This window comes from Kribbella sp. NPDC050459, assembly GCF_040655315.1.
Lineage (GTDB): Bacteria > Actinomycetota > Actinomycetes > Propionibacteriales > Kribbellaceae > Kribbella.
This window is the reverse complement of record NZ_JBFAJQ010000005.1, coordinates 223,959-449,288: the sequence shown is the minus strand read 5'-3', so window position 1 is coordinate 449,288 and position 225,330 is coordinate 223,959. Positions and strand designations below refer to the sequence as shown.

At 69.9% G+C, this 225,330-nt stretch carries 221 protein-coding genes, 1 pseudogene and 1 riboswitch (2 of these 223 running past the window's edge); of the genes and pseudogenes, 101 read left to right on the top strand and 121 right to left on the bottom strand.

Features of this window, described 5'->3' with window-relative positions; genetic code table 11:
- On the top strand, positions 1-128 hold the 3' portion of the coding sequence (locus tag AB0I12_RS20980; RefSeq protein WP_359932101.1) for an alpha/beta hydrolase. The gene continues 733 nt to the left of window position 1, outside the view; 128 of the gene's 861 nt are visible here — the last part of the coding sequence; its start codon lies beyond the left edge, outside the window; it ends in the stop codon at positions 126-128.
- Here the strand turns inward: AB0I12_RS20980 and AB0I12_RS20975 are convergent.
- Positions 125-1,369 carry an amidohydrolase family protein gene (locus AB0I12_RS20975; protein ID WP_359932099.1) on the bottom strand — a complete coding sequence of 415 codons (1,245 nt, stop codon included), beginning with the start codon at positions 1,367-1,369 and terminating at the stop codon, positions 125-127. The two genes, AB0I12_RS20980 and AB0I12_RS20975, sit on opposite strands and share 4 nt — an antisense overlap.
- Positions 1,370-1,433: 64 nt before the next feature.
- Between AB0I12_RS20975 and AB0I12_RS20970 the strand changes: the two genes are divergently transcribed.
- Positions 1,434-1,922 (top strand): MarR family transcriptional regulator, encoded by a 489-nt coding sequence (locus AB0I12_RS20970; protein ID WP_359932096.1) that lies wholly within the window; start codon positions 1,434-1,436, stop codon positions 1,920-1,922.
- Between the two features lie 64 nt (positions 1,923-1,986).
- Here the strand turns inward: AB0I12_RS20970 and AB0I12_RS20965 are convergent, their stop codons facing one another.
- Positions 1,987-2,202 (bottom strand): helix-turn-helix domain-containing protein, encoded by a 216-nt coding sequence (locus tag AB0I12_RS20965; protein WP_012923942.1) that lies wholly within the window; start codon positions 2,200-2,202, stop codon positions 1,987-1,989.
- 118 nt (positions 2,203-2,320) lie between these two features.
- Positions 2,321-3,496 carry an acetoin utilization protein AcuC gene (locus AB0I12_RS20960; RefSeq protein WP_359932092.1) on the bottom strand — a complete coding sequence of 392 codons (1,176 nt, stop codon included), beginning with the start codon at positions 3,494-3,496 and terminating at the stop codon, positions 2,321-2,323.
- A 300-nt stretch (positions 3,497-3,796) separates the two neighbouring features.
- On the opposite strand from AB0I12_RS20960, the gene AB0I12_RS20955 reads away from it, so the two are divergent.
- The 3 genes from AB0I12_RS20955 to AB0I12_RS20945 all read left to right on the top strand — a co-directional run bounded on the left by AB0I12_RS20955 (position 3,797) and on the right by AB0I12_RS20945 (position 6,402).
- A complete protein-coding gene (locus AB0I12_RS20955) occupies positions 3,797-4,534 on the top strand; it encodes a hypothetical protein (RefSeq protein ID WP_359932089.1) in 738 nt (245 codons plus the stop codon).
- A 156-nt stretch (positions 4,535-4,690) separates the two neighbouring features.
- A complete protein-coding gene (gene trpS, locus AB0I12_RS20950; protein ID WP_359932086.1) occupies positions 4,691-5,659 on the top strand; it encodes a tryptophan--tRNA ligase in 969 nt (322 codons plus the stop codon).
- Positions 5,656-6,402 (top strand): endonuclease/exonuclease/phosphatase family protein, encoded by a 747-nt coding sequence (locus AB0I12_RS20945; protein ID WP_359932083.1) that lies wholly within the window; start codon positions 5,656-5,658, stop codon positions 6,400-6,402. The genes trpS and AB0I12_RS20945 overlap by 4 nt, the downstream gene beginning before the upstream one ends.
- Here AB0I12_RS20945 and AB0I12_RS20940 read toward each other — a convergent pair.
- Together AB0I12_RS20940 and AB0I12_RS20935 are read right to left on the bottom strand one after the other, a co-directional pair.
- The gene (locus AB0I12_RS20940) at positions 6,388-7,290 is read right to left on the bottom strand and encodes a TIGR03560 family F420-dependent LLM class oxidoreductase (protein ID WP_359932080.1); all 903 of its coding nucleotides are present in this window, start codon (positions 7,288-7,290) and stop codon (positions 6,388-6,390) included. The two genes, AB0I12_RS20945 and AB0I12_RS20940, sit on opposite strands and share 15 nt — an antisense overlap.
- Positions 7,291-7,294: 4 nt before the next feature.
- The gene (locus AB0I12_RS20935) at positions 7,295-7,651 is read right to left on the bottom strand and encodes a helix-turn-helix domain-containing protein (protein WP_359932078.1); all 357 of its coding nucleotides are present in this window, start codon (positions 7,649-7,651) and stop codon (positions 7,295-7,297) included.
- Positions 7,652-7,701: 50 nt separating this feature from the next.
- On the opposite strand from AB0I12_RS20935, the gene AB0I12_RS20930 reads away from it, so the two are divergent.
- The gene (locus AB0I12_RS20930; protein ID WP_359932075.1) at positions 7,702-8,136 is read left to right on the top strand and encodes a PPOX class F420-dependent oxidoreductase; all 435 of its coding nucleotides are present in this window, start codon (positions 7,702-7,704) and stop codon (positions 8,134-8,136) included.
- Here the strand turns inward: AB0I12_RS20930 and AB0I12_RS20925 are convergent.
- Together AB0I12_RS20925 and proC are read right to left on the bottom strand one after the other, a co-directional pair.
- A complete protein-coding gene (locus AB0I12_RS20925) occupies positions 8,129-8,695 on the bottom strand; it encodes a hypothetical protein (RefSeq protein ID WP_355694698.1) in 567 nt (188 codons plus the stop codon). The genes AB0I12_RS20930 and AB0I12_RS20925 overlap by 8 nt on opposite strands.
- Positions 8,696-8,765: 70 nt before the next feature.
- Complete coding sequence (gene proC, locus AB0I12_RS20920; protein ID WP_359932072.1) at positions 8,766-9,569, bottom strand: pyrroline-5-carboxylate reductase; 804 nt, start codon at positions 9,567-9,569, stop codon at positions 8,766-8,768.
- Between the two features lie 103 nt (positions 9,570-9,672).
- Here proC and AB0I12_RS20915 point away from each other — a divergent pair, with 103 nt between their 5' ends.
- Complete coding sequence (locus AB0I12_RS20915; protein ID WP_359932069.1) at positions 9,673-10,212, top strand: hypothetical protein; 540 nt, start codon at positions 9,673-9,675, stop codon at positions 10,210-10,212.
- Here AB0I12_RS20915 and AB0I12_RS20910 read toward each other — a convergent pair whose 3' ends face one another.
- On the bottom strand, positions 10,213-11,142 hold the full coding sequence (locus AB0I12_RS20910; protein WP_359932066.1) for a proline dehydrogenase family protein: 930 nt from the start codon (positions 11,140-11,142) through the stop codon (positions 10,213-10,215).
- 69 nt (positions 11,143-11,211) lie between these two features.
- On the opposite strand from AB0I12_RS20910, the gene AB0I12_RS20905 reads away from it, so the two are divergent.
- The 4 genes from AB0I12_RS20905 to AB0I12_RS20890 are packed head-to-tail and all read left to right on the top strand — an operon-like array spanning position 11,212 to position 14,822.
- On the top strand, positions 11,212-12,246 hold the full coding sequence (locus AB0I12_RS20905; protein WP_359932063.1) for a DUF695 domain-containing protein: 1,035 nt from the start codon (positions 11,212-11,214) through the stop codon (positions 12,244-12,246).
- 58 nt (positions 12,247-12,304) lie between these two features.
- Positions 12,305-12,811 carry a SigE family RNA polymerase sigma factor gene (locus AB0I12_RS20900; RefSeq protein ID WP_359932061.1) on the top strand — a complete coding sequence of 169 codons (507 nt, stop codon included), beginning with the start codon at positions 12,305-12,307 and terminating at the stop codon, positions 12,809-12,811.
- A gap of 11 nt (positions 12,812-12,822) precedes the next feature.
- A complete protein-coding gene (locus AB0I12_RS20895; RefSeq protein ID WP_359932058.1) occupies positions 12,823-13,854 on the top strand; it encodes a hypothetical protein in 1,032 nt (343 codons plus the stop codon).
- A 59-nt stretch (positions 13,855-13,913) separates the two neighbouring features.
- Positions 13,914-14,822, top strand: a complete 909-nt coding sequence (locus AB0I12_RS20890) for a hypothetical protein (RefSeq protein WP_359932056.1) — start codon at positions 13,914-13,916, stop codon at positions 14,820-14,822.
- Between the two features lie 42 nt (positions 14,823-14,864).
- On the opposite strand, the gene AB0I12_RS20885 is transcribed toward AB0I12_RS20890, so the two are convergent.
- Genes AB0I12_RS20885 through AB0I12_RS20860 form a run of 6 tightly spaced genes read right to left on the bottom strand, consistent with a single transcriptional unit; the run spans position 14,865 to position 19,313 of the window.
- Entirely contained in the window at positions 14,865-15,602 is a 738-nt protein-coding gene (locus AB0I12_RS20885) for an ABC transporter permease (RefSeq protein ID WP_359932053.1), read from the bottom strand.
- Entirely contained in the window at positions 15,599-16,321 is a 723-nt protein-coding gene (locus AB0I12_RS20880; protein WP_359932050.1) for an ABC transporter ATP-binding protein, read from the bottom strand. The genes AB0I12_RS20885 and AB0I12_RS20880 overlap by 4 nt, the downstream gene beginning before the upstream one ends.
- A 44-nt stretch (positions 16,322-16,365) precedes the next feature.
- The gene (locus AB0I12_RS20875) at positions 16,366-16,935 is read right to left on the bottom strand and encodes an HDIG domain-containing metalloprotein (protein WP_359932047.1); all 570 of its coding nucleotides are present in this window, start codon (positions 16,933-16,935) and stop codon (positions 16,366-16,368) included.
- Positions 16,935-17,525, bottom strand: a complete 591-nt coding sequence (locus tag AB0I12_RS20870) for a TetR family transcriptional regulator (RefSeq protein ID WP_359932044.1) — start codon at positions 17,523-17,525, stop codon at positions 16,935-16,937. Before AB0I12_RS20870 ends, AB0I12_RS20875 begins: the two co-directional genes overlap by 1 nt.
- Positions 17,522-18,376 (bottom strand): sugar phosphate isomerase/epimerase family protein, encoded by an 855-nt coding sequence (locus tag AB0I12_RS20865; RefSeq protein WP_359932041.1) that lies wholly within the window; start codon positions 18,374-18,376, stop codon positions 17,522-17,524. The genes AB0I12_RS20870 and AB0I12_RS20865 overlap by 4 nt, the downstream gene beginning before the upstream one ends.
- Before the next feature lie 4 nt (positions 18,377-18,380).
- Complete coding sequence (locus AB0I12_RS20860; RefSeq protein WP_359932038.1) at positions 18,381-19,313, bottom strand: Ppx/GppA phosphatase family protein; 933 nt, start codon at positions 19,311-19,313, stop codon at positions 18,381-18,383.
- 73 nt (positions 19,314-19,386) lie between these two features.
- Here AB0I12_RS20860 and AB0I12_RS20855 point away from each other — a divergent pair, with 73 nt between their 5' ends.
- Both AB0I12_RS20855 and AB0I12_RS20850 read left to right on the top strand, forming a co-directional pair.
- Positions 19,387-20,127 carry a hypothetical protein gene (locus AB0I12_RS20855; protein ID WP_359932035.1) on the top strand — a complete coding sequence of 247 codons (741 nt, stop codon included), beginning with the start codon at positions 19,387-19,389 and terminating at the stop codon, positions 20,125-20,127.
- Between the two features lie 55 nt (positions 20,128-20,182).
- Positions 20,183-20,815, top strand: a complete 633-nt coding sequence (locus AB0I12_RS20850) for a VOC family protein (protein ID WP_359932032.1) — start codon at positions 20,183-20,185, stop codon at positions 20,813-20,815.
- A gap of 1 nt (position 20,816) precedes the next feature.
- On the opposite strand, the gene AB0I12_RS20845 is transcribed toward AB0I12_RS20850, so the two are convergent.
- Positions 20,817-22,340: a wax ester/triacylglycerol synthase family O-acyltransferase gene (locus AB0I12_RS20845; RefSeq protein WP_359932029.1), complete on the bottom strand. Its 1,524-nt coding sequence runs from the start codon at positions 22,338-22,340 to the stop codon at positions 20,817-20,819.
- Positions 22,341-22,532: 192 nt separating this feature from the next.
- Positions 22,533-23,957 (bottom strand): family 20 glycosylhydrolase, encoded by a 1,425-nt coding sequence (locus tag AB0I12_RS20840; RefSeq protein WP_359932026.1) that lies wholly within the window; start codon positions 23,955-23,957, stop codon positions 22,533-22,535.
- A gap of 90 nt (positions 23,958-24,047) precedes the next feature.
- Here AB0I12_RS20840 and AB0I12_RS20835 point away from each other — a divergent pair, with 90 nt between their 5' ends.
- From AB0I12_RS20835 to AB0I12_RS20785, 11 genes are all read left to right on the top strand, one after another.
- Positions 24,048-25,247, top strand: coding sequence for an MFS transporter (locus tag AB0I12_RS20835; RefSeq protein WP_359932023.1), 1,200 nt, complete (start codon positions 24,048-24,050; stop codon positions 25,245-25,247).
- A gap of 4 nt (positions 25,248-25,251) precedes the next feature.
- On the top strand, positions 25,252-25,947 hold the full coding sequence (locus AB0I12_RS20830) for a class I SAM-dependent methyltransferase (protein WP_359932020.1): 696 nt from the start codon (positions 25,252-25,254) through the stop codon (positions 25,945-25,947).
- Positions 25,948-26,036: 89 nt separating this feature from the next.
- Positions 26,037-26,588, top strand: coding sequence for a hypothetical protein (locus tag AB0I12_RS20825; protein WP_359932017.1), 552 nt, complete (start codon positions 26,037-26,039; stop codon positions 26,586-26,588).
- Positions 26,578-27,825: an ABC transporter substrate-binding protein gene (locus tag AB0I12_RS20820; protein ID WP_359932014.1), complete on the top strand. Its 1,248-nt coding sequence runs from the start codon at positions 26,578-26,580 to the stop codon at positions 27,823-27,825. The genes AB0I12_RS20825 and AB0I12_RS20820 overlap by 11 nt, the downstream gene beginning before the upstream one ends.
- Positions 27,825-29,597 (top strand): ABC transporter permease subunit, encoded by a 1,773-nt coding sequence (locus tag AB0I12_RS20815; protein WP_359932011.1) that lies wholly within the window; start codon positions 27,825-27,827, stop codon positions 29,595-29,597. Before AB0I12_RS20820 ends, AB0I12_RS20815 begins: the two co-directional genes overlap by 1 nt.
- On the top strand, positions 29,594-30,868 hold the full coding sequence (locus AB0I12_RS20810; RefSeq protein WP_359932008.1) for a hypothetical protein: 1,275 nt from the start codon (positions 29,594-29,596) through the stop codon (positions 30,866-30,868). The genes AB0I12_RS20815 and AB0I12_RS20810 overlap by 4 nt, the downstream gene beginning before the upstream one ends.
- A 9-nt stretch (positions 30,869-30,877) precedes the next feature.
- Positions 30,878-32,278: a DNA repair protein RadA gene (gene radA / locus AB0I12_RS20805; RefSeq protein WP_359932006.1), complete on the top strand. Its 1,401-nt coding sequence runs from the start codon at positions 30,878-30,880 to the stop codon at positions 32,276-32,278.
- A gap of 129 nt (positions 32,279-32,407) precedes the next feature.
- Complete coding sequence (locus tag AB0I12_RS20800) at positions 32,408-33,346, top strand: beta-ketoacyl-ACP synthase III (RefSeq protein ID WP_359932003.1); 939 nt, start codon at positions 32,408-32,410, stop codon at positions 33,344-33,346.
- A gap of 178 nt (positions 33,347-33,524) precedes the next feature.
- The gene (gene disA, locus AB0I12_RS20795) at positions 33,525-34,619 is read left to right on the top strand and encodes a DNA integrity scanning diadenylate cyclase DisA (protein WP_355694744.1); all 1,095 of its coding nucleotides are present in this window, start codon (positions 33,525-33,527) and stop codon (positions 34,617-34,619) included.
- A 107-nt stretch (positions 34,620-34,726) separates the two neighbouring features.
- Positions 34,727-35,299 (top strand): PadR family transcriptional regulator, encoded by a 573-nt coding sequence (locus AB0I12_RS20790; protein WP_359931999.1) that lies wholly within the window; start codon positions 34,727-34,729, stop codon positions 35,297-35,299.
- Positions 35,275-36,792 (top strand): DHA2 family efflux MFS transporter permease subunit, encoded by a 1,518-nt coding sequence (locus AB0I12_RS20785; RefSeq protein ID WP_359931996.1) that lies wholly within the window; start codon positions 35,275-35,277, stop codon positions 36,790-36,792. Before AB0I12_RS20790 ends, AB0I12_RS20785 begins: the two co-directional genes overlap by 25 nt.
- Here AB0I12_RS20785 and AB0I12_RS20780 read toward each other — a convergent pair.
- Entirely contained in the window at positions 36,780-37,478 is a 699-nt protein-coding gene (locus AB0I12_RS20780) for a hypothetical protein (RefSeq protein ID WP_359931993.1), read from the bottom strand. The genes AB0I12_RS20785 and AB0I12_RS20780 overlap by 13 nt on opposite strands.
- A gap of 23 nt (positions 37,479-37,501) precedes the next feature.
- On the opposite strand from AB0I12_RS20780, the gene AB0I12_RS20775 reads away from it, so the two are divergent.
- Positions 37,502-38,392: an A/G-specific adenine glycosylase gene (locus tag AB0I12_RS20775; protein ID WP_359931991.1), complete on the top strand. Its 891-nt coding sequence runs from the start codon at positions 37,502-37,504 to the stop codon at positions 38,390-38,392.
- Positions 38,393-38,446: 54 nt separating this feature from the next.
- Here the strand turns inward: AB0I12_RS20775 and AB0I12_RS20770 are convergent, their stop codons facing one another.
- The 6 genes from AB0I12_RS20770 to AB0I12_RS20745 all read right to left on the bottom strand — a co-directional run bounded on the left by AB0I12_RS20770 (position 38,447) and on the right by AB0I12_RS20745 (position 48,147).
- On the bottom strand, positions 38,447-39,397 hold the full coding sequence (locus AB0I12_RS20770) for a DivIVA domain-containing protein (RefSeq protein WP_359931988.1): 951 nt from the start codon (positions 39,395-39,397) through the stop codon (positions 38,447-38,449).
- Positions 39,398-39,469: 72 nt separating this feature from the next.
- The gene (locus AB0I12_RS20765) at positions 39,470-41,452 is read right to left on the bottom strand and encodes a kinetoplast-associated-like protein (protein ID WP_359931985.1); all 1,983 of its coding nucleotides are present in this window, start codon (positions 41,450-41,452) and stop codon (positions 39,470-39,472) included.
- A 491-nt stretch (positions 41,453-41,943) separates the two neighbouring features.
- Complete coding sequence (locus AB0I12_RS20760) at positions 41,944-44,493, bottom strand: ATP-dependent Clp protease ATP-binding subunit (RefSeq protein WP_359931982.1); 2,550 nt, start codon at positions 44,491-44,493, stop codon at positions 41,944-41,946.
- Between the two features lie 340 nt (positions 44,494-44,833).
- Positions 44,834-45,163 carry an Lsr2 family protein gene (locus tag AB0I12_RS20755; RefSeq protein WP_355694755.1) on the bottom strand — a complete coding sequence of 110 codons (330 nt, stop codon included), beginning with the start codon at positions 45,161-45,163 and terminating at the stop codon, positions 44,834-44,836.
- Between the two features lie 229 nt (positions 45,164-45,392).
- Positions 45,393-46,913, bottom strand: a complete 1,521-nt coding sequence (gene lysS, locus AB0I12_RS20750; RefSeq protein ID WP_359931979.1) for a lysine--tRNA ligase — start codon at positions 46,911-46,913, stop codon at positions 45,393-45,395.
- A gap of 10 nt (positions 46,914-46,923) precedes the next feature.
- Positions 46,924-48,147, bottom strand: a complete 1,224-nt coding sequence (locus AB0I12_RS20745; RefSeq protein WP_359931976.1) for an MFS transporter — start codon at positions 48,145-48,147, stop codon at positions 46,924-46,926.
- A gap of 58 nt (positions 48,148-48,205) precedes the next feature.
- Here AB0I12_RS20745 and AB0I12_RS20740 point away from each other — a divergent pair, with 58 nt between their 5' ends.
- The 4 genes from AB0I12_RS20740 (at position 48,206) to AB0I12_RS20725 (ending at position 50,928) form a co-directional block, all read left to right on the top strand.
- A complete protein-coding gene (locus tag AB0I12_RS20740) occupies positions 48,206-48,775 on the top strand; it encodes a winged helix-turn-helix domain-containing protein (protein WP_359931973.1) in 570 nt (189 codons plus the stop codon).
- A gap of 71 nt (positions 48,776-48,846) precedes the next feature.
- Positions 48,847-49,293: an NfeD family protein gene (locus AB0I12_RS20735; protein ID WP_359931971.1), complete on the top strand. Its 447-nt coding sequence runs from the start codon at positions 48,847-48,849 to the stop codon at positions 49,291-49,293.
- Positions 49,281-50,213 (top strand): SPFH domain-containing protein, encoded by a 933-nt coding sequence (locus tag AB0I12_RS20730; protein ID WP_359931968.1) that lies wholly within the window; start codon positions 49,281-49,283, stop codon positions 50,211-50,213. Before AB0I12_RS20735 ends, AB0I12_RS20730 begins: the two co-directional genes overlap by 13 nt.
- A gap of 46 nt (positions 50,214-50,259) precedes the next feature.
- On the top strand, positions 50,260-50,928 hold the full coding sequence (locus AB0I12_RS20725) for a DedA family protein (protein WP_359931965.1): 669 nt from the start codon (positions 50,260-50,262) through the stop codon (positions 50,926-50,928).
- Here AB0I12_RS20725 and AB0I12_RS20720 read toward each other — a convergent pair.
- Positions 50,914-52,221 (bottom strand): hypothetical protein, encoded by a 1,308-nt coding sequence (locus AB0I12_RS20720; protein ID WP_359931962.1) that lies wholly within the window; start codon positions 52,219-52,221, stop codon positions 50,914-50,916. The two genes, AB0I12_RS20725 and AB0I12_RS20720, sit on opposite strands and share 15 nt — an antisense overlap.
- A 282-nt stretch (positions 52,222-52,503) precedes the next feature.
- On the opposite strand from AB0I12_RS20720, the gene AB0I12_RS20715 reads away from it, so the two are divergent.
- Entirely contained in the window at positions 52,504-53,064 is a 561-nt protein-coding gene (locus AB0I12_RS20715; RefSeq protein ID WP_359931959.1) for a carboxymuconolactone decarboxylase family protein, read from the top strand.
- On the opposite strand, the gene AB0I12_RS20710 is transcribed toward AB0I12_RS20715, so the two are convergent.
- The 7 genes from AB0I12_RS20710 to AB0I12_RS20680 form a co-directional block, all read right to left on the bottom strand.
- Positions 53,052-54,488, bottom strand: a complete 1,437-nt coding sequence (locus tag AB0I12_RS20710) for a multicopper oxidase family protein (protein ID WP_359931956.1) — start codon at positions 54,486-54,488, stop codon at positions 53,052-53,054. The genes AB0I12_RS20715 and AB0I12_RS20710 overlap by 13 nt on opposite strands.
- Before the next feature lie 29 nt (positions 54,489-54,517).
- Positions 54,518-54,964, bottom strand: coding sequence for a DUF6220 domain-containing protein (locus AB0I12_RS20705; RefSeq protein WP_359931953.1), 447 nt, complete (start codon positions 54,962-54,964; stop codon positions 54,518-54,520).
- Between the two features lie 77 nt (positions 54,965-55,041).
- Positions 55,042-55,806 (bottom strand): type III pantothenate kinase, encoded by a 765-nt coding sequence (locus tag AB0I12_RS20700; RefSeq protein WP_359931950.1) that lies wholly within the window; start codon positions 55,804-55,806, stop codon positions 55,042-55,044.
- Entirely contained in the window at positions 55,806-56,660 is an 855-nt protein-coding gene (gene nadC / locus AB0I12_RS20695; RefSeq protein ID WP_359931947.1) for a carboxylating nicotinate-nucleotide diphosphorylase, read from the bottom strand. Before nadC ends, AB0I12_RS20700 begins: the two co-directional genes overlap by 1 nt.
- Positions 56,653-58,320 (bottom strand): L-aspartate oxidase, encoded by a 1,668-nt coding sequence (locus AB0I12_RS20690; protein WP_359931944.1) that lies wholly within the window; start codon positions 58,318-58,320, stop codon positions 56,653-56,655. Before AB0I12_RS20690 ends, nadC begins: the two co-directional genes overlap by 8 nt.
- A 141-nt stretch (positions 58,321-58,461) precedes the next feature.
- Positions 58,462-59,289, bottom strand: coding sequence for a pantoate--beta-alanine ligase (gene panC / locus AB0I12_RS20685; protein WP_355481933.1), 828 nt, complete (start codon positions 59,287-59,289; stop codon positions 58,462-58,464).
- The gene (locus AB0I12_RS20680; RefSeq protein WP_359931940.1) at positions 59,286-60,161 is read right to left on the bottom strand and encodes a Rossmann-like and DUF2520 domain-containing protein; all 876 of its coding nucleotides are present in this window, start codon (positions 60,159-60,161) and stop codon (positions 59,286-59,288) included. The genes panC and AB0I12_RS20680 overlap by 4 nt, the downstream gene beginning before the upstream one ends.
- An 82-nt stretch (positions 60,162-60,243) precedes the next feature.
- On the opposite strand from AB0I12_RS20680, the gene AB0I12_RS20675 reads away from it, so the two are divergent.
- On the top strand, positions 60,244-60,801 hold the full coding sequence (locus AB0I12_RS20675; RefSeq protein WP_359931937.1) for a 2'-5' RNA ligase family protein: 558 nt from the start codon (positions 60,244-60,246) through the stop codon (positions 60,799-60,801).
- Positions 60,801-61,682, top strand: coding sequence for an SAM-dependent methyltransferase (locus tag AB0I12_RS20670; protein WP_359931935.1), 882 nt, complete (start codon positions 60,801-60,803; stop codon positions 61,680-61,682). Before AB0I12_RS20675 ends, AB0I12_RS20670 begins: the two co-directional genes overlap by 1 nt.
- Before the next feature lie 17 nt (positions 61,683-61,699).
- Here the strand turns inward: AB0I12_RS20670 and AB0I12_RS20665 are convergent.
- Positions 61,700-62,953 (bottom strand): annotated as a pseudogene (locus AB0I12_RS20665) (PH domain-containing protein); the annotation flags it as partial.
- Positions 62,950-63,438, bottom strand: coding sequence for a PH domain-containing protein (locus AB0I12_RS20660; RefSeq protein WP_359931932.1), 489 nt, complete (start codon positions 63,436-63,438; stop codon positions 62,950-62,952). The gene AB0I12_RS20660 and the pseudogene AB0I12_RS20665, both read right to left, overlap by 4 nt.
- 26 nt (positions 63,439-63,464) lie before the next feature.
- Between AB0I12_RS20660 and AB0I12_RS20655 the strand changes: the two genes are divergently transcribed.
- Entirely contained in the window at positions 63,465-64,664 is a 1,200-nt protein-coding gene (locus AB0I12_RS20655; protein ID WP_359931929.1) for an NADH-quinone oxidoreductase subunit D, read from the top strand.
- Positions 64,665-64,668: 4 nt separating this feature from the next.
- On the opposite strand, the gene AB0I12_RS20650 is transcribed toward AB0I12_RS20655, so the two are convergent.
- The 16 genes from AB0I12_RS20650 to dacB form a co-directional block, all read right to left on the bottom strand.
- Entirely contained in the window at positions 64,669-65,364 is a 696-nt protein-coding gene (locus tag AB0I12_RS20650; RefSeq protein WP_359931927.1) for an NAD(P)-binding domain-containing protein, read from the bottom strand.
- 6 nt (positions 65,365-65,370) lie between these two features.
- Complete coding sequence (locus AB0I12_RS20645; RefSeq protein ID WP_359931924.1) at positions 65,371-66,156, bottom strand: inositol monophosphatase family protein; 786 nt, start codon at positions 66,154-66,156, stop codon at positions 65,371-65,373.
- A gap of 47 nt (positions 66,157-66,203) precedes the next feature.
- Positions 66,204-66,599 carry a hypothetical protein gene (locus tag AB0I12_RS20640; protein WP_359931921.1) on the bottom strand — a complete coding sequence of 132 codons (396 nt, stop codon included), beginning with the start codon at positions 66,597-66,599 and terminating at the stop codon, positions 66,204-66,206.
- A 22-nt stretch (positions 66,600-66,621) separates the two neighbouring features.
- Positions 66,622-66,978 carry a hypothetical protein gene (locus AB0I12_RS20635; RefSeq protein WP_355694798.1) on the bottom strand — a complete coding sequence of 119 codons (357 nt, stop codon included), beginning with the start codon at positions 66,976-66,978 and terminating at the stop codon, positions 66,622-66,624.
- Positions 66,979-67,073: 95 nt separating this feature from the next.
- Positions 67,074-67,592 (bottom strand): DUF3180 domain-containing protein, encoded by a 519-nt coding sequence (locus AB0I12_RS20630; protein WP_355694800.1) that lies wholly within the window; start codon positions 67,590-67,592, stop codon positions 67,074-67,076.
- A gap of 2 nt (positions 67,593-67,594) precedes the next feature.
- A complete protein-coding gene (folK, locus tag AB0I12_RS20625) occupies positions 67,595-68,152 on the bottom strand; it encodes a 2-amino-4-hydroxy-6-hydroxymethyldihydropteridine diphosphokinase (protein ID WP_359931917.1) in 558 nt (185 codons plus the stop codon).
- Complete coding sequence (folB, locus tag AB0I12_RS20620; RefSeq protein WP_359931914.1) at positions 68,149-68,535, bottom strand: dihydroneopterin aldolase; 387 nt, start codon at positions 68,533-68,535, stop codon at positions 68,149-68,151. Before folB ends, folK begins: the two co-directional genes overlap by 4 nt.
- The gene (locus tag AB0I12_RS20615) at positions 68,532-69,005 is read right to left on the bottom strand and encodes a nuclear transport factor 2 family protein (RefSeq protein WP_355481910.1); all 474 of its coding nucleotides are present in this window, start codon (positions 69,003-69,005) and stop codon (positions 68,532-68,534) included. Before AB0I12_RS20615 ends, folB begins: the two co-directional genes overlap by 4 nt.
- Entirely contained in the window at positions 69,002-69,799 is a 798-nt protein-coding gene (gene folP / locus AB0I12_RS20610; RefSeq protein WP_359932138.1) for a dihydropteroate synthase, read from the bottom strand. The genes AB0I12_RS20615 and folP overlap by 4 nt, the downstream gene beginning before the upstream one ends.
- A 219-nt stretch (positions 69,800-70,018) precedes the next feature.
- The gene (locus AB0I12_RS20605) at positions 70,019-71,152 is read right to left on the bottom strand and encodes a S1 family peptidase (protein ID WP_359931910.1); all 1,134 of its coding nucleotides are present in this window, start codon (positions 71,150-71,152) and stop codon (positions 70,019-70,021) included.
- A gap of 135 nt (positions 71,153-71,287) precedes the next feature.
- Complete coding sequence (folE, locus tag AB0I12_RS20600; RefSeq protein WP_359931907.1) at positions 71,288-71,860, bottom strand: GTP cyclohydrolase I FolE; 573 nt, start codon at positions 71,858-71,860, stop codon at positions 71,288-71,290.
- A 79-nt stretch (positions 71,861-71,939) separates the two neighbouring features.
- A complete protein-coding gene (gene ftsH / locus AB0I12_RS20595) occupies positions 71,940-73,976 on the bottom strand; it encodes an ATP-dependent zinc metalloprotease FtsH (protein WP_359931904.1) in 2,037 nt (678 codons plus the stop codon).
- Positions 73,977-74,150: 174 nt separating this feature from the next.
- On the bottom strand, positions 74,151-74,702 hold the full coding sequence (gene hpt, locus AB0I12_RS20590; RefSeq protein WP_355481903.1) for a hypoxanthine phosphoribosyltransferase: 552 nt from the start codon (positions 74,700-74,702) through the stop codon (positions 74,151-74,153).
- A 5-nt stretch (positions 74,703-74,707) separates the two neighbouring features.
- Positions 74,708-75,748 carry a tRNA lysidine(34) synthetase TilS gene (gene tilS, locus AB0I12_RS20585; RefSeq protein ID WP_359931900.1) on the bottom strand — a complete coding sequence of 347 codons (1,041 nt, stop codon included), beginning with the start codon at positions 75,746-75,748 and terminating at the stop codon, positions 74,708-74,710.
- Positions 75,720-76,814 carry a zinc-dependent metalloprotease gene (locus AB0I12_RS20580; RefSeq protein ID WP_359931897.1) on the bottom strand — a complete coding sequence of 365 codons (1,095 nt, stop codon included), beginning with the start codon at positions 76,812-76,814 and terminating at the stop codon, positions 75,720-75,722. The genes tilS and AB0I12_RS20580 overlap by 29 nt, the downstream gene beginning before the upstream one ends.
- Before the next feature lie 39 nt (positions 76,815-76,853).
- The gene (gene dacB / locus AB0I12_RS20575) at positions 76,854-78,218 is read right to left on the bottom strand and encodes a D-alanyl-D-alanine carboxypeptidase/D-alanyl-D-alanine-endopeptidase (protein WP_359931894.1); all 1,365 of its coding nucleotides are present in this window, start codon (positions 78,216-78,218) and stop codon (positions 76,854-76,856) included.
- 50 nt (positions 78,219-78,268) lie between these two features.
- Between dacB and AB0I12_RS20570 the strand changes: the two genes are divergently transcribed.
- A complete protein-coding gene (locus tag AB0I12_RS20570) occupies positions 78,269-78,757 on the top strand; it encodes an inorganic diphosphatase (RefSeq protein ID WP_355481895.1) in 489 nt (162 codons plus the stop codon).
- On the opposite strand, the gene AB0I12_RS20565 is transcribed toward AB0I12_RS20570, so the two are convergent.
- Positions 78,754-79,185, bottom strand: coding sequence for a MarR family winged helix-turn-helix transcriptional regulator (locus tag AB0I12_RS20565; RefSeq protein ID WP_359931891.1), 432 nt, complete (start codon positions 79,183-79,185; stop codon positions 78,754-78,756). The genes AB0I12_RS20570 and AB0I12_RS20565 overlap by 4 nt on opposite strands.
- An 88-nt stretch (positions 79,186-79,273) precedes the next feature.
- Here AB0I12_RS20565 and AB0I12_RS20560 point away from each other — a divergent pair, with 88 nt between their 5' ends.
- The 3 genes from AB0I12_RS20560 to AB0I12_RS20550 are packed head-to-tail and all read left to right on the top strand — an operon-like array spanning position 79,274 to position 81,892.
- A complete protein-coding gene (locus tag AB0I12_RS20560) occupies positions 79,274-80,233 on the top strand; it encodes a zinc-binding dehydrogenase (RefSeq protein WP_359931888.1) in 960 nt (319 codons plus the stop codon).
- Between the two features lie 13 nt (positions 80,234-80,246).
- Entirely contained in the window at positions 80,247-81,137 is an 891-nt protein-coding gene (locus tag AB0I12_RS20555; RefSeq protein ID WP_359931886.1) for a LysR family transcriptional regulator, read from the top strand.
- A gap of 47 nt (positions 81,138-81,184) precedes the next feature.
- On the top strand, positions 81,185-81,892 hold the full coding sequence (locus tag AB0I12_RS20550; RefSeq protein ID WP_359931883.1) for an SDR family oxidoreductase: 708 nt from the start codon (positions 81,185-81,187) through the stop codon (positions 81,890-81,892).
- Between the two features lie 43 nt (positions 81,893-81,935).
- On the opposite strand, the gene AB0I12_RS20545 is transcribed toward AB0I12_RS20550, so the two are convergent.
- The 5 genes from AB0I12_RS20545 to AB0I12_RS20525 form a co-directional block, all read right to left on the bottom strand.
- A complete protein-coding gene (locus AB0I12_RS20545; protein WP_359931880.1) occupies positions 81,936-83,366 on the bottom strand; it encodes a C40 family peptidase in 1,431 nt (476 codons plus the stop codon).
- Between the two features lie 248 nt (positions 83,367-83,614).
- Positions 83,615-84,427, bottom strand: coding sequence for an endonuclease/exonuclease/phosphatase family protein (locus AB0I12_RS20540; RefSeq protein WP_359931877.1), 813 nt, complete (start codon positions 84,425-84,427; stop codon positions 83,615-83,617).
- A 102-nt stretch (positions 84,428-84,529) separates the two neighbouring features.
- Positions 84,530-85,600, bottom strand: a complete 1,071-nt coding sequence (locus AB0I12_RS20535) for an oxidoreductase (RefSeq protein ID WP_359931874.1) — start codon at positions 85,598-85,600, stop codon at positions 84,530-84,532.
- 21 nt (positions 85,601-85,621) lie between these two features.
- Positions 85,622-86,893 (bottom strand): ThuA domain-containing protein, encoded by a 1,272-nt coding sequence (locus AB0I12_RS20530; protein ID WP_359931871.1) that lies wholly within the window; start codon positions 86,891-86,893, stop codon positions 85,622-85,624.
- A 42-nt stretch (positions 86,894-86,935) separates the two neighbouring features.
- Positions 86,936-87,802 (bottom strand): helix-turn-helix transcriptional regulator, encoded by an 867-nt coding sequence (locus AB0I12_RS20525; protein ID WP_359931868.1) that lies wholly within the window; start codon positions 87,800-87,802, stop codon positions 86,936-86,938.
- A 99-nt stretch (positions 87,803-87,901) separates the two neighbouring features.
- Between AB0I12_RS20525 and AB0I12_RS20520 the strand changes: the two genes are divergently transcribed.
- Positions 87,902-88,633, top strand: a complete 732-nt coding sequence (locus tag AB0I12_RS20520; protein WP_359931865.1) for an SDR family oxidoreductase — start codon at positions 87,902-87,904, stop codon at positions 88,631-88,633.
- Here the strand turns inward: AB0I12_RS20520 and AB0I12_RS20515 are convergent.
- From AB0I12_RS20515 to AB0I12_RS20500, 4 genes are all read right to left on the bottom strand, one after another.
- On the bottom strand, positions 88,622-88,921 hold the full coding sequence (locus AB0I12_RS20515) for a thiamine-binding protein (protein ID WP_131335531.1): 300 nt from the start codon (positions 88,919-88,921) through the stop codon (positions 88,622-88,624). The genes AB0I12_RS20520 and AB0I12_RS20515 overlap by 12 nt on opposite strands.
- Positions 88,922-89,080: 159 nt before the next feature.
- Positions 89,081-90,622, bottom strand: a complete 1,542-nt coding sequence (locus AB0I12_RS20510; RefSeq protein WP_359931862.1) for an MDR family MFS transporter — start codon at positions 90,620-90,622, stop codon at positions 89,081-89,083.
- Positions 90,623-90,651: 29 nt separating this feature from the next.
- The gene (locus AB0I12_RS20505) at positions 90,652-91,275 is read right to left on the bottom strand and encodes a TetR family transcriptional regulator (protein WP_359932135.1); all 624 of its coding nucleotides are present in this window, start codon (positions 91,273-91,275) and stop codon (positions 90,652-90,654) included.
- Between the two features lie 82 nt (positions 91,276-91,357).
- Positions 91,358-91,816 (bottom strand): isoprenylcysteine carboxylmethyltransferase family protein, encoded by a 459-nt coding sequence (locus AB0I12_RS20500; protein ID WP_359931859.1) that lies wholly within the window; start codon positions 91,814-91,816, stop codon positions 91,358-91,360.
- 65 nt (positions 91,817-91,881) lie between these two features.
- On the opposite strand from AB0I12_RS20500, the gene AB0I12_RS20495 reads away from it, so the two are divergent.
- Positions 91,882-92,424, top strand: a complete 543-nt coding sequence (locus AB0I12_RS20495) for a hypothetical protein (protein WP_359931856.1) — start codon at positions 91,882-91,884, stop codon at positions 92,422-92,424.
- A gap of 28 nt (positions 92,425-92,452) precedes the next feature.
- Here AB0I12_RS20495 and AB0I12_RS20490 read toward each other — a convergent pair whose 3' ends face one another.
- Together AB0I12_RS20490 and AB0I12_RS20485 are read right to left on the bottom strand one after the other, a co-directional pair.
- Positions 92,453-93,109 carry a response regulator transcription factor gene (locus AB0I12_RS20490; protein ID WP_359931853.1) on the bottom strand — a complete coding sequence of 219 codons (657 nt, stop codon included), beginning with the start codon at positions 93,107-93,109 and terminating at the stop codon, positions 92,453-92,455.
- Positions 93,106-95,043 (bottom strand): histidine kinase, encoded by a 1,938-nt coding sequence (locus AB0I12_RS20485; RefSeq protein ID WP_359931850.1) that lies wholly within the window; start codon positions 95,041-95,043, stop codon positions 93,106-93,108. The genes AB0I12_RS20490 and AB0I12_RS20485 overlap by 4 nt, the downstream gene beginning before the upstream one ends.
- A 136-nt stretch (positions 95,044-95,179) precedes the next feature.
- On the opposite strand from AB0I12_RS20485, the gene AB0I12_RS20480 reads away from it, so the two are divergent.
- The 3 genes from AB0I12_RS20480 (at position 95,180) to AB0I12_RS20470 (ending at position 100,309) form a co-directional block, all read left to right on the top strand.
- Positions 95,180-95,584: a hypothetical protein gene (locus AB0I12_RS20480; protein WP_359931847.1), complete on the top strand. Its 405-nt coding sequence runs from the start codon at positions 95,180-95,182 to the stop codon at positions 95,582-95,584.
- 39 nt (positions 95,585-95,623) lie between these two features.
- Positions 95,624-98,797, top strand: a complete 3,174-nt coding sequence (locus AB0I12_RS20475; RefSeq protein ID WP_359931844.1) for a BTAD domain-containing putative transcriptional regulator — start codon at positions 95,624-95,626, stop codon at positions 98,795-98,797.
- Positions 98,798-98,902: 105 nt separating this feature from the next.
- Entirely contained in the window at positions 98,903-100,309 is a 1,407-nt protein-coding gene (locus tag AB0I12_RS20470; RefSeq protein WP_359931841.1) for an FAD-binding oxidoreductase, read from the top strand.
- Here the strand turns inward: AB0I12_RS20470 and AB0I12_RS20465 are convergent.
- From AB0I12_RS20465 to AB0I12_RS20450, 4 genes are all read right to left on the bottom strand, one after another.
- On the bottom strand, positions 100,306-103,029 hold the full coding sequence (locus AB0I12_RS20465) for an AAA family ATPase (protein WP_359931839.1): 2,724 nt from the start codon (positions 103,027-103,029) through the stop codon (positions 100,306-100,308). The two genes, AB0I12_RS20470 and AB0I12_RS20465, sit on opposite strands and share 4 nt — an antisense overlap.
- Before the next feature lie 111 nt (positions 103,030-103,140).
- On the bottom strand, positions 103,141-105,468 hold the full coding sequence (locus AB0I12_RS20460; RefSeq protein ID WP_359931836.1) for a hypothetical protein: 2,328 nt from the start codon (positions 105,466-105,468) through the stop codon (positions 103,141-103,143).
- A 113-nt stretch (positions 105,469-105,581) separates the two neighbouring features.
- Positions 105,582-106,541 (bottom strand): hypothetical protein, encoded by a 960-nt coding sequence (locus AB0I12_RS20455; protein ID WP_359931833.1) that lies wholly within the window; start codon positions 106,539-106,541, stop codon positions 105,582-105,584.
- 2 nt (positions 106,542-106,543) lie between these two features.
- Positions 106,544-106,945 carry a hypothetical protein gene (locus AB0I12_RS20450; protein WP_359931830.1) on the bottom strand — a complete coding sequence of 134 codons (402 nt, stop codon included), beginning with the start codon at positions 106,943-106,945 and terminating at the stop codon, positions 106,544-106,546.
- A 167-nt stretch (positions 106,946-107,112) separates the two neighbouring features.
- Between AB0I12_RS20450 and AB0I12_RS20445 the strand changes: the two genes are divergently transcribed.
- From AB0I12_RS20445 to AB0I12_RS20425, 5 genes are all read left to right on the top strand, one after another.
- A complete protein-coding gene (locus AB0I12_RS20445; RefSeq protein ID WP_359931827.1) occupies positions 107,113-107,724 on the top strand; it encodes a hypothetical protein in 612 nt (203 codons plus the stop codon).
- Between the two features lie 111 nt (positions 107,725-107,835).
- A complete protein-coding gene (locus AB0I12_RS20440) occupies positions 107,836-108,282 on the top strand; it encodes a MarR family transcriptional regulator (RefSeq protein ID WP_359931824.1) in 447 nt (148 codons plus the stop codon).
- A complete protein-coding gene (locus AB0I12_RS20435; protein ID WP_359931821.1) occupies positions 108,279-109,493 on the top strand; it encodes an MFS transporter in 1,215 nt (404 codons plus the stop codon). Before AB0I12_RS20440 ends, AB0I12_RS20435 begins: the two co-directional genes overlap by 4 nt.
- Positions 109,494-109,743: 250 nt before the next feature.
- Positions 109,744-110,271, top strand: coding sequence for a TetR/AcrR family transcriptional regulator (locus tag AB0I12_RS20430; RefSeq protein WP_359931819.1), 528 nt, complete (start codon positions 109,744-109,746; stop codon positions 110,269-110,271).
- Positions 110,272-110,281: 10 nt separating this feature from the next.
- Positions 110,282-110,779: a DUF2867 domain-containing protein gene (locus AB0I12_RS20425; protein WP_359931816.1), complete on the top strand. Its 498-nt coding sequence runs from the start codon at positions 110,282-110,284 to the stop codon at positions 110,777-110,779.
- Here the strand turns inward: AB0I12_RS20425 and AB0I12_RS20420 are convergent.
- The 4 genes from AB0I12_RS20420 to AB0I12_RS20405 form a co-directional block, all read right to left on the bottom strand.
- A complete protein-coding gene (locus AB0I12_RS20420; protein WP_359931813.1) occupies positions 110,736-112,562 on the bottom strand; it encodes an ABC transporter permease in 1,827 nt (608 codons plus the stop codon). The genes AB0I12_RS20425 and AB0I12_RS20420 overlap by 44 nt on opposite strands.
- A gap of 69 nt (positions 112,563-112,631) precedes the next feature.
- Positions 112,632-112,988: a hypothetical protein gene (locus AB0I12_RS20415; protein ID WP_359931810.1), complete on the bottom strand. Its 357-nt coding sequence runs from the start codon at positions 112,986-112,988 to the stop codon at positions 112,632-112,634.
- A 38-nt stretch (positions 112,989-113,026) separates the two neighbouring features.
- Complete coding sequence (locus AB0I12_RS20410; RefSeq protein WP_359931807.1) at positions 113,027-115,333, bottom strand: CehA/McbA family metallohydrolase; 2,307 nt, start codon at positions 115,331-115,333, stop codon at positions 113,027-113,029.
- A 50-nt stretch (positions 115,334-115,383) separates the two neighbouring features.
- On the bottom strand, positions 115,384-115,938 hold the full coding sequence (locus tag AB0I12_RS20405; protein ID WP_359931804.1) for a TetR family transcriptional regulator: 555 nt from the start codon (positions 115,936-115,938) through the stop codon (positions 115,384-115,386).
- Between the two features lie 118 nt (positions 115,939-116,056).
- Here AB0I12_RS20405 and AB0I12_RS20400 point away from each other — a divergent pair, with 118 nt between their 5' ends.
- Positions 116,057-118,600, top strand: coding sequence for a bifunctional FO biosynthesis protein CofGH (locus tag AB0I12_RS20400; protein WP_359932132.1), 2,544 nt, complete (start codon positions 116,057-116,059; stop codon positions 118,598-118,600).
- Positions 118,601-118,632: 32 nt separating this feature from the next.
- On the opposite strand, the gene AB0I12_RS20395 is transcribed toward AB0I12_RS20400, so the two are convergent.
- Positions 118,633-118,938: a hypothetical protein gene (locus AB0I12_RS20395; RefSeq protein WP_359931801.1), complete on the bottom strand. Its 306-nt coding sequence runs from the start codon at positions 118,936-118,938 to the stop codon at positions 118,633-118,635.
- Positions 118,939-119,087: 149 nt separating this feature from the next.
- Between AB0I12_RS20395 and AB0I12_RS20390 the strand changes: the two genes are divergently transcribed.
- Together AB0I12_RS20390 and AB0I12_RS20385 are read left to right on the top strand one after the other, a co-directional pair.
- Positions 119,088-120,989, top strand: coding sequence for a histidine kinase (locus tag AB0I12_RS20390; protein ID WP_359931798.1), 1,902 nt, complete (start codon positions 119,088-119,090; stop codon positions 120,987-120,989).
- Positions 120,977-121,615 (top strand): response regulator transcription factor, encoded by a 639-nt coding sequence (locus tag AB0I12_RS20385; RefSeq protein WP_359931795.1) that lies wholly within the window; start codon positions 120,977-120,979, stop codon positions 121,613-121,615. Before AB0I12_RS20390 ends, AB0I12_RS20385 begins: the two co-directional genes overlap by 13 nt.
- Before the next feature lie 443 nt (positions 121,616-122,058).
- Here the strand turns inward: AB0I12_RS20385 and AB0I12_RS20380 are convergent, their stop codons facing one another.
- Both AB0I12_RS20380 and AB0I12_RS20375 read right to left on the bottom strand, forming a co-directional pair.
- Entirely contained in the window at positions 122,059-122,685 is a 627-nt protein-coding gene (locus AB0I12_RS20380; RefSeq protein ID WP_359931792.1) for a hypothetical protein, read from the bottom strand.
- Positions 122,678-124,600, bottom strand: a complete 1,923-nt coding sequence (locus tag AB0I12_RS20375) for an acyl-CoA dehydrogenase (protein WP_359931789.1) — start codon at positions 124,598-124,600, stop codon at positions 122,678-122,680. The genes AB0I12_RS20380 and AB0I12_RS20375 overlap by 8 nt, the downstream gene beginning before the upstream one ends.
- Before the next feature lie 100 nt (positions 124,601-124,700).
- Between AB0I12_RS20375 and AB0I12_RS20370 the strand changes: the two genes are divergently transcribed.
- From AB0I12_RS20370 to AB0I12_RS20330, 9 genes are all read left to right on the top strand, one after another.
- A complete protein-coding gene (locus tag AB0I12_RS20370) occupies positions 124,701-125,096 on the top strand; it encodes a TOBE domain-containing protein (protein ID WP_359931786.1) in 396 nt (131 codons plus the stop codon).
- Positions 125,096-125,896, top strand: a complete 801-nt coding sequence (gene modA, locus AB0I12_RS20365; RefSeq protein ID WP_359931783.1) for a molybdate ABC transporter substrate-binding protein — start codon at positions 125,096-125,098, stop codon at positions 125,894-125,896. The genes AB0I12_RS20370 and modA overlap by 1 nt, the downstream gene beginning before the upstream one ends.
- A complete protein-coding gene (gene modB / locus AB0I12_RS20360; RefSeq protein WP_359931780.1) occupies positions 125,893-126,699 on the top strand; it encodes a molybdate ABC transporter permease subunit in 807 nt (268 codons plus the stop codon). The genes modA and modB overlap by 4 nt, the downstream gene beginning before the upstream one ends.
- Positions 126,696-127,757, top strand: a complete 1,062-nt coding sequence (locus tag AB0I12_RS20355; RefSeq protein WP_359931778.1) for an ABC transporter ATP-binding protein — start codon at positions 126,696-126,698, stop codon at positions 127,755-127,757. The genes modB and AB0I12_RS20355 overlap by 4 nt, the downstream gene beginning before the upstream one ends.
- A 233-nt stretch (positions 127,758-127,990) precedes the next feature.
- Positions 127,991-130,546 carry a class III lanthionine synthetase LanKC gene (lanKC, locus tag AB0I12_RS20350; protein ID WP_359931775.1) on the top strand — a complete coding sequence of 852 codons (2,556 nt, stop codon included), beginning with the start codon at positions 127,991-127,993 and terminating at the stop codon, positions 130,544-130,546.
- A 4-nt stretch (positions 130,547-130,550) separates the two neighbouring features.
- Complete coding sequence (locus AB0I12_RS20345; protein WP_130387812.1) at positions 130,551-130,688, top strand: SapB/AmfS family lanthipeptide; 138 nt, start codon at positions 130,551-130,553, stop codon at positions 130,686-130,688.
- Between the two features lie 285 nt (positions 130,689-130,973).
- Positions 130,974-132,821 (top strand): prolyl oligopeptidase family serine peptidase, encoded by a 1,848-nt coding sequence (locus tag AB0I12_RS20340; protein ID WP_359931770.1) that lies wholly within the window; start codon positions 130,974-130,976, stop codon positions 132,819-132,821.
- Positions 132,818-134,470, top strand: a complete 1,653-nt coding sequence (locus AB0I12_RS20335; RefSeq protein WP_359931768.1) for an ABC transporter ATP-binding protein — start codon at positions 132,818-132,820, stop codon at positions 134,468-134,470. The genes AB0I12_RS20340 and AB0I12_RS20335 overlap by 4 nt, the downstream gene beginning before the upstream one ends.
- The gene (locus tag AB0I12_RS20330) at positions 134,467-136,152 is read left to right on the top strand and encodes an ABC transporter ATP-binding protein (protein ID WP_359931765.1); all 1,686 of its coding nucleotides are present in this window, start codon (positions 134,467-134,469) and stop codon (positions 136,150-136,152) included. The genes AB0I12_RS20335 and AB0I12_RS20330 overlap by 4 nt, the downstream gene beginning before the upstream one ends.
- Here the strand turns inward: AB0I12_RS20330 and AB0I12_RS20325 are convergent.
- Entirely contained in the window at positions 136,131-136,730 is a 600-nt protein-coding gene (locus tag AB0I12_RS20325; RefSeq protein WP_359931762.1) for a response regulator transcription factor, read from the bottom strand. The two genes, AB0I12_RS20330 and AB0I12_RS20325, sit on opposite strands and share 22 nt — an antisense overlap.
- Before the next feature lie 91 nt (positions 136,731-136,821).
- On the opposite strand from AB0I12_RS20325, the gene AB0I12_RS20320 reads away from it, so the two are divergent.
- Together AB0I12_RS20320 and AB0I12_RS20315 are read left to right on the top strand one after the other, a co-directional pair.
- Positions 136,822-137,358: a DUF5946 family protein gene (locus AB0I12_RS20320; RefSeq protein ID WP_359931759.1), complete on the top strand. Its 537-nt coding sequence runs from the start codon at positions 136,822-136,824 to the stop codon at positions 137,356-137,358.
- Positions 137,359-137,680: 322 nt separating this feature from the next.
- On the top strand, positions 137,681-138,271 hold the full coding sequence (locus AB0I12_RS20315; RefSeq protein WP_359931756.1) for a transglycosylase family protein: 591 nt from the start codon (positions 137,681-137,683) through the stop codon (positions 138,269-138,271).
- Between the two features lie 133 nt (positions 138,272-138,404).
- Here AB0I12_RS20315 and AB0I12_RS20310 read toward each other — a convergent pair whose 3' ends face one another.
- The 3 genes from AB0I12_RS20310 to AB0I12_RS20300 are packed head-to-tail and all read right to left on the bottom strand — an operon-like array spanning position 138,405 to position 140,290.
- Positions 138,405-139,055 (bottom strand): class I SAM-dependent methyltransferase, encoded by a 651-nt coding sequence (locus tag AB0I12_RS20310; protein ID WP_359931753.1) that lies wholly within the window; start codon positions 139,053-139,055, stop codon positions 138,405-138,407.
- Positions 139,056-139,059: 4 nt separating this feature from the next.
- Entirely contained in the window at positions 139,060-139,701 is a 642-nt protein-coding gene (locus AB0I12_RS20305; protein WP_359931750.1) for a Pr6Pr family membrane protein, read from the bottom strand.
- Between the two features lie 40 nt (positions 139,702-139,741).
- Entirely contained in the window at positions 139,742-140,290 is a 549-nt protein-coding gene (locus tag AB0I12_RS20300) for a 2TM domain-containing protein (RefSeq protein WP_359931747.1), read from the bottom strand.
- A 74-nt stretch (positions 140,291-140,364) separates the two neighbouring features.
- Between AB0I12_RS20300 and AB0I12_RS20295 the strand changes: the two genes are divergently transcribed.
- From AB0I12_RS20295 to AB0I12_RS20285, 3 genes are all read left to right on the top strand, one after another.
- Entirely contained in the window at positions 140,365-140,970 is a 606-nt protein-coding gene (locus tag AB0I12_RS20295) for a TetR family transcriptional regulator C-terminal domain-containing protein (protein WP_359931744.1), read from the top strand.
- A gap of 78 nt (positions 140,971-141,048) precedes the next feature.
- On the top strand, positions 141,049-141,561 hold the full coding sequence (locus AB0I12_RS20290) for an AAA family ATPase (RefSeq protein WP_359931742.1): 513 nt from the start codon (positions 141,049-141,051) through the stop codon (positions 141,559-141,561).
- A gap of 34 nt (positions 141,562-141,595) precedes the next feature.
- Entirely contained in the window at positions 141,596-143,683 is a 2,088-nt protein-coding gene (locus AB0I12_RS20285; protein ID WP_359931739.1) for a molybdopterin-dependent oxidoreductase, read from the top strand.
- Between the two features lie 83 nt (positions 143,684-143,766).
- On the opposite strand, the gene AB0I12_RS20280 is transcribed toward AB0I12_RS20285, so the two are convergent.
- A complete protein-coding gene (locus AB0I12_RS20280) occupies positions 143,767-144,789 on the bottom strand; it encodes a LacI family DNA-binding transcriptional regulator (RefSeq protein WP_359931736.1) in 1,023 nt (340 codons plus the stop codon).
- Positions 144,790-145,068: 279 nt separating this feature from the next.
- Between AB0I12_RS20280 and AB0I12_RS20275 the strand changes: the two genes are divergently transcribed.
- The 6 genes from AB0I12_RS20275 (at position 145,069) to AB0I12_RS20250 (ending at position 151,729) form a co-directional block, all read left to right on the top strand.
- A complete protein-coding gene (locus tag AB0I12_RS20275) occupies positions 145,069-145,818 on the top strand; it encodes a sugar phosphate isomerase/epimerase (RefSeq protein WP_359931733.1) in 750 nt (249 codons plus the stop codon).
- Entirely contained in the window at positions 145,815-146,912 is a 1,098-nt protein-coding gene (locus AB0I12_RS20270) for a Gfo/Idh/MocA family oxidoreductase (RefSeq protein WP_359931730.1), read from the top strand. Before AB0I12_RS20275 ends, AB0I12_RS20270 begins: the two co-directional genes overlap by 4 nt.
- Positions 146,909-147,514 (top strand): SGNH/GDSL hydrolase family protein, encoded by a 606-nt coding sequence (locus AB0I12_RS20265; RefSeq protein ID WP_359931727.1) that lies wholly within the window; start codon positions 146,909-146,911, stop codon positions 147,512-147,514. Before AB0I12_RS20270 ends, AB0I12_RS20265 begins: the two co-directional genes overlap by 4 nt.
- Positions 147,515-147,585: 71 nt before the next feature.
- Complete coding sequence (locus tag AB0I12_RS20260; protein WP_359931724.1) at positions 147,586-150,030, top strand: glycoside hydrolase family 2 protein; 2,445 nt, start codon at positions 147,586-147,588, stop codon at positions 150,028-150,030.
- Between the two features lie 91 nt (positions 150,031-150,121).
- Positions 150,122-150,859: a 3D domain-containing protein gene (locus AB0I12_RS20255; protein ID WP_359931721.1), complete on the top strand. Its 738-nt coding sequence runs from the start codon at positions 150,122-150,124 to the stop codon at positions 150,857-150,859.
- Between the two features lie 159 nt (positions 150,860-151,018).
- On the top strand, positions 151,019-151,729 hold the full coding sequence (locus AB0I12_RS20250; RefSeq protein WP_359931718.1) for a polysaccharide deacetylase family protein: 711 nt from the start codon (positions 151,019-151,021) through the stop codon (positions 151,727-151,729).
- Here AB0I12_RS20250 and AB0I12_RS20245 read toward each other — a convergent pair.
- Positions 151,716-153,176: an NAD-dependent succinate-semialdehyde dehydrogenase gene (locus tag AB0I12_RS20245; RefSeq protein ID WP_359931716.1), complete on the bottom strand. Its 1,461-nt coding sequence runs from the start codon at positions 153,174-153,176 to the stop codon at positions 151,716-151,718. The two genes, AB0I12_RS20250 and AB0I12_RS20245, sit on opposite strands and share 14 nt — an antisense overlap.
- A 195-nt stretch (positions 153,177-153,371) precedes the next feature.
- Here AB0I12_RS20245 and AB0I12_RS20240 point away from each other — a divergent pair, with 195 nt between their 5' ends.
- The 4 genes from AB0I12_RS20240 to AB0I12_RS20225 all read left to right on the top strand — a co-directional run bounded on the left by AB0I12_RS20240 (position 153,372) and on the right by AB0I12_RS20225 (position 158,859).
- A complete protein-coding gene (locus AB0I12_RS20240; RefSeq protein ID WP_359931713.1) occupies positions 153,372-153,650 on the top strand; it encodes a LuxR C-terminal-related transcriptional regulator in 279 nt (92 codons plus the stop codon).
- A 50-nt stretch (positions 153,651-153,700) separates the two neighbouring features.
- Positions 153,701-156,622, top strand: a complete 2,922-nt coding sequence (locus AB0I12_RS20235) for an AAA family ATPase (protein ID WP_359931710.1) — start codon at positions 153,701-153,703, stop codon at positions 156,620-156,622.
- 164 nt (positions 156,623-156,786) lie between these two features.
- Positions 156,787-158,016: an ROK family transcriptional regulator gene (locus AB0I12_RS20230; protein ID WP_359931707.1), complete on the top strand. Its 1,230-nt coding sequence runs from the start codon at positions 156,787-156,789 to the stop codon at positions 158,014-158,016.
- A 438-nt stretch (positions 158,017-158,454) separates the two neighbouring features.
- Positions 158,455-158,859 (top strand): hypothetical protein, encoded by a 405-nt coding sequence (locus tag AB0I12_RS20225; RefSeq protein ID WP_359931704.1) that lies wholly within the window; start codon positions 158,455-158,457, stop codon positions 158,857-158,859.
- Here AB0I12_RS20225 and AB0I12_RS20220 read toward each other — a convergent pair.
- Both AB0I12_RS20220 and AB0I12_RS20215 read right to left on the bottom strand, forming a co-directional pair.
- Positions 158,856-159,626, bottom strand: coding sequence for an alpha/beta hydrolase (locus AB0I12_RS20220; RefSeq protein ID WP_359931701.1), 771 nt, complete (start codon positions 159,624-159,626; stop codon positions 158,856-158,858). The two genes, AB0I12_RS20225 and AB0I12_RS20220, sit on opposite strands and share 4 nt — an antisense overlap.
- Entirely contained in the window at positions 159,623-160,297 is a 675-nt protein-coding gene (locus tag AB0I12_RS20215; protein ID WP_359931698.1) for a DUF998 domain-containing protein, read from the bottom strand. The genes AB0I12_RS20220 and AB0I12_RS20215 overlap by 4 nt, the downstream gene beginning before the upstream one ends.
- Positions 160,298-160,405: 108 nt before the next feature.
- Here AB0I12_RS20215 and lysX point away from each other — a divergent pair, with 108 nt between their 5' ends.
- Both lysX and AB0I12_RS20205 read left to right on the top strand, forming a co-directional pair.
- On the top strand, positions 160,406-163,762 hold the full coding sequence (lysX, locus tag AB0I12_RS20210; protein ID WP_359931695.1) for a bifunctional lysylphosphatidylglycerol synthetase/lysine--tRNA ligase LysX: 3,357 nt from the start codon (positions 160,406-160,408) through the stop codon (positions 163,760-163,762).
- A 48-nt stretch (positions 163,763-163,810) separates the two neighbouring features.
- The gene (locus AB0I12_RS20205; RefSeq protein WP_359931692.1) at positions 163,811-164,728 is read left to right on the top strand and encodes a hypothetical protein; all 918 of its coding nucleotides are present in this window, start codon (positions 163,811-163,813) and stop codon (positions 164,726-164,728) included.
- On the opposite strand, the gene AB0I12_RS20200 is transcribed toward AB0I12_RS20205, so the two are convergent.
- Complete coding sequence (locus AB0I12_RS20200) at positions 164,725-165,372, bottom strand: hypothetical protein (RefSeq protein WP_359931689.1); 648 nt, start codon at positions 165,370-165,372, stop codon at positions 164,725-164,727. The genes AB0I12_RS20205 and AB0I12_RS20200 overlap by 4 nt on opposite strands.
- A 179-nt stretch (positions 165,373-165,551) precedes the next feature.
- Between AB0I12_RS20200 and AB0I12_RS20195 the strand changes: the two genes are divergently transcribed.
- Positions 165,552-166,229 (top strand): alpha/beta hydrolase, encoded by a 678-nt coding sequence (locus AB0I12_RS20195; RefSeq protein WP_359931687.1) that lies wholly within the window; start codon positions 165,552-165,554, stop codon positions 166,227-166,229.
- Here AB0I12_RS20195 and AB0I12_RS20190 read toward each other — a convergent pair.
- Complete coding sequence (locus tag AB0I12_RS20190) at positions 166,222-167,052, bottom strand: helix-turn-helix transcriptional regulator (RefSeq protein ID WP_359931684.1); 831 nt, start codon at positions 167,050-167,052, stop codon at positions 166,222-166,224. The genes AB0I12_RS20195 and AB0I12_RS20190 overlap by 8 nt on opposite strands.
- A gap of 103 nt (positions 167,053-167,155) precedes the next feature.
- Between AB0I12_RS20190 and AB0I12_RS20185 the strand changes: the two genes are divergently transcribed.
- The gene (locus tag AB0I12_RS20185) at positions 167,156-167,848 is read left to right on the top strand and encodes an SDR family NAD(P)-dependent oxidoreductase (protein ID WP_359931681.1); all 693 of its coding nucleotides are present in this window, start codon (positions 167,156-167,158) and stop codon (positions 167,846-167,848) included.
- A 19-nt stretch (positions 167,849-167,867) separates the two neighbouring features.
- On the opposite strand, the gene AB0I12_RS20180 is transcribed toward AB0I12_RS20185, so the two are convergent.
- Together AB0I12_RS20180 and AB0I12_RS20175 are read right to left on the bottom strand one after the other, a co-directional pair.
- Positions 167,868-169,241 (bottom strand): L-serine ammonia-lyase, encoded by a 1,374-nt coding sequence (locus tag AB0I12_RS20180; RefSeq protein WP_359931679.1) that lies wholly within the window; start codon positions 169,239-169,241, stop codon positions 167,868-167,870.
- Between the two features lie 79 nt (positions 169,242-169,320).
- A riboswitch (glycine riboswitch) is annotated at positions 169,321-169,413 on the bottom strand.
- Positions 169,411-169,764 (bottom strand): DUF3817 domain-containing protein, encoded by a 354-nt coding sequence (locus tag AB0I12_RS20175; protein ID WP_359931676.1) that lies wholly within the window; start codon positions 169,762-169,764, stop codon positions 169,411-169,413. It overlaps the preceding riboswitch by 3 nt.
- A gap of 97 nt (positions 169,765-169,861) precedes the next feature.
- Here AB0I12_RS20175 and AB0I12_RS20170 point away from each other — a divergent pair, with 97 nt between their 5' ends.
- Positions 169,862-171,268: an alpha/beta fold hydrolase gene (locus AB0I12_RS20170; RefSeq protein ID WP_359931673.1), complete on the top strand. Its 1,407-nt coding sequence runs from the start codon at positions 169,862-169,864 to the stop codon at positions 171,266-171,268.
- Between the two features lie 4 nt (positions 171,269-171,272).
- Here AB0I12_RS20170 and AB0I12_RS20165 read toward each other — a convergent pair whose 3' ends face one another.
- The 3 genes from AB0I12_RS20165 to AB0I12_RS20155 all read right to left on the bottom strand — a co-directional run bounded on the left by AB0I12_RS20165 (position 171,273) and on the right by AB0I12_RS20155 (position 173,907).
- Entirely contained in the window at positions 171,273-171,500 is a 228-nt protein-coding gene (locus tag AB0I12_RS20165; protein WP_355694948.1) for a hypothetical protein, read from the bottom strand.
- 183 nt (positions 171,501-171,683) lie between these two features.
- Positions 171,684-173,114: an aminopeptidase P family protein gene (locus AB0I12_RS20160; RefSeq protein ID WP_359931669.1), complete on the bottom strand. Its 1,431-nt coding sequence runs from the start codon at positions 173,112-173,114 to the stop codon at positions 171,684-171,686.
- 43 nt (positions 173,115-173,157) lie between these two features.
- A complete protein-coding gene (locus AB0I12_RS20155; protein ID WP_359931666.1) occupies positions 173,158-173,907 on the bottom strand; it encodes a GntR family transcriptional regulator in 750 nt (249 codons plus the stop codon).
- 119 nt (positions 173,908-174,026) lie between these two features.
- Between AB0I12_RS20155 and AB0I12_RS20150 the strand changes: the two genes are divergently transcribed.
- Entirely contained in the window at positions 174,027-177,620 is a 3,594-nt protein-coding gene (locus tag AB0I12_RS20150) for a hydantoinase B/oxoprolinase family protein (RefSeq protein WP_359931663.1), read from the top strand.
- A gap of 24 nt (positions 177,621-177,644) precedes the next feature.
- Here the strand turns inward: AB0I12_RS20150 and AB0I12_RS20145 are convergent, their stop codons facing one another.
- Positions 177,645-178,136 (bottom strand): VOC family protein, encoded by a 492-nt coding sequence (locus AB0I12_RS20145; protein WP_359931660.1) that lies wholly within the window; start codon positions 178,134-178,136, stop codon positions 177,645-177,647.
- Positions 178,117-179,184 (bottom strand): helix-turn-helix domain-containing protein, encoded by a 1,068-nt coding sequence (locus AB0I12_RS20140; RefSeq protein WP_359931657.1) that lies wholly within the window; start codon positions 179,182-179,184, stop codon positions 178,117-178,119. Before AB0I12_RS20140 ends, AB0I12_RS20145 begins: the two co-directional genes overlap by 20 nt.
- 35 nt (positions 179,185-179,219) lie before the next feature.
- On the opposite strand from AB0I12_RS20140, the gene AB0I12_RS20135 reads away from it, so the two are divergent.
- A complete protein-coding gene (locus AB0I12_RS20135; protein WP_359931654.1) occupies positions 179,220-179,858 on the top strand; it encodes an HD domain-containing protein in 639 nt (212 codons plus the stop codon).
- Between the two features lie 49 nt (positions 179,859-179,907).
- The gene (locus AB0I12_RS20130) at positions 179,908-180,261 is read left to right on the top strand and encodes a UBP-type zinc finger domain-containing protein (RefSeq protein ID WP_359931651.1); all 354 of its coding nucleotides are present in this window, start codon (positions 179,908-179,910) and stop codon (positions 180,259-180,261) included.
- 13 nt (positions 180,262-180,274) lie between these two features.
- Here AB0I12_RS20130 and AB0I12_RS20125 read toward each other — a convergent pair whose 3' ends face one another.
- Positions 180,275-181,480 carry an MFS transporter gene (locus AB0I12_RS20125; RefSeq protein ID WP_359931648.1) on the bottom strand — a complete coding sequence of 402 codons (1,206 nt, stop codon included), beginning with the start codon at positions 181,478-181,480 and terminating at the stop codon, positions 180,275-180,277.
- A 1-nt stretch (position 181,481) separates the two neighbouring features.
- Positions 181,482-181,961, bottom strand: a complete 480-nt coding sequence (locus AB0I12_RS20120) for a peroxiredoxin family protein (protein ID WP_359931645.1) — start codon at positions 181,959-181,961, stop codon at positions 181,482-181,484.
- 94 nt (positions 181,962-182,055) lie between these two features.
- Between AB0I12_RS20120 and AB0I12_RS20115 the strand changes: the two genes are divergently transcribed.
- Positions 182,056-182,685, top strand: a complete 630-nt coding sequence (locus tag AB0I12_RS20115) for a TetR/AcrR family transcriptional regulator (RefSeq protein ID WP_359931642.1) — start codon at positions 182,056-182,058, stop codon at positions 182,683-182,685.
- A gap of 27 nt (positions 182,686-182,712) precedes the next feature.
- Here AB0I12_RS20115 and AB0I12_RS20110 read toward each other — a convergent pair whose 3' ends face one another.
- From AB0I12_RS20110 to AB0I12_RS20085, 6 genes are all read right to left on the bottom strand, one after another.
- Positions 182,713-183,714 carry a proline racemase family protein gene (locus AB0I12_RS20110; protein WP_359931639.1) on the bottom strand — a complete coding sequence of 334 codons (1,002 nt, stop codon included), beginning with the start codon at positions 183,712-183,714 and terminating at the stop codon, positions 182,713-182,715.
- Positions 183,711-184,613 (bottom strand): dihydrodipicolinate synthase family protein, encoded by a 903-nt coding sequence (locus AB0I12_RS20105; protein ID WP_359931636.1) that lies wholly within the window; start codon positions 184,611-184,613, stop codon positions 183,711-183,713. The genes AB0I12_RS20110 and AB0I12_RS20105 overlap by 4 nt, the downstream gene beginning before the upstream one ends.
- Positions 184,610-186,511 carry a 2Fe-2S iron-sulfur cluster-binding protein gene (locus tag AB0I12_RS20100; protein ID WP_359931633.1) on the bottom strand — a complete coding sequence of 634 codons (1,902 nt, stop codon included), beginning with the start codon at positions 186,509-186,511 and terminating at the stop codon, positions 184,610-184,612. The genes AB0I12_RS20105 and AB0I12_RS20100 overlap by 4 nt, the downstream gene beginning before the upstream one ends.
- 133 nt (positions 186,512-186,644) lie before the next feature.
- The gene (locus AB0I12_RS20095) at positions 186,645-187,805 is read right to left on the bottom strand and encodes an FAD-dependent oxidoreductase (protein WP_359931630.1); all 1,161 of its coding nucleotides are present in this window, start codon (positions 187,803-187,805) and stop codon (positions 186,645-186,647) included.
- 122 nt (positions 187,806-187,927) lie between these two features.
- Positions 187,928-188,533: an XRE family transcriptional regulator gene (locus tag AB0I12_RS20090; RefSeq protein ID WP_359931627.1), complete on the bottom strand. Its 606-nt coding sequence runs from the start codon at positions 188,531-188,533 to the stop codon at positions 187,928-187,930.
- A gap of 58 nt (positions 188,534-188,591) precedes the next feature.
- A complete protein-coding gene (locus AB0I12_RS20085) occupies positions 188,592-189,644 on the bottom strand; it encodes an SDR family oxidoreductase (protein WP_359931624.1) in 1,053 nt (350 codons plus the stop codon).
- Between the two features lie 71 nt (positions 189,645-189,715).
- Here AB0I12_RS20085 and AB0I12_RS20080 point away from each other — a divergent pair, with 71 nt between their 5' ends.
- The gene (locus AB0I12_RS20080; RefSeq protein WP_359931621.1) at positions 189,716-190,609 is read left to right on the top strand and encodes a LysR family transcriptional regulator; all 894 of its coding nucleotides are present in this window, start codon (positions 189,716-189,718) and stop codon (positions 190,607-190,609) included.
- Positions 190,602-191,534, top strand: a complete 933-nt coding sequence (locus AB0I12_RS20075; RefSeq protein WP_359931618.1) for a cation diffusion facilitator family transporter — start codon at positions 190,602-190,604, stop codon at positions 191,532-191,534. Before AB0I12_RS20080 ends, AB0I12_RS20075 begins: the two co-directional genes overlap by 8 nt.
- Here the strand turns inward: AB0I12_RS20075 and AB0I12_RS20070 are convergent.
- Positions 191,519-191,707 (bottom strand): DUF3099 domain-containing protein, encoded by a 189-nt coding sequence (locus tag AB0I12_RS20070; protein WP_359931615.1) that lies wholly within the window; start codon positions 191,705-191,707, stop codon positions 191,519-191,521. The two genes, AB0I12_RS20075 and AB0I12_RS20070, sit on opposite strands and share 16 nt — an antisense overlap.
- A 1-nt stretch (position 191,708) precedes the next feature.
- Positions 191,709-192,158, bottom strand: coding sequence for a MarR family transcriptional regulator (locus AB0I12_RS20065; RefSeq protein ID WP_359931612.1), 450 nt, complete (start codon positions 192,156-192,158; stop codon positions 191,709-191,711).
- A gap of 125 nt (positions 192,159-192,283) precedes the next feature.
- On the opposite strand from AB0I12_RS20065, the gene AB0I12_RS20060 reads away from it, so the two are divergent.
- Positions 192,284-193,459 (top strand): MFS transporter, encoded by a 1,176-nt coding sequence (locus tag AB0I12_RS20060; protein WP_359931608.1) that lies wholly within the window; start codon positions 192,284-192,286, stop codon positions 193,457-193,459.
- Entirely contained in the window at positions 193,459-194,277 is an 819-nt protein-coding gene (locus AB0I12_RS20055) for an aldo/keto reductase (RefSeq protein ID WP_359931605.1), read from the top strand. The genes AB0I12_RS20060 and AB0I12_RS20055 overlap by 1 nt, the downstream gene beginning before the upstream one ends.
- 12 nt (positions 194,278-194,289) lie before the next feature.
- Here AB0I12_RS20055 and AB0I12_RS20050 read toward each other — a convergent pair whose 3' ends face one another.
- Together AB0I12_RS20050 and AB0I12_RS20045 are read right to left on the bottom strand one after the other, a co-directional pair.
- Positions 194,290-194,973, bottom strand: a complete 684-nt coding sequence (locus AB0I12_RS20050; RefSeq protein WP_359931602.1) for a class F sortase — start codon at positions 194,971-194,973, stop codon at positions 194,290-194,292.
- A gap of 52 nt (positions 194,974-195,025) precedes the next feature.
- Entirely contained in the window at positions 195,026-196,021 is a 996-nt protein-coding gene (locus AB0I12_RS20045) for a hypothetical protein (protein WP_359931599.1), read from the bottom strand.
- Between the two features lie 354 nt (positions 196,022-196,375).
- Between AB0I12_RS20045 and AB0I12_RS20040 the strand changes: the two genes are divergently transcribed.
- Positions 196,376-197,083 carry a TetR/AcrR family transcriptional regulator C-terminal domain-containing protein gene (locus tag AB0I12_RS20040; protein WP_359931596.1) on the top strand — a complete coding sequence of 236 codons (708 nt, stop codon included), beginning with the start codon at positions 196,376-196,378 and terminating at the stop codon, positions 197,081-197,083.
- On the opposite strand, the gene AB0I12_RS20035 is transcribed toward AB0I12_RS20040, so the two are convergent.
- Genes AB0I12_RS20035 through AB0I12_RS20025 form a run of 3 tightly spaced genes read right to left on the bottom strand, consistent with a single transcriptional unit; the run spans position 197,080 to position 200,434 of the window.
- Positions 197,080-198,363 (bottom strand): dihydrolipoamide acetyltransferase family protein, encoded by a 1,284-nt coding sequence (locus AB0I12_RS20035; protein WP_359931593.1) that lies wholly within the window; start codon positions 198,361-198,363, stop codon positions 197,080-197,082. The genes AB0I12_RS20040 and AB0I12_RS20035 overlap by 4 nt on opposite strands.
- The gene (locus AB0I12_RS20030; protein ID WP_359931590.1) at positions 198,360-199,346 is read right to left on the bottom strand and encodes an alpha-ketoacid dehydrogenase subunit beta; all 987 of its coding nucleotides are present in this window, start codon (positions 199,344-199,346) and stop codon (positions 198,360-198,362) included. Before AB0I12_RS20030 ends, AB0I12_RS20035 begins: the two co-directional genes overlap by 4 nt.
- On the bottom strand, positions 199,346-200,434 hold the full coding sequence (locus tag AB0I12_RS20025) for a thiamine pyrophosphate-dependent dehydrogenase E1 component subunit alpha (RefSeq protein ID WP_359931587.1): 1,089 nt from the start codon (positions 200,432-200,434) through the stop codon (positions 199,346-199,348). Before AB0I12_RS20025 ends, AB0I12_RS20030 begins: the two co-directional genes overlap by 1 nt.
- A gap of 118 nt (positions 200,435-200,552) precedes the next feature.
- On the opposite strand from AB0I12_RS20025, the gene AB0I12_RS20020 reads away from it, so the two are divergent.
- Positions 200,553-201,041 carry an Lrp/AsnC family transcriptional regulator gene (locus AB0I12_RS20020; RefSeq protein WP_130387870.1) on the top strand — a complete coding sequence of 163 codons (489 nt, stop codon included), beginning with the start codon at positions 200,553-200,555 and terminating at the stop codon, positions 201,039-201,041.
- Here AB0I12_RS20020 and AB0I12_RS20015 read toward each other — a convergent pair.
- Positions 201,038-201,997, bottom strand: a complete 960-nt coding sequence (locus AB0I12_RS20015) for a LacI family DNA-binding transcriptional regulator (RefSeq protein WP_359931583.1) — start codon at positions 201,995-201,997, stop codon at positions 201,038-201,040. The two genes, AB0I12_RS20020 and AB0I12_RS20015, sit on opposite strands and share 4 nt — an antisense overlap.
- Positions 201,998-202,075: 78 nt before the next feature.
- On the opposite strand from AB0I12_RS20015, the gene AB0I12_RS20010 reads away from it, so the two are divergent.
- Positions 202,076-203,392, top strand: a complete 1,317-nt coding sequence (locus AB0I12_RS20010; protein ID WP_359931580.1) for a Gfo/Idh/MocA family oxidoreductase — start codon at positions 202,076-202,078, stop codon at positions 203,390-203,392.
- A gap of 17 nt (positions 203,393-203,409) precedes the next feature.
- On the opposite strand, the gene AB0I12_RS20005 is transcribed toward AB0I12_RS20010, so the two are convergent.
- The 4 genes from AB0I12_RS20005 to AB0I12_RS19990 form a co-directional block, all read right to left on the bottom strand.
- Positions 203,410-203,814: a VOC family protein gene (locus AB0I12_RS20005; protein WP_359931577.1), complete on the bottom strand. Its 405-nt coding sequence runs from the start codon at positions 203,812-203,814 to the stop codon at positions 203,410-203,412.
- A gap of 55 nt (positions 203,815-203,869) precedes the next feature.
- Complete coding sequence (locus AB0I12_RS20000; protein ID WP_359931574.1) at positions 203,870-204,253, bottom strand: hypothetical protein; 384 nt, start codon at positions 204,251-204,253, stop codon at positions 203,870-203,872.
- A complete protein-coding gene (locus tag AB0I12_RS19995) occupies positions 204,250-204,501 on the bottom strand; it encodes a hypothetical protein (RefSeq protein ID WP_359931571.1) in 252 nt (83 codons plus the stop codon). The genes AB0I12_RS20000 and AB0I12_RS19995 overlap by 4 nt, the downstream gene beginning before the upstream one ends.
- A 73-nt stretch (positions 204,502-204,574) precedes the next feature.
- Positions 204,575-205,579, bottom strand: a complete 1,005-nt coding sequence (locus tag AB0I12_RS19990; protein ID WP_359931569.1) for a magnesium and cobalt transport protein CorA — start codon at positions 205,577-205,579, stop codon at positions 204,575-204,577.
- 129 nt (positions 205,580-205,708) lie between these two features.
- On the opposite strand from AB0I12_RS19990, the gene AB0I12_RS19985 reads away from it, so the two are divergent.
- From AB0I12_RS19985 to AB0I12_RS19975, 3 genes are all read left to right on the top strand, one after another.
- Entirely contained in the window at positions 205,709-206,665 is a 957-nt protein-coding gene (locus AB0I12_RS19985) for a 2-hydroxyacid dehydrogenase (RefSeq protein ID WP_359931566.1), read from the top strand.
- A 140-nt stretch (positions 206,666-206,805) separates the two neighbouring features.
- Positions 206,806-207,285, top strand: a complete 480-nt coding sequence (locus AB0I12_RS19980; protein ID WP_359931563.1) for a GNAT family N-acetyltransferase — start codon at positions 206,806-206,808, stop codon at positions 207,283-207,285.
- Positions 207,286-207,390: 105 nt separating this feature from the next.
- Positions 207,391-208,764 carry a serine hydrolase gene (locus tag AB0I12_RS19975; RefSeq protein WP_359931560.1) on the top strand — a complete coding sequence of 458 codons (1,374 nt, stop codon included), beginning with the start codon at positions 207,391-207,393 and terminating at the stop codon, positions 208,762-208,764.
- Here the strand turns inward: AB0I12_RS19975 and AB0I12_RS19970 are convergent.
- On the bottom strand, positions 208,761-209,645 hold the full coding sequence (locus AB0I12_RS19970) for an RNA polymerase sigma-70 factor (protein ID WP_359931557.1): 885 nt from the start codon (positions 209,643-209,645) through the stop codon (positions 208,761-208,763). The two genes, AB0I12_RS19975 and AB0I12_RS19970, sit on opposite strands and share 4 nt — an antisense overlap.
- Positions 209,646-209,814: 169 nt before the next feature.
- On the opposite strand from AB0I12_RS19970, the gene AB0I12_RS19965 reads away from it, so the two are divergent.
- A complete protein-coding gene (locus AB0I12_RS19965) occupies positions 209,815-210,303 on the top strand; it encodes a carboxymuconolactone decarboxylase family protein (RefSeq protein WP_359931555.1) in 489 nt (162 codons plus the stop codon).
- Here AB0I12_RS19965 and AB0I12_RS19960 read toward each other — a convergent pair.
- Together AB0I12_RS19960 and AB0I12_RS19955 are read right to left on the bottom strand one after the other, a co-directional pair.
- A complete protein-coding gene (locus AB0I12_RS19960; protein WP_359931552.1) occupies positions 210,300-210,815 on the bottom strand; it encodes a DinB family protein in 516 nt (171 codons plus the stop codon). The genes AB0I12_RS19965 and AB0I12_RS19960 overlap by 4 nt on opposite strands.
- Positions 210,816-210,878: 63 nt before the next feature.
- Positions 210,879-211,292 carry a VOC family protein gene (locus AB0I12_RS19955; protein ID WP_359931549.1) on the bottom strand — a complete coding sequence of 138 codons (414 nt, stop codon included), beginning with the start codon at positions 211,290-211,292 and terminating at the stop codon, positions 210,879-210,881.
- 121 nt (positions 211,293-211,413) lie between these two features.
- Here AB0I12_RS19955 and AB0I12_RS19950 point away from each other — a divergent pair, with 121 nt between their 5' ends.
- Positions 211,414-211,788: a VOC family protein gene (locus tag AB0I12_RS19950; RefSeq protein ID WP_359931546.1), complete on the top strand. Its 375-nt coding sequence runs from the start codon at positions 211,414-211,416 to the stop codon at positions 211,786-211,788.
- Here AB0I12_RS19950 and AB0I12_RS19945 read toward each other — a convergent pair whose 3' ends face one another.
- Positions 211,789-212,220, bottom strand: coding sequence for a hypothetical protein (locus AB0I12_RS19945; protein WP_359931543.1), 432 nt, complete (start codon positions 212,218-212,220; stop codon positions 211,789-211,791).
- Positions 212,220-212,594 (bottom strand): nuclear transport factor 2 family protein, encoded by a 375-nt coding sequence (locus AB0I12_RS19940; protein ID WP_359931540.1) that lies wholly within the window; start codon positions 212,592-212,594, stop codon positions 212,220-212,222. Before AB0I12_RS19940 ends, AB0I12_RS19945 begins: the two co-directional genes overlap by 1 nt.
- A gap of 196 nt (positions 212,595-212,790) precedes the next feature.
- On the opposite strand from AB0I12_RS19940, the gene AB0I12_RS19935 reads away from it, so the two are divergent.
- The 3 genes from AB0I12_RS19935 to AB0I12_RS19925 all read left to right on the top strand — a co-directional run bounded on the left by AB0I12_RS19935 (position 212,791) and on the right by AB0I12_RS19925 (position 216,565).
- A complete protein-coding gene (locus AB0I12_RS19935; protein WP_359931537.1) occupies positions 212,791-213,579 on the top strand; it encodes a hypothetical protein in 789 nt (262 codons plus the stop codon).
- 44 nt (positions 213,580-213,623) lie between these two features.
- The gene (locus AB0I12_RS19930; protein ID WP_359931534.1) at positions 213,624-214,379 is read left to right on the top strand and encodes a hypothetical protein; all 756 of its coding nucleotides are present in this window, start codon (positions 213,624-213,626) and stop codon (positions 214,377-214,379) included.
- Positions 214,380-214,672: 293 nt separating this feature from the next.
- Positions 214,673-216,565, top strand: a complete 1,893-nt coding sequence (locus AB0I12_RS19925) for a heparinase II/III family protein (protein ID WP_359931531.1) — start codon at positions 214,673-214,675, stop codon at positions 216,563-216,565.
- Between the two features lie 98 nt (positions 216,566-216,663).
- Here the strand turns inward: AB0I12_RS19925 and AB0I12_RS19920 are convergent, their stop codons facing one another.
- The 4 genes from AB0I12_RS19920 to AB0I12_RS19905 are packed head-to-tail and all read right to left on the bottom strand — an operon-like array spanning position 216,664 to position 218,826.
- Positions 216,664-217,248: a DUF664 domain-containing protein gene (locus tag AB0I12_RS19920; RefSeq protein ID WP_359931528.1), complete on the bottom strand. Its 585-nt coding sequence runs from the start codon at positions 217,246-217,248 to the stop codon at positions 216,664-216,666.
- A 42-nt stretch (positions 217,249-217,290) separates the two neighbouring features.
- Positions 217,291-217,674, bottom strand: coding sequence for a hypothetical protein (locus AB0I12_RS19915; protein WP_359931525.1), 384 nt, complete (start codon positions 217,672-217,674; stop codon positions 217,291-217,293).
- 25 nt (positions 217,675-217,699) lie between these two features.
- Entirely contained in the window at positions 217,700-218,260 is a 561-nt protein-coding gene (locus tag AB0I12_RS19910) for a GNAT family N-acetyltransferase (protein ID WP_359931522.1), read from the bottom strand.
- Between the two features lie 8 nt (positions 218,261-218,268).
- The gene (locus AB0I12_RS19905) at positions 218,269-218,826 is read right to left on the bottom strand and encodes a DinB family protein (protein WP_359931520.1); all 558 of its coding nucleotides are present in this window, start codon (positions 218,824-218,826) and stop codon (positions 218,269-218,271) included.
- A gap of 33 nt (positions 218,827-218,859) precedes the next feature.
- Here AB0I12_RS19905 and AB0I12_RS19900 point away from each other — a divergent pair, with 33 nt between their 5' ends.
- On the top strand, positions 218,860-219,384 hold the full coding sequence (locus AB0I12_RS19900) for a GNAT family N-acetyltransferase (RefSeq protein ID WP_359931517.1): 525 nt from the start codon (positions 218,860-218,862) through the stop codon (positions 219,382-219,384).
- Between the two features lie 136 nt (positions 219,385-219,520).
- On the top strand, positions 219,521-222,364 hold the full coding sequence (locus tag AB0I12_RS19895) for a glycosyltransferase (protein ID WP_359931514.1): 2,844 nt from the start codon (positions 219,521-219,523) through the stop codon (positions 222,362-222,364).
- Here the strand turns inward: AB0I12_RS19895 and AB0I12_RS19890 are convergent.
- Both AB0I12_RS19890 and AB0I12_RS19885 read right to left on the bottom strand, forming a co-directional pair.
- On the bottom strand, positions 222,361-222,768 hold the full coding sequence (locus AB0I12_RS19890; protein ID WP_359931511.1) for a hypothetical protein: 408 nt from the start codon (positions 222,766-222,768) through the stop codon (positions 222,361-222,363). The two genes, AB0I12_RS19895 and AB0I12_RS19890, sit on opposite strands and share 4 nt — an antisense overlap.
- Positions 222,769-223,467: 699 nt before the next feature.
- Positions 223,468-224,037 carry a TIGR03086 family metal-binding protein gene (locus AB0I12_RS19885; RefSeq protein ID WP_359931508.1) on the bottom strand — a complete coding sequence of 190 codons (570 nt, stop codon included), beginning with the start codon at positions 224,035-224,037 and terminating at the stop codon, positions 223,468-223,470.
- A gap of 64 nt (positions 224,038-224,101) precedes the next feature.
- Here AB0I12_RS19885 and AB0I12_RS19880 point away from each other — a divergent pair, with 64 nt between their 5' ends.
- A complete protein-coding gene (locus AB0I12_RS19880) occupies positions 224,102-224,845 on the top strand; it encodes a helix-turn-helix domain-containing protein (protein WP_359931505.1) in 744 nt (247 codons plus the stop codon).
- A gap of 329 nt (positions 224,846-225,174) precedes the next feature.
- Here the strand turns inward: AB0I12_RS19880 and AB0I12_RS19875 are convergent, their stop codons facing one another.
- Positions 225,175-225,330, bottom strand: the final stretch of a protein-coding gene (locus tag AB0I12_RS19875; RefSeq protein WP_359931502.1) for a tyrosine-type recombinase/integrase. It continues 822 nt past the right edge of the window; only the last 156 of its 978 coding nucleotides appear in the window; the start codon falls outside the window, past its right edge — the gene reads right to left on this strand; it ends in the stop codon at positions 225,175-225,177.

Here is a 225,330-nt window from a genome sequence, read left to right as displayed (position 1 = left end):
ACGCCGCCGCCCGCTGGAAGACCTGGACCACCAACCTCCACCACCAAACCACAACCTCTGGCCACTTCATGGCCGAGGAATCCCCCACCGAGATCACCACAGCCATCCGGACCCTTCTCAACCGCTAGACGGTTGCCCCCTCGAGGTACGCCGCGGACTCCGCGAGCTCGGACAGGGCGTCTGGCAGCGATGTGCTGATGATGTGGCCGTGGCGCTTGACTGGGGTGCCTGCGACCAGGACTGTATCGACGTTGCCGGGGTGGGCGGATGTCACCACAGTGGCCACTGGGTCGTGTAAGCCGCCGGCGAGGTTGAGGTCTGTGGTGCGTAGCAGGATCACGTCGGCCTGGTTGCCGATCGCAAGCGATCCTACGTCGGGCAGGCCCAGTGCACGCGCGCCGGCGGATGTCGCCAGCTGCAGGATCTCGGCGGAGGAGAAGGTCTGATAGCCGAGGGAGAGCACCTCGTGCATGGCGCGGAACATGTCGCCGCCGGCTGTTGTCACGACGTCGACACCGAGGCTGAAGTCGACGCCGGCTGCTCGCAGGCGGCCGGCTAGTGGCTGGCCCATCTCCATGCGGGCCTCGACGGTCGGTGTCGCGGAGACGGCCGCGCCGGTCTCCGCGATCACCTTCAGCTCGGAGTCCGGCAGGTTGTTGCCGTGAACGTACAGCGTGGTGGGCCGCGCCAGCCCGGTGTCCCGCAACCGCGTGACCGGATCGGGCACGTCCGAACTGCTGCTGATGTGTACGACGACCGGCACCCCGAGAGCATCCGCGAGCCCCCAGTCCGCCCGCACGGTCTCGAACGGCGCGAACGACGGCCCGATCGCCGCCACCGCGACCCCGAGCCGCCCGGAGCGGCGGGCCAGCACCCGGCGCATCTCCCCCGCATCCACGGCGCCGCCGCTCAACGGCGACGGCCCGTAGCCGAAGACGGCCCGGATGCCGCTACGCTCCAGCGCGTCCAGCGCCGCGTCGGCGTGGTCGGGGGTGCGCTGGACGTGTGAGTAGTCCTGCACGGTGGTGATCCCGGCGTCCAGGCACTCGAGCGCGCCGACGAGGTTGCCTGCAGCAACGTCCTCCGGCCGGAACCGTGACCCGTGGGCGCCGAGCACCCGCTCGAAATAGGTCCCGAGCCCGGCGTCGACCGCGATCCCCCGCAGCGCCGTCTGCCACAGATGCCGATGGGTGTCGACGAATCCGGGCAGCACGATCCGCTCCCGCGCGTCGATCACCTCCGCGTCGACCTCCAATCCCGGCCCGACCGCGGCGATCCGTCCGTCCTCGATCAGGACGTCGGTGTCCCGGCGGACGACGACCTCCGGGGAGGTGTCGATCACCGTCCCGCCCTTCAGCAACAGCCTCACGAGCATCTCCCTCAGTAGAAAGCTTTAAGGAAAGCTATCATCAAAGAAAGCTAGGCTGTCAACCGTGACCGACGACCCTGTGGACCGGGTGATCGCCTCCTGGGAGCACGAGCTGCCCGAGGTGCTCTATCCGACCAGCGAGCTGACGAAGCGGATCATGCTGCTCGCCGGCGAGCTGAACTCGGCGACCCGGCGGGTGCTCCGCGACCTGGAGCTGACGATGGCGGAGTTCGACGTGATCGTCTCGCTGCGCCGGTCCGGGGCGCCGTACCGCCAGAAGCCGTCCGACCTGGTCCGGATCCTGTTGCTGTCCTCCGGCGGCACGAGCAATGTGACGAACCAGCTGGTCCGCCGCGGCCTGGTCGTCCGCGAGCCCGACCCGGACGACGGTCGCGGGACGCAGGTCCGGCTGACCCCGGAGGGAATCAGCCTCGCCGAGCAGGCTGTGAAGGCCAGCTCGGCCGCCCACGCCGAGCTGTGGGCCGACATCCCGGCCGACACGCTGGAGGCGGCCACCGCCGCGCTACGAGGCCTGTCCGCCCGCCGCCGGTAAACCCCGCGCGGACAGACAACGAGGCGGCCCGACCCCTCAGGGCCGAGCCGCCTCGTTCTCGTTGTTATCCGGCTTGAAAGAAGGCGCCCTTGAGGTAGTCGTGCACGGCGTCCTCCGACACCCGGAACGAACGACCCACCCGCACCGCGGGCAGCTCACCGGAGTGCACCAACCGGTACACCGTCATCTTGGACACGCGCATGGCCGTGGCGACTTCCGCCACGGTCAGGAACTTCACCTCGGCGAGCGGCTGCTCACCACCGGACTTCTTTGATGCCATTGCGCACCGCACTTCCAGCACGGATCGTGCGCCGGCTTCCCCTCCGGCACCTCCGTCCGTGCATGTCACGAGCCTAGTGGCTGTTGGTACGAATGGGAAAGAGGGGGACTCGTGTGACTCACCAGCTCGGGTCGAGACCGAGCAGCGGGAAGCTCGCGTCACGGGTCGCCTTGATGGCGCGGTCCAGCCAGGTGTCGGGGTTGTAACCGTTCGACCAGTCGACGTACGACGCGTCGCGGCCGTCCGTCATCCGCAGCGGCGCGACCCGCCCGAACCGCAGCTGGACCTCCTCGCGCCAGGCGTCCGGCACCGGCGTCGCGGGGTCGATCGGCGTACCGGCGACGATCGCCAGCAGATGCGTCCAGGCCCGCGGCACGACGTCGATGATCGCGTACCCGCCGCCGCCCGTGGCGACCCATTTCCCGTCCGCCACCTCGTGCGCGAGGTCGTGCAGCGCGACGTACGCCGCCCGCTGCCCGTCGATCGTCTTCGTGAGGTGCGCCAACGGGTCCTCGACGTGCGAGTCGCAGCCGTGCTGCGTGACCAGCACGCTCGGTCGGAACGCCTTCACCACGTCGGGTACGACGGCGTGGAACGCGCGCAGCCAGCCCGCATCCCCGGTGCCGGGCGGCAGCGCGACGTTGACCGCCGTACCCTCGGCGTCCGGTCCGCCGGTCTCACCGGCGCTTCCGGTGCCGGGGAAGAGTGTGGTCGGCGACTCGTGCAGGCTGACGGTCAGCACCCGCGGGTCGTCGTAGAACACGGTCTGTACGCCGTCCCCGTGGTGGACGTCGACGTCGACGTACGCGACCCGCTCGGCGCCGTGGTCGAGCAGCCACCGGATCGCGATCGCCGGATCGTTGTAGACGCAGAATCCGCTGGCCTGGTTGGGCATCGCGTGGTGCAGGCCGCCGGCGACGTTCGCGGCGTGCAGGACGTCCCCCTCCCAGACCGCGCGGGCGGCCTCCACGGTCGCGCCGGCGATCCGCGCCGAGACCTCATGCATGCGCGGGAAGCAGTACGTGTCCGACGTGCCCAGGCCGTGCACCGGATCGGCCTCGTCGGGGTGGTCGCCGGCCGCTTTCACCGCGGCCACGTACTCGGCGGTGTGCACGGTCTCGAGCAACGCGTCGTCGGCGGTCGGCGCGGGCGCGACCTTGAGATGGTCGAGGACGCCGAGCTCACGGGCGAGCTTGATGGTCAGCTCCACCCGGATCGGACTCATCGGGTGTCCCCGGCCGAAGTCGTACGCCGTCAGCCCGTCGTCGAACACCAGCAACGCCTCACCGCTCATGCCCTCGACCTTAACCGTCGCGCCTGCGCAAGCGCGGGTCCGAAGCCGCTCCAACCGGGTTGAGCGGGGTCCGGGCTCAACAGGCACGGACGGCGCGACACCCCTCCCTGGCCGCGCCGGCCCCGCCAGCGGTCCAACAGTCGATTCATCGGCGCCGGACTGCAAAGCGTTACAGATTTTGCCGTCGGAGGCGCAGAAACCGCAGATTCTGGGTCCGCCGCGGCATCGGGCGACTGCGGACAGTGAGATTCGGACTTGCGAGTACCCTCGGTCGGCCGCCACAGTTCTCCGGTGAGGCAAATGAAACCCAACCGGCGGCAGATCTTTACAGTAGGAGCGGCGGCCGCGGCCGCCGCGACGGTGGCCGCCTCGACCGAGACCGCATCCGCCACCACGTCGTCGGACACCGGGCCGTACGGCTCCGGCGTGCTCGGCTCCTGGGCCAGTGCGACCCGTGCCATCTCCACCGCGGCGCAGTTCCAGCACACCCGTGAGACCAACGGCGTGTTCATGTTCGGCGACAGCATCTCCGTGCAGGACGGCAAGGCGCTTGCGATCCGGCTGCAGGACCGCGACGGCAGCCAACTGGCCGTCAACAACTGGTCCAGCCGGCCGACCTCCGGCGCGGTCGACGCACTCCAGCAGTGCGCGTCGGCGTACGGTCTGCCGCGGCGGGTCCTGATGGCGAGCGGCTCCAACGACATCTTCGACCCGCCGAAGTTCGCCGCCCAGGTGGCCCGGGCGGTCAGCATCGTCGGCCAGAACCGGATCCTGTACTGGGTCAACATCCAGGTCGTCCGCAAGAGCGTGACCTCGACCGTGCAGCTCGCCGACCAGCGGAACAGCTCGTGGCTCAACATGCAGCTCTACGACCAGCAGGAGAAGTACCCGAACCTGCGGATCATCCGGTGGGCCGAGTGGCTCTGGGTCAAGCCGTACCGGCTGCTCAACTACCTGCGCGACGGCGTGCACCCGACGGTGCCGCTCGGTCAGGACGCCCGCAACGAGCTGATCGTCCAGTCGCTCGTCCAGCGTTGAGTTATGCTGAATCCGTGAACACGAACTTGCAGCTGTGGTGGGCCGCCTAGGGCGGTCCACCCGGCGTGTTCGCACGCAGCCACTGAGGCCGCCTCGCCGAGGCGGCCTTTTTCATGTCCTCGGTGGGGCCTCACACACCACCGAAAGGGCACGATCATGACCTCGCTTTCCGGCATCACCCCGTCCGGCCGGCTGACGCTCGGCAACCACCTCGGCGCGCTGCGCCGGTTCACCGACCCGGACGGTTTCTACTTCGTCGCGAACCTGCACGCGATGACGACCAAGCACGATCCGCGAAGACTCGCCGCGCTGACCCGCGAGTTCGCGACGCTGATGCTCGCGGCCGGTGTCCCCGAGGGCACCGTCTTCGTCCAGTCCGACGTCCCCACGCACGCCCAGCTCGCGTACCTGCTGGAGTGCACGTCGTACGTCGGTGAGCTGTCCCGGATGATCCAGTACAAGGAGAAGGGCAAGGGCCGCCCGATGACGCGGGCCTCGCTGTTCACGTACCCGTGCCTGATGGCCGCGGACATCCTGCTGTACGGCGCGGAGCAGGTCCCGGTCGGCGGCGACCAGGACCAGCACGTCGAGCTGGCCCGGGACATCGCGATCCGGTTCAACCGCGAGTACGGCGACACGTTCGTCGTACCGCAGCTGAACAAGGCGGCGCTCGCGACCCGGGTGAAGGACCTGCAGAACCCGACCGCGAAGATGAGCAAGTCCGACGCCGACGACGCGATCGGCACGATCCGGCTGCTGGACCCGCCGGACGTCATCCGCCGGCAGATCATGCGCGCGGTCACCGACTCCGGGAACGAGGTCCGGCACGACGAGGCGGACAAGCCGGGTATCACGAACCTGCTGGAGATCCTCGCGGCCTGCACCGACGGCGATCCGGTCGAGCTCGCGAAGTCCTACGCATCGTACGGCGCGCTGAAGCAGGACGTCGCGGACGCGGTGCTGGCCGTCATCGAGCCGCTGCAGAAGGAGTACGCGCGGCTCACGACCGACCGCGGCGCGATCGAGGATCTGCTCGCGCAGGGCCGGGACCGGGCGCTCGAGGCGAGCACACCGCGACTCCGGGCGGCGTCCCGCGCGATGGGTTTGGCAGGATCACCTGTATGAAGATCCGCGCCGCTTCGTTCAACATCCGCAACTCCTCCGCGCCCGACGGCGACAACGCCTGGCCGGTCCGGCGGAAGGCGACGGTGGCGGCGATCGAGCACCTGGACCCGGACGTGGTCGGGCTGCAGGAAGTGCTGCCCGACCAGCTCGACTACCTGCGCTGGCGGTTCCCGAAGCACGAGCTGGTCGGCGCCGGCCGGGACGACGGCATGAGCGCGGGCGAGCACGCCGCCGTCCTGGTCCGGCCCGGCGACTGGCGGATCGAGCGGCACGAGACCCGCTGGCTGTCCGACGACCCCGGGACGCCGGGATCGATCGGGTGGGACGCCGACCTGACGCGGGTCGCGACCCTGGTGTGGCTGCGGCACCGCAACGGTACGACGGTCGGCCTCGTCAACACGCACTACGACCACGCGGGCGAGGTCGCGCAGCTGCAGTCGTCCCGGCTGATCGCGCGCTGGATCACCGGGTCGCTGCCGTGGATCGTGATGGGTGACCTGAACGCGACACCGGACTCCCCGCCGCTGAAGACGCTGGTGGACTCCGGGCTGCGCCTCGCCGTACCGGCCGCGGCGGGCGGCAGCTGGCACGACTTCACCGGCGCGACCGACGACGACCGCATCGACCACATCCTCGTCACGAAGGAGTGGACCGTGACCGAGGCGGCCGTCTCGCACTACCGCCCGGACGGCCGCGTGCCGAGCGACCACTGGCCGTTGTTCGCGACGCTAGAACTTCAGTAGGACCTCTTCGCGCAGCCGTTCCAGCGCGTCGAACCGCCGGTTGCCCTCACCGAGGAACGCGTCCGGGACCAGCAGTTCGTCGATCCCGGCCGCCGGGTACTGCGCGACCACGTCGAGCACCTCCTGCGCCGACCCCATCACCACATGGGCCCCACGCTGCTCCAACCGGGCCTTCCGCTCGGCTGCCTCGGTGTCCCCCGGGTCGACGATCTCGAGGAAGGTCTGGGCCGACCGCCTGACGGTCCGGGGATCCCGCCCCACCCGCTCGCAGTGCTGGGCGAACACCTCGCCCTTCTGCGCCGCCAGAGCGGGACGTCCCCAGTGGTTCCACTCGTCCGCATACCTGGCAACGATGCCGAGGGCAACCTTTTCGCCGGACGCGCCGATCAGGATCGGGAGCTGCGCCGGTTTCGGCTCACAGGGCGCGTCCGACAGCTGGTAGTACTTGCCGTCGAAGGTCGTCCGCTCCTGCGTCAGCAACCCCTTGATGACCTGGCATGCTTCCTCGAAGCGCTTGAGCCGCGGCTCGATCGGCGGCAGCTCGATGCCGTACGCCGCGTGCTCGTTCACCTGCCAGCCCGCACCGATGCCGAGCACGAACCGGCCGTTCGCCATTTGGTCGATGGTCGCGGCCGCGCTCGCCACCACGGCCGGGTGCCGGTAGGTGTTGCCGAGCACCATCGTGCCGACCCGGACCCGCTCGGTCCGCGCGACGATCCCGGCGACCAGCGCCAGCGCCTCGTTCACCGGGACGCTCAGATCGTCCCCGTTCTGCAGGAAATGGTCAGCGATCCACACGCCGTGCCAGCCGGTCCGCTCGGCGTACTCGGCGCCGTCGAGCACCGACTGCCAGTCCCGGGAGGCCGCAGGCCACAAAGAGAAGTCCATGCCGTCATCCTCTCTCCTGCGCCTCCAGCACCGCTTCGCCGTTCTCTTCTGCCCACTCTGTGAGCAACCGGACCGGTCCCATCAGCGTGCGTCCGAGTTCGGTGAGCGCGTACTCGACCCGAGGGGGTACGCCGCCGTGGTCCGTACGGGCAACCAGACCGTTGGTCTGCAGGCGGCGCAGCGTCTGGGTGAGCACCTTCTTCGAGATGCCGCCGATCAGTTCGAGCAGCTCGGAGTGCCGTCTGGCGTGATCGTTGAGACCCCACAGCACCACGACCGCCCACTTGTCGGCGATCACCTCGACCGCGAGCCGGGCCGGGCAGTCGGCCAGGAAGACATCTCCGGGTTCCACTCCGTGCACAGCGGTCAGGGTACCCAGAGGTTCCCACGGCGCTGTCTAGCGTCTGCCGCATGAGCAGACTTCCCGAGAGCAGCTACCGGCTCTTCGACGAGCCGAAGGACGTCACGATGATCACGATCGACCCGGACGGGTCGCCGCAGGCCGCGCTGGTGTGGGTCGGGCGGGACGGCGACGACCTCCTGATCGGCGTCGAGGAGAAGCACCGCAAGACCCGGAACCTGCGCCGGGACCCGCGGATCACGTTGCTCGTGCAGGACGACCGGATCAGCCCGCGCGGCCTGACGCAGTACCTGGTCGTGCGCGGAACCGTGCAGTTGGAGGGACCCGGCAACCCGGCGTACAAGACGCTGATGGACCGGCTGGCGCGGAAGTACCTCGGCCAGGAGACGTTCCCGTTCGGCAGCGAGCAGGTGTACGCCGGGGCGACGGTCGTGCGGGTGCGGGTCGAGAAGGTGACCGGGGAAGGGCCGTGGGCGGTCAGATGACGATGTGCCAGCGGAGCAGGAAGGCGCCGATCGAGAGCACGACGTAGAGCAGGACGAGCGCGGCGCCGATGCCGGGGCGCGGGCGGTGGCGGCGGACCGGGGTGGTCAGGGAACGCTCGCGCAGGGCCTCCATCACCGCGGCGACCTCGGCGGTGCGGTCGGTGGGAATGCCGTTGATCTCGTGCTCGTCCGGGCCGCGGGTGAGCACGACGTTGTCGTCGCCGACCTCGATCTTGCCGACGTCCTGCCAGGCCAGGCTGCGGATCAGCATGCTCGTCCGCGCCTTCAGGCCGCTCGGGAACAACTCGACGCGGTACAGCACGACGCCGCCGGCGACCCGGACGACCGACGCGCCGATGATCGTCAGCAGCCCGACGGCCAGCATGTCGCGGGCGCCCATCCACAGCCACGAGTTCAGCGCCGGCACGACGACGAACGGCAGCACGAACAGCGTCCAGGCCCACCACGGCGCCGGGTCCAGCGGCACTCGCCACGGGAGCGGCGGCACCTCCTGCTGCGGCGCAGGCGCGGCGACCGGCTCGACCGAACCATTAGTCATGGGCGGACTCATCCCTCGAACATGGTGGGAAACCTCGGCGCCCACCTTAACGCCACCCGCGCGAGAGGTGTTACTCGGCGGCCAGGGCCCGTGACCGGTTGCGAGCGGCCTCGATCGCGGACAGGAACGCGGCGCGGACCTTGTGGTCCTCGAGCTCCCGGACCGCGGCGGCCGTCGTACCGCCCGGAGACGTCACACGCTCGCGAAGCACCGTCGGGTGCTCGCCGGTCTCGCGCAGCAGCTTCGCGGATCCGACCACGGTCTGCACCACGAGCTCGGTCGACGTACCGCGCGGCAGGCCCATGTGGACGCCGGCCTCGATCATCGCCTCGACGACGAAGAACAGGTACGCCGGACCGGAGCCCGAGATCGCGGTGACCGCGTCCTGCTGCTTCTCCGGCACCCGGATCACCCGGCCGGTCGCGGCCAGCAGGCTCTCGGCCAGCTCCAGGTGGCTCTCGTCGCAGTGCGCGCCGCGGGAGATGGCGGCCATCCCCTCGTCGACCAGGGCGGGCGTGTTCGGCATCACCCGGACGACGGCCACGCCTTCCGGCAGCCGCGACTCGACGAAGGTGGTGGTGATACCGGCGGCGAGCGAGACGACGGTCTGCGACGGCCGGACCGCCGGGGCGATCTCGGCGAGCAGGTCCGGCATGTCCTGGGGCTTCACCACCAGGACCAGCGTCTCGGCCTGCTTCGCGGCCTCCACGTTCGACACGACGTCGACGCCGTACCGCTCACGCAGCTCGGCGGCACGCTCCTCCCGGCGCTCGGTGATCAGGAGGTCCTCCGGTCGCCGCCCGGCCCGAATCAGCCCGGACAGCAACGTCTCCCCCATCACCCCGGCCCCGAGAACGGCCACCTTTGCACTCATGCCCACAGACTACTGACGAACTGCTCAGATCCCGGTCCCGCTGCCCACCAGGCGGGACATAGGCTCTCCTCTCCCACTCCTCCGCCCCGAGAAGAGACCGCCCATGCGAATGCTGCGCGCCCTCGCCGTCCCCGCCGCCGCTCTCCTGCTGGCCAGCGGCCTGACCCAAGTCACCGCCGCCACACAAGCCGTGGCCGCCTCCGGAGCTGCCGCTGTCGTGCAGGCCGCCGACACCGACACGGATGACGGCGACACCGGAACCCTGACCAACCCGACCATGGCCACCGTGGTCGCCCCCGCGGCGATGTCGACGGCAGGCTATTCGTACACGTCGCCCGTCGACCACTGCATCCTCTACGGCTACGAGATCGGCGCCACTTGCTACCAGTGGGTCGGTGACGACCAGTGGGTGGTGGACGGCATCGCCAACGGCTGGGCCGCCGTGGTGCACGTACAGACCAACTACGGCAAGGACCGGTACTGCCAGGCGCTCCCGTCCGCTGACGGCTGGGGGAAGTGCAACTACGACCACGTCGAAGGCAAGTGCGTCCGCTGGCAGATGTACGAGCTCAAGGACGGGGACACTCGGAACTTCACAGGCTGGAGCGCCTGGTACGGCACGCAGTACGGCTATCCGTGCTGATTACTTCTTGGTGATCAAGGAGCGGGCGAAGAACTGCAGGTTGGCAGGGCGCTCGGCGAGGCGCCGGACGAGGTAGCCGTACCAGTCCTCGCCGTACGGGACGTAGACGCGGACCGTGTGGCCGAGGCCGGCCAGCCGGAGCTGCTCCTCAGGGCGGATGCCGTACAGCATCTGGTACTCGTAGCTGCCCGGCTTGCGCCGCGCGCGGTCGGCCAGCGCGCCGGCGATCCGGATCAGCCGCGGGTCGTGCGACGCGATCATCGGGTAGCCCTGGCCGTTCATCAGGATCTTCAGGGCGCGGACGTAGGCCTTGTCGACCTGGCGCTTCTCCTGGAACGCGACCGACTCGGGCTCCTTGTAGGCGCCCTTGCAGAGCCGGACGCGGGAGCCGGCGTACGCGAGGTCGCGGCAGTCGGCCTCGGTACGCCGCAGGTACGCCTGCAGGACCGCGCCCGTCGCCGGGAAGTCCTGGCGCAGCTCACGGAGGATCCCCAGCGTCGAGTCGGTCGTCGTGTGGTCCTCCATGTCCAGCGTGACCGTCGTCCCGGCGTTGCGGGCGGCGAGGCAGATCGTCCGCGCGTTGTCGAGCGCGATCTTCTCGCCGTCACCGGGCAGCGCCTGCCCGACCGCGGACAGCTTCACCGAGACCTCGGCGTACTTCGTCAGGCCGGCCGCGGACAGCTTCTTGAGCAGCTCCAGGTACGCGTCGGCGGTCGCGGTCGCGGCGGCCGGATCGGTGACGTCCTCGCCGAGATGGTCGAGGGTGACGCGCAGCCCGTTGCTGACCAGCTTCTCGGTGGCCAGCACCGCCTCCGGAGCGGTCTCACCGGCGACGAAGCGCGCGACGATGCCACTGGACACCGGCAGCGACGCCACCGCCTTCTTGATCTGGGGACTGCGGGACACACCCAGCAGCATTCGCCGAAGCACTCCGTGTTCCTCCTCAACCAGGGGTCACTGGTTCGATAGTCGCACCCCTGCTTGTTAGAGGATGCGCCTATGCCCATCTTCAAGCGCCGCCGCCGGAACGCTGTGGAGGCCGACCCGATCGGCGCGTTCTGGTCCTGGTGGTCGAGCGCCGGAGCCGGCGGCGTAGCGGACGCCGTCAGCCGCCGGGAGCCGACCGGCGCGAACGCGGAACTGAACGAGCGGGTCGCCCGCATCCACCCCGACCTGGAGTGGGAGCTCGGTCCCGGGCTGCACGCCGAGCACGTGCTGATCGTCACCGCGGCGGGCAACCCGGCGCAGCGTGCGATCGCCCGCCGCTGGCTGCGCGCCGCCCCGCCGTCCGACCATGTCTGGGAGTACGCCGACCTGCGCCGCCCCGGGCCCGCGGTGACGCTGCAGTTCGACGGGCTCCCGCCGGTCGCGATCGACGAGTCGCTGGTCTCGATCGAACCCGACGCGGCGGCGGTGCACGTCGGCGTCCACCACCCGGTGTTCTCGTCGCTGCCGGTGGACGCGCAGCGGCGGGTGACGTTCCTGATCCTCGACCTGGTGCTCGGCGAGGAGATGGTGGAGACGTGGGTGGGCGCGATCGACACGCTGCCGGACGCGCCGCAGGACGCCGTACCGGTGACCGAACTGCTGCCGGCGGTGGCCGGGTTCGCCGCCGAGCACACGCTCGAGGACGGCAGCCCGGCGTGGAAGATGCTGGAGGGGACCCGCGACGGGCAGCGGGTGATCGCGACCGCCGAGTACCCGCTGCGGTCGATCCGCCGGCCGCATCTCGACACCCACGTGGCGGTCGCCATCCACTATCCCCTGGTCCGCGAGGACGGGCTGCCCGAGTCCGAGATGCTCGACGAGCTGCGGGCCTTCGAGGACCACCTCACCGACCGCCTCGGCGGCTCCGGCAACCTGCTCGCCCACGAGACGTCCGCCGGCGTCCGGATCCTGCACTACTACGTCGACGGCACCACGCCCGCCGACGCCCAGCTCCAGGCCGCCACGACCGGCTGGCCGCACGGCAAGGTGGCGCTGACCGCCTCCCCAGACCCCGCCTGGCAGAACGTCGCGCACCTGTCGGGGTGATGCAACCTGGGAGTCCGGGCTTTTCGTCTTGAGGGGGAGATGGAGAGTGGAGGCGCGGATGGCGGAGCGGGACCGGGAGTTCGTCGAGTTCGTCGAGGGAGCCGAGGCGGCGTTGCGGCGGACGGCGTTCCTGGTGTCGGGTGACCGGCACCGGGCCGACGACATCGTCCAGGACGCGCTGTACAAGCTGTACCTGGCTTGGCCGAAGGTACGGCGGGTGGGCAACCCGTTCGCGTACGCCCGCCGGACGGTGGTGAACGCGGCGTACGACGGGAAACGCCGGCCGTGGCGCCGGGAGGTGGCGATCGCCGACGTACCGGACCGGGCCGGTGACGACGACTTCGCGGTCGGGCACGCCGACCGGGACGAGGTCCTGGCGGCCCTGCGATCGCTCGGTCCGCGGCAGCGCGCCTGCGTCGTCCTGCGGTACTACGAGGACCTGTCCGTCGAGCAGACCGCGGACATCCTCGGCTGCTCCACGGGCACCGTGAAGAGCCAGGCGGCACGTGGTCTCGAAACTCTCCGACGAGCCATCGACCAGCGGCGGACGAGCCGGGCGCTGTGAAGGAGAACGAGATGGAAGACGTACGAGAGATCAGCGCCGAACTGCACCGGCTCGCCGAGTCGGAGACGATGCAGCCGCTGGACACGACCGAACTACTGGCCCGCGGCCGCCGCACCAGGCGCCACCGCAAGCTGCTGGGCGCGGGCGGTGCGGTCGCAGGCGTCGCGGTGATCGCCCTCGGCGCCAGTCTGCTGCCCAACCTGAGCTCGGCCGACAACCAACCGGGGATCGCCGGCAACCCGCCCCATCGGTTCGAGGCCGTGCCGGGAGTGCCGCGCGGCGAGGCCGGCGCGGACCAGCGGATCACCATGGCCGAAGCGCAGCGCCGCTGTGAGCTGCGGAATCCGGACGAGAAGCGCAAGCTCGTGGACACCAAGGGAGCCCGGTCCGGCCACCTGGCGCTGTACGACATGAAGGTCGGCGACAAGAAGAACAAGTGCATCGTCCCCGGCGGCGACAAGCCGTCACCCGAGTTGGTCGCGGCGGCAAACAAGGATCCGATGCCGAAGAGCATCGCCGGCAAGCTCCGCAACTGTTCCGTCCTGGCCTGGGTCGACGTGACCGGCTGGCAGGTCGTGGCGTCCGACGAGTCGAAGCCTCTCGGACAGGCCGAGGTGGTTGTGATCTCCCCCACCGGCCACAAGGTCATGGAGTGCTTGCTGCAAACGAACGTCCCGTTCGAGACCGGCCTCCAGGGCAATACGAGGTTCGCGACGCTGACCAACCTCACCAGCAGCGACCCGGTGCTGAACCCGGCCGACAAGTCCGCTCGCACCGATATGTACGTCGGCGGAGGCGGCAGCGGGCCTTGCACCGCAGGGATCTGCAAGGGGTGGGGAATGAGCGGCTGGGGCCGAGTCGGCTCGAAGGACGCCGTCACGGTCCGCCTGCAGATCGCGAACGGCCCGGCCTACCAGGTCCCGGTCGGCGAGGGCGGCTGGTTCGCCTTCACCTGGAAGAACTCAGCGGTCCACCAGCAGAAGACGTACCCGAAGGTCGCGGCGTACGACAAGGCCGGGAAGATCGTCAAAGTCTTCGAATAGTTATCAACCGAACGGCGGCCTCGTTGGTCTTACCCATCGAACTTTTCGAAGGGGGAGACATGGGGAAACTTCGTACGACCTTGACCTTGCTCGCGGCGGCCGGACTGGCCGCCGCGGGCGTGAACACCGCCGTCGCCGGGACGACGGCAGCCACCGCGTCCTGCGGGCTGAACCTCGGCTCGGTGACGGCGGGTGGTGATCAGACACTGCAACGGCTGACCGCGTCGGCACCGCCGGCGGCCGGCGCGCGGAGCGTCGTACCGAACGTGTACGCCGACGGCGCGGCGCGGATGGTCGCGACACTCGTCAACGAGGCGACGGCGACCGGCAGTTCCCGGTCCGGGCGGGTCGTGCTCGGGGACTCGATGTACCAGCACTGGCTCGAGCTCGACAAGAGCGGCAAGGTGACGTCGTCGGAACTGGCCCGGATCGGCGGCGGATGGAGCAGGTTCGTCGACCACGAGACGTCGGTGTTCAACGACGACCCGGCGCACCCGCGAACCTACGAGTACGCGCTCCGCTCGGACGGCGTGCTGTTCCGGTGGGTCGTCGGCGACACCGGCGCCTGGAAGGCGTACGGATCGGCGTCCGGGTTCGCGGCGGTGAAGTCGATGACGCTGATCAGCAAGGCCGCGGCGTACGACACGTTCCTCGCGAACACCCGCGGCGGCGCGCTCTACACCATCCGCATCCCGGTCAACTCCCAACTGCGGCCGGTCGTCACCAAGGTGCGGTCAGCGACCTGGCAGGGCTTCGAGACGCTCGTCGCCGGCGGTTGTGGCAACTACGGGACCGTTGTCGTCGGCATCGACAAGGAGACCAAGTCGGCGTACCTCTACACCTTCGGTCACGCGGACGGGGCGAAGACGTCGATCACCGGCCACGGAAAGGTGCCGGGCACCTTCGCCGACCCCAGCTACTTCCGCTGGGCCCCGCCGGTGAAGTCCGACTGGCTGTTCGGCGAGTAGGACAGGTCTGGCGCGCGCACCCCACGGCGCGCGCCAGATCCCCTAAGCCGTACGGCGTCTGAGGGTTGCCGCACCCAGGCCCAGAGCCGCCAGGATGAAGGCGACGACCACCAGCGTGTCACCGCCGACGCCCGAGGTGAATCCGTTGCCTGCGGCAACTCCCAGGACGGCGTCGACGGCGTAGGACAGCGGCAGGACGTCGCTGATCGCGTGCAGGACCGTCGGCAGCTGGTCGCGGGGAACGAGCAGGCCGCACAGCAGGATCTGCGGGATCATCACGGCCGGCATCATCTGCACGGCCTGGAACTCGGTCGCCGCGAACGCGCTCGCGAACAGGCCCAGCGCCGTACCGAGGACGCCGTCGAGGACCGCGACCACACCAAGCTGCCAGGCGTCGCCCTGGATGTCCAGATCCAGCAGGTACAAGGCGATCGAGACGACCACCAGCGCCTGGACGACGGCGATCAGCGCGAAGGCGAGCGCGTACCCGAGCAGGAAGTCCAGCTTGCCCATCGGCATCGTGAACAGCCGGGACAGGGTGCCGCTGGACCGTTCGCGCAGCGTCGCGACCGACGTGACCACGAACATGACGATCGACGGGAAGACCGCGAGCAGCGGTCCGCCGATCCGGTCGAAGACCATCGGGGAGTCGGTGAACATCCACCACATCAGGCTGACGAGCAGGGTCGGCAGCACGATCAGCATCGCCACCGTCCGGTGGTCCCGGCGCAGCTGCGCCAGCACCCTGGCCGCAACGGCGAACGTCACCCGCGGGGTCATCGCGCACCAGCCTTCCGGTCGATCAGGGTGAGGAACGCCTGCTCCATCTCGCCGGCGCCGGCCGACGCGAGCAGCGCCTGCGGCGTGTCGTCGGCCAGCAGTTCGCCCTCGCGCATCAGCAGGAGCCGGTCGCAGCGGGAGGCCTCGTCCATGACATGGCTGGAGACGAGCAGCGTCGCGCCGCCGTCGGCGAGCCGATGGAAGAGCGCCCAGAGATCGCGCCGCAGCACCGGGTCGAGCCCGACCGTCGGCTCGTCGAGCACCAGCAACTCCGGGTCACCGAGGAGCGCGGCGGCCAACGAGGCCCGCGACTGCTCGCCGCCGGACAGGCGGTCGACACGGACGTCCGCACGGTCGGCGAGGTCGACAGCCTCGATCACCCGTTCGACGTCGCCCGACGCGACCCCGAGGACCGCCGCGAAGAAGCGCAGGTTCTCGGTGACGGTCAGATCGCCGTACACACTGGGCTCCTGCGTCACGTAGCCGATCCGCCCGCGCAGCTTCGGCGCGCCGGCCGGCAGCCCGAGGACCGAGACGTCGCCGGTCACCCGCGCCTGCAGGCCGACGATCGCGCGGATCAGCGTCGTCTTGCCACAGCCGGACGGCCCGAGCAGCCCGGTCACGGTCCCGGCCCGGAGGTCGAACCCGACCCCGTGGAGGACCTCCCGGTCGCCGCGCACCACGACGACGTCACGGCAGCTCACCGCGTTTTTCATCATATGATGAATTTAGCGCGAACCAGGACCGACGGCAACAGGGAGATTCAGACGACGGCGTACCCGGTGGCCCGGCTCAGCGCGTCCAGTGACGGGTCGCCGTACCGCTCCCGCAGCGCCGCGAAGCGCGTCACCTTGTCCGCGCCGAACCGGCCGACCTCAGCGGCGTAGGTGTCACCGGAAAGGAACACCGGCGGCCGCCGCTTGCTGTGGAACTTGTCCGCGTACAGGACGAGTTCCTCCTCGGGCGTCCGCGGCAAATAGTCGTCGACCGGGATCGGCAGCGCCTGCCGTACGACGTCCTCGCGCGTGATCCCGACGCCGGTGTGACACGACGCGAACCGGCAGATCTCGACCGGGAACCCCAGCGACGCGAGCACTGCGTGCCCGAGGACGCCATGCCGCACGTATGCCGTCGAGTCCAGGCGGTAGACCCCGATGTCGTGCAGCAGAGCGCCCGCCCGCACCAGGTCGGCGTCGATGTCCAGGCCGGCGAAGAACTGCGAGGCGACCGAACAGACCAGCCGGCAATGCTCGTACACCAACTCGAACGACGACCGGCTCGGCGCGTGGTCGCGGTGCAGCGCGCGGATCTCCCGATCGGTCGGGATCTCCATCAGCCGGAGACGTACTGCTGGATGGCCGGCGCGATCCGGTCGACGAGGGCGTCCAGGCCGGCCGAGGCCACCGGCTCGAGCTCGACCACGTAGCGGGTCAGCGCCAGCCCGATCAGGTGGCTCGCGATCAGCGCGACCCGCAGCTTCGCGTCCGGGACGTCGATGAACCGCGAGACCGGCTCCAGGATCATCCGGGTCATCCCCTCGCGCATGATCCGGGCGACCTCGTCGCTGGTCACGACGCTGCGCAGCATCGCCTTCATCCGCTGCTGCCCCTCGTCGGACTCCCAGACGCCGAGGAACACCGTCGCGATCCGGCGGCCGAGGTCCTCGCGGGAGCCGTCCAGGATCGCCGCGGCCACCTGCCGCGGATCCAGCGGCAACGCCATCGCCTCGATGAACAGCTCGTCCTTGCTGTCGAAGTAGTGGTGGACGAGCGCGGCGTCGACACCGGCCTGGCGCGCGACCGCACGGATCGAGGTCGCCGCGAATCCCTTGTCCGCAAAGGATTCCCGGGCCGCCCGGAGGATCTCGCCCCGGGTGTCGGGCCCGCCCGGACGGCGTCCCGGCGTACGGCGGGCGACCGTCACGGAGTCAGCTCCGAGATCTCCCCCTCGGGGGTGACCGCGAACGGCGTCCGGCGGGAGACCGCCTTCACGAAGTGCTTGCGGGTGAACTCCAGCGACTCGACCAGGTCGATCTCGCGCTCGGACCGGCTGGCCGCGCGGCGAGTGTTGATCTCGATGACGATGTGACCGCGGAAGTCCTGCTTGGCCAGGGCGGTCAGCAGGTCCGCGGCGCGCTGCGTGCCGCGGCCCGGCACCAGGTGCTCGTCCTTCGCGGAGCCGGTGCCGTCGGTCAGGTGCACGTGGGTGAGACTCTTGCCCATCGTCGCGGCCAGCTCGACGCAGTCCTGCTCCGCGGTGGACGCGTGCGACAGGTCGAGGGTGGTGTGCGCGTAGCTCTGCTCGGTCGGGTCCCAGCTCGGCGCGTACGCCTGCAGGCCCTTGCCCGGCGCCCGCCACGGGTACATGTTCTCGACCGCGAAGATCACGCCGGTCTCCGCCTCCAGCCGCGCGATGCCCTCGACGAACCCGCGCGCGTACTCCCGCTGCCAGCGGAACGGCGGGTGCACGACGACCACATCGGCGCCGAGGTCCTTGGCCGCCTCCGCGCTGCGCTCGAGCTTGCCCCACGGGTCGGTCCCCCAGACCCGCTGGGTGATCAGCAGGCACGGCGCGTGGACCGCGAGCACCGGCAGCTGGTGGTAGTCGACGAGGCGCTGGACCGCGTCGATCTGGGTGCTGAGCGGATCGATCCCGACCATCACCTCGACGCCGTCGTACCCGAGCCGGGCGGCCAGTTCGAAGCCGCTGGCGGTGGACTCGGGGTAGACGGAGGCGGTGGACAGGCCGATCTTCGCGGTCGTACGGGGGTTCATTCGTTCACCGGGGTTGCAGCTGGTCGAGCCGGGACAGGATGACGCCTTCACGCAGGGCCCACGGACAGACCTCAAGCGCGGGCAGGTCGAAGAGGTCCATCACGGCGTCCGCGACCAGCGCGCCGGCGGTCAGCTGGGAGGCGCGGCCGGGCGAGACCCCGGGCAGGGCGGCCCGCTCGGCGGCCGACATCTTGGTCAGTTTCGGGATCCACTCGTTCAGATCGTCGCGGTTCAGCGTGCGCGGCACGTACGGCCCGTCGGCGGACGGGGCCGCGCCGGCGATCCGGGCCAGCGAACGGAACGTCTTGCTGGTGGCCACGGAACGCTGCGGCTTACCGGCCCGCAGGACCGGACCGGCGACCGCGGCCAGCTCGAGCCGGATCCGGCGCCGCAGCGCCCGGACCTCGTCGCTGTCCGGCGGATCCGTGGTCAGCCCCTCGCGGGTCAGCCGGCCCGCGCCGAGCTGCACCGACTCCGCCACGGTCGGCTGCTCGTCCGACCCGGCCGCGATCTCCAGGGATCCGCCGCCGATGTCGAACACCGCGAGCCGCCCGGACGACCAGCCGAACCACCGCCGGACCGCCAGGAACGTCAACCGGGCCTCGTCCTCACCGGTCAGCACCTCGAGGTCCACGCCGGTCTCGTCGCGGACCCGGCACAGCACCTTCTCGCCGTTCGGCGCCTCGCGCAGCGCGGACGTCGCGAACGAGAGCACCGACTCGCAGCCCTTGTCCTCGGCCAGCACGACGGCTTCCTTGGTGAACGCGATCAGCCCGTCGACCCCGGACTCGGCGATCCGGCCGTCCTGGTCCAGGTGCTCGGCCAGCCGCAGCTCGGTCTTGTGCGAGTACGCCGGCAGCGGCGCGGCGCCACGGTGCGCGTCCACCACGAGCAGATGAACGGTGTTGGATCCCACGTCGAGTACGCCGAGCCGCATACCCTCACGCTACTGGACAACCGGAGAAGCGGTGCATTCACGGATGCGGGGGTTCGGCGCGTACGCTTTTCAGGTGCCTGAGGTTTCTCTCGATTTCCCCCGTGCCTGGGTCGAGTTCACCGACCCCGCCGACCCCGACCAGGTCTTCCGCTGCGACCTGACCTGGCTGACCTCCAACTGGAGCTGCATCTTCGGCGGCGGTTGCCAGGGGATCTACAAGGGCCGCCCGAACGACGGCTGCTGCACCCTCGGCGCGCACTTCTCCGACGCCGACGACGAGAAGCGGGTGAAGAAGTACGTCAAGGAGCTCGGCAAGGAGGACTGGGAGTTCCGCAAGGAGGGCCGGAACAACGGCTGGGTCGAGACCGACGACGAGGGCGAGCGCAAGACCCGGGTCTGGGAGGGTGCGTGCATCTTCCTGAACCGGCCGGGCTTCCCCGGCGGCGCCGGCTGCGCGCTGCACGGGCTGGCGCTGAAGCGCGGCATCCATTTCGTCGAGACCAAACCGGACGTGTGCTGGCAGCTGCCGATCCGGCGGACGTTCCGCGAGGTCGAGCGGCCGGACGGTACGACGTACACCGAGGTCGGCATCGGGGAGTACGACCGCCGCGGCTGGGGTCCGGGCGGGCACGACCTGGACTGGTACTGCACCGGTAATACCGAGGCGCACATCGCCGTCGAGCCGGTGTTCGAGTCCAGCAAGGTGGAGCTGCAGACGTTGATGGGCGTGAAGGCGTACGACGTCCTCGCCGACCTGTGCCGGCAGCGCCTGGAGGCCGCGCGGCCGTTGCTGCCGCACCCCGCCTCGAAATAGCGCCGACACACCCTGGGTGTGTCGGCTGTCGGTGCGAGACGTAACAATGACTGACATGCGTCTGGATCATCTGTCGTACGCGTGCGGACCCGATGGCTGTGCGGCCACGGTCGAGCGGCTGTCCGCGCTGCTCGGCGCCGAGTTCCTGGACGGCGGGGTGCACCCGCGGTTCGGCACCGTCAACCACATCCTGCCGCTGGAGAACGACCGGTACATCGAGGTGGTCGACGTGCTCGACCACCCGGCGTCGGACAAGGCGCCGTTCGGGCAGGCGGTCCGGGCCCGCAAGGAGCTCGGCGGCGGCTGGCTGGGCTGGGTGGTCGCGGTCCGCGACATGGAAGCGATGGAGAAGCGCCTCGGGCGGCAGGCGGTGCCCGGCAACCGGCACCGGCCGGACGGGGTGAACCTGACCTGGCGGCAGATCGGCGTGAAGGGCCTGATCGCGGACCCGCAGCTGCCGTTCTTCATCCACTGGGACGACCTCGCCGAGCACCCGTCGATCGGCGGCAAGGACCTCGAGCTCACCGGCCTGGAGATCGCCGGCGACCCGTCCCGGGTCACCGACTGGATCGGCCACTCCGCCGACCATCTGCTCGACGACCTCGACGTCACCTGGGCCGGCCCGAACGGTCAGCCCGGCCTGGTCGCAGCCACCTTCAGCACGCCGAACGGCCCGGTCCGCATCTGAGTCAGTGGAGGATCTCCAGGTCGACCAAGGAGGTTTCCAGGTGGCCGAGCAGGCGCTGCAGGTGCGGGACGGTGCGGCGGCAGCCGACCAGGCCGAAGTGCAGCTCATGCGCGTAGCTGGTGACGCTGATGTTCAGCGCCTGGCCGTTCAGGACGATGCTCGCCGGATACATCCCGAGCAGGCGTGAGCCGTTCCAGTAGAGCGGGCTGTCGGCGGGGCCCGGCACGTTCGAGATGACCACGTTGTACGGCGGCGTCGTGCGGCCGGCCACTCCGGGAAGGATCGCGGCAGGACCGGCGACGCCGAAGCCCAGCGCGCCGACGATCAGGTTCTGCAGCGGGCTGAGGCCGGACAGGACGCGCTTGGCGTGCGCGGTCGACGCCATGATCCGGTGGATCCGGCGCTCGGGGACGGCCTCGTCGGTGGCGAGGTCGGCGATCAGGGTGGCGAGCGAGTTGCCGCCTCCGGGGGCGTCGTCCTTGGTCCGCAAGGAGACCGGCACCATCGCCGTCAGCCCCTTGTCAGGCAGGGCGTTCTGCTCGAGCAGATAGTTGCGCAAGGCCCCGGAACACATCGCCAGCAGGACGTCGTTGAGCGTCGCACCGGTGATCGCCCGGACCTTCTCCAGCCGCTCGATCGGCCACGACTGCGCCGCGAACCGGCGCGCGCCGGTGATCGGCTGGTTGAAAATCGTCCGCGGCGCCTGGAACGGCACCGTCGACTCCAGCAGCCCTTTGAGTCCGGCGGCGGGGAGTCCGGCCAGTTCCGCCAGCAGGTGCCCGGCGGCGCCGGCTCGCTGCGCAGCGGCACCGAGCGTGCGCCCAGGCACGCGACCGAGAGCAGCAAGCAACCCCGCAGGATTCGGCAGCCCACCCAACGCCCCTCCTGTGGCAGCACCGAGCCCGGGGCGGGCCGCACCAGGCGCGACCCCGTAGCCGACCCTCGGTCCGGCGCCTTCGCCGCGGACCGGCTTCTCTCCCCCGGCCGGCAGGGCGTAGGTGGCCGGCATACCTGTGCGGGTCGGGTCGGTGGTGAGGGTGTCCTGCATCCAGCACAGTGCGGTGACGCCGTCGATCATCGAGTGGTGGATCTTGCTGTAGATCGCGAACCGGCGGCTCTCGACGCCGTCGATCAGGTGCATCTCCCACAGCGGGCGGTGCCGGTCGAGGAGGGTTCCGTGCAGGCGGCCGGTGAGTTCGAACAGCTCGCGGAACCGTCCGGGCCGCGGCAGCGCGGACAGCCGGACGTGGTACTCCAGGTCGATCTCGTCGTCCTGCTCCCAGGACCAGTAGCCGAGGTCGACGGGCCGGTTCCGCACCCGGCGGGCGAACAGCGGGTTGACCTCCGGCGCCGCCACGATCTCGTGGTACAGCCGCGACACGAAGTCCCGCGACGACTCCGGGAACACGTGGTCCCGCCCGGCCCCCTCCGGAAGCTCGAACAGCATCAGCCCGCCGACATGCATCGGCTGCTCCCGGGTCTCCCCGCCAAGGAACATCGCATCCAGCGGCCCCACCGCGGTCATGCGCCCCTCCGCTCCCGATCTGGTCCCCCCGACCCATCGTCGCGGCCGGGCCCCACCCCGTCCACACCCCACCCCGCCCGACAACAATCCGCTCGATCCACCACCTTGTGCACCAGATCCGCGCCCCCCGCCCCGAAAACCACGGATCGGGTGCACAAAGTCGCCCTGGCGGGGCGGTGGGTGGTGGGGTGGCTAGTCGAGGGGGCGATGGTTGAGGCCGAGGGCCTCGATGCGCTTGAGGTGCGGGCGGAGCCGGCCGAGGAACTCGTCGTACGAGACCTTCGGGGAGCCCCAGGCGCGTTCGGCGAAGGCGGACAGCCGGGGCAGCAGCATGTAGCCGACCTGCTCCGGGCCCTCCATGTACTCGGTCCAGATCTGGCACTGGGTGCCGATGACCAGCGCCTTCTCCGCGTCGGACAGCGCCGCCGGGATCACCTCGAAGTCGTACACCTTCTCCAGCGGGATGTTGCCGCCGATCGCCAGCGGCTCGGTCGCGGGGTCGCCCTGGTAGTAGTCGAAGTACACCGACTCGCACGGCGCCATCACGACCTGGTGCCCGGCCTTCGCCGCGACCTCGCCGCGCTGGGCGCTCCGCCACGCCATGATGACCGCGTCCTTGGGGCAGTCGGTCTCGACCATCTCGTCCCATCCGACCAGCCGGCGGCCCTCCTCGGCCAGGACCTCCGCGACCTGCGCGGTGAACCAGCCCTGCAGTTGCCCCGGCTCGTCCAGCCCCAGCTCGGCCTGCCGCTTCTGCGCCTCGTCCGACTCGGCCCACTGCACCGACGGGCATTCGTCCCCGCCCAGGTGGACGTACTCGCCGGGGAAGATGTCCAGCACCTCACGCAGCACGGTCTTCACGAACTCGACCGTCGCGTCGTTGACGTTCAACACGTCGTCGCTGATCCCCCAGACCTGCCGCACGGACAGCTGCTGGTCGGGATGGTTCCCCAGCTCGGGGTACGCCGCGATCGCGGCCTGCATGTGCCCCGGCAGGTCGATCTCGGGGACGACGGTGATGCCGCGCTCCGCGGCGTACGCGACGATCTCGCGGAGGTCGGCCTTGGTGTAGAACCCGCCGTGCCGCGTCCCGTCGTACTCGAACTCGGTCTGGCCGGGCGACATCCTGCCGACCATGCTCTCGGCCCGCCACGCGCCGACCTCGGTGAGCCGCGGGTAGGCCTCGATCTCGACCCGCCAGCCCTGGTCGTCGGTGAGGTGGAAGTGCAGCACGTTCAGCCGGTGCAGCGCGAGGACGTCGATGATCTGGAGCACGAACTCCTTGGGCATGAAGTGCCGCGCGACGTCGAGCATCATGCCGCGCCAGCCGAACCGCGGCGCGTCCGCGACGTGCGCCAGCGGTACGGCGACCTGGCCGCCGCCGGCCGGCTCGGCGGCCTCGACGAGCTGGGCGTACGTCGTCTCGGCGTGCCGCAGTGCGTCCTCGGAGCCGGCCGTCAGCCGGGCGCCCTCGCCGGTGATCTCGATCCGGTACTCGGCGGCGCCGAGGTTCCCGACGACGTCCCGGACGGCCTCGCCGAGCGGGTCGGCGGTCACCCAGCGGCCGTCGTGGACGGTGAGTTCGCGCGGGGCAGGAACGATCGCGATGTCGGACATCCGGACTCCAGGGGGAAGCAGCGCGGGTCGATTTATGTCAGGACGATCCTATAAGCGGCTTCCCTGTCAGGTTCATGAGAGGGTTTGCCCGTGACGAGCGAGCAGCAGCGGACAACTCTCCGGGTCCTGGTGGCGAGCAACGCGCTCGGCGGCGTCGCGACAGCCAGCGGTTTCGCGGTAGCCGCGCTGCTGGCGGAGAACGTCTCCGGCTCGACGTCACTCGCGGGCCTGGTCGCCACCTCGACCACGCTGGGCGCAGCCGTCCTGGCGGTCCCCCTGGCCGGCCTTGCCCGCACCTCCGGCCGAAGGGTCTCGCTGTCGCTCGGCTACCTCATCGCGTTCGTCGGCGCCGCGCTGACGATCGTCGCCGCGCAGATCGGTTCACTCGCACTGCTGCTGGCTGCCGGCTGTCTGTTCGGCAGCGGCTCGGCTTCCAACCTGCAGTCCCGGTACGCCGCAACGGACAACGCGGAGCCCAGCCGGATCGCCAGGTCGCTCGGACTGGTCGTGTGGGCAACCACGATCGGAGTCATCGTCGGACCGAACCTGACCGGTGTCGGCGGCTCGGTCGGGACGTCGCTCGGCATCCTGGCGCTGGCCGGGCCGTACGTGTTCTCGGTCGTCGCCTTCGGCCTCAGCTCAGCCACGGTGTGGGTCGGGATGCGCAGCCAGGTGCGGCCCGCCAAGGTGGAGCGTCAGCCCCTCGGGGACACGTTCCGCCAGGTGTTGAGCATCCCGCACGCGCGGCTGGGCCTGCTGGCGATCGCGACGGCGCATGCGGTGATGGTCGGCGTGATGTCGATGACGTCGGTGCACCTGCGCCACCACGGCGCCTCGCTGACCATCGTCGGCTTCGTCATCAGCGGTCACGTGGCCGGCATGTACGCCCTGTCGCCGCTGACCGGCTGGCTGGCGGACCGGCTCGGCCGGATCCCCACGATCGGCATCGGCCTCGGCGTACTGGCCGTGGCGATGATGCTGGCCGCGGTCGCGCCGGACGATGCGCATGCGCTGACCGGACTCGCGTTGTTCACGCTGGGTCTCGGCTGGTCGGCCTGCCTGGTCGCCGGGTCGACGCTGCTGTCGCGGTCGGTCCCGGACGACATCCGTACGTCGGCACAGGGCCTGTCGGATCTCACCATGGGCGTCCTGGCTTCCCTTTCGGGCACGGCTGCCGGCCCGGTCCTCGCCTATCTCGGCTTCCACTGGCTGGCGGTCTTCTGCGGCATCCTGCTCGTTCCGGCCGCCCTGCTCGCCGCGACGACCAAACAGGCAATGGCTAGGGTCTAGCGGTGTGAGCATCGCGGAAGGCGGGATCCCGAGCCCGAACATCTGGCACCACCCGAAGGTGTACGAGGTCGAGAACCGCGCGGTCGACCCGAACGGCGTGATCGAACCGGCGATGCGGGCGATCCGCGACTGGGCCGGCGCGACCGTGCTCGACATCGGCTGCGGCACGGGCTTCCACCTGCCGATGTTCGCGGCGACCGCCGCACGCGTGATCGGCGTCGAGCCGCACGGAACACTCGCCGACGCGGCCCGGCGGCGGGCGAGCGCGCTGCCGAACGTCGACATACGGCAGGGTACGGCGCAACGCCTGCCGGTACCGGACTCGTCGATCGACGTGATGCACGCGCGCTGGGCGTACTTCTTCGGGCCGGGCTGCGAGCCCGGGCTGGCCGAGCTGGACCGGGTGATGCGCCGCGGCGGGACCGCGTTCGTGATCGACAACGACGGGAGCCGTTCGACGTTCGGCGAGTGGTTCAGGACGTCGTACCCGATGATCAAGCCGCCCGAGGTGGAGCGGTTCTGGGCGGACCGCGGCTGGCACCGGACGGCGCTCGACATGGGCTGGCGGTTCGAGACCCGCGCCGACCTGGAGGCGGTGGTGAAGATCGAGTTCACCCCGAAGGACGCCCGGCGGATCCTCGCGTCGCACACGGGCGTCGAGGTCGACTACGCGATCAACCTCTGGAGCCGGAGCTACTGACGACACTCGGGCGCCTGCGCACGGACCTCGCCGCCTCATAGGGTTGACGAACCACTGGACGGGGCTTTCTGGGGAGGCGCCAGGCACGGATGGACGGACTGCTGCTCGAACGGGTGCCTGGGTTGCCGGAAAGGCTCCGGGTCGATGTCGGTGAGCAGCGTGCGGTGGTGGTGCCTCAGGCAACCGACCGTCGCAGGCTGGCCGATGTCGTGACCGGACTGGACGAACCACCGCCCGGAGCGCTGGTCCTGGCCGGCGGAGCGGTCCGGCTGGTGCCCGCGGAAGGCGGTCTGCTCCCCCACCTCACTGTGCTCGACAACGTGATGCACGGACACCGCACCTCGCAGCAGGTCACCAAACAAGCTGCCCGGGAAGCGAGTCTGGTCAAGGCCGTCGGCTGTGGTCTCGAGGACGTCCTGGACCGCTACCCGTACGAGATCACGCCCGGCCGTCGCCGCCTGGCCGGAGTGGCCCGCGCGCTCGGCGCGTACCCTCGCGCGATCGTGCTGGAGGACGCGAACGGCCTGCCGACCTGGGGATCCCTGCTGTCGCTGCGGCCCAACCCCGACCTCGCCTCAGCCGCTCTGCTGCTCATCACGACCAGCGCGGCGCGTACGGCGGGATTCGTCGATGCCGAGTAGCCGCCGAGTGTTCCTGGGGGCAGCGGCAACGCTTCTGCTGACCGGATGTTCGAGCGACGTACTGGGACTGCGGCGCGCGGTCCGGGTGGCGGTCAGCTGGAGCGGTGAGGAGCTGCGCGCGTTTCACCAGGTGTTGGACGGCCTGGGTGCGTTGGACTACCCGGTCGAGGTCGTGCCGCTCGGCGACGACATCTCCACCGCCTTCGGCGCCCGCTCCACCCGCAGACCGGACATCGTCATGCTGCCGCAGCCAGGTCTGGTCCCGCGGCACCTGGCCGACCTGGAGCCGGTCCCCGACGACATCGCACAGCTCGGCCGCGCACGCCTCTGGAAAGAGCTCCTGGTCCACGAGGGAACGACGTACGGCGTGCCGTTCAAGACGGCGCACAAGTCAGCGGTCTGGTACCGGCCGTCGGTGTTCCGCCAGGCAGGCGTCGAACCGCCGCGGCTGTGGAGCGAGTGGCTGACGCTGAACCAGACACTGATCAAGGCCGGTGTCACACCGTTGTCGCTGGCCGCAGGTGACGGATGGGTGCTGACGGACTTCTTGGAGAACATCCTGCTGGGTAACGCGCCGTCCGTGTACGCCGGACTCGCGACAGCGACCGACCCGCGTCCGTCGCAACACCCGGAGGTCGCAGCGGCGCTCCGGTTGCTGGGCACGATGTGGTCGGCGCCCGGTGTCCTGGCCGGCGGTGTGAAGGAGTCGCTCGTCCAGCAGTTCCCGGATGCACTGGTGGAGGTCTTCGGGCATCGCAGGGCCGCCATGGTGCTCGCGTCCGACTTCGCCGAGCCGGTGGTGCGCTCGTTTGCCGCAGACTCTGACGACATAGGGCTTTTCACGTTCCCTCCCATGACTGCAGGAGCTGCGGCCCCTGTGGTCGTCGGAGGTGACGTGATGGTGCTGCCGAAGCCGACCACGGAGGACGCCCGCGACCTGGTCCGCCGGCTGTCCGCGCCGACCGCGGCAGACCCCTGGATCGCGGAGGGCGGGTTCCTGATCGACGGCCGGACCAGTGGATACTCCCCCGAGCTCACCCGGCTGGCAGAGCAGCTCACCAAGCCCGGAGAGCAACTGCGGTTCGACCTGTCCGACCAGCTCGGGCGCATCGGCGACATCAACGGTCTGTGGCGCGTCCTGACCGACTTCCTGATCGCGGTCGGCCGGCCCGGGGCCGTCGTACCGGACGCGGTGGACGACGCGATGGCCGAGCTGCGGAAGGTGGAGGAGAGCTGATGGGCCTGCACACCAACGGCCTGTCACTCGAGGTCGTCGGCCGGGAGATCACCGGCCGGCCGGTCCAAGGCAGACCGCGCCGTCCCGCCGGCCCGTATCTCTTGGGGCTGCCGGCGTTGTTGCTGAGCTGCCTGCTGCTGATACCGATCGGCGTGACCGTGGTGACGGCGTTCCGGACCGACGGCGGTTTCGGTCTCGGCAACTTCGCGGTGATGGGCGACCCGTCCGCCTTGCATGCCGTTGGCAACAGTCTGTTGTGGATGCTGGTCGCGTTCGGGACGGTGGGCGTCGGGTTCCTCCTGGCCTTGTTGAGCTATCGGCTCCCGGCGGTCACGACGTTCCTCCAGCCCGCGCTGGTCATTCCGTTCGCCGTGTCGATCCTGGTGTCCGGTGCGACCTTCCGGCTGATCTTCGACCCGACTCCGGAGCGCGGGACGATCACGGCCGTCGCGACCCGGCTGTTCGGCTCCAGTCCGGTGTGGTTGGGCCCCGGCCTGTTCTGGCTGGTCCTGGTGTCGGCGTTCGGCTGGACATGGCTCGGGTACGTCGTCTCGCTGTTTCGCGCCGGCCTGGACGCGATCCCCGACGACGTGACCCGCGCGATCACCGCTGAAGGCGTGCGCGGCTGGCGACGGGTGCGGGCGTTGGAGATTCCGCTGCTGCGTCCCATCACCGGGGTGATCACGCTGACGCTGGTCATCGCGGCGGTGCGGGTGTTCGACCTGGTGCTCATCGTCGTACCGGGATCCATGCAGAGGTCGGCCGACGTGCTGGGGCTGAACTGGTGGCGGGCCACCACCACAGGCGGCAATTCCGGGCGTACGGCGGCCCTCGGCGTCGTCCTGTTCGCGATCGTCGCGGCGGTCGGGCTGATCGGCGTCCGCGGGCTGCGGCGGCGCCGGTGGGCGATGCCGGTGACCGTCGTACGGCCGGATCCGTCGCTTGGGCGTCCGAAGCCCACCAGGGTGGTGCGGCGGTTCGGGTGGTTCATCGGGTTCGCCGTCGCGCTGGTGTGGATCTTCCCGGCCGTCGTGCTCGTCGCCACGGCGTTGCACTCGCCACGGGAGGCAGGGCTCCACGGCTGGTGGTCGTTCTCGGGTCTCGGGTTCTCGTCGTTCGGAGCAGCGGCGAACGTCGGGCTGTTCCGGGCGCTGCTGTCCACGCTGGTCATCGCGGCCGCGGCGACAGCGGTCCTGCTCGTGATCGCCGTACCAACGGCCTATCTGGTCGCGTGGGGCGGTCTGCCGACGCGGCTCGGGCGGATCGCGATGGGCGTGTTCGTCGTACTGGCCGTGACACCGGTGCAGATGTACGCCGCACCGCTGCGGGACGCGATCGACACAGCCGGCCTGGCTGGGTCCCGGGTCGCGCTGGCCCTGGTACATGCGGCTGCTGGTCTGCCGTTCGCCGTACTGCTGTTGAGGTCCGCCTTCGCGTCCGCACCGCCCGCACTGGTGTCCGAGGCGTTGCAGGGTCCAGCGCGTCAAAGCGCCGTACTGGCGACTGTGCAGCGGACATACCGGCCCGCACTGGTTGCTGTTGCGGTGCTGGAGTTCGCGCTGGTGTGGAACGACTTCATCGTCGGGTTCCTGATCAGCGGCCCGGGCACGACGCCGCTGTCGCTGGTGCTGTGGGGTGAGGCGCGACAGTTCTCCACGTCGAGCGGACCGGTCGCCGCTGCAGCTGTTGTCGCGTCGGTCGTCCCTGTGGTGCTGATGTTGTCGTTCTGGCGGATCGTCGTCCGCGGGCTGACGACAGGGAGCCGCCCATGAGCGAGGAGAAGGAGCAAGACGAGCCGTCGCGGATCCAAGAATTCTCCCTCGTGGTCGGCGGTGTGGCGTCCGCGCTGCTCACCGACCTCACCTCACAACTGCTGAACCAGAGCCTCGGGCAGCGCGGCATCGTCCAGTGGGTCGGCTACTCCGTGGCTGGTCTGCTCGTCGTCATCTCCTACCTTCGGCTGCGAGCGCGCCGTCGACGCGCGCACCAGCGCCGGCAGCAGGCCGCGACCCCGCTGCACGCGGCCGCCGAAGAGGCCGAGCAGTGGATGATCGCGCTCGGGACCGACGCCGGCGGCATGGCCGCGGCCGAGTGGTTCACGCTGCACGAGGACGGGCTGCGTGAGCTGCTCGCCAACGAGAAGGCGCAGAACGCGGCCGTCGACGACTTCGCCCGGATCTGCGACGCCCTCGAGGCCTGGTACGTACGACGCCCCGATCCGGACGCGTTGCTCCAACTGAGTGAGCTCCTCACCACGACGGCCGAGGCCAGTGGCCGCCGTGGTCTCGCCGAGCTGGCAGCGGCGCGCGCCGCGACGGCGTACCGGATGCTGGGCGACCTGGACGCGGCCACCACCCGCCTGGGCGTCTCGAGCAACATCGCCGCCCACGGCCGTACGGCGGCCGCGCTGAAGATGCGACGCCAGGTCGAACGCGCCCTGCTGCACCTGGCGCGCGCGGATCGCGCACCGGCCGGGAGCGACCGCGACGAGGCCGTCCTGAACGCCCGCGACCGGCTCGACGACGCACGGCTGACCCGCCCCGGTCCGGACCTCGCGGCGGACGTGGCGATCGCCATCAACCTCGCCGTCGTCCACCTGTACCAGTACGACGGCGAGGGTGCCCTGGAACAGCTGCGGCCGGCCCTCGCGCGCGCGACCGCGGCCGGCGACCTGAGCGGCCAGGCGCACGCGCTGGAGCTGATGGGCGTGGCCGCCTGGATGCGGCGCAACCCGCACGAGGCCGGCAGTCGCTGGGAGCACGCCGCCCACCTGTACGCCGAGGTCGACGAGCGCGACGGCCACGCCCGCTGCCTGCAGCACCTCGGCTCCGCGGCCGTGATCGCAGGCGACCTGGACAAGGCCCTCGACCTGCTCGAACAGAGCTCGATGCTGCGGGCGTCGGAGAGCGAGATCCTGACCAAGTACCTCGACGCGGCCCGGCGCACCTCGGAACTCCCGGTCGTCCCCGACGACCCGCCCCGCCGGACGCCGCGCACCTGGCTGCGCCGCGCCTTCAGACGTTTTGTCGGCGGGCTCAAATAGGTTGGACCTATGGCGAAGGCGGCGACTCAGGCGAAGAGCAAGGCGGCGTACGCGTGCTCCGAGTGCGGTTGGACCTCGGCGCGCTGGATCGGCCGGTGCGGCGAGTGCCAGGCCTGGGGCACGGTCGCCGAGATCGGTGCGCCGAAGGCCGCGCGGATCACCGCCGGCCCGGTGACGTCGCCGGCGATGCCGATCGCCAAGGTGTCCGCGATCGAGGCCGAGTCCCGGCCGACCGGGATCGGCGAGCTCGACCGGGTGCTCGGCGGCGGTGTCGTGCCGGGCGCCGTGATCCTGCTCGCCGGTGAGCCGGGCGTCGGCAAGTCCACCCTGCTGCTGGAGGTCGCGGCGCAGTCGGCCCGCGGCGGTCAGCGCACGCTCTACGTGTCCGGCGAGGAGTCGGCCGCGCAGGTGCGGCTCCGGGCCGGCCGGACCGACGCGCTCGTCGACGACCTGTTCCTGGCCGCCGAGACCGACCTGGGTGCGGTGGTCGGCCAGGTCGACGCGGTCGAGCCGTCGTTCCTGGTGATCGACTCGGTGCAGACCATGGCGCACCCGGAGGTCGACGGCGCACCGGGCGGCGTGACGCAGGTCCGCGAGGTCACCGGCGCGCTCGTCCGGCTCGCGAAGGAGCGGCACATCGCGGTCGTGCTGGTCGGCCACGTCACGAAGGAGGGCGCGATCGCCGGCCCGCGGATGCTCGAGCACCTGGTCGACGTGGTGCTCGCTTTCGACGGCGACCGGCACTCCGGGTTCCGGATGGTGCGCGCCACCAAGAACCGGTTCGGCCCGTCGGACGAGGTCGGCTGCTTCGACATGGTCGACACCGGCATCGTCGAGGTCACCGACCCGACCGGGTTGTTCGTCTCCGAGCATGCCGAGCCGGTGGCCGGCACCTGCGTGACGGTGATGATGGAGGGCCGCCGGCCGCTGCTGGCCGAGGTGCAGGCCCTGGTCGGCCCGTCCGCCGCACCGCAGCCGCGCCGGACCACGTCCGGGCTGGAGTCGTCCCGGGTCGCGATGGTGCTCGCCGTGCTCGGCAACCGGGCCGGCCTGAAGCTGGCCGACCAGGAGGTCTACGTGGCCACCGTCGGCGGCGTGAAGATCACCGAGCCGGTCGCGGACCTGTCGGTCGCGATCGCGGTCGCGTCCTCGGTGATGGACAAACCGATCCACCCCGGCCTGGTGGCGATCGGCGAGGTCGGCCTGGCCGGTGAGGTGCGGCGCGTCGGCGGCCTGGAGAAGCGGCTCGCGGAAGCGGCCCGGCTCGGGTTCACCAAGGCGATCGTCCCCGCCGACATCCCGAACCGGAGCAAGGACGTGAAGCCGATGGACATCCAGAAGAAGTACGGCCTGCGCACCTTCGCGGCCCCGGATATCCGCTCCGCCCTGATGGCCGCGGGTCTCGCCTGACGTCCTGTGGTGCGCGCCACAGGTGAGATGGGGGATCACCAGCCGCTGGTCCGGGAACGTACGCTGGGGGCGCCCCTCGCCGGGTTCAGTGTGGAGCACCGGCGTACGTCGATGACCGCAGGAGACCTGATGACCGGATCCAGAGTTGTCGCGCTCGGCCACTACCAGCCGGAACGGGTGCTCACCAACGACGAGCTCGCGACCATGGTCGAGACCAACGACGAGTGGATCCAGAGCCGGGTCGGCATCCGCGAGCGCCGGATCGCGGCCCCGGACGAGCAGGTCGACGAGATGGCCTGGCGCGCCGCCGACAAGGCGATCGCGAACGCCGGCCTGGACATCACCGAGATCGACTACGTGGTGGTCGCCACCTGCACCGCGATCGACCGGTCGCCGAACATCGCGGCCCGGGTCGCCGCCCGGCTCGGCCTCGGCAACCCGGCCGCCATCGACCTGAACACCGCGTGCTCGGGCTTCGCGTACGCGCTGGCCACCGCCGACCAGGCGATCCGGGCCGGCGCCGCCTCCAAGGCGCTGGTGATCGGCGTCGAGAAGCTGAGCGACTGGACGGACTGGACCGACCGCACCACCTGCGTGCTGATCGGCGACGGCGCGGGCGCCGCGATCCTGGTCGCCGACGAGGACCCGGGCGTCGGTCCGGTGGTCTGGGGTTCGGTCCCGGAGATGTCCGACGCGGTCCGCATCGAAGGGCGCGAGGGCCCGTTCCAGCAGGAGGGGCTGAGCGTCTTCCGCTGGGCCACCACGCAGCTGCCGGAGATCGCCAAGCAGGTCTGCGAGAAGGCCGGCCTGAAGCCGGAGGAGCTCGGCGGCGTCGTCCTGCACCAGGCCAACCTGCGGATCATCGAGCCGCTCGCCAAGCGCCTCGGCGCGGTCAACGCGGTGGTCGCCAAGGATGTCGTGGAGTCGGGCAACACCTCGGCCGCGAGCATCCCGATCGCGTTGTCGAAACTGGTCGAGAAGCGCGAGATCCCGTCCGGCGCGCCGGTGCTGCTGTTCGGATTCGGCGGCGGCCTGTCGTACGCCGGTCAGGTCATCCGCTGCCCCTGACGTGACAGGCGTCGGCTTTCCGACGCCTGATCCACGCGGGAAACAGGGACTGCACGGTCCGATGCACGGGCGGGTGCACGCGCATTCGCGGCCGCTCGCCGATTGGCGGCGGCCGGACCGGACGAGCCTGCGGATATCGGCGCGTCGGCACGCGCCGGACCGCATAGACTCAGGTTCCGTGGCGGCGAACACGGACAAGAACAGCACCGGCGCCCGGCTCCGCGCGACGCTCGCGGCAGTGGCGCCCGGTACCGAACTACGCGAAGGCCTGGAACGGATCCTGCGCGGCCGGACCGGCGCGCTGATCGTGCTCGGACACGACAAGGCCGTGGACGCGATCTCCACCGGCGGCTTCGAGATCGACGTCGAGTTCACCGCGACCGGGTTGCGCGAGCTCAGCAAGATGGACGGCGCGATCGTCCTGGACCGGGACGCCACCCGGCTGATCCAGGCGGCCGTGCACCTGATGCCGGATCCGTCGATCGTCACCCAGGAGACCGGCACCCGGCACCGCACCGCGGACCGCGTCGCGCGGCAGACCGGGTTCCCGGTGATCTCGGTGTCGCAGTCGATGCACATCATCGCGCTGTACGTCGACGACCAGCGGTACGTGCTCGAGGACTCCGGCGCGATCCTGTCCCGCGCCAACCAGGCCCTGGCCACCCTCGAGCGCTACAAGCTGCGCCTCGACGAGGTGTCCGGCACCCTGTCCGCGCTCGAGATCGAGGACCTGGTCACGGTCCGGGACGTGGCCGCGGTCGCGCAGCGGCTGGAGATGGTCCGCCGGATCGCCACCGAGATCGACGGGTACGTCGTCGAGCTCGGCACCGACGGCCGGCTGCTCACTCTGCAGCTCAACGAGCTCGTCGCGGGCGTGGCCGGTGAACGTGAGCTGGTCGTCCGCGACTACCTGCCGCCGGCCACGGGTCGCCGGCCCAAGACCGCGGACGACGTCCTGCTCGAGCTGGACGCCGTGAGCCCGACCGACCTGCTGGACATCGGCCAGGTCGCCCGGGCGCTGCAGCTCGGCGGCGCCGAGCAGCTGGACGCGGCGGTCACCCCGCGCGGCTACCGCCTGCTGGCCAAGGTGCCGCGGCTGCCGGGCGCCGTGATCGACCGGCTGATCGACCACTTCGGCCACCTCCAGAAGTTGCTCGCGGCAAGCATCGACGACCTGCAGACGGTCGAGGGCGTCGGCGAGAACCGGGCCCGCACGGTTCGCGAGGGCCTGTCCCGGCTGGCCGAGTCCAGCATCTTGGAGCGCTACGTCTAACCACTGACTGTCACTCGACGCCTCCGGTTCGTGAAAGAACCGGGGGCGTCTTGCATTCCTGCCCGCGGCGGCGAATACTCCACATGGAACATTCCGTTTGGAGGATAATGCCCGAGCTGACGCCGTTGGCGATCTCCGTGCTGGCGCTGCTGAACGAGCGGCCGATGCACGCGTACGAGATGTACCAACTGCTGCTGAGCCGCCACAACAACCGGATCGTCAAGGTCCGGCCCGGCTCGCTCTACCACACGGTCGAGCGGCTGGCCGGGCAGCAGTACGTCCGCGCGACCGGCACCGAGCGCGCCGGGAACCGCCCGGAACGGACGACGTACGAGATCACCCCGGAGGGGAACGCGGCGCTCACCCGCCGGGTGGAGAGCGGGCTGGAGAGCTTCGTCTACGAATACCCGCTGTTCCCGGTGGTACTGAGCGAGGCACACAACCTGGAGGCCGACGACGCGGTGCTGCGGCTGCGCCGGCGGGTCGAGGACCTGGACCGCTGGCTGGCCGATGTCGACGAGGCGGTCGGCCTCGCGCGGTCCTCCGGCGTACCGGAGCGGTACTGGATGGCCGCGGACTACGTCCGGGGCCAGATCGCGGCCGAGCGCGAGTGGCTCGCCGGCACCGTCGAACGCATCGAGAGCAAGGACTTGGAATGGCTATCCCGCAAGACTCAGTGAAGCCCGAGATCCGGCCGTGGCCGGCGTTGTGGGCGCTGGTGCTCGGCTTCTTCATGATCCTGGTCGACTCCACCATCGTCTCGGTCGCGACCCCGGCGATCCTCGAGGACTTCGGCTCCGACGTCGGCACGGTCGTCTGGGCCACCAGCGCGTACCTGCTCGCGTACGCCGTACCGCTGCTGATCACCGGCCGCCTGGGCGACCGGGTCGGCCCGAAGAAGCTGTACCTGACCGGGCTGGCGCTGTTCACGCTGGCGTCGGTGTGGTGCGGCCTGACGAACACCATCGAGCTGCTGATCGTGGCCCGCGTGTTCCAGGGCCTCGGCGCCTCGATGATGACGCCGCAGACGATGGCCGTGATCACCCGGATTTTCCCGCCCGACCAGCGCGGCCGGGCGATGAGCCTGTGGGGCGCGACCGCCGGCGTCGCCACCCTGGTCGGCCCGATCCTCGGCGGCGTGCTCGTCGACAGCCTCGGCTGGCAGTGGATCTTCTTCATCAACGCGCCGGTCGGTGTGGTCGGGTTCGTGCTGGCGCTGCGCCTGGTGCCGGACCTGCCGACGCACCAGCACAAGTTCGACCTGATCGGCGTCGTGCTCAGCGCGGTCGGGTTGTTCCTGCTGGTGTTCGGCATCCAGGAGGGGCAGAAGTACGACTGGGGCCAGATCAAGGGCCCGATCACGGTGTGGTCGCTGATCATCGCCGGGCTGGTCGTCCTGGCGGCCTTCGTGTTCTGGCAGTCCCGTACCCGGGGCGAGCCGCTGCTCCCGCTCGGCCTGTTCAAGGACCGGAACTTCTCGCTGGCGAACGTCGCGATCACCACGGTCGGCTTCGCGATCACCGCGATGGCGTTCCCGTTGATGCTGTGGGCGCAGGCGGTTCGCGGCCTGACCCCCACCCGGTCGGCGCTGCTGCTGGTCCCGATGGCGGTCATCTCGGGTGCGCTGGCGCCGTTCGTCGGGCGGCTGGTCGACCGGACGCCGCCGCGGTTCATCGCCGGGTTCGGGCTGCTGTGCTGCTCGACGTCGCTGTTCTGGATGAGCCAGGTGATCGAGCCCGACATGCCGATCTGGGAGCTGCTGCTGCCGATCGCGCTGCTGGGTGTCGCCAACGGCTTCATGTGGGCGCCGATCGGTACGACGGCCACGCGGAACCTCCCGCTGCACCAGGCCGGCGCCGGGGCCGGCGTCTACAACACGACCCGGCAGGTCGGCGCGGTGCTGGGCAGCGCGAGCATCGCCGTACTGATGGAGTCGCGGCTGGCGCACAACCTGCCGGTGGCGGCCGGCGGGACACCCGCGGGCGAAGGGTTCTCGGCCGGACAGCTGCCTGCGATGATCCGGCCCGGGTTCAGCGACGCGATGGCACAGTCACTGGTGCTGCCGGCACTCGTGCTGCTGATCGGCCTGGCCGCCGCACTGATGTTCACCGCACCCAGCCACCTGAAGAAGCAGCCCGCCGAGTCGGCGCAGCCGGCTGATCAGACCACCTGAAACGCCTGCAGGCTCGACAAGCGGCCGTCGTACTCGGCCTTGACGACATAGGTTCCAGGCTTGGCGACCGGTTGACCCGGAAGGCAGCCAGGCCTGGATCGACGTCCGTTCCAGGGCACAGTGACGGCCACTTGTTTGCCCTTGGCAACGACGAGGGTGGCGGTCTGGATCACCTTGTCGCACTGGGTGGTGCTCCAGATCAGGTCCTGGCCGGACGTCACCGTGACCGTCAGCTTGTCGGCGTTGACGGTCGCCTTGCAGCCCTCGTCGACCGGGTTCAGCTGGACGACGAAGTTCAGCACCGAGCCGGAGACGATCTTCCGGTTCGCGGGCAGGGCCGCGACGGTCAGGTCCGAGCCCTCACAGGGCTGGTCGCCGCGCGGCGTGGTCTTCGTCGGCTTCGGCGTCGGGGACGCCGTCGTCGTCCCGGACTCAGTGCTCTGCCCGGTGCTCTGCCCGGTGCTCGGCGTCGGCGTCGGCGTCGGCGTCGGGGTGGAAACCGGCGCGGCGCCGGTCGGGTTCGGTTGCGGGTCCGACGAGGCGGCGTTCTTGGTGTCGTCGCCACCGCCGGCGAACAGCCGGGAGATCACGACGACCAGGACCACGACGACCGCGAGCACAAGTCCGCGCCGGAACCAGTAGACGCTGGCGGGCAGGTGCCCGACCGGACGGAGCAGGCTGCTCATAAGCGCACTCTAATATCGGCCTTGTGCAGGACCACTCAGGCTCGCCGTCGGCCATCCATGACCCAGTGCTGCGCTGGTACGACGCGAACGCGCGGGATCTGCCGTGGCGGGAGCCCGGCGCCGGCGCGTGGGCCGTGATGGTCAGCGAGTTCATGCTGCAGCAGACACCGGTGACCCGGGTGCTGCCGGCGTACCGGCGCTGGCTGGAGCGGTGGCCGAAGCCGGTGGACCTGGCCGCAGAGGCTCCTGGTGAGGCTGTGCGGGCCTGGGACCGGCTCGGCTACCCCAGGCGCGCCCTCCGCCTGCACGCGGCCGCTCAGGCGATCGTGGAGCGTCACGGCGGCGAAGTGCCGGACGACCACGACGCCCTGCTCGCCCTGCCCGGAGTCGGGACCTACACGGCGGCCGCGATCGCGTCGTTCGCGTTCGGTCAACGGCACGCGGTCGTCGACACGAACGTCCGCCGGGTCCTCGCCCGGGCCTTGACCGGCGTCGCCCAGCCGGGCATCTCCCCCACCGCGGCCGACCAGCGGCTCGCCGTCAGCGCCCTGCCCGCCGACCAGGCCACAGCCGCGCGGTGGGCGGTGGCGTCGATGGAGCTCGGCGCTCTCGTCTGCACCGCCCGGACGCCGCGCTGCGCCGACTGCCCGATCCGGTCCCGGTGCGCCTGGGTCCTCGCCGGAAGCCCGCCGTACGACGGCCCGCCGCGGCGCGGCCAGACGTACGAAGGCACCGACCGCCAGGCTCGCGGCCGGCTCCTGGCCGTCCTGCGGTCCGCGTCGGCGCCGGTACCGAAGTCCGACCTGGACGCTTCCTGGCCCGACGCCGCCCAGCGCGAACGCGCCCTCGACGGACTGGTTGCCGACGGCCTCGTCGAGCCCCTCGCACGCGGTCGCTACCGCCTGCCGGGCTGACACACCAAGAAGCCGGCTCGAAGGTCTCGAGCCGGCTTCTTGAATGGTGGTACTTCAGTTCTTCTTGCTGCCGGTGGTGGCGTCCTGCTCGTCGTCGGCCAGCAGGTCGAGCGGCATCGCCGGCTGGCCGGACAGCGTCGCCAGCATCTGGCGGACGTTGGTCAGCTGCGCGTTGATGCTGTCCCGGCGCTGCGTCGCGGCCGCGAGCTCACGCTCGGACTCGGCACGGATCCGCTCGGCCTTGTCCTTCGCGGCGGCGACGATCTCCTGGGCCTGCCGGTTCGCGTCGGCCAGCTGCTGCTGGGACAGCCGCTCGGCCTCGGAACGCGACCGGTCGGCCTCCCGCTGCACCTGCGCGGCGCGGTCGGTGACGGCGGCCAGCTGCTGCTCGGCCAGCGCCGTGCGGGCGGCGAACTCCTGCTCGACCTTGCCCCGGCGCTCGGCCAGGGTGGTCTCGAAGGCGGCCGCGGCCTGAGCGGACTTGGCCCGCTCCTGCTCGTACAGCGCCTGGGCCTCGCTGCGGCGCGCGGTCGCGTCGCGCTCGGCCTCGTCGCGCATGTCGTCGGCCTGGGTCCGGGCCTCCTCGAGGATGCGGGCAGCCTCGGCGTCGACCTCGCTCTTCCAGTCCAGGGAGTACTGCTCGGCCTCCTTGCGGACCTTCTTCGCGTGCGCCTCACCGTCGGCGACGATCGCCTCCGCGTCGGTGCGGGCGCGGGTCACCAGGTCGCGGGCCTCGTCGTCGGCCAGCGACAGGATCTTCGCGACCCGCTCGCCGAACTCGGTGAACGTCGGCGCGCGGTCCTTGGAGTCCTCCTGGGCGGAGATGACGGCCGCCTCCGCAGCGTCCGTGCGGGACTGCAGCTCCTGGACGTGCCGCTGCAGCTGCTCGGACTGCTGCTGCAACGCGGTCAGGGAGGTGGTCAGCTCACGGATGTGCTGGTCCACCTGGGCAGGCTCGTAGCCACGCAGAACGGTACGGAACGGGGTTGGGCTTTCACTGCTCATGTTTTCCGATGCTCACTTCGATGGGTGGGTGGATCACACATTGTCACTGACAAGGATCTGACTGTCACGTCCTCATCCTGATTCCCCCGTGGAACCCTCACTGGAAGACATTCCACCACCTGGGCGGAACCCCGGTACAGCGAGTGCCTCGATCACACCCGAAAGCTGGGTGAGCTCCTTGGTGATCTCATCACGGCGCTGGTTCAGCGCCGCGACCCTCGCCTCGGCGTCGGCGAGAAGTTTTCGGGCCTGCGCACGCAGCGTGTCGGCGTGCTCGCGGGCCTGGGCCTCGAGCTGCTGGGCCTCGGCGCGGGACTTGCGGATCAGCTCGTGCGACTGGCGCTGCGCCGCGGACAGGTCGTTGGCGGCGCGCTCCCGCAGGACCTGGGTGCTCGCCTCCGCCTCGGCCTCGCGGCGGTTCGCCCGCTCGATGATCTCCCGCGCGTCCTGCGCGGCGGACGTCCGCAGCCGGTCCGCCCGGGCCTGCGCCTGGGAAGTGACCTTCTCGGCCTCCTGCTTGGCCGAGGCCAGCGTCGACTCGGCCTGCTCGCCGGCCGAGTACAGCGTGGTCTCGGCGAGCTGGGTCAGCTCGGCGTTCTCCCGCGCGATCGCTTCCTGGGTCTGCTTGAGCCGGCTGGTCGACCGGCCGACCACGCGCCGCAGGTGCGCGCGCTTCTGCTTCAGGTACTTGTCCGCGTCGGCGGCGGCCTGCGCGCGGATCGACTGCGCCTCGGACTCCGCGGCGGCGATCAGGTCGTCGACGGTCTTCCGGCTCCACAGCGTCTGCTTCTCGGCCTCGGCCAGCGCCGCCTCGGCCGCCTTGTTCGCCTCCTCGACGATCCGGTGCGCCTCGGCCGCGGCCGTCCGGCGGTCCGCCTCGATCGAGTCCACGACGAGCTTGGCCTGGGCCCGGGCGTCGGCCATCAGCCGCTCGTTGCCGGCCTCGGTCTCGGCCTTGCGCTCGGCGATCTCCGCGACCGCCTCGGCCCGCAGCTTGTCGATCTCCAGCGAGATCGCGGCCAACTTGGCCCGCTCGGTCTCCTCCAGCTCCGCCGTCCGGCGTTCCAGCTCGGTGCGGTTCTCGCCGCGCAGCCGCTCGATCTCGGCATGGGCCTCGGCGATCTCGATGCGGGACCGCTCGCGAGCCGTCTCGACCTCGCGCTCGACCGCGGCCCGCAGCTCGCTCGCCTCGGTCTCGGCCCGGGCGATCAGATCGGCCTCGTTGCGGACGGCGGCCTGGGACACCAGAGCGGCCTGCTCACCGGCGTCGGCGACCAGTTGCTGCGCCTCCCGACCGGCCCGGTCGACCATCGCCTGCGCCGACTCGCGGGCCAGCTGGGCCTCTTCGAGCAGCTCGTCGGCCTCCTCCCGCAGCCGGGCGGCCTCGCTCTCGGCGGCCGCGAGCCGCCGGTCCACCGCCGCCTGGGACTCGACCCGCAGCTTCTCGGCGGCCGCCTCGCTCTCGGCGCGCAGCCGGTCGGCCGCCTGCTCCGAGTCGGCGCGGCGCCGGGCCACCTCGTCGGCGACCGACGCCCGGAGCTGCTCGGCGGCGGACTCCGACTCGACCTTCAACCGCTCCGCGATCGCGGCCGCCTCGCGGCGCACCCGCTCGGCCTCGGCGGTCGCCTCAGAGGTCAGCTTCTCGGCCGCGGCGGCGGCATCCCGCCGGACCCGCTCGGCGTCGGCGGTGGACTCGGCGCGGAGCCGGTCCGCGGCTTCCTCGGCCTCGGAGCGGACCCGCTCGGCTTCGGCGGTGGACTCGGCACGGAGTTGCTCGGCGGCCCGCTCGGCGTCGTTCAGGACGCGCTGGGCGGCCGTCATCGCGTCGGTCCGGAGCTTCTTCGCGGCGGCCTCGGCGTCGGCCTTCAGCCGCTCGGTCTCGGTGCGGGTCCGGCTCGCCTCGTCGCGGGCGAGATCGTTCTCGTGCTCGGCCTGCTCGCGGAGTGTGTCGGCGATCCGCTGGGCCCGCTCGAGCACCCCGCCCGCCTGCCGCACGCCAAAGGAACCGGTGTCGGCGACCGGTTCCTGGGTCAGCGGCAGACGCGGCGCGTCCATGCGACGAGATGATTCCATTCCCGGCCCCCTTTCCGACAGTCCGGGTCCGAACAGCGTGCTCACAGGGTTAACAACGCGGTAGACAGGCGGTAGGTAACTGCTTCATCAGCAGTCGCGCGATCTTCCCATCGAACCGAAGGCAGACGGAAGCCATCTGGGCACCGAAATGATCACGCTCCGCAGGACGATACGACCAATCAGTAGCATCCACGCAACTCAGGCGTGTCTTCCGTACGCCGGACCCCACCGCAGTACTCCACCACCGCTCCGCCCCCACTCACCCCCGCCCCGCCCCGCGCTCGCCGAGTCGTGGCAATCGGCGACCCCCCGCGCCGCCGAGTCGTGAATATTGGCTGCTCCGGACAGCCGATATCCACGACTCGGTGCCACACCCCCGAGCCATTCGCCACGCCTCGGCGAGCGGGTGTGGACGTGCGAGACGCTCGGGCGGGGGTGCCGTCCGAGCGTCTCGTGTGGTGGTCGGTGTGGGGTTAGGTGTCCTGGAGGCCGGTGCTGCCGGTGGAGCCGCCGGTGGTCAGGTCGGTGAGCTCCAGGTCGGACGTCGAGGACTTCTGGTTACCGGTGAAGGTGAAGTACTCGGTCAGGCCGTCGTCGTTGACCGTGCCTTCCGGCGCGGCGTCGACGAGCACGATCTGGCCGGGACGCAGGTCCCCGAACAGGATCTTCTCGGCCAGCACGTCCTCCACGTCGCGCTGCAGTGCGCGGCGCAGCGGGCGGGCACCCAGGACCGGGTCGAAGCCGCGCTTCGCGACGAGTTCCTTCGCCGCCGGCGTGAGCTCGATGCCCATGTCCTTGTCCTTCAGGCGCTGCTCGATCTGCGCCACCATCAGGTCCACGATCCGGACGATGTCGTCCATCGTGTGCTGGTGGAAGACGACGATCTCGTCCACGCGGTTCAGGAACTCCGGCCGGAAGTGCTGCTTCAGCTCCTCGGTGACCTTCGCCTTCATCTTCTCGTACGAACCCGCGACGTCGTTCGCCTGGGAGAAGCCGAGGGAGACCGACTTCGCGATGTCCTTCGTGCCCAGGTTCGTGGTCATGATGATCACGGTGTTCTTGAAGTCGACCACGCGGCCCTGGGCGTCGGTCAGACGACCCTCGTCCAGGATCTGCAGCAGCGAGTTGAAGATGTCCGGGTGGGCCTTCTCGACCTCGTCGAACAGCACCACGCTGAACGGCTTGCGGCGCACCTTCTCGGTGAGCTGGCCGCCCTCTTCGTAGCCGACGTACCCAGGAGGCGAACCGAACAGCCGGGAGGCCGTGTGCTTCTCCGAGTACTCCGACATGTCGAGGCTGATCAGCGCGTTCTCGTCGCCGAACAGGAACTCGGTCAGCGCCTTCGACAGCTCGGTCTTACCGACACCGGACGGGCCGGCGAAGATGAACGAGCCGCTCGGGCGACGCGGGTCCTTCAGGCCGGCGCGAGTCCGCCGGATCGAGCGGGACAGCGCCTTGACCGCGTCTTCCTGGCCGATGTAGCGCTTGTGCAGCTCCTTCTCCATGTCCAGCAGCCGCGAGGACTCCTCCTCGGTCAGCTTGAACACCGGGATGCCGGTCGCGGTGCTGAGCACCTCGGCGATCAGCTCCTCGTCGACCTCGGCGACGACGTCCATGTCGCCGGCCTTCCACTGCTTCTCACGCTCGGACTTCGCGTTGATCAGCTTCTTCTCGTCGTCGCGCAGCCGCGCGGCGCGCTCGAAGTCCTGCGCGTCGATCGCCGATTCCTTCTCCCGGCGCACGGTCGCGATCTTCTCGTCGAACTCGCGCAGGTCCGGCGGCGCGGTCATCCGGCGGATCCGGAGCCGGGCGCCGGCCTCGTCGATCAGGTCGATCGCCTTGTCCGGCAGGAACCGGTCCGAGATGTACCGGTCGGCCATCTGCGCGGCGTTCACCAGCGCGGCGTCGGTGATCGTCACCCGGTGGTGCGCCTCGTACCGGTCGCGGAGGCCCTTGAGGATCTCGATCGTGTGCGCGATCGAGGGCTCGGCCACCTGGATCGGCTGGAAACGGCGCTCCAGCGCGGCGTCCTTCTCGACGTACTTGCGGTACTCGTCGAGGGTGGTGGCGCCGATGGTCTGCAGCTCACCGCGGGCCAGCATCGGCTTCAGGATGCTCGCCGCGTCGATCGCGCCCTCGGCCGCACCGGCCCCGACGAGGGTGTGGATCTCGTCGATGAACAGCACGATGTCGCCGCGGGTGCGGATCTCCTTCAGCACCTTCTTCAGGCGCTCCTCGAAATCGCCGCGGTAGCGCGAACCGGCCACCAGGGCGCCCAGGTCGAGGGAGTAGATCTGCTTGTCCTTCAGCGTCTCCGGGACATCACCGCGGACGATCTGCTGGGCCAGACCCTCCACGATGGCGGTCTTGCCGACGCCCGGCTCACCGATCAGGACAGGGTTGTTCTTGGTCCGCCGGGACAGCACCTGCATGACCCGCTCGATCTCGGTCTCGCGCCCGATCACCGGGTCGAGCTTCGCCTCACGAGCGGACTGGGTGTAGTTCCGGCCGAACTGGTCGAGCACCAGGGAGCTGCTGGGCGCGCCCTCGGTGGGCGCACCGCCGGCGGCGGTGGTCTCCTTGCCCTGGTATCCGCTCAGCAGCTGGATGACCTGCTGCCGGACCTTGTTCAGGTCCGCACCGAGCTTGACCAGGACCTGCGCGGCGACACCCTCACCCTCGCGGATGAGGCCGAGCAGGATGTGCTCGGTGCCGATGTAGTTGTGGCCCAACTGCAGGGCCTCACGCAGGGAGAGCTCCAGCACCTTCTTGGCGCGGGGGGTGAACGGGATGTGCCCGCTCGGTGCCTGCTGCCCCTGGCCGATGATCTCCTCGACCTGGGAACGAACGGCCTCGAGCGAGATACCCAGGCTCTCGAGAGCCTTGGCGGCGACACCCTCACCCTCGTGGATCAGGCCGAGCAGGATGTGCTCGGTCCCGATGTAGTTGTGGCTGAGCATCCTGGCCTCTTCCTGTGCCAGGACGACTACCCGACGGGCGCGGTCCGTAAATCGTTCAAACATCGCCAAAGCGCTCCTTGCCTCAGAGGAGTCGGACGTGCCGTGGTGGCCGACCCCCGTACATGCATGCTAGTCCCCGGTGCCGACAGGCTCGCTCTCGGCGAACACCCGATCACGCGTCCATCGGCCTCAGGTCGGCATCACAAGGGAACAACCGCACTGATCACCAGCGTGTTCCCGGTTCACCGTGATCCGACAGCTTGTTCGCCACCAGCGAATTCCGCCGAACTACCTGCCGACTCAGCAATCGCATCCGACACGCCGTGTCCCACTCTGTGAAACAACCGGAATGCGGACGGTCCCGGCACCCGAAGCGGGTGCCGGGACCGGCGGCAGCTGGAAATTACTTGGCTTCGTTGTACGCCGCGCGCACCTCGGCCGAGATCCGGCCGCGCTCGCTGACCTCGTAGCCGTTCTCCTTCGCCCAGGCCCGGATGTCCGCGGAGTCCGAGGCCGACCGGCCACGGCCCCGCGCCCGGCCGGTCGCGCCGCGGCGGCCGGCCACCCGGCGGCCGGAGCCGACATACGCGGCGAGGGCGTCGCGCAGTTTGGCGGCATTCTTCTTGGACAGGTCGATCTCGTACGTCGTTCCATCCAGCCCGAAGGTCACGGTCTCGTCGGCCTTACCGCCGTCGAGATCGTCCTCGAGAACCACCTGCACCCTTTGCGCCATCGATGACAACCTTTCCGCGCCCGCCATCGGGCACAATCCCCCTGCCGAATTGTTAGCACCTGATTTGTACCGCACAAACCAGGCACTTGTCATTCATCGACGCTGCGCATCCTCGGTTACCTTGAGTATTCGCCCGGTTCGAACCGGCCCGTCCGGAATGAATTCGGACCCTGGATTTGCGAAGGCCGTCCGTTGTGCTACGCAACGACCTGCACGGGGATTGCCGGAATCACTCCGGACGGAGCAACGGGAACAGAATCGTCTCCCGGATACCCGTCCCGGTGAGCAACATCACCAAGCGGTCCAGGCCCATCCCCATCCCGCCGGCCGGCGGCATCCCGAATTCCATCGCGCGCAGGAAGTCCTCGTCGAGATCCATCGCCTCCGGGTCGCCCGCGGCGGCCAGCAACGACTGCTCCACCAGGCGATCGCGCTGGATCACCGGGTCGTTCAGCTCCGAGTACGCGACCCCGAGCTCGACGCCGTTGAAGAACAGGTCCCAGGCCTCGACCAGCCCCGGAATTTCCCGGTGCGGCTTCGCCAGCGGCCGTGCCGACTCCGGATAGTCGCGGACAAAGGTGGGCTGGATCAGCGTGTGCTCGCAGAGCTTCTCGAACAAGTCGACGGCGATCTCGCCGGCATTCCGGCCCGGCTGCAGCTCGACGTCGTGCTGCTCGGCCAACTTCGTCAGACTCGCCAGGTCGGTGCTCGCGTCGACACTCTCCCCGACCGCTTCCGAGAGCAGCCCGAAAAGCGTCGCGTGCTGGAACGGCTGCTCGATGTCGATGACCGATCCGTCGCGCCCGGTGACCGTCGTCCGGCCGATCGCGCGGCCGGCGTTCCGGATCAGCTCCTGGATCAGCTCGGCCATCGTGTCGTAATCGCCGTACGCCTGGTACGCCTCGATCATCGAGAATTCCGCCGAGTGCGTGGAGTCCAGCCCCTCGTTGCGGAACGTCCGGCCGATCTCGTAGACCCGGTCGACGCCGCCGATCATCGCCCGCTTGAGATCGAGCTCGAGCGCGATCCGCAGCTTCATCTCCTGGTCGAAGGCGTTCAGGTGGGTCGAGAACGGCCGGGCCGCGGCGCCGCCGTTGGTCAGCTGCAGCACCGGCGTCTCGACCTCGACGAAGCCGCGCTCGTCGTACGTCGCCCGCAGCGCCTTCAGGACGGCCGCCTTCGCGCGGACCATCTCGCGCGCCTCGGGCCGCACGATCAGGTCGACGTACCGCATCCGGACACGGGCCTCTTCGCTGAGCGGCTTGTGCTCGTTCGGCAGCGGGCGGAGCGTCTTCGCGGCCATTTGCCACGTGGTCGCCTGCACGGACAACTCACCGCGCCGGCTGGTGATCACCTCGCCCTGGACCGACAGCAGGTCGCCGATGTCGACGAGCTGCTTGAACCGGGCCAGCTCCTCCTCGCCCAGGTCGGCCAGCGACAGCATCACCTGCAGCTCGGTCCCGTCACCCTCGCGGAGCCGGACGAAGCAGAGCTTGCCGGTGTTGCGCAGGAAGATCACCCGGCCGGCCACCGAGACCTGCTCACCGGTCCGCGTGTCGGGCTCCAGGTCCTGCGCGTCGTACTTGGCCCGCAGGTCCTTCAGCAGGTGCGTCCGCGGCACCGAGATCGGGTACGGCGGCACTCCTTCCGCCAGCAGCCGGTCACGCTTCTCCCGGCGGACCCGCATCTGCTCGGGCAGGTCGTCCTGCCCGCTGTCGGGGTTCACCGGGTCCACGTGTGCGTCAGTCATGCCCCAAAGGCTAGTGACTGACCGCCTCCAGCTCCGAATCCTTTGTTCCGGCCGTGCTCCGGGCGACGAGGGCGCCGACCACCGCGGCGGCCGCCGCGCACGCCAGTCCACAGGTGACGAACGTGCCTCGCGGACCGAGCACCGCACCTGCCAGACCGCCCAGCAGCATCGCGAGAATGCTGAACGACCGGACCGTGCCGTTCAGGGCCGCGATCACCCGGCCGCGGACCGTCTCCGCGGACCTGGTCACCACGAGCGCGCTGGCGGCCGCGTTCAGCAGCCCGCTGCCGACGCCGATCGCGGTGGCGCCGATCATCAGCGTGACGAGGTTCCCGGCCAGCCCCATCAGCACACTCGACCCGCCGATGGCCGCCATCCCCACGACGACTCCGGCGGCCCTGGACCGGTCACCGTTCAGCCGGCCGCTGTACCAGGCGCCGAGGATCGCCCCGGCGCCGGTCGCCGCGCCCGCCGCGCCGTACAGGGACGGCCCGAGACCGAGTTCGCCGGTGATCAGGAAGACCTCCACGACGTTGACCGCCTCGCCGGCGACCACGAACAGCCAGATCGCCGGCACGAGAACGCGCAGCAGGTCGTCACCGAAGATCGCGCGCAGGCCGGCCGACACCCCGCCGCCCTCGTCGGCGCTGCCAGGCTCCGGCCGCCGACGGGTCTGGACCAGTTGCGCGACGAGCACCAGGACCAGGAAGGTCCCGGCGTCGACGAGCAGGGCGCCACGGGTCCCGGCCCAGCCCACCAGCACACCACCGGCCGCCGAACCCGCCAGCATCGCGACCCCGATCAGGGCCTGACTCGTTCCGGTGGCGGGACCGACGAGATCCTCGCCGACGATCCGCGGGATCAGCGCCCCCCAGGCGGGCCCGGCGACAGCTTGGCCGACCTGCAGCACACAGACCAGCGCCAGCGTGTGGACCAGGTCGTGCACGAGGGCCAGCCCGACCCCGGCCACCACTTGCAGCAGCCCTGACCAGACCAGAACCTTCCGCGAGTCGAAGCCGTCCACGATCCGCCCGGCGAACGGGATCATCGCGACGGTCGGCACGGCGAACGCGAGCAGCAGGGCGGTGATCGCGGCCGGGCCGTGACCTTCGGAGACGCGCAGCATCAGCGCGATCAGCGCGATGGAGTCACCCGCGAACGACAGCGCGCGGGCGGGCAGTACGAGCCGGATGTCCCGGTGCGACCAGATCGAGGTCTGAAGTATTTGCTTCATAGTTATGAAGTTAATGCTTCACGTTTTCATCCGTCAAGGGGTTCGCTACGCTGACGTCGTGGCCAAGCAGAAGCCCGCGGTGGTGATCACCGATCCGCACGCGATCCGCGCCCTGGCGCACCCGGCGCGGCAGCGGGTCATCGACGAGCTCTACAACGGCCAGGTGCTGACCGCGACCGAGTGCGCCGAGATCGCCGGGCTGACGCCGTCGGCGATGAGCTACCACCTCCGCGCGCTGGAGAAGTGGGGCATCATCGAGCGCGCCGAAGAGACCGCCGACGGCCGCGAGCGGCCGTGGCGGGCCCGGGCGGCGAGCCTGCGGATCGACTCGCAGAGCGGCGGCGCCGGGCGACTGGCGGGCCAGGCGATCATGCGCACCGCCGTGGACGGGGTCCTCGAGCAGTTCGCGGAGATGGCCGAGGACGATCCGTGGGACGACGTCAGCTCGCTGAGCCGCTCCCGGTTGTGGCTGACCCACGAGGAAGCCCAGCGGTTCGGCAAGGAACTCAACGACCTGGTCGACCGGTACAAGGAGAACCGGACGCAGACCGATCGTCCGGCCGGTGCGCGCCAGGTCAGCTCGCTGATCGCCGTCGTACCGATCGGGAAGGCCCCGAAGGGCGACTGAACCGTTAGCTGCCTCCGGGCGTATCCAGGAGTACCTTCGAAGCAGAGGGTTGTCTCCGCCGGGTGGTCGTCATGCAGTCCTGGGTCCTGTGGTTGATCGTCGCCGCCGTCCTCGGCTCGGCCGAGTTGATGACAGCGACCTTCGACCTGCTCCTGCTCGCGATCGCCGCGCTCGCCGCGGCCGGGATCGGCGCGCTCGGACTCGGCATCGGCTTCCAGGTGCTGGCGTTCACCGTCACCGCCGCCGCGATGGTCACGCTGGTCCGCCCGATCGCGCGCCGGCACCTGACCGGTCACCCGAAGCTGCGCACCGGCGTCGCCGCGCTGATCGGCCGGGAGGCCGTCGTGCTCGCCGCCTGCGACCGGGACGCCGGGCGGGTCCGGATCGGCGGCGAGGAGTGGAGCGCACGCTCCTACGACCCGCACCTGCACATCCCCGCGGGCACCCGGGTCGACGTCTTCGCGATCGAGGGGGCCACCGCCCTCGTGCATCCCCAGGAGGAACCATGGCCGAACTGATCATCGGACTGGTCGCCGCACTGCTCGCCGTCGTCCTGGTCCTGCGGACGGTACGGATCGTGCCGCAGGCCCGGGCCAGCAACGTCGAGCGCCTCGGCCGGTACCTGCGCACGCTCGAACCCGGGCTGAACATCGTGATCCCGTTCGTCGACCGCCCCCGGCATCTGATCGACCTGCGCGAGCAGGTGGTCTCGTTCGAGCCGCGGTCGGTGATCACCGAGGACAACCTGGTCGTCCACATCGACACGGTGCTGTACTTCCAGGTGACCGATCCGCGCGCGGCGGCGTACGAGATCTTCGACTACATCCAGGCGATCGAGCAGCTCACCGTGACCACGTTGCGCAACGTCATCGGTTCGCTGGACCTGGAGAAGGTGCTGACGTCGCGCGAGCACATCAACTCGACACTGCGCGGCGTCCTCGACGAGGCGTCCGGCAAGTGGGGCATCCGGGTGAACCGGGTCGAGCTGAAGGGCATCGAGCCGCCGGCGTCGATCAAGGAGTCGATGGAGAAGCAGATGCGGGCTGAGCGCGAGAAGCGGGCTGCGATCCTGGCCGCCGAAGGCCAGCGGCAGTCCAAGATCCTCACCGCGGAGGGCGAGCGGCAGGCCGCGATCCTGCGCGCAGAGGGGCAGGCGAAGGCGATCGACACGGTGTTCGAGGCGATCCACCGCAACGACCCGGACCCGAAGCTGCTCGCGTACCAGTACCTGCAGATGCTCCCCGAGCTCGCCAAGGGGCCCGGCAACACGTTCTGGGTGATCCCCTCCGAGGTCACGACCGCACTGCAGAACGTCACCAAGGCGTTCAACGGCGAGGTCCCCACGGTGGCGCCGCAGGTGCCGCCCCAGGTGCCGCCTCAGGTGCCGTCCGAGGTGCCGTCGGACAACGGCCACAACCCTGAAATCTCCCGGGGATAGTTGCCCGGTCACCAAATCGGTTGTCCCACGATGTCACTATGGGTGCATGGGGGAACCTCTGCTGATCGCGCAGGCGATCGCCATTCCGTCCGGGGTGGCCGTCCTGGCGTACCTGGTGGTCGGACTTGTCATCGGCGTGGAGAGCATGGGGGTGCCGCTGCCCGGTGAGACCACGCTGATCGCCGCCGCGCTGCTCGCGTCGCAGCAGCACCATCTGAAGATCGAGTTCGTGATCCTGGCTGCGGCGGTGGGCGCGATCGTCGGCGACTCGATCGGCTACTTCATCGGCCGCAAGGCCGGCCGCCGGCTGTTCGAACGGCTCGGCCGCCGCTTCCACCACTTCTCCGAGGACCGGATCGTGCGGGCCGAGAAGTACTTCCACAAGTACGGCGTCTGGACGGTGTTCTTCGGCCGCTTCGTCGCCCTGCTGCGGATCTTCGCGGGCCCGATGGCCGGCATGCTGCGGATGCACTACCCGCGGTTCCTGGCCGCGAACGCCGCCGGCGGCATCGCCTGGGCGACCACGATCGGCGTCGTCGCGTACAAGATCGGCGACAACGCCGACCGGATCTTCGGCCGGGTGTCGGTCGCCGCGCTGATCGCGGTCGGCGTCGCGGTGGTCGTGCTGTACGTCGTCCGCAAGGTCCGCAAGCGCCGCCGGGAGCAGACCGAGGCGCTCGACGTCGCCCCGGCGGTCGAGTCAGCGGACGTGTAGCGCCAGCTGCGGCGTGGTGGTCCCGTCCATCGGCCGGCCGAACATCATCGCGCCGGGGATCACGAACCGGTAGACGAAGTCGCCCGGCTGCGCCGCCTTGAACGCCAGCGCCGCCTGGCCGCGGCGCATCGGCAGCGCCTTGGAGTCCACCCACCGCCGGGTCTGGCGGTTCCACGCCTGCAGCATCACGGTCGTGTTCATGGCCGGCTTCACCGCCACCGACACGGTCACCATCGAGCCGCGCGCGACCGCGGTGTCGCCGCCGGCGAAACCGGCCGACGCGACCCGGACGACGCTCTTCGTGTACGCCGGCCTGCTGGTCGACGTCCCGGTCAGCATCCCGCCCTTGACGTACTCCGGAACGATGATCTTGTACGGGCGGCTGCCGCCGGTCGGTACCGCGATGTCGTAGTACCCGCCGCCCGTCGTCGACCCGCGCGCGGCCGGCGTCCACCGGGCACCGGGCGCGACCTGGGTCAGCACCACGACCGGCACGCCGGCCGGCGTCGCGCGCTTGCTCGTGCACGGCGACTCGAGGTCGCAGCCGACCTGGTGCAGGATGACCCGCCCGCGGATCCGGATCGGCACACTGAACTGGGCCAGCGCCGGGACGGCCGCGTTGATCGAACTGGTCAGCCCGAGCACCTGCCCGCCGGCCCGGGTGCTCCACTCGTTCTGGGTGCGCAGCTGGAAGACGTACGGCGGTTTGACGCTCTTGACCACCTGCCGGTTCGCGGTCGTCGCCGGGCCGATCACCTTGAGCATCTGGCCGGGCCGCCCGATCATCGGCACGTACCGCTGGGTCTTGTTGCCCTTCACGTCCAGCGGATCGTTCGGGGTGAAGTCCTGCGGCGCGGCCGGCACCGACCACCTGACCAGGATCCCGCGGCCCTGCGGCGCCACCGCGGCCGCGGTCGGCAGCACCGGCCCGTCGGTGTCGAACACCGGCGACCTGGTCAGATCGCTGGTCACCCCGCCCTGGGACGTGCCGGTCGCCACGGCGATCTTGTAGTTCCCGTCCGGCGGAAACGCCGAGGTCGGGATCTCCCACCGGTTCGGATCGCCGGCCGGGATGTACTTCACGTACGACGGGCTCTCGCTGAGCACGCCCTCGATCGTGATCCGGTTCGGCTGGGCGGTGTCCTTCCAGGTCACCACCACCGCCGGCCGCCCGTTCGGCGCCCACGCGACGGCGACGTCGGTCGGCGCCGGGTCCGAGGCGCAAGCCGTCAGCGAGACGGCCCCGGCCACCATCGCCAGCGCCACGGCGAGCACCCGCCGCATTCCGCCCATCCCTCGTCTCCTCACGACCGACCGGGTGAACCATACCCAGTCCCAGGTGCCCTTTCCCCAGGACCGTTGCCGGATCGGTACCCCCCATTTACCGTGAGGTAGAGGTCGGGCGGCGAGCTGGCGCCGTCGCGAGCGTCGTCCCGCGGAGTGCTGGGCAAGGCGGAGGAGGGAGACGGGACGGAGTCCCTTCGACCGACGACAACGCCGCCCAGTGCCCGCGGGGCGGCGCGCAGCAGGCGTCAGCTCGCCGCCCGACCTCTAAGCCACTGAGGGGGAACCACGATGGCATTCATCGAGACGCCGAGCGATCCGGAGCTGTTCGAGGCGAACCGGGCGCCGGCGGGGCACGTGCCCAACTACGTCCACGCGTTCGCGGCGCGGCCCGCGGTCTACGAGGCCTGGAAACAGCTCAACGGCGCGATCAAGGAGTCCATGGACCTGCGCCGCTACGAGCTCGCCACGCTGGCCGCCGCGACCGCGCTGAAGTCGAGCTACTGCAGCCTCGCGCACGGGCAGGTGCTGGCCGACAAGTTCTACACCGCCGAGGAAGTCGTGGCGCTGGTGGAGGAGCCTCCGAACGACCCGGTCGACCGCGCGGTGATGGCGTTCGCGCGGAAGGTCGCGCTCGCCGCCGACACGGTCACGCAGGCCGATGTCGACGAGCTGCGGACGCTCGGCCTGTCGGACGCAGACGTGCTCGACGTCGTCCTGGCCGCCGCGGCGCGGTCCTTCTTCTCCAAGACCCTCGACGCCACCGGCACCCAGCCGGACTCGGCGTTCAACGGCCTGCCCGACACTCTGCGTGCGGCGCTGACGGTCGGCCGCCCGATCTACTCGGGCTGATTGTCCGGCGCGCCGCCGAGGTGGTACCCGGTCGTGACACCGGCGTACATCAGGTGCGTCACCAGGCCTTGCGCGGCGTGCGGGAGGTTGTGGCAGTGGTCCATCCAGATCCCCGGGTTGTCGGCCACGAAGGCGACCTCGTAGGTCTCCTTGTCCTCGACGTTGAGGGAGTCCGTCCACCACGGACTCCCGGTCGCGCGCACCCCGTCACGGCTCAGGACGACGACGTGATGGCCGTGCAGGTGCATCGGATGGACCTGACCGGAGGTGTTCGCGATCGTCATCCGGACCACGTCGCCCTCGCTGACCACGAACATCGGCACGTCCGGGAACTGGTGCCCGTTGATCGTCCACCACAGCCCGGGCTTGCCGTCGAAGAACCCGATCCGCCGGCCGATGCCGTACCGGAACGAGCGGGTGGCCTGCGCCGGATCGAACCCGAGCGGTCGCGGCGATCCGTAGCTCAGCAGGTCGACCCGCTCGCGCGGCTCGGTCCCGGTCGGTGCGTCGCCCTCCCCGATCACCAGCGTAGTCGGTCCTCCGCCGAGGCCGATCCGGACCGCCTTCGCCGTCGGCACCTCGAGGTCGATCCGGCCGCCCGCGGTGACGAGCACCGACTTCCCGCTCACCTCGGTCGGTCCGTTCACGTCGGTCCCGTCGACCGCGACCACCTTGTACGGCGCGCCGTCGACCCAGACCGCCAGCGGCCCGTTGTCTGTGTTGATCAGCCGGACGCGTGCGATCGGGCCCGGCGCCTGCACCCGCCGTTCGCCGTACTCGCCGTTGACCGTGCGGACCTTGTCGTAGGTGTGGACCGCGGCGACCACGTCCGTCGGCGTCGGCTGTACGACCAGGACGCCGTACAGGCCCTTCCGCACCTGCTCGTGCGACACCTGGTGCGAGTGGTACCAGTACGTGCCGGCGTCCTTCGCGACGAAGCGGTACACGAACGACTGGCCGGGTCCGACGGCGTCCTGCGTGACACCCGCGACACCGTCCTCGGCGTTCGGTACGTCGACACCGTGCCAGTGCAAGGTGATGCCGTCGGCAACGTTCTCGTTGCGCAGCGTGACCTGCACCAGATCGCCGTGTTTCGCGACGATCCGGGGACCGGGCGATGTGTGGTTCAGCGTGTACCCGTCCGTGGACCCGCGACCTGGGATGTCGAAGCGCTCCTGGCGCGCCACCAGATCCACGACGACGTCGGGCTTGTGGTCCACGGGACCCGTCAGCTGACGAACGTCCGTGCCGTGATGGTCGTGCGCGGTCGCCGGCCCGCCACCGTAGTCGGCGTACCCCATCGCCATCGGCGAGAGGTCGTTCGGGACCAGGCTCCGCTGCCAGAAGAACCCGAGCGGCGCGAGCACGACGATCGTCGCGACGATCGCGATCAGCGCACGACGAGGCGGCCGCCGCAGGGTCACGGCCGCCGCCCGTCAGTTGCCAACGGCATCTACGGCGTGGTCTCGGTGGTCGTGGCCGGAGCCTCGGCGGCCACCGGGCCGGGTCCGGCCGCGCGCCGCGAGGCCAGCCCCGCGACCGCGAGCAGGGCGAACGCGTTCAGCCCGTGCAGCGCTCCGATCACCGGTGCGCCGAAGGAGGCGGCGGCCAGCCCGAACTGCAACGCGACCAGGCCGAAGACGTAGAGCGCCCACCGGACGCCGCCGTCGACCTTCGCGAAGAACGAGACGATCAGCAACAGGATCGCGAGCAACGGGATCACCGCGCTGCCGACGATGGTGTGGATCATGTGCCCCGCGTTGGCGTCGGAGTCCTTCGTGAACACCAAGCCGTCGTCGACGTCCTTGATGACCGTGAACCACGCGAGGGCGATCGCCATCGCCTGGACCACCACACCGATCGCCACGAGCCCGGCCAAGACACGGTAAACAGACCTCATACTTCCCCCATCCCCCTGAACTCACCCTGGGCTCATAGTGAGCCAGGTCACGTCAAGGGCACAAGAGGTTGTCGGGGTCAGCCGTGGTTGCGGGCGAAGGCCTGATACAGGCCGCGCAGGGTCAGCAACGGTTCGTCGCGGACCGGCGTCCCGAGCTGGCCGGCGAGCAGCGGCGCGAGCGCACCGGTGAGGACGACCGGGAGGTCTTCGTCGAGAGACTGCTCGGTCCGGATCCGCGCGACCATGCCGTCGACCAGCGCGGCGAAACCGTGGATCGCACCGGACTGCAGGGCCTCCACGGTGTTCTTCGCGACCACCGAGCGCGGCCGGACCAGCTCGACGCGGCGCAACTGCGCGGCCGCCTCGCCGAGCGCGTCGGTCGCGGTTTCGATGCCCGGGGCAATCACTCCGCCGACGAAAGCGCCGGCCGGGTTGACCACGTCGATCGTGATCGCCGTACCGACGTCGACGACCAGGCAGGGCGCGCCGTACAGCGTCACCGCCGCCAGCGCGTTCGCGATCCGGTCCGTGCCGACCTCGCGCGGGTTGTCCACCAGCACCGGCAGCCCGGTCTTCACGCCGGGCTCGACGACGACGCTCGGCACCCCCTGGTAGTAGCGCGCCACGACGTCGCGTAGTTCGTGCAACACGTGCGGTACGGCGGAGGACACGGCGATCCCGGACACCGGCAACTCACCCGTGAGCAGGCCCTGCAGCAGCACGGCCCACTCGTCCGCCGTCCGCCGCGGATCGGTCCCGACCCACCAGTGCCGCTTGACCGTGCCCTCGAACACCAGGCCGACCAGCGTCCTGGTGTTCTCGACGGCCACGGCCAGCAACATCAGGACTCCTTCAGGTCCAGCGCGATGTCGAGCACCGGGGCGGAGTGCGTCAGCGCGCCGATCGCGAGATAGTCGACGCCGGTCCCGGCGACCGCGCGCGCCTTGTCCAGCGTCAGCCCGCCGGAGGCCTCGAGCTTCGACCGGCCGGCCACCTTCTCGACCACCTCCCGCAGCAGCGGGACGTCCATGTTGTCCAGCAGGATCAGCTCGGCGCCGGACTCGACCGCGATCAGGGCGTCCTCCACCGAGTCCACCTCGACCTCGATCGAGATCTCCGGGTACGCCTTGCGCACCAACCGGAACGCCTCCGCAACGCCGCCGGCCGCGATCACGTGGTTGTCCTTGATCAGCGCGGCGTCGGACAGGCCCATCCGGTGGTTCTTCCCGCCGCCGCAGCGGACGGCGTACTTCTCCAGGGACCGCAGCAGCGGCATCGTCTTGCGGGTGTCGCGGATCACCGCGCCGGTGCCGTCGACCTCGTCCACCCAGCGCCGGGTCAGCGTCGCGACGCCGCTCAGGTGGCAGAGCAGGTTCAGCGTGGTGCGCTCGGCGGTGAGCAGCTGCCGGGTCTTGCCACGCACCGTCATCAGCGCGTCACCGCGCCGTACCGAGGCGCCGTCGCGGACCGTGAACTCGAGCTCGATCTCGTCCGGCGCGGCGACCTGGCGCAGCACCAGCTCCGCGATCTCCAGACCGGCCACCACACCGTCGGCACGGGCGACCAGCTCGGCGACCGAGACCTGATCCGGGTCGACCGTGGCGGTGGTCGTCACGTCGACGCCTCCGGCCAGGTCCTCCTCGATGGTGGCCCGCACGAGGTCACCGACCCACTGGCGGTCGACTGTCTCATCCATGCCGGTCATTCTCCTCGGATTCGCGCGGAACAAACGTGGTCCGCGGCACAGCCTGCTCGGCCACCGCCGGCAGGGTCAGGTCCAGGCTTCCGGACCAGTGCAGATCATCGCGGTCCGGGTGGTCCTCCCGCCAGTGCGCGCCGCGGCTTTCTTCGCGCGCGGTCGCGGCGGCGATCAGGGCGGAGGCGACCGTCACCAGGTTCGTCGCCTCCCAGCCCGGGGTCCCGGGCTCGCCGGCCGGCTGCTCGATCAGCTTGCCGATCACCGCACCTGCCTCGGAGAGGCCGGCCGCGCTCCGGATCACGCCGGCGCCGACGGTCATCGCCCGCTGCACCTCAGGGACGGCGTCCGCGTCGACGAGCCCCGCCGTACGGCGGTCCACGACCGGCTCGCGCCGCGCGGGCAGGCCGTCGGCGAGGTGCGCGGCGATCCGGCGGGCGAAGACGAGCCCTTCGAGCAACGAGTTCGAGGCCAGCCGGTTGGCGCCGTGGACGCCGGTGCACGCGACCTCACCGCACGCGTACAGGCCGGGCACCGAGGTCCGGCCGTTCAGGTCGGTCCACACGCCGCCGGACGAGTAGTGGCAGGCGGGCGCGACCGGGATCAGTTCGCGGACCGGGTCGATACCGTGCGACCGGCAGGACGCGAGGATGGTCGGGAACCGCACCCGCCACTTCTCGTCGCCGAAGTGCCGGGCGTCCAGGTACACATGGTCCTTGCCGGTGGCAAGCATCTGGCGCATGATCGCCTTCGCCACGATGTCGCGCGGCGCGAGGTCGGCGAGCTCGTGCCGGCCCTGCATGAACCGCTTGCCGGCGTGGTCGACGAGGAACGCACCTTCACCGCGGACCGCCTCGGACACCAACGGCTGCTGGCCTTTCGCGCTCTTGCCCAGCCAGAGCACGGTCGGGTGGAACTGCACGAACTCCAGGTCCCGCACCTTCGCGCCGGCCCGCAGCGCGAGTGCCATGCCGTCGCCGGTGGACACGCTCGGATTGGTCGTTGCCGCGTACAACTGCCCGAGTCCGCCGGACGCGAGGATCACCACTCTGGTCCGGATCGCGCCGACACCGTCGAGCTGGCCTTCGCCCATCACGTGCAACGTGACGCCGGCGATCGCGCCGTCGGCCGCGGTCAGCAGGTCGAGGACGAGGGCGTGCTCGATCAGCCGGATGTCCTTGGCGCGCTTGACCGCGGCGACCAGGGCGCGCTCGATCTCGGCGCCGGTCGCGTCGCCGCCGGCGTGCGCGATCCGGTTGCGGTGGTGGCCGCCCTCACGGCCGAGCGAGATCTCGCCGTCGGCCATCGTGTCGAAGCGCGCGCCCAGCTCGATCAGGTCGCGGACGGCGTCCGGGCCCTCGGTGACGAGCACCCGGACGGCCTCCGGGTCGCTCAACCCGGCGCCCGCCACGAGCGTGTCCTGCAGGTGCTCCTCGGGCGAGTCCTCCGGGTGGAGGGCGGCGGCGATGCCGCCCTGCGCCCACTGCGTGGAGCCGGAGGCGACGACGTCCTTCGTCACCACCAGCACGGAGCCCAGCTCGCGAGCCTTGAGCGCGGCGGTCAGTCCGGCGACCCCGGACCCGATCACCACCACGTCGACGGTGTCCGTCCAGCCAGGTTCGGGCGCGGCGAGCCGTTGCGGGACTGCGGGTCCGGTCACGGGGCCTCCCGCCCTGGACTGAGGAGCGCAGGGAGCGAAGCGACCGGAGCGACGAGGGAAGGGCGGGAGTTACAGCCCCGTGACCCGCCGCGCCGGAGGCGTGGCATCAGCACAGTCATTCAGGGACCGTATCAACCGATTTCATCTGAGGGTGATGGAAATGTTGTCGATGAGACGGGTCAGGCCGACGCGGGCGGCGATCAGCATCCGGGCCTCGCCGGGGCCGATCACCGGGCCGAGATCGGGGGCCCGCAGCGCGAGATAGTCGATCTTCACCGACGGCACCGCCTCGAGCTCGGCCTGTGCGGCGGCCATCACCGCGTCCGGCCCGTTCATCCCGGCCTTCGCGCCGGCGCTCAGTGCCCGGTACAGCACCAGGGCCTCGTCACGCTCGGTCTCACTCAGGTACCGGTTGCGTGAGGACAGGGCGAGACCGTCCGCCTCCCGCACGGTCGGCACCGGCACGATGTCCACGTCCATGTCGAGGTCGCAGACCATCTCGCGGATCAGCGTCAGCTGCTGGTAGTCCTTCTCGCCGAACAGCGCCAGGTCCGGTGCCGTGAGGTGCAGCAGCTTCGACACCACGGTCAGTACACCGGAGAAATGACCGGGCCGGAACACGCCTTCCAGCTCGTCCGCCAACGGACCGGGGTGCACGGTGATCGACGGCTCGTTCGGGTACAGCTCGTCGCGGGACGGGTTGAAGACAAGGTCGACGCCCTCGTTCTTCGCGATCGCCAGGTCGCTGGCCAGCGTCCGCGGGTACCGGTCGAAGTCCTCGGTCGGCCCGAACTGCAACGGGTTCACGAAGATCGTCAGGACCACGCTGCCGTCCGGTCCGACCCGTTCGCGCGCCTCGGCCAGCAACGCGGCATGGCCGTCGTGCAGAGCCCCCATGGTCATCACGACCGCGCGCGGCCGGATCGCGGCTGCCGCCCGCAGCTCGGCCTTGGTCTGGGTGAGTCTCATCGAGGTGCCTCCCCTGTCGGATCTGCCTGGTGCCCGTCCAGTACCTCGGTCAATCGGCGGACTGTCTCCGCGTCCAGCCGGCCGTCCGCCGCGGCCAGCTCGGCCGTCGCGCGGGCCAGCTCGGCGTACGTGCTCGCGATCCTGCGCTGCGTGCTGCTCCCCGTACTGCCTCGCAGTGCTTCCAGATGTGCTGCCACCGTGTCGGCATCGCCCCGGGCGATCGGCCCGGTGAGCGCATGATGACCGGATCGCAGCGTGTTGTCGAGGGTTGCGACCAGCAGCGGGCGCAGTGTCGCCGCCGGATCCGACACGCCCGCCTCCCGCAGTACGGCGACCGCCTGCGTGACCAGCGTGGTCAGGTGGTTCGCGCCGTGGACGAGACCCGCGTGGTACCGCGCACGCTGCTCGTCGGCGACCCACTGCACCTGCGCGCCCAGCGCCTTTACCAGTCGCTCGACGAGCGACCGGGCGGCGTCCGGGGCGGTCGCGGTGAACATGACGCCGTCCAGCTGCACCGGGCCGCCCGGAAAGGTCATCGAGGGGTGCAGCGCGACCGGTGTCGCGGCGAGGCCCGCCAGCGGGGCCAGACCGTGCGCCCCGGACAGATGAACGACGTACTGCGCGCTGGTCAGCGGCAGTGTCTGCGCCACGTCGCGGATCAGGTCGTCCGGTACGGCGACCAGGACGACGTCCGCGCTCCTGGTGACCTCGTCAGGGGTCAGCACGGGCACAGCGGGCAGAAGGCGGGCGGCGCGTTCCCGGGACGCGTCCGACCGCGCGGTGACTCCGACCAACCGATGTCCGGCTGCCGCCATGGCTGCTCCCAGGGCGGTCCCGGCCCGGCCGGCTCCGATCAAGCCGATCCGTTCCATCACTCACTCTCTTCTCGTTCCAGTCCCGCGGCGGGGTACCAGACGATCTACTTGTCAGAGTAGGTGATGAGAGCATTGCGCAGTGAGTGATGCATGGGCAGCTGGCACCGAATTGACGGCGATTCTGATCACAGTCCCGGAGCTCGCGGCGGCCACGGACCGCTGGCGCTCGGTGTCCCGGTCGACGGCGCGCCCGCAGGTCCCGCTGACCGAGCTCATCCCGCCGCACGTGACGGTGCTGGTGCCGTGGGTCGCCGAGCCCACCGACACCGACGTGGACCGGCTCCGGTCGGCCGTGGCGGCCGTCGAACCGTTCGAGCTCAGCTTCCCGACGGCCGGCCAGTTCCCGAACGGTACGGCGTGGCTGCGCCCGGAGCCGTTCGACACGGTGCGCTCGATCCTGCTGTCCGTGGTCGCCGCGTTCCCCGAGTGCCCGCCGTACGGCGGTGAGTTCCCGGACCCGCATCCGCACCTGACGATCTCGTCGTCCGCCCAGGGCGGCCCGGCCGTGGTCGCCGAGGCGAACGCCGCGCTGGCCGCGGCCCCGGCGCCGACCGTGCAGCTGACGGAGCTGGGGCTGTGGCGGGAGGACGCTGCCGGTGTGTGGGGCCAGATCGGTGCCGTGCCGCTGGGTTCCTGATGACCGAGACGTACCGCGCGGCCTGGGAACGGGCGCTCTACGGACCTGACGGCTTCTACCGCCGGGAGCGCCCGTCCGCCCATTTCCGTACGTCGGTGCACGCGTCCGCGCTCTTCGGACAGGCGATCGCACGGCTGGCCCGTCAGCTGGAGGTCACCACTGTCGTCGACATCGGCGCCGGCTCCGGCGAACTGGGTCAGGTCCTGCGTGCCGAGGGCCTGAAGGTCCTCGACATCGAGCTCGACGACGCGCTGCCCGACCGCCTGCACGGCCTGGTGGTCGCGAACGAGTGGCTCGACAACGTCCCGTGCGAGGTCGTCGAGTGGGACGACGAGGGCCTTCCCCGCTATCTCCTCGCCGACCTGACCCCAGGACCGGTTGTAGAAGGCAACGATCTCCGCTGGCTCGAGACGTGGTGGCCAGGCGAGCCTGGTGATCGGGCCGAGGTCGGAGTCCCTCGCGATCAGTCCTGGGCCGACGTGGTCAGTCGCCTCACTGCGGGAAGTCTCGCGATCGCCATCGACTACGGGCACGTCAAGGCGTCCAGACCGCCGTACGGGACCCTGACCGGCTTCCGCGACGGACGGGAATGCGACCCGGCACCCGACGGGACCTGCGACATCACCGCGCACGTGGCGCTCGACTCGCTCGGCGGCACCATCCTGAGCCAGCGCGACGCCCTGCGTGCGCTGGGTGTCAGCGGGGCCCGCCCGAGCCTGGAGCTCGCTCAGACGGACGCCAGTCGCTACCTGTCCGAGCTGTCGTCAGCAGGTGAGGCGGCCGAGTTGCTCGACCCGTCTGGACTCGGCGGGTTCGGCTGGGTCTGGACCGCGGCGGACGCGGCCACCGTACGGCGTGCCTCGCGCGCCCTGTCCGCCTGAGCCTCCACAAGCGCCGCAGCCTCCACCTGATCGCGGTGGAGCGCCGTGGCGTCGGTCGGCCCCACTGGTGTGTCGACGTGAACGTTGGCGAGTCCCAGACGCCGCTGCAGCGGCCCCTGCTCCAGCCGGACCGACTGCGTCTTGTGGTGCAGCACGATCGACGTACGGCGGCTCACCCAGCCACGCGTGGTGACCATGACCTGCCCGTCGACGCCGTACGCCAAGAACCGCCAGCCGATCGGCCGCAGCCATTTTGCGCGCTCCGGAGCCGGGTGCATCTGGATGCGGCTCAGATCGAGGCCAGGCAGTACGCGGGCGAGTACATACGCCACCTCGGCGCGCTCACCCACCGGCAGCAACTGTGCGCCCTCGAGCAGGTCGTCGCCGTCCTCCCGCTGGCCGGCGACGCCGGCGATGTCCAGCTCGACGCGCGACCAGCCGAGCAACCGCCAGATCAGCGGCTCGGTGATCAGCAGGCCCTGCACCCGGCCAGGCGGAACGGTCTGCCGCTGGACGTCGAACAGGCCGCGCTTGGTCCGCAGTCCGTGGCTGGACTCCGACAGCGTGAACCCGTGGTTCCCCACGACCTGCTTCCAGATCGGCTGCACGACACCCAGCAACAACGGTAGACCGGCCCACAGACCGATGTGGAAGTCCAGCACCATCGTCGCGACGATCAGCCAGATCAGTGCACCGGCACTGGCGACGACCGTGGACGACAACAGCGTCGCACCGAGCAGGCGGCTCGTCGGAACGGTCAGCAGCGGCGGAGCCACCGCCTCGGCCTGCTGCTCGTGGGCCTGCTGCTCGGCGGCCTGCTCGCCCTTGGCCCGGACCAGCAGGATCGTGCGGAGCTGCTGCGCCTCCTCGTACCGGAAGAAGCTCAGCTTCCCATCGCTCTTGCCGCCGCCGGCCACATCCATCCGCAGCTCGGCCATGCCGAACAAGCGGGCGACGAACGGCTGCGCCACGTCGATCGCCTGGATCCGGTCGAAGCGGATGATCCGGGTCCGGCGGAACAGGAACCCGCTGTCGACCCGGATCGCCTCGGCGGTCAGCTGCCACTTGGTGAACCACCAGGACAGGGCACCGAGCAGGATGCCGCCGACGAGGACCGCCGCCAGGCCGATGCCCGCGATCGTCAGGTTGGTCCGCAGGCCCTCGTTGTTGACCAGCGCGAAGGCCGCGACGACGAAGTACCCCCAGCCCTTGACGAAGGGGGTGAGCGGGTGAAGCCGTTGTCCGACGACCTCGGCGGTCTGCTCGGTCACAGGCCCCACGCCTGCGCCTGGCCGAGGGCGGACAAGCGGTCACGCAGCCGGCCGGCCTCGTCCGGGTGCAGCCCGGGGATCTTCGCGTCGGTCGCCGGCGTCGCCGTGTGCAGCTCCACGGTGGCCATCCCGTACGCACGCTCCAGCGGCCCGGCGGTGACGTCCACGAACTGCATCCGGCCGTACGGTACGACGACCAGCTCGCGGAACATCACCCCGTGGCTGACCAGCAGCTCGTCCTCGCGTTCGGCGTACCTCCAGGACCGCTGGTTGCGGCCGATCAGCACCCACGACCAGCCGAGGGCCAGCACGATCACCACGACCGCGAGCAGGCCGTACTGCCAGCCCACCGTCAGTCCGAGCGCAAGCAGCGCCGCGATCGCGGTCAGCCCGGCGACGATCGCCGCGTTCAGCCGCCGCAGCGTGGCCAGCTTCGGCGAGACCGGCGTCCAGCTGACATCCGAGGGTGCGAAGAGGTCGTCCACAGGTAAAGCCTGTCACGATAGTGGTCATGAGTACGGAAAGAGTCGTGGGAGTCGGAGCGGGAGCCGCCGGATTCGACCCTGCTTACGAGCGGGGCGGGACCGGGAGCGGTTCGGAGCTGGCCACCACCGACATGGTGCTCAACATCGGGCCCCAGCACCCGGCGACGCACGGCGTGCTGCGCCTGCGGCTGACCCTCGACGGTGAGCGGATCGTCGGCTGCGAACCGATCATCGGCTACATGCACCGCGGCGCGGAGAAGCTGTTCGAGGTCCGCGACTACCGGCAGATCATCGTCCTGGCGAACCGGCACGACTGGCTGTCGGCGTTCGCGAACGAGCTCGGCGTGGTGCACGCGGTCGAGCGGATGATGGGCCTCGAAGTTCCCGTCCGGGCCGTCTGGCTGCGGACCCTGCTGGCCGAGCTGAACCGGATCCTGAACCACCTGATGTTCCTCGGCTCGTACCCGCTGGAGCTCGGCGCGATCACGCCGGTGTTCTACGCGTTCCGCGAGCGGGAGACGATCCAGGCGGTGATGGAGGAGCTGTCCGGCGGCCGGATGCACTACATGTTCAACCGGGTCGGCGGCCTCAAGGAGGACCTGCCGTACGGCTGGCTCGGTCGCGCGGCCGCCGCCTCCGCCGCGGTCCGCACCCGGCTGCCCGACATCGAGGAGATCATCCTCGGCAACGAGATCTTCCGCGCCCGCACCGTCGGCGTCGGCAAGCTCTCCCCGGAACTGGTCGCGCAGTACGGCGTCTCCGGCCCCATCGCCCGCGCCTCCGGCGTGGACGCCGACCTGCGCCGCGACGAGCCCTACCTGGCGTACGGCGAACTGCAGGACGTGCTGCGCGTCGTGACCCGCCCCGACGGCGACTGCTTCGCGCGCTTCGCCGTCCTGCTCGACCAGGTGAAGGTCTCGCTCGACCTGGTCGACGCCTGCCTCGACAAGCTGTCGACGCTGCCCGCCGGACCGGTCAACGTCCGGCTGCCGAAGATCCTGAAGGTCCCCGAGGGCCAGACGTACGCCTGGACCGAGAGCCCGCTCGGCATCAACGGCTACTATCTGGTCTCCCGCGGCGACAAGACCCCGTGGCGGCTGAAGCTCCGCTCGGCCAGCTTCAACAACATTTCCGCACTGCCGGCCCTGCTCCCCGGCACGATGATCCCCGACATGATCGCGATCCTCGGCAGCATGTTCTTCGTCGTCGGCGACATCGACAAGTAACGCGTCAGACGTCGCGCCGGGCCACCGGCGGGCGATGGGCGGCGGCGATCAACTGCACGAGCCGGGCCACCGGCAGCGGTTTCCCCGGATCGGGGTGCTGCTTCGCCTTGGACAGGTACGGCGTCACGTACGCGGCCGTCTCCGGCTCGAACCGCCAGCTCTCGCTCAGCGGACCGACGTCGACCACGTCGAACCCGAGCGTCCGGATCAGCTCCGTGGCCGCGGCCTTCGCGTCCGCGTCGTCGCCGGCGATCGGCAACGCGCTGCGATCCGGCGCGTCGGCGGGCCTGGCCAGTGTCACGATGTTCCGCGCGGCGATGTTGTTGAACGCCTTCACCGTGTGGGCTGCGGGCAACCGTTCCTGCAGGAGCTGTGCCGTTGTCACCACCTCGCGGTCGAGCCGGTCGATCCGGCCGTCACGCCGCGGGTAGTAGTTCATCGTGTCCAGCACGACCTTGCCCGCGAACGGCGCCACCGGCAGCTCGGCGTACCGTCCGAGCGGGATGCTCACCAGGACCCAGTCCCCCGCCCGCGCGGCCTCGTCGACGGTCCCGGCCCGGATGCCGAGGGTGCGGGCCTTGTCCGCCAGGCTCTCCGGGCCGCGCGAGTTCGCCATCACCACGTCGAGGCCCGCGCCGACGGCGAGCCACGCCACCACCGACCCGATGTTGCCGCTGCCGATGACCCCGAGCGTCGCCACGGTGCCTCACTGACCTCGCGGCGCGGCGAGCAGCTCCTGCAGCGGTTCGCGGATGCCGTCGGCGACCGCGAAGACGCCGCGGGACTCGGGCGAGTGGCCGGTGCGGTCGAGGTCCAGGACGGTGACGCCGGCCTCGCGGCAGATCGCCACGCCCGCCATCGTGTCCCAGGGCTTGTTGGAGAACATGATCAACGCGTCGAAGTACCCGTTCGCCGTCCAGGTCAGCGCGGTGGCCGCCGTACCGATCATCCGGAGGCGCTGCACGCGCGGGTACAGCCGCTGGGTGAGGGCGATCCGGTCGGCGTTCACCTGGTCCGCGTTCGGCCCGACGGCATAGTCGCCGACGGCAACCAATGCATCGGACAGGTCGGTGCACTCGCTGCCCCGGATCGGCTTCCCGTCGCGGGTCGCGCCCAATCCCTCGGCGGCCGCGTACGTCGTACCGAGCGCCGGGTGGTCGATCACGCCCGCGACGGCGCGGCCCTCGTGGATCAGGCCGAGCGAGATCGCCCACAGCGGTACGCCGTGGATGAAGTTCACCGTGCCGTCGACCGGGTCCAGCACCCAGCGCGTGCCGTCGGTGGCACCGCCCTCCTCCTCGCCCAGGACGCCGATCTCCGGCGTCTCCCGCTCGAGGAAGGCCCGCACCTCCCGCTCCACCGCGAAATCCACCTCGGAGGCCATGTCCCGGTCCCCCTTGACCGTCAGCTCTCCCGGCGCCATCCGCTCGGTCACCTCCCGCCCACGCTCGACGGCGGCTTGGGCAACCTTCAACAGCTTCGCAAGATCCACACCCACGAACTTACGCGACGTGCGCCTACGCACCCCGCGGTCATGGGTCAGGCGATGCCGAGGGCGCGGCGCCGGCGGCGCCAGGCGGCGGCTGCCGCTGCTCCGCCGATGGCCAGTGCGCCCACGGCGGCTGCCTTGCCGAACTGGATCGGGCAGCCGGACGCGCAGTCCGGGATTTCGTACGGCTGGCCGGGGTTCAGCTCGTGCGTCTCGTCGGCGGAGACGTACGCCTCGTCGGCCGGGAACGGAAAGCCCTCGGGGTTCAGCAGCCGGTACCAGTACAGGTCGTCCCAGGCCTTGCGCCGGCACGTCACGTTCACCGACGGCGACTCGTACGGCGTCGGCCCCAGCTGGCCGATCGGCAGATGGTCCTCGTTGTAGACCGTGACGTGCCCGTTCGGGTCGTTCATCGTCACAGCGGGATAGCGTGCGTCCAGCCCCATACACCGCAGTATGGGGGCGGACTCAGGACGCGGCCAGGCCTCGGAGCTTGAGGTCCACGACGGTCGGCGCGTCGGCCTGCGAGTGCTTGTCGCCCGCGGCGACGACGGTCGCGACCTCCTGGTCGATCTTGTCCAGCCGCTGGTCGATCTTGTCCAGCCGGCGCTGCATCAGGTCGACGAACTCCGCATTCTCGACCACGCGCGCGCTGGTGATCCGCGAGTACTCCTGCGCGACCTGTGCGCGCTCGTCGGAGTGGGCCAGCCGCTCGACCAGCAACTGGTGGCGGAACAGGAAGGCAGCAGCGATCGCGACCAGAGCTGCACCGACTGCGGCGGCCCGGAGGATCCAGGCATTCTGCGAGAAGAGCGCGATACTCACGCCCAGGCAGACAACGATCAGCGATGCGTTGGCGACGGTGAGAACTGTGGTCCTGGTTCGACGGCGGCTACCCCTTGACCCCATGGGTCGTCATGTTAAGGGGTCTCGTCGGGGTCCTCGGGAATCCGACACGCGCGTTCGAGCAACAATCCGGCCGTGACGACCAGCACCGAGATCACCGCCGCTGCTCCGGCCATGATCACCCGGTTACGAGGCCCCGAAGAGCCCATCGCTTGCAGGAAGCTTAACGCGAACCCTGCGTACACACCGGTGCACAACGCGCCGACAAACGCGCTCGCCTTGCCGATCATCAACAGGAAGACCGCACGCGACGGTTCGATCCGCTCCCGGCGCACCTGGATCCGCTGATGCGTGTTGCGCGCAGCGGCGAACAGCAACGCGGCCAGGAACGCCCAGGCGATCAGCGTCAGCCACGACACCGCGGGCGCGACCCCGCCGCCGGACTCGATCGCCTTCACCAGCGTGACGCCGACCGCGACGCCGAGAACGGCGATCGCGACCAGCAGCCGCCGTGACGTCGGCCGCACCGAACCCGGAGGCGGGCCCTGACTGTCGTCCCGGGGCGCCCGGCCGGGCTCGGTACCGCCGGACACCACTACTGCAGCTCGATGTCGAGCTTGGTCACGCCGTCGGTTCCGACCTTGGCCAGCAGGTCCGCGACCGGGCCGTGGCCCGGCAGGACGGCGTCCCGCTCGATGTCGAGCCAGGGCGCCAGCACGAACGCGCGCTCGTGCGCCCGCGGGTGCGGGATGGTCAGTTCCTCGGTCTCGATCGTCTTCTGCCCGTAGGTGATCAGGTCGACGTCGAGGGTCCGCGGCGCGCCCGGGACGCTGCGCTCGCGGCCGAACGCCTGCTCGACCGCGTGGGCGCGCTCCAGCAGCAGGTCGACGGCCAGCGTGGTGTCCGCGAGCAGGACGATGTTCAGGTACGGACCGGACTCGTCCGGGCCGCCCACGGGTTCGGTCTCGTACACCGGCGAGACCTCGACCACCACGACGTCAGGGGTGTCCCGCAGCGCGTCGACCGCGCCCTGCAGGTTCGCCTCACGGTCGCCGAGATTGCTGCCGAGCGACAGGATCACCTGGCGGATCGGCTTCAGGCCGCCGCTCAGGGTGTCCGCGTCGATGACGTGGGGACTAGGGGTCTCAGTCACGAGGATTCTCCGGCTCTGCGCTGCACGGTCAGGACAACGTCGTCGAACGGCACCGTGATCGGCGCCGAGGGTTTGTGGATGGTGACCGCCGTCGCTGTCACCCGCTCGTCGGCGAGACAGAGATCGGCGATCCGCTGGGCGAGGGTCTCGATCAGGTCCACCGGGTCGGTCTCGATCGCCTGGTGCACCCGCTCGGCCACCACCCCGTAGTTCACGGTGTCCGCCAGGTCGTCGGAAGCCGCCGCGGGCCGGGTGTCCAGCTCCAGCCGGACGTCCACGACGAACTCCTGCCCGTCGGCCCGCTCGTGGTCGAACACCCCGTGGCGCCCGAAACCGCGGATGCCCCGGATCTCGATCACGTCAGGAGTCACGGGACCGCTCATTCCGCCTCCTCCTGTCGGCCCCCAGACGACAGTACCGGTGAGGCATGGTGGATCCACAACCGCCAGCCGCTGGAAGTTCTGCGGAAAACGTTGGTCGCGAGCGCCTTCCCGCCCGCGAACCCCTCCTCCGGGGCGCCCTCGCCGGAGGACAGCACGTTCTCCGTACACGTGACGTAGGCCACGTCGCCGTCCACCCGCACCTGCACGTCGGTGAGGAAGAACTGGATGTACGGCGTGTTCGCGAAGATCATCGCCCAGGCCCGCATCATCTCGGCGTACCCGGAAATGGCCGCGTTCCCGGGATGGATGCACACCGGGTCCGGCTCCGGCAGCCAGACGGCCGCCATCAGGTCCAGGTCGCCGGCCTCGAACGCGTTGTAGAAGGCGGTGTTGGCCTGCAGCACGACGTCCTCCACCGTGGCGCCGGCCGGCCCCTTGGGCGCGCCGTCCTGCCGCGGTCCGTCCGTCATACGGTTCCCCATCTCTTCGCCACCCGGACCGCGTCCGCGCTCGGTGCCACCGCGTGGGCCCGGACACACCAGGCACCCGCGGCGGCGGCCAGGGCGGATACGGCCACGCTCGCGTCGTCTCGTCGTACGGCCGGTCTGGGTTCACCGGTCTGCTCGTCGGCGAGCAGCCTACCGAGGAACGTCTTCCGGGACGCACCGATCAGCAACGGTCTTTCCAGGACGGCGAATTCCCGCAACCGGCGAAGAATCTCCCAGTTGTGCTCCGCGTTCTTCGCGAAACCGAGGCCGGGGTCGAGGGCGACCCGGTTCAGGTCGATGCCCGCGCGGCTGATCACGTCGAGACGTTCGCCCAGCTCGGCGATCACCTCCGCGACCACGTCGGCGTACTCGGCCTTGTTCTGCATGTCGATCGAGTGCCCGCGCCAGTGCATGCACAGGTACGGCGTACGGCGCTCGGCGACCAGCGGGAGCATGTCCGGATCGGCCTGCCCGCCGGACACGTCGTTGATCATCGTGGCGCCGGCGTCGAGGGCCAGCTCGGCGACGTTCGCCCGCATGGTGTCGACCGAGATGATCGCGCCTTCCGCGGCGAGGGTCTCCACGACCGGGATCACCCGGCGGATCTCCTCCTCCGGCGACGGCCGGACCGCACCCGGGCGGGTCGACTCACCACCCACGTCCAGCAGGTCGGCGCCCTCGGCCAGCAACTCCCGGCCGTGCTTGATCGCGGCACTCGGCTCGAACCACTCGCCGCCGTCCGAGAACGAGTCCGGTGTCACGTTCACCACACCCATGACGAGGCACCGGTCCAGGACCGGCAACCCGTCGACGTGACCCCACGGCTCAGTTCTCACCCACACACCGTAGTAGCCCCCGCCCCCAACCGGACAACCAGCCGCGTTTCCCCTCCCCAACCCATTTGGCTGGCTACCCAGCCACCTGGCGGGTTCTGCACCCTCATTCCGGGTGACAAACCCCCCATTTGGCTGGGTAGCCAGCGAAATTGGGGTGCGTCAGTCGGCGAGGATCAGGCGGGACTTCGTTGCTTGCAGGACGGGCGTGATGGGTTGTGCGTACGACTCGTTGGTCTGGCCGTACTTCTCCAGGCACTTGCCGTCGATCAGGGCCGCGCCGCTGGTGATGCCCTGCGCGTAGTTCCCGGTCATGCTGGCGCCGCCGGAGTCGCCCGCCTCGACGCAGGCGGTGTGCTGGAACAGCCCGCGGACCACGCGGTTGTTGCCGTAGTTGACCGTCACGTTCCGCGCGACGATCCGCCCGCAGGTCCACCCGGTGCTCTTGCCCGACTTGCACAGCGTCGAGCCGACGGTGGCGTCCGCGATCCCCTTGACCGCGACGTTGCCGTTCCCCCAGCCCTCGACGTACCCCTGCTGGTCCCAGCCCTCGATCACGCCGACGGACCCGAAGTCGTGGCCCGGGAAGCTCGAGGTGGAGGTGTTGCCGAGGATGTACCCGTTGCGGGAGAACGACGGCCGGCCGGACGTGCAGTGCCCCGCGGTCAGGAAGATCCGGTTGCCCTTGCGGGTCTTGGCGTTGAACCCGAGCGAGCACACGTACCCGGTGTTCTTGTCGACCTGGACGCCGCCGCGCAGGCCGAAGTCGTCCGCGGTCGGCCGGACCGAGCCGGACACCCGGCGGACCGTGACCCGGTCGCCGTTCGACTCGGCGCGGGCCAGGAAGCGGTTGGTGATCGAGTCGTGCGCGGTCCGCGGCACCGACACCACCACGGTCCCGGAGACCGGATCGACGTACCAGGACCGGACCTTGCCGGCGCTGGACCTGGTGGCGAGCTGGTTCAGCTCGCCCTGGACGGCGTTCAGCTGGCGGGCCGTGTACTTCACCAGGCGCGGGATCGCGCCGATCTGCCGGACCAGCTCGGCCGTCGACAGGTCCGAGACCGCGACGACCAGCTCGCCGCCGTCGTCGTAGTAGCTGCCCACGAAGCCCGCGTCGGAGCCGAGCTCGGACTGCAGGGTCTCGGCGATCAGCGGGTCCACAGTCGGCTTCGCGGCCTGATGACCGGCCTTGGCCCGCGTGTCCGCGGTGGCCCAGTTCGCCGCGACCAGTCCGCCTGCCGTCAGGACAGCGACCCCGGCCAATGCGGCGCCGACCCGGAAACGCCCCGACATCCTGTCCTCCTCACACCGGCACCTGGTCCCCGTTGGCCACGATGCCACTACGGAAAGTAAACGCTCAGCAACAGAATGTCCATAGTGCCGGACTCTCAAACTTCAACGAAGTCACGGGTCGCGGGGCTACGGGCGTCAGCCGACGATCAGGCTCATCGCCTCGGCGCGGGTGACCGGGTTGCGGAGCTGGCCGCGGACGGCCGACGTGATCGTCTTCGCACCCGGTTTCCGGACGCCGCGCATCGTCATGCACAGGTGCTCGCACTCGATCACCACGATCACGCCGCGCGGCTGCAGGATCTCGACCAGGGACTCGGCGATCTGCGTGGTCAGCCGTTCCTGGACCTGCGGCCGTTTCGCGTACACGTCGACCAGCCGGGCGAGCTTCGACAACCCGGTCACCCGGCCTTCCCGGCCCGGGATGTACCCGACGTGCGCGACCCCGGTGAACGGCACCAGGTGGTGCTCGCACAGGCTCCAGACCTCGATGTCCTTCACCAGGATCATCTCGTCGTGCTCGAGCGCGAACGTGGTCGTCAGCACGTCCTCGGCGCCCTGCCCGAGACCGGCCGTGATCTCGGCGTACGAGCGGGCCACCCGGGCCGGTGTGTCCTGCAGACCCTCGCGGTCCGGGTCCTCGCCGATCGCGAGCAGCAGCTCGCGCACGGCCCGTTCCGCCCGCTGGTGGTCGAACTTCGGTGACGTCATCCCTGGAACGCTACCGGCACCGTGAACGGCGAACGCCGCCACCCGGACGGGTGGCGGCGTTCAGCTCACTACTTGCTGGTCACTTGCTGGACGGCGGGGTCGGACCGCTGCCGTACTCCGGCGGGCGGATCGCCTCGTCGGGGCCGACCGAACCGCCCGGCAGCACGTCGGACAGCGAACCGTTCTGCTCGGCGTGCGACCCGTTGACCGGCATCACCGGCGGCTGGTCGGACGGAACCCGGGTGGACGACCCGGTCCAGGCCGGCCGCCGCTCCCGCTTGATCACCGGCTCGAACACCCGGGCGATCTGGTTCTTGTCCAGCGTCTCCTTCTCCAGCAACTCCTCGACCAGGTGGTCCAGGACCGCGCGGTTCTCGACCAGGATGTCGAAGGCCTCCTGGTGCGCGTTCAGGATCAGCTTGCCGACCTCCTCGTCGACCGCGGCCGCGATCTCCTCGGAGTAGTTCCGCTGGCTGCCCAGGTCGCGGCCCAGGAACGGCTCGCTGCCTTCCTGGCCGAACTTGATCGCGCCGAGCCGCTCGGTCATGCCGTACTGCGTGACCATCGCACGGGCGAGCCCGGTGGCCTTCTCGATGTCGTTGCTGGCGCCGGTGGTCGGGTCGTGGAAGACCATCTCCTCGGCGGCGCGGCCGCCCAGCATGTAGGCCAGCTTGTCCAGCATCTCGGACCGGGTGGTCGAGTACTTGTCCTCGTCCGGCATCACCATCGTGTAGCCGAGCGCCCGGCCACGCGGCAGAATCGTCACCTTCTGCACCGGGTCGGAGTGCGGCAGCGCCGCGGCGACCAGGGCGTGACCGCCCTCGTGGTACGCGGTGAGCACCTTCTCCTTGTCCGACATCAGGCGGGTCCGGCGCTGCGGGCCGGCGATGACCCGGTCGATGGCCTCGTCCAGCGCGCGGTTGTCGATCATCTGCGCGTTCGAGCGGGCGGTCAGCAGGGCCGCCTCGTTCAGCACGTTGGCCAGGTCGGCGCCGGTCATACCGGGCGTCCGGCGGGCGACCGCGGTGAGGTCGACGTCCTGGGCCATCGGCTTGCCGCGGGCGTGCACCTTGAGGATCTTCTGCCGGCCAGGCAGGTCCGGCGCGTCGACGGCGATCTGCCGGTCGAACCGGCCGGGCCGCAGCAGCGCCGGGTCGAGCACGTCGGGCCGGTTGGTGGCCGCGATCAGGATCACACCGCCGCGGACGTCGAAGCCGTCCATCTCGACGAGCAGCTGGTTCAGCGTCTGCTCGCGCTCGTCGTGACCGCCGCCGAGGCCCGCGCCGCGGTGCCGGCCGACGGCGTCGATCTCGTCGATGAACACGATCGCCGGCGCGTTGGTCTTGGCCTGCTCGAACAGGTCCCGGACCCGGGAGGCGCCGACACCGACGAACATCTCGACGAAGTCCGAACCGGAGATCGAGTAGAACGGCACCCCGGCCTCGCCCGCGACCGCACGGGCCAGCAGGGTCTTGCCGGTACCGGGCTGGCCGTAGAGCAGCACGCCCTTCGGGATCTTGGCGCCGACGGCCTGGAACTTGCCCGGCTCCTGCAGGAACTCCTTGATCTCCTGGAGCTCCTCGATCGCCTCGTCGACGCCCGCGACGTCGGCGAACGTGGTCTTCGGGGTGTCCTTGGTGACCAGCTTGGCCTTCGACTTGGCGAAGCTCATCACCCGCGAGCCACCGCCCTGCATCGAGTTCATCAAGAAGATGAACACGACCGCGATCAGCAGGAACGGGATCAGCGTGGAGAACACCTGGCCGATGAAGCTCGGCTTCGGGTTCTCGACGTCGTACCGCTCGATCTTGCCGTCCTGGAACAGCGTCTGCAGGTCGTTCCCGAGCGAGCTGCCCTGGCCGTCGACCCAGTGCGCCCGGAGTTTGGTGCCGTCGGTCTTCTCGACCCGGATCTCCTGGTCCGGGTCGATCAGCGTCACCGTCTTGATCGTCTTGTCGCTCGACGACTTGGCCTGCTGGATCAGCTGCACGACCTGGCCGGTCGGCTCGGTCTTGTACCCGGTCGAGCCGGTCAGGAGCTGCCCGATCACCAGCACGCCGAGGAAGGCGACGACGATCCAGAACAGGGGTCCGCGGAAGATGCGCTTCACGTCCATGATCGGGGCCCAGGCCCCGTCCCTCCTAGCTCGGCAGGCCCGGGTGTCGCGGGCTTGTGACGGTAATACCAGTCCAAGTGTCTCGTGCCGCACAAGACAACACAGCACGAGGGTCACCAATGGACAGTACGACCCGTTGTACAGGCCGTCACCAAGTCTGCCCTGAAGGGTGGATCAGGAATAGACGTGTGGAGCCAGTGTGCCGACGCAGCGCAGGTTCCGGTACTTCTCGGCGTAGTCCAGCCCGTACCCGACGACGAACTCGTCCGGCAGCTCCAGGCCGACGTACTTCACCGGGACCCGCATCTTCGCCGCGTCCGGCTTCACGAACGCCGTGCACAGCTCCAGCGAGGCCGGCTTGCGTGACTCCAGGTTGCTGACCAGCCAGCTCAGCGTGAGACCGGTGTCGATGATGTCCTCGACGATCAGCACGTGCCGGTTGGTGATGTCGGTGTCCAGGTCCTTCTGGATCCGCACCACGCCGGACGACTTGGTCCCGGAGCCGTACGACGAGATGGCCATCCAGTCCATCTCCACGTGCCGGCTGAACGACCGGGCCAGGTCGGCCATCACCATCACCGCGCCGCGCAGGACGCCGACCAGCAGCAGGTCCTTGCCCTCGTAGTCGGCCTCGATCCGCGCTGCGAGCTCGCGCAGCTTCGCGAGGATCTGCTCCTCGGTGTAATGGATCTTGGTCAGGTCCTTCTCGATGTCCGCCGCATCCACGCGGCTCAGCCTGTCACATCCGGGCCGAGGATGATGAATCCGCCCTTGCGGATCGCCCGGACGCCCTGGGGCAGATCGATCCAGCGCTGGCCGCGCCAGTCGGTCACCAGCGCGTCGACCGACGCCACATGGCCCGCGGTCAGGTCGGTGGCGCGGCAACCGGCTTCGAGCGCGGCCTGCCGCAGGACTCGCGTCCGGATCGCGGCGGGTTGGTCCTCGAGTACGCCGACGTCGCTGCGGACCTCTCCCTCGGCCCGGCTCAGCGCGGTCTCGGCCACCTCCGCGGCGAGCTGATCGAGCGCATCCGCGTCCGCCCGGAGCAGTCCCGCCGTACGGGCCAGCGCCTCGACCACACCGGGCCCCAGCGCCTCCTCCAGCACGGGCAGCACCTCGTGACGCACCCGGACCCGCGTGTACTGCGGGTCGTCGTTGTGCGGATCGTGCCACGGCCGCAGCCCCGAGGCGATACACGCAGCAGCCGTAGTGGCCCGCGGCACCTCCAGGAACGGCCGCCGCAACAACCCCACCGCCGGGGCCATCCCCGCCAAGGACCGCGCTCCTGACCCGCGGCCCAGCCCGAGCAGCACGGTCTCAGCCTGATCGTCACGCGTGTGGGCCAGCAGCACGACATCTGCGGCCAGCTCGTCCGCCACATCCCGCAGAGCGTCGTACCGAGCCGTCCGAGCAGCGCCCTCCGGTCCGCCCTCGGTACCCACCTCGACCTCACGGACGAGAACAGGGTCGAGCCCGAGCCCACGGCACTGCTCAGCAGCTGTCTCAGCGACGTGCGACGAGTCCGGCTGCAGCCCGTGGTCCACGATGACCGCCCCGGCCCTCAGACCGAGCTTGGGCGCCTCGAAGGCGGTAGCGGCCGCCAGCGCGAGCGAGTCAGTCCCACCGGAGCAGGCGACCAGGACCGTCGTACCTTGCGGCAGCTCGGCCAGCGTGGCTCGGACGGCTTCCCTGGAACGGGCAACGGCCGGGTGCAGTTTCCCCCGCCGCTGCTCGACCAGGTGCTCAGCCGTGAAGTCGGGCGATCCAGGCATCGGGGTTCGCGATTTCGTTCTTGGTCGGCAACGTGTTCGGGCCGGTCCAGACCCGGTTGAAGCCCTCCATCCCGACCCGGTCGACCACCCGGCGGACGAACGCGGCACCGTCCTTGTACTGCCGGAGCTTCGCGTCCAGCCCGAGCAGCCGCTTCAGCAGCTGGTCCACCGGGTTGCCGCTCGCGCGCCGCGACGTGAACTTGGACCGGATCGTGTCCACGGTCGGGATGACCGACGGCCCGACCCCGTCCATCACGAAGTCGGCGTGGCCCTCTAGCAACGACATCACTGCAGTCAGCCGGTCGAGCACGGCGCGCTGCTCCGGCGACTGCATCAGGTCCACCAGGCTGAGCTCGGCCTCACCGCGCACTGACCTGCCCAGCCGCTGCACCGCTTCCCGGAACATGGCGGCGTACGCCGAGGCGTCCAGCTCGGCCTGGTCCAGGAACAGGGCGATCTCCGAGCGCAGGTGATCCCGCAGCCAGGGCACCGCAGTGAACTGCACCCGGTGCGTCTCCTCGTGCAGACACACCCACAACCGGAAGTCCCGCGGTACGACGCCCAGCTCGGACTCCACGTGCATCACGTTCGGCGCCACCAGCAGCAGCCGACCGGTCAGACCGGGACGGTCCGGGTCGGGCTGCGCCGGGTAGAACGGGTCGAACTGGCCGAGCACCCGCGACGACAGGAAGGCCAGCAGCGCGCCGGCCTCGATCCCCGTCACCCGGGAACCGACCGCGGACGACAGGCCGGGAGTCCGGTCCGCCTTCTCGCGCAGCTTGTCCGCGAGCGGCTGCAGCACGGTCCGGAAACCGTCCGCGTTCGCCTGCACCCAGCCGGGCCGGTCGACGATCATCACCGGGGCCGTGGCCGAGGTGGCCTGCAGCCCGGTGAACTCGCGGACGTGGCCCTCGGACTCGGCTGCGAACTGACGCAGCTCGGCGACCACCTGGTCCGCCTCCGCGCGGCTGACCGCCGGGCCCGGGCGCAGCAACTTCCGCGCCACGCCGGTCGCCAGCTGCCAGTCGACCATCTCGGCCGTGGTCCCGCCTTCCGCCGTACTCATACAAAGACCCTAGTGGTATGTCCCAACATGCGCCCCCGATCAGCAGCCGCAATTGGCCAGCGCGGCGGTCGCACGGTCCAGTGCGGCGCGGGCGTCCAGCGTCTTCGGGACCGGCACGCTGTCACTGGCGATCGCGAACACCAAGAGCGTGCCGGAGCGGTCACGGGCGTAACCAGCCAGGCTGTGGACCCCTGTGAGCGTTCCTGTCTTCGCGCGGACCATACCGGTCCCAGTGCCCGTCCCTGCGGTGGTGAATCGCTCCCGGAGGCTCCCGTTGAAGCCGGCCACCGGTAGACCGCTCAGGAGGTGCCGCAGTTCCGGGTGGTCCTTGGACACGGCTACCCGGACCGCACCGGCGAGCAGGTCGAGCGGGACCTTGTTGGCGCGCGTCAGCCCGCTGCCGTCGTAGATCCGGGCCTTACTGACATCCAGGCCGAGCTTGGTCAGCGTGGCGCGGAGGCCCTGGACGCCGCCGGCGTACGAGCCGCCGTTGCCGGTCGCGATGCCGACCTGCCGCAGCAGGACCTCGGCACCGTCGTTGTCGCTGTGCAGGTTCACGTACTCGACGATCTGGCCGAGCGTGGGCGACTTGACCTGTGCGAGCGGCTTGGCAGCGGCGGGCGCCTTCGTGGCCTTCGTGGTCGCCGCGACCTTGATGCCGTACTGCTGCAGGAGCTTCTGGAAGGAGGTGGCGGCGGTCTGCGCCGGGGAGGTCGACCGCTTGGCCATGCCCGGCGACAGGCGTCCCTCGTTCACCCAGAGCGCCGAGGTCGGGGCAGCGATGCCCTCGGGGACGTAGTTCGCCTCCCAGTTCGCGTTGACCGCCGGCCCGGAGAACAGCGACGCGTCGTACCCGAGAGTCACCGAGGCGACGCCCTGAGCCTTCAGGGCCTTCGCCGTGCTCGCAGCCAAGGCCTGGAGGGTGGCGCGGGCGGGGAAGCCGTCGCTCGCGGAGGGCTTCGCGGCCAGCAGCGGGTCACCGCCGCCGACCAGGACGATCGAGCCCTGGCCCGTGCTCACCACCTTGGTCGTGAAGGTGTGCTCCGGTCCGAGGTTCGCCAGCGCCGAGACCGTGGTCAGCAGCTTCAGCGTGGAGGCCGGTGTGTACGGCGTGGCGGCCCCGACCGAGAACACCGGCTTGCCACGCGACGCGTCGTACACGTAGATGCCGTGGTGCGGGCCGAGCGACGGGTCCTTGAGGACCGCCGCGAGCGCCTTGCCGACGCCGGCCGCGGTCGGTGCGGCGCCTTCGGTGGTCGCCGGCACCAGAACGGCCGGTGCCTGCGCTGCGGCCTGCCGTGTGGTCTGCGCTGATCCGGGGACGGCGCGCGCGCTGCTCATCAGACCGGCGCAGAGCGCCGTGGCGAGCAGCGTGACGAATGCCGCACGGGCAGGTCGGGCCACCGGGCTGCTCCTGTCATTCGGTCGGTCGGAACCGTGACAGTATCTGCCGTATGGAGTTCGACGTCTTCATCGAGATCCCCAAGGGCACCCGCAACAAGTACGAGCTGGACCACAAGACGAACCGTCTGCGGCTGGACCGGACGCTGTTCACCGCGACCCAGTATCCGTCCGACTACGGGTTCATCGAGGACACCCTCGGACAGGACGGCGACCCGCTCGACGCCCTCGTCCTGCTCCCCGAGCCGACCTTCCCGGGCTGCCTGATCCGCTCGCGCGCGATCGGCATGTTCCGGATGACCGACGAGAAGGGCCCGGACGACAAGGTCCTCTGCGTCCCGGCCGGCGACCCGCGTCAGGAGCACCTGCGCGACATCCACCACGTGCCGGAGTTCGACCGCCTCGAGATCCAGCACTTCTTCGAGGTCTACAAGGACCTCGAGCCCGGCAAGTCCGTCGAGGGCGCCACCTGGGTCGGCCGCGCCGACGCCGAGGCCGAGATCACCGCCTCCTTCGAGCGCCTGAAGACCGAGGGACACTAATCGCCTGAGACGCGGCGGAGCAGGCTCAGCAAGGTCTTGCGCTCCGCCGCGGTGAGCGGCTTCAGCAGGTCCGTCTCGGCGGCGTGGATGAGCTCGTCCATCGCGGTGAGCTGCCGCTCGCCCGCCGGGGTGATCGCGACGATCTTGCGTCGCCGGTCGGCGGGGTCGACCCGCCGCGCCAGGAACTCCAGCTCCTCGAGCTCGTCGAGCAGCGTGACCAGATCGCTGCGATCCAGCCCGATCCGGTCCGCGAGCGTCGCCTGCGCGGCCTCGCCGTCGTCGGCCAGGCTCGCCAGCACGTGGTAGTGCTGCGTCCGGACGCCGGCGTCGGTCATGTGCTGCCGGACCAGCCGTTGCGCGTGCTGACTCGCCCGCCCCAACGCCCAGAGCGCGTGGTCGGACAGTCGGTGGCTCGGCGACTTCTTCACCGCACCAACTCTATTGGCACCGGCGACGCGCGGCGCTATCGTGGGAATCTCCCATTATTTATGACTCCCACGATATGGAGTACCCACCATGCGCGCAGTGCGCTTCCACCGCCACGGCGGTCCCGACGTCCTCCAGCTCGACGAGGTCGCCGTCCCCGAGCCCGCCGCCGGTCAGGTGCTGATCCAGGCCGAGGCGATCGGGGCGAACGCGATCGACACCGTGCTCCGCCGCGGCAACTCCCCCTGGGACCGCCCGCTCCCCGGCACGCTGACCGGCGATGTCGTCGGCCGCGTCGTCAAGCTCGGGCCCGGCACGCCGCCCGCCCTCCTCGGCCAACGGGTCAGCGGTCTATCGGAGGACGCGTTCGGCGACTACGCGGTCGCCGACGCCGCTTTCCTCGCGCAGATCCCCGACAACGCCGACGCGGCCGAGGCGACGATGATGTCGATGACCGCCCCGCTCGCTCTCCGGCTCCTCGAAGCGGGCCGCCTCCCGGCCGAAGGCACGGTCCTGGTCCATTCGGCCGCCGGCACCGTCGGCCACCTCGCGGCCCAGCTCGCCCGCTCCTACGACCCGAAGACGATCATCGGTACGGCGTCCTCCCCCGCCCGCCTCGACTTCATCCGCGACCTCGGCGCGGAGCCCGTCGACCTGACCGACCCCGCGTGGCCGGACCGGGTCCGCGCGATCGCCCCCGACGGCCTCGACACGGTCCTCGACGCGATCGGCGGCACCGTCTTCGCGCAGGGCCTCGACCTGGTGAAACCTCTCGGCACGATGGTGTCGTACGGCGCGATCAGCACCGAGGTGCCGATGATCCCGGCGCTCGGCCTGCGGTCGCGATCGGTGACCGGGGTCTCCCTCTACGGCTGGCAGCAGGCGCGACCGGACGAGGCGCGTGCCGACATCGCCGAGGCCACCCGGCGCTGGCAGACCGGCGAGCTCCGCCCGGTCGTGCACGCGACCCACCCGCTCGCCGACGTCGCCCGGATCCACGAAACCCTCGACGCCCGGGCCAATCTCGGTCGGCTAGTCGCGACCCCCTGAATAGAATCGCCCGGTGGAGCTTCGGCAGCTGCGGTACTTCGTCGGCGTCGCCGAGGAGCTGCATTTCGGCCGGGCCGCCGAGCGGCTGTACATCTCCACCCCGACCCTCAGCCAGCAGATCAAGCAGCTCGAGCGCGAGGTCGGCACCAGCCTGCTGATCAGGCACAGCCGCGGCGTCGAGCTGACCCCGGCCGGGCAGGTCTTCCTGGCCCGCGCCCGGGAGACCATCCAGGCGGCCGGCCTGGCGCTGAAGGACACGCGCCGGGCCGCCGGCCTGGACGAACCGATCCTCCGGCTCGGCCTGCTGAACGGAATCCCCGGCTGGCTTCCGGCCGCCCTCGAGCAGCTGGCCGCCGAACGCTTCCCGGCCGGCACGGTCACGCTGGAGGCCGGCACCACCACCGACCAGCTCCGGATGCTCGGCGCCGGCGAGATCGACCTCGGCCTGGTCCGCGCGCCGGTGACGTTGCCGCCGGCCATGACATCGGAGCAGCTCGCCGACGAGGAGCTCGGAGTCCTGCTGACCGCGACCCATCCGCTCGCCGCCGAACCCGAACTGACGCTCGACGACCTGGCGGGGCTCGAGCTGATCTGGATCCCGCGCGCCGCCGCGCCCGAGTTCTACGACGACGCGCTCCGCCGGATCGGCACCGGCGTACGGCTGAGCGACATCAGCATGAGCCACTCGCAGCTGCGGTCGGCCCTGCTCGTCCGGCGCTCCGCGATCAGCCTCGGCTCCCGCCGCGCCGCCACGCCGGACATCGTCTGGCGACCGCTCGCGGGCCGGCCGCTGATCGCCCGGTACGCCGCCGTGTGGCGCACCGACTCGACCAATCCCGTACTCCGGGCGATGACCGTTAGTCCCGGCCTAACGGTCGTTAGGCAACACGACGTGGCGGACTGACTCACCCGGTGGTTGGCTCGAATCGTCAACCACCGAAGGAGAAACAGTTGCGGGAACACGTCGTGATCGTCGGCGGAAGCTCCGGTATGGGCCGCGCCCTCGCCGCCGAACTCGTTGCCCAGGGCAGCGAAGTCACCGTCGCCGGGCGATCGGCGGACAAGCTCGCCGACGTACGCCGGGAGCTCGGCGTCCGTACCGTCGCCATGGACGTCGGCGTCGAGCAGGACATCGAGCGGCTCTTCGCCGTCACCGGCACGGTCAGCCACATCGTCACCACGGCCGCCGACGTCGGCGGCGCCTACCAGCCGATCGCGGCGTACGACGTCCGCGCGGCCCGCTCCGCGGTCGACTCCAAGCTGCTCGGACCGTTGCTGCTCGCCAAGCACGGCGCGCCGCTGCTCGAACCCGGCGGCTCGATCGTGTTCACCTCGGGCATCGCGGCGTACCGGCCGAGCCCCAGGGCTTCGTTGCTCGCGGCACTCAACGGCGCACTGGCCTCGCTGGCCGCGGCGCTCGCGGTCGAGCTCGCGCCGTTGCGCGTCAACGTGGTCTCACCCGGCTGGGTCGACACCCCGATCTGGCAGGACGTCGCCGGCGACGCGGCGCCGGAAACCCTGGCCGCGATGGCGGCCCGCCTCCCGGTCGGCCGGATCGGCCGGACCCAGGACATCGCCGCGGCGATCATCGCCCTGCTGCGCAATGGTTTCATCACCGGCACCGTTCTGCACGCCGACGGCGGACACCGGCTGGCCTAGAAGAACTGTCCCCGGCAACGGCTCGTTGCCGGGGACCGCTGGATCAGGGGCGACCGAAGAAGTCCGGGGGCTCCCAGTAGTACACGCTGTCGATCTGCACCGGCTTGCCGGTCCGCGGCGCGTGGATCATCCGCCCGTTGCCGAGGTACATCGCGACGTGGTGGATGGTGCCCGGGTCGTTGGGGTCCAGCGACCAGAAGATCAGGTCGCCGGGCCGCAGCTCGTCCTCGTCGATGTGCCGGATCTGTTCGTACTGCGCGACGCTGTAGTGCGGCAGCTGGACGCCGGCCTGCTCCCACGCACCCTGCGTCAGCCCGGAGCAGTCCCACCGGTTCGGGCCGGTCGCGCCCCACAGGTACATGTCGCCGAGCTGCCGCATCGCGAAGTCGATCGCGGCCTGCGCGCCCCTCCGCGTGCCGTGGCTACCGCCATCGTTGCCGCCGTCGTTGTCGCGCGGCGGGGTCGGCTTGTGGCGCTTCGGCGGGTTCTTCTTGCCGCTGTCCTGGTTCTGCTTCTGCTGCTCGCGCTCCTCGCGGGCCTTCTGCGCCGCCTCGCGGGCCGCCTCGGCCGCCTCCCGCCGCCGCTCGGCGGCCTCCCGGGCGGCGATCCGGCGCTTCAGCTCGGCGGCCTTGCGCGCGGCCAGCTCGGCGGCGCGCTGCCGGGCGAGCTCCTCGAGCCCGCGCTGCCGCTGGGCGGCGACCTGGACCGAGATGTTCTGCAGGGTGGCGAGCTGCGCGATCGACTGCTTGCGCTGGACGCCGATCGCGGTCACCGCCGCCGACTGCGCGGCCTCCGCGGCCTCCGCCGCCTTCTTCGCCTTGGCCGCCTCGTCGGTCGCCTTCTTCACCTTCACAACGGCCTGGTCGGCCTGCACCTTGAACAGGTTCGTCATCACCTCGGTGGCGGTGAACCGCAGGTAGGAGCCCTGCATCGCCGCCGAGACCGAGTGCGCGGTGCCGGCCGAGTCGAGGAGCTCCTGCGGGCCCTCCGCGGTGAACAGCGGCGCGAGCTTCGCCACGTCGCCCCCACCTTGGTACGACGCGGCGGCGAAGCGGCCGATCTGCTGCCGCTGGGCGGCCAGCGTCTTCTGGGCCTCGGCGGCCCGGGCCGCGGCGGCGGCCGCCTCGGCCTTGGCCTGCTGCAGCCGGTAGACGGCGCCGTTGTACGCCTCGTCGGCGATGCCGGACTGGACGCCGAGCTGCTCCAGCCGCGCGGCCGCGGCGGCGAGCTGGCGCTCGATCGCGCCGACCTGGGCGGCCTTGGAGGCTGCGGCCTGCTTGGCACGCTCGACGGCGGCCTTGGACGGAATCACCGGCGGCTTCGGCTTGGCGGCTTCGGCCGGGAGGGTGGGCACGGCCATGGCACCGGCCAAGCAGATCGCGAGCACCCCGGAGAGCAGCACCTTGCCTGCTCTGCCGGTCTTCCCAGCACTCGTGACCCGCCCGCCGGACGTGGCCCTGAGGGGCGTCCGCATCGGGATGGTTCCTTCCGCCGGTCACGAACCCCTTCCCCAGAGTTCGTGAACTTTTGGTCCTCCTGGACCACATACGTGACACTAGTTGCCTGTAGCCCCATTGGGAACAGCTTTCACACAAGTATCTTTGTTTCACCCGTGTGTCGACTTGACAAACTACAAGCTTGTAATTCCGCGAATCCGCAGGTGAGCGCACGAAAACGCCCCTCCGGCCGGCGCCGGAGGGGCGTTTCTGCGAGCTGCTGGGTTCAGCTCAGGACGAACGAGGCGACCACCGGCAGGTGGTCCGAGGCCGGCGTCACGGGGACGGCGGCCTTCGTCGGGCGCAGGCCCGCGCTGTGCAGCTGGAAGTCGATCCGCTTGGTCGGGTTGTCCGCCTCGATCGTGTAGCCGGGGCCGCTGCCGACCTCGTCCCAGGTGTCGGCGTACACCGCGGTCAGCGTCTTGATCTCGGGCTTCTCGGGCGTCGCGTTCAGGTCGCCGACGAGCAGCGTCGGGGTCTTGGAGCCGCTGAGCAGCTCGACCACCTGCTGCGCCTGCTCGAGCCGTTCGGCGTTGTTGTTGCTGGTCAGGTGCGTGTTCGCGAACCGCAGCTTGGCGCCGCGCACCGTGATGTCCGCCACGGCCAGACCGCGCTGCTCGCCGGTCGGGTAGAGCGGCAGAAGGGTGTTCTCGAAGTCCTGGATCGGGTATTTCGACAGGATCGCGGTGCCGTACTGACGTCGCGGCTCACCCGGGTTCAGCGGCGGCAGGTCGAGGTTCGCGGCGTACGCGTAGTGCATCTTCAGGCGCTGCGCGAACCAGGCCGGCTGGTCGACCCAGTTGCTCCGCTCGGCCCAGTGCCGGTCGACCTCCTGCAGCCCGATCACGTCGGCCCCGGACTGCTCGATCAGGGCGGCGATCCGCTCGAGATCGAGGACGCCGTCGATCCCGGCGCCGTGGTGGATGTTGTACGTCATGACGGTCAGCGGCCGGCCCGGACGACCCGCGTCGGGCTGAGCCGCGGCAACGGTGGGGACCACCATCAGCAGTCCGGCGAGAACGGTCAGCAATTTACGCATGACCACATCCTTCCGGAAAACCGGCGACACCCGCGCGACGAACGGGTGTCGCCGGTCTGAACGTGGGAGGGCAGCTGCGGACCCTGCGCCGTAGATGCCCTCCTAGTGCACGAGCCGGCCGACCGCGCCGTTCGCACCGGAGGCCCAGCAGCCCGCGTTGACACCGTGGCCGGCGCACTCGACGCTGTCGAAGCTGCCGTCGTAGAACTGCTTCCAGCTGCGGCCGCCGTCGAAGCTGACGTCGCTCCCGGACGGGCCGACCGCGAGCACGGTCGTCGGCGACCACGGGACGAAGTGCGACCCGCTCCGGTAGCCCTTCGGCGCCTTGTCCGCCGGCACCAGCTGCCAGGTCCGGCCGCCGTCGGAGGTGACGGACGCGGCCTTCACGGCCTCGGTCGGCTTCAGGAAGTCACCACCGACCGCGACGCCGAACAAGCTGTTCCGGAACGCGAGGCTGAAGATGCCGGCTGCTGCGCCGCTGGCCATCGGCGAGTCCGCGACCGTCCAGTGCCGGCCGCCGTCGACGGTCCGGAACACCCGCGGCCGGTCACCGCCGCCGCTCGCGAACCACGCCGTCCGGCCGTGCCCGGCGACCAGGCAGGTACCGCTCGCCGCGAACGCGAATTCACCGGCGAGCGCGGCCGGCATCCCGTCGCCCGGCTGCACCGTCCAGGACTTCCCGCCGTCGGACGTCGCGGCGATCCGGAACTTTCCGTCCACCGGGTCGCTCAACGCCAGGCCGTGCTTGTCGTCGTTGAACGCGATGCAGTCGTAGAACGCGTTCGCGTCCGTGTTCCGGAACGTTTCCGTCCAGGTCTTTCCGCCGTCGGCCGTGCGGTACACCCGGGAGTCCTCGCCGGACCCGATCGTCAACGCGACCGCGCGCCGCGCGTCGAACGCCTCGACATCGCGGAACTGCAGCGCTTCGGCGCCGGCCGGGCTGACGTTCTGCCAGTGTTTCCCGCCGTCGACCGTCCGCAGCACGGTCCCGCCCGACCCGCCCACCCAGGCGACGTCCTTGCTGACCGCCGCGAGTCCACGGAACTGCGCCGTGGTCCCGGTCGGTGTCAGCTCCCAGCGGTACGACGATCCGCCGTGAGCCTGGGCGGGCACGACCTGACCCATCAACAACAGACCTCCTGCCGCCAAAGCGGCCACACGCAGGATTCTCATGCGCCGCAATCTAACCGCAGCTCACGCTGTCGTCAGCTGGAAAGACTGAGCAGTTCCTCCGTTGCAGGTGAGTTGGACGAGTTGGGTGCTGTCGGCGGTCGAGCCGTTGGGGACGGTCAGGCACTTGTTGCTGAGGCGGCTGACGAAGTGAAAGTAGCCGCCGCCTTCGGAAACGGCCTGCCACTGCTGATTGTTTCCGCCGCCGTACGTCCACAACTGCAGCCCCGCGTTGTCCGCCGCGGAAACCCCGGTCACGTCGATCACCTTGGTGGCGTCGTTGCGGTTGTTGACCCGCGTGAAGCCGCTGGACGTCGGCTGGAACTGGAACTGCTGCGCCTGCGTGCCGTTGCAGCTGTACTGCTGGATCACGGTGCCGTTGGTGGTCCCGGCCGCGCGGGCGTCGACGCATTTCCCGTTGGCCTTGTTCGCGATCGAGTACCACGAGGTCGGCGACGGCTGGTCGGCCGGCGGCGTCGTACCGGCCCCGCCCAGCCACTTCAGCGCGTCCATCATGAACTGGTTCTGCGCCGGGCTGTCGAAGGTCGACGAGAGCCGGGTGTTGGTCTCGTAGTTCATCGCGTTGTGGCCGAAGTTCGCGTAGATCATCTTGTAGTTCTTGTTGGTCCAGATGATCGGGTAGTAGCCGCTGTACCAGGACTGGTTCGGGTCGGTGCCGACCGGGAAGCTCGAGGCGTCGATCGACGCCAGGATCTGGATGTCCGGGTTGTTCCGCAGGTCGTCCTGCCAGCTGTACCACTCACTCACCGAGGAGCGGAACGTCGCACCGGTGTTCACCAGCGCCGGATGCGAGCGGTTCTCGGTCCGCAACGTGACCGCGGTCGGGCCCCAGGTGTTGGACTGGAACCGGCCGGTGCCGAGCAGCGTGTTGTTGAACCACGGCCAGCCGCCGCTCGCGTCGTTGTACGCCGCGACGTGGAAGCCGAAGAACGCGCCGCCGTTGTCCATGTAGTTCTTGAACCCGTTGCGCTGCGCGTCGGTGTGCGGCGAGTCGTCGAGGAACATCACCACCTGGTACTGCGCGGCGGTCAGGTTGTTGAGCTGGTCCCAGTTGTTCGTCGCGGTGTAGGTGAAGCCGTTCTGCGCTCCGAACTCCGGAAAACGCTGGTTGGCCTCTTTCTCGAAGTCGATGTGGGCGGCGTCCCAGGTCCCGCTGTAGAAGGCGAGCACCTTGAAGGTCGCCTGGACTCCGGCGACCGCGGTCGAGGTCAGGCCGCTGATCAGCAGCACCAGGGCGAGCAGGAATGCGGACAGGCGAAATCGATCGGAAAGCATGGGGGCGGACCTTTCCGTCAGAACCTTATGAAATTTCAATCCTTAAATTAACTCCCGATCAAAGCCCTGTCCAGAGCTCATCGCCTGGCTGCCCAGAACGCCCAGCAAGCGCAGCTTCTCGGCGCTCTCGCTCCCCGGCTCCGCGGTGAACACGATCAGCGTCTGCTGCTGGTCCCGGTTGTCGATCAGCTCGCAGTACAGCTCCAGCTCGCCGACGACCGGATGCCGGAACCGCTTGGTCCGGCTGTGCGCGACGACCACCTCGTGCGCGTCCCAGATCTCGGAGAACTCCGGGCTGAGCTTGCGCAGCGCGCGGACGATCGAGGCGGCGTACGACTTCGGCCCGTCGACCGTCGCGACCGTGCGGAGCATCGAGACCAGCAGGCGGCTGTGCGTCGACAACTCGGGTTCGGCGTACAGCGCCCGCGTGTCCGGATGCACGAACCAGCGGTAGACCTCGCTGCGCTCCATCCCGTCGAAGTTGGTCAGCTCGCCGGCGAACGCGACGTGCGCCGGCGTCTGCGCGACGACCTCGCCGCACCGGTTCAGCAGCAGCGCGGGCGTGTCGTGCAGGCGGTCCAGGATCCGCAGCATGCCGGGGTCGACGTGGCAGGCCCGTGTCGCGCGCGGCGGCGTACCGTGGCCGGCCAGCAGGAACAGGTGGTCGCGCTCCTCCAGCGTCAGGCGCAGCGCCCGCGCGATCGCCCCGAGCATCTCGACCGACGGCTGCGGGCCGCGGCCGCCCTCGAGCCGACTGTAGTAGTCGGCCGACATCGACGCCAGCGCCGCGACCTCCTCGCGGCGCAACCCCGGCGTACGGCGGCGGCGCCCGCGGGGCATCCCGACGTCTTCGGGCTGCAGGGCCTCGCGGCGTTTGCGCAGGAAATCGGACAGGTCGGCGTACTCCATGTCTCCAGTGTCCACGGGCCCCGGCGGTTAACCACTGCTTGCCGAGCAGGGGCTGACCGCAGCCTGGTTGCCCGCGGCATCCGCTTCCACGCTGGAGGCATGAGAACAACAGGAAACACGATTTTCCTCACCGGCGGCACGTCGGGTATCGGTCTCGAACTCGCCCGGCGGTTCCGCGACCTCGGCAACACCGTGATCATCAGCGGCCGCCGCAAGGACCTGCTCGACAAGATCACCGCCGAGGACGGCATCGAAGGCGTCGAGCTCGACGTCGCGGACCCGGCGTCGATCACCGCGGCCTACGAGACCGTCACGACCAAGCACCCGAACCTGAACGTGCTGATCACCATGGCCGGCATCATGCAGGTCGAGGACCTCCGCGACCACGACCTGGCAACGGCCGAGCAGACGATCACCACCAACCTGCTGGGCACCATCCGCACGGTCACGGCCTTCACGCCGCATCTGCTTCAGCAACAGGACGCGGTGATCATGACGGTCTCCTCAGGTCTGGCCTTCGTGCCGCTGGCGATGACCCCGACGTACAGCGCCACCAAGGCGGCCGTCCACAGCTACACACAGAGCCTCCGCCACCAACTGCCGCTCCAGGTGATCGAGCTGGTCCCGCCCGCCGTACAGACCACGCTCCTCAACCAGGAGAACGACGAGCGCGCGATGCCGCTGGCCGAGTACGCCGACGAAACGATCCAGCTGCTCCAGAACCACCCGGACGCCGAGGAGATCCTCGTCAACCGCGTCCATTTCCTCCGCGACGCCGAGCGGGAGAACCGCCACGACCAGGTCTTCGCGGCCCTGAACTCAGTCGCCTAACGCCTGCTCGATCCGCTCCACCTTCGCGGTGAGCTGGCCGGTGTAGCCGGGGCGGATGTCCGCCTTGAGTACCAGGCTGACCCGGGGCGAGACCGCGGCGACCGCGTCCACCGCCTGCTTCACCACCGCCATGACCTCGTCCCACTCGCCTTCGATGTTCGTGAACATCGCGTTGGTCTCGTTGGGAAGACCGGAGGCGCGAACGACGCGGACGGCCTCGGCCACCGCTTCGCTCACGCCTCCGGTCTCGTCACCTGCTGACGGGCTGATGCTGAATGCGACGATCATGCATCTAGCGTCCCACTGGCGACGTCGTTTGCACGATGGCGGTGTCCAGGTGCGTGCATCGCAAGGCGGAGGAGCGTCCTCGATGCGGGGTTCATCGTGGACGCTCCTCCAACGCAGCGAGGTGCGTGCCTGGGCGCCGCCAGCGTGTGAAGGACGTTGTCAGTGGGACGCTGGGATGTCAGGCTCCTCGGCAGCGCGGCGCTCGGCGCCGGAGGTGGTGAGCAGGGCTTTCTCCTTGATGAACAGGACCGCGACCAGGGCGAGCACCGCGAACGGGACCGACATCATGAACAGGTCCGCGGTCGCCGCGCCGTACGCGTTCTCGACGATCGTCCGGATCTCCGGCGGCAGCTCGGCGATGTTCGGCACCGCGTTGCCGGCGCCGGACGAGGCGCCGCCCGGGTTCAGCGTCTCGGTGACCTTGTTCGCCAGGATCGCGCCCAGGACGCTGACGCCGATCGTGCCGCCCATGCTCCGGAAGAAGCTGACCGCGGACGTCGCCGCACCCAGCTCCCGGGCCGGTACGTCGTTCTGCGCGGCGAGGACCAGGTTCTGCATCACCAGGCCGATGCCGACGCCGAGGACGAGCATGAAGCTCCACAGCATGTACTTCGAGGTGTGCGCGTCGATCGTGCCGAACAGCGCCAGCCCGATCGGCAGCAGCACACTGCCGACGACCAGGTAGATCTTCCACCGGCCGTACTTCGTGATCAGCGCGCCGGCGATCGTGGACGCGACCATCATGCCGAGGATCAGCGGCAGGCTCATCAGGCCGGCCTTGGTCGGCGTGTAGCCCTGGGCGATCTGGAAGTACTGCGCCAGGAACACCGAGCCGCCGAACATCGCGACACCGACGAGCGCGCTGGCGACGATGGCCAGCGTCACCGTGCGGTTGCGGAACAGGTCCATCGGGATGATCGGCTCCGGGTGCCGGCGCTCCACCAGGACGGCCGCCGCGAGCGCGACCAGCGCGACCGCGACCAGCCCGAAGCTCCACCCGGAGACCCACTCGAACTTGTTGCCGGCGAACGAGGACCAGACGAGCAGCGTGCTCACGCCGCCCATGATCAGCACCGCGCCCCACCAGTCGATCTTCACGTCCCGGCGGACGGTCGGCAGCTTCAGCGTGCGCTGCAGCAGCACGATCGCGGCGAGCACGAACGGCACGCCGACCAGGAAGCAGGCCCGCCAGCCGAGCGGCGAGTCGACCAGGAAACCGCCGAGCAGCGGCCCGCCGACGGTCGCCGACGCGAAGATCGCGCCGAAGATGCCGGAGTACCGGCCGAGCTCGCGCGGCGGGATGATCGCCGCCATCACGATCTGCACCAGCGCGGTCAGACCGCCGGCGCCGAGGCCCTGGAGGACGCGGCTGCCGAGCAGCACCTCGATGTTCGGCGCGAAGCCGGCCACCAGGGAGCCGATCACGAAGAAGCCCAGCGACAGCTGGACGAGCAGCTTGTTGTTGTAGAGGTCGGCGAGCTTGCCCCACAACGGCACGGTGGCCGTCATCGTCAGCAGCTCGAGCGTGACGACCCAGGTGTACGACGACTGACTCGCCCCCAGGTCGTGAATGATCCGCGGCAACGCGGTCGACACCACGGTGCCGGCCAGGATCGCCACGAACATGCCCATCATCAGGCCGGAGATGGCCTGGATGGTCTGCCGCGGCGTGAGTGTCGGTGCGGTGCTGACCTCAGCCACGGGTTCCGGTGTGGATGACGAGGTCGTCGTCATGAGTGACCTTTCTGGTGGTGATCCGGCCCGAAGTCGGGATCGGTGCCTCGGGCAAGTAGCTGGAAGCCTTCGTCGAGCAATTCGCGGATCGGCCGGTCCGGGGCGGTCTTGTGCAGCTCCACCGCGACCCGGCAGGCCGTGCCGGCGGCGCTGACGATCAGCGCCGGCCGGATCGACCCGGCCGGTTCGCCCATCCGCTCGCGGAGTGCGGCCGTCAGCTGCCGCTCGTCGTCGATACTCGACAGCATCAGCTGGTACAGCAGGCTCGGTGAGCTCATGATCAGCTCACCCCGGCGCGACAGCTGCCCGTCGCTCTCCAGGTCCCGCAGGACCTCGTGGACGATGAACCACATCGTGGTCAGCGGCGACTCGCCGGCCGGGGCCGTCCGCAGCCGCTCCAGCGCCGCCTCGAGATGCTCGGGGTTGCGCGCGAGGATCGCGTGCTCCTTGTGCGGGAAGTAGTTGAAGAAGGTCCGCACCGAGACGTCGGCCGCCTCGGCGATCTCCTCGACCGTCACCTGGTCGGGCCCCTTCTCCAGCGCCAGCCGCAGCGCGGCCTCGGCCAGAGCCGCCCGCGTCTGCTGCTTCTTGCGCTCCCGCAACCCACCCTCGACGTGCATCACGCCGTCCAGGCTACGGACAAACTTGCAGTCACTGCAAACAATTATTCCCTGCAACTTTGCAGCCGTGCAGGTTACCCGCCTAGCGGCGCCGCGGGATCCAGGCCGGGACGGTCCGGCAGTACTCCTCGTACCGGCGGCCGTACCGCGCCCGCAGCGCCGGCTCCTCGTACCACCGGACGAACGACGCCATCACGGCCCAGGCGAGGACGCCGTACGCCAGCACCCGCCAGTCGAGGAACACGAGCGCCTGCCCGAGGATCGCCGCGACCACGCCGACGTACATCGGGTTCCGCACGAACCGGTAGTCGCCGCCGACCACGAGCTCCTCGGTCGGCGCGACCGGGGCCGGCGTACCCCGCCCCTCGCGGACGAAGCGCACGAACGCCCGCAGTACGACGAACGCACCCGCGGCCACGATCACGAACCCCGGCCAGAACCGCGGCGCGGCCCACCCACTGACCCACCACGGCAGCACTCCGCCGACCACGCACGGGGCAGCGAAGAAGAACACCGTGCTGCCGAGGATCGCTTTGATCATTGGGGATCCCTTAGAATGTAGGCAGAGCCTCCGGCACGGATTCCCGTGTGCGGAGGCTTTCATGTATGACGACTCTTCTCTACAAGGCCGCGGGTGACATCCACGGTGACGACATCCTGCCGCTCAACCAGTTACGGACGCACTACCCCGACATCTACGCGCGCGAGCTCGGCAAGTACGCCGCCCGGCTGGAGACCCTCAAGAACCCGGTCTACCCGCTCGGCTGCTGCTGGGCCGACGTCGTGTTCCTGTCCCCCGTCCACCCGGCCCCGATCTTCGCCGCACTCCAGCAGTCCGGCCGGATCGGCCCCGTCGTCATTGACTACTGGACGCTCGACGCCGCCCTGCTCGACCCCGCCAACACCTGCATCCTGCTGAAACGCCACGACCCCGAACTCCGCCCGCAACCACCCGAGGACTTCGTGCCGTACACCCCCGAGGCCGCGGCCGCCCTCTCGACGCCGTCCGACCGGGCCCTCGACCGTCTCCGCAACCTCAACCCCACGGAGCCCCTCTACCCCTGGGCCGACATCCCTCACGTCCTGCACCGCGGCCCGATCCCCCTGACACTCTTCCGAACCTCAGGCGGCGGACCAGTCGAACGCTGACCTCGGTGGCGACCCGGGTACGGCGCGATCAGCCGAAATCCTGGCTTCCGAGGCCGGCGTCGCGGGCGCGGGCCACGGCTTCGGCGCGGCCGGCGACGTGGAGTTTGGTGAAGATGTTGGAGACGTGATTGCGGACCGTCTTGTCACTGACGACCAGCTGGCGCGCGATCGCGGCGTTCGTCAAGCCTCGGGCGACCAGGTCGAGGATCTCACGCTCGCGATCCGTCAACTCGGGGAACGGCGCGACTTCCGGCCCCGGCCGGCCGGCGGCGAAGTACGCCAGCACCCGACCGGCGATCGCCGACGAGAACACCGCCTCGCCGTGCGCCACCCCGTCCAGCGCCCGCCCGATCTGGGCCCGGTCGGCTCCCTTCAGCAGATATCCACGCGCCCCGGCCCGGACAGCGGCGAAGACCGACTCGTCGTTCTCCAGCATCGTCAGCACGAGTACGGCGATGTTCGGATGCCGCTGCGTCACCCGCCGGGTCGCCTCCACGCCGTTCAGCACCGGCATGTGCAGATCCATGACCACGACATCCGGTTCCAGTTCCTCGGCAAGCCGGACCGCCTGCTCACCGTCCGCCGCCTCACCGACCACTTCCTTTCCCGGCATGGTCGAGATCGCGGTGACAAGGCCCTCGCGATACAACGGGTGGTCGTCGACCACCAGCACTCGCACCGTCATACCGCCTCCTTCGGCAGCAGCGCGGTCACCGTCGTACCGAACGGGCCGGATTCGATCTGCAGCTGACCACCGAGTTCCTCGGCCCGCTCGCGCATGGACGCCGTACCGACGCCCATTCGCGGTCGATCGGGCAGCCCGCGACCGTCGTCGGCGACCTCGATCCGCACGCACTCGTCCGCGTCGCACACCCGGACGGCAACGGCCCCCGCACCAGCATGCCGGACCGCGTTGCCGGTCGCCTCACCGGCGATGTGGTACGCCGCGACTTCAACAGCGGCAGGCAGTCCCGGGATCTCGTCCGCGGTCACCCGCACCTTGGTCGTACCTGTGGACAACCGGTTCCCCAACGCGCGCACCGCGGCCGCCAGCCCGAGCTCGTCCAGCATCGGCGGCCGGAGCTCGTGCACCAACGCCCGGACGTCCGCGACCGCCGCGTTGAGCCGCGGCACCAGGCGATCGAGCAGCTGCCGGGCGGCGTCCGGATCGTCCGCCGCGAGGTCGCGCGCGGTCTCCAGGTGCAGAGCGAGAGCGGCCAGCGACGGCCCCACGCCGTCGTGGAGGTCGCGGCGGAGCCGTCGCCGTTCCTCCTCCCGCGCGACCACGACGGCCTCGCGCGCACGCTGCGCCTCGCGGGCCAGCAGGACGGTGTGCGCCGCGACGGCGGCCTGCACGGCGAGTTCGTCGAGAGCGCGCAGCTCGTGCCGGTCGAACTCCGACGACCGCGCGACCGTGAGCTCACCGAGCGACTCGCCGGCGTACATCAGCTCGACGGTCGTGCCACCACTCGGGCCGTCGCCGTACGACGTCACCGAACCGTCCCGCAGCTCGAGCGACGCACGCGCTGCCCGCAGCGACCGCGCCACCCGCTCGACCACCGACGGCAGGACCCGTTCGGTCAGGTCGTCGGGTGTGGTGGCCGCCGCCAGTCGCCGGCCCAGTCGCGTGAGTACGGCGTACGGCTCCTCGACATCGCCGTGCACCAGGCGATTGACGTGCCGCTGAAGCCAGGAACGCAGGGGCAATGCGGCCAGCGCAACCACGGTTGTCGCGAGGATCGGCGTACCGGTCGTGGTGCCGAGTCCATCGCCGACCAGCCACACGGTGCCGGCATACAGGGCGACCACGAGCGACGACAGACCGCCGTACACCAGTGCTCGCGAGATGACGACGTCCACGTCCCACAAGCCGTGGCGTAGCACCGCGATCCCGATCGCGATCGGCAGTGGGAGCATCGCGAGAGCCGCGACCGGACCGGTCGCGGCGGCCGGGAGCAACCTCGCGATCCCGAACAGGACGAGCGTGCAGGCATACCCGACAAGGACCCATTTGAGCTGCTGTCGCTCGAGATCCGCGGCCGCTCGCCATCTGGTGACCAATGAGACGAGGCCCACCAGGACCGCGACGAGAAGCAGCAAGCCGGTGACCGCACCGGCGATCGGGCCGCCGACGGCCGCGACGGCGAGTGGGTTCGTCGCACCGCGGAGGGCCTCAGGGAAGTCTTGAGAGTCGTACGGCGTGAGCGCCCAGACGAGCGTGATCGCGGCAACTGCGGCGACGTTCACCAGGAACGCGAGCCGGGACCGCGCGCGGCCGTCCGGCAGCAGCACCGGGAGCAGTACGGCGATCGCGACGTACCCGGGCGCCCAGAGCCAGGCACCCAGCCAGGTCGTCCAGTCGTCGCCGGTGAGTGCCCCGAGCTCGCTGCCGAGCAGTGCGAGACCTTGGGTGAGTGCAATCGCTCCCAGCACGAACTGGATCCGGCGGGCGCCGGGAGAGCGCAGGAGCAGGGCCGCGAGCCCGTACGCGACCGCGGCCGCGAGCTCCATCAACCAGAACGACGGCCCCATCGCGCGGCCCGCGGCGGCGTTGACCGCGTGGACGCCGGCGCCGAACAGTCCGGCGAGAATCGCGAGTATTCCGGGAACTACCCCCATGAAGGCATCATCGCCGCCGAGGTGTCCCGGCGTCACGGGACAAGAAGTCCCGAGCCGGAACGTGATGCCCACCCCTGCCCGCCGGGACACACCGGCCGGGACCGTGGAGCGCATCAACTTCTACCGAGGAGACACCGTGACAACCACACCCGGCACCACTGGCACCACCACCGACCTCACCACCGATCCCACCACCGGCCATCGGCGGCGGCCCGCGGCGGTTGTCGGGTCGGTCCTGGTCGCCCTGATCGCGGCGGTCGGCGGATACGGGGCGATCTACTTCACCGGCCTGGAGGGCTGGGACGGGATCGGGGTGAGCTTCGTGGTTGCGTACGAGTTCCTCAGCCTCATCGGCCTGCTGGCAGCCGTCGCTCACCTCCGCGGTCACCGCCTCGGGCGCCCGGCCGTCATCCTCTACGCCACCTGGATCATCTACTTCACCCTCTACAAACTGATCACCTTCCAGGAGCTCCAGGCCATCCCCTTCGGCGTCCTGGCGGCGATCGCTCTCGCCTGCGTGATCCGCCCGCCGGCCCGCTGACCCTCGTTCGGGGATCTACCCTCGTCGGGGGAGGGCGTTGTGTGGATTCGGTTGCTCGGCGGATTCGGTGTGGAGCGGGCGGGCGTGCCTCTGGACAGCGGGGGCTGGCGGTTGCGGAAGGCCCGGACGCTCGTGAAGATCCTGGCGCTCGCCCGCGAGCAGCGGTTGCATCGGGACGCACTGGTCGAGGCGCTGTGGCCGGATCGGGCCCCGGCGTCCGCGATGAACAATCTGCACCAAGCGTTGCACGTCGCTCGGCGGGTGCTCGCCGGTGACGAGTCGAGCACCGGTTGGCTGGAGTTGCGGGACGACGTCATCGCGCTGCGGTCGGACGGACTCGTCGAGGTCGACGTGCGAACTTTCGAACGACTGGCGGCCGCGGGCCGAACCAGTGGCGACCTCGCCGAGCTTCGCTCGGCAGTTGCCGCCTACACCGGCGATCTGCTGCCCGAGGACCGGTTCGAGGACTGGGCCGCGCGGCCGCGGGAAGAACTGCGGGAGGCCTTCTGCGATCTGCTCGTCGACTTCGCGGACGCGGCCGCGGCGAGCAGTTCCGAGGTGGAGGCGCTCGACGCGCTGCAGCGCGCACTCGCCATCGATCCGCTGCACGAGCACGGCGTTCGAAGCCTGATGCGGCGGCATGCGGCCATGGGCCGGTTGTCGGAGGCGCTGGCGCAGTACGAACGGCTGCGCGGTGACCTGCGTACGACGTACGGCTCCGACCCTGATCCGGAGACGCAGCGGCTGTACCGCGACCTGCTTGCCGGGAGCACGGAGGAACCCCTCACGACGCCCCGGCACAACCTCGCGCCGGGGTTGACGAGCTTCGTCGGCCGCGAGCGCGAGATCGCGGATGTCCATCGCCTGCTCGAGCGCGGCAGGCTGGTCACGCTCACCGGCGTCGGCGGTGCCGGCAAGACGCGGCTGGCGGAGGAGGCCGGGCGCAGACTGCTCGACTCGTACGCGGACGGGATCTGGATCGCGGACCTGGCACCGGTGGCGGATCCGCACCTGGTCGCTGACACCGTTGCCGCCGCACTGGGGCTGGATCCAGCGGCCGGCTCGGACTCCCTGCGGACCTTGCTCACCCGCCTCGCCCCTCGCAATCTGCTGCTGGTGCTCGACAACTGCGAACATCTGCTCGCCGCCTGCTCCGGACTGGCGGGCGCTCTGCTGCGCGGTTGCCCCGGAGTCAGCGTGCTGGCGACCAGCCGGGAACCTCTGCACGCCGAGGGCGAAGTGACGTTCCGGGTGCCCTCACTCGAACTGCCCGAGGCCGGCGACGCCGCGGACGTGGCCCGGCTCGGGACGTTGGCTTCGGCGCGACTGTTCGTCGAGCGAGCCCAGGCCGTCCGTCCCGGCTTCGTCCTCGATGCGGACAACGCCACGGCCGTGGTGGAGATCTGTCGCTGCCTCGACGGAATCCCGCTCGCACTCGAACTGGCGGCTGCTCGTGCCTCGCACCTGGAGCCGGCGGAGATCGCGGAGCGCTTGAGTGACGCGCTGGCGCTGCTCGGCCGACCGGGTGAGCTCACTCGGCACGCGACGTTGCGAGCCGCGCTCGAGTGGAGTCATGCCTTGCTGTCGAACGACGAGCAGGTACTGCTGCGCCGGCTCGCGGTCTTCGCCGGCAGCTTCGCGCTCCCTTCGGCGGAGCGCGTGTGCGCGGACGAGCACCTTCCGGCGACGGACGTGCTGGACTGCCTCGGCCGCCTGGTCGACAAGTCCCTGCTGCTGGTCGATCATGACGGTCCTCGCTCGCGCTATCGCCTCCTGGAGACCATTCAGCAGTTCGCCCGGGAGCGGCTCGTTGCCGCCCGGGAGGTCGAGCAACTGGAGACCGCACACTGCCGGCACTTCCTGGAACTGACCCTGAACCAGGACCCGGAACGCGCCGGCGTCGTCGTCGAACGTCCACAGCTGCTCGATCTCGATCACGACAACCTCCGTGCCGCGCTCGGATGGGCGCTCCGCAACGATCGCGAGCGGGCCTTGCTGCTCGGCGTGAACCTGGCTCAGTACTGGCTGGCGCGGGGACACTTCGCCGAGGGAGCGGGCTGGCTCGAACGCATTCTCGCGGTGGCCGTCGAACCGTCCCGGGAACGGGCGCGGGCGATCTTCGCACTCGCGGTCCTCGACGCCCGGAGCGGTTTGAGCGACAGATTGCCGGGCCTCGGAGACCAAGCCGTTGCGGTCGCCGAACAGTCCGGCGATCCCACCGACGTCGTGTACACGGAGGTACTGCGCGGCACACTGCTGCTGGGTAGCGGTGACCTCGACGAGATCGAACAGACCGCCGCGCAGGCGCTCGTACAGGCCGACGCCCTCGGATCCGCACCAGTCGCCGCCACCGCCCAAGGGCTGGCCGCGATGGTCGCGTTGTTCCGTGAGGACGTCGTGCCCGCGCAGCAACGATTCGCCGAATGCCTGCGGCGACTGGAGCTGATCGACACGACGGCTGCGCCGTTCTTCCCGGCGGTGACGATGTGTCTGCCCCTCGCGCCGGTCGGCGGGTCGATGGTCCCGGTGTTCGAGGAGACGTTCCTGCTCGGCCGCCGGGTCGGTGCCGTGCGGGCCCGCGGCTACGCCCTGTCCGCGTACGCCGACGCGCAGCGGCTGGCGGGCGACCTGGACGGCGCGCTCGACGCCGTACGACGCTCGGTCGACACGTTCGCCGGAATCGGCGACGGGTCCGGGCTCGGCCATGCGCTCAACCACCAGGGCTGCATCGAACGCGACCTGGGACTGTTCGAACCGGCCGAGAAGCATCTTCGTGACGCGTTGCGGATTCGTGAGCAGCTCGGCGACAGGCGTGGTGAGAATCTGACGCTGGCCAACCTCGGACTGCTGGCCGCGGCGGCCGGTGACCCCAGAGCCGGACGACGCCTCGCGCGGATCGCCCTCGACCGCGGCGACGCGGTCGACGACCGGCCGGCGGCCGCGGGCGCGTTGCTGAACCTGGTCGTTGTCGAGCTCTTCGCCGGCGAACGTCGCGCCGCTCGAGCGCTGTCCGAACAGGTCGTCGAGGCCTTCCGGCCGCAGGGCTACCTGCGACTCGAGGCCTGGGGCCGGCTGGTCGCCGCCGAGCTGGCCGCGGACGACGGTGACGCTCAGGCAGTCGCCGGACACCTCCGAGTGGCATCCGAGCTCTTCGGGAAGCTGGGTTGCCGCATCGGCACCGCCCGCGTCGCCGCCCTGTTGCCGCACGGCTGACAGCAAACGCTGACCGCGGGCTAAGTCACGCTAAGTCGCTGCGAAGGCGGCCTTCCTAGCGTCGTTCCCGTCCAGGAGAGCCTGGCAGGACAACTAGGAGCGGAAATGACCACAACGCAAGCGCGGCAGGACGCACTCGGGGAGGCCACGCTCGGTGAGTTCGCCGAGGGACTTCGTGGCGAGCTGATCCGGCCGACCGATCCGTCGTACGACGAGGCGCGGTCGATCTGGAACGCCGCGCATGACAAGAAGCCCGCGCTGATCGTGCGCTGCCACGGCGTGGCCGACGTCATCAGGGCCGTGGAGTTCGCGCGGAGCGAGGGGTTGGCGCTGGCCGTGCGGGGCGGCGGGCACAGCATCCCCGGCTTCTCCACGACCGACGGCGGACTGGTGATCGACCTGTCGCCGATGAACGCCGTACGGATCGACCCGGACCGGCGCCGGATCGTCGCGCAGGGTGGGTGCGTGTGGGGAGACGTCGACGCGGAGGCGCAGGCCTTCGGGCTCGCGGTCACGGGCGGTCTGGTGTCGACGACAGGGGTCGCCGGCTTCACGCTGGGCGGTGGGATCGGCTGGCTGGTCCGCCGCGCCGGACTCGCGTGCGACAACCTCGTCGGGGCCGATGTCGTCACGGCGGACGGCCGATACCTGCACACGAGTACGGACGAGAATCCGGAACTGCTCTGGGCGTTGCGGGGTGGCGGCGGCAACTTCGGAGTGGTCACATCGTTCGAGTTCAAGGCCCACGAAGTCGGTCCGACGGTTCACGCCGGACTGGTCTTCTACCCGGGCGACCAGGTGGCTGAGGTACTGCGCGGCTTCGGTGCGGCGGCGGGATCCGCACCGGACGAGTTGTCGCTGGCACTCAACCTGACCACCGCGCCACCGCTGCCGTTCCTGCCGGCGGAGGTGCACGGCAAGCCGATCGTCGCCGTACTCGGCATGTATTCGGGGCGGACCGAGGACGGGGACGCGGCGACCAGGCCCTTCCGTGAGCTGGCGCCGGTGGTGGCCGACCTGTTCGGACCGATGCCGTACACCGCGATGCAGACGCTGCTCGATCCGCTGTTCCCGCGCGGCATGCGGAACTACTTCCGCTCGGCGTTCTTCCACGATCTCGGACCGACGACTGTCGACGCGCTCGTCACGGCGCACGCCCAGGTGCCGAACGGCGTCTCCGAACTCCACATCCACCATCTCGGTGGCGCGATGGGCCGGGTGCCGGCGGACGCCACCGCGTTCGGCACGCGGGACCGCGAGTACATCCTCAACGTCGTCGCCAGGACGCCGGATGCGCACGGGTACGACGAGGCGGTCCGGTGGGCTCGCTCGTCCGCGGCAGCGCTCGGCCCGGACTCGGCGTCGTACGTGAACTTCACCGGCGAGACGAACGAGGAGATCGTCCGGGCGTCCTACCCGACGGCAACCTACGACCGGCTCGTCGCCGTGAAGAACACCTACGACCCCACGAACCTGTTCCACCTGAACCAGAACATCCCCCCGAGTGGCTAGCGAGGTGTGCGGAGATCCCGCCGGGAGCTGACGCCGCGCTTGGCGAAGATGTTGCGCAGGTGGTACTCGACCGTCTTCGGCGTCACGTGCAGCCGGTCGGCGATCTCGCGGTTGGTGAGACTCCGGTTGACCAGGTCGACGACCTCCTGCTCCCGCTCGGTCAGTCCGGTCGCGCCGCTACCGGTCAGCCCGGCAAGCTCGGTCGCTGCCCGGAGACGGTAGGGCGAGGCGCCCAGCGCTGTGAAGCAGGCCTCGGCCGCCGTCAGCCAGTGGGTGGCAGAGGTGGTCTTTCCGAGTGAGAGCAACTGGAGGCCGTGGGTATGGAAGAGCCGGCCGTCGGCCAGTCGCGGGCGTGCCTCGACGAGGGAGGCCAGGTAGTCGTCTGTGCGTTCGACAGCCTCGAAAACCTTGCCCTCGGCCTCCAACTGGCGAGCGGTCAGCCGGGCGACCGTGCTGCCCATGATGTCCATCCCCCGAGCTCTGGTCCGCAGACTCGACAACTGCTGGGCTGCCTCGGCAAGTTGCCCGCTGTGCTGCAGGGCGTCGACCAGCAGCGGGCCCCACCACAAGCTCCACCACTCGTGCAGTCCGTCGCCGGGTGATCGCAGGCCGGGCACCGAGTCAAGGGCACGCAGGATGCCGTCGTTGTCGGCTCGCGCCTGGCAGAGCAGGCCGGCCGCGATCGCGGCGTACCGGAGGTCTTGTGGACCGCCGATGCGCTGAGCGGCCGTTGCGGCCCGGCGTACCAGATCTTCGGCGATCTGCCAGTGGCCGCGGGCCGAGGGAACCAGGGAAGTCGCCAGGTAGCGCAGTACCTCGTTCATCAACGGCCCGTCGTCATCGGCGAGCAGCGAGGCGCCCCGCATGGTCTGCACGCTCTCGTCCCAGTCGCCGCACTGATACTGCACCGCGGCGAGGTAGCAGTGCGGCTGAACCCCGGACAGCATCGGTACGCCGGTCAGCTGGCGCCTGACCACCTCGGCAAGGTCCGCGCGTGCCTCGTCGGCCAAGCCCAGCTGGGCCCTGATCGCGCCGCGGCATGCCAGCGACTCCAGCTCGTGGTTGGCGACGTCCGAGGCGTGGCCGGACAGGAACGCGAGCTCGCCCAGCCCGGCGGCCAGCCCATCACGCCGGACGCGCAGTACCGCCAGCAGGCACTGCATGTAGTCGCGCTGGGGAGACGGTACGCCGCACGCCTGGAGGGTGACGCCCGCATAGCGCAACGACTCGTCGAGGTCGCCACGCCAGGCGCAGATGGTGGCCAGACCGGAAGCGGCCGAGCCACGAATCCAGCAGGGCATCCCCGCGCTGCCGGCGACTTCGTAGGCCTCCGTCAGGTGTTGCTCGGCCAGACCGCGCTCACCGACCAGGTAGAGCTCGCACAGCCCCAGCGCCAGCGATCGCAGGGCGGAATCGGGGCAGCGAACGGCCCGCTCGTAGTCCTTCCTGGCCCGGCCGCGGGTCGCGCTGAACATCAGGTGGATCATCGAGGTGAGGAAAAGCCGCTCACGCTGCCGCCGGTGAGGCCTCACATCGGCTGCCCAGCTCAGCAGGGTGGCCGAGGTGCCGTAATGGCCCTGCTCGGCTTCGTGGCCGGCGGCCTGCTCGAGCTCAACCGCCAGTGCGGGGTCAGGCGAGCTCAACGCCGCGACTCGGTGCCGCCAGGCGAGCATGTGGTCCACAGTCGCCGCGGCGCGCTGGTGCAGCCGGTACCGGCGGACCGGATCGAGTGCGGCATAGATCGTCTCGCGTTGCAGGTCGTGGCTGATAGCGACCGGGCAGGCAGGCTCTGCCGGGTACCAGGTGGCCAGGCCGGCCTCGATCGCCGGGCCGAGTGCCTCGGGCGCGGCATCGAGACCGGCGACTTCCGCGACCTGGGCGAGAGCGGGACGGCCGCCCAGGACCGCGAGTGCTTCGAGCAGCGAGCGTGACGCCTCGGGGAGCTTGTCCAGCGCGCGCTGGACTGCGGAGCTGACCGACGGCGGCACGGCCAGCCACCAGTCGGAGGTGGTGAAGCGTTGCGAGAAGAGCTCGGTCAGCAGTGTGTGCAGGAGCAGCGGGTGGCCACCGGTGTAGGAGTGCAGTCGCCGAGCGGCACCGGTCGGCAGCCGGGTGCCGCAGACCGTTCGGGCCAGGTCGGCGACATCGACCAGCTCCAGCCCGGTCAGGTCCAGCCGTAGATCGGTGGGGATCCCGTGGACCAACTGCTCGACCTCCGGCTCGGCGGAGCGCCCGGCGAGGACCACCAGGAGTTGTTCGGACCACATCCGGCGGAGCAGGTAGCGCAACGTCTGCTGGGAGGCCCGGTCGGACCACTGCAGGTCGTCGACGACCAGCGCGATCGGTGATCGCTGCTGCAACTCACCGATCAGGTCGAGGAACTGGCTGCCGACCGCGACCGGGTTGGCCTCCGGGGGAAGACCGGCACCCAGCGACGGCGTCCGGAGCCGGAGGTCCGCGGGCACCCGGGTCAGCAACTGGTCGACCACCCCTAGCTGCAGCATCTGCTCGGCCGGGTCGCCCGTCGCGACCAAGACGGCGAAGTCCGGCAGGGTGGCGACGAAGCGGCGGATCAGCCCCGACTTGCCGATCCCCGCGGCTCCGCGCAGCACGGCGGTCTGGTGCTGGCCCGCGCGCACCTTGGCGGCCAGCTCTCCGAGCTTGGCGAGTTCCGTGGCCCGTCCGACGAAGTCGTGCTCCGTAACAGAACCGGAACTCATAGGCGCCTCGACTCCAGGAGGGCGACCTTGATCGATCGCCGCGACGGCCGGACCGGAGGGTCAATCGCTTGCTGCGATTATCCGGACCGGCCATCGCGACGGCGCCCGCGATCAGCCAGAAGTTACGGAGCTGTGATCACGGACCGTGATCGGTTCGGTGGTCGGAGTAGCCGGGTTGAAGGAGGCGTCCGAGACCGAGTAGCACAGCTTCCACGGCTCGGACCGCGCGTCGATCATCTCCATCAGATGTTGCTGCTGAACCCGCTCGTCGTGGTTGGCCGGCCAGTCCTCGGTGATGAGTCCCCTGCGCAGGTCGGAGGCCCATTGAGAGCTCTCCTTCAGCAGGTAGACGCGGTAGCTGTAGCTGGTGAACGCGCCGGGCGCCTCGGAGTTGCCCCGCAGCCAGACCTCGCTCCCGACCGAGATGCCGTTGGCGTCCTTACTGGTCCAGCTCATCTCCAGCTCCGTCTTGAGCCCGCCGCCGATCGACGCCTCCGCCTTGTTGCCGAACAGCTCGGCCTCCGCCCCGGCGCTGAGCAGCAGGTCCAGGCCGGCCTTGAAGCCGTGCTTGATGCTGCGGGTGTCGGTCGTCGCGAAGGTCGCAACGGTCTTGGTGTCGTAACCCCAGGCGCCGGTCAGGTAGCCGGTACCGTCGCCGAGGTCGATCTTGGAGTCGTGTTCGAGCGCCTTGTGCTCGTCCTGGGTCAGCACGTAGCTGGACAGCCGGCCGGGGACCGGGTCGATCGACGGGTTCATCAGGTACGGCACCGCTTCGAGCGAGACGTTGGTCGGGTCGATCTCGGTGCTCGTGAGCGAGCCGTCCGCCACGTTGCCCTGGTGGTCCAGGTAGGAGTACTGGTAGGCGGTCCAGTCGGCGGTCTGGAAGACCAGCACGCCCGCCGGCTGGACGGCGTACAGGTTGCTGTCCGATCCGTCGCCCTCGATCTCGGAGCCGGCCGTGATGGTCGCGACGGACTGTTGGGTGGTGGTGCGGCTGTAGGCACCCTTGTACGCGGCTTGCAGGGAGAACTCGGCCTTCGCCCAGGCCTTGGCGCTGAGGGCGAACGCGTTGAAGCCGAGGGTGCCCTTGACCGACCCGGTCACCACGGTGCCGACCGACCAGCTGATGTCGAACCCGTCCTCCTCGGTCCGTGAACCCGCGAACACGGACTGGGAGTAGCCAGGGCCGTTGAAGTAGCGCAGCGGGTCCCACTTGTCCTTCATGTTGAGGTTCTCGTTCGGGATCGGTGGCGGGCCCTCGATGATGCCGACCAGCAGTTGCTTGCCCGGCACCACCGGGCGGGCCGTGCGGGTCAGCTTGCGCCACAACTGGGTGGACCAGATCTCGTTGATCTGGCCGTTCCAGTTGTAGAAGAGCAGGCCGGCGTACATCGGGATCGCGGCGTCGGTGCGGGCCGGGTTGAGCTTGCCGGGCGACTCCTCGACGGGCTCCGAGCGGATCACCAGCTGCGAGGCGTTGCCGCCGTAGTGGATGTGCTTGTTCTTGCCCTTGCTCAGCTGGTTGATGACGGCCAGCGAGTCGGCCAGATCCCAGCCCTGCAACCAGTACTGCGGTACGACGTCGTTGGCCGGGTTGTCGGGGTCGGTGTAGCCGAGCAGCCCGGCGTTGGTGTTCGTGTACCACTGCGCCTTGCCGTGCTCGTCGATGTAGTAGGCCAGCGCGGTGTTGTCCGGCAGGACCTGGATCTTGGGGAAGCTGATCTCTTTGCCGGTCCAGTGCTGCAGGTGCTCGGTCAGCGGGCCGACCGTCAGGGCGTCGCCGATCGGTGCCAGCCAGCAGCCCAGCCGCCAGGTGTCGCGATCCTTGCGTTTGGCGATCAGCACCAGGGTGGGATCGCCGTCACCCGCCGGCAGGATCACGTCGCAGCACACCTCGCAGCCGTCCTCGTCGAGGCTCCCGGCGCCGGAGTCCGTCGAGAGCGGCAACGGGACGGTGGAAACCCGCACGCCTTTCATCCAGGTCTGCTGGGCGAGCGCGGTCCACGGGATGGCGACGATCCGCAGCGCGGCCTGCTCGTTCGGTGCGGCGCCGACGAGCAGCAGGCCGTCGGCGAGCGCGACCAGGCCGAAGGTCCGCCGTACCTGGATCGGGTTCTCGCCGAGTGTCAGCTGCCGGACGGAGAGCTTGCCGTCCAGCCCGTCGGGATGACCGTCCTCGGCGTACCAGATGTTGTCGGTCCGCGGCTGGCGGTAGAAGACGTGCCGGACCTGGTCCATCCCCTCGGCGCGGTTGACCCCGACCTGGACCGGACGAGAGGAGTCCGGCGTGGCATGGTCGGTGGTGAGCTTCGTCCGGACGCCCTTGCCTCCGTCCTCCGTGCCGTTGGCGTGGTAGCGCCACAGGCACCCCTCCCCGCAGATGTAGCCGTAGATCGCTCCGTCGGGCATCGTCACGGCGCTCACGTTCGAAACGGGCATTCGGACCACCACTTCCGTTGTCGGTACTGGTGTTCTTCACGGTCCGCGATCGCGCCGTCACCCGCCCTAGGGTGTGTCCCTAGGGCCGTCCCCAGGTCCCTGATTCAGATGGTTCAAGGCCGGCGCTCGGGACCCCCGGCCCGCCGAGTGCCGGAGTACGGCGGGCCGCCGCGCGCCGAGTAGCTGCCCCAGCCGGACGTCGCCCGTCCGGGTGAGGCAACGCCGCCGAACGACACTCTTCTGGCGAAGTACTGACCGGCGACGGCCCGGCCCTCCTCGAACGCCTTCCGGCCGATCGCGCAGGACCGGCTGAAGATCAGGTGGGACCCGAGGCCGGACAGGTCGGGGAGCTTGCCGAAGTGCTGCCACATCGCGTTCGTGATCCGGCGCTCGGCGACCCCGCGCTCCTGGGCGAAGCGCGGGTCGCCGAGGCCGTAACGGTCGGCGATGACGCCGGTCGCGACGGCCCACTTGCCGGTCGCGTTGACGATCGCCATCCTCCGCAGCATCTCGAGACGATCGGCGTTGTCGAGCCCGCCGAGTTCGTAGGCCAGCGTCTCGGCCGCGGGAGTGAACCGCTCGTAGGCGGGGAACGCGACCACGTTCTTGATCCCCGGGGCCACGAGCTCGAGCTGGAACTCGTCGACGTAGTCGTCCAGGGTCTCGTGGCCGTAGCTCTCGGTCACGCCTTCCTCGAGCGCCCGCACCGCCGCGATGCGGAAGTCCTGTTCCGCGTCCGCGTGCTCGGTGCCGCGTCCGGCGAGCAGGTGCAGGTTCTCGTGGTACACCACGGCGAGCGCCTCCCGGTACCGCAACAACGTCGCATCGTCCTGCAACTGCCCGGCCTGCAGGAACATCTGCCGCAGCGGCCGCAGGACCCGCTCCTCGTCGTACCGGATGACGTGATCCCAGCCCGCCGAGCCGAGCACCCGCAGGCCGTCGTCGGTCAGCTTGTAGGGCTGCACCTCCCACGTCCCGTTCCAGCTCGAGTGGTCGGCGCCGCTGACATTCACCGCGCCCACGTGCTGCAGCCGCATGAACTCGTCGAACGTGGCGGGTTGTCGCAGTGGCATCCTCAGTCGCCGACGTCCGCTCGCCAGCTGTTCGCGAGCTGGGCCAACGGCTCGTTCAACGCGAGGAGGGCGTGCTGCTCGAACTCGTCGGCCGTCTCGCGCGAGACGGCCGTGATGCCACGGATCCCCTGCTCGAGCCGGGCCACCCGCTCGCGCGCGTCGCCCGCGTCCAGCTCCGCTTCGGCGGCGATCCGTTGGGCACGCTCCATCCGCTCCCGGGCGTCGGGCGACAACTGCGCCGCCCACCGCTCGATCAGGAACTCCGCGGTCTGCCGCAGCCGTGCGTCCTCGATCTCCGGTACGACGCCACGCAGCGCCGTGAGCGCTTCAGCTGCGTCGACAGCACCGAGCCGCCAGCCGCGCTGCGCCGCCTTGTAGCGCTCGAGGAATTCGTCGTACGGCACGCGGTCACTGTAATTCAATCTGGCCGGACCGGTTGGTGAAGGCGCCGCTCCCCGGATGCCGGAGTGACAGGACGTCGCGCGCCGGCCGCGGGCGTACCGTGGTGGGGGTGGGTGGTCTTGGGGGTGGGGATTCGGGACCTGTTCGGGGGGAGCCGCGGTGGCCGAGTGTGGCTGCCGTGGTGCTGGCGATGTTGTTGACGTTGGTTCGGCCCAGGGACCTACGGCTGCTGCCGGCGTGGGTGCTGCCGGTGGTCGAGGTCCTGCTGGTGACGGTCCTGATCGTGCGGGATCCGGGGCGGATCGACAAACGGTCGGCGTTCTTGCGTGGAGCGTCGATCACGGTCGTGACGCTGCTCGTGCTGGACGCGCTGGTGGCGACCGTACGGCTGATCGCAGCGCTCATCCATGGCGGGTCGATGACCAACTCACCGACCAAGCTGCTCGCCGCCGGTGCCGTCGTGTGGTTGTCGAACCTGCTCTCGTTCGCGCTGCTGTACTGGGAACTCGACTCCGGCGGCGCCGCCAACCGCGCCCATCGGATACCGCGGTACCTCGACCTCGCCTTCACGCAGCAGGTCAGCCCGGAGCTCGCCCGGCCGAACTGGCGCCCGGGCTTCGGCGACTACCTCTACCTGTCGCTGACCACCTCCATCGCCTTCAGCCCCACCGACGTGATGCCGCTCGCGCTGTGGGCCAAGCTGGCCATGGGCCTGCAGTCGATGATCGCGCTGGCCGTCGTGGGCCTCGTGGTGGCCCGAGCCGTCAACGTCTTCACCTGAGCGGCGGCAGGGCGGCCGACAGCTCGGATCTGGCGAATCTCGACAACCGGCGCGGCGTGATCTCGTTCACTTCCGTGGAGATGCATAGCATTGCTATGTATATTTGCGGGTGTGACAACACGAGATCTGACCGGCCTCGGCGAAGACATGGTGGTGGCGACGACGCGGCTGTCGCGGCTCGCCACCCGGAACGTGAACACGCTGCCGCACGCCGCGATGCGGGTGCTCGGGCGGCTGGACGAGCTCGGGCAGGCGCGGATCAGTGAGCTGGCCAAGGCCGACCGGTGTTCGCAGCCGACCATGTCCAACCTGGTGCAGCGGCTCGAGGACCAGGGGTGGGTGCGGCGCGCCCAGGACCCGTCCGACTCGCGCGCCAGCCTGATCAGCCTCACCGACGCCGGCCTCGCCGAGCTGCGCAGTGCGCGGCGGCAGGCCGGGGCCGCGCTGGCCGCACGCCTGCGCCAGCTCCCCGCCGACGACCTCACCATCCTGGAGGCCGCCGTCGCCATCGTCCACAAGCTCCTCACCCTCGAACCTTCGGAGGCCACGCCCCGGTGAGCACGTCGTCGTTCCTGAAGCAGCCCAAGTCCGTCTGGGCGGTCGCGTTCGCCTGCGTGATCGCGTTCATGGGCATCGGCCTGGTGGATCCGATCCTCAAGCCGATCGCCGAACAGCTGCACGCGAGCCCGTCCCAGGTCTCGCTGCTGTTCACCAGCTACATGGCGGTCATCGGTGTCGCGATGCTGATCACCGGCGCGGTCTCCAGCCGGATCGGCGCCAAGCGCACCTTGCTCATCGGTCTGGCGATCATCGTCGTCTTCAGCGCACTGGCCGGGCTGTCCAACAGCATCGGCGCGATCGTCGCGTTCCGGGCCGGCTGGGGACTGGGCAACGCGCTGTTCATCGCGACCGCGCTCGCCACGATCGTGAACTCCGCCGCCGGATCGGTCGCCGAGGCGATCATCCTCTACGAAGCCGCGCTCGGCGTGGGCATCGCGGCCGGACCGCTGGTCGGCGGCGAACTGGGCACGATCTCCTGGCGCGGCCCGTTCTTCGGCGTCGCGGTCCTGATGACGATCGCGCTCGCCGCGACCGCGTTCCTGCTGCCCGCATCGCCGCCGGAGGCACGGCGTACGTCGGTCGTCGAGCCGTTGAAGGCACTGCGGCACCGGTCGCTGGCAACTGTCGCGGTCACCGCACTGCTGTACAACTTCGGGTTCTTCACGCTGCTCGCCTTCACCCCGTTCCCGCTGGCGATGTCGGCACGGGAGATCGGGCTGATCTTCTTCGGCTGGGGTATCTGCCTGGCGTTCACGTCGGTGTTCGTCGCGCCGCGGCTGCAGCGCCGGTTCGGCACCCTTCCGGTGGCGATGACCGTGCTGCTGCTGTTCGGCGCCGATCTCGCGGTGATGGGCGTGTACGCGCACCACAAGCCGGTGCTCGCGGCCGGCGTCATCGTGGCGGGCCTGTTCCTGGGCATCAACAACACGCTGATCACCGAGGCCGTGATGGCCGCCGCCCCGGTCGAGCGCGGTACGGCATCCGCGGCGTACTCCTTCGTCCGCTTCTCCGGCGGCGCGGTCGCTCCTTGGCTGGCCGGCAAGCTCGGCGAGGAGTTCAACATCCAGCTCCCGTTCTACGTCGGCGCCGTCGCCGTTCTGCTCGCCGTCGCCGTCCTCGCGACCGGCTGGAAGCCCCTCTCCCACCTCCGCGTCCCCACGACCCACTCGGAGTCGGAAGCCGAAGCCCTCACCGCCGCCGACGCCTGACCCTTCAACCCGACCCCGCCGGAGCCTTCTTCCGGCGGGGTCGTCATGTTGAACGCGGATGGTCGGTGCCGCAGGTGATGCCGTCGTGTGCAAGTCGACAGGAGGTATCGGGTCCTCGGGTAGTGCACCTGAGCGTGCACCTGCCCGCGCGTACAGCGTCTCACCGGTGCACTACCTGTCGACCTTGCACACCCCGCGTGGCCGGCCAAGCGCCGCGCGAACATACCAAACGGTATGGTATGGTTTTCCAGTGTTGAGTCGCACCGAGTGGTTGGATGCCGGGCTCGAGTTGCTGGCTGGTGAAGGGGCGCCGGCGGTGACCATCGAGCGGCTGACCAGTGCGCTGGGGGTGACGAAGGGGTCGTACTACCACCACTTCAAAGGCGCTTCCGGATACAAGGCGGCGTTGCTGGAGCACTTCGAGGCGCAGTACACGACCCGGCTGATCGACACCGTCGAAGGCGATCGTGATGACGGAGAGAAGCTTCGGCATCTGCTGCGGCTGGTGCTGGCTGATCCGGACAGTGCTGCGCTCGAGATCGCCGTCCGGGCATGGGCACTGCAGGATCCTGAGGTTCGGGCTGCACAAGAGCGGGTGGACAAGGCGCGGACGGCGTACCTGGAGAAGTTGTGCCGGGGGCTGGGCATGGACGTCGACCCGGACCGGTTCGCGCAGCTGCTGTACCTGATTCTGATCGGCGCCGAGCAGGTGGTGCCGCCGATCGGGAAGCAGGACCTGCGGGAGATCTACGACCTGGTCCTCCGCCTCATCGACTAGAGGAGTGCTCATGCCGACCACCCTGCACGAACTCGACGACCTGGTGCCGGTCGTGGACGAGATCGACGTGAAGACGGCGCACGGCGACGTCACGCTGCGGGAGTTCATCGCCGGCTCGTTGGGGCACAGCCCGTTGTGGATCAAGGGGTTGTTCGCCGTCCGGATGGCCGTCGCCGCCGTGCTTCGCCTCGAGACGACGGGGATCCCGGACACGCGGCGGCTGCGGCCCGAGACTGTGAGTTTCACGCCGGGCGAGAAGGACGCGTTCTTCACCGTCGTGCGCGGCGAGGAAGACCACTACCTGCTGCTGAAGGTCACCGACAACCACCTGATCGGGTACCTCGCGTTCATCACCGACAACGAGCGGCCGGCCACGTTCAAGGTCGTCACCCTGGTGCAGTTCCTGCGACCCGCGGGGCGGTTCTACTACAACCTGATCCGTCCGTTCCACCATGTCGTCGTGCTCAGTATGTGCCGAGCCGGCGAGACGTCGCGCAATAGGCAGTGAGCGCTGCCGCGATCCCGACAACGGCCAACGCCGACACGAAGATCAGGCCGAGCAACCGCCACGGAATCGCCAACGCTGCCAGGCCGTAAGGCCCTGCGGCGATCCCCGCGAGCGCCGCCGCGGCGACCAATGACCCAAGCAGTACGCCGACCACCACGACTGTCACCGACTCCACCAGGGCCACCGTCACGACCTGCCCTCGTGTCAGCCCGGCCAGCCGCGACAACCTGAACTCCTGCCGCCGGTCCGCCGTCGACATCACCACGGCGTTGACGACCGCGACCGCGGTGAAGATCCCCGCCAGCCCCATGAGCGCGGCGAACAGCCCGGAGTTACTCCGCTGCTGCGCCTCACCCCGCGCCTGCGCCCATTGCTCGACGGTCTGGCCGTCCATCGTGGCGCCAGGTGCGAGCTTCACCAGGGTCTCGGTCCGGCCGCCGGCCGGCAGCAGACCCCGCGGGATGAAGAAGTTCTCGCTCACGTCGAGCGTCTCGGGCATGATCGCGACGACCTTCACCGCGACCGTTCTGTTGCCCAGCGCAACCTTGAGGGTCGATCCCAGCTTGTAGCCCTCGGCCGCCATTCCGGGCCCGATCGCGATCGTCCGGCCGGTCAGCCGGTCCAGCGATCCCTTCTGCGGCCGCAGTTCGTGCGTGCGCTGGTACGCCACCGGGTCGATCCCGATCGCCTCGGAGTACACCGTTTTCCGAAAACGTGTGACGGCGATCGGTACGGCGGTCTGCACCGAGGCGGCCGCGATCCCCGGTCCCGGCGGCACCGCGTGATCCGTGACGACATCGGCCGTGATCAACCGCTGCTGCTCGACCCCGACTGCCTTCGCCAGCGACCCGAATGTGCCCCACAGCCCGACGACCAGTCCGACGAGCACGATCAGCGGCGCCGCGGTCGCCGCGCTCCGCCGTACGGCGTGCAGCACGCCGGCCCGCGCGAGGTCGGCGATCACGTTGCCTCGGACAACCATCGCGGGCAGCCGGCCGACCAGTGGGACCACGACCGGGCTCAGCTGGCTCAGCGCCACGGCCCCGCTGATCATCACCACCAGCCCGATCATCAGCCCGGCCACGAGATCCCGCGCCGCCTGCGCCGCGATCACCAGCAGCACCGTGCCGGACGCGGCCGACAGCCCCCAGAACCACCGCCATGCCGTCATCACCCGCCGCGCGGCCTGTCCCTCGACGATCGCCTCGAGCGCGTTGACCCGCGACGCCCGCCAGGCCGCGGCGAGCACGCCGGCCAGCGCGGTGCCGACGCCCACGATCATCGCCGCCCACATCGCGCCCTGATCCCAGGGCGCCTCGAACCACTCCGGCAACATCCCCAGCCGGACGAGCAACCACGACTGCGCCCAGGTCGCCAGCACACCCACCGGCACCCCGGCCACGCTGCCGACGGCCCCGAGCAGGCCGGCCTCGGTCACGACCATGAAGCACAGGTATCCGCGCTGCGCCCCGACCAGCCGCAACAGCCCGAACTCGCGCCGCCGTTGCACGGTCATGAATCCGAACGTCGTGCTCACGATGAACACGCTCAGGAAAACGGCCAGCATCACCGACATTCCGAGCAGCGTTGCGGCACCGACGTAGCCTTCGCGGACCTTTGCCCGCTCGAACGCCGACAACCCCGCGGGCAGCACCGGCCGATCCGTCGCAGCCAGCATCTGCAGCCCGGACAGCACCAAGCCGACCCCGAGCGCGACGGCGACCACCGCACCGGCGAACAGCTGCCACCTGGTCCGCAATGCCCCGACAGACAACCTCAGCATGCACCCAGCCAACCGGCCCGGACGCCGCCGCGCCCGGGCTCCAGCACCCGACCCCGGGTAGCTCGGGCGCTACCTGGCCGACAGCAGCAGATCGACCGTGCTGTGGTTGGCCAGGCCGCCGAGCGCGCCGAGAGCCCGGAAGGTCAGTGTCACGTCGACCACGGTCGGCGCGTCGAGCCGAACCCGGAACACGGTTTCTTGTCGATGCTCCCCGGTCAGCTCGTGTGCCGGCACCTCCAACTGGAGCCCGCTGACCGGTTCGGACTCGACGACCAACGGCCCGGTGACGAAGCCGTCGTTGACGACCGTCACGGCGATCGGGTGCCACTCACCCGGCGTCAAGGTGCCGATGGGCGCACCGCTGCGGGCAACGTTCACCCGCGCCTCCGGATTGATCGTGACCGCGATCGGCGCGTTGGTCTCCACCGGCCCGCAACACCCGATTGCAGGTGCGTGGTGAGTCATCAGTCGACCTCGCATTCCTCGAGCCGCGAGAGGTAGACGGCCTGCGCCTCGTCGTACGCCTGCCGCGCCGCGTCCCGCTCGCTCTCGCGGATGAACCCGGACTTCGCTTTCCACAGCTGGTCGACGCAGTCGTGCAGCCACTGCGCACTGCGGCGTGACGCCCGGACGGGCCGGCCGCCGACCTCGAGGAAGATCGGTTGGGTGTGCACGCTACGCAGGATCCGCAACGCCAGCCAGGACGAGCGTTCCACCGTCACGTCGAAGGCGATTTCCTGCTCGATGCCGTCGGCAACCACTTCCTGGGAGGCCACTGCGAAGCCGTTCACCACCAACTCGACGACGACCGAGCGCGACGTACCGATCCGGGCGCGCTCGAGGTGCCAGCCGACCGGCGCGCTGTACGCCGGACGCCCCGCCGGCGGTGGTGGCGGCTGCTCGGGCAGCCAGGCGGCCACCGTCGCGCTGACCCGCACCTGCCCGGGCGCGTCCAGCTGATGCTCGCGACCGACGTCACCGTCGACCGCCAGGTCGAAGACGTGACTGCGGCCGTCACCGAAGTACGACGCTTTCTCGCGGAGCCCGGCGATCCAGGCCTCGATCGCCTGCGGCCCTGACGGCGGATCGGTCAGTCGCACATACGTGCGGCCGACTCCGGGGCCCTCGTCGTAGATGCACGGATAGTCGGTCTCGCCGAGCATCAGCGTGCGATAGCCGACGCTGAGCAGGTGGTACCAGATGTTCAGCTCGGACGCGGGCGCGAACTCGGCGCCGCACTGGAAGTCGGCGGCCCCGAGCGGTACGTCGACGACGATCTCGTTCGAGCCGATGCTCTGGAACGACGGCACGACGTAGTTGGGCAGCTCTTCGGTGCCGACCGCCAGACCGAGCCCGCAGTGCGCGTACCCGACCAGGGCGTTCTGCGCCTTGCCCCAGCGCATGACGGGCAGGTTCCACGACGGCCAGTCCTCGATCAGCGACGTCCCCGGGTAGTCCTGGTCGGACAGCCCGAGCAGGATCACGTGACCGGAATGGCTGGACGGAAAGCCTGATACCTCGACGTCGTACCGCAGGGCGCTCTCGCCGTCGCGGTCCGTCGGCCTGGGTGTCCACGTCATGCCTTGTGCGGCTTGCATCTCCGGGTACTCGAGGTCGGCCGCCGGGCTGATCGACTCACCGCTGAAGAACTGTTTCTGGTGGTAGTAGCACGGCGCCCAGGTGAGCACGCTGCCGAGCCACAGTCCTTCGCCGCGGACATGCCGGATCATCGTCTCGGGTGTGACGCCTTCGCTCGGGACGTTGTAGTGCGAGCATCCGCCGGCATGGATGTGCGGGTCGCCGGAGTAGTACCCGCGGCTCGCCGGATCGACCCAGCGGTCGAGTGTGATCGGAATGCTGTCAGTTTCCGCGCCGACCTCGGTGTCCAGCACCACCGTCCGGTACTCGGGCCCGCGGATCGCGGAAACCCGGTACTTGCCTTCGGGCAGCCGGACCACCTCGCCGGTCGCCCGGTAAACGTGTTCATGGAAGAACATGTCCGGCGCCAGACGCATCGCCTTCGACGGGTACGAGCGACCTTGCCCGTCCTGGATGGTGATCGCGGCCATACAGCTGCGGCCGTCGGGCTCGCGGATGTCGAGCTGGATCTCTCGCGCCGGCGCGCAGTCGAACTCGAACGAAGCGCCGTATTCGCGGGATTCGAAGCCCGTCCGCTGGCCGGCGATTCGCAGCGGGGACCGGCTCAGACTCCTGTGATTGTGCTCGTCCGCAGCGAACAGCATCACTCCACCCGAGCGAACACCGTCGTCGCGGGCGTAGAGGCTGATGACCTTGTACTCGACCTCGAGGCCGGACAGTTCACCGGGCGCGGCGAGCTTCGTGTCCAGCCACGCGTGCTTGATCCGCGGGACGACCGTCAACGTGTCGTGCAGCGCGATCCGCGCCGAGTGGCTCTGGTGATCGATCATTCCGTACGTGCCGCCGTCGAACGTCGCCAGCTCGGCTTCGATCCGGTGCGGATTCGCCACCCGCACAAGGAAACTCCGCCAGCCGTGCTGGACCAGGCGCGGCGGTGCGGCGCCCGGCGCGCAGAGGGCCATCCCCTGCTCGTCGATCGACACGTCCACCAGGACGAACGGCCGGAGAAGGGTTTCGAGCTGACTGCGCCGGTCCGCCACACTCAGCGAACTGCTCTCCAGCTTGGACAGTTGGGTGACAGCGTCGGCCGGTAGCGGATCGCCGAGTTCCTGCAGTTTCCGGGCGGCGCGGACCGCGGACGCGAACAAGGGCTGCACTGGTGGCTCTGACACCGAGGGACCTCCCTGATGGCGAGTTCCTTCGCGACCCTACTCGGCACCGGCTACCTCAGCACCTCCAATAACGCGGCGACGTCCGCCTGGTCCAGGTCGCGGGCACCGATCAGGGCCTGCATCAGCAGACCGTCGAGCGCGGCCACCAGGAGTCTCGCCCTCTGCGGATCCGCCGTGAAGGCGCGGGCGATTTCCGTCAGCGGCTCCAACCACGCCCCGGCCGTCTCCCGCAGATCCGGCCGCCGGGCCGCGAACAGGTACAGCTCGTACAGCGCCAGAGTCCGCCCACGGCGCCGTACGACGCTGTGCTCGATCAGCCTGGCCAGCTCGTCGGCCGGCCGCGCGCCCAGCTCGCTCCCGCGGCCGTGCAGCTCGGCGGCGAGGTCCTCGGCGGCCGACTGCAGCGCGGCGACCAGCAGGTCGTCCAGTGTCGGAAAGTGATAGGTGATCGACGCAATCGACACGTCCGCCACGGCGGCCACCGCGCGATGGCTGACACCTGCGACTCCGTCGCGTTCGATCACGGTCAGCGTCGCCGCGAGCAGCTCGCCGCGGCGCTGCTCACCGCGCACCCGGCGCCCGTCGACACCCCGCCTGACCTGCACGAACAGCAAACTATCAGGACGTTCGTACGGATTGATTTTGCTCTCCGGAATCGCGGGATCCAGCGTTTTCCGCGACTTAGGCTCGGATCTCGTGGCCCCCTCAGAACTGACGACAGCGATGCGGCGCGCGCTGAAGCGCGCGGACGACGGCAAGACCCTCGACCCGGCGGAGGTGGAGGTGCTGCTCGGCGCGAGCGGTGACGCACTGACCGCGCTGATGGCGACCGCGGCCCGGGTCCGCGACCAGGGCCTGGCCGACGCCGGCCGGCCCGGCATCATCACGTTCTCGAAGAAGGTCTTCATTCCGCTGACGCGGCTGTGCCGGGACCGCTGTCACTACTGCACGTTCGCGACCACGCCCGGCCGGGTGCACGCGCCGTACCTGTCTCCGGACGAGGTGCTGGAAATCGCGCGGCAGGGTGCCGCACTGGGCTGCAAGGAAGCGCTGTTCACGCTCGGCGACGCCCCGGAAGAGCGGTGGGACGCGGCGCGGACGTGGCTCGACGAGGCCGGGTACGACAGCACGCTCGACTACGTCCGGGCGATGGCGATCCGGGTGCTCGAGGAGACCGGCCTGCTGCCGCACCTGAACCCGGGCGTGATGTCGTGGCAGGACCTGCAGCGGCTGAAGCCGGTCGCGCCGAGCATGGGGATGATGCTGGAGACCACGTCGCGGCGGCTGTTCGAGGAAAAGGGCCAGCCGCACTTCGGGTCACCGGACAAGGACCCGGCGGTCCGGCTCCGGGTGCTTGAGGACGCCGGGCGCTCGAACGTGCCGTTCACGACCGGGCTGCTGATCGGCATCGGGGAAACGTTGACGGAACGTGCCGACTCGATCTTCGCGCTGCGGAAAATCGCCCGGCAGTACAACGGCATCCAGGAAGTGATCATCCAGGGTTTCCGGGTGAAGCCGGACACCGCGATGCGCAACGACGCCGACGTACCGCTGGACGAGTGGCTGGCCGCGATCGCCGCGACGCGGATCGTGCTCGGGCCGCGGGTTCGTGTCCAGGCGCCGCCGAACCTGGTCGATCTGGCCGAGTGCCGGGCGCTGCTGGACGCGGGTGTCGACGACTTCGGCGGGGTGTCGCCGCTGACGCCGGACCACGTGAACCCGGAGCGGCCGTGGCCGCAGATCGACGACCTCGCCAAGGTGACCGCCGATGCCGGATTCGCGCTGCGCGAGCGGCTCACCGCGCATCCGGAGTATCTGCGGGAGCCCTGGCTCGATCCTCGGCTGATCTCGCACGTCGAGGCACTCGTCGACCCGGCCACCGGTCTGGCGAACGAAGACGCGAAGCCGGCCGGCCTCCCGTGGCAGGAGCCCGACGGCGGGTGGGACAGCGTCGGCCGCACCGACCTGCACACCGCGATCGACACCGAGGGCCGGCGCACCGAGACCCGCTCCGACTTCGACGCCGCCTACGGCGACTGGGACGTCCTCCGCGAACAGGTCGCCGAACGCCGCGCCACCGAAGCGCCGGCAACCACGCCAGGCATCGGCGAGGTGCCTGGCTCCACCGCACCTGAGCGGATCGATGCCGATGTGAAGGCGGCCTTGGCCGCTGCCGAGCGTGACCCGGCGGGGTTGTCGGATGCGCAGGCGTTGACGTTGATGACTGTGACCGGGCCGGCGCTGGATCAGCTCGCGCGGATCGCCGACGACTTGCGGAAGGCAACGGTCGGCGACGACGTGACCTACGTGGTGAACCGGAACATCAACTTCACCAACGTCTGCTACACCGGCTGCCGGTTCTGCGCGTTCGCGCAGCGCCGCACCGACGCCGACGCCTACTCCCTGTCGATGGACGAGGTCGGCCAGCGTGCCGAGGAAGCCTGGGTGATCGGCGCGACCGAGGTCTGCATGCAGGGCGGTATCCACCCGGACCTGCCGGGTACGGCGTACGCCGATCTGGTCCGCGCGGTGAAGGACCGGGTGCCGGACATGCACGTCCACGCCTACTCGCCGATGGAGATCGTGAACGGCTCGGTGCGGACCGGCCTGTCCATCGAGGAGTTCCTGATCTCGGTGAAGGAGGCCGGGCTGGACAGCATCCCCGGCACCGCGGCCGAGATCCTCGACGACGACGTCCGCTGGATCCTCACCAAGGGAAAGTTGCCGACGGCAAGCTGGATCGAGGTGATCAGCACCGCGCACAAGGTCGGCCTGCCGTCCAGCTCGACGATGATGTACGGCCACGTCGACGCGCCGCACCACTGGGTCCAGCACCTGCGCACGATCGCCGCCGTCCAGGACGAGACCGGCGGCTTCACCGAGTTCGTCCTGCTGCCGTTCATCCACCAGAACTCGCCGATCTACCTGGCCGGCGTGGCGCGGCCCGGCCCGACGTACGACGAGAACCGCGCGGTGCACGCGATGGCGCGGATCATGCTGCACGGCCGGATCGACAACATCCAGTGCTCGTGGGTGAAGCTCGGCGTCGACGGCTGCGTCGCGGTCCTGAACGGCGGCGTCAACGACATCGGCGGCACGCTGATGGAGGAGACCATCAGCCGGATGGCCGGGTCCAAGCACGGCAGCCGCAAGTCGATTGCCGAACTCACCGCAATGGCAACCGCCGCCGGCCGCCCGGCCCGCCAGCGCACCACGACGTACGGCGACGTCCCCGCCCGCCCGGCCACGGAGCTCGAACTCGCCTGACGCTCCTCCCTCCCGGAGCGCCAGGCGACCGGTCACTTGACCGGGTCGAGATCGACGGCCCGGTTCCGGCGCTTGTTGCCGACACGATGCCCGAGGGCGACGAGCAGGTTGCCGATGACGTAGATGCCGCCGGTGACGACGAGGTACCCGAACGGCCAGGCGTTCGGGTCCGCCGGGAACGCCTGCGAGTGGTCGCCGACCCAGCTGCGCATCAGGTACACCAACTGGAACGTGAAGCAGTAGCCGAAGATCGCGATGTACGCGACGTACGCAGTCAGCCGGTTCCGCAGGAAGAAGCCGAGCGGAAACGCGAACAGAACGGTGGCGATGGCAATCACGGGAAGTCCCCTCCTCGAGTAAACGACTCCTCCACGATCGCGTCGGCGGGCGCTGCGCCGCATCGGTGCTGTCGCCGGATCACGGTCCGCGCAGGCCACTAAGTGCTGGCACGGGTGCGCGAACGGCCGCCCGAGGTCATCATGTGGTTGTGCTCCGGCCTTGGCGTCTGGTCGTCGCCGCGACGGTCCTCTTCGTCGCGGCCGCCGCCGTACGGGCGGTGCTCGCCTACGGACCGTCGTCGATCGGGGGCCCGGCGGACTGGCCTGTCACCACCGCCCTTCTGTTGCCGGCCTTCCTGCTCAGCTGGCTGGTCGTCGTTCGAGTTCCTTTGAGTCCGATCGGACCGGCGCTCGCGCTGACCGCCACGATGCCCACACTGGTGTTCGTCGTGGAGGACTGGGGCGCGACGGCACGAACCCCTCGACCGTGGCCGGCGGCGTCCGCCCTGGACGCGATCGCGGACGGCACCTGGCCGTGGATCTTCCTCGGCTTCGTCACGCTGGTCCTGCTCTTCCCGGACGGGTTGCTGCCCGGCCGGCTCTGGCGGTGGGTCTTGGTGGCGATGCCGGTTTCGGCGACTCTCGTGACCTTCGTCGTCGTCCGGGAGGGCGCCGCGCGGACGAGTCCTACGGCACCGCGCGTACTGCTGATCGTCGTCGCCTTCGGCGCGCTCCTCGCAACCTTGCTCGCGGCCGCGTCCAGCCTGGTCGTGCGCTACCGGCGCGGCGATGAGCTCACCCGGCAACGGCTGCGTTGGCTGATGGCCGCGGCCGTCGCGGTGCCGATCCTGCTCGCCGCGAGCTGGCTGGCGACCGCGCTCGGCGTACCGGGGACCCTGGCCTACACCTGGTTCCTGGTCGCCATGTTGTTCCTCGTCCCCGGCGCGATCACCGTGGCGATCCTGCGTCACGACCTGTTCGACATCGACCGCCTCCTCGGTGCGACCGTCAGCTGGGTCGTGACCTCCCTGCTCTCGGCGGGCGTGTTCGCAGCGGTGGTCCTGGTGGTCGGCGGCTACTTCCCCGACCGCGTCGGCGTCACGACTGCCGCGTTCGTCACTGCTCTCGTCCTGCTCCCGCTCTACCACTGGATCCACCGGGCGATCGGCCGCTTGGTCGACCCGGACCGGACGGTCGCGCTGACCCGGATCCGCACCTTCGTACGACGGGTACGCGACGGCGAGGCCGAGCCCGAACAGATCGAGGCAGTACTACGCACCGCGCTCGACGATCCCGGCCTCCACGTGCTGCTCCGACGCCCCGGAGCGGAACTCGACGTACCCACCGGGGCGATTGCCCTGCAATCCGGCGACTCCGTGGTCGGCGCGTTGGTCCTCGGCACCACGTCGGCGCGCCGGGTCCGGCGCGCGCGTGAGGCGGTCGTCGAGGCCCGGCTGCCGATCGAGGTCAGCCGCCTGCGGCTGGAACTGCGGGAGGCGCTGGCCGAGGTGCGCACGAGCCGGGCCCGGTTGATGGACGAGGTGAACGCGGAGCGGCAACGCCTGGAGCGGGATCTTCACGACGGCGCGCAGCAGCGGCTGATCGTGATCGGGATGCGGCTGCGGTCGGTGCAGTACCAGTTGTCGCCCGGCGTACCGGCGTACCGGGAGCTGGACGAGGTGGTGGAGACGCTCGAGCACACGGTCGCGGAGCTTCGCCGGATCGCGCACGGGGTGCGGCCGAGTCGCCTCGACGACGGACTCGCGGTCGCGCTGCGGCATCTGGTCGCGGACAGTACGCTGCCGGTCGATCTCGTCGTACCCGAGCTCGAGATCGGTGAGAGTGCCGCGACGACCGTCTACTTCACGGTCGGCGAGGCGATCGCGAACGCGCTCAAGCACGCGCGGGCAACCCGGATCTCGATCTCGGTCGGTCTGACGGACCAGGTCCTGCGTGCCGTGGTGCGCGACGACGGCGTGGGTGGCGCCAAGGAGGGGTTCGGGTTGACGTCATTGCGGGACCGGGTCGCGTCCGTGGGTGGGGAGTTCACCGTCGACAGCCCGCCCGGGGCCGGCACCTCGATCACCGTGGAGATCCCGTGCGCATCGTGATCGGCGAGGATTCCGCCTTGTTCCGCGAGGGTCTGAGCCGGCTCCTGACCGAGAACGGTCACGTCGTCGCCGGTACGGCGGAGTCCGCCGAGGCGCTCGTCGACGTCGTCCGCGCGGTGGATCCCGACCTGACGATCATCGACGTCCGGATGCCGCCGACGATGACGGACGACGGCGCGCGGGCGGCCGTGACACTGCGCGCGGAGCGGCCGGACCGTCCGATTCTGATGCTGTCGCAGCACATCGAAACCCGGCACGTGGTCGGACTGGTCGGCACCGGCGGGTTCGGGTACCTGCTCAAGGATCGCGTGCTGCGCGTCGGTGACTTCCTCGACGCGATGCGCCGGGTCGTGGACGGCGGGTCCGCGCTCGATCCGGCGATCGTCGCCGCGCTGGTCACACCGGCGCGCCCGGGGAATCCGCTGGCCGCGCTGTCCGCGCGTGAACGCGAAGTGCTGGCGCTGGTGGCGGAGGGTCGCTCGAACAGCGCGATCGCCGCGCACCTGGTGCTCGCCGAGCGGACCGTCGAGAGCCACATGCGGAGCATCTTCCAGAAGCTCCGGATCGACGACGCCCCGGACAACCATCGGCGGGTGCTCGCCGCGCTCACCCAACTCCAGCAGTGAGTCTTGACAACTGGTTAGTTGTTGCGGCAGGCAACATTTGCACGGAAAGTGAAGGAAGTTTTACTGAGCGTTGCTTACTTCAAAGGCAATGCAAATGTTTGAACCCGAGGATTCCCGGTACGCCGGGCGCCGTGACAACGTTCAGTTGTCGGCGACGGACGGGTCGCCGGCGCAAGGTCCAGGTGGTTCCCGCAGCACTCCCGTCCGCGACCGGACTGTACCTCCCCTGCCGGTCACGGAATGAGACGCGGGTCCGCCCTCCTTCGGGCCACTGCCCTCTCGGGGCAACAGCAGGACGCCGGCCGTGTCGGTGGGGTGTTGGTCGCCAGTGAGGTGGCGACCAACGCCCGGCACGGTCGGCGTTTCTTTCTGGAGGCTGCCTTGCTGTACCGGTGCTGCTGGGGACCGGTACAGCGGGCAGCTTTCTGGTGCGTGCAGACCTTCTAGTACGGGTAGGTGTCGTCGCGGCGCGTCGGGTCCAGGTCCCACAGGGAGAACTGGACGACCTTGTGCGACTCCTCGCCGCCGCCCGGGACCAGCCCGAACGACTCGTACTCCTTCGAGCCCAGCCCGTCGAGGTAGCAGAGCAGCTCGAAGGCCGACTGCGCGTCCTCGATGTCGTCGATGACCTCGTCGTTCTGCGCCTCGTCCGCGCGGCTGCGCACGTACTGCACGAAGGCGTCCGGGTCCGTCACCACGTAGTCGTAGCGCGCCTGGTAGCTGAGCCGGACCCCGTTCTCCGGGACCATCGGCTCATCGAGCTCCTCGAGGTCGTCCAGCGGGCTGCCCTCGACAATCTCCCGGTAGTCCGCGGGGTCGTCGAAGTCGTCCGGTCCCAGCGGCAGGTCGTCCAGCTCGTCGGGGTCGTAGGAGTCGATCCCGAGGAAGATGTCGCCCCAGCCTCGTTCGTGGACGGCGTCCGCGAGCGCCCGGGCCTGGACCCGGACGTTCTCGATCGCGCCGGTGGCCCGCAGGTCGTGCAGATCCAGAGCGTCAGCCTGCTCCAGGAGCACCCGGGCGAGTTCACGGGCGGCCTCGGCGGCCGAGGCGGGTTCGATCGGCTCACTCATGCTGTGACGGTACAACCATGGGCACCTCCACTGCCGAGCCCGGTACTCCGAACGCGTCGACGAGCTCCACCGCCGCCGGCCGGACCGCCGCGCACAGCTCGTTGACCAGCGCGGTGATCGCCTTCGACCGGCCGGGCGACAGCCGCCCGTGCTCGAGATACCACGCGCGCTCCGCCTCGATCGTGGCCAGCGCGTGCAGGTCGTACAGCTCCTGCAGGCGCGGCCGGATCTCGTCCGGCGCATTCCGCACCGCGGACTGGAACGCTTCGAGCACGACCCGGTCCACATGGGCGCGACCGGCCGCGATCACATGGTCCTGGCACCGGTTGAAGACGTCGAACGGCTCGTCCCCGGCATCGATCCCCGCCTTCAACCGCCGCGCCACCCCGGACAGCATGTGCTCCTCCCGGAACCGCAGCAGGCCCGAGTGGTACGCGTCATCGCGCAGCCCCGCGTCGGGGTCGGCGGTGTCGCTGCGATTCGGTACGGCGTCGCGCAGCCGCTCGATCAACGGTCGCAGCGCCGCCTTCTCGACTGCGATCTCCACGGCCTGCGCGGCGACGAACCGCGCCGTGCCCAACGGGTCCAGCTTGCCGAAGGACTCGCGGTAGTCCGTCAGCAGGCCCTTCGCGACCAGCTGCAGCAGGACCGTGTTGTCGCCCTCGAAGGTGGTGAACACATCGGTGTCCGCCTTCAGCGTCGCCAACCGGTTCTCGGCCAGATAACCCGCGCCGCCGCAGGCCTCCCGGCACATCTGGATCGCCTCGGTCGCATGCCACGTCCCGAGCGCCTTCGTCCCGGCCGCCTGCGCCTCCAGCGCGCGCCGGTCGTGCTCGTCCCGGTCGTCGCTGAACACCCGGACGAACTCCTCCACCAGGTCGGCCTGCGCGAAGTGCAGCGCATACGTCCGCGCGAGCAGCGGCAGCAGTCTGCGCTGATGCATCCGGTAGTCGAGCAGGAGCGCCTCCTCGTCGCTTCCCGGTGCGCCGAACTGGCGCCGCTGCGCGGCATACCTGATCGCGATGGTCAGGGCGACCTTACTCGCGTTGATCGCGGCGCCGCCGACCGAGACCCGGCCCTGCACCAACGTGCCGAGCATCGTGAAGAACCGGCGGTCCGGATTCTCGATCGCACTGGTGTAGTTGCCGTCGGCATCGACCTGGGCGTAGCGGTCGAGCAGGGCGTCCCGCGGGACGCGGACCTGGTCGAAGACGATCCGCCCGTTGTCGACGCCGTTCAGCCCGAGCTTGGGACCGCAGTCCGACAACGTCACGCCCGGCAGCGCCGAACCGTCCACGCCCCGGATCGGCACCAGCAGGCAGTGCACCCCATGACGCTGCCCGCCGACGACCAACTGCGCGAACACGGCCGCCATCCGCCCATGGCGCGCCGCGTTGCCGATGTAGTCCTTGCGCGCCGCCGCGGTCGGCGTGTGCACGACGAACTCCTCCGTCGCCTCGTCGTACGTCGCCGTCGTCCCGAGGGCCTGCACGTTCGACCCGTGACCGGTCTCGGTCATCGCGAAGCAGCCGAGCAGCCGCCCGCTGATCGCGTCCGCGAGATAGCGCTCGTGATGCCTCTTCGTCCCGAGGTGCAGGATCGCGCCGGCGAACAGGCCGAACTGCACACCGGCCTTGACCATCAGCGACAGGTCACCGAAGGCCAGCATCTCGAAGGCCGCGATGAACCCGCCCAGGTCCGCCTCTCCGCCGTACTCCTTCGGGTAGCCGCGCCCGGGCAGCCCGTCCGCGGCCGACTCCAGCAACAGGTCCAGGATCCGGTCCCGGTACTCGTCGCGCGGCAGCCGCACCGCCAGCTCACCCAGGTCGGCGTGCGCGGCCAGGCCGGCTCGCACGACGTCCCGCGCCGCCTTGTGCGGTCCGTCCAAGTAGTCCCGCATCGCCGATGTGCTCATGTCCTCTAACTTACGAGGAATCGCCGCTACTTTCCGCCACCGTTCTCCGACTGTGGAAAAGCTGGCATGAATCCGCATCTACGGCGGTACGCTTTCTCTCGTGCCGAATTTGCGGATCAGTGAGGCGGCCGCGCTCTTGGGCGTCAGCGACGACACGGTGCGGCGCTGGATCGAGCAGGGCCGGTTGGCGTCGAAACAGGCGAGCGGGCGGATGGCCGTCGACGGGCAGGCGCTCGCCGCCTTCGCCCAGGAGCTGGCCGACTCCCCGGAGCCGGGTCACACGGCCGCGGCCTCGGCGCGGAACCGGATGCGGGGCATCGTCACCCGGGTCCTCAAGGACGGCGTGATGGCCCAGGTCGAGATGCAGGCCGGGCCCTTCCGCGTCGTCTCGCTGATGAGTCGTGAGGCCGCGGACGAGCTCGGCCTGGAGCCCGGCGTGGTGGCCGTCGCCTCGATCAAGTCCACCCACGTCGTCGTCGAGATCCCGGAGGCCTGATGGTCCGCCGTACCGCGTTCGCCGTCCTCGCCGCGTTCGCCGTCCTCGCCGCGGTCGCCGCGCTCGCCCTGGCAGGGTGCGGCGACGACACCCCGGCCGCGTCGTCATCGTCGGGCAGTTCGGCGACGCCGACGGTGTCCGGGACCGTCGAGGTGTTCGCCGCCGCCTCCCTGACCGGCACGTTCACCCAGCTCGGCAAGGACTTCGAGGCCGCGCACCCCGGCGTCAAGGTGCACTTCAACTTCGCCGGCAGCTCGGCGCTCGCCAAGCAGATCAACGAGGGCGCGCCCGCGGACGTGTTCGCCTCGGCGGCACCGAAGAACATGGACGACGTGAAGGACAAGGGCACGCCGACGACCTTCGTGAAGAACACGCTGGAGATCGCCGTGCCGAAGGGCAACCCGGGCGGGATCACCGGGATCAAGGACTTCGCGGACAAGGACAAGAAGATCGCGATCTGCGCCGCGCAGGTGCCGTGCGGAGCGGCTGCCGAGAAGGTGTTCAAGGCCGTCGGAATCACCGCACAGCCCGACAGCCTCGAGCAGGACGTGAAGGCGGCGCTCACCAAGGTCGGTCTCGGTGAGGTCGACGCGGCGCTCGTGTACAAGACCGACGTACTGTCCGCCAAGGACAAGGTCGAGGGCATCGAGTTCCCGGAGTCGGCGAAGGCCGTCAACGAGTACCCCATCGCCGCGCTGTCCGAGGCTCCGAACCCGGACGGGGCCAAGGCCTTCGTGGAGTATGTGCTGTCCGACAAGGGCAAGGCCGTGCTGACCGCGGCGGGCTTCGACGCGCCATGAGTCGTCGGAGCAGGAGTACGAGCGGGCGCGTCCCTCTCGTGCTCTTGCTGCCTGCACTGCTCGGGTTGGCGTTCCTGGTCGTTCCGTTGATCGGGCTGCTCGCCAAAGCCCCTTGGTCGACGCTGCCGGGGCAGCTGTTCAGCGCTGAGGTGTGGCAGGCGCTGAGGTTGTCGATGGTCTGCGCGACTGCAGCGACTGTTGTGTGTTTGCTGCTGGGCGTCCCGCTCGCATGGCTGCTCGCTCGTGGCGGACTGCCCGGCCGGAGCGTGATCCGGGCGTTTGTGACGGTTCCACTGGTGCTGCCGCCAGTAGTCGGCGGTGTTGCGCTGCTGCTGGTCCTGGGGCGGCGCGGTCTGATCGGTCAGCACCTCGATGCCTGGTTCGGTATCTCGTTGCCGTTCACGACCGCCGGTGTGGTCGTCGCCGAGGCGTTCGTGGCCATGCCGTTCCTGGTGATCTCCGTCGAAGGTGCACTGCGTGCCGCCGATCCGCGATACGAGGAGGCAGCCGCAACACTCGGTGCTGGACGGTGGACCACCTTCCGGCGTGTCACGCTTCCTTCGATCGCGCCAGGGATCGTTGCCGGCACGGTTCTGTGCTGGGCGCGCGCACTGGGCGAGTTCGGCGCCACCATCACGTTCGCGGGCAACTTCCCCGGCCGTACGACCACAATGCCGCTGGCCGTGTACCTGGCGCTGGAGACAGACCCCGACGTGGCCGTCGTACTGAGTCTGGTGCTCCTGCTCGTTTCTGTCGTCGTACTGGCTTCTCTTCGCGAGCGCTGGATCGGTGGACTGCGGTGACCCTGTACGCCGACCTACGGGTGAGCCGCGGCTCCTTCGGTCTCGCGCTGGACCTGACGGTCGAGCCGGGCGAGGTCGTCGCCCTGCTCGGGCCCAACGGCGCCGGCAAGACCACAGCGCTGCGTGCGATCGCCGGACTGCTCGCGCTGGACAGCGGCCGTATCGCCCTGGACTCCACAGTGTGGGACGAGCCGCCGGGCGTCTTTCGTACGCCGGACCGCCGGCCGATCGGCGTCGTGTTCCAGGACTACCTGCTCTTCAACCACCTGAGCTGCTTGGAGAACGTGGCCTTCGGTCTGCGCGCCCGCGGTGTCGAGAAACAGACCGCCCGGGTGGAGGCTGCGCGTTGGCTCGAGACCGTCGGCTTGTCGCAGTACGCCCGTACTCGTCCCCGCGCGCTGTCCGGCGGCCAAGCCCAGCGGGTCGCCCTGGCGCGAGCACTGGCCACGGACCCCGAACTCCTCTTGCTCGACGAACCGCTCGCCGCCCTGGACGCGAGCACGACTCTGCACGTCCGCGCCGAACTGGGTCAGCACCTGAGGCGCTTCGAAGGGCGCACGTTGCTCGTGACGCACGACCCGCTGGACGCCATGGTCCTGGCCGACCGCCTGATCATCATCGAGAACGGCCAGGTCGTCCAGGAAGGCAAGCCCACCGAGGTCGCCCATCGCCCGCGCACCGACTACGTAGCTCAACTGGTCGGCCTCAACCTCTACCGCGGCGACGCATCCGGCACCACAGTCACCCTCACCGAGGGCGGCATGATCACCCTCGCCGAACCGGCCACCGGTCCGGTGCACGTGGCCTTCCCACCCGCAGCCGTCAGCTTGTACCCCGAGCACCCGTCCGGCAGCCCCCGTAACACCTGGCCCGCCGTCGTCACCGGCATCGAGCAGCACGCCCACACCGTGCGCGTCCGCCTGAACGCGGCCCCCGCCGGCCCCGCCGACCTCCTCGCCGACATCACCACAGCCGCGGTCGCCGACCTCCACCTCACCCCCGGCCAACCCCTCCACACCACCCTCAAAGCCACCGAGGTCCACACCTACCCGGTGTGAGCACGACACATCAGGCCTGAGGTTACGGGCCGTGACGGGGTTGTCGTGGATTGACATGGTGTTGCGGGACGATTCACGCTTGCGGCGCGCAGTACTGTAACGAAGAGTGTTTACGTACTCACCCGTAGTGTGTGGGTTCTTCACACGAGAGTGATGACATCGTGCACTACGCCGATCCTGCTCCGGGCGCCCAAGATGTGGCGGGCACCAACGGAAAGGGGGGTCGGACAGTCATGCACGAGAGCTACGAGTTCTACTGCCTTGCGGATCGGCGGTTCTACGAGACGCCGGCCAACCGTGGTGCCCAGCATCCGGATTTCGCGATCACCCAGCGGCCGGTGCCAGGCGGGTGGCGGCACGTGCCGGGCGAGCAGTGGATGCACTACGCGCCGGAGAATCTCCAGCTCCCCCTGCAGGGCTGGAAGGTTCACGTCTCGGCGCGGCTCCAGGACGTCGAGCGGACGCTCGACGCCGTGTGGGAGTACTGCGTCCCGCGCGGCATCGCGTTCAAGTACCTGCGCAACGAGGCCGTCCTGGTGATGGTCAACTCCAAGGCCGCTCCCCGCGGGTCGAGCGGCAAGCTGGTGACGATCTACCCAACCGACGAGGCCCAGCTCGAGCTGGTGCTGAAGGAGCTGAACGAGGTCCTCCAGGGCGTCGAAGGCCCTTATATCCTGAGCGATCTGCGCTACGCCGACAGCCCGCTGTTCGTGCGGTACGGCGCCTTCGTCAGCAGGCACTGCCTCTCGCCGGCCGGCGAGCGCGTGCTCGCGATCGAGGACGCCAACGGCACCCTGGTCCCGGACCATCGCGGCCCGACCTTCGTCACGCCGCCGTGGGTCCATCTGCCGGACTTCCTGCAGCCGCATCTCGACGCACGCAACGCGGTCACCACCAACGACCTCGTATACACGATCGACGGCGTCATCCAGTTCTCCAACGGCGGCGGTGTGTACCTCGGCCACCACAATGAGACCGGCGACCGCGTCGTCCTCAAGGAGGGCCGTCCGTACGCCGGGCTCGACATGTCCGGGCGGGACGCGGTCGCGCGGATCGCCCACGAGCGCGACATCCTCGAGCAGCTCGCCGGCCTGGACGCCGTACCGAGGACGCACGACTACCTCCAGCTCGGCGACCACCACTTCCTCGTGCAGGAGCACATCGACTCGGTGTCACTGCAACGCGAGCTGGTCCGGCGGTATCCGCTGACGCACCCGGACGCAACCGAGGCCGACAAGGCCAGGTACGCCGAGTGGGCGACCGCGATGATCGCCAAGGTCGGCGAGGCCGTCGGGCAGCTGCACGAGCGCGGTGTCGTGTTCTGCGACCTGCACCCGGACAACCTGCTTCTCGATGTGAACGGCAAGCTCACGCTGATCGACTTCGAGGTCGCGACCAGGGCCGAGGACCAGGCCCGCTCGACGCTGGCCCATCCCGGGTACGCCGCTCCGCAGGACCGGAAAGGCGTCGACGTCGACCGGTATGCCCTGGCCTGTATCGCGCTCGGCGTCTACGCGCCGCAGGCAACGATCCTGCTGAATCTCCATCCTGGTAAGGCGGTCCAGCTCGCGGACATGATCGCCGAGACGTTCCCCGTGGCGCGCGACACCCTCGATGACGCGGTGCGTACGATCGTCGGCGCCGACGCGACCAACGAGCTGGACAACATCGCACTCCCTGGCCGGGCCGGCTGGACCGACGTACGTGAGGCGCTCACCAAGGCGATCGTCGCGAGCGCGACACCGGAGCGCACCGACCGGCTGTTCCCCGGCGACATCGCGCAGTTCCGCGACGGCGGTGGTATCGACCTCGCGACCGGCGCCGCCGGTGTCCTGTATGCGCTGGCCAAGACCGGAGCCGGCCGTTTCCCGGAGTACGACGACTGGCTGCGCAAGCAAGCCGTCAGCACCGCGACGGGCCCCGGGCTGTACGACGGTCTGCACGGCGTCGCCCATGTCCTCGACGAGCTGGGCTACCGGCAGGAAGCACTTGACCTGGTCGACCGCACTCTCGTCGACGACTGGAGCTCCCGCGAGCTCGGGCTGCACTCCGGCCTCGCCGGCATCGGCCTGAACCTGCTGCACTTCGACACCGAGCCGGCGCTCCGGGCGAAGGCGGTCCGGGTCCTCGACCTGGTCGCCGACCGGCTGGAGACAGATGTATCGGAGATCAGCGGCGGGCAGCACGCACGTGCCGGCCTGATGTACGGATCGTCCGGCCCGGCGCTGCTGTTCCTGAACGCCTTCGAGCAGCTCGGCGACACCGGTCTGCTCGATCTCGCGGAGATCGCGATCCGGCAGGACCTGAAGCGCACCGTGCTCACCGAGGACGGGATGCGCCAGGTCAACCAGGGCTGGCGAACCCTCCCCTACCTGGAAGAGGGATCCGTCGGCATCGCGCTGGTGCTCGAGCGCTACCTGCGCCACCGTCCGTCCGACGAGCTGAGCGCGCAACTGCAGGAGCTCAAGCGGGTCACGCACTGCGACTACTACGTCCAGCCAGGGCTGTTCATGGGCCGCGCCGGGATTCTCCTCGCTGCTGCCGCGCTCCAAGACCAGGTCGACGACCTGGTGCACGGTCTCGGCTGGCACGCGATGCCGTTCGAGGGCGGTCTCGCGTTCCCGGGCAACCAGTTGCTCCGTCTCTCGATGGACCTGGCGACCGGATCGGCCGGCGTCCTGCTGGCCCTGGGCACGGCGCTGCACGACGCGCCGGTGTCCCTCCCGTTCCTCGGACCTCCCCAGTGGTCCGAGTTCCCATCCCGACGAACCGCACCGAAGGAGGTGTAAAAACATGGCACTTCTCGACCTTCAGGGTCTGGAGACCCCGGGTTACGGCCACGGCGGCCACCACCACGGCGGCTCCACGCTGACCGTGCTGGGCTGCGCTTCGCAGACCCCGAGCAACCTGAGCCTGCTGCTCTGCCACTGATACGGCACCTGTATTGCCAGGTAGTAAGCGGTCGCGCGGACAGGTGGTGCCGTCGCGAGCGACGTCCCGCGGAGTGCTGGGCAAGGCGGAGGAGGGAGGCAGGACGGAGTCCTGTCGACCGACGACAACGCCGCCCAGTGCCCGCGGGGCGGCGCGCAGCAGGCGCCACCTGTTCGCGGGACCGCTCGGGCCCTGGGTGGTGACCCCACCCAGGGCCGACCTGTAGCCCCGGGCCTGCCTGCTCGTTGTGTTGGTGGGACAAGGGGAGAGTGAGGTGATCGACCCGTGCGGTCTTATCCATGCGCCGAGCGTCTGACGCTCGTGGAGCAGGTGCACGGTAGTGACGTCGCGGATCCGTACCGCTGGCTTGAGGACTCCGTGGCCGCGCAGACCGTGCGATGGCTGCGGGACCAGGACGAGCTCTGGCTGACGTACGCCGCGTCGCTGACCAGCCGGTTCGGCTGGAAGAACCATGTCCGGCGGTTGTCGGACGTCAGTAGCGTGTCCACGCCCGTCTGGCGCGGAGACCGCTGCTTCACGCTGCGCCGCGCGGCCGGGCAGCAGCACGCCGTCCTGTACGTCGACGAGACGCCGCTGATCGATCCGAAGCAGCTCGACCCGACCGGCCTGACCACGCTCGACGCCTGGCAGCCCTCGGCGGACGGCACGAAGCTCGCGTACCAGCTGTCCCGCGGCGGTGACGAGCGCTCGTCGCTGAGCGTCCTCGACATCGCGAGCGGCCAGGTGGTCGACGGGCCGATCGACGGCTGCCGTTACTCGCCCGTCACGTGGCTCCCCGACGGAAACACCTTTTACTATGTGCGCTTCCGGCAGGTGCGCCGTCACCGCCTGGGCGACCCCAACGACGTCACGGTCCTTGCCGACAAGGCGTCGTACGGCCTGGAGATCAGCGCCGACGGCCGCTGGCTGACGATCTGTACCGCGGCCGACGTGTGGCTCGCCGACCTGACCACCGACGCACCGCCGCGGCATCTGCCGCAGGACGCGACGACGATCATGTCAGTGGGTCCGGACGGCCGTCTGTACGTCGTCACCGCGCAGGACTCGCCCACCGGGCGGATCTGCGTCGGCGACCCGACCGAGCCGACGCTCTGGCACGACTACCTCCGCCCGGACAAGCCGCTGACCGGCCTAGCGATCCTCGACGACGTGGTCCTGGTCAGCACGACCAACGAGATCACCGTGCACGACCGGGAGAGCGGCCTGCTGCAAACGACCCTGGACCTCCCCAGCAGCGGGTCAGTGGGTGCGTTGACCGCCCGCGGCAACCGGGCCTGGTTCAGCTACACGGACAGCGTGACGCCGCCGACTGTCTACTGCTACGACGCGAGCACCCGCACCACCACCGGAGACGTCGCCGCGCGGGAAGCCACGATGCGCCGGCTGACGACCAGAACGGGTGTCGAGCTGCAGGTGATCGGCGAGCCGGGGCCGCGTCCGACGATCCTCTACGGGTACGGCGGATTCGGGCAGTCGCTCACGCCGGCGTACTCCGCCTTCGCGCTGGCCTGGGTCGAGGCAGGCGGGACCTTCGTGACGGCGACCGTTCGCGGCGACGGCAGCTCACACCATGCCGGAACGCGCCACCACAAGCAGAGCGTCTTCGACGACTTCATCGCCGCCGCCGAGCACCTGATCGCCGACGGCTGGACCACCGCCGACCAGCTCGCCATCTGCGGCGAGTCCAACGGCGGCCTGCTGACGGCGGCCGCGCTCACTCAACGGCCAGAGCTGTTCGCCGCCGCAGTCTGCTCGGCCCCGCTGACCGACATGGTCCGCTACGAGCTCTCCGGGCTCGGCGAGCGCTGGACCGCGGAGTACGGCACGGTGCAGGACGCAGACGACTTCGCGACCCTGCTCTCCTACTCGCCGTACCACCGCGTCGCCGACGGCGTGAAGTACCCGGCCGTCCTGCTGACAGCCTTCGGGAACGACACCCGCGTGGATCCCTTGCACGCAAGGAAACTGTGCGCGGCGCTGCAGCACGCGACGGCCGGCAGCCGACCGGTCCTGCTGAGGTTCGAGCCGGACGCCGGGCACACCACCGGCGGCATCGGCCTCGCCGCCGACATGCTCGCGTTCGTCGCGGACCAGACGGGCCTCCGCCGATGATCACCTTCAAGGAGGTGGCCAAGCGCGGGCGGGGCTGGTTGCCGCTGATCGGAGTCAACGCGCTCATCGGCAGCGCCGTCACGCTCGCGCTTCCGGCGATCCTCGGGCGTTCGGTCGACTCAATCGTGGCCGGCGCCGGGTACACGCGCTGGCTGGTCGTCGCGGCGTCGCTCATCGGGCTCGGCATCGCGGCCAGCATCATCGACGCGTTCGCGGGCGCGGCCTGCGTCGCCGAGACCACGGCCTGGCTCCGCCACCGGCTGGTCCGGCACGTCGTCCGCGGCGGCCCCGGCGGCACGCGCGACTTCGAGACCGGCGACCTCGTCACCCGCGTCTCGGCGAACGCGACCGACGCCGCCCAGGCCGGCCCGGCCGCGGTGACCGCGATCGCGGCGGTCGCTCCCCCGCTCGGCAGCCTCGTCCTGCTGGCCGTGATCGACCCGTGGCTGGCGGCCGCGTTCTTCGGCGGCGTCCTGCTCGTGGTCCTCGTGCTCTGGACCTTCGCCATGCGGACCGCCGACGTCAGCCTGGCCTATCAGGAGACCCAGGGCCGGATCGCCGCGCTGCTGTCGGAGGCGCTCACCGGCATCCGCACGATCACCGCCGCCGGTACGACGGAGCGCGAGGAGCGCCGCATCCTCGGGCTGTTGCCCGAGCTGCACCGCAACGGCGTCGTCACCTGGCGGATCCTGGCCCGCTCCGGCGCGCAGGCCGCGGTCGTCGGCCCGCTCGTCCTGGTCGCGGTCCTGGCCGTCGGCGGCATCCAGCTCGTCGGCGGCGACGTCACCGCGGGAGAGCTGTTCGCCGCCTCGCAGTACGCCGTGCTCGGGGCCGGCCTCGGCAACCTGACCGGCGTGCTCGGCGAGCTCGCCCGCGCCAGGGCCGGCGTCCGGCGGTCCGCCGAGGTGATCGCGGTCGAGCCCGTCGCGCACGGCACGTTGACGCTGCCGTCCGGCCACGGACAGCTGACGTTCGACGGTGTCAGCGTGGTCGCCGACGGGAACGTCCTGCTGGACAACGTGAGTCTCGAGCTCCCCGGTGGCCTGACGGTCGCGGTCGTCGGCCCGAGCGGCGCCGGAAAGTCCGTGCTCGCGGCGGTCGCGGCGCGGCTGCGGGACCCGTCGACCGGCCAGGTCTCGCTGGACGGCGTACCGTTGCAGGCCGTCAGCCGGCATGCGCTGCGGAGCGCGGTCGGGTGTGCGTTCGAGCGCCCGCAGCTGGTCGGCCGGACGATCGGCGAGGCGATCGACCCGCACGCGGTCAGCCCGGTCCGCACGCTCGCGGCCGCCCGCGCCACACATGCCCACGACTTCGTCAGCCGGCTGCCCGACGGGTACCTCACTTCGTTGCGCAAGGCACCGATGTCCGGCGGCGAACGCCAGCGCCTCGGCCTGGCCCGGGCCTGGCCGGCCCGCCGGCTCCTGGTCCTCGACGACGCCACGTCGAGCCTGGACACCGCCACCGAACGCCAGATCAGCCGCACCCTCACCGAGGACCGGCACCGCCGTACCCGCCTGATCGTCACACACCGGCCAGCCACCGCGGCCCGCGCCGACCTGGTCATCTGGCTCGACCACGGCCAGGTCCGCGCCATCGCCCCACACGCCGACCTCTGGCACAACACGTCGTACAGGGCCGTGTTCGGGTGAAACAAGAGCTGTCGTACGGCGCTGCCGCGCTACGGAAGCGGGCCACGGTCAGGTTGATCGGGTGGTCGGTTCCGGAGATTCTGCCGACGGCGGTATACGGGATCGCGGTGGCGCGGGCGACGGACAGCTTTCTGCGTGGTCACGCGTGGCAGGGAATCGCCTGGCTGGGCGGGCTGGTCGCGACCGCCGGTCTGGGCGCGGCCGGTGCGCGTCAGGTGTACGGACGGCTCGGGGAGCTGGTCGAGCCGTTGCGCGACGATCTGGTCCAGCGGGTCGTCGGTGGCGCGCTCCGGACCGCGGACGACGGCGCCGTCGCCCGCCTGAACCGGCAGGTCGAGATCGTCCGGGACACGTTCGCGGGTCTGGTCCTCGTGCTGCGCAGTTTCGCGGTCACGCTGTTCGGCGTCCTGACCGGGTTGCTGTCGCTCGCTCCGCTCGTCGCCGCCTTCGTCGTACCGCCGTTCCTGCTGGGGTTCGCGTTGTCGCTCGCGGTGCTCGGGATGGCAGCTGACCGCGTGCGTGCGTCACTGACCGCGGACGAGGACCTCGCGGCCTCGGCCGGGATGGTGTTCGGCGGCGTCCGCGACATCAGCGCCTCCGGGACCGAGGAGTACGCCGAATGGCTGGCCGGCGTGCCGATCGAGGCGCACGCGGCAGCGGAACGCGCACTGGCGAAGGTCTCCGCGCTACGGACGCTGTGCTTCGCCGTGGGCGGCTGGCTGCCGCTGCTGATCCTGCTCGCGACCGGACCGTGGTTGGTGGGCCGCGGCGTCAGCACGGGTACGTTGCTCGGCGGGCTGACCTATGTCCTGATCGGCCTGCAACCGGCGCTGAACACGGTGACGAACGCTCTCGGCGACAGCGGTCTGCGCTACGTCATCACGCTGGGCCGGATCCTCGACACGTCGACCCCGACCGACGCGCCGCGCACCGTCGACGTACTCAACGGCTACCAGGTCCGGCTGCGCGGGCTGACGTTTGCGTACGGCCCCAAGGCCGAGCCCGTGCTCGACAAGCTCGAACTGACGATCCCCGAAGGCGAGCATCTCGCCGTCGTCGGCCCTAGCGGTATCGGCAAGTCGACGCTGGCCGGGCTGGTCTGCGGCATGCTGACTCCGACCGACGGCCACGTGCAGCTCGGCGGTGTTCCGCCGGCCGATGTCAGCGTCGAGCGCCTCGCGCAGACCCGGGTCCTGATCCCGCAGGAGGCGTACGTCTTCAGCGGCACCGTGCGCGACAACCTCGCCTATTTGTTGCCCGGCGCAACAGATCATCAGTTGGAGGTCGCCGCGAAGACCGTCGGCGCCGAGCAGCTCGTCGAGCGTCTCGGCGGCCTGCACGCCACGGTCCGTCCGGGCGAGCTCTCCGCCGGCGAGAAGCAGCTGCTCGCGCTGGTCCGCGCCTACCTGTCGCCCGCGCCGCTCGTCGTGCTCGACGAGGCGACCTGCTTCCTCGACGCGGAGGCCGAGCGCCAGGCCGAGGAAGCCTTCGCCAAGCGCGAGGGGACGCTGGTCGTCATCGCGCACCGGATCAGCTCGGCACTGCGGGCCAGGCGGATCCTCGTGCTCGACGGCAACAAGGCCACCCTCGGGACACACGCCACGTTGATGCGCACGTCCCGGATGTACCGCGACCTGCACGGCAACTGGACGCCCGGCCCTCAGATCCAGCCCGCGTCCTGAGCCTTCCGGATCGCCTCGATCCGGCTCCGGGAGCCGGTCTTGGCGAGGATCCTGGACAAGTAGTTCCGCACGGTGCCCGCGCTCAGGCTGAGGGTCCGGGCAACCTCCTGCGCGGTCGCGCCGGTGGTGACCTGGCGCAGCACCTCGCACTCCCGGTCGGTGAGCGGGTTGTCGCCCGCCTTCAGCGCGGCCACCGCCAGCCGGACGTCGACCACCGGCAGCCCCTTCGCGACGTCGCGCACGGCCTGCACCAGTTGGCCGGTCGTCGCGTCGGTCGCGATCAGGCCGATCCGCGGCGCCTGCTTCACCAGCGCCAGGCTGGTCGCGGCGATCGCCTCATGGTCGATCAGCACCAGCACGCCGCGCCCCGCGAGCTTGCGGCAGAGCTCCTCGATCCGGATCCGGCCGGGCAGCTGCGGGTCGAGCAGGAACACCTCCGGACGTCGCCCCGCCACCTGGAGGACGTCCTCCGAGCGGTCCAGCTCGGCCACCACGTCCAGGTCGTTCTCCCTTGCCAGCACCGCGGCCAGTGCACCACGCACCAACGTGCCACGATGGCCGAGAGCCACTCGGATCACCGCTTCTGCCCCCATCACCGTCTGTCGCCTCACCACCCCCAGCGGTGAAATCCAGCTGCCGGACGGCGGTTGCCCGTGTTTCGATCAACGAGTGAACGCACCGAATGGCACGCACGAATCCACGACCTGCCCCGGCTGTGGCACCGTACTGCCGGTTTCGCAGTGGCCCGGTACGCCGAAGTACAACGCGTCCGGCGCGTGCGCGGAGGTCGCCGGGGAGCTGCTCGGCTTCGAGGTGCAGCACGCGACCCGGCTCGGATACCTGCACCAGCTGCGGATCGACGCGTACGGCGCGCAGCACGTCGCCCCGGCCGCGCCGCGGATCGGGCCGGTGTTCGCGCTCAACGGTCTCTACATGTTCTTCGAACGCGGCTCGGGCAACATCGACGTCCGCACCGCGCACGGGATCATGGCGAACTCATACGCCGCCTGGCCACGCCTCGTCCCGCCGGCCCGCGTCGGCGAGCTGACGGCGTACGACGTGCTCACCGCGGGCGGCGTCGACGAGGTCGAAGCGGCACTGCTCAAGTGGGCCCGGGAGGTCTGGGAGTCGTGGCCGGACGAGGACCGGGAGACCATCCGCGAACTGACCGTTCGACTCGTCCCGGAACGCTGGTTCAAGCGCTGAAAACTGATCGGTTCCCAGGCGTGCAGCTCGGCGTGTCGCGGCCCGGAAACCGTTCTGTTGTTGGGCTTTCGGAAGTTCAGGCTCCGGAAAAACTTCGGGGCAGATCACGGATTGGTCTTGCGTTTCGGGCGATCCTCACACAGGATGACTCAGGTCGCGTCGTTACCGTGGCGTGACCATTCGGACGCTGTCCCGTGACCTGGTCGGCGACGCGCCCGGGTGCCTCCCCTGCACGGTGCGTTCCACCATGCCCAAGCTCACGAGGAGCGCTTTCCAGATGTCCAAGGCCCGACATGCGCGCGCCCGGCGAAGCACTCGCCGGGTGGCCCGAACCATCTCCATCGCCGGTCTGGGAGCCGGTATCACCGCCGCCGGCGCCGCTTCGGCGTTCGCGACCGACTACAAGGTCAAGTCCGGCGACACCCTCTCCGAGATCGCCCAGGCCAACGGCGCCGACTGGCACGAGCTGGCCCGGATCAACAACCTGAAGGACCCGAACCTCATCCTGATCGGGCAGACCCTCACGCTCGACGGGGTGCAGAAGGCCGCCGCCGACCCGGCGCCGCGGACCACCCAGAAGAAGGCCGAGAAGGCCGAGACGAAGAAGAGCTCGAAGCCGGAGCGCAAGGCGAAGACCAGCCGGTCCGAGGACCGCCCGAAGAGCAGCGGCAAGGCCAACCTGAGCGGCGCCTGGGCGAAGGTCGCGAACTGTGAGTCCAGCGGCAACCCGCGCGCTGTGAATCCGGCCGGTTACTACGGGCTGTTCCAGTTCGACCTGCGGACCTGGCGTAGCGTCGGCGGCTCCGGCAGCCCGGCGAAGGCCTCCGCGGGCGAGCAGCTGATGCGCGCGAAGAAGCTCTACGCGCAGCGCGGCGCTTCCCCGTGGCCGGTCTGCGGTAAGTACCTGCGCTGAGCCGGACCCGGCCGGGCGGGCGACGGTAGACCGTCCTCACACGCTCGTCCGGCCCACTGGACCGCTTCCCGCCCATCGTGACGGGTCAGTGGCGCACTCATCCGTGAGCGCGATGGGTGGGAAGCACCAGAGGTCAGCTGCGCGTGATGACCAGCATCTGGTCGGCGCCGACCTGGAACTCGTAGGGCACCTTGCGGATCTCGTAGGTGACGCCGTCGAGGGACTCCAGCAGTTCCGGCAGCCACGGGATCGTTGCCCCGGCACCCTGTTGCACCAGCGGGAAGATCCGCACCTCGGAGTTGCTGACCCGGATCAGCTCCCGCAACGCGGCCTCGTGCCAGTCCCGGTCGTACTTGCCGGACCAGGTGAACAACAGATGTGAGCACAGCACCATCTCGAACCGGCGATCCCCGAACGGCAGGTCCGGCAGGCCCGCGGCGACGTACCGCTCCGGCGCCGCCTCGACGTCCTGCAGGAACCGGTCGGCCGCCTCGATCCGGTACTGGTCCTTCCGCTCCGGCGACCCGTACCAGTGCCAGACGAAGCTCCCCGCATGCTCGTCGACGATGCCCGACGTCGCCGGCAGGCTGCGCCGGACGCTGTCGACGAGCTCGGCATGGTCCAGCTCGTACGCCGGATCGGCGGCGATCGCGTCCACACCACGGGCGGCAGCCTCGGCCGTGAAGCCGGCACCGCCCGCACAGCAGTCGAGCACGGACTCGGGGAGTTCCACCAGGTCGAACATCGCTTCGTACTCGGCGTACGAGCGCGAGGTCACCAGCACGGGTCTACCTTTCGACGGTTGTCTTCCGGCGCAACCGGCGGTCGAGGGTGGTCGCCCCCGCCGCCAGAGCCAGGAACAGTACCGCCACCAGCAGACAGTTCAGTAGCACCCGCCCGTACCCGTGCTCGTCGACGTTCACGAACGGGTACGGATAGAAGTGCACGAACTCGCCGCGGATCAGCGTGAACGCGAGCCACAGCAGGGGGTACACGATCGACCACCCGACGATCCGCCAGTCGGTCTGACCGCGCGGCCCGAACAACAGCCAGCCGAGGACGCCGGCAATCGGGGCGGCAGTGTGCAGCAGGAAGTTCGACACCCAGGCCCACCCGCTCAGCTCGTCCAGCCCGGCCAGCACCGCGTGATAGACGATGCCGGTCACCGCGATGCACAGCACACCGTTGAGCCGCAGTGTCTTGAACACCGCGCCCCGGGTCCGGTCCGGCCACAGCGCGAGCACGAGCACCGTGCCGCCGAGCAGCAGGTTCGACTGGATCGTGAAGTACGCGAACACGTTGAACAGGCGTTCGGGCGCGGTGGAGAAGAAGCCCTCCTCGTTCTGCGCCGACAGCGGCAACTGGATCACGATGCCCGCCAGGACCACCGTCACGGTCAGCCAGGTCCAGATACGCCCCGTCGTCGTCATGAACGCAATGTACGACGACCACGAGGCGTACGCCGGGACCTCAGACGGACTCCTTCTCCCGATCCGGCGCCTCGGCGCCCTCGAAGGAGTAGCTGAAGGACACGATCGCGTCGATCACCAGCACGATCGTCCAGGTCCAGGCCGGCCCGAGTGCGGCGTCGTACCCGCGCCCGGAGAGCAGGCCGAGGCCGATCATGACGCCGACGCCGACGACGTACGCGAGCAGGTGCCGGAACCAGCCGGCGCGCTCCCGGCGGGCACGCTCCGGGCCCTTCTTCGGCGGCTTGACCGGACGCGGGGCGCCGGCCATGTAGTGCGCGGCCCACTTGTCCGCCCACTTCAAGGTCTGGTGGCCGAAGCCGACGCTGACGCCGATGAAGATCGCTGCCAGCGAGTGCTTGAACGACGGCTCCGCTCCCCGCTGGATGTCCACAACACTCGCGACCAGCATCACGACGTCGACCAGCGGCACGCCGGCCAGGAGCACCAGACCGATCTTCGGCAGCCGGAGCAGGTAGCGGGCCGCCAGGCCTGCGGCGAGCAGGACCCAGAACCCGATCTCACACGCGGCGATGACAGCAAGCAGCACGGTGTTCCCCTCCCGAGTTTAAGTACGACCGTGTTGTAAAACGAGACTAACACAGCTGTGCTAAAAAGGACCACATGCCGAAGATCGTCGACCACGCCGCCCGCCGCGAGGAGATCGCCGAAGCGCTGTGGCGAGTGGTCCGCCGGGACGGGATCCGGGCGGCCTCGGTGCGCACGATCGCCGCCGAGGCGGGCTGGTCCGCGGGCGCGGTGCGGTACTACTTCCCCGACCAGGACGGGTTGCTCAGCTTCGCGATGGATCTGGTGTCGCGCCGGGTGACCGAGCGGGTCGCCGCGATCCAGCCGAAGGGCTCCGCGACCACGATCGCGCTGCGCTACCTCGAGGAGGCGCTGCCGCTGGACGCCGAGCGGCGCGCCGAGTTCGACGTCTGGATGGCATTCATGGCGCAGGCCCAGGCCGAGTCCGGAGCCGGCGGCCTGCGCGCGCACGTCGACACCGTGCACGACGGTCTGCGGCAGCTGTGCGAGTCGCTGCTGAACGCGCTCGCCGAGGACGGCGCGCTCCGTGACGATCTCGACGTACGCCGGGAAGCCGAGCGGCTGCACGCGCTGATCGACGGCCTCGCTCTGCACGCCGCCATCCAGCCCGACCGCACCAGCCCGGCCCGGGTCCGGCAGTTGCTGCGCCACCACCTCGAGACGCTGGTGGCTCGGCAGTAACCCCTTGCAAACCTGGGTTTTCGGACAAGAATCGCCGAGACCGGTCTAAAACCGCGCGGCACGTGGCACGATCACCGCATGGAGTCCGAGGGGGTGATCGTCGTCAGTGGAATCATGGCGGCGGGGAAGTCGTCGGTGTCCCAGATGCTCGCCGAGAGGTTCCAGTACGGCGTGCATCTGCGGGGGGACGTTTTCCGGCGGATGATCGTGAGCGGGCAGGCGTCGATGGCCGACGACGTGCTCGCCGCACAACGCCAGCTGCAGCTGCGCTACCGGCTCGCCTGTCAGGCCGCCGACGAGTACGCGAAAGCCGGCTTCACCGTGGTCCTGCAGGACGTGGTGATCGGCGAGCTGCTGCGCGAGTTCCTGGACGGCATCCGGACGCGGCCGCGGTACCTGGTCGTGCTGACGCCCCGGCCGGAGGTCATCTCGACCCGGCTCGGCGGCGCGCACCATCTGGTCGACGAGCTCGACTACGAACTGCACGCATTCAGTCCACGGCGCGGGCTCTGGCTCGACAACTCCGACCTGTCGGTGGGCGAGACCGTGGACGCGATCCTCGGCCGGCTCGACGAGGCGCGCTTCGACTGATGCGGCCGTCGCTACCCGGGGGTAGTTTGAGTGGATGACCGTACGGCGGACGTCCTGCAACCTCTGTGAAGCGATCTGCGGCGTGCTCGTCACCGTCGAGGACGGCCGGGTCACCGACATCCGCGGCGACGAGTCCGACCCGCTGTCCCGCGGTCACATCTGCCCGAAGGCGGTCGCGCTCCGCGATCTCCAGGAGGACCCCGACCGGCTGACCACACCGGTCCGGCGGACGGCCGACGGCTGGCAGCAGATCGGCTGGGAGGCGGCGTACGAGCTCGTCGTCGGCAAGCTCACCGGGATCCAGCGTGAGCACGGACGGAACGCGGTCGGGGTGTACCTCGGGAACCCGAACGTGCACAGCCTCGGCGCGCTCACCCATCTGCCGACGATGGTCCGGCAGTTGCGGACCCGGAACCGGTTCAGCGCGACCTCGATCGACCAGTTGCCGCACATGCTCGCGTCGTACCTGCTGTACGGGCACCAGCTGATGATCGCGGTGCCGGACATCGACCGGACGTCGTACCTGTTGATGCTCGGCGCGAACCCGCTGGCGTCGAACGGGAGCATGATGACCGCACCCGGTTTCGGGAAACGCCTCAAGGAAGTGCGGAAACGCGGCGGAAAGGTCGTCGTCGTCGATCCGCGCCGGACCGAGACGGCAGCGGTTTCCGACGAGCATCACTTCGTCCGGCCGGGGACCGACGCCGCCTTCCTGCTCGCACTGATCCATCAGGTGATCTCCGACGGTCACGCGCGCGTCGCGGCGTACGTCGACGGTCTCGCGGCCGTGGAGGCCGCGGTGGAGAAGTGGACGCCGGAACGGGCGGCGGACATCACCGGAATCCCGGCGGACGCGATCCGACGGATCGCGCTCGAGTTCGCGACGGCCGAGCGGGCGGCCTGCTACGGGCGGGTCGGGGTGTCGACGCAGCAGTTCGGGGCGGTCTGCCAGTGGGCGATCCAGGTGCTGAACATCATCACCGGGAACCTGGACCGCCCCGGCGGGACGATGTTCCCGCGGCCGGCGGTGAACGCGTTGCTCGGACTCGGGCGCGGGCACGTCGGCGCCTGGAAGAGCCGCGTCCGCGGCCTGCCGGAGTTCGGCGGCGAGTTGCCGGTGTCGACGATGGCCGAAGAGATCCTGACGCCGGGCGAGGGGCAGATCCGGGCGATGGTGACCGTCGCGGGGAACCCGGTGCTGTCGACACCCGACGGCCGCCGGCTCGACGAGGCATTGGGGTCGCTCGAGTTCATGGTTGCGGTGGATCCGTACATCAACGAGACCACGCGGCACGCCGACGTGATCCTGCCGCCGGCGCCGCCGCTGGAGCGGGACCACTACGACGTGATCTTCCACCAGCTCGCCGTCCGGAACACCGCGCGGTGGAACGACGCCGTCCTGCCGAAGCCCGTGTCGGCGCGGCACGACTGGGAGATCTTCCGGGACCTGGGGCTGGCGCTGGTACGCCGTACCCCGTGGAGCCGGCGCCGCGTACAGACGACGGCACGGCTGCGGTTGTCACCGCGGCGGATCGTCGACGCCGGGCTGCGGATCGGTCCGTACCGCTTGTCGGTCGGGAAGCTGCGCCGGTCACCGGGCGGGATCGATCTCGGGCCGTTGCAGCCGGCGCTGCCCGGAGCGCTGCGCCGGACGTCGAAGCGGATCGACCTCGCCCAGCCGATGATCCTCGACGATCTGCCGCGGCTGGATGCGCTGACGACCGTCGCTCCGGGCGAGTTGCTGCTCATCGGCCGCCGGCACCTGCGCAACAACAACTCCTGGATGCACAACTCCGCGCGCCTGGTGAAGGGCAAGCCGCGGCACCAGCTGCTGATGCATCCGGGCGACCTCGCCGACCGCGACCTGACCGACGGCCAGCTGGTCACCGTCACCTCGGCGGCCGGCGCCGTCTCGGTTGAAGTTGCCTCTAGCAACGACATGATGCCCGGCGTGGTCAGCCTGCCGCACGGCTTCGGCCACAACCATCCCGGCGCGCGGCTTTCGGTCGCGAGTCAGGTCCCCGGTCCGAGCGCGAACGACATCACCGACACGGCCTTCGTCGACGCCGTCGCCGGCACCTCCGCGGTCAACGGCGTACCCGTCACCGTCACCGCCGGCTGAGCAGCTCCGACACACGCGGGGTTATCCCCGCCTGTTGGGGGTTCTTCGTTGGCATACCGACGAAGAACCCCCAAGGCGAGGGGTTATCCGTTCGCGCGAGGTGGGGGGCCGGAGCTGTCGCGGATGAGCAGGAGGGGCGTCGAGTAGAGGTGGGATTGGGGTTGGGCGCCGGCCAGGAGGTCCAGCAGGCGGTGGGTCACCTCGGTTCCGTAGCCGACCACGTTGTGGCTCAGGGCGGTGAGTGTCGGGTGGGTGATCCGGCACAGCGGCGAATCGTCCCAGGCGACCAGGGTGATGTCGTCGGGGATGCGGAGGTCGAGCGCCTGGACGACGGCCAGTCCGGCCACCGCCATCAGGTCGTTGTCGTAGACGATCGCGGTCGGGCGCGGGGTGGCGGCGAGGACCTCGCGGGTCGCGTCGGCACCCTGCGTGGCGGTGTAGTCGGTGTGATGGGTCGAGGCCGTCAGCCCGAGCCGGCAGGCAGCCATGTCGTACGCCTGGTCGCGGATCCAGACGTCGCCGAACTCCGGCGGACCGGCCACCCGCGCGATCACCCGGTGGCCGAGCGACGCCACGTGGTCGAGCGCCGCGGTCATCGCCGCGGCGGCGTCCGTCCAGACACACGGCATCCCGTCGGCGAGTGCGGGATCGCCGACCAGGACGGCCGGCAGACCGAGCGTGCGCAGCACCGGGATGCGGGGATCGGCGACCCGCAGGTCGACGACGATCACGCCGTCGACCCGGCGCTCCGCGGCCCACTTCCGGTACGTCGCGATCTCGTCGTCCAGATTCGCGACGACCTGGAGCGCCAGCGAGTACGACTTCTCGGCCAGCACCGCCTCGATCCCGCCGACGAAGCCCATGAAGTACGGCTCCTCGCTCAGCGTCTGCGCGGTCCGGGCCAGGACGAGCCCGAACGTCTCGCTGCGCGCCGCGGACAACTGCCGGGCGGCGCGGTTCGGCGCCCACTGCATTTCCGCGGCGACTTTCAGCACTCGCGCCCGGGTGGCCTCGGACACCCCGGGCCGATTGTTCAGGGCGTAGGACACTGCGCCTTGTGAGACACCGCAGCGCCGTGCGATCTCTTTGATGGTTACGTGCGACACGATGGGACTCCTCCCCAGCGACCGGACCGCTGACGAGCGATCCGGACACTCACAGTGTCCTCCGTCACGCACACCATGTCAGGATCTCCGCACAGAAAGTGACCTCCCCGGGACCACCGGGGCTGAGCGGCCTGTCAGGTGACCGCCCAGTCGTTGGGCGGAGGGTGGTGTGGACGGGGCCGATTGGGATACGGTTTGCGTCGTTACTTAACCGGTTCGGCTTATCAGTCGGCGCCAACCCCAGGGCAGCGGGTGCGGTGCCGCCGACAAGGAGAAACCATGGTCGCAAAGGACCACCTGTCCCTCCAGCTGTACACGGTCCGGGGCAAGCTCGAAGAGGACTTCGACGGCACCCTGGCCCGCATCGCGGAGATCGGCTACACCAAGGTCGAACCCTTCGGTGTGACCGCCTTCGCGGACCGTCTGGCCGACGCGCTGCCCAAGCACGGACTCTCGGCCCCGACCACGCACGCCGGCCTGCTCCGCGAGGACAGCGCCCCGATCCTCGCCGCGGCGCAGCGGCTCGGCATCACCACGGTGATCGACCCGCACACCGACCCGGCCCGCTGGCAGGCCGCGGACGACGTCAAGGCGATCGCCCAGGGCCTGAACGAGGCCGCGAAGGTTGCCGCCGACCTCGGCATCACGGTCGGCTACCACAACCACCAGTTCGAGCTCGAGTCGACGATCGGCGGCGCGCACGCGCTGGAGATCCTCGCGGACAACCTGTCCGACGAGGTGATCCTCGAGGTCGACACGTACTGGGCCGCGGTCGGCGGCGCCGACGTACCGGCGCTGCTGAAGAAGTTCGGCGAGCGGGTCACCGCGATCCACGTCAAGGACGGCGACGGGACCCTGAACAACAAGGCCCAGGTCGCGGTCGGCGACGGCACCATCGCGGTCCGGGACATCCTGGCCGCGGCCCCGCAGGCGCTCCGCGTGGTCGAGCTGGACGACTTCACCGGCGAGATCTTCGACGCGGTCGAGGGCAGCTACGTCTTCCTCACCGGAGAGGGCGCACCGGCATGAGCGCTGTCGGTGTAGGTGTGATCGGCGCCGGGGTGATCTCCGACGCCTACATCAAGAGCATGCAGAGCTTCCCGGACCTGAAGGTCGTCGCGATCGGCGACCTGCGGCCGGAGGCCGCCAAGGAGAAGGCCGAGCAGTACGGCATCGAGACCCACGGGGGTCCCGAGGCGGTGCTGAACAACGCCGACGTCGAGATCGTGGTCAACCTGACCATCCCGATCGCGCACGTCGAGGTGGCCCTCGCTGCGGTCGCCGCCGGTAAGCACGTCTGGAGCGAGAAGCCGTTCTCGCTGGACCAGGAGAGCGGCCTGAAGCTGCTGGCGACGGCCCAGGACGCGGGCCTGCGGCTGGGCTGCGCCCCGGACACCATCCTGGGCCCGGGCCTGCAGGAGTCCCGGCGGATCATCGAGCGCGGTGACATCGGTACGCCGCTGACCGCGCTCACCCTGATGCAGTCCCCCGGCCCGGAGTCCTGGCACCCGAATCCGGCGTTCTTGTTCTCCGACGGCGCGGGCCCGCTGTGGGACATCGGCCCGTACTACCTGACCACGCTGGTGCAGCTCTTCGGCCCGGTCGCCGCCGTCGCGGGGATCGGCTCGAAGTCGCGGGACAAGCGCACGATCGGCTCCGGTCCGCTGGCGGGGACCGACTTCGACGTCACCGTGCCGACGCATGTCAGCGCGATCGCGAAGTTCGAGTCGGGGCAGTCGTCGCAGAGCATCTTCAGCTTCGACTCGCCGCTGCCGCGGGCCGGGTTCGTCGAGATCACCGGTTCGGACGCGACCCTCGCCGTACCGGACCCGAACGGGTTCGACGGTGCGATCAAGATCCGCCGGCGCGGCGCGGAGGACTGGGAGACGATCGCCGAGACGAAGGCGGTCGCACAGCGCGGGACCGGCGTCCTCGAGATGGCTCGCGCCATCCGGGCCGACCGGCCGCACCGGGCGACCGGCGCGCTGGCGTTCCACATCGTCGACGTGATGGCTTCCATCACCGACTCGATCGACACCGGCGCGTTCGTGGACGTGGCGAGCACGGTCGAGGTCGCGCCGATCCTGCCCGACGACTGGGACGTCACGGCGGCCACTCTGTGAGCATCCTTCTGGATCCCCGGCGGACCGTCGTGTTCGCCGGGGACTCGGTGACCGACTGCGGCCGCCGTACCGATCCTTCCGGACTCGGTGACGGCTACGTCCGCGAGCTGTCCGACGAGCTCGGCGAGCGCCGGCCGGCGATCGTCAACGCCGGTATCAGCGGCAATCGGGCGGCCGACCTGGCTGCCCGGTGGTCCGCCGATGTGCTGGCCCACGACCCGTCGCTGGTGTCGATCCTGATCGGGATCAACGACACCTGGCGGCGGTACGACGAGAACGACCCGACGACCCCCGAGGACTTCGAGGCGTCGTACCGGTCGCTGCTCGACCCGCTGTCGTGCCCCGTGGTCCTGATGGAGCCGTTCCTGCTGCCGGTGAAGGACGGGCAGGAGGAGTGGCGCGAGGACCTCGACCCGAAGCTCGAGGTGGTCCGGAAGCTGGCCGTCGAGTACGGCGCGATCCTGGTCCCCACCGACGTCGAGCTGACCAAGCAGGCCGCATCGGCCGGTGCGGCGACGCTCGCCGGCGACGGCGTACACCCAACCGCTGCCGGACACCGCGCCCTCGCCGATCTGTGGCGACGGTACGTCCTGGACGCCTGACGTTCCCCTGCTTCCGTGTCTGGCGGGAGCAGCGCGGTTCTACTAAACCGGTTCACCCCTGGAGCCCGACTGTGACATCACTCAAGACTCTCGACCTGACGACCGACGGCGGTGCTGCCTGGACCGTGCATGCCGTCGAGGGGCCGGCGCCCGACGGCCTGATCGGCCGCGCCGTCGCCGCGACCGTGCCGGGCGAGGTGCACACCGACCTGCTCGCGGCCGGCGAGATCCCGGACCCGTTCGACGGCGACAACGAGTCGCAGCTGCACTGGATCGGCCGCACCCGCTGGGCGTTCCAGACAACGTTTTCCTGGGTTGCTGACGGCAACGACCGGCAGGAGTTGGTGGCCGAGGGGCTGGACACGGTCGCGACGGTGACGCTGAACGGCCAGGAGCTCGGCCGGACCGCGAACCAGCACCGCTCGTACCGGTTCGACGTCACCGGCGTTCTGGTGGCCGGGGACAACGAGCTGACGGTCGAGTTCGAGGGACCGGTGACGGCCGCCGAAGCGGAGCGCGCGAAGGTCGGCAGCTGGCCGCACACCAACCTGCACCCGTACAACGAGCTGCGGAAGATGGCGTCGAACTTCGGCTGGGACTGGGGACCCGACGTCGCGACGGCCGGCATCTGGCGCCCGATCCGGATCGAATCCTGGTCCGATGTCCGGATCTCCTCGGTCCGGCCGCTCGCCCGGGTGGACGGTTCGGACGGCGTGCTCACGACGCACGTCGAACTGGCCTGGGCCGACGACGCCGCCGGTGAGGCCACCGTGACGGTCGAGGTCGGCGGCACTCAGCAGTCGGCGACCGTCAAGCCCGGCACCGACACCGTGAAGCTGGTCAGCACGGTCGCCGACGTGGACGTCTGGTGGCCGCGCGGGTACGGCGAGCAGCCGCTGTACGACGTGACCGTGACGCTGAACGACGACGACTGGCACGCTCGCGTCGGCTTCCGGAACGTCACCGTGAACGTTGCCCCGGACAACGACGGTACGCCGTTCGTGCTGTCGGTGAACGGCAAGCCGATCTATGTGCGCGGCGCGAACTGGATCCCCGACGACGCGTTCGTCACCCGTCTGAACGCCGACACGTACCGGACCAGCGTCGAGGACGCGGTCGACGCGGGCATGAACCTGCTGCGCGTCTGGGGCGGCGGGATCTACGAGAGCGAGCTGTTCTACGACGTCTGCGACGAGCTCGGCATCCTGGTCTGGCAGGACTTCCTGTTCGCGTGCGCGGCGTACTCGGAGGACGAGCCGCTGCGGAGCGAGGTCGAGGCGGAGGCTCGCGAGGCCGTCACGCGACTGAGCCGGCATGCCAGTCTCGCGGTCTGGAACGGCAACAACGAGAACATCTGGGGGTACGTCGAGTGGGGCTGGCGGGTTCCGCTGGCCGGCCGGCCGTGGGGCGCGGGGTACTACCTCGACCTGCTGCCCCGCGTGGTCGCGGAACTCGACCCGCGAACGCCGTACTCGGCCGGCAGCCCGTACTCGTTCGACCAGTTCATCCACCCGAACGACGACCGGCACGGCACCATGCACATCTGGGACGTCTGGAACCAGGTGGACTACACGACGTACCGCAAGTACAAGCCGCGGTTCGTGTCGGAGTTCGGGTTCCAGGGGCCGCCGGCCTGGTCGACGCTGACGTCGGTGGTGCACGACGTGCCGCTGGATCCCTACGGTTCGCAGATGCTGGTGCACCAGAAGGCGTTCGAGGGCAATCTCAAGCTGGAGCGCGGCCTGGGTGAGCACCTGCCGGCCTGGAAGGACATCGACGACTGGCACTGGACAACGCAGCTCAATCAGGCGCGCGCCGTTGCCTATGGCATCGAGCACTTCCGCTCACTGTTCCCGTTGAACACGGGAGCAGTTGTCTGGCAGCTCAATGACAACTGGCCGGTGGTCTCGTGGGCAGCCGTCGACGGGCACGGGATCCGCAAGCCGTTGTGGTACGCGTTGAAGCGCGTGTACGCCGACCGGCTGCTGACTGTTCAGCCTCGGGAGGACGGCCTGATCGTTGCTGCGCACAACGACACCGACGCGGTGTGGTCGACCGAGGTCACCGTCACGCGACGGTCGACGCTCGGCGACGGGGTGCTCGCCCGGGAGACGTTCGCGGTGGCGATCGCGGCCCGCTCGGCGGTGGTGAACGAGCTGCCGTCGTCCGTCGCGGTCGCCGGGAAGCCTGCCGCCGAGTACCTCGAGGTGCGCGGCGCGGACGGCGTCACGGCGTACTGGTACTTCGTCGAGGACACCGAGCTGCAGCTCGCGGGTGACGCGTACACGGCCACGGTCACGCCGACCGAGGGCGGGTACGACGTGACGGTCAGCGCGACTGCTCTGGCGAAGGACCTGGCGCTGTTCCCGGACCGGCTGGACGCGGCAGCGCGAGTGGACTCGTGCCTCGTCACGCTGTCCGCGGGCGAGAGCCACACGTTCCACGTCACCGGCGCCGACGCTCCGGCCGAGATCGCCGTGCCGGTACTGCGATCGGTGAACGACCTGCTGAACTGACTTACGTCGAGACCTTGACTAATGGGGCGGCGGGACCGCTACTAGGGGATGAAACCCCTTGGTCCCGCCCCACCTCGGAGGTCTTGCCGTCATGCGCGCTCTCGCCGTCGTCCTGCTGAGTTTCGCTTCCCTGCTGGTTGCTCCGGCCACCGCGTCCGCGGCCCTGCCGGCCTGTCAGCACTTCTACACCGGGCCGATCCCCGACCGGCCGGTCTCCGGCGGGCACGGCAACGGGACGACGGCGCCGCCGTACGACGTCAGCGGCCGGCTGCCCGCACCGAGCGGGATCAACGGCGGCCTCGGTGCGGACGGGAAGGTGACGTTCACGTTCAACCGGGTGGCCGGCGCGAAGGCGTACCGGGCGTTCCGGAACGGGCAGGCGCTGCAGTGGGTCAGCGACTGGGGTCAGCCGACGCTGCAGGTCACTGACACGAGCCCGTGCGACGGCGCGCACTACCAGGTGTACGCGATGACGGCCGAGGACACAGCCGCGTCGTCGATCGGCCAGATCAGCACGTCGTACCGGCTGGACTCCTCGAACCGCTTGGCGGCGTACCGGGTGCCGGTCGGGACCACGCTGAACTATCGCGTGTCGGCATACAACGACGTCGCGCAGACCGCGCTCGGCTACAACGCCGGCACCGGGATCTGCGCAGTGGACGCGCGGATCATCCCGTGGGGTACACGGCTGTACGTCCCCGGCTACGGGCACTGCTACGTGGCGGACATCGGCAGCTGGATCAAGGACGACATCGTCGACGTCTGGTTCCCGCCGGGACCGGACGCGGACAACTGGGGCATCCAGCGCCTCACGCTGACCGTAGAATGATCCTTTGTGACCTGGGGGAAACGCGTTGCGGTCGGTGTGTTGCTGCTGACTGTTGCCGGATGCAGCGACACCACACCGACCGCCGGAGTCGTCACTGAGACACCACAGACGCGTGCTCCTGCTGCACCGGTACGCACGGTTCGCCCCACGCTTGTACCGGTGCATGCCAGACCAGGTGCCTCGAGCAACGTCAAGCTGATGCCGGTGCTCGACCATGGGCCGCGGGACCGGAAGCTGATCGCGTTGACCTTCGACGCCGATCTGACCGCGCTCATGCGGCGACGGCTGGTGTCGGGGCAGGTCAAGTCGTACTACAACAAGGCACTGATCGACGAGCTCCGGGCACTGCATGTCCCGGCAACCATGTTCCTGACGGGGATGTGGATGGAGCAGTACCCGCAGGTGGTGAAGGAGCTCGCTGCGGACCCGCTGTTCGAGCTGGGGACACATACCTACGACCACCGTGGTTTCACCAAGCATTGCTACACGTTGGGGACCGTGCCGCGTGCGCAGATGCTGACCGACGTACAGCGCGCCGTCGTACAGCTGGACCAGCTGGATCCGCACGCCACCAGGTGGTTCCGGTTCCCCGGCGGCTGCTACGACACCACCGCACTGCACGAACTGGCCCCGGCCGGCGTCACGGCAGTCGGCCTGGACGTGCCAGGCGCCGACGGCTTCGCCAAGTCCCCGCAGCCGATCATCAAACAGGTCCTCGACCACGTCCAGAACGGCTCGATCGTGGTCCTCCACATGCACGGCGGCGACAACGCGCCGTACACCGCCCAAGCCCTCGGCCAGATCGTCCGAGAACTCCGCGCCCGCGGCTACGAACTCGTCACCGTCACCCAGCTCGTCAGTCGACGTTGACTGCGACGTACTTGGTTTCCAGGTATTCGTCGATGCCGACGGTGCCGCCTTCGCGGCCGAGGCCGGATTGTTTGACGCCGCCGAAGGGGGCGGCGGGGTTGGAGACGATGCCCTGGTTGAGGCCGATCATCCCGGCTTCGAGGCGCTCGGAGACGCGGAGGGCGCGGCTCAGGTCCTTGGTGAACAGGTAGGACACCAGGCCGAACTCCGTGTCGTTCGCCATCCGCACGGCCTCGTCCTCGGTCTCGAACGCGGTCAGCGGCGCGACCGGCCCGAAGATCTCCTCCTGCTGCAGCCGGGCACTCCGCGGTACGTCGGCCAGCACCGTCGGCTGGAAGAAGTACCCGTTGCCGTCAGCAACCGCTCCGCCGGTGAGCGCGCGGGCGCCCTGCGCGATCGCGTCGGCGACCAGGTCGGCCACCTTGTCGCGCTGCTTGCCGTCGATCAGCGGGCCGACGTCGACGCCGTCCTCGGTGCCGCGGCCGACCTTCAGCCGGGACATCCGCTCGGTCATCCGGGTCGCGAACTCGTCCATCACCGACGACTGCACGTAGATCCGGTTGGCCGCCGTACAGGCCTCGCCGCCGTTGCGCATCTTGGCCAGCATCGCGCCGTCGACGGCCTTGTCGAGGTCGGCATCCTCGAACACCAGCAGCGGAGCGTTCCCGCCGAGCTCCATGCTGGTCCGCAGCACCTGCTCGGACGCCTGCTCGAGCAGCGCACGCCCGACCGCCGTCGACCCTGTGAACGAGAGCTTGCGGGCGCGGCCGTCGCGGATCAGCGGCTCCATCACACCACCTGCGTCGTGGGTCGTCACCACGTTGAGCACGCCGGCCGGGAGCCCGGCCTCGGTCATCAGCTCGGCCAGCTTGAGCATCGACAGCGGCGTCTGCGCGGCCGGCTTGATCACCATCGTGCAGCCCGCCGCGACCGCCGGGCCGATCTTGCGGGCGCCCATCGCCGCCGGGAAGTTCCACGGCGTGATCAGCAGGCACGGACCGACCGGCTGGCGCATCACCAGGAACCGGCCGGAGCCGTTCGGCGCGATCTGGTAGCCGCCGTCGATCCGGACCGCCTCCTCGGCGAACCAGCGGAAGAACTCGGCCGCGTAGGCGATCTCGCCCTTGGACTCGGCGACCGGTTTGCCCATCTCGAGCGTCATCAGCAACGCGAGGTCGTCGGCCCGCTCGGTCATCAGCTCATAGGTACGGCGGAGGATCTCGCCGCGCTCCCGTGGCGGCGTCGCGGCCCAGTCGGCCTGCGCGGCCACGGCGGCGTCCAGCGCGGCCTTGCCGTCGGCCGGACTCGCGTCGGACACGTCGCAGAGCGCCGTCCCCGTGGAGGGGTCCTCGACGGTCAGGGTCTTGCCGCTCTCGGCCGCCACCCACTTGCCGCCGATGAACAGCTCGGTCGGACAAGCCTCGACGACTTCCCGCTCTCGTGACATGAGCCTGCCTTTCGCCTAGTCGGGCAGTACCCAGATTAGGCGGTCCGGATGAGCGCCCCGAGAGGTACGCTCGCCACAGCCGAGAGCTCACTCCGTGGCCGAGTAGCAGCGGCCACGGCCTGGCTCCCGGCTCCCGCACAAATGTGGGTGCCGATCCCCCATGCGCGCCCTCGCCCTGGCTGGCAACCTGTCAGTGTGCTCAACTCAGCGGTGCGCCGGGACAGCCTCGCGGCGGAGTCCGACTGCGAGGTGTACGAGCTCGACGCGCACCGCCCGGACCAGGCCGAGGAGCTGACCAGCCGTCAGATCGCGATCGGCCGCCTGATGTCCACCGGCCTGAAGGACGCCGCGGTGGCCCGCGAGCTCGGTCTGTCGCTGCGGACCGTGCGGGCCGAGATCAGCGCGATGGTGGCCGCGCTCGGCGCCAGGTCCCGCTTCCAGGCCGGCTGTTTGCTGACCCGCCGCTACGGCTGAGCCATGTCCTGACCTGCGGCGCCGACGCGCCGTCGTTACAGTTGGCTGCCATGCAGCCCCGTTCGCCCGCGGTGGTCGGCAGACACCGGGAGATCGAAGGTCTTCACCGGCTGCTGGCCGATGCTCGCGGCGGGCGTGGCGGCGCGGCCTTCCTGGCCGGCGAGCCCGGGATCGGCAAGAGCCGGCTGGCCGCTACGGCAACCTCCCGCGCACTCGACGACGGTATGGCGGTCCTGCGTGGCCGGGTCGGCGCGATCGGCACGATGGTCGCGTTCCGGCCGTTCACGGAGGCGCTGCTGTCGTTGGTGCGGCGCGGCGGGATGCCCGCGACCGAAGCTCTCGGACCGTACCGGCGCGTGCTGGGGCGTCTGGTCCCGGACTGGGACGACGGTACGTCGCACGACACCTCTGCTTCGCCGGTCCTGCTCGGCGAGGCCGTACTGCGGCTGCTCGCGCTCGTCGGGAAGGACCGCGGCTGTCTGCTGGTCCTGGAGGATCTGCACGGTGCCGACCCGGAGACGCTGGCGGTCGTCGAGTACCTGCTCGACAACCTGGACGGGCAGCCGATCGCGCTGGTCGCGACGACGCGGGACGAGGTCTGTCCGGCGTACGAGCTGGCCAGCTCGTCGGCACAGCGTGGCGCGGCCGGACTGGTCGCGTTACCGCCTCTCCAGCGCCATGACGTGGCTGAGCTTGCCGCAGGCTGCCTAGAGGTTCCGGTTGACGACGTACCGGAGCGACTTGTCCATCAGTTGTGGCAGGACAGCGTCGGAAGCCCTTTTGTTGTTGAGGAACTGCTGCAGGAGGCGGCCCGCTCCGGCCAGCTCGTGACAAGCCCGGACGGCCGCGTGCAGGTGGCCGATGACCTGCGCGGGAACGTGCCGGACGCAGTAGTGCGCAGCGTCAACAGCCGGACGGAGCAGCTCGGGCCGCAGTCGCAGAACATCCTGCTGCTGGCCGCTGTCATCGGGCACCGGTTCCCGTTGAGCGTCGTACGCAAGGCCGCCAGGGTGGACGAGCGCTTGCTCCTGACAACGCTCCGGGCCGGTACGGCGGCGCAGCTGGTCGAGCCGGACGAGCCGGCGCCGGACTGGTACGCGTTCCGGCATCCGCTCACCGCCGACGCGTTGGTGACCGGTCTGACGCCGACGGAACGGTCGGCGCTGGCCCGGCGCTGTGCGGACGCGGTCGAGGAGCTGTACCCCGGACTGCCCGGCGAGTGGTGTCCGATGGTCGCGGAGCTCGCCGAGAGGGGCGGGGACCGCGGCCGCGCCGGGCGACTGTTCGCGCTCGCGGGGCGTCGGTCGTTCGACGACGGGTCGGCCGGCTCGGCGGTCAATCTGCTCGACCGCGCGAACGCGCTGCTCGTGGATTCCGACGTCGTCGACCGGGCCGACGCCCTCAGCTCGCTGCTGCTCGCCCTCAGCGCGACCGGCCGGCTGGAGCACCTCGCCACACACGCGGAGACAGTCGACGAGCTCGCGGACCGTAACCTCGACAGCCGCAAGGTGGCCGCCCTGCACGTCCAGCTGGCGAACGCGGAGATGATCGCGGGCCGCTGGGCGGACGCGCTGACGCACGTGGCAACCGCCCGCTCGCTGCTCGGCCCCGAGGCGGACGATGCCGATCTCGCACCGGTCGACGTCGTCGCGGCGAACCTCGAACTGGCCCGGACGAGCCCCGATCGGATCGAGACCGCCAGCGCACTGGCCACCCGGGCCGTCGCGGCCGCCGAGCGTGCCAAGCTGCCCGAGGTGGCCTGCGAGGCCCTGGACCTGCTGGGGATCCTGGCCCGGGAGCACGACCTGGACCGGTCGATCGCCTATTTCCACCGCGCACGCCAGGTGGCCGAGGACCACTCGCTGGCGTTCCAGCGCGTCTGCTCGCACATCTTCCAGGCGGGCACGATCTGCCTGGCCGACGGCGGCGTCCGCGAGCTGGAGCGCGCCCGGCAGCAGGCCCTGCGGGTCGGAGCGATGCCGCTGGCGTACGAAATCGACGGCATCCTCGGGCAGCAGGCGGTCCTGCGGTCCGAGTACACGCTGGCCGCCGAGCTGATCGACGAGTGTCTCGAGGTCACCCGGCGGCTGCGGGTCGGCCGCTCGGCGACGTACTTCCTGGCTACCAAGGCGATGCTGGAAGCCCACCAGGGCCGACGGTCCGCGATGGAGGCGGCCCTGGCCGAGGCCGCGAACTGGGGCGGCGAGCGGGCGTCGTACGAGCTGCCGTACTCGTACGGTCTGGCGAGGACGTTCTGCGCACTCCTGGAGGAGGACCGTGAGCTGGCTGAGGCCGACATGGCACAGGCGCTCGAGTACGACGAGCAGAACCCGACCACGCTGCACATGGTGGGTAAGAACGGTCTGGGGCTGCTGCTGGACGTACTGTCCGGCCGGAGCGGCTGGGCGCAGTTCAAGACGGTGACCGCGACCGCTGCGAGTGGGATGCGGTGGAACAAGCAGTACGTGCAGCTGGCGCACGCCGTACTGCTCGGACGGGACGGCCAGGTCGAGGCGGCCAACGCCGCTGTGCTCGCCGCGGTCGACACCGCCTCGCTGTACCCGATGGCGAGTCAGCTGGGTCTGCGGCTGGTCGCGGAGCCCGCTCACGCGGACGGGTGGGGTGAACCGGTCGGGTGGTTGCGGCAGGCTGAGGAGTACTTCCACAACGCCGACATCCCGGCGGTGGCCAGCGCCTGCCGCGGTCTGCTGCGGCAGTTCGGTGCGACGGTGCCGCAGCGGCGGAGCGGCTCCGAACACGTACCGGCGTCGCTGCGCCAACTGGGCGTCACCGCGCGGGAGTACGAGGTGTGCCGATTGCTCCTGGACCGGATCGGTAACAAGGCGATCGCAGCCCGGCTGCACATCTCGCCGCGAACCGTCGAGAAGCACGTGGCCGGGCTGCTGACGAAGACACAGCAACCGGACCGCGACGCGCTCAGCAGTTTCGTCCGGAGCGTTCTTCGGAACTGAGCAGTGCCGATTCCGGGCATGGATGCGTGTGCAGAACGCTCCGGGACCTCTCGGGTGATAGTTGTCGACTCACGCACCGGTGTCCGCCAGTCGGCGCGCGCAATGGACAGTATTTACGAACGCTCGCTATCTATACTGTGCGAGTGGCAGGCAAGGGGTCGGACATGAGCAAGGGAACGGTCGGCGGCGGCGGCACGACGATGCTGCGGCGGATCAACGTCGCCTCGGTCCTGGATGCGGTCCGCCGATCCGCGCCCGCGCCGCTGCGCGTCGCCGAACTGGTCGAGCGCACCGGACTGGCGAGGCCGACGGTCGCCCAGGCCGTCGACGAGCTGCTCGACGCCGGCTGGCTGCAGCAGCACGGCCCCGACTCCGCGGACCGCTCGCTCGGCCGCCCGGCCATCCGGGTCTCGCTGCGCGGGCGCGCCGCTCCCGTGCTCGGGCTCGACGTCGGCCCGCACCGGGTCACCGTCGGCGTCTCCGACCTGGCCGGCCGCAAGCTGTCGCTGGTACGGCGCTCCGGGCCCGGCTGGACCGCGCAGGAACTCCTCGGGGTCATCAGCGAGGTGATCAACGAGGCGCTCGCGGAGGCCGAGGTACCGGCCGAGGACATCGCCGCCGCGGTGGCGGCGAGCCCGGGCATCGTGGACGAGCACACCGGCCGGGTCCAGCTGGTCCCGAGCGTGCCGGGCTGGTCGGCGATCGACCTGATCAAGCACGTCCGCGGCCTGCTCGACTGCCCGGTCATGCTGGACAACGACGCCAACCTGGCCGCGCTGGCGATCGCGGCCGCGCGCGGCGGGACCGGCACCCTGCTGGCGGTCCAGTGGGGTGAGCGCCTCGGCGCCGGCATCGTGATCGACGGCCGGCTGCACCGCGGCACCGGCGCGGCCGGCGAGATCGGCTTCATCGCCACCGACCCCGACGACGTGATCAACCCCGACGACAGCCGCGGCCCGCTGGAGCGCGCGGTCGGCTCCGAGGCGATCGCGGCGCTGGGTCGTCAGGCGGCGCTGGACAACCCGCAGTCGCGGCTGGCCGAGCTCGGCGGCGAGCAGCTGGACACCGCGGACGTGTTCGCCGCAGCGGCGGAGCGTGACCCGGTGGCGCAGGCCGTCGTACAGCAGGTCGCTCGGGCGTTCGCGCGGGCGTTGGCCCCGTCTGTCCTCGTGCTGGACCCGACGGCCGTCGTGATCGGCGGCGGTGTCGCCCGCGCCGGCGCCGTACTGCTGGACGCCATCTCGGACCAGCTGCGCCTGCTGACTCTCAACCACCCGAAGCTGGAGCTCTCCGCACTGGCCGAAGACGCGGTGGTGACCGGCGCGATGCGCATGGCCCTCGACGAGGTCTGGCAGCGCAAACTCCCGACACCAGCAATGACCAGCACTACTTAGGCCCCTTCACCAGCTTGGTACCGGGCGCGCCGCACCAGCAGGTGTAAGCGAGCTCGTACAACACCTGCCCCGCCAGATCCACCCGGCGGTCCAGGCCCGTCACCATACTCATCGGCAGCAACATGCGCCGGTCACACGCCGCACAGGTGATGACGATCATCGCGCTCGCCAGCCGTATGCGCGGCTCACGTACAAGCGGTGAATCCGCCGCCAGTGCGCCTGAACATCGTCGACCCACCACTTCCATCGCACCATCCGCGCACCTCACTGCAGAACGTAACTGCCACGACTGTTTCAGTAGATTGAGCGTACGACAGTCGCCGGCGGAGTGGAAGTAGCCGGGCCCGCTACACGAAAGCCGATCAGGAGGACTCCAGCCTGTTGTCGAAGGTCCCAGCGGCGGATGGCGGCCTGGAGTGGGACGCGAACAGTCAGCGGGTGACCGTCAGGCTGGTCGGCGCTCTCGACGAGACATCGTCAATCGTCGACGTTGTGAAAGCGTCGGTTCTGACCACAGCGCAGAGCTTGATGGCCAGAGGCTTCACCGTTGAGTTCCAATCGGTCCGCTATTCGCGGGCCGAACTGGAACAGCTGGCGATCCGGCTGTTCGCCACCGTGGAGGAGTGGGCGCCGGGCCTGACGACGTACTCCAGCCGGACCGGCGCCCGCACGGGCCTCGGTGGAGGCTGGGACGCGGAGAAGAACCGAGTGGTGCTCGAGGTTCCGCACGACGAGAGCCAGGCATGGATCGAGCAAGTGAGTGCGCTGAACGACGACCGAATCACGGTCGAGACCTCCCTGCCGACACCCGGCGGCATCGAGTCAAGGCGCCCGAGACTTTAGCCCAAGCCTGGAGTCGATCGTCCGGAGACCGCGGTGGCGATGGCGTCGGGGCGGTCCAGGTGGACGAGGTGGGCTGAGTTGGGGAGGACCTCTACTGTTCCGCCCAGGCGGTCGGCCAGGCGTTGCTGGCCTGCCAGCCAGCGCTTGGCGGTGAAGCGGGAGGTGCCGCCGGTTGCCACCAGCACGGTCGTGGGAGCTATGGGGTCCACCGGATCAGCGACCAGTTTGGCGACCTCGGCGGCAAGCTCCCAGCTGCCGGCCAGTTCGTCCCAGAACAGCAGCCACGAACTCTCCCCGCCGTACCTCGCCCTGGCCGTTGCCTTGGACAACAGGTCGTGGTTGGACATGCTGCCGAGTCGCACGATCAATCGCCGGACGGCGGGACCGAGCAACCGCGGTACGCCGACCCGCCCGAGGAACCGCGCCGCCGCCCGCATGGCCCGGTCCCCGCGCTTCCCGGGGTAGAACGCGCGCAGCCCCGTCTCCGAGGTGAGACTGCTGTCGACCAGCACCAACCTGGTCACCTCGTACGGCCGCGTCAGCGCCCACCGCAGGACGGCCAGTCCCCCGATCGAGTGCCCGACCAGCCCGATCTCCGCGTCAGGCTGTACGCCGGCGGCCGCGCGCAACGCGTCCACGCCGGACGAGATCGGCGTCCGCCACGGATCGATGACGCGCACGTCCTCCCCCGGCAACAACTCCACCACCCGACCGAACTCCTCCGGAGTCTCAGCCAGGCCAGGCACCACGATCCATGTCACGGTCATCGAGGTAAAGCGTGCCTCAGACCTGGTAGCAATGTCCCCAGCATTACGCAGACGAGCAGTACCGCTACGCGTTGGAGGATGCCTGGAGCGTGCAGGTCGTTGCCGGTGACGACGTCATAGCCGGTCTGCAGGCCGAGCCAGATCTGCGTCACTACGACCCCAAGAGCGAGTACGCCGACCGCCCTGCCTCGGGCTCCGCCCCAGCCGGACCGGCGGAGGACCAGGACCGCGAAGACGCCCATGGCGATGCTGCCGAGGCCGGCGAGTGTCGAGGTCACCTCATGGAGGACCAGCGCCACCCCGACCTGGCCGTTCGCCTCAGCTGCGCGGCACGCGGCACTGGCGGACGGTGCGCAGTCCATCGGCGAGAACGAGTCGAACAGTGTGCCGAGGCCGAAGACCGCCGTACTGGTCAGCAGACCGGTCACTTCCCACCGGAACCGTGCTGCCGGTCTGGCCAGCAGTACGGCGACCAGCAGCAACACGCCCGTCGCCAAGTCCGTAACCCGTGCGTACAAACTCGTGGGCTGGTCCCGCGCGCCCAGCTCACTGAGGAACGAGTGCTGGACGTCGAGCGGAAAGCCGGCCGCCGCCTCCAGCAGCAGGCTGCAGTACAGCACACCGGCAGCGAGCATCAGGTTGCGGATGAGGCGGTAAGGGAGGGCGGCCATGGCAACACCGTGTCATGTCAACCTAAGTATTGACTGTGGCGTCAGCTGTACTGTCGAGGTAGTGCTAGGTCGACCGAAGTCACAGCGAACTAGTGGGATGATCGGCTGGTGCGGTCGGAACAAGCAGCAGTGATCCCGGCGTGGCAGCACCGGGCCGCGGTCTGGGTGGGCCGCGTCGTCGTGCTTGCCTCGGTGTGGTCGTTCATCGCCATCCCGTTGCACGTCGCCGCCCCGAAGCTCGTCAAGCACGTCGACTTCGCGTTCGACTTCGTCGGGATCCCGGCCGGGCACACGATCTTCTCCGCGGTCTACCTCGCGGTGGTCGGCAGCGCGTTGCTGCGCGGGAAGCGAGCCGCACTGCTCTGGGTGCTGTGGGTCTTCGAGGCGCTCTGGTTCCTCGCCCAGGTCGCCGGGATCGCGTTCACCAGCGTCCGGCTCGCCAACCCGACCGACGCGGAACTGCTGCGCGACTTCGGTCCGGCCAGTGTCCAGGATCTGGAATGGGGCATCGTCCAGGCGATCGTGGTGGCCGCGATCGTCGTCCTGCTGTGGAAGATCCGAGGCGCCTTCCCGGCCCGGCTCGCGCCCGGCAGCCGGCGGCTCGCGATCGGCGCGCTGGTGTTCGGCATGCTGATCTCGATCGCGGTCAGCATCACGCTCACGCAGCTCTTCCCGCGCACGCTCGTCGGGCAGCGGCAGAAGATCGGCTGGGCCGTGATCGCCGCGCTCGGTCAGTCCCGCAGCAAGATGGGCGGTCACGAGGGCCACGGCTGGATCGGCCTGACCGTCGGCGCGATCTCGGCGGCCTCGCTGGTGATCGCATTCTGGATCTTCCTCCGCTCGGTCCAGCGCGTCCGGTACCTGACGCAGCCCGAGGAGCTCGAGGTACGGCGCCTGCTCCTGCTACACGGCGAGCGGGACTCACTCGGGTACTTCGCGACCCGCCGCGACAAGGCCGTCGTGTTCGCACCGGGCAACGACGCCGCGATCGCCTACCGGGTGGTGAACGGCGTCAGCCTGGCCAGCGGGGATCCGCTGGGCGACCCGGTCGCCTGGCCCGCGGCGATCCAGAGCTGGCTGACCGAGGCCCGCCGGTACGGCTGGTCGCCGGCCGTCCTGTCGGCGAGCGAGGAGGCCGCCCAGGCGTACGTCGACGCCGGGCTGCGCGCGTTGTCGATGGGCGACGAGGCGATCATCGACGTCGCGGACTTCACGCTCGAAGGCCGGACGATGCGGCCGGTGCGGCAGGCGGTGACGCGGGTCCAGCGGGCCGGGTACCACGCCGAGGTCGTGCGGCACGGGGACCTGTCGCCCGAGGCCCTGACGCAGTACGTCCAGCTCGCCGAGCAGTGGCGCGGGGCCCGGACCGAGCGCGGGTTCTCGATGGCGCTCGGCAGGCTCGGCGATCCGGCCGACGCGCGCTGCGTGATGGTGATCGCACGGGACGCCGAAGGCGCCGTCCGCGGGCTGCTCTCGTTCGCTCCGTGGGGTGTCCGGGGCGTGTCGCTGGACCTGATGCGGCGCGATCCCGAGTCCGTGAACGGCTTGATGGAGTTCATGGTGACATCGCTGGTCGACGCCTGCGTCGACCTCGGCGTGCACCGGATCTCGCTGAATTTCGCGATGTTCCGGGAGATCTTCAGCGATGCCGAGCGGGTCGGCGCCGGGCCGGTGCTGCGGCTCACGAGCGCGTTGCTGACCGCCGGTTCACGCTTCTGGCAGCTGGAGAGCCTGTACCAGTCGAACGAGAAGTACCTGCCGCGCTGGTCGCCGCGGCTGATGTGTTACTCGCGCGGTGCGTCGCTCGCGCAGGTCGTGTTCGCGGCCGGTACCGCGGAGGGCTTCCTGCCCGCGCCGCGGCCGTGGACCCGCGTCGACAGCGTCGACACGGCCGAGCGGCACGCGATCATGGCCGCGGACGGCCGCGCGTTCGCGACCGCCGTGCACGAACAGGAAGAGGAGTTGCTGCGGCCGGCGCTGCCGACCCGCAAGCTCACCGAACAGGAGCAGATCCGCCGGACGAAGCTCGCCGAGCTCGTTGCCGCAGGCATCGACCCGTACCCGGTCGAGGTGCCGCGGACGGAGACCCTGGAGCAGGTCCGGGAGCGGTACCCGAACCTGCCGCCGGACCACCACACCGGCCACACCGTGTCCGTGACCGGCCGCGTGCTGCGGATGCGGAACCACGGCGGCCTCGCGTTCGCCCAGTTGCAGGACGGGCTCACCCAGCTGCAAGTGATGCTCACCGCCGCGTCGTGCGGCGACGTACCGCTGGACCGGTGGCGGCGGCTCGTTGACATCGGCGACCACGTGAGCGTGACCGGCGAGGTCGTCACCAGCCGCCGCGGTGAGCTGTCGGTCGCGGCGACGGACTGGGTGATGGCGGCCAAGTGCCTGCACCCGTTGCCGGACAAGCGGAAGGGGTTCACCGATCCCGAGGCGCGGGTCCGGCAGCGGCACCTCGACCTGGTGATGAACCCGGACTCGCTGCGGATGATGCAGCAGCGCAGCGCCGCCGTCCGCGCGCTGCGCAACGGGTTCGAGAATCGCGGGTTCATCGAGGTGGAGACGCCGATGCTGCAGGCGGTGCACGGCGGCGCGAACGCGCGGCCGTTCGTCACGCACATCAACGCCTACGACACCGAACTGTTCCTGCGGATCGCGCCGGAGCTGTTCCTGAAGCGGCTGAGCGTCGGCGGGATGGGCAAGGTCTTCGAGCTGAACCGGAACTTCCGCAACGAGGGCGCGGACGCGACCCACAACCCGGAGTTCACCTCGGTCGAGGCCTACCAGCCGTACGCCGACTACCACGTGATGCGCGAGCTCACCCGCGAGCTGCTGATCGAGGCCGCCACCGCGGTGTGGGGCAAGCCCGTCGTCCGCCGCGACGGCGAGGAGATCGACATCTCCGGGGAGTGGCCGGTCGTCACGGTCCACGACGCGGTCGGCCGGGCGGCGGGTACGGCGATCGACTCGGAGACGCCGGTCGAACGGCTCCGCGAGCTGTGTGTGGAGCACGACGTCCACACGACCTTCGAGATGTCGGCCGGCGAGCTCGTGCTCGAGCTGTACGACGAACTCGTCGAGCCGGCCACGACACTGCCGACGTTCTACACCGACTTCCCGCTCGAGACGTCGCCGCTGACCCGTAACCACCGCACGAATCCGCGCCTCGCCGAACGCTGGGACCTGGTCGCGTTCGGCGCCGAGATCGGGACGGCGTACTCCGAACTCGTCGACCCGGTCGAGCAGCGGCGCCGCCTCACCGAGCAGTCCCTGAAGGCGGCCGCGGGCGATCCCGAGGCGATGTCGCTGGACGAGGATTTCCTGTCGGCACTGGAGTACGCGATGCCGCCGACCGGCGGTCTGGGCATCGGCGTCGACCGGGTGATGATGATGCTGACCGGCCAGAACATCCGCAGCACGCTGGCGTTTCCGTTCGTCCGTCCCGCACCACGGGACTGATGCTTTACCCTGGACAGCTCACGGGTTGGGGAGACCCTGGGGGTGGGGATGAAGCGCTGGCTTGCGCTCGGTATCGGGGTGTGTCTGGTTGCGGGCTGCGGCGGGAAGCCGGAGGCCGCGCCGAGCCCTGGCACGTCGGCTTCCAACAGCGCCGTGCCTGCGCCGGCGTCATCGGTACCGACCGCCGGTCCGTTGGATACGGCGGCTTACCAGGCCGAGCTGACCCGCATCGACCAGGTGCTGGCCGGTCCGGCGCGAGCGCTGACCCGGGTCCGGACGGCCGAAGGTTTGAGCGAGGCGATGAGCACGCTCGCGGTGTCGCTCAACACGGTCGGGGTCCGGCTCGCCGCGCTGACGGTGACGTCGCGGCTGACCGGCGCCCACGCCCTGCTGCAGGAACGCATCGGCGTCGCGGCGACGCGGCTGACGAGTTCGGCGCAGAAGACCGAGGAGGACGCACGCTGCGGCGGCACCGCGTACACCTCGCAGAAGGTGCAGCGACAACTGCGCACCGACCTCGGCACCGCGCTCGCGCAGCTGCAGCGACTCCGGCTGACGTTCGGCAAGACGCTCCCTGATCCGGGTCCGGCGCCGGAACAGACACGGCCCGACAATGGCGACGTGCTCGTACGGCGCGGTGCGAACGGAATCGGCCGGCTCAAGATCACCAACGGTACGTCGAAGGACGTGGCGATCTCGATCGTCGGCGACGGGCAGCCGCCCGGCAGTCCACAGGTGATGGTCTACCTCCGGGCGACCCAGTCGGCGACCGTGAACCGGATCTCCGGCGCGTACCGCCTGTACTTCAAGAGCGGCACGGACTGGGACGCCGACCACCGCAGGTTCCTCGCAGACTGCGCGTTCAAGAAGTTCGACCAGACCTTCGGCAAGAACCAGGCCTGGCAGGTCAATCTCCAGCCCCGGCCGGGCGGCAACGCCGACACCACCGAGGTCGAGGCCTACTAGAGGCCGAGCTTGTCGAGCAGGTGGCCGAGGATGCCGCCGAGGCCCCCGGAGGGCTGGTCGGGGTTGTCAGGTGTCGACGGCGGAGTGCTCGGCGTGGTGCTGGTCGGGGATGCCGTCGGGCTCGTCGACGTGCTCGGACGGCTGGTCGGCGTCGTGGTCGGGTCGGTGGACGGCGGCGCGGTCGGTACTGTCGGCGGCCGTTTCGTCGCGACCGGGATGGTCGGCTCGGTGGTCTGCACGATCTGCGGCGTCGGCGTGCCCTCGGCGGGCGTGGGATACGGCGTGCTGAGACCGACCGGCACCTGGACCTCGCCCGTCTTGGTTGCGCTCGGCAACGGCGTCGGCACCGCGGTCGGCGTGACGCCGGGCGTGGCCGCCGGGGTCGTGCTGGTGTGGGGCGGGAGCACAGCGACGTTCAGCGTCGGCTCGCCCGGCTGCGGGCCGGCGATCGGCGCGGCCGGCTCGGGCCCGGCGCCGGGCAACGGCAGGAAGCCCGCACCGATCCGCGGGCCGCCGAGCAGGGCGACGAGAACCAGCGCGAGGTAGCAGAACAGCAGCAGGCCGGCGCCGGTTGCGACCTGGCGGCGACGTCGCGGGTTCTGCCAGGGCGGACGGCGGGAAGCCGTGGCAGAAATTGGATTCACAAGTCCCGGAGGGTATCGGTTGACGAGTAGTTTCAAACAGTAGGTGGAAGAAATTCCACGGAGAAACTCAATAGTCTAGTAATTCTGAACCACTTACGCATTCGTAGGAATGCGCTGCGTTAGCTGACAACGCGCCGATCTGCACCACACCAGCCGTTTTCCTCTGCCAACCTGCTCTCATGAATCTGGTGTTGCTGCACGGTCTGGGAGCCAACGGCCGGGTCTGGGAAGCCTGGCCGGATGCCGAGTACGCGCCCGACCTCCCCGGCCACGGCTCAGCGGCCGCGCTCCCGTCGTACACCTTCGCGGCCATGGCCGCGGCGATCGCCGCGGATCTTCCGGTACGCCGGGACGTCGTCGTGCTCGGTCATTCGCTCGGCGGCGTGATCGCACTCGAGCTGGCGAGCGGCAGGTACGACGTCACGGTGAGCCGGGTCGTCGCGCTCGGAGTGAAAGTGAGCTGGACGGCCGACGACCTCGCGCGGGCGAACGCGCTGGCGCAGAAGCCGGTTGCGTGGTTCGAGAGCCGCGACGAGGCAGCCGCGCGATTCCTCAGGGTCTCCGGCCTCCAAGGACTCGTTGACCCGGCCGACGCCGTCGTGGACCACGGTCTGCTGGAGGACGACGGCCGCTGGCGTCTCGCCCTGGATCCCGGGACCTTCGGCGTCGGCGCGCCGGACATGCCCGCGCTCATCGCGGCGAGTCAGGCCGAGGTGGTGCTCGCGCGCGGCGAGCGGGACCCGATGAACAGCGACGCCGAACTGCACGCCCTGCACGACCAGGTCGTCACGCTGCCCGGCCTCGGGCACAACGCGCAGGTCGAGGACCCGACGGCGGTGGCGGCGCTGCTCAGGTAAGGGCCTGCAGCCCGATCACCGACAGCAGGCGGAGCTTCTCGGCGGCTTCGCTGTTGGGCGCGGCCGTGTAGACGACGATGCGCAGGTCGCTGCCCGGGACGGCGAGCACGTCGCAGTCGATGTCGAAGGTGCCGACGTCGGGATGCCGGATGGTCTTGCGCTCGGTCTGGTGGAAACCGACGACGGGCTGGTCCCACAGCTGCGCAAACTCGTCGTACCCGGTCCAGAGCTCCTCGATCAGCGCCGTCAGGTCCGGGTCGTGCGGGTAGCGGGCGAGGGAGGCGCGCAGGTCGGTGACCATTGCGACCCGGAAGTCCCGCTGCTGGTCGGCGGTCTGCACGACGCGGTCGCCCGAGCCGGCGAAATGCAGGTAGATGATGTTCCGCCACCGGCCTTGCCACGTCGACGGGTCGCCGATCATGGCCGCGAACAGCGGGTTCCAGGTAATGATCGTCCAGGCGGCGTCGCAGACGCACAACGGCGCGCCTTCCAACTGGTCGACGATCCGCTGCACCCCCGGCGGGATGTACGCCGAGATGCGCCCGGGCGACGGCTCGACCTCGCCCGCGAGCACGAACAGATGGTTGCGCTCGGCATCGGACAGCCGGAGCGCGCGGGCCAGCGCGGTCAGCACCTGGACGGACGGCGACTCCGACCGGCCCTGCTCCAGCCGCACGACGTAGTCGACCGACAACCCGGCGAGCTGAGCCAGCTCCTCGCGCCGCAGCCCCGGCGCCCGGCGCTTCCCACCCGACGGCAGGCCGACTTCCGACGGCGTCACGCGATCACGCCACGCGTGCAACGTCCTGCCGAGCTCGCCCATGTCCTCCAGTATCCCGGGCCGGCGGCTGATCAGCCTGGTACTGCCATTCCCTAGGACATCGCGGGTACTACCTGCCCCGGAACACCGGCGCGAGGGTGGAGCCATGACCACGACACTCATCACCGGGGCCAACCGGGGCCTCGGATACGAAACCGCCCGCCGGCTGATCGAGGCCGGACACACCGTGTACGTCGGCGCCCGGGATCCCCAGCGCGGCAAGCAGGCCGCGGACGAACTCGGCGCGCACTACCTCCCGCTGGACGTCACCAGCGACGAATCGGTCGACGCCGCCGCGGAACAGCTCACCGAGCTCGACGTACTGATCAACAACGCCGGCATCCCCGGTCCGTTCAAGGAGGCCCGGGACCTGACGGCCGACGAGTTCCATCAGGTGTTCGACCTGAACGTCTACGGGCCGGTGCGGATGATCCACCGGTTCCTGCCGCTGCTCGAGCGCAGCGCCAACCCGGTGATCGTGAACGTGTCCAGCGGGCTCGGCTCGATCGCCGCCGCGGTGCAGGCGGACGCGATCGACACGGTGCCGGTGTGGGTGCCGGCCCCGGCGTACGGCGCCTCGAAGGCGGCGCTCAACATGCTGACGGTGCAGTACGCGAAGCAGCTGCCGAACCTGCGGATCAACGCCGTCGACCCGGGCTACACCGCGACCGACTTCAACGGCCGCACCGGCTACCAGACCGTCGAGGAGGGCGCGGACATCATCGTCCGGCTCGCCATGATCGACAAGGACGGGCCGACCGCGGAGTACCTGAGCCTGCACGGAACCATCCCCTGGTGATCAAGGGGTGATCCGGGGGTCAGCACTCGATGACGTTGACGGCAAGGCCGCCGCGGGAGGTCTCCTTGTACTTGATCTTCATGTCCGCGCCGGTCTCGCGCATGGTCTTGATGACCTTGTCGAGGGTGACCACGTGCACGCCGTCGCCGTGCATCGCCATCCGGGCCGCGTTGATCGCCTTCACCGAGGCCATCGCGTTCCGCTCGATGCACGGGATCTGCACCAGCCCGCCGACCGGGTCGCAGGTCAGGCCGAGGTTGTGCTCCATCGCGATCTCAGCCGCGTTCTCGACCTGCTGCGGCGTGCCGCCGAGGACCTCGCAGAGACCGGCCGCGGCCATCGAGCAGGCGGACCCGACCTCGCCCTGGCAGCCGACCTCCGCGCCGGAGATCGACGCGTTCTCCTTGTAGAGCACGCCGATCGCGCCGGCCGTCAGCAGGAACCGGACCGCGCCGTCCTCGGTCGCGCCGGGCACGAAGCGCCGGTAGTAGTGCAGGACAGCCGGGATGATGCCGGCGGCGCCGTTGGTCGGCGCGGTGACGATCCGGCCGCCGGAGGCGTTCTGCTCGTTGACGGCGAGCGCGAACAGGTTCACCCAGTCCATCACCTTGAGCGGGTCGACCGACCACGGGTCCTGGCTGAGCTTCTTGTGCAGCGCGTGCGCCCGGCGCGGCACCTTGAGCCCGCCGGGCAGGATGCCCTCGGTCTCGCAACCCTCGCGGACGCAGTCCTGCATCACCTGCCAGATGTGCAGCAGGCCGTCGCGGACCTCGTCCTCGGTCCGCCAGGCGAGCTCGTTCGCGAGCATCACCTCGCTGATCGACAACTGCGATTCCCGGCACCGGTCGAGCAGCTCCGCACCGGTCGTGAACGGGTACTTCAGCGGGGTGGTGTCCGGTACGATCCGGTCCCCCGCGGCGGCGTTCTCGTCGACGACGAACCCGCCGCCGACCGAGTAGTAGGTGCGCTCCCGCAGCACCGCGCCGGCCGCGTCGCGGGCCACGAAGATCATCCCGTTCGGGTGGTACGGCAGGGCCTTGCGGCGGTGCATCAGCAGGTCGGTGTTCTCGTCGAACGCGATCTCGTGAGTGCCGGCCAGCAGGATCCGGCCGCGCTCGTGGATCGTCTCGACGCGGGCGTCGACCGAGTGCGTGACCACGGTCTCCGGGTCGGCTCCCTCGAGCCCGAGCAGGACGGCCTTGTTGCTGCCGTGGCCGTGCCCGGTGGCGCCGAGCGAGCCGAAGAGCTGGGCCTCGACGGTCGCCGTCGCGGCCAGCAGGCCGTCGTCGGCGAGGCCGAGCGCGAAGGTCCGGGCGGCGCGCATCGGTCCCACGGTGTGGGAGCTCGACGGGCCGATCCCGACACTGAACAGGTCGAAGACACTGATCGCCATCGTGTGGAGGTTCCTTCCGGTCGCCGTTGACCGTTTGGTGTCCTCCCCGCTCTGTCAGGCGGATGCCTTCCAGAGGTGCCTCGCCCGCGCGGTGAAGGTGCCTGAGAGATTCTTGGGGAGAGTTGCTCCTACGGCGCCCGGTTCGTGTCCGGGTCTCTCCCGCACGGGTTCATGCGGCTGTTGAGTTTGCTGATGCTGTGGACGGTACGGGGGTCCGCGGGGCCGCGTCAATCCGGCCGGTGCGGACCGCCCAGATCTCGAAGAACCAGGTGAACAACGGGGGAACGCTTGCCGCCAGCGCGGCCAGCGTCACCGGCCAGGACCAGCGCAACGGCCCGCGCACAGCGAGCACGGTGACCACGTAGACGACGAAGATGCCGCCGTGGATCGGCCCGAAGATCTTGACCCCGATCTCGTTGTCGGACAGCACGTACTTGAACAGCATCCCGATCAGCAGTCCGGTCCACGAGATCGCCTCGGCGATCGCCACCGTCCGGAACCACACCGCATGTTTGGTACTCATCACGACCGACCCTAACAAGGCCCCCAAGCCGTGATCGGGGTCATCCGGGGCTCGTCCCCGATGCCGCCAGCAAGCGATTGCCCGAAGGATCGTCGGCATGACGTTCATCCGACGCGCCCTGGCCGGCGCGGTAGTACTCGGCGTCGCCGGCGCCGGGCTGACGGCCACCGCCTCCGCGACCAGCCCGCCGCTGCACTGGGCCGACTGCAAACCTGAGGGCAAGGACGATCCCGCGGTGGTGGCGGGTTCGCAGTGCGCGACCCTGCAACTGCCTGTCGACTGGCGGAACCCGGGCGGGCCCACCTTCGGCCTCGCACTGGCCCGGAGAAAGGCATCGGAGCCGAGCGAGCGGGTCGGGGTGCTCGTGTTCGGCCCGGGCGGCCCGGGTGATTCCGGGGTCGACCGGATCAAGACGGGGATCAACCGGTTCAGCACGGACCTGCAGGACCGCTTCGACATCGTCAGCTTCGACCCGCGCGGTGTGGCGCGCAGCAACCCGGTGAAGTGCTCCGCCGACCTGCTGAACAAGCAGCCGTCGCCGATCATCAGGAGCGCGGCCGAGTTCACCGCCACCATCAACTACAACCGGCAGCTCGCCACGGACTGCCGTGAACACACCGGCCCGCTGTACGACCACATCGACACCTGGCAAACGGTGCGCGACGTCGACGGCGTACGGCGGGCGCTCGGCGAGTCCACGATCTCGTTCCACGGCAGCTCGTACGGGACCCTGCTCGGAGCGCAGTACGCCGAGACGTACCCGCACCGCGTCCGCGCGATGGTGCTGGAGAGCGTCATCGACCACAGCTCCGCCCCGACGCGTGACTTCCTGGACGAGCAGGCGTCCGCGGGACAGGACTCGTTCGACGAGTTCGTGAAATGGTGCGACGCGACGACGAGTTGTGCACTGCACGGCACCGACATCCACGCGCGCTGGGCGGACCTGCTGGCCACGTCGCCGGATCCGTTCACCTTGAGCTACTCGGTGTTCCGTGCGCTCTACGAACCGAAGTGGGCTGCACTGGCCGAGCTGCTGAAGGCCGGTGTGACTCCCCCGAAGCCCACGCAGACCGGTGCGTATCCGCTGGCCGTTTTCTGCCAGGACTGGAACCTGCCGGTCCGCGACTACCGCGAGTACGCCGCACATCTGCAGCGGCTTGCCCGCAACAACCAGGACCTGCGCTATCCCGGTCAGCTCATGGCAGTGTCGATCTGTCTCGGCTCGCCGCCCGCGAACAACCCGCAGCACCAGCTGAAGGTACGTGGGCTCAAGACACCGGTGCTGCTCGCCAACGCGATCCACGACCCGGCGACCGGCTACTCATTCGCACAGAGCGTGGAGCGCCAGCTCGGGCGGAGCGGTGTACTGCTGACTTACCAGGGCTGGGGGCACGGCAGCTACACGAAGAGCCCGTGCATGCAGAGCACAGTCGACGACTACCTGATCGCGAAGGACGTACCCGAGCGCGGCAGCAGCTGCGCCGCCGTACCACCGGCGGGGTAGCGGGTCAGACCGGCACGCCGGTCACTTCGAGGACCCGGTCCAGGTGATCGCCGCGGACCAGTCGCCCCGCCATCAGCCGGAGCTCGGTGCAGGCGCTCTCCAGCGCCTGCGCCTGGGTCCGGCAGTTGTCGACGTACCAGAACGGGTCGTCCGGTTGCGGATCGTCGGCGTCGTCGATGTCGGCGTACCAGTGCCGGCTGCCGCAGTTCACTACTCGCACACGCAGGTTCATGGTGTAACTCCCCCGTACCCAGGGATCCCGGGTTCCCCCTTTTGGCCCCAGTCCAGGGCCGACTCGGCCTGGCGTGTGATCAGAGGCCCCCCACTCCCACACGCCGGCCGAGTTCGACCCTCCCCCGCCTTCTACATCGGGGCTCCCACGGCGAACGTTACTGGCCGTAATGAGTAATTTTGATTACTTCGCCGCGAGGCGCGACCGGGTCCACTGCTCGAGACCGTCCGTGGTGATCGGCAGGTCCTCGGTGAGGATCTCCAGGCGGTCGGAGTGGACCACGACGTTGTCCTCGATCCGGATGCCGATACCGCGCAGCTCCGGCGGGACGGTCTCGTCGTTCGGGTGGAAGTACAGGCCCGGCTCGACCGCGAGCGCCATCCCGGCCTCGATGGTGCCGGCGAAGTACGCCTCCGGCCGGGACGCGTCGCAGTCGTGCACGTCGAGGCCGATGTAGTGCCCGGTCCCGCAGACGATGTACCGCCGGTGCTGCTGCCCGTCCGGGCCGAGCAACTCGTCGATCGACGCGTCCAGCAGACCCCAGTCGCGCAGGCCTTCGGCCAGCACCCGCAGCGCCTCGTACTGGAAAGCGCGGTACGGCGCACCGACCTTGACGGCCTCGAGCGACGCGAGCTGCGCCTTGTGCACCAGGTCGTGCACCTGCCGCTGGGCCGCCGTGAACTCGCCGGTGGCGGGGAAGGTCCGGGTCACGTCCGCGGTGTAGAGGGTGCGGGTCTCGACGCCGGCGTCCAGCAGGATCACGTCGCCCTCGTTGACCGCGCCGTCGTTGCGGACCCAGTGCAGCACCGGAGCGTGCTTGCCAGCGGCAACGATCGACGCGTAGCCGACGCCGTTGCCCGCGGTCCGCGCGCGGCGGTCGAAGGTGCCCTGCAGCCAGCGCTCGCCGCCGCCGCGGATCGCCTCCGGCAGCTCCCGCGCCACGTCACCGAACGCGAGCACGCTGGCCGCGACCGCTTCGCGCAGCTGGTCCAGCTCCCAGTCGTCCTTGATCCGGCGCAGCTCGGCGAGCGTCTGGCGCAACGCGTTGCCGTCGGTCGGCGAGGTCCGCACCAAGGCGTCCAGCATCGGCTCGACACCCGGCACCGACAGCATGAACGGGACTGCGCCGCGCACCGCCGCGGGCAGTTCCTCGAGTGGGCGGCAGGCGATCTGCAGCGCGTCCGACCAGTCCTTCAGGCCCGGCACCGGGCCGATCCACAGCTCACCGTCGCGCGCGTTCGCGAAGAAGTCCGCCTCGTCCGGGCCGGCCGTCTCGCGCAGGTAGAGCGTCGCGTCGCCGTCCCCGGAGATGACCAGGACGGCGCCTTCGGCCTGGCAGCCGGTCAGCCAGACGAAGTCGCTGTCGGCGCGGAACTGGTAGTCGGTGTCGTTCGACCGGACCGGCGCCCGGCCGGCCGCGAGCGCGATCCGGCGTCCCGGCAGCGCGGCGGCGAGCTTGCGCCGATGCTCCGCAGCCGCCTCGGCGAGCCCCTCCGGCACCGTCACCGAGCGGTCCACCGGCCCCCAGCCGCGAGAGATGAACTCCCGGAACCCCTTGGCGTCGATCGGGCGGTAGGACTTCGGCGTCTGGTCGGTCCGGGCGTCATCGGTCATGAGCTGAGCTCCCCTTTACAGCTGTCAGTGTCAGCTCATCAACTCAGGTCTGCGCGGGCCCGCGCAAGCCCTTATCCCGGAACGCGGCGAGGATGCCGGCCTCGGAGTCGAGCAGGTACTGGTGCAGGTCCGCGGCGGCCTGCTCGTACTTGCGGGCCTCCAACAGCTCGAACAGCCTGCGGTTTCGCGCGATATAGGGCTCGTGCAGCTCCCGCGGCGTCGCGATCACGTGGAAGACCAGCCGCAACTCGGCCTGCAACTGACTGGTGATCGCGTTCAGCCTGGCGCTGTCGGCGAGCCCGATCAGGTGCTCGTGGAACCGCATGTTCGCGGTGCCGACCGCCGGCCAGCGATCCGCGAGCGCCGCCGCCTCGGCTGCCTCGACATCGTCCAGCAACGGCTCGAGCCGACTCGCAGGCACCTCTGGGTCGCGCTCACCCAACGCCCGGACGACGTCCACCTCGAGCACCCGGCGGAGCCTGTACAGGTCGACCACGTCATGCTCGTCCAGCTCTGGGACGAACACCCCGCGGTGCAGCTTGTAGACCAGCAGACCCTCATGAGTGAGCAGCCGGAACGCTTCCCGCAGTGTGTTCCGGCTGACCTCCAGGACCTCGGTCAGCTCGATCTCGGACAGCTGCGCACCGGGCGGCAGGGCACCCTCCGTGATACTGCGACGGAGAATGTCGGCCGCACGCTCGGCCGAGCTGCTGCGGTCCAGCCGCGCCACGTCGGCCGCGACCCCTCGCAGCCAGGCCTGCCGGCCGTCGTCGTCCGTCTCACCCGTACCCACCCCTGCATCATCGCCCACGCCGCGCGCAGCGGGGAAATCTGGTGGAACGAACCTCTTGCAGGATTGTTGAACAATCCCTACTCTCGGTGGCACGGAACGCAGGCGAAAGGCGGGATCGCGTGGCAGCGAAGTGGGAGTTCTGGATCGATCGTGGCGGCACGTTCACCGACGTCGTCGCCCGGCGACCCGACGGCACAGTGGTCGCCCACAAGCTGCTGTCCGAGAACCCCGGCCGCTACCGGGACGCAGCCGTCGAGGGCATCCGGCAGCTCCTCGGTGTGTCCGCCGGCGAGCGCCTGCCGACCGACCGGATCGAAGTCGTCAAGATGGGTACGACCGTTGCCACCAACGCCCTGCTCGAGCGCAAGGGTGAGCCGACGGCGCTTGTCATCACCAAGGGATTCCGGGACGCACCCCGGATCGCCTACCAGAACCGCCCGCGGATCTTCGCCCGCGAGATCGTGCTGCCCGAGCTGGTCTACTCCCGGGTGATCGAAGCGGACGAGCGCGTCGCGGCGGACGGCGAGGTCGTCGTCACGCTCGACGAGCAAGCAGTGGCACGGGACCTGCAGCAGGCGTACGACGACGGCTTGCGATCAGTCGCCGTGGTTTGCGTCCACGGGTACCGCCACACCCGGCACGAGGTGGCGATCGGTGAGATCGCGCGACGGATCGGCTTCACCCAGGTCTCGCTGTCCCATGAGTGCAGCCCGTTGATGAAGCTCGTGTCGCGCGGTGACACCACGGTCGTCGACGCCTACCTCTCGCCGATCCTGCGCCGGTACGTGGATCAGGTGGCGGCCGAGCTGGACGGCGTACGGGTGATGTTCATGCAGTCCAACGGCGGCCTGACCGAAGCACATCTGTTCCGCGGCAAGGACGCGATCCTGTCCGGCCCCGCCGGCGGCGTCGTGGGGATGGCGCGCACCACCACGGCGGCCGGGTTCGACCGGGTGATCGGATTCGACATGGGCGGCACGTCCACCGACGTGTCGCACTACGCGGGTGAGTTCGAGCGCGAACTGGAGACCCTTGTCGCCGGAGTCCGGATGCGGGCGCCGATGATGAGCATTCACACGGTGGCGGCCGGCGGCGGATCGATCCTCAGCTTCGACGGCAGCCGGTACCGGGTGGGACCGGACTCGGCAGGCGCGGATCCCGGCCCGGCGTCGTACCGCAAGGGCGGTCCGCTCACGGTCACCGACGCGAACGTCATGCTCGGCAGGGTCCAGCCGGACTTCTTCCCCGCGGTCTTCGGCGACCACGGCGATCAGCCCCTCGACGCGGACGTCGTACGCCGGAAGTTCGCCGAGCTGGCCGAGGCGATCGCCGACGGACGGAGCCCCGAGCAGGTCGCGGCCGGGTTCGCCGACATCGCGGTCGCGAACATGGCGAACGCGATCAAGAAGATCTCGGTCCAGCGCGGGTACGACGTCACCCGGTACGTGCTGGCGACGTTCGGCGGCGCGGGCGGCCAGCACGCGTGCGCCGTCGCCGATGCGCTGGGCATGACCGAAGTACTGATCCACCCGCTCGCCGGGGTTCTGTCGGCCTACGGCATGGGGCTCGCCGACGTCGCGGCCCTCCGCGAGCGGGCGGTCGAGGCGCCCCTGAACGACGCCGTACTCCCGGAGCTCTCGAAGGTCCTCGACGAACTCCAGGCCGACGCCGCCGCCGAGCTCGAGCGCGAAGGCGTCCCGGCCGAACGGATCACCGCGATCCGCCGGGCCTTGCTGCGCTACGACGGCACCGACACGGCGGTGGCCGTGTCGACCGGCGACGTGCATGCGATGGTGACGGAGTTCGAGGCCGCCTATCGCCGACGGTTCTCGTTCTTGATGCCCGGCAAGCAGATTGTCGTCGAAGCGGTGTCACTCGAACTGCTGGGCGCGGCCGGAGACAGTGCGGCGACCTGGGACCAGCGGACCCGCGAGGACAGCGCCCTGCAGGCGGTAGCGAGCGTGCCGATGTTCTCGGCCGGCTCATGGACGGACGTGGACCTCTACCGACGCGCCGAAATCGTTCCCGGCGACGCCGTGGACGGGCCGGCCATCATCGCCGAGGACAACGCGACGACCGTGGTCGAGCCAGGCTGGCGTGCCGAAGTGAACGACCTCGGCCACCTGCTGTTGAGCCGGGTGACCGCCCGGCCTGTCCAGCGAGCGATCGGGACCGAGGCCGACCCCGTGATGCTGGAGATCTTCAACAACCTGTTCATGTCGATCGCCGAGCAGATGGGTGTGCGGCTGCAGAGCACCTCGCAGTCGGTGAACATCAAGGAGCGGCTGGACTTCTCCTGCGCACTGTTCGATGCCGAGGGCAACTTGATCGCGAACGCCCCGCACATCCCCGTCCATCTCGGTTCGATGGGCGAAAGCATCAGGATGGTCATTGCCGGCAACGCCGGACAGATGGCGCCGGGCGACACCTACGTGCTCAACAACCCGTACCGCGGCGGCACCCACCTTCCCGACGTCACGGTGGTGACCCCGGTCTTCGACCGGGCCGGACGGGAGATCCTGTTCTACGTCGCCTCCCGCGGCCATCATGCGGAGATCGGCGGGATCACACCGGGATCGATGCCCGCGGACAGCACGCACATCGACGAGGAAGGGGTGCTGATCGACAACTGGCTGCTCGTCTCCGGCGGTGTACTGCGAGAGCCCGAAACCATCGAGCTGCTCGGCTCCGCGGCGTACCCGTCACGCAATCCCACAACGAACATCGCCGATCTGCGCGCTCAGGTCGCGGCCAACGAGAAAGGCGTCGAAGAGCTCCTCGCAATGGTCGACCACTTCGGACTCGACGTCGTGTCGGCGTACATGGAACACGTCCGCCGCAACGCCACCGAAGCGGTCCAGCGGGTCATTCCGACGCTCCGCGACGGCCGGTACAGCTACGAGCTCGACTCGGGCGCGCGGATCGAGGTGTCGGTCCGCGTGGATGCCGGCGCGCGCACCGCCGAGATCGACTTCACCGGCACCTCCGCACAGCAACCGAACAACGGCAACGCGCCGTCGTCGGTCGTGATGGCTGCCGTGCTGTATGTGTTCCGCACGCTGGTCGACGACGAGATCCCCTTGAATTCGGGCTGCCTGGAGCCGCTGCGGGTGATCATCCCACCGGGCTCGATGCTGTCGCCGGAGTACCCCGCGGCGGTTGCCGCCGGCAACGTCGAGGTCTCGCAGGCGGTCACCGGCGCGTTGTATGCCGCACTCGGTGTCCAGGCGGAGGGGTCCGGGACGATGAACAACGTAACGTTCGGCAACGAGCGCTACCAGTACTACGAGACGGTGGCCAGTGGCTCCGGCGCCGGCGAAGGCTTCGACGGCGCCGACGTGGTGCAGACCCACATGACGAACTCACGGCTCACCGATCCCGAGGTGCTGGAGTGGCGGTATCCGGTACGGCTGGAGAGCTTCGAGATCCGCGAGGGCAGCGGCGGCGACGGCCGGTGGCGCGGCGGTGACGGCGGCCGCCGCATGCTCCGCTTCCTGGAGCCGATGACCGTGACCACACTCGCCAGCCACCGCCGCGTACCGCCGTACGGAATGGCCGGCGGCCACCCGGGGAGCCTCGGCCACCAGTGGATCGAACGCACGGACGGCACCGTGACCGAGATGGACGGCTGCGACTCCGTTCAGTTGTCCACCGGCGACATCTTCGTCATCGAGACCCCAGGAGGCGGCGGCTACGGCCCGCCGTCCAGCTGAACTCGCCGGCCGTCTTGCAGTTGCTCAGTTCTTGACGCGGCTGTTCATCTCGGCGGCGAAGGTGTCCTGGGCGATGCGCATGACGGCGAGTTCGTCGGGGTCCGCGAAGAGCTCGCGGGCCTTGCTCTCGGGGACGTCCTCGACGTGGGTCTGGAGCCACCAGATGTTGCCGATCGGGTCCTTCACCCGGCCGCCGCGGTCGCCGGTGATGCCGGAGTACATCAGCTCGGTGACCACGGTGGCGCCGGCGTCGAGGGCCCGCTGATAGGTGCGCTCGACATCGTCGACGTACACGCTCAGGAAGCTCGGGGTGTCCGGCCAGTCGGCCGCCGCGTCGAAGGTCATCAGCACCGATTCGCCGACGGTGATCTCGGCGTGGCCGACCGTGCCGTCCTGGTTCGGGAACCGTCCGCTCGTCTTGACCTCGAAGGTGCGCTCCACGAACTCGAGGAAGGCGTCCGCACCCTTCGCCACGATGTAGGGGGTGATCGTCGACTTACCGTTTGGCCTGTTCATACCTCGAGTCTGACGACAGTAGCGGACGGGTTCTGTCCTCTTCCTCGTCGGATTGTGCGGCCTGGAAGCGGCGGCGGTACTCCGTCGGCGTCGTACCGAGATGGCGTGCGAACGCCCGGCGCAACGTCTCGTCGCTGCCGAGCCCGCTGAGGCGTGCCGCCGTGGTGATGCTGTGCCCGTCGAGCAGGAGCTGTTGCGCCCGGTCCAGCCGTACACGCTCGACCCACCGGCCGGGCGTCGTGTTGAACTCGCTCTGGAACAACCGGGTCAGATGCCTCGGACTGACCGCGGCCGCGGCGGCCAGGTTCGGCAGGCTGTGGTCAGCAGCTGGGTCCGCGACGACGGTGTCGGTGATCGCCCGCAGCAGATCGGTGCGCGGCGGCGGGGTCGCCATCGCGGTCGAGAACTGCGACTGACCACCGGGGCGTTGCATGAAGACGACGAGTTCACGCGCCACGGCTCGGGCCGTCTCGGAGCCGTGGTCTGCTTCGACCAGGGCGAGTGTGAGGTCGATGCCGGCGCTGATCCCCGCCGAGGTCAGGTACCGCCCGTCGCTGACGTGCAGCGCGTCCGGCAGCACCTCCACCTTCGGATACTGGCGCGCCATCGCCGCCGCATGCCGCCAGTGCGTCGTCGCCCGCCGCCCGTCCAGCATCCCGAGCGCCGCCAACACAAACGCCCCACTGCACACCGACGCCACCCGCCCGGCCCCGTCCGCCAACATCGCCGTCACCTGAAGAACCTCGTCCGGCACCCCGCGTACAAGGTCATCTGCCCCAGCCACCACCACGGTGTCGACCACTTCCACCTCTGCGGCACGGACCACTCCCGCCAGCACCACACCTGAGGCAGCAGTCACCTCCCCACCACCCGCAGACACAAGCACCGACTCGTACCGCACCCGCCCACCCCACCGATCGGCCGTGACCAGGTTGGCCTGGTGGAGGACTTCCAGCGGCCCGGTCACGTCGAGCAGCGTCACCCCGTCGTACACGACGAACGCGACCCGGTGTGTCCGAATCTGTGGTTCGCCTGGCGATTTGGACATGGCGTCAGCGTACCCCGGACCGCGAACCTGAACGCATGACCGAAACCATCGCCGGCATCCAGATCCCCGACAGCGCCCTCGCCCGCGAAGCGACCGACCTCGTCCGCGACGCCGCGTCACCCCTGCTCTTCGACCACTCCCGCCGCGTGTACCTGTTCGGCTCCCTCCGCGGCCGGGCGCAGGGTCTCTCGTTCGACCCGGAACTGCTGTACGTCGGCGCGATGTTCCACGACCTCGGCCTGACCGAGCGCTACCGCCGGACGGACCAGCGCTTCGAGATCGACGGCGCCGACGAGGCCCGGAGCTTCCTGCGGCGGCACGGCATCAGCGACGACGACGCCGACCGCGTGTGGACGGCCATCGCGCTGCACACCACCCCGGAGATCCCGCGGCACCTGTCCGCCGAGATCGCCCTCGTCACCCGCGGCGTCGAACTCGATGTCCTCGGCATCGGGTACGACGCGGTCACCGACGCCGAGCGCGACGCCGTGACCGCCGCGCACCCGCGTCCCGACTTCAAGAACCGCATACTTGCCGCGTTCACCGAAGGTATCCAGGACCGCCCGGCGACCACCTTCGGCAACGTGAAGGCCGACGTACTGGAGCACTTCGTACCGGGCTTCCACCGCGGCGATTTCGTGGACGTCATCAAGAACTCGTCCTGGCCCGAGTGACCGCGGACGTTGCTTGTCCGGGAGCCGGGGACAGGTGAGGATGTCCGGTATGACGGACAGTTCTGGAACGCCAGGCATCGACAGCACAGTTCCCCCGAGCGGCACCGGATGCGTCGAGTGTCTGCAGGCCGGCGGCTGGTGGTTCCACCTCCGCCGGTGCGCGCAGTGCGGTCACATCGGCTGCTGCGACTCCTCCCCCGCCCAGCACGCTTCCGCCCACGCCGCCGAGAGCGGCCACCCGATCGTCCGCAGCTTCGAGCCCGGCGAGGACTGGTTCTGGCACTACGGCGAGTCCCAGTACTACGACGGCCCAGACCTCGCCCCACCGGCCGCCCGCCCCGAAAACCAGCCGGTCCCTGGCGGCAAGGTCCCCACCAACTGGCAGTCCCAACTCCACCGGTAACGCCTGCACCCAGTCAGCGTCGTCCGTTGGCGAGAGCCAGCGCCGCCGGCAGCCGACGCAATCGCAGCATGGCAACCGTTCCGAGCAGCGGCCCGATCGCCAGTGGCAGCAACGCATAACGCCAGCCGGCAAGGCTGACGGCGAGGGGCACGAGCCGGATGCTCACGATGGTGAGCGTGAAGCCGAGGGCGAGCTGCAGCGCGAGCACCGAACCCGCGTAACGCGGCTCAGCCAGCTCCGTCACGGCTGCAGAGAACTGTGCGGAGTCGGCGATCACAGCCGCACCCCAGATGAGCAGAACCACCACGAGCACCGGTAGCGCCGCGCCGTAGATCAGTGGGCTCGCGAGGCAGCACGCGGCGCTGAGAAGCATCGCCGCGCTGGTGATCGTGGTGCGCCCCAGTCGGTCGGCGAGCCGTCCCGCCACCACAGCTCCGAGCAGCCCTGCCACCCCGATCGCAAGGAACGTCACGACTCCGGTCTGAGCAGGACCAGGTCGTGAATCCGCCCTTGCGGCAACGAAGAACGCGGCCAGCCAGCTCCACAAGGCATAGAGCTCCCACATGTGCCCGAGATAACCCATCGTGGCCAGCCGCAGCGGTCGCTCACTGGCGAGAGCCCGGACCGCGGCGCCGACATCGAGCGGAGGGGACGATACGGCCGCCGGCCCGGAGCGCACCGTCGAGACCGCTACTGCGGCCAGGCCGGCGAGAACGGAGGTGACGGCGATCGTCACCTGCCAGGGAACGTAACCAAGGCCCCGCACCAGGTGCGGAGTCCCCGACCCCAGGGTGAGCCCGCCGACAACCACACCGGTCGCCACGCCACGCCCGCGCTCGAAGTGGGTAGCGACCAGCCGCACGGCAGGGGCATAGACCCCTGCCAGCGCGATGCCGACCAGCAGACGGATCGGCAGGGCGAGAGCCAGCCCATGTGTCAGCAGCAATGCCAGGTTGCACAGTCCGGCGGCAACCGACGAACCGGCGATCAGCCAACGCGGCTGCAAGCGGTCGGGAAGGTTGAGCATCGCCGCGCCCACGCTGCCGGTCACGAAACCGATCTGAACGACGACCACCAGCCAGGCGGCGCCGTCTGCGGTCAGGTGCCACTGGTCCTCGAGCGCCGGCACGATCGCGGTCGCACTGAACCACGAGGCGTTGGCCAGTACTGCTGCCAAAGCCACGAGACCGAGGGCACGGCGTTGCTCTTTGGTCGTCATCTCAGCCCTCGTGGGCCTTCAGATAGCGGAGGAAGCCGATGACATCGTCCGCGACCAGGCGACCGATGGCCTCGCTCGAATACACGGCCGTGATGAGGTTCCCCTGGGGATCGAGGACGAAGCCGGACGACTGCAGGTAGCGGTGATCGGCGCTGACGTACGCACCCGTCGCCTTCGACACCGTGTCGGGGTCCGCGCTGTGTGCCACCGGGAACGTCAACTTGTGCTTCTCGACCAGGGCGGCGCTGGTCGACCCGTCGTCCACCGACAACGCGACAACCTTGGCGTTCAGCTCCGCGAGCGTCTCGGACGCACGTGAGAACGCGGCGAGCTGCGCATTGCAGTACGGGCACCACGAGCCGCGGTAGATCAGGACGACGCCGAACGAGCCGGCGAGATCGTCCGGCAGGGAGACGGTTCCACCGCCGACGGCGGGGAGCGACAGGGACGGGAAGTGCTGGCCATTGTGCAGACGAGACACGGTATTCCTCTCTGATGCCCGAAATTGGACTGACTGGTCCATGTTCATGGCACAGAATTGGACTATCAAGTCCAATTGGTCGTACGCTGCGGTCATGGCGACGAAGATCCACCGGGGTACGGCGCGCCTGACCGCGCGAGGCTCGCTGACGCGCGCGCGGATCATCGCGGGCGCGACGGACCTCGTGTACGACCAAGGCGTGGCGGGCACCAGTCTCGACGACATCATGGCGGCGACCGGCACCAGCAAGTCGCAGCTGTACCACTACTTCGCCGACAAGGACGCGCTCATCCTGGAGGTCATCCGCAACCAGCTCGCCAAGATCATCGCCGGGCAGGGAACAGAGTTGCGTGCAGCGCGGTCGTGGGACGGTCTGCAGCGGTGGCGCGATCACGTCGTCGAGAGCACTCGCGCCACCGGCGGAGTGGGCGGCTGCCCGCTGGGCTCGCTGTCGAGCGAACTCGCTGACCGATCGGAGTCGGCCCGTCGAGTGCTCGCGGCGTGCTTCGCCGAGTGGGAGGAGTACCTGCTCGACGGGTTCCGTGCGATGCGCGCCGACGGCGAGCTGTCCCAGGACGCCGACCCGCAATCGCTCGCGACCACGGTGATGGCCGCGCTACAAGGCGGCCTGCTGCTGTCCCAGGCCACGCATGATGTCCAACCGCTGGAGCTGGCACTCGACATGGCACTGGGCCACGTCCGCCACTATCGCCCTGAGGACTGACAGCGGCGGCCGCACCTTCGACCGCGACTACAGCACGAAGCCGGTGGGGAAGGGGTCGTCCGGGTCGAGGAGGTAGTTGGCGGTGCCGGTGATCCAGGCTCGGCCGGTGACTGTGGGGACCACGGCCGGGTACGGACCGACCGTGGTTTCCTCGACCAGGCGGCCGGTGAAGCGGGTACCGATAAAGGACTCGTTGACGAAGTCGGTGTCCAGGGCGAGCTCACCGCGGGCGTGGAGCTGGGCCATCCGCGCCGAGGTCCCCGTCCCGCACGGCGAACGGTCGAACCAGCCCGGGTGGATCGCCATCGCGTTCCGCGAGTCGGCGCCGGCGAGACCCGGCGCGGTGAACTGCACGTGCTTGCACCCGTTGATGCCGGGGTCGAGCGGATGCACCGGACGGTCGGTGGCGTTGATCGCGTCCATGATGTCCAGCCCGGCCTTCAGGATGCGGTCCTTCTCCGCGCGATCGAACGGGATGCCGAGCTGCTCGATCGGCAGGATCGCGTAGAAGTTCCCGCCGTACGCCAGGTCGTACGTGACCTTGCCCAGCCCGGGCACGTCCACCGAGGCGTCGAGGGCATGCGCGTACGACGCGACGTTGCGCAACGTCACGTGCTCGGCGCGGCCGTTGCTCACGGCAACGTCGACGACGACCAGCCCGGCCGGCGTGTCCAGCCGGACCTTCGTCACCGGTTCGGTCACCTCGACCATGCCGGACTCGACCAGCACCGTGGCCACGCCGATCGTCCCGTGACCGCACATCGGGAGCAGGCCGGAGACCTCGATGTACAGCACGCCCCAGTCCGCGTCGGACCGCGTCGGCGGCTGCAGGATCGCCCCGCTCATCGCAGCGTGACCTCGCGGCTCGTTCATCAGGAACAGCCGTAGGTCGTCGAGGTGCTTGATGAAGTACTCGCGGCGCTCCGCCATCGTCGCGCCCGGCACCACGCCGACCCCGCCGGTGACGACGCGGGTCGGCATGCCCTCGGTGTGCGAGTCGATGGCGGTGATCGTCCGGACGGACCTCATACGAGTGACTCCACTGCTTTCTTCATGTCCTGCTCCAGTTGCGCGATGTGCTCGGGGACGAGCGGTCCGCGCGGCGGCCGGCACGGACCGCCGAACCGCCCGACGTAGTCCATGCCGTACTTGATCGCCTGGACGAACTCGGTGCGCGAATCCCACCGGAACGCCGCGACCAGCGGCTCGTACAACGCGCGGGCCTCCTCCAGCTTGCCTTGCGTGGCGAGCTCGAACAACCGGACCGATTCCTTCGGGAACACGTTCGGGAAACCGGCGAACCAGCCGGTCGCGCCCATCAGCAGCGCCTCGAGGGTGAGGTCGTCGGCACCGGCGATCACAGCCAGGTCGGGGGCCAGCTCGCGGATCTCGAGGATCCGCCGGACGTCACCGGAGAACTCCTTGACCGCGACGATGTTCTCGATCTGCGCGATCTCGGCCAGCAGGTCCGGCGTCAGGTCGACCTTGGTGTCCAGCGGGTTGTTGTAGACCATCACTGGCAGTCCGGCCTTCGCGACCTCGGTGAAGTGCGCGATCACCTCGCCGCGGTTCGCGCGGTACATGGTCGGCGGCAGACAGAGCACGCCGTCCGCACCGTCCTCGGCCGCCTTCTCCGCCCAGGCGCGGGCCTGGTGCGAACCGACGCCGTGGACGCCGACGACCACGAGACCGTCGTTGCCGACAGCCTCGATCGCGGTCTTCGCCACGGCCCGGCGCTCGTCGTCGGTAAGCGACGAGTACTCACCGAGCGACCCGTTCGGCCCGACGCCGCGGCAGCCGTTGTCGACCAGCCAGCGGCAGTGCTCGGCGTACTTGTCGAGGTCGGGGCGCAGCCCCGCCGGCGCCGACGCGTCCTCGGCGTACGGCAACGCAGTCGCGACGATCACGCCGTCCAACTTCTCGCTCATGGTTCCTCCCTGGTTTCCGGTGATGGCGCGACCTCGGCCGCCGCCAGATCCCGCAGCCTCACTGGTACGGCGATCGGTCTTCTCATGCTTGGTTGCGGTGCGTCGCCCGGCTTGGCCAGCAAGGCGGCGACGGTGCGCGAGCACACCCGCCCCTGACACATCCCGAGCCCCGCGCGACTGCTCAGCTTCATCGCCCGCCCGTCGTCGAGCCCCCGCTCGTCGGCGGCGGTCTCGAGCTGTCCCCGGGTCACTTCCTCACACCGGCAGACGAGCGTGCCCGCGTCACTCCAGCTCTTCCAGCCGTCCCGCACGGGATAAGCCTTGGCCAGGGCAGCCGCGAACCGCCGCCCCTTCACAACAGCAGCCACAGCCGCCGCGGACGCCTCGGTGGCGGAGGGTGGGGTGGTGATGGTTTGGGTGTAGTGGGCCGCTGCGGTGCCGGCGAGGGTGCCTTCTGCGGTGGAGAGGGCGGCGCCGCCAATGCCGGTGAGTTCGCCGGCTGCGAAGACGCCAGGGGTGCTCGTTTGCTGACTGGCGTCGACGGCTACGGCTGGGCCGCCATCGGGGCCGGTGGTGATGGTGCAGCCGGCTGAGACCGCCAGCTCGAGGTTCGCGGTGAAGCCGAAGCCTACGCAGATCGCGTCGACGTCGATGCGGCGTTCGGTGCCGCGGATCGGGCGCCAATCGCTACTGAGGCGGGCGATCGTCGCGGAGTCGACGTGGTTCGTGCCGTGGGCGGCGATCACCGTCCAGCCGTGGCGGGGCGGGATCCGGTGACGGGCGAGCAGGGCGCCGTACCCGACGGCCTCGCGAAGCTTGCTGCGGGCAACCAACGGGTCGGTGGACCAGCCCTTGCGGACCGTCGTCAGCGTGTTGGCTTCGAGGAGCTCGACGACGTGGGCACCGACGCCGATCAAGGACTCGGCGACCGGCAGCAGGAATGGACCTGTGCCGGCGACCAGGACGCGACGGCCGACGGCGATCCGCTGGCCCTTGGCTAGGGCTTGGGCGGCGCCGGCTGTGTATACGCCCGGTAGATCCCAGCCGGGGAAGGGCAGTACACGATCGAAGGCGCCGGCTGCCAGCACGACGGACTTGGCGTCGATGGGGAACGGCTGTCGGCCGCTCGCGTCTGCCGGTCCGGTCTGCGCCCAGAGTCGGAGACCTTCCACCGCCCATACCGAAGTCTCCGGAAGGTAGGTGATCCGTGGATGTCCCTGCAGCCTGTCCCGCTGGCGCGCGAACCCCTTCCATTCGTGCTGCAGGCGATCCGGTCGCTGCGCTGCGAACTCGGCTGGGAGCTGCCGGTTGTACTGTCCGCCGACGGCTCGCCCGCTGTCGACCAGCAACACCTCAGCCCCGGCATCCCCCGCCGCAAGCGCAGCCGCGATCCCAGCCGGCCCCGCTCCCACCACCACAACCTCAGCCACCCGGACCACACCACCACCACCAGAACCCACCACCCCCGAAGGCGCGGTACCCGAAGCCGCGGTGCCGGAAGGTGTCGCGTCGGATGGCGTTGTGCTCGAAGCCGGTGCGCCCGAAGGCGCCGTACCCGAGGCCGCCGTACCCGTGAGTGTTGTGGCGGGGAGGGCTGCGCCTTGTTGGGTGGTGATGGTGTCGCCGGGGGCGACTGTGCGTTGGCAGGCTCGGATGTCGGGGAGGCCGTTGATGGTGATCAGGCAGTCTTGGCAGGCGCCGATTCCGCAGAAGATTCCTCGGGGGCGGTCGTGGAGGCGGGTGGTTCGCCAGGTGTCCTGGCCGTTGGCGAGGAGTACGGCGGCGACCGTTTGACCGGCGCGCGCCTCGACCGGCTTGCCGTCGATGGTGACGTCCAGCGTCGGCGGCGGGCCGATCTCGGCCGGGTCGCCGGATTGTGGGCGCAGGTAGGCGGTCATGACGCACCGACGCGACGGAGTGAGGAGGGCTTGCGGTCGGCTCCGGGTGGGCTGCGGTGGAGCTGCGGCGGAGCGAGTGAAGGCCGGACGGTGCCGCGCGCACCGTCGTAGCGCGGGCTCGGCTTGATCATGGTCATGCGGCGATCACCGCCGGGCGGTCGACGCGGAACGGGGACGGGTCGAGGTGGGGGGCCAGGCCGAGGAACTGTTCGGTGACGAGGCGGCCGGTGGCGGGGGCGAGGCCGATGCCGGCGCCCTCGTGGCCGGTTGCGTGCCACAGGCCGTGGACGCGGGGGTCGGGGCCGATGACCGGCAGGTGATCCGGAGCATACGGCCGGAAGCCGCCGTACGTCCGCATCACCGGGACGTCGCCGAGGAACGGGAACAGGCCCATCGCCTTGCGCGCGAGCTCCCGCAGCACCAGCACCCGGATCGCGTCGTCGAAGCCGATCCGCTCGCGGCTCGACCCGATCAGCACGGTGCCGGCTCGCGTCGACTCGACCACGGTGGAGGTCTGCAGCTCGGCGTCGCCGCTGCCAACCGCGCCGACGTAATCCGCGTCATACACCTTGTGGCGCACGCAGTCTGGCAGCGGCGCCGTCACGAGGATCATCCCGCGCCGCGGCAGCACCTCGATCGGCGCACCGGCCGCGGCGGCGAACGCACCGGCCCACGGCCCGCACGCGTTGAGCACCGCACCGCAGGCGATGTCGCCGTCGGACGTGTCGACGCCGACGACCCGGCCTCGGGACTGCCGGATCCCGAGCGCGGTGACCCCCGATCTGACCTCGCCGCCGCGCTCGCGAACCGTTGCCAGTAACGCCGTCGCCGCCAGCACCGGCTGCACCTGGGCGTCGTCCGGATAGTGCACACCGACGGTGACCCGCGGCGTGATCAGCGGCTCGAGCTCGAAGACCTCCGCGGGCGTGATCACCCGCGCGGCGACCCCGGCCTCACGCTGCTTCGCCGCGAACGCGGTCAGCGGCTCCGGGTCTCCGGTCGCCACCACGACGCCGCCCTTCGCCTCCCACTCCACGTCGGCGACCCGCTCGAGCAGCCGCGCGCGGACCACGTCCCACTCTGCGCGTGACGCGACGGCGAGCTCCAACTCCGGCCCCGGCTCCTTGTCCGACACCAGCACGTTGCCCTCACCGGAGGCCGTCGTCCCGGCCGCGGGACCGTCGCGGTCGATGACCAGGACCCGCACCCCGGCCGCCGACAACGCCTCCGCGCACGCCGCCCCGACCATGCCCGCGCCGACCACCACCACATCGGGTGTCGCGGACCGGTGCATGACGGACCTCCTCGGCAGGCGTTCGCTAAAATGAACGATACCGAGACTACGCGCGCCTCCGTCGACCGGTCAATGCACCCAACCGGACCTCTCCCGGACCTTTCCCGGAACCCAGCCGGCAACTAGACCGGCAGATGCGGTCCGCCGGCCGCCGTCGGGTACACGTCCGGCGGGTACTCGAGCAGCAGCACCGACCGCACCGGCCCGTCCACCGCCTCGTACGAGTGCGGCCCGGCGGCCCGGAACGCCAGGTAGTCGCCCGGCCCCAGGTCCGCGCTCTGCCCGTGAGCATTGATACGTAAGCATCCCGTCAGGACGATGTGATGCTCGGTCCCCGGGTGCCCGTCGGAGTGCTGGACCGCGTCCGGCCGGATCTCCTGGTTGTAGATCTCGAACAGCCCGCCGGGGTGCTCCAGCCGCCGCAGCATCCGCAGGTCGATCGCGTCGCCGGACAGGACGTCGACGTCCGCGGACCGCACGAGCACCACGTCGGAGGCTGGTGAGTCGGCCAGCAGGGCCGAGACCGGCACACCGAGAGCGTTCGACAAACTGAACACTGTCTCGATCGTCGGGTTGCCGGCCCCGGACTCCAGTTGCGACAACGTACCTTTCGCGATCCCGGACCGCCGGGCGAGTTCGGACAGCGAGATGCCTTGCTCGTCCCGCCGTGCCCGCAGGTTCGTCCCGAGCAGCTTTCCCGCACCCATCGCCGTCACAGCCCGGAGCATGCCACATCCGGCGGCAACCGCGGATCCGTCGCGCCACCAGGAGCCGGGCCGGGAACCGTCACGGAATGATCCGGCGCCGCCGCAGGTCCGCGAAGATGCCGTAGAACATCTGCTCGGTGTCGACGTACTCGTGGAACCCGGCCCGCCGCGACTTCGACGCGTCGGCGAAGAAGTCGTAGTCCCAGCCGAACACGAAGTCGGCGAACGGCCAGGACGACACCTCGGCGAACGACGTGGCCTCCAGCCCGTGGGCGGCCTGCAGCTGTTTCCAGGCCGGCTCCTTGTCCGCCATCACGTCCTGCAGGGACAGCTGCAGCGGCGGCGCGACCTCGAGCCCGAACCACGCGCCGAGCTTGGGCCACAGCTCGCTCCAGCGGAACAGGTCGCCGTTCGTGATGTTGAACGCCTGATTCGCCGCGGCCGGCGCGGTCGCGGCCCAGACCGTTGCCTTGGCCAACAATCCGGCGTCGGTCAGCTCCAGCAACGAGTGGTACGCGCCGGGCTTGCCCGGGAACCGCAGCGGTACGCCGAGTTCTTTGGACAGCGACGCGTACACGGCGATCGCGACCGCGAGGTTCATCGGATTGCCGAGCGCGGATCCGCCCACCACGGACGGCCGCAGCGCCGACCAGGTCCACGCCTTGCCCTGCTGGCGTTCCTCGAGGAAGCGCTGCTGGTCGACGTTGAACTCCGGCGGTAGGTGCGGCGGGTCGTCCTCCCGCGCCGGCGTCTTGAACGGCCCGAGATGCGCGCCGTACACCTTGTAGCCCTGCATCAGGCTGACGTGCTGCAACTGACGCGCGACCGGTTCGATCGCGTCGACGACGTTCACCAGCATCGCGAGGTTCGGCGCCACGAGCTCCGCCCAGGTCGGGCGGTCCTGGTACGCGACGTAGAAGACGTGCGTCACGTCGGTCAGCCCGGACAGCTTGTCCCGGGTGTCGTCCGGGTCCAGCAGGTCGACGGCGACGTGCCGTACCCGGCCGGGTACGTCGATGCCGCCGCGGCGCGACAGCCCGATCACCCGCCACTCGGGCAGCGACGCCAGATGCTCGACCAGATTCGTCCCGATGACTCCCCGGGCACCCACCACCAACGCGACGTTCTCCATACCGAACAGCCTTGCTGACCTGCGCGGATAAATCCAAGGCATAGTTTTCACTGAACCCATAAGCTGAAGACATGGCAACGCTCCGGCAGCTCGAGTACCTCGTCACCGTGGTCGATCAGGGCTCGTTCACGAAGGCCGCCGAGCTGCTGCACGTCACCCAGCCCGCGCTCTCCCACCAGATCCGCACCCTCGAGCGCTCCGCCGGCGGACCGTTACTGGAGCGGCTACCCCGCAGCATCCGTCTGACCCCGACCGGGCGCGCGATGCTTCCGCACGCCCGCGCGACCCTGGCCGACGCGGAGCGGGCGCGCTGCGCTGCGCGGCAGGCCGCCGGACTCGAGGTCGGCGAACTGCAGATCGCGACGCTCTACTCGATCACGCTCGGCGTGCTGCCGGCCGCGCTCCGAGCCTGGCGGCAGACCCGTCCGAACGTCGGCATCCGCCTGTTCGAGCACCGCCATACCGACGAGCTCGTCGACGCGATGCACTCCGGCCAGGCCGACCTCGCCGTCGGCCCCGAACCGGCGGACTGGCCAGGTGTCACCCGCGTCCTCGGCACCGAGGAACTCGTCGTCGTGGTGGCCGCCGACGATCCCGTCGCGTCCAGCGACACCGTCAAGCTGCACGACCTGGCCGACCGCGCCTGGGTCCACTACGCACCGGGGCACGGCCTCGCGGACGTGCTCGACAAAGTCTGCGCACAGGCCGGTTTCGAGCCGCGCATCGCCGTACGCACCGAGCAGACCGCTGCCGCGCCCGCGCTGGCCGCGGCCGGCCTGGGCCCCGCCCTCGTTCCGGACAACATCCTCCCGAAGGACTTCGACGGTCGCGTGCTGCACCTGGAGCCCGCCGTACGCCGCACGCTGACGGCGTACACCCGCAGCGAACCGGATCCGCTCGCGGCCGCGTTCGTCGACGTGCTGTTTCGATCGGCCGGGCTGCGGGCACGCGAAGGTGATGCCTGACGAAGAGTCGGACGCGACAGTCCTCCTGGCCGGTACGGCGAATCTCGCGATCGCGATCGCGAAGATCGTCGCCGGCCTGCTCTCGGGATCCACCGCACTGCTCGCCGAGGCGGCGCACTCCGTCGCCGACACGCTGAACCAGGTGTTCCTGCTGACCGCGCTGCACCGCAGCCGCAAGCCCGCCGACGCGCGCCATCCCTTCGGCTACGGGATGGAGCGGTACTTCTGGGCGCTCCTCGCCGCAGTCGGCATCCTGGTGCTCGGCGCCGGCTTCTCGATCACCGAGGGGCTGCGGTCGATCCTCGCGCCCGAGCCGATCGCCGCGCTCGCGGTCATCTATCCGGTGCTCGGGATCTCGTTCGTGTTCGAGGGCGCTTCCTGGCTGCGTGCGATGCTCCAGCTCCGGCAGGAGGCGCGGGCGGCCGGCGTACCGCTGCTGCACCAGCTCCGTGCTGCCGAGCCCGCGGTCAAGACCGTGGCACTCGAGGACTCTGCCGCGCTGGTCGGCCTACTGATCGCCGCGATCGGGGTGACGCTGGCGGTCGTCACCGGCGAGCATCTCTGGGACGGCGCCGCGTCGATCGCGATCGGGCTGCTGCTGATCGTCGTCGCGTTCGTCCTCGGTCGCGACAACAAGGCGATGCTGATCGGGCGTGCGCTGCCGACCGACACCCAGCGCGAGATCCGGGCGATCATCGCGGGCGAGCCCGGGATCGACGAGGTGCCCGAGCTGCTCAGCCTGCGGCTGGCGCCGGAGCAGGTGCTGGTGGTCGCGACCGTCGACCTGGACGATTCCGAGACCACCGGGGCTGCCGTCGAGCAGCTCGCGGAACGGATCGACAAGAAGGTCCGCGACGCGTTCCCAATGGTGCGGCACCTCTACCTCGACCCGACCCCGGCGGATACCCGTCAGCGTTTGTCGTGACCCGAGTTCGCGATGATCGCGGCGGTCGGGGGCAGGACGGCGGCGACCGCGCTCATCCCGATCGCCACCGGGATCGAGAACAGCCGCACCACGAACCAGGCCAGGATGATCAGCGTCAGGCAGCTGCCCATCAGCAGCACGTACAGCTTGCGGTTGTCGTAGCGGCGAGCCATGTCACACCGTCAGCGGGAGCTTCCCCAGCGCCTCGACCAGCGGGGAGAGCTCGGGTAGCTCGGAGGCCTGCTGCAGCGCCGACGTCAGGACGGCGTCATGGGTGGGCTGGGCCTGGTCCAGCAGGTCGCGGCCGGCCTTGGTGACCTCGGTGTAGATGCCACGGCGGTCGGTCGGGCACAGGTAGCGCTGCAGGAGCTTGCGGTCCTCCAACCGGTTCACCAGCCGGGTTGTTGCGGACTGACTCAGCACCACGGCGTTCGACAGCTGGTTCATGCGCAGGTGGTAGTCGTCCTGCCGCGCCAGCACGTCCAGCACGCTGTATTCACTCACCGACAGCCCGTGCTGCTTCTGCAGCGCGCGCTCCAGCTCGTCCTCGATCCGGGCGTGCAGCGCCGCCAGGGTCCGCCACCCCTGCGCCCGCGCCTCCGCGGCGTCATCCGGTAGTCCCACGACAACCTCCACTTGAACTTCGTTCTTGCATGCGCAATCATAGCGCTTGTGCAATAGCCCGCGTGTGCAACTATCGCGCACGCCGGTAACAGTCATAAGACTACATATGAGGGAGAGAAGAACCCATGCCCGCGGCCTTGCTCGCGCTCGCCATCGGCGCCTTCGGGATCGGGACGACCGAGTTCGTCATCATGGGGCTGCTGCCCGAGGTCGCCACCGACTTCGGCGTCAGCATCCCGTCCGCCGGACTGCTCATCTCCGGCTACGCGCTCGGCGTCGTGGTCGGCGCCCCGCTGCTCACCGCGATCGGCTCCAAGGTCTCCCGCAAGACCGTGCTGATCTCGCTGATGGGCGTCTTCATCGCCGGAAACCTGCTGTCCGCGCTCGCCCCGTCGTACGGCGTCCTGATGACCGGCCGGATCGTGGCGGCGCTGTCACACGGCGCGTTCTTCGGCGTCGGCTCGGTGGTCGCGGCGTCGCTGGTCCCGAAGGCGAAGCAGGCAAGTGCGATCGCCCTGATGTTCACCGGGCTGACAGTGGCCAACGTGCTCGGCGTGCCGGGCGGGACCGCTCTTGGTCAGCAGTTCGGGTGGCGGTCGACGTTCTGGGCCGTGACTGCGCTCGGGGTGATCGGACTGCTCGGCATTGTGTTCCTGGTGCCGCGGCAGGACACAGCGGAAGGTCCGGGGCTGCGTAGCGAGCTGGCCGTGTTCAAGAGCCTGCAGGTGTGGCTGGCACTGGCCATGACCGCACTGGGGTTCGCCGGCGTGTTCGCGTCGTTCACCTACATCGCACCGATGATGACCGAGGTCGCGGGCTTCTCTTCCGGAGCTGTGACCTGGCTGCTGGTGCTGTTCGGCGGAGGGCTCGTCGTCGGCAACCTGCTGGGAGGTAAGGCAGCGGACCGGTCGCTGATGCCGAGTCTGTACCTCATCCTGACGCTACTGGCCGCCGTACTGGTCGTCTTCGTCTTCACTGCGCACGCCAAGCTCCCGTCTGCCGTGACGATCGCCCTCTTCGGGGCTGCCGGCTTCGCCACTGTCGCACCGCTGCAGAAGCGCGTGATGGATAAGGCAACGGGTGCTCCGGCGCTGGCCTCCGCGGCCAACATCGCTGCGTTCAACCTCGGCAACGCCGCCGGCGCTTACCTCGGCGGACTCACCATCGAGCACGGACTCGGCTACACGGCGCCCAACTGGGTCGGCGCCGCGCTGGCCGTCACCGGCCTGCTCGTCGCACTCATCTCGGGCCTGCTCGACCGCACCCGGGTCTCCGCATTAGCCCTTGAAGGAAGCCACTGATGATCCCCACGGTGAAGCTCAACAACGGCGTCGAGATGCCCCAGCTCGGGTACGGCGTCTTCCAGGTCCCGAACGACGAAACGGCAACCGCCGTGACGCACGCGCTCGAGGCCGGGTACCGCAGCATCGACACCGCGGCGGCGCACCAGAACGAGGCGGGTGTCGGTCAGGCGATCAGTGCGTCCGGGATCGACCGCGGCGACCTGTTCATCACCACCAAGCTGTGGAACGCCGACCAGGGCTACGACTCGACGCTGAAGGCGTTCGACCAGAGCCTCTCGCTGCTCGGCCTGGAGTACCTGGACCTGTACCTCATCCACTGGCCCACGCCGGCCCGTGACCTGTACGTCGGCACCTGGCGCGCACTGGAGAAGCTGTACGCCGACGGCCGCGTCCGCGCGATCGGCGTCTCCAACTTCCGGCCTGACCACCTGGACCGGCTGCCCGGAATCACACCGACGGTGAACCAGGTCGAGTTGCACCCGTACCTGCAGCAGGCCGACGTACGCGCCTACGGCCGCGACTTCGGCATCCGCACCGAGGCGTGGAGTCCACTGGCCAAGGGCGGCAGCCTGCTGTCGGAGCCGGTCATCGAAACGCTGGCCAAGCAGTACGAGCGCACACCGGCGCAGATCGTGCTTCGCTGGCACCTGCAGCTCGGCAACATCGTCATCCCGAAGTCGGTCACCCCATCTCGCATCCGCGAGAACGTGAACGTCTTCGACTTCGCGCTCACCGACGAGGACCTGGCCGCGATCGGCACGCTGGACCGCAACGAACGCACCGGGCCCGACCCCGACACCTTCAACGTGGCCTGACGACGGTCCCGGTCAGGTCTTGGGGATGGCGACAACCACGGCGTTGCTGAGGTACGACGTGCCGTCCCAGTCCTCGCAGGTGACCAGGACGAGGCGGCCGGGGACCGATTGGTCGAAGACCTTGGACGCCGCCTTCGCGAGGGCTCGCTTGCGGTAGACCGTGACCGTCGTGACCACATAACTGATCGCGCCGCGTCTGGTCGTCACCGAGACCGTGTCACCCGCGGTCAGGCGGTCGAGATCGTCGAACGCGCCACCGCCGGTATGCACGGTGTGGCCGGTGATGATCGCCGAGCCCTTGGCGGCGCCCGGTCTGGCTCCGTCGGACCACCAGCCGACGAGCAGAGGATTCGACGGCGGTACGAGCGTGCCACCGCGGGCCCGGATGCTCAGCACCCGTGCCGAGACTCCCAGTCGCGGCACGGAGACCCTGATCGGATCGCCCGGCTGGGGCCGCGCCGTACTGCGGACCTCCGGGGGCGGCGCGCTCTGCCGCGGAGCCTTGGACTGCGCGCCCGTCGGCAAGGACCCGGTGCTCTGCGTCGGCGCGGTCGCGCTTCCGCTCGACGACTTGCCGCCCGGGCCGCTGACCGCGGACGTGCCGGCGCCGGCCTGCGGACGGCTCGTGTCGTCCTTCGGCCTGAACTGTATGTATGCGCCGGTCACGAGAAGTGCGACGCCGGCCGTCCAGGCCACGAGCGCCCATGATGAGCGTGCGCGGACTGGACGGCGACGTTTCGGCATGGCGTCAGGCAGAGTGCTGACCCCGACGCTGCAGGGTCTTCGCGGCACCCGCGATCAGGAGCACACCACCGAGGCACAGCAGGGCGATACCCCAGGTGCCCTGGGTGCTCGAGAGCGCAGACGTGCTCTTCGCGCCACCCGACAGACCGGCGTCAATCGCGGTCGGCACGCCGGCCGGCGTACTCGCACTGCCGGTCGCCGACGGGCTCTCCGACGGAGTCGTGCTCGGCGTCTCCGAGGGGGTCTCGCTCGGCGTCTCGGAAGGAGTCTCGGAAGGCGTCTCGCTGGGGGTTTCCGAAGGCGTCTCGCTCGGGGTCTCGGAAGGCGTCTCGCTGGGGGTCTCCGACGGGGTCTCGCTGGGGGTCTCCGAAGGCGTCTCCGACGGCGTTTCGCTCGGCGTCTCCGACGGGGTCTCGGAGGGGGTTTCGCTCGGGGTTTCCGAAGGCGTCTCGCTCGGGGTCTCCGAAGGCGTCTCGCTCGGCGTCTCGCTCGGCGTCTCGCTCGGCGTCTCCGACGGGGTCGTGGTCGGGGTGTCCGTCGGGGTCGGCGTCGGCGTGGTGCCCTGTCCGACGCAGAAGCTCACGTGGCTGAGCCCGTAGTACTTGCCATTGTTGGGGTTGACCGGGGTGTGCAGGCCCGCGCCGACGATGGTGCCGCCCGGACGGTAGTCGTAGAAGTTCGCGTTCGGGCCACCCTTGATGATGGCGCCGAGCACCGTACCGCCGGTGGCCGTGAAGTTGATCAGGTCGCCGGTCTTCGCCCACGTGACCGTGACGCCCGCTCCCTCCTTGGCGCCCGGGGTCGGCGGGTCGAACTTGATCTCCGTGGAGCCGGGGATCAGGTCGGCGCACTTCGGGTTGCCCGGGACCACGGTCACCTCGTCCGCGGACGCCGACGGCGCCGTTGCGAGGGTGACACCTCCCACGGCGAGTGCGAGCGCGCCCGCGCTTCCGAGTAGCGCGATTACGCGTGAGTTCTTGAAGCGCCCCCGCGCATTCACCGATGTGTCGTTCACTGTCTTCCCTAGGTCTGGGCCGGTCTCTCGACCGGCAGATCGTCGGCGGCCCCGACGGCTTGCGCCGGAATCGGCCAGGCGGTGAAAGCCATCTACCCAGAGCTGCGAGCCCCCGGCAGGTCGAACTCCGCTCCGGTGGACACCGGCCCGCCCCCACGGGAGGTCGACCCTCGCGATTGTGGCGACACCGCCCGCACGGCGCAAGTTTCCGCGGCGCGACTCGCCGCCCTCCTTACGTTTCGGAACACAGGGTCCCCGGCCTCGACCGAGAGTAGTTGCTGTTCGCTACTAACACGCTGTTTTAGCTCCTGAGACGCTGTATTAGCTATGCTCCGGCGGGTGGCGCGCGAAGCGGATCGGAAGACGGTGCTGGGATCGGTCTGGCTGCGGGAGGAGCCGTCGCCGACCAGGGCGCCGCTGAGCCGGGAGGACATCGTCCTGACCGCGATCAAGCTGCTCGACCGCGAAGGCCTGGACGCGTTCTCGATGCGGATGATGGCGGCCGAGCTCGGCACCGCCGCGACCTCGGCGTTGTACTGGCGGATCGCCACCAAGAACGACCTGCTCGAGCTCGTGGTCGACGAGGTCTTCGCGCCCGCGCTCGAAGCGCGGGACGAGGGTGACTGGCGGGACCAGGTGACGAGCGTTGTCCGAGCGGCTTATCAGGCGTTGTCGGAGCATCCGTGGGCGTGCCAACTGCTGGCCTCGCACGCCGGGCTCGGGCCGAACTATCAAGGGCTGACCGAGCGCCTGCACACGATCCTCAGGTCGGCGGGCTTCCGCGGCACGCACCTGGTCGCGGCGGTCTCGGCCGTCTTCCAGTACCTGATCGGCTCGGCCGTCACCGACGCCGCCTGGCTCTCGGTGGTACGGCGCAGTGGGCTGAACGGATCGCGCTGGGCGTCCGAATCGGCCGGCCGGATGGGAGTCGACGCGGAACATCTCACGGCGTACCTGGACCGCGAGAGCCACGCCGGCCCGGAGGCGCGGTTCGCCTCCGGGCTGCGGGTGATCCTGGTCGGACTGCGGCCGCGGCAGATTTCCTAGAGATCGGCGAAGGCGGACGCGGGGTTCTCGAAGGCGTCGGCGACGAAGCGCAGGAACGCGGCCGCGGTCCCGCCGTCGCAGACGCGGTGGTCGAACACGAGCGACAACTGCGTGAGCTTGCGGATCGCGAGCTCGCCGTCGACCACCCACGGCCGGTCGATGATCCGGCCGACGCCGAGGATCGCGACCTGCGGGTGGTTGATGATCGCGGCGCTGCCGTCGACACCGAAGCTGCCGTAGTTGTTCAGGGTGAACGTCCCGCAGGTCAGCTCCTGCTGGGTCAGCCGCCCGTCCCGCGCCGACTCGGTCAGGCGGCGGATCTCCGCATCCAGACCGCGCGTCGTCAGTGCGTGCGCACCCGCGACGGCCGGGACGACAAGGCCGCGGTCCGTCTGCGCGGCGAGGCCGAGGTTCACCCCGTCGTACTGCACGAGTTCCTCGCGCTCGGTGTCGACGTACCCGTTCAGCTCCGGGTACTTGAGCAGGCCGGCGACCACGAAGCGGGCCATCAGCGCGAGCAGCCCCGGGCCGGGGTCCGTTGCCGATCGCAACGATTCCCGGAGCTCGACCAGTGCGGTCGCGTCCACGTCGACCCAGGTGGTCGCCTCGGGAATCTCCGCCCGGCTCCGGCTCAGCGTCGCGACGACCGCCTTGCGGAAACCGCTCATCGGAACCCGCCGCAACTCCGGTAGCCCGGTCCGCGGAGCCACCGGCTCCGACACGGCCGGCCTCGGTGCGGCGACCGGCTCCTGCGTTGCCGCGACCCGTGCGGCGATCGCCTGCTCGACATCCCGCCGGACGATCAGACCGCCCTCGCCGGACCCGGTCAGCTCGCGAAGATCCACCTCCGCGTCCCGCGCCAACCGGCGTACCAGCGGGGAAATGACCAACGGAACCTTGTTTTCCGGAACGTTCCGCGCAGCCGGTGCAGTTCCGGAAACCCGCGGTTTCCGCCGCCGGCCGGACGCCGCGGCGTGCACCGTGCCGTAGCCGACCAGGACATTGCCGGACCCGGCGCGCTCCTCCTGCCGGTACGCCGCGCCGTCCGGGTCGCCGACCGTGATAAGCGGTTTCCCGACCGGGACCGTGGTGCCGGGTTCGCCGTGCAACTCCTCGATGACCCCGGCGTACGGCGACGGCAGCTCGACGATCGACTTCGCCGTCTCGACCTCCGCGATCGGGGTGTCGACGGCAACCACGTCACCGACCTTCACCAGCCAGCGCACGATCTCCGCCTCGGTCAGGCCCTCGCCGAGGTCGGGGAGCAGGAACGTGTTCACGAATCCTCCCACTGCAGGTCGTCGACCGCGTCGAGGATCCGGTCCACGCTCGGGAGCTGGTGCTTCTCCAGCTTCGGCGGCGGGAACGGGATGTCGAACGCGGTCACCCGCCGCACCGGCGCGGCCAGCGAGTGGAAGCACTTCTCGGTGACCCGGGCAACGATCTCCGACGACACACTGGCGAAGCCGCTCGCCTCGGCCACGACGACAGCCCGCCCGGTACGCCGGACCGCCGCGCACACCGTCTCGTCGTCGAACGGCGCCAGCGACCGCACGTCCACCACGGTCAGCTGCCGCCCCTCGGCCGCGGCGACCTCGGCGGCCTCCAGCGCGACTGGCACCGCGGGACCGTACGCGATCAGCGTCGCGTCCGCGCCCTCCCGCCGGACGACGGCCTTGCCGATCCCCGGCTGCGACTCGGTGAGGTCAACCTCCTCCTTGGCCCAGTAGAGCTTCTTCGGCTCCATGAACACGACCGGGTCCGGGAAGTCGATTGCCTTCCGCAACAACGCGTACGCGTCCGCGACCGTCGCCGGGGTCACGACGGTCAGCCCGGGGGTGTGTGCGAAGTAGCTCTCCGACGAGTCACTGTGGTGCTCGACCCCGCCGATGCCGCCGCCGTACGGGATCCGGATCACCATCGGCAGCGTGACCCGGCCGCGGGTCCGGTTCCGCATCTTGGCGACGTGCGACACGATCTGCTCGAACGCCGGGTACCCGAACGCGTCGAACTGCATCTCGACGACCGGGCGCAGGCCGTTCATCGCCATCCCGACCGCCATCCCGACGATGCCGGCCTCGGCCAGCGGGGTGTCGAAGCACCGCTGCTCGCCGAACTCCGCGGTCAGCCCGTCGGTGATCCGGAAGACGCCGCCGAGCGCGCCGACGTCCTCACCGAACATCACCACGGTCTCGTCGGCGGTCATCGCGTCGCGCAGGGCCTGGTTGAGCGCCTGCGCCATCGAGATCTTCGTGTGCGTCATCAGGCCTCCTCACGGGCGAGTTCGTCGCGGAGGAACGCGGCCTGCTCGCGCAGCTGCTGCGTCTCCTCGGCGTACAGGTGGGCGAACAGATCGGCGGGGTCGACCGACGGCTCCGGCATCAGCCCGTCGCGCAACTGCGCGGCCACCTCGACCGCGCCGGCCTCGGCACGCTGCTTCACGTCGTCGTCCAGCCAGCCCTGCTGCTCGAGGTACGTCGTCAGCCGCTCGATCGGGTCGCGCTGCAGCCACGGCGCGACCTCCGCGTCCTCGCGGTACCGGGTCGCGTCGTCGGCGTTGGTGTGCGCCTGGACCCGGTAGGTGTGTGCCTCGATGAGCTGCGGCCCCTCGCCGGCGCGGGCCTTCTCCACGGCCGGTCCGAGGACGGCCAGCAGCCCGGCGAGATCGTTGCCGTCGGCCCGTTCGCCCGGGATGCCGTACCCGATGCCCTTGTGCGCGAGCGACGGCGCGGCGCTCTGCCGTGCGAGCGGGACGGAGATCGCGTACTCGTTGTTCTGGATGAAGAACACCACCGGCGCCTGGAACACCGCCGCGAAGTTCAGCGCCTCGTGGAAGTCACCCTCGCTCGTGCCGCCGTCGCCGACGAGCGCCATCACGACCGTGTCCTCGCCCTTCAGCCGGGCCGCGTGCGCGACCCCGACCGCGTGCGGGAGCTGGGTCGCGAGCGGCGTCGCCTGCGGCGCGACCTTGTGCTCGTACGGGTCGTAGCCCGAATGCCAGTCGCCGCGGAGCAGCGTCAGCGTCTCGATCGGGTCGACGCCGCGGCTCATGATCGACACCGAGTCGCGGTACGTCGGGAACAGCCAGTCCCCCTCGCGCAGCACCATCGTGGCGGCGAGCTGACAGGCCTCCTGGCCGAACGACGACGGGTAGACCGCGAGCCGGCCCTGGCGGACGAGCGCACTGGCCTGGTCGTTGAACCGGCGGCCCTTGATCAACTGTGTGTAGCCGTCGAGCAGCGCCTCTTTGGAGGGCAGCCCGTACGACGGGTGGTCGTGCGGTACGCCGTACTGATCGATCAGACAGACGGGTTCCGCAGAGGGGAGCAACTGCTCCTCGACGGTGGCCATGAACCCTCCAACGCAGGAGACGGACGGTAGCCACATCGTCGTCCCTCCTGGCCAAGTTGAGCCATAGCTGGGAGAATCGCGAGACGTTTGGTGCGCGATGGCAGATTGGAGCCACAAAATGTCCGACGAGGTGATGGTCCACCGGGCCGGTCCTGGACAGATTGTCGTCGCCCCGGCGCTCGACGAGATCGATCGGCAGATCATCGAGGCCCTCGGACGCGACGGACGGCTCTCGATCCGGGCTCTTGCCGACGAGGTGCACATCTCCCGCGCGAACGCGTACGCCCGTGTCGAGCGGCTCACGAACACCGGCGTGATCACCGGTTTCACGGTCACCGTCGACCCGCTCAGACTCGGCCTCGCCACGTCGGCGTACGTCACTCTGAGTCTCCGTCAGAGCTCCTGGCGGACGCTGCGCAAACAGCTCCAGGCGATCCCGGAGATCAAGCACATGGCCCTGGTCGGCGGCGACTTCGACGCGATCCTGCTGGTCCGCGCGGCCGACAACGAAGGCCTCCGCCGCCTGGTCCTCGAGAAACTCCAGGCGATCCCCGAAGTCCTCGCCACCCGCACCGCTCTGATCTTCGAGGACGTCGGAACGCTCTAGCAGCCGCAGGATCTCCGCAGGATCAGCTCTGTCGGGACGGTGAGGGCGTCCACCGATTCCTCGCCCTCGATCAGCCGGCGGACGGCCTCGCGGGCGAGTTGTTCGACGGGCTGGCGTACGACGGTGAGCGGCGGCCAGGTGTACTCGGTCTCGGGTGTCCCGTCGAACGCCGCCACCGCAACGTTGCCGGGCACGTCGACGCCCGCCTCGTGGAGCGCCCGCAGTACGCCGATGGCCTGCAGGTCGGAGCTGGCGAAGATCGCCGTGGGCTGCGATTCCAGCAGCGTCTGCGCGGCCCGGTAGCCGCCCTCGCGCGAGAACGTCGCGCGCGCGATCGGTCCCTCGGCGAGCCCAGCGGCCTGCAGCGCGTCGCGCCAGCCCAGCTCGCGCTCGGGATGGCCGGCGCCGCCGATCACCAGGCCGATCCTGCGATGACCGTGGGAGATCAGGTGCTCGACACCGAGCCGCGCGCCCTCGCGGTACGCCGGGCGCACCGAACTGACCGTCGGCAGCACCCGGTTGATCGCGATCACCGGGACCTCGACGTCGTCCAGCGACGGATCCGCGGTCGGCGCGACCAGCAGCAACCCGCTGACCTGGCGGGTCAGCAGCTCCGCGATCTTTGCCCGCTCGGTCACGGGATCGCCGTCGGCGCTGGTCTGCAGGACGACGTACCCGCGAGCCGCCGCCTCCCGGTCGATCGCCTTCGCGAGCTCGGCGAACAGCGGATTGCCGCCGTCCGGCGTGATCAGGCCGAACGTCCGCGTCGTCCCCATCCGCAGCGCCCGGGCGGTCGCGTTCGGCCGGTACCCGAGCGCGCGGATCGCGTCGAGCACCCGCGCGCGGGTCTCCGGCGCGACCTTCCGCGGGCCCTCGTTCACGACGTAGCTGACGACGGCCGTGCTGACCCCGGCGTACTCCGCCACGTCGTTGCGAGTCACCGGGTCCTTGGGCATGAAGCGATGGTACGACGGTTGACCGCCACGGAAAGCGATTGCTAGCGTCGGTGTCTACACGAGTAGAAGGAGTCCACCGTGGCCAGACGGTATGCAGTCGCCGGGACCGGTTCGCGCGCGCAGTCGTACATCCGCGCGATCCTCCAGGACCACCCCGAGGAGGCGGAGCTGGTCGCCCTGCTCGACCCGAACCCGGGCCGGCTGGCGTTCCACCAGCGCTTCGTCGCGGAGCTCGGCGGCAGCGAGCTCCCGCAGTACGGCGCCGACGACCTGGAGCAGATGGTCAAGGAGCAGTCCGTCGACCGCGTGGTGGTGACGAGTCCCGACTACACGCACGCCGCGGTCGTGTCGCGGCTGCTGCGCGCCGGCGCCGACGTGATCGTCGAGAAGCCGCTGACCATCGACGCCGACGGCACCCGGCAGATCGTCGACGCGATGAATGAGTCCGGCAAGTCCGTGGTCGTCACGTTCAACTACCGGTACTCGCCGCGGAACAGCGCGCTGCGGCAGCTGATCCAGGACGGCGAGATCGGCGAGGTGACGAGCGTCGAGTTCCAGTGGGTGCTCGACACCCGGCACGGCGCGGACTATTTCCGGCGCTGGCACCGCGAGAAGAAGAACTCCGGCGGTCTGCTGATCCACAAGGCGTCCCACCACTTCGACCTGGTGAACTGGTGGATCGCCTCGTCGCCGAAGCGCGTGTTCGCGTCCGGCGGGCTGGCCTTCTACGGCTCCGACAATGCGGCGGCTCGCGGGCTCGGCGAGCGCCCGGAGCGCGGCACGATCGATGGCTCGGCCAACGACCCGTGGCTGCTCGACCTGCGCACCGACGACACGAACCGGCAGTTGTACTACGAGGCCGAGAAGTACGACGGGTATCTGCGCGACCAGGACGTGTTCGGTCCGGGGATCACGATCGAGGACAACATGTCGGTGATCGCGGAGTACGCGAACGGCGCACGGCTGAGTTACTCGCTGAACGCGCACTCGCCGTGGGAGGGGTACCGGGTGTCGGTGAACGGCACGCTCGGGCGCGCGGAGCTGGAGGTCGTCGAACGAGCCGCGGTCGTCGACGACCAGATCGACCCGAGCTATCCCTCCGGTCGCGTGATCGCCGGTGATGTGCGGACGAACGGTGAGCGGCTGGTGCTGCAGAAGCACTGGGCTACCGCGGTCGAGGTCGAGATCCCCCGTGGTGAAGGCGGCCACGGGGGCGGCGACAAGCTGATCTACAGCGACCTCTTCGTTGGCCCGGGCAATGATCCGCTGGGACGCGCTGCCGACGTCCACGACGGTGTGCGCGCGGTCGCGGTCGGGATCGCCGCCAACCAGTCACTGGCCTCCGGCCAGCCGGTCGTCGTCGCCGACCTGAACCTCGGCGGCTGGTCCTCCTAGGTCCAGTGCCAACTGTGCTACCGGCCGGGACGGTGCGTGCCGAAGGTCCACTCGTAGCCCTCGGGGTCGGCGACCCGGAAGCGGTAGTTGCCCCACTCGGTCAGCTCGGGCTTCCACACCACGTCCGCTCCGGCAGCGGTCGCCTGGGCGAACATCGCATCGACTTCGGCCGGGGTGTCGAACGCGACGTACATCCCGTGGCCGACGGTCTCGCCCTTGCGCGTCGGCCGGTCGTACCCCTGCTCGTCGGTGAAGAGCGTGAACGCGACACCGCCGTACCGCATCTCGGCGTGCATGATCCCGCCCTTGCCGTCCGGAACCTCCATCGAGGTCTCGAAGCCGAACGCCTTCTCCAGCCAGCGGAGTGCGGCGACGGCGTCGCGGTAGCCGAAGTACGCGTGGAAGGTTGCTGTGGTGGTCATACGCCTAGCATCCGCTGGGTAGCGGCCGGGAGGTGGCCGCTACCCAGTCCGGTTTCTACTTGCGGAAGTTGCCGGGCCCGAGCACCTGCCAGCCCTTGGCCGCCGGTGTCTGCAACGAGTTCAGCGGCATGCTGAACGTGTGGACCTGGCGGTTCGGCCGGCTGATCGCCCAGAAGGTCGGGTGCCGCGGGTCAGAGCGGTCCCAGGCGATGCCCTGCCCCTGGACGTCGGGCAGCTGGACGGTGGCGATCCAGCGCAGCTCGGAGCCCGCGACCGGCAACTCCATCACGTACGCCTCACCGAGATCGTGGCCAGTGAGCCACAGCCGCCCGTCGGGTCCCCAGGAGCCGCCGGAGTTCGACATCGGCTTGAAGCGGTCCAGGATCTGCTTCGGGATCGTCCACGACGCGAGCGGCTCGAACTTGTCGTTCAGCTTCACGATCTGCGTGCGTAGAAGGCCTTCGCGTCGACCGCGATCGCCTGGTTGGCATCGAACGCCGGGTACGACGTCAGCGGGGTCGCGTCGTACGTCGGGGGCGTCGCGGCCGCCATGCCAGTCGCGGCCGCCGTGCCAGTCGCGGCCGCCGTACCGACAGCATCCAGCCGCGCCGGGACGGCCGAGGCGGGCGACAGGACGACCGCGGCCAGCACAGCCGTCGCGACGACGAGGGCGGGGAGCTTACGCATCACTACCTCCAGGGGAGTGGTTCCTGCTCCCGACCCTGCGATCGCCGTCGGAACATCGCGTGAATCCGGCCGGTCAGGCAGCTTGCCGTCGGGCTGCCCGCTGACGGCGGAACCAGATCGCCAGCGCGATGCACGGGACGAGCAGCCCGCCGATCCCCAGCACGAGGAAGTCCCACTCGGCTCCGATCCGGTCGACCAGCCAGCCGAAGTTCTGGCCGAAGAAGCCGGTGACGAAGGTCAGCGGCAGGAAGACCGTGGCCAAGATGGTCAGCTGCTCGATCGTCGCGTTCTGCCGGACGCTGACCTTGGTCTGCTCGACGCCGATCACCGCCATGTTCGCCTCCAGGACCGTGGCCAGCAGGTCACGCTGGGCGGCGACCTCCTCGTTCACGAGCACCAGATGGTCGTGCACGTCCCGGAAATAGGGCAGGAGCGGGGTGGAACGGGCGTCGCGCTCCAGCGTGGCGAGCACCGCGATCAGCGGGTGCACGGCACGGTAGAAGTCGGTCACCTCGCGGCGCAGGAAGTAGATCCGCTCCGTAGGCGCGACGGAACCCGCGAAGACGGTCCGCTCGACCTCCTCGATGTCGCGCTCCAGCTCCGCGACCACCGGACCGTACCCGTCGACGACCTGGTCGAGGATCGCCCAGAGCACCGAACTGGTGCCGCACTCCAGAAGTTCGGGCCGTTGCTCGAGGCGGATCCGCGCGCCGTGCAGGTCGCTGGCCACGCCCTGGCGGACCGTGATCACGAACGACGGCCCGACGAAGACGCTGACCTCGCCGAAGTCGACCTCCTCGCGCTCGTCGTCGTACCGGGCGGTGCGCAGGATGACGAGCCGGATGTCGCCCTCGTACGGCTCGACCTTGGGGCGGAGATGGAACGTTTGCGCATCCTCGACGGCCAGCTCGTGCAGGCCGAAACTGTCCCGGACCTCGGTCAGTTCCTCGGGGCTGGGCTCGTGCATGCCCAGCCAGACGAAGCCGCCGGCCCGGCAGGCCGCGGCGGCGTCCGCGACCGACATCGCCTCGACGTGCTGGCGGCGTCCGTCCCGGTAGTAAGCGCAGTCGATGATCATGATGGCCTCCTGTCCCGATGGTCGCCGCTCGGGACGCCGGGGCAACAGGGTCCGGGCGGAACTTCGGGTTCCGTTCAGATGCTGGTCGGGTTCCTGGCACCGGTCGCGGCCGTCGACAAGGATGAGGCCATGGGACTACCAGTCGTGCTGATGCCAGGACCGATGAACGACGCCGTCGCCGCCGGGTTGGAGGGTCAGTGCGAGCTGATCCGGCTGTGGGAGGAGAGCGACCCGGACGCCGTCCTCGCGGCCCGCCGGGACGAGATCGTCGCCGTCGCCACCGGCGGTACGGCGATCGACGGGCCGTGGCTCGACCGGCTTCCCGCCGTACGACTGGTGGCGAGCTTCGGCGTCGGGTACGACCGGATCGACGCCGCGGCGGCCGCCGAGCGCGGCGTCGTCGTCACGAACACGCCGGGCGTCCTGGACGACGAGGTCGCCGACACCGCCCTCGGGCTGCTGCTGATGACGGTGCGCGAGCTCGGGCAGGCCGAGCGGTACCTGCGCGACGGCCGGTGGGCCGACGGCCGTCCGTACCCGTTGACCCGCGCAACGATGCACGGCCGCCGGATGGGCATCCTCGGCCTCGGCCGGATCGGGCAGGCGATCGCCGACCGCGTGCAGCCGTTCGGCATCACCGTTGCCTACCACAACCGCAACGCCAAGGACGTCCCGTACGAGTACTACCCGTCGCTCGTCGACATGGCCGCCGCCGTCGACATCCTGATGATCGTCATCCCCGGCGGCGACAGCACCCGCCACCTGGTGAATGCCGACGTACTCGAGGCGCTCGGGCCCGAAGGCATCGTGATCAACGTCGCCCGCGGCACGGTGGTCGACGAGCAGGCCCTCGTCGACGCCCTCCGCACCAACACCATCCACGCCGCCGGCCTGGACGTCTTCGAGCACGAGCCCAAGGTCCACCCCGACCTCCTCACGCTCCCGAACGCGGTCCTCCTGCCCCACGTAGGCTCCGCGACCATCCCCACGCGGAACGCAATGGCCGACCTGGTCGTACAAAACCTCCTCACCTACTTCTCCAAGGGCACCCCACTGACCCCCGTCCCCGAATCCGCCCACCTGTGAATCAGGACCCACGGCAGTTGGTGGTCGCTGCTGTCACCAACCTCACGGCCGGCCTGACGTCGAACGGACACGGTCGAGAAATCCGTTGGCCGGAGGTGGTTGCGGCGGCTTAGCCTGCTGGTTGACGAAGGGTGAGCGCCATGTACGAGGTCGTGGTTCCCTTGACGATTCGCGAACTGGTGCCCGAGGATCTGCCGGCGCTGGGAGAACCTCCGTCGAAGGTCGTTGCCATGCGCAAGGAGTTGGAGCGGGCCGAGCGCGGCGAGATCGTCTATCTCGCGGTGTGCACGCCCTCGGGGCGACCGGTGGGATTCGGTGCGGTCGACTTCATGAAACCTGCGGGTGGAGCGACGGTGTACCAGCTGACGGTCATCGAGCCCTTGCAGTCGTGCGGGATCGGGACCGTCCTCATCCAGGCGCTCGAGGAGCGGATCCGGGCCCGTGGGATCCTGTTCGCCGAGTTGGGCGTCGACGACGCGAGCACGCGGCCGCAGCGGTTGTACGAGCGACTCGGGTACGTCGTCAGCGGCAGTGAGACCGGCGCGTGGGACGTGGACACCCCGGACGGATCGGTCACGCGGTACGAAACGACGATCACCCTGCTCCGCAAGCAGCTGTAGCCGCAGCAGGAAAGTCACGCGCCAAGCGTGCCCCGTCCGGCTTAGGGTGCCTGGGTGTCTGGTCATGGTCAGGTGTTGCCGCGGTCTTCGCCGCGGGGGGCGGGGATGTCGGCTCGCGCGGTGGGTCTGCTGCTGGATCGGCTCGAGGAGCGCGTCGTCGAGTGCCACTCGATCATGGTCGTGCACCGCGGGCACGTCGTCGCCGAGGGCTGGTGGGCGCCGTACTCTGCCGAGCGCCAGCACCTGCTCTACTCGCTGACCAAGTCGTTCACGTCCATCGCCGTGGGACTCGCGATCGGCGACGGACTGCTGTCGCTCGACGATCGGGTGGTCGACGTACTGCCCGACCGTGTTCCGGACGGTATCTCGGAGCGGGCGCGCCGCCTCACGGTCCACCATCTGCTCTCGATGACGGTCGGGAACCATGAGGACAGCCTGACCGAGGCGTGGCAGCTGGAGCCGGACGATCTGGTGAAGGGGTTCCTCAGGACACCGTTCCCGGACCCCGAGGGCACCCGGCATGTGTACGACAACTCGACCACGTACGTCCTCGCGCGAATGGTGGAGAAGGTCACGGGCCGCGACCTCCCGGGGCTGCTCGACGAGCGGCTGTTCAGGCCGATGGGGATCGACCACGCCGAATGGGACCGGGTGGCGAGCGGGGCCGCGTTCGGGTTCCACGGGCTGCACCTCACGACCGAGGCCGTCGCCGCGTTCGGCGAACTGCTGCTGCGCGGCGGCCGCTGGGGTGACCGTCAGCTCGTCCCGCGCGATTGGGTGGACGTCGCGACCAGCCGGCACATCGAGACCCTGCCGCTCCCGAACTGGTCGCAGAACCCCGATTTCCTCCGCGGGTACGGCTACCAGTTCTGGATCTCGCGCCACGGCTACCACGGTCACGGCTCCTACGGCCAGTACTGCGTGGTGGTCCCGGAACACGATCTGGTGATCGCCGCGACCGGCGCCGTCGACCCAACCGACGCGCTGCCGGGCCTGTTCTGGGAGTGCCTGTTCCCGGGCCTCGACGATCCGGGAACCGTCGAGGACGACGAGCTCCTCGCCGAGCGCCTCCGACAGCTGTCCCTCCCGCCGGTCACGGGATCGGCCGGCCCCGGGCATCCCGTCGAGGCGAAGGCCGACGGCTCCGCAGGCGAGTCACCGCTGACCGACGGCACCGCGGTGCTCGTCGAGCCGCTCGACGGCGGTTGGCTCGTACGCCTCGGGGACGCGCTCGAGATCGCGGTCGGCCACGGCGAGTGGCGGGAGAGTTCACCCCTCGGCCGCCCGATCGTCGCAACCGGCGCCTGGCAGGACGACAGGTTCGTCGCCGACATTTACGTCATCACCACTCCGCACCGCGTCCGGCTGGTCGTAGAGGCCGGTACGGCGGTCGGCGCCTGGAACGTCGTTCCGCTGACGGGCCCCAGCCTGGCATTGCATGTCACCGCACCGCTCATGACCCGCCCCGACGTCAGTTAGCGGGTCAAGAAGGTCTCGTCAGTGAGGTGGGACAGCTTGGCAGGGTTGCGGACGGCGTAGAGGCCGGCGATCTTGCCGTCCTCTACGTGCAGGACGGTGACGGTGTCGACCTCGTCGGTGAAGCGCAGGACGAGCGCCGGCTGCCCGTTGATTTGCGTTGTCTCCAGCGAGCCTTCGGCCAGGCGTTCCACGGCCAGGGCGAGCAGGCGGGCCACCTTCTCGGCGCCGACGACCGGGCGCGGGAGCGCCTGGACGACGCCGCCGCCGTCGCCGAGGAAGACGACGTCGGGCGCCAGGATGTCGACCAGGCCCTGCAGGTCGCCGGTGTTCACAGCGCGCTGGAACGCGTCGATGGCCTCGCGGGTCTGGTCGGCGGACACGACGCCTCGCGGGCGGCGGGCGGCGACGTGGGAGCGGGCCCGGTGCGCGATCTGGCGGACGGCCTCAGGGGTCTTGTCGACGGCTTTCGCGATCTCGTCGTAGTCGAGGCCGAACACCTCGCGGAGGACGAAGACCGCGCGTTCGGTGGGTTTGAGGGTCTCCAGGACCAGCAGCATCGCCATCGAGACGCTGTCGGCGAGCTCTACGTCCTCGGCGACGTCCGGCGCGGTGAGCAGCGGCTCCGGAAGCCACGGTCCGACGTACGACTCCTTGCGGCGGCCGAGCGTGCGCAGGCGTTGCAGGGCCTGGCGGCTGGCGATCCGGACCAGGTACGCGCGCTGGTCCAGCACCGTGTCGAGGTCCACACCGACCCACCGCAGCCACGTCTCCTGCAGCACGTCCTCGGCGTCCGCGGCGGAACCGAGGAGCTCGTAGGCGACGGTGAACAAGAGGTTGCGATGAGCAACGAAGGCCTCGGTGGCCCGGTCGGTACCGGTCATGGGCTGGACTCCCTCGTACGCACGGATGACACCCACCAGATGCCGCCCGGCCGGATCCTGTGACAGCTGCGTCCGTATGGCGCTCGTCACGTCGGCGGACCGTCACAGGGACCGGGCCCGCGGCATCTCGTGTTCATCCAGTAGATCCCATGAGTGAGGACGACGAACGATGGAACCCCGTATCGACCTGATGCAGAACGAACTCGGCGGCAAGCTGGCGAAGCGGCTGTTCGCCGTACACACCCTGCTGCAGCAGACCGGCCTGTCGCACACCACCCAGAACCTGGTGATGCTCCGGGCCAGTCAGATCAACGGCTGTGGAAACTGCATCGACATCCACGCCAAGGAAGCCGCGGCCGAAGGCGAGACCGCGACCCGGCTGCACCTCGTCGCGGGCTGGCGGCACTCGACCGTCTTCACCGAGGAGGAGCAGGCCGCGCTGGCGCTCACCGAGGAGGCGACGCGACTGTCAGAACTCCCCGGAGGCGTCTCGGACGAGACCTGGGCCAGGGCGAGCAAGTACTACGACGAGGACCAGCTGATCGCGCTCGTCACGCTGATTGCGATGATCAACGCGACCAACCGGCTCGCCGTGACGCTCAACCAGCTCGGCGGCTCCTACGAGCCGGGCCTGATGTCGGCGGTCGCGGCCGGCTAGACCGGCGTCTCGTCCAGGTCCCAGATCCGCCGGCTGGTCCAGGCGTACTCCCAGGCCTGGATGTCCGGCGGCTCGATGCCGAGGCCGGTGAGGATGGCGCAGACCTGCTCGCGGTGGTGGTTGGCGTGGTTGATCGCCTGCGCGACGAAGACGCCGGCCCGCGTGCCGCGGGTGTTGTCGTCGACGATGATCACGCGTTCGACGTCGAACGGCTGGGTCAGGAAGTACTCCCAGAGATCGCCGGCCTCGGCGTTCCAGCGGGCGAGCGTCTCCAGATCGGCGGCCGGTTCGCTGTCGACGAAGTCGAGCGGCCGGTCCGCGATCCCGCGCAGGTAGCTGCCGTCGCAGCGCACGATGTGGTCGAGCGTCGCGAGAATGCCGCCGTACGTGCCGACGCCGGTGATCTGGAGCTGATCGGCGGTCAGGTTCTGCGCGCGACAGAAGTCGATCAGACTGCCTGTCGCCCAGTTGTTGTGCCGGATGGGGTCGTAGAGCACGTCGTTGAGTCCCATACCGGCCCAAGGTAGCCGCGAGGCCTCCCCGGGGACACCGGATTTCGCCGGGGAGGCCGAGCGTCAGCCCGCGGCGGCGATGTTCACCATCCAGTTGATGCCGAACCGGTCGGTGACCATACCGAACTCGTCGCCCCACATCTGCTTCTCGAGCGGGGCCGTCACTTTGCTGTCGCCGGCGGACAGCTTCTCCCAGTACCCACGCAGCTCGTCGCCCTCGCCGCTGAGGCTGATCGCGATGTTCTGGCCGGGGTTGTACGGCATGCCCTGCGGCGTGTCGGACGCCATCAGCGTGAACCCGCTCGGGGTCTCCAGCTGGCTGTGCATCAGCTTCTCGTCGTCCTCCGGACCGTGACCGGCGCCGAACTCCTTGAAGGTGTTCGCGGACAGATCACCGCCGAAGACGCTCTGGTAGAACTCCATCGCGGCGCGTGCGTCGCCGTCGAACTGGATGTACGGATTGAGCCGGGATGCCATCGGATTGTCCTTCCCCCATCTCGGCCGGCCCCTCTGGCCCGGCCCCCATGCTCCGCACAGTAGACCCGGCCACGGACAGTTCGCGACCCTTGGAAACCCGCCGTCCGGTTAAGGTCTGGCCATGATGTTGCGACATGTCACGATCGATGCCGGGAACCCGTACGAGCTGGCGCAGTTCTGGAGTACCGTGACCGGCTGGCCGGTGGCGGACGGGGACGAGCCGGGCGACACCGAGGTGCTGGTGCAGGCGCCGGCACCGGTGCCCGGGCTGCTGTTCATCGCGGTCCCGGAGGGAAAGACGGTGAAGAACCGGGTGCACTTCGACTGGGCCCCGACCGAGCGGACGCGGGACGAGGAGGTCGAGCGGATCCTCTCCCTCGGCGGCACCGTCCACGAGGACCACCGGGTCCCCGACGGCCGCGGCTGGGTCACGATGAAGGACCTCGAAGGCAACGAGTTCTGCGTCGAGCGCAGCGAGGCGGAACGGGCCGGCTGATCAGCCCGGCGGGCGGGACGGGAAGCGGTCCAGGTACGCGCGGGCGCGGGGCCGCGGATCCTCGTGGTACAGCTCCGGCGGCCGGTGGTAGTTCTGCGCACAGAAGGTGGCGAGATCGGACGTGACCGGGACGAGTTCCCAGGTCGCGTCCGGCTCGTACGCCGCGGTCGCCGCGAGCAACTCGTCCTGCAACGTCCACCCGTCGTGATCGAACGCCCACGTCCCGTCGGTCGCGATCACATGCGACGGGTTCTCCTCCCCCGCCTTCCACACCGCGCACACGCCGTACGCCGGGTTCCGCGCGACGAACTCCCACGCGAGGATGTGACAGGCGCCCGCGGCGAAGAACGCCTGGTCCGTCCGCCGCCAGGACACCTCCTGGTCGGCCCGCTCCTCCGGCGTCCGCCGGAACATTCCTGCCGGCCGGTACATCAGGTCAGCGCCGTCGCCTGGGACCAGCGGATCTGCCAGCCCGCCGTCGTACGCCGGTAGCAGTCGAGGTGCCAGGCGTTGAGCGGGCCGGGTTCACGGCCGTCGACGCCGATCTCGATCGCCGACTGGTAGCGCAGGACCGCGACCGCCCCGTCGACCATCACGTCGATGTCGGTGATCGGCTCGAACCGGCGATACAGGATCTCGCCGGTCTCGATACCGCCGAGGTACTCCGCCTTCGTCCAGGCGTGGCCGCTCGGCGTGACGATGACGAAGTCCGGCGCGTGGATCGCGTCGGCCTCCGGGATCCGGCGGGCGACCAGGTGTGCCAGGCGGGTACGTTCGAGGTCGCGGAGGAGATCGGCTTCCGGCATGACCGAAAACCTACCCACGATCCGGCTCTTCGGAGATGCTGGTCCGGGGAACCGGGGGGTTCGCTCCGAACACGTGGGGGGTAGGAGCATGCAGCGAATGCGGGGGTCGCCGCGTCATGTCAGTGTGCGGAGACGACGGAGGCTGGGGGGCGTCGCGGTGGTGGACGACATACAACAGCGGCCGAGGCACGAGCGGGTGTCCGTGCTGCGGAAGTTCCTGGGGTCGGTCGCCGCGATCGGAGTGACGCTGCTCGTGCTGGCACTGCTCGGCGCGGTGCTCGTCGTCCTCGAGCCGCGGTCGACGAGCGCCGACAGTACGGTCGGCGGTTCGTACAGCGTGCCGTCCAAGGGCCCCGGGCGCTGGGGGTCGGGGACGCTCGGTCCGTGGGACGGCCTGGCCCGCCGGATCTCCCCCGAGGACGAGATCCGCGACGTGCTCGCGTTCGACGGGATCTTCATGTTCGGCGACAGCATCGCCGTCCAGGACAGCGCCGCACTCGAGCGGCTGCTGACCGATCGCACCGGCGAGTCGATCGCGATCCACGACTGGTCCGGGCAGCCGGCGTCGGCGGCCGTCGGCGCGCTCGCGGAGTGGTCGCGCGACTACGGTCTGCCGCGGCGGATCGTGATGGCGGTCGGGACGAACGACATCTTCGACCCGCCCGCGTTCGCGGCCCAGGTCGAGCGCGCGCTCCGGATCGCCGGCCCGGACCGGACCGTGTACTGGGTGGACGTGTATGTGGCCCGCACCAAGCAGCCCGACGCCATCCGCGATGCCGACCTCGCCAACAGCACCTGGATCAACCAGCAGCTGCAGGACGCGGCGCTCCGGCACCCGAACCTGCGGATCATCGACTGGTCGGGCTTCCTGATGTCCCAGCCGGACCGCCCGGCCGAGTACCTGCGCGACGGCGTGCACACCAGTCGGCCGGCCGGCGGCGCGGCCCGCAACGAACTGATCGCGGACGCGCTCCAAAGCCGGTAAACCTCGCAGCCCGGCTCCGCGTGAAGGATTGCGAGGAGGTGGGCATGTCCATCAAGCGCTGGTCGGTCTCGGCCTTTCTGATCGTGGTCCTGACCGCGTTCCTCCTGACCCTGCTGCATCTCGAGGCGCCTGCCGCCCACGCGAAGGCGGCGCCACCGGCCGCCGACCCCGGAAGCTACGGATCCGGCACGCTCGGGTCCTGGCAGGGAGACAACCACGTCATCTCGGACAGTGCGGCGGTCCGCGAGACGGTCAAGAACGACGGCGTGGTGCTCTTCGGCGACAGCATCGCCGTCCAGGACGGTGACGCTCTCGGCCGGCTCCTCGGACAGCAGCTGCACACGTCGTTCGCGGAGTACAGCTGGGCCGGCCAGCCGACCTCCGCCGCCGTCGACGCGATGGCGGTCTGGGCTCGTGAGTACGGTCTGCCGCGGCGGATCGTGATGGCGGTCGGGTCCAACGACATCTTCGACCCGCCGGCCTTCGCGGCCCAGGTCGAGCGCGCACTCCGGATCGCCGGGCCGGACCGGACGGTGTACTGGGTCGACGTCCAGGTCTCCCGGACCGACGAGCCCGCTGCGGTCCAGGTCGCCGACCAGCGCAACAGCGCCTGGATCGACCTGCAACTCGAACAGGCGGCGCTGCAGCACCCGAACCTGCGGATCGTGCACTGGGCCGAATTCCTCGCGGCCCATCCCGAGCGGCTGCACACGGAGCTGCGCGACGGCCGGCACACCACCGTCCCGGCCGGGCAGAACGCGCGAAACACCCTGATCCTGCAGGCGATCCGGCACGGCTGACGCTGCCCGTGCGGGCAACCGGAACCGAAGTCGGCGATCCGAAGCAACTTTTCCGGCCGCTCGCGACATCTATGAGGTAGAGGAACCATTCCGACCTCGGGGGGAACCGATGGCGACGTACCTGACAGGAGCCGGCCGGCCGCAATTTTGATGCCGGGCGCAACCTTCGACGAGCTGCCGCACGTTTCCGAGGTACCACGCACACCACTCGACCTTGTCCCGGGGATCGCCCCACCCGAATTCAGGTCTATGCCAGAATAGGCATGCCTTCGGGCATGCGGGGAGGACCCACGATGCCCGCGAGACATCTGCGCACGACCGGTGCGACCCTGCGACTCACGATCACGCTCCTCGTGAGTGCTGCGGTGCTGGGCGCCGTCCTGGTGATCCCGTGGGGCGGTTCCGAGCCCGAGGCAGCGCCGGACCCGACCGTGAGCCACACCCCGGAGCCGCCGACCCCGCCGCCGGCACCGGCGCGGCAGAACGTCTACACCTGCCCGGCGTACAGCGGGATCGACTCCGCGAACCCGGTCGCCAACCTCGCCAAGGACACCTTCACCTGGGGGACGACGCCGCCCACCAAGGTCGGCGACGGCAAGGGAAACGTCGACTGGCGGATGAACCCGGCCAACAACCCCAGCTGGTACATGTGGCTGCACTCGCTGCGGTGGCTCGGGCAAGGGATCAACGCGGCCGCGAAGGGCGATAAGGCCGCACTCCAGCGGGTCAGCGCGATCGCCCGCGACTGGGTCAACGACAACCCGTACTCGTGGAAGTCGGACGTCGGTGCGTACGAATCGACGATGCACCGCACCAACGTGCTGATCTGCCTGCGGCAGGCGGTGCTGTCGGGCCTGCGCGTGAGCAAGCTGCCGACGACGTACGCCTGGCTGGACAAGACGCTGCTGCAGCACGCCTGGTTCCTGCAGAAGAACTACAGCGGCGACTGGAACCACGGCACCGACGAGAGCCTGGCGCTGTTCGGCGTCGGCTGCACGTTGAAGCGGGACGACCTGAAGAAGGTCGCAACCGACCGGCTGACCAGCGCGATCAAGACGTCCATCGACACGCAGGGGTCGACGAACGAGCAGTCGACGGCGTACGCGCAGTTCAACTACGCGCTCTGGGGACGGGCCATCGACGTACTGCGCAAGTGCGGGGCCGACCCCGGTACGACGATCACGGCGCGCCGGCGGGAGCTCGCGAAGTGGCTCGCGCTCGCGACCAACTCGCTCGGGAACCTGCCGCAGATCGGCGACTCCGAGGTGGTCCGCACGGTGGCCGTCACCGGGACGGTCCTGGAGTACGCCGGGACGCTCGGCGCGCGCGGGATCCGGCCGACACAGCGGATCGGGATCTTCGACGCCGGGTACATCTTCGGGCGGACCGGCTGGGGCGAGAAGCGGCCGTTCACGCAGGAGTCGACGTACAGCATCCGGTTCGGGCCGGCGCGGAAGCTGCACGGGCACGAGGACCACACGTCGATCACCTACACGTCGCGCGGGCGGGACATCCTGATCGACGGCGGGCACTCCGGGTACAAATGGGACGACTGGCGGAGCTGGGCGAAGAGCCAGTTCGCGCACAACGAGCTGACCGTCGCGTCGACCGCCGCCGAGCACCCGGACACCAAGCTGGTGCGCTCGTCGATCAAGGACACGTCGGAGTTCTACGAGCTGAAGGACAAGCTCGGAGCGGTCGACCGGACGCGTGGCGTGCTGGTGCTGAAGGACCCCGATCTGATGGTGGTGCTGGACCGCGGGACGTCGGGTTCGGACCAGCAGTACTCGACGCTGTGGCACCTGCCGGCGGACCAGAAGGTGGTTGTCAGCGGCAATGATCGGGTGGTGGCGGCGCGGCCCGGCGAGCGGGTGAAGACCACACTGCTGCAGATCCCGTTCCAGCAGGAGACCACGCCGATCGAGGTGACGACCGGGCAGCAGACTCCCGTCCAGGGGTGGCACTACCTGACGATCGACAAGCGGGTGCCGGCGCCGGTGGTGAAGTTCAACCGGGCCGGGCACGACGCGAACATCCTGTCCGTGATCGCACCGAGCCGCGCCAACGCGGCGGTGTCGTACACGACGTCGTGGCAGGGGTCGCGGATGATCCTGAACCTCACCGTCGACGGCGTCACCACCACGGTCGGGGTGTCCGAGGACGGGACGCTGCAGCGGATCAAGTAGGTGCGGCGGATCTCCAGCACTCATCAATCGCCGGTTTCGGCCCGCGCTGAGCGTGGACAGCGCCGAAGAAGGCGAGTTGTGTAGTGCTGGAGATCCGCTCAGGCCCTCTTGGCGCCGACCGGTTGCCAGTCGCGCGGCGGGTCCTCGCCGACCCGGCCGTCGACGGCCTCGCGGATCAGGTCGGCGTGGCCGGTGTGGCGGCCGTACTCCTCGATCAGATCGCAGACGAGCCGGCGCAGACTGGGGTGCCGGCCGTCCGGCCAGCTGATGTGCGCCGGCTGGCCGAGCCCGCCGTCCGCGATCGCCGCCGTCAACGTCTCCCGCGAGCGGGCGACCGCGCCGTCCCAGAGCGCGTACAGCTCCTCCGGGGTGTTGTCGACGGCGGAGTTGAACTCCCAGTCGTTGTCGTCCCGCCAGCCGTTGTCCAGCCACGGCCCACCCATCGGCTTGCCACGGAACTTCACGTCGAACATGTAGTCCTCGTTCGCCGCGAGATGCTTCATCAACCCGCCGAGCGTGATCGACGACGCCCCGATCCGCGTGTTCAGCTCGTCCGCGTCGAGTCCGTCCACCTTGTACCGGAACGTGGTACGCAGCCGGTCCAGCGCCCCGACCAGATGCTCCGCCTCACTTCCCGCCAACGGCGGCTCCCACCACGGCGAAACCCACTCATCCTCAGCCATACCTGCACCGTAAACCTCATTCCGGACGGTCTCCTTCCGGAACTAGTCGCCGACAGCGCGAGCCTCACGGTCCAGCCGGCGAGCGGTGCGTACGCCCCAGATCACCATGCCGACGACGAACGCCATGCCGGCCACCGACACCGCCCTGATCGGCCAGTCCGGGATCGAGATCGCTGTCCAGCCGAGGGCTGCGAGCACCGCGAGAGTCATCGCACCGCCGAAGACCGCACTCAGCACAACCCGCGCCTTGGTCCACGGCTGGGGCCTCGGCGGGTTCTGCGCCAGCCGGTAGGCGCCGAACGCGAAGGCCACGGCAAGGACGGCCGGCAGGACCGCGCCCAGCGCGTCACCTGCCAACCCGTTCGCGACCGCCGCAACGACATTGCCCGCCACGGCCACCCACAGCAGAACCGCCAGTCCCCTCATGAGCTGATGGTAGGCGGCGGGACGCTCACAGCGTGCGCCGTACGACGACGTTGCGTCTGGCCGTGGTGCGGTTCTCGGCGTACGGCGTGAAGCCGGCGCCGAGGAACGTGCTGAGTACGCCGCGGCCTGGGTCGCCGGGCATCGCCTTCACTGGGTAGGCCTCGACGATCCGGGCGCCTGAGGTCCGCGCGTACTCGACGGCCGCGTCGATCATCGGCGCAGTGAGGCCGCGTCCGCGATAGCCGCGCTTCACGAACAGGCAGTTGATCGCCCAGATCGTCTCATCGCCGGGGTCGTCGATCGGCAGCGTCCGCGAGTGCATGATCGCGTAGTACGCCGTCCGCGGCGCGACCGCGCACCAGACCGCCGGCCGCGCGTCGACGTACCCGATCAGCCCGACCGGACTGCCCGCTTCGACGAAGCTCTGCAGCGCGGCGCGGTTCTCGGCGTTTCCGTTCGCGGCAACTTGTGCGGACGGCAACCGACGCGCCATGCACCAGCAGCCGCGCGTCCCGCCGCTCGGCCCGAACAACTCGAGCAGGTCGCCCCACCGCTCCTGATCAACTACCCGAGCCACGAACTCCATCGGGGCACTCACCGGCCGGGAGCGAGGCACAGATAGAGGTCGCGGAGCAGGCAGATCTCGGCGCCGTGGTGGATGAGTTCGACGTTCGAGTAGAGGATGACGCGCGCTATCGGCTTGTCGGCGAACGCGGGCGGGGCGGTGGGACCCTGCGGCTGGGCGAGGCCGTCGTCACCGAGGCGCCGTACGCCGTCGAGCCACCGCGCGTACACGTCGTCGAGTTGCTGCAGCGCTCCATCGGCGGTCCCCGCGAACTCGAACGTCGCGACATCGGCCGGCGGACCGCCGAACCGCTTCGCGTTCGACTCCGCGAATCCCTGGATCAGATGTCCGAGCCGCCAGGCGATCGTGGTGACCGGCTCCGGATCCACGGTCTCGCCGTAGTCCCAGGTGAGCTCCCCCGCGCCGAACGACAGCTGTGCACGGCTCGTGCCCCGACGGCTGAGTGTCCAGCAACCGTCGACCGGCTCCCAGAAGTACTCGTCGTCGGTCAGCCCGTCGAGCCTCGGCCGCAGCCGGGTCTGCCAGTGCGCGTCGATCTGATCAGTGACCTCGGCATTCCAGTCCACACCGGATGGTATTCGCGGCTAGTGTCCTCAGGCATGAAAACCGAGCTCGGATCCGTCGCCTGGCCGCCCGACTCGATCAAGACCGAGCGTCTCGTGCTCCGCGAGCCCGAGGCCCGTGACCGTACGGCGCTCATCGAGCTGCTCGCCTCGCCGCAGGTCGGTACGTACATCGGCGGCCCGCAGCCCCGCGACGAACTGGAGCGCGCGATCCCGGCGGCGCCCCGGCGCCGCGCCGGCCTGTTCGCGGTCGACCTCGACGGGTCGGTGATCGGCACGGTCACCCTCGACGAGCGGGAGGTTCGCCCGGACATCGCGCCCGTCGAACTCGGCTACCTGTTCCTCCCGTCGTCCTGGGGCCACGGCTACGCAACCGAAGCTTGCTCCGCCGCGCTCACCTGGCTCAGCGCCGCCCGCCCCGGCACCGCAGTGGCTCTCACCACCCAGACCGCCAACGTCGCGTCGATGCGCCTGGCAACCAAGCTCGGCTTCACCGAGCTGGAGCGCTACGAGGCCTGGGGCGCCGACCAGTGGCTGGGCGTCTGGTCTCCCCCTGCTTGAGCCAGATCAATGTCAAAAGCTGCAATTTGCCGCGGATCTGCAACCATCTCCCGCTCTCACGACATCTAATGAGGTGTAAGAGGTCTAGTCCTGATCTCCTGCAGGGGGAGCAGGAGCGCGTGGGGGGAACACCGCAGTGGATCGCAACACGAACAAGGGTCGGGCTGAGCAGGCGGCGTCGCCGGGCGGGGCGACGTCGCCACCGGGCGGGATGCCGGCGCAGGACGGGATGCCGGCGCGGCTCGATGCGCCTGTCCGGCTGCTCGTCGGGCCGGCCAACTTCGCGGGGCAGGGCACCCGCTGGGCTCGCGCGCTCGAAAGCCGGGCAACCAACACGAAAGCGACGTCGTTCGCGTTCTTCAAAGGCGTCCTCGACTACCCGGTCGACTACGGCGTTCCGGCCCGTACGTACCGGCGTAATCCCAGGTGGCGGCTGAACTTCTACAACCACGTCGTACGCAACTACACGCACGTGCTGCTCGAAGCGGCCCGCCCGGTCTTCGGCCCGTTGCACGGCCCGGACGGGTCCTTCGAGATCCCGCACCTGCTCACCAAGGGCCTGCACGTGGCGCTCATCGCGCACGGTTCCGACGTACGGATTCCCAGCCGGCACGTCGAGACCGAGCCCTGGTCGCCGTTCCCGGACCTCGAGGACGAGACCGTCGAGCTGCTCGAGCGCAACGCGACCCGCGCCGCGGAGCTGTTCACGTCGTACCCGGGCCAGGTGTACGTCTCCACGCCCGACCTCCTCGACTACGTCCCCGACGCGGCGTGGTGCCCGGTGATCGTCGACGTCGACGCCTGGCGCAGCGACGCCCCGGTGCTCGAACACGAGAAGCCGGTCGTGGCGCACGCGCCGAGCAAGTCGGCCATGAAGGGCTCGGAGCTGATCGACCCGATCATGGAGCGCCTGGCCGAGCGCGGCCTGATCACGTACCGGCGGGTCGAGGGGATCGACCCCGCGGACATGCCGGCCGTCTACCGGGACGCCGACATCGTTCTCGACCAGTTCCGCATCGGCAGCTACGGCGTCGCCGCCTGCGAGGCGATGGCCGCGGGCCGGGTCGTGGTCGGCCACATCGCGCAGCACGTACGCGACCGCGTCGCCGCCGACACGGGGCTCGACCTCCCGATCGTCGACGCGACACCCGACACCATCGAGCAGGTCGTCCTCGACCTCATCGCGGACCCGGACCGCGCCCGCGCGGTCGCCGCGCGCGGCCCGGCGTTCGTCGAGAAGGTGCATGACGGCCGCTGGTCGGCCGAGGCGCTGGAGTCGTTCGTCGAGCAGCCGGCTCCGGTGCCCGTCGGCTGGAAGCCGTCGTGGATCCGGCCCAAGGTCGTCATGATGGCCGGCAACGACATCGTGTCCGACGCCCGCGTGCTCAAGTACGCGCAGACGGTGGCCAACTGGGACCTCGACGTCACCTGTATCGGCATCCCGGGGCGTCGGCTGCGGGGCGTTCGCCAGTTCGGCAAGGTGCAGGTGATGTGTCCGCCGATCCCCTCGAAGGTGCTGCTGACCGGGTGGCGCAGGCGGCTGACGATCGTCAAGGCCAACCTGAGGCCGTGGTTCAGCACCGAGGCGGAGTACCTGCTGGCGTACAGCCGCTGGCAGTACGCCAGCCGCGAGCTCCGTGCGGAGCGAGGCCGGGACCGCCGCGATCACGAGCGCAACGAGTCCGGGCGGGTACGGCGTTCCCTGCTCGAGCGGCTGCAGCGTGCGGTGCGTTGGCGCACCCTCCGGCTGCACCGCGCCGTACTGCAGGCCCGGGCGTACTTCGTCCGCCGCCCGCAGCGCGACGTCGACCTCACCGACCTCGGGATCGGCAAGCGCCGCGCGCGGTTGCTCGCCCTGCACCGCCGCCTGCCGACGGGCCGCTGGCGACGGGTGATGCCGGAGGTGATGGACCAGGAGCTGACGCTAGGCCCGCTGCTCGACCGCCTCCTGATCGAGGTGATCCACGTGCACGACGTGTTCATGCTCGGCATCGCGGCGCGCGCGGCGCACCGGGCGGCGCTGGACGGGCGGACGGTCAAGATCATCTACGACGCCCACGAGTACATCCCCGGCGTACCGGTGGTGGCTCCGCGCCGAGTCGCGGCGTACAGCGATCTCGAGCGCGAGTTCATCCGCGACACCGACCGCGTCATCACGGTGTCGGAGCCGCTGGCCCGCTGGCTGCAGCGCGACCACAAGCTGGCCGCGCTGCCCGACGTCGTCCTCAACGCACCGGTCGAACCGCCCGCGGACGCCGAGGTCACTGGGGTGCGCGAGCTGCTCGGGCTCTCGGAGGACGTGCCGCTGCTCGTGTACGGCGGGGGCGTCAACCGGGCCCGCGGCGTCGGGACGGTCGTCGAGGCACTGCCGCAACTACCCGACGTACACCTCGCGATCGTCGCGCGGGCCAACTCCGTCACCGCGGAACTGCTGGCACGCGCCGTCGAGCTGGGTGTGAGCGACCGAGTCCACCTGGCGCCGTTCGTCAGCGCCGAGGTCGTGCCGTTGTATCTGCGCTCGGCGAGCATCGGCCTCAGCCCGCTGCTGCACGCGCCGAACCACGACATCGCGGTGACGAACAAGTTCTGCGAGTACATCGCGGCCGGCCTGCCGATCATCACCAGCGACACTCCCGCACAGGCCGATCTGGTGAACGAGCTCGACCTCGGTGCCGTCTACCCCGCGGGCGACGTGGACGGCCTCGCCCGCGCGATCAGCGCCGTACTCGCCGACCGCGACCGCATCGCCAAACGCATCGCCGACGACGCCGACCTCCTGCACCGCTTCTCCTGGTCCGCCCAGGCCGAGGTCATCCGATCCGTGTACACCGAGGTCATGGGCGAACTCCCCGCCGCCGCCTGGACGCCCACCGCCACCGTCGTACACAAACTCATCCCGGGCCCGCCCGAGCCCCCAGAAACCAGATGGCACGCCTTCCGCAAGGCCCGAGCCGAGAAGCTCGCCTCCGACGGCGCCTAGCAGGATTCCTCGACGACGACCAATGACCGTTGGTCGTCAGCTTTGAACTCAGCAGCCACGAACTCGGTGTGGTCGCCGGGCGCGCGTCCATCGCCGGCCGGCTTCAGGTAGGGCCGGATAGTCGCCATGAGGTTCACCCGCTCTGCGGTTGGCACCTCCTTGACCTCGTCGAGGTTGACATGCAGCACAGGCACAGCCGGGTCGCGCACCAAATGCTCCAGGCGGCTCCACCGCAAGTCGCCGCCCCGCATCCGCCAGAGCACGCCGCTCTCGTCAACCAACCGGCGATCCCGGATCGGCGACCAGACCTCCACCGGCTCCCCGCCGCCTTCTACGGAACCACAGACCTCCTCGACCACATCAGCAAAAGCCTGCTGTTGCTCGGTCTTCCGCTTGTACCCCATGCACCCATCATGAGGCGTCCAGCGCTCGGAGGCACCGAAGGCGATCGAGGCCGCGAATCCCCAGCACCGGAGGATGACCTCTGGCCTGGGGGCCTGGTGGAGCCGCCTGTCGGAATCGGACCGACCTTCTCACTACGAGGAGCGCAAGATTCCCCATGGGTATCCGGTGTTTCGTGCCACGCATTTCGACCATCCGGGCTCGGCTCACCCCTGGTCGGCCGACCAGGTGCACCGGGCGCCGGCCTTCTGATCCGTAGGAGCCTGCAGGTGCTCGCTGCTACCCCGCCCGAATCCCGAGAACCCCCATCGGCTTGTGGTGTGGGCGCGGCCGTGTCATCCCTCCCGCCGTGCGCGAGCGGATGCTCGCCGCGGCGCCCACCGCCCCGCCTGACACCTGCTTTGAGCACCCACCAACCAAAATCCTCGTCGAGGATTGGTTGGCGGGTGCTCAAAGTCAGGCTGGAGGGATCACGCGGGCGGCGTGATGCTCCAGATGCCGCGGCCGTGGCAGGGTCGTGGGTATCACCGAACTGAGCGGTCACCAAAAGCCCTGGCTGATCGTCCGAAGCCAGTAGCGACGTCCGGGACGACAGCGGCTGGCGCGCCAGGCGTTACGTCGTGTGCACCGTAGTGCGCGAGCGGCGCACCCTCTGTCTCCATCTCGGAGGGTGCGCCGCTGCTCAGAGCCGGAGTCGAGAACTACGCCCAGCTGGGATCACGGCCGGTGAGGCCGAGGATGCGGTCCAAGGTGGTCGCGTCGGCCGGCACCGCGACCTGCGGTCCGTACATGCCCATGTCCCGCCCCTGCTCCACGCCGGCGAACATCGTGTCGTGCAGATGCGCCAGCAGCTCGGCGGGCAGTTCCAGCCGCTGCCCGGTCGCGACCGCGAGGTCCCAGCCGTGTACGGCCAACTCGCCGATGATCATGTCGCCCATGACGGGCGCGGGCAGCGTCTGCGGCGTGCCCATGCTCGTCTCGCCGGCCCAGGCGCTCGGCGGCGCCCACGACGACGTGATGTCGTCCAGCAGCGCGAGCAGGCGGCCGCGCCAGTCGCCGGCTGCCAGGTCGACATCGGACTCGGAGGTCGCCGGCTGCGGAACGGACTCCTTGCGGCCGGCGCCGGCGAGCGACGGGCCCCAGAACAGCAGGTGGTTGACCAGGGCCCGCACGTCGTACTCCGTGCATGGAGTCTTGTTGGCGAGCTGGTCGTCGGTGATGGTGTGGGCGACTGCGGCCATAGCCTCGGCCGCCTCGGAAACGTGTGACATGGCGGCGATGCTAGGCAGCGTTGGCCGGAGGGGTATTGAACAAAGGCGACATACACTCTGCCGGGTGGGACGGGACATTCGTGAGCTGGCGAGTGCGTGGAGCAGGTATCAGCGGCACGCGTTTCATGACCCGTCGCCGGCGCTCGCGCCATGGGTGGAGCGTTACTGGGAGGCTCGCTGGGATTACGCCGAGCCCTACCGGCAGAAGATCGTGCCGTACCCGAACGTGCACCTGTCGTTCGGCGCCGGCCGCGCGGACGTCAGCGGCGTGTGCAGCGGCTACCAGATCAAGGTCCTCGAGGGCCGCGGCCACGTCTTCGGTGTCGCGTTCCGGCCGGGCTGCTTCCGCCCGTTTCTCGGTGCCTCCGTCTCGATGATCACGGACCGCGTCGTCCCGGCGACCGAGGTGTTCAGTACGGACCTGCCCACCGTGCTCGACGTGCCGACCATGGATGCGTTCCTGTTGAAACACCTGCCAGACGACGACGCCCGCGCACGCCAGGCGGTGGCCGCGGTCGAGTTGATCGCCAAGGACAAGGGCATGACCAGGGTCGAACGCCTCGCCGGCGAGCTGGGGCTGAGCATGCGGGCGCTGCAACGGCTGTTCGCGGAGTACGTCGGCATCGGCCCCAAGTGGGTGATCCGCCGCTACCGCCTGCACGAGGTGACCACACGCATGGCCGCCGACCGGCCCATCAACTGGGCCGCACTAGCGGCAGACCTCGGCTACGCCGACCAGGGCCACTTCATCCGCGACTTCAAAAACATCTTCGGCGAGCCACCGACCTGGTACGCACACCGGTATTAGCTAAGGGCGTCGAGCGCCCGCGTCACCCAGCGTCGTTCCGTCGACTGATCTGCGACACCCATCCGCCAGTTGACCTGCGAAAGCCGAGAGCGCGGATCGCGGCTAGATGAGTGCGCTACGTCTGCCATGCTCGCGGCATGACCGAGCCTCTTGTCGTCAAGATCTCCGACCTTCGACACGCGTTGAACCGTGTCCTCGACGCCACCGAGACCCTGCTCGGACCGGAAGTTGCCGTGCACACCGATTATTACTGGCATCTGCCAGTCGATGCTGCGTTCGACGTGTACACCGAACCGCAGGCGCTCACGACGGGCCAACTGAGCGACGACCTAGGAGTCGTACCCGACCGGAGCGATGGCGTCCCTGAGATGGCTTCGCACGACCTGATGCATCTGGCCGGGGTCCTTCGAGCGGTGGAGTTGGCTGTCCGAGTACGAACGTCCTGATCTCGGCAGAATCGGTAGACCTGTCAGGTGGCGGAGCCC

Coding starts and splice junctions, on each gene's coding strand:
- AB0I12_RS19955 (WP_359931549.1), bottom strand. CDS start 211,292: ATGGCATCCCGGCTCAATCCGTACATCCAGTTCGACGGCGACGCACGC.
- AB0I12_RS20905 (WP_359932063.1), top strand. CDS start 11,212: ATGCCCATCTTCAAGCGCCGCCGCCGGAACGCTGTGGAGGCCGACCCG.
- AB0I12_RS20095 (WP_359931630.1), bottom strand. CDS start 187,805: ATGCACCGGTCCGCGACACCCGATGTGGTGGTGGTCGGCGCGGGCATG.
- folB (WP_359931914.1), bottom strand. CDS start 68,535: ATGAGCGGTCCCGTGACTCCTGACGTGATCGAGATCCGGGGCATCCGC.
- AB0I12_RS20055 (WP_359931605.1), top strand. CDS start 193,459: ATGATCCCCACGGTGAAGCTCAACAACGGCGTCGAGATGCCCCAGCTC.
- AB0I12_RS20880 (WP_359932050.1), bottom strand. CDS start 16,321: ATGATGAAAAACGCGGTGAGCTGCCGTGACGTCGTCGTGGTGCGCGGC.
- AB0I12_RS20470 (WP_359931841.1), top strand. CDS start 98,903: ATGACCACAACGCAAGCGCGGCAGGACGCACTCGGGGAGGCCACGCTC.
- AB0I12_RS20875 (WP_359932047.1), bottom strand. CDS start 16,935: ATGGAGATCCCGACCGATCGGGAGATCCGCGCGCTGCACCGCGACCAC.
- AB0I12_RS20185 (WP_359931681.1), top strand. CDS start 167,156: ATGACCACGACACTCATCACCGGGGCCAACCGGGGCCTCGGATACGAA.
- AB0I12_RS20235 (WP_359931710.1), top strand. CDS start 153,701: ATGCAGCCCCGTTCGCCCGCGGTGGTCGGCAGACACCGGGAGATCGAA.
- AB0I12_RS20090 (WP_359931627.1), bottom strand. CDS start 188,533: ATGCTCCGGGCTGTGACGGCGATGGGTGCGGGAAAGCTGCTCGGGACG.
- AB0I12_RS20720 (WP_359931962.1), bottom strand. CDS start 52,221: ATGGGCGGAATGCGGCGGGTGCTCGCCGTGGCGCTGGCGATGGTGGCC.
- nadC (WP_359931947.1), bottom strand. CDS start 56,660: ATGGATGAGACAGTCGACCGCCAGTGGGTCGGTGACCTCGTGCGGGCC.
- AB0I12_RS19920 (WP_359931528.1), bottom strand. CDS start 217,248: ATGGCTGAGGATGAGTGGGTTTCGCCGTGGTGGGAGCCGCCGTTGGCG.
- AB0I12_RS20725 (WP_359931965.1), top strand. CDS start 50,260: ATGGGGGAACCTCTGCTGATCGCGCAGGCGATCGCCATTCCGTCCGGG.
- AB0I12_RS20165 (WP_355694948.1), bottom strand. CDS start 171,500: ATGAACCTGCGTGTGCGAGTAGTGAACTGCGGCAGCCGGCACTGGTAC.
- AB0I12_RS20105 (WP_359931636.1), bottom strand. CDS start 184,613: ATGAGCGAGAAGTTGGACGGCGTGATCGTCGCGACTGCGTTGCCGTAC.
- AB0I12_RS19965 (WP_359931555.1), top strand. CDS start 209,815: ATGGAACCCCGTATCGACCTGATGCAGAACGAACTCGGCGGCAAGCTG.
- AB0I12_RS20495 (WP_359931856.1), top strand. CDS start 91,882: ATGACGACTCTTCTCTACAAGGCCGCGGGTGACATCCACGGTGACGAC.
- AB0I12_RS20705 (WP_359931953.1), bottom strand. CDS start 54,964: ATGAGGTCTGTTTACCGTGTCTTGGCCGGGCTCGTGGCGATCGGTGTG.
- AB0I12_RS19975 (WP_359931560.1), top strand. CDS start 207,391: ATGTCGGCTCGCGCGGTGGGTCTGCTGCTGGATCGGCTCGAGGAGCGC.
- AB0I12_RS20815 (WP_359932011.1), top strand. CDS start 27,825: ATGGGCCTGCACACCAACGGCCTGTCACTCGAGGTCGTCGGCCGGGAG.
- AB0I12_RS19915 (WP_359931525.1), bottom strand. CDS start 217,674: ATGAGGGGACTGGCGGTTCTGCTGTGGGTGGCCGTGGCGGGCAATGTC.
- AB0I12_RS19890 (WP_359931511.1), bottom strand. CDS start 222,768: ATGGGGTACAAGCGGAAGACCGAGCAACAGCAGGCTTTTGCTGATGTG.
- AB0I12_RS20780 (WP_359931993.1), bottom strand. CDS start 37,478: ATGAGCAGCCTGCTCCGTCCGGTCGGGCACCTGCCCGCCAGCGTCTAC.
- AB0I12_RS20175 (WP_359931676.1), bottom strand. CDS start 169,764: ATGAGTACCAAACATGCGGTGTGGTTCCGGACGGTGGCGATCGCCGAG.
- AB0I12_RS20400 (WP_359932132.1), top strand. CDS start 116,057: ATGCGGCGCGCGCTGAAGCGCGCGGACGACGGCAAGACCCTCGACCCG.
- AB0I12_RS20940 (WP_359932080.1), bottom strand. CDS start 7,290: ATGGACTTCTCTTTGTGGCCTGCGGCCTCCCGGGACTGGCAGTCGGTG.
- AB0I12_RS20270 (WP_359931730.1), top strand. CDS start 145,815: ATGAGCGCTGTCGGTGTAGGTGTGATCGGCGCCGGGGTGATCTCCGAC.
- AB0I12_RS19985 (WP_359931566.1), top strand. CDS start 205,709: ATGGGACTACCAGTCGTGCTGATGCCAGGACCGATGAACGACGCCGTC.
- AB0I12_RS20525 (WP_359931868.1), bottom strand. CDS start 87,802: ATGGAGTACGCCGACCTGTCCGATTTCCTGCGCAAACGCCGCGAGGCC.
- AB0I12_RS20615 (WP_355481910.1), bottom strand. CDS start 69,005: ATGACGGACGGACCGCGGCAGGACGGCGCGCCCAAGGGGCCGGCCGGC.
- AB0I12_RS19940 (WP_359931540.1), bottom strand. CDS start 212,594: ATGCCGGAAGCCGATCTCCTCCGCGACCTCGAACGTACCCGCCTGGCA.
- AB0I12_RS20030 (WP_359931590.1), bottom strand. CDS start 199,346: ATGACGCACACGAAGATCTCGATGGCGCAGGCGCTCAACCAGGCCCTG.
- AB0I12_RS19885 (WP_359931508.1), bottom strand. CDS start 224,037: ATGTCACACGTTTCCGAGGCGGCCGAGGCTATGGCCGCAGTCGCCCAC.
- AB0I12_RS20745 (WP_359931976.1), bottom strand. CDS start 48,147: ATGAAGCAAATACTTCAGACCTCGATCTGGTCGCACCGGGACATCCGG.
- AB0I12_RS20290 (WP_359931742.1), top strand. CDS start 141,049: ATGGAGTCCGAGGGGGTGATCGTCGTCAGTGGAATCATGGCGGCGGGG.
- AB0I12_RS20545 (WP_359931880.1), bottom strand. CDS start 83,366: ATGCGGACGCCCCTCAGGGCCACGTCCGGCGGGCGGGTCACGAGTGCT.
- AB0I12_RS19980 (WP_359931563.1), top strand. CDS start 206,806: ATGTACGAGGTCGTGGTTCCCTTGACGATTCGCGAACTGGTGCCCGAG.
- AB0I12_RS20145 (WP_359931660.1), bottom strand. CDS start 178,136: ATGAACAGGCCAAACGGTAAGTCGACGATCACCCCCTACATCGTGGCG.
- AB0I12_RS20955 (WP_359932089.1), top strand. CDS start 3,797: ATGAAACCCAACCGGCGGCAGATCTTTACAGTAGGAGCGGCGGCCGCG.
- AB0I12_RS20850 (WP_359932032.1), top strand. CDS start 20,183: ATGCGTCTGGATCATCTGTCGTACGCGTGCGGACCCGATGGCTGTGCG.
- AB0I12_RS20195 (WP_359931687.1), top strand. CDS start 165,552: ATGAATCTGGTGTTGCTGCACGGTCTGGGAGCCAACGGCCGGGTCTGG.
- AB0I12_RS20220 (WP_359931701.1), bottom strand. CDS start 159,626: ATGACCGTGACATGGATCGTGGTGCCTGGCCTGGCTGAGACTCCGGAG.
- AB0I12_RS20015 (WP_359931583.1), bottom strand. CDS start 201,997: ATGCCCAAGGACCCGGTGACTCGCAACGACGTGGCGGAGTACGCCGGG.
- modA (WP_359931783.1), top strand. CDS start 125,096: ATGGTCCGCCGTACCGCGTTCGCCGTCCTCGCCGCGTTCGCCGTCCTC.
- AB0I12_RS20455 (WP_359931833.1), bottom strand. CDS start 106,541: ATGCCACTGCGACAACCCGCCACGTTCGACGAGTTCATGCGGCTGCAG.
- panC (WP_355481933.1), bottom strand. CDS start 59,289: ATGAGACTCACCCAGACCAAGGCCGAGCTGCGGGCGGCAGCCGCGATC.
- AB0I12_RS20140 (WP_359931657.1), bottom strand. CDS start 179,184: ATGTCCAAATCGCCAGGCGAACCACAGATTCGGACACACCGGGTCGCG.
- AB0I12_RS20845 (WP_359932029.1), bottom strand. CDS start 22,340: ATGACCGCGGTGGGGCCGCTGGATGCGATGTTCCTTGGCGGGGAGACC.
- trpS (WP_359932086.1), top strand. CDS start 4,691: ATGACCTCGCTTTCCGGCATCACCCCGTCCGGCCGGCTGACGCTCGGC.
- radA (WP_359932006.1), top strand. CDS start 30,878: ATGGCGAAGGCGGCGACTCAGGCGAAGAGCAAGGCGGCGTACGCGTGC.
- AB0I12_RS20930 (WP_359932075.1), top strand. CDS start 7,702: ATGAGCAGACTTCCCGAGAGCAGCTACCGGCTCTTCGACGAGCCGAAG.
- AB0I12_RS20135 (WP_359931654.1), top strand. CDS start 179,220: ATGACCGAAACCATCGCCGGCATCCAGATCCCCGACAGCGCCCTCGCC.
- AB0I12_RS20255 (WP_359931721.1), top strand. CDS start 150,122: ATGCGCGCTCTCGCCGTCGTCCTGCTGAGTTTCGCTTCCCTGCTGGTT.
- AB0I12_RS20515 (WP_131335531.1), bottom strand. CDS start 88,921: ATGATCGTCGCATTCAGCATCAGCCCGTCAGCAGGTGACGAGACCGGA.
- AB0I12_RS19990 (WP_359931569.1), bottom strand. CDS start 205,579: ATGATCATCGACTGCGCTTACTACCGGGACGGACGCCGCCAGCACGTC.
- folE (WP_359931907.1), bottom strand. CDS start 71,860: ATGACGTCACCGAAGTTCGACCACCAGCGGGCGGAACGGGCCGTGCGC.
- AB0I12_RS20925 (WP_355694698.1), bottom strand. CDS start 8,695: ATGACTAATGGTTCGGTCGAGCCGGTCGCCGCGCCTGCGCCGCAGCAG.
- AB0I12_RS20230 (WP_359931707.1), top strand. CDS start 156,787: ATGAGCAAGGGAACGGTCGGCGGCGGCGGCACGACGATGCTGCGGCGG.
- AB0I12_RS20640 (WP_359931921.1), bottom strand. CDS start 66,599: ATGGGGCTGGACGCACGCTATCCCGCTGTGACGATGAACGACCCGAAC.
- AB0I12_RS20580 (WP_359931897.1), bottom strand. CDS start 76,814: ATGAGTACGGCGGAAGGCGGGACCACGGCCGAGATGGTCGACTGGCAG.
- AB0I12_RS20505 (WP_359932135.1), bottom strand. CDS start 91,275: ATGCACGTCGAGGGTGGGTTGCGGGAGCGCAAGAAGCAGCAGACGCGG.
- AB0I12_RS20810 (WP_359932008.1), top strand. CDS start 29,594: ATGAGCGAGGAGAAGGAGCAAGACGAGCCGTCGCGGATCCAAGAATTC.
- AB0I12_RS20860 (WP_359932038.1), bottom strand. CDS start 19,313: ATGCGGCTCGGCGTACTCGACGTGGGATCCAACACCGTTCATCTGCTC.
- AB0I12_RS20075 (WP_359931618.1), top strand. CDS start 190,602: ATGCCTGACGAAGAGTCGGACGCGACAGTCCTCCTGGCCGGTACGGCG.
- AB0I12_RS20490 (WP_359931853.1), bottom strand. CDS start 93,109: ATGACGGTGCGAGTGCTGGTGGTCGACGACCACCCGTTGTATCGCGAG.
- AB0I12_RS20085 (WP_359931624.1), bottom strand. CDS start 189,644: ATGGAGAACGTCGCGTTGGTGGTGGGTGCCCGGGGAGTCATCGGGACG.
- AB0I12_RS20825 (WP_359932017.1), top strand. CDS start 26,037: ATGGACGGACTGCTGCTCGAACGGGTGCCTGGGTTGCCGGAAAGGCTC.
- AB0I12_RS20420 (WP_359931813.1), bottom strand. CDS start 112,562: ATGCTGAGGTTGTCTGTCGGGGCATTGCGGACCAGGTGGCAGCTGTTC.
- AB0I12_RS20535 (WP_359931874.1), bottom strand. CDS start 85,600: ATGAGAATCCTGCGTGTGGCCGCTTTGGCGGCAGGAGGTCTGTTGTTG.
- AB0I12_RS20655 (WP_359931929.1), top strand. CDS start 63,465: ATGAGTACGGAAAGAGTCGTGGGAGTCGGAGCGGGAGCCGCCGGATTC.
- AB0I12_RS20380 (WP_359931792.1), bottom strand. CDS start 122,685: ATGAGTGAGCCGATCGAACCCGCCTCGGCCGCCGAGGCCGCCCGTGAA.
- AB0I12_RS20965 (WP_012923942.1), bottom strand. CDS start 2,202: ATGGCATCAAAGAAGTCCGGTGGTGAGCAGCCGCTCGCCGAGGTGAAG.
- AB0I12_RS20500 (WP_359931859.1), bottom strand. CDS start 91,816: ATGATCAAAGCGATCCTCGGCAGCACGGTGTTCTTCTTCGCTGCCCCG.
- AB0I12_RS20160 (WP_359931669.1), bottom strand. CDS start 173,114: ATGACCGATGACGCCCGGACCGACCAGACGCCGAAGTCCTACCGCCCG.
- AB0I12_RS20760 (WP_359931982.1), bottom strand. CDS start 44,493: ATGTTTGAACGATTTACGGACCGCGCCCGTCGGGTAGTCGTCCTGGCA.
- AB0I12_RS19970 (WP_359931557.1), bottom strand. CDS start 209,645: ATGACCGGTACCGACCGGGCCACCGAGGCCTTCGTTGCTCATCGCAAC.
- lysS (WP_359931979.1), bottom strand. CDS start 46,913: ATGACTGACGCACACGTGGACCCGGTGAACCCCGACAGCGGGCAGGAC.
- AB0I12_RS20305 (WP_359931750.1), bottom strand. CDS start 139,701: ATGACGACGACGGGGCGTATCTGGACCTGGCTGACCGTGACGGTGGTC.
- AB0I12_RS20345 (WP_130387812.1), top strand. CDS start 130,551: ATGGCACTTCTCGACCTTCAGGGTCTGGAGACCCCGGGTTACGGCCAC.
- AB0I12_RS20820 (WP_359932014.1), top strand. CDS start 26,578: ATGCCGAGTAGCCGCCGAGTGTTCCTGGGGGCAGCGGCAACGCTTCTG.
- AB0I12_RS20460 (WP_359931836.1), bottom strand. CDS start 105,468: ATGCCCGTTTCGAACGTGAGCGCCGTGACGATGCCCGACGGAGCGATC.
- tilS (WP_359931900.1), bottom strand. CDS start 75,748: ATGCCTGGATCGCCCGACTTCACGGCTGAGCACCTGGTCGAGCAGCGG.
- AB0I12_RS20730 (WP_359931968.1), top strand. CDS start 49,281: ATGGCCGAACTGATCATCGGACTGGTCGCCGCACTGCTCGCCGTCGTC.
- AB0I12_RS20735 (WP_359931971.1), top strand. CDS start 48,847: ATGCAGTCCTGGGTCCTGTGGTTGATCGTCGCCGCCGTCCTCGGCTCG.
- AB0I12_RS20180 (WP_359931679.1), bottom strand. CDS start 169,241: ATGGCGATCAGTGTCTTCGACCTGTTCAGTGTCGGGATCGGCCCGTCG.
- AB0I12_RS19950 (WP_359931546.1), top strand. CDS start 211,414: ATGATGTTGCGACATGTCACGATCGATGCCGGGAACCCGTACGAGCTG.
- AB0I12_RS19960 (WP_359931552.1), bottom strand. CDS start 210,815: ATGGGACTCAACGACGTGCTCTACGACCCCATCCGGCACAACAACTGG.
- AB0I12_RS20895 (WP_359932058.1), top strand. CDS start 12,823: ATGGAAGACGTACGAGAGATCAGCGCCGAACTGCACCGGCTCGCCGAG.
- AB0I12_RS20960 (WP_359932092.1), bottom strand. CDS start 3,496: ATGAGCGGTGAGGCGTTGCTGGTGTTCGACGACGGGCTGACGGCGTAC.
- AB0I12_RS20130 (WP_359931651.1), top strand. CDS start 179,908: ATGACGGACAGTTCTGGAACGCCAGGCATCGACAGCACAGTTCCCCCG.
- AB0I12_RS19925 (WP_359931531.1), top strand. CDS start 214,673: ATGCCCGCGAGACATCTGCGCACGACCGGTGCGACCCTGCGACTCACG.
- AB0I12_RS20485 (WP_359931850.1), bottom strand. CDS start 95,043: ATGGGGGTAGTTCCCGGAATACTCGCGATTCTCGCCGGACTGTTCGGC.
- modB (WP_359931780.1), top strand. CDS start 125,893: ATGAGTCGTCGGAGCAGGAGTACGAGCGGGCGCGTCCCTCTCGTGCTC.
- AB0I12_RS20670 (WP_359931935.1), top strand. CDS start 60,801: ATGACCGAGACGTACCGCGCGGCCTGGGAACGGGCGCTCTACGGACCT.
- AB0I12_RS20900 (WP_359932061.1), top strand. CDS start 12,305: ATGGCGGAGCGGGACCGGGAGTTCGTCGAGTTCGTCGAGGGAGCCGAG.
- AB0I12_RS20205 (WP_359931692.1), top strand. CDS start 163,811: ATGAAGCGCTGGCTTGCGCTCGGTATCGGGGTGTGTCTGGTTGCGGGC.
- AB0I12_RS20800 (WP_359932003.1), top strand. CDS start 32,408: ATGACCGGATCCAGAGTTGTCGCGCTCGGCCACTACCAGCCGGAACGG.
- AB0I12_RS20020 (WP_130387870.1), top strand. CDS start 200,553: ATGTCCGACGAGGTGATGGTCCACCGGGCCGGTCCTGGACAGATTGTC.
- AB0I12_RS19900 (WP_359931517.1), top strand. CDS start 218,860: ATGAAAACCGAGCTCGGATCCGTCGCCTGGCCGCCCGACTCGATCAAG.
- AB0I12_RS20245 (WP_359931716.1), bottom strand. CDS start 153,176: ATGTCACGAGAGCGGGAAGTCGTCGAGGCTTGTCCGACCGAGCTGTTC.
- AB0I12_RS20945 (WP_359932083.1), top strand. CDS start 5,656: ATGAAGATCCGCGCCGCTTCGTTCAACATCCGCAACTCCTCCGCGCCC.
- AB0I12_RS20770 (WP_359931988.1), bottom strand. CDS start 39,397: ATGAGCAGTGAAAGCCCAACCCCGTTCCGTACCGTTCTGCGTGGCTAC.
- ftsH (WP_359931904.1), bottom strand. CDS start 73,976: ATGGACGTGAAGCGCATCTTCCGCGGACCCCTGTTCTGGATCGTCGTC.
- AB0I12_RS20375 (WP_359931789.1), bottom strand. CDS start 124,600: ATGAGCACATCGGCGATGCGGGACTACTTGGACGGACCGCACAAGGCG.
- AB0I12_RS19930 (WP_359931534.1), top strand. CDS start 213,624: ATGTCCATCAAGCGCTGGTCGGTCTCGGCCTTTCTGATCGTGGTCCTG.
- AB0I12_RS20790 (WP_359931999.1), top strand. CDS start 34,727: ATGCCCGAGCTGACGCCGTTGGCGATCTCCGTGCTGGCGCTGCTGAAC.
- AB0I12_RS20465 (WP_359931839.1), bottom strand. CDS start 103,029: ATGAGTTCCGGTTCTGTTACGGAGCACGACTTCGTCGGACGGGCCACG.
- AB0I12_RS20295 (WP_359931744.1), top strand. CDS start 140,365: ATGCCGAAGATCGTCGACCACGCCGCCCGCCGCGAGGAGATCGCCGAA.
- proC (WP_359932072.1), bottom strand. CDS start 9,569: ATGAGTGCAAAGGTGGCCGTTCTCGGGGCCGGGGTGATGGGGGAGACG.
- AB0I12_RS20765 (WP_359931985.1), bottom strand. CDS start 41,452: ATGGACGCGCCGCGTCTGCCGCTGACCCAGGAACCGGTCGCCGACACC.
- AB0I12_RS20335 (WP_359931768.1), top strand. CDS start 132,818: ATGATCACCTTCAAGGAGGTGGCCAAGCGCGGGCGGGGCTGGTTGCCG.
- AB0I12_RS20100 (WP_359931633.1), bottom strand. CDS start 186,511: ATGACCGCCTACCTGCGCCCACAATCCGGCGACCCGGCCGAGATCGGC.
- AB0I12_RS20425 (WP_359931816.1), top strand. CDS start 110,282: ATGCCGACCACCCTGCACGAACTCGACGACCTGGTGCCGGTCGTGGAC.
- lanKC (WP_359931775.1), top strand. CDS start 127,991: ATGCACGAGAGCTACGAGTTCTACTGCCTTGCGGATCGGCGGTTCTAC.
- AB0I12_RS20125 (WP_359931648.1), bottom strand. CDS start 181,480: ATGACGACCAAAGAGCAACGCCGTGCCCTCGGTCTCGTGGCTTTGGCA.
- AB0I12_RS20570 (WP_355481895.1), top strand. CDS start 78,269: ATGGAGTTCGACGTCTTCATCGAGATCCCCAAGGGCACCCGCAACAAG.
- AB0I12_RS20755 (WP_355694755.1), bottom strand. CDS start 45,163: ATGGCGCAAAGGGTGCAGGTGGTTCTCGAGGACGATCTCGACGGCGGT.
- AB0I12_RS20715 (WP_359931959.1), top strand. CDS start 52,504: ATGGCATTCATCGAGACGCCGAGCGATCCGGAGCTGTTCGAGGCGAAC.
- AB0I12_RS20025 (WP_359931587.1), bottom strand. CDS start 200,434: ATGGCCACCGTCGAGGAGCAGTTGCTCCCCTCTGCGGAACCCGTCTGT.
- AB0I12_RS20865 (WP_359932041.1), bottom strand. CDS start 18,376: ATGAACCCCCGTACGACCGCGAAGATCGGCCTGTCCACCGCCTCCGTC.
- AB0I12_RS20540 (WP_359931877.1), bottom strand. CDS start 84,427: ATGCGTAAATTGCTGACCGTTCTCGCCGGACTGCTGATGGTGGTCCCC.
- AB0I12_RS20005 (WP_359931577.1), bottom strand. CDS start 203,814: ATGACCACCACAGCAACCTTCCACGCGTACTTCGGCTACCGCGACGCC.
- AB0I12_RS19945 (WP_359931543.1), bottom strand. CDS start 212,220: ATGTACCGGCCGGCAGGAATGTTCCGGCGGACGCCGGAGGAGCGGGCC.
- AB0I12_RS19910 (WP_359931522.1), bottom strand. CDS start 218,260: ATGGAGTTCGTGGCTCGGGTAGTTGATCAGGAGCGGTGGGGCGACCTG.
- AB0I12_RS20890 (WP_359932056.1), top strand. CDS start 13,914: ATGGGGAAACTTCGTACGACCTTGACCTTGCTCGCGGCGGCCGGACTG.
- AB0I12_RS20110 (WP_359931639.1), bottom strand. CDS start 183,714: ATGAGGTCCGTCCGGACGATCACCGCCATCGACTCGCACACCGAGGGC.
- AB0I12_RS20680 (WP_359931940.1), bottom strand. CDS start 60,161: ATGGAACGGATCGGCTTGATCGGAGCCGGCCGGGCCGGGACCGCCCTG.
- AB0I12_RS20785 (WP_359931996.1), top strand. CDS start 35,275: ATGGCTATCCCGCAAGACTCAGTGAAGCCCGAGATCCGGCCGTGGCCG.
- folP (WP_359932138.1), bottom strand. CDS start 69,799: ATGGGTGTGGTGAACGTGACACCGGACTCGTTCTCGGACGGCGGCGAG.
- AB0I12_RS20170 (WP_359931673.1), top strand. CDS start 169,862: ATGACGTTCATCCGACGCGCCCTGGCCGGCGCGGTAGTACTCGGCGTC.
- AB0I12_RS20840 (WP_359932026.1), bottom strand. CDS start 23,957: ATGTCCGACATCGCGATCGTTCCTGCCCCGCGCGAACTCACCGTCCAC.
- AB0I12_RS20700 (WP_359931950.1), bottom strand. CDS start 55,806: ATGTTGCTGGCCGTGGCCGTCGAGAACACCAGGACGCTGGTCGGCCTG.
- AB0I12_RS20080 (WP_359931621.1), top strand. CDS start 189,716: ATGGCAACGCTCCGGCAGCTCGAGTACCTCGTCACCGTGGTCGATCAG.
- AB0I12_RS20275 (WP_359931733.1), top strand. CDS start 145,069: ATGGTCGCAAAGGACCACCTGTCCCTCCAGCTGTACACGGTCCGGGGC.
- AB0I12_RS20885 (WP_359932053.1), bottom strand. CDS start 15,602: ATGACCCCGCGGGTGACGTTCGCCGTTGCGGCCAGGGTGCTGGCGCAG.
- AB0I12_RS20215 (WP_359931698.1), bottom strand. CDS start 160,297: ATGGCCGCCCTCCCTTACCGCCTCATCCGCAACCTGATGCTCGCTGCC.
- AB0I12_RS20520 (WP_359931865.1), top strand. CDS start 87,902: ATGAGAACAACAGGAAACACGATTTTCCTCACCGGCGGCACGTCGGGT.
- AB0I12_RS20190 (WP_359931684.1), bottom strand. CDS start 167,052: ATGGGCGAGCTCGGCAGGACGTTGCACGCGTGGCGTGATCGCGTGACG.
- AB0I12_RS20915 (WP_359932069.1), top strand. CDS start 9,673: ATGCGAATGCTGCGCGCCCTCGCCGTCCCCGCCGCCGCTCTCCTGCTG.
- AB0I12_RS20060 (WP_359931608.1), top strand. CDS start 192,284: ATGCCCGCGGCCTTGCTCGCGCTCGCCATCGGCGCCTTCGGGATCGGG.
- AB0I12_RS20285 (WP_359931739.1), top strand. CDS start 141,596: ATGACCGTACGGCGGACGTCCTGCAACCTCTGTGAAGCGATCTGCGGC.
- AB0I12_RS20530 (WP_359931871.1), bottom strand. CDS start 86,893: ATGCTTTCCGATCGATTTCGCCTGTCCGCATTCCTGCTCGCCCTGGTG.
- AB0I12_RS20560 (WP_359931888.1), top strand. CDS start 79,274: ATGCGCGCAGTGCGCTTCCACCGCCACGGCGGTCCCGACGTCCTCCAG.
- AB0I12_RS20605 (WP_359931910.1), bottom strand. CDS start 71,152: ATGTCGGGGCGTTTCCGGGTCGGCGCCGCATTGGCCGGGGTCGCTGTC.
- AB0I12_RS20115 (WP_359931642.1), top strand. CDS start 182,056: ATGGCGACGAAGATCCACCGGGGTACGGCGCGCCTGACCGCGCGAGGC.
- AB0I12_RS19995 (WP_359931571.1), bottom strand. CDS start 204,501: ATGCGTAAGCTCCCCGCCCTCGTCGTCGCGACGGCTGTGCTGGCCGCG.
- AB0I12_RS20070 (WP_359931615.1), bottom strand. CDS start 191,707: ATGGCTCGCCGCTACGACAACCGCAAGCTGTACGTGCTGCTGATGGGC.